Origin of the sequence: Microcoleus sp. AS-A8, assembly GCA_039962225.1 — a bacterium.
In the GTDB taxonomy this organism is placed as follows: Bacteria; Cyanobacteriota; Cyanobacteriia; order Cyanobacteriales; family Coleofasciculaceae; genus Allocoleopsis.
Map to the genome: position 1 here is coordinate 57672 of JAMPKV010000010.1, position 230686 is coordinate 288357.

Consider the following 230686-nt stretch of genomic DNA (forward strand, 5'->3'; position numbering starts at 1 on the left):
GATCGAGCGCTACTCCCACGTTATGCACATTGTCAGCAACGTGGTGGGCGAACTCGATGAGGATAAAACCGCTTGGGATTTGCTCAAAGCCTGTTTCCCGGCAGGGACTGTCAGCGGAGCTCCGAAGATTCGGGCGATGGAAATTATTCACGAACTCGAACCCGAACGGCGTGGCCCTTATTCGGGTGCCTATGGCTATTACGATTTTGAGGGACAACTCAATAGTGCGATCGCAATTCGCACCATGGTAGTTCGCCCTCAAGAGTCGGGTAAGCATATCGTGTCTGTTCAAGCCGGTGCCGGTTTGGTGGCTGACTCCGAGCCAGAGAAGGAATACGAAGAAACCCTCAACAAAGCCAGAGGGCTATTAGAGGCCATTCGTTGTCTGCCAAGGTAAGATATCCAACTTATGGGTTAGGTCATGCGCTAGTTTCCCAAACCCGTCACGTCTTTGATTCCTGACATCCTCATGCTGGCGTACTTAAGGTTTTCTGGTTCTTTCTCTGGGGGCTGAACCTTTCCTTTTCTCAAAGTTAGGGTGCATTAACGAAGTGTAATGCACCCATCAAAAGAAGTAATTGTGCAAATCGCTATCCTATCAGGTCAATTCCTGGTTCTACTCCACCAGAAGCAACTTGCGGTTCTTCCTTAACCCGCCGAATTGGAAGATTAGCAATTAACGCCGTTACCCTTTGATTGCTCTCTAAGGCAATTTCCAATCCCTCGGTTTCAATTTCAACGTAACGAGAGACAACTTCCAAAATTTCATTCCGCATCTTTTCTATCATCTGCGGAGTAAGGTCAGCGCGATCATGGGCAATAACCAGTTGCAGGCGGCGTTTAACTTCCGCCCGACTGTTGCTGGCACTCGTCCAGGGAAAGAGTCGTTCTAGAAGGTCGCTAATCATGGGGCTTGTCGGGGGGGGTGAATCTGCATTATAGAGGTGATAAATAGACGCGGTCACCGATCAGGGGTTGTATATTGAGTTGTTTAAATTTCCGAACTCAGGGCGGGTGATGGTAACGCCGCCCCTACAACGCTCAAGCTCCGCGAAATAAGCGGCGAATCCGGCTGAGCAGATTATCGTGTTCTGCCATCAGGTCAAGGAAGGGAATCTTCTCTCCTTCTAAGCGTCTGGCAATATTATTCATGGCTATTCCAGGCAGGGAAACCTGTTCGGCTAACACTAAGGGTTCACCCCGGTTGCTGGAAATGATCACCCGTTCATCGTCGGGGATGACGCCGATTATGGGGATAGCCAGAATTTCTTGCACATCCTGCACCGACATCATCTGATCGGCTTGCACCATTGTGGGTTTTAGGCGATTGACAATCAGGTGAATTTTCTTAATGCCTTGGGCTTCTAGTAAGCCGACAACGCGGTCAGCATCCCGCACAGCGGCAATTTCTGGTGTTGTGACAATCAAGGCTTCTGAGGCAGCCGCGATCGCATTTTGAAAACCTGATTCAATCCCTGCCGGACAGTCTACCAAAATGTACTCAAACTTCTGGGCTAAAACGCTCAAAAGCTTTTTCATTTGAGCAGGAGTTACGGATTCCTGCATCCGGCTTTGAGCTGCCGGTAGCAGAACCACGCCATCCTGCCGTTTGTCCTTGACCAACGCTTGTTCTAAGCGGCATTGACCGGCTAGAACGTCAATGGCGGTATAAACGACCCGATTTTCCAGCCCTAAGAGCAAATCTAAATTTCGTAGTCCAAAATCCGCATCGACCAAGGCCACTTGACGACCGCAACGTGCGAGCGCCATCCCTAAGTTAGCAGTAACAGTAGTTTTACCCACCCCTCCTTTGCCGGAGGTGATGACAATAATACGACTCATGAATTCAACAACAAGTGGGTCTTAGCAAAATCAGTCGCTCTGGCTATGCGAATTCCTTCTGAGGTCACATAAGCGACTTCCGGATAAAACTGTTCCGGTAGCGTCCCTGGTGCCCTTGCGACAGCATCCGCAATTCGTAGTTGGGTGGGTTCCATCTGGAGTGCCATGATCCGGCACGCTCGATTGCCATTGGCACCAGCATGAGCCACTCCTCGAAGACGCCCCCAAATAAAGATATCTCCTGCTGCAATTACTGCGCCGCCCGGATTGAGGTCTCCTAATATAACAATAGTGCCTGGATGACGAATCTCAACACCCGATCGCACGGTTAGTTGCAAGTATAGGGGTTCTGTAAGGAACTCGGTTGGTTCTGAGGGCTGTGTCTGAAGAGAATAAGTGGGCGGCTGTTGCTCCACTGAGTAACCAGCGGTAGCCGCCGCTACAGCGGTTTGTCGTCGCGTTGTGTATACTCGCTGAAGCTGGAGCTGAATTTCACTCAAGGCATCGGCGATCTCTTGGAGTTTCATGGCATCCAACAACTGGTCTTGAGCCATTAGATGCACTGGAGTATTGGCCTGCCAAAAGCGTTCACCGCCATTCAGACGCTGCTTGAGTTGCTGCCATAACTCAGACCAACCGGCAGAGCTGGGCATGTCTGTTTCCGGGGGCAAGATTAACTGGAGTTGTTCCCCCTCCCGTTTCAATCGGACTTGGGAATCGCAATCCACGACGGGGTTGCTTTCAGAAACTACGGATATCACTGAGTCGCTTTCAGAAACTACGGATATCACGGAATCGCTTTCGGAAACTACGGATATCACGGAATCGCTTTCGGAAACTGTTGATAGAGAGGATTGTTGAGCCGAATCAGAAGTCATGCAACAACAGGGTCTTACGTCGGATGAGTCCGACTAAACTAAACGACATCGTACCTTAAGTGCAGGCTGCGGTCGAGAACCTATTCAGTTTAAGGTGAGCGAGTAGGGAATCGCTTACGATTGTGCCCGTGCGTAGGGAGAAATCACGCGATTGGAAGGTTGACTCGTTAACAAAATCGAACCATCCGGCAAGATTGCCCCACCTAAGTCAGCGCCAGTCAAATCCGCTCCTCTCAAATCTGCCCCACTTAAATCTGCTCCCCGTAGGTTCGCCTCTCGCAGGTTCGCCTTCATTAGGTTAGCCTCAATCAACTCGGCTCCTCGCAAATTGGCTCTGGTTAAGTCGGCTCTCGATAGATTTGTTCGGGTTAGGTTAGCGCCTTCTAACACGGTTTTATGCAGCGTTGCCTCACTCAAGTCGGCTCGGCTTAAGTCTACATCTATCAAGATTTGTTCGCTCAGGATGACACCCCGAAAATCGCGTTCTCCTGCGGCATACTGCTTCAGCAATTCATCGAGAGGGATTTTAATCGACTTGAGTTTCTCTAAAAGTTGCCTCTTAGCATCACAGGTGAGCGTTTGGGGTTTGTAATGAGTAATGCCTTCAGAGAATTTCATATCTTTTACACCCAATAATTTTATAGATTTAATGCTCAGACTTTTCTTTTCATCCTATGTTGAGGGAAATCATCAACAGAGATTGAACTATATCCGCTTAAAACGTGATATAGTATTCAAGAATTTGTGATTGAATTAATTTTTAAAGGTGATGCATATCACAGTTTAGAACTGCTCCCTACAGTCCGCTAACCCAAATCAATTCAAGCGTCCAAATTCACATAAACCCTTCCCGACAGTCTGGATATCGGTAACCGAAGGGGGCTAGGAGGTTGGTGTTGGAGACTGAGAACCAATGTGCAATAGGCAATCTCTGAGTGGAAAAAAGTAAGTATAGCACAATTACTTTTTGGGGCACGATTTGCTCGTGCCCTTACCTTCTAGTATAGATAAATCTCGAATCCTAGAATCTCTGTCTTTTTGCAGGAAACGATTGACGATTGTATACCGTTAGGGTGAATTTGTTTCTACCTGACTCAACCGTTGGTAAGTCGTCGCTAAGGCGTTAGCATCTCCTACATTTCCGGGGAATAGTACCACGGGTAAGTTGGGAAATTGAGGATGGTCAATGGGTGTGCGTACAACTGAACATCCTGGGATAATTTGACCCAATAGTCGTGCTGACCTTAAAGCCAAACCTGTACTCAAGACATCATTGGAGGTAATGCCTCCCTTACTAATTAAAAAGCCAATATCTGTCGGCAATCCACGCACAATATCCATTAATAAGGCTGAAACCGCTACTCCAAACTCTAGCCGGGTTTGCACATCCTTAAAGGTGAGTTCTTGGCGACTGGTGTAAACCACCGGCGTCTTTCCTGCTGAGTGAATCCCTTGAATGCGATCGCCAATTCGTGATAACAGTTCATCCCGTTGCGTTTGGGACTCATCCAATAAATCCGACACATCCACCTCTACACCCACAACTCCCGGCGCTTGCAGGAGTTGCTCTAACTGTTGGGTTGTCTTTTTGACGTGAGAACCCACAATCACAGCACCGGGTTTTCCCTGGCGCACATATTGAGCCATATCAGCTGCGGCGACTGGCTGTGGTTGAAGACTTGCCAGCGAGGTTAAGATGCTGGCAGCACTGCGAAATAGGAAGCGTTTACCCTGTGCAGCAGCGGTTAAAATATCGGCTGCAAACTGGTCCAAATCGGTTTGAGTCTCCCCATCGACAACACAACATTGATTAGAAGTGAGATTCTGGAGGCGCTCTAAGCTCCCCTTGCGGATATCTTCTAGCAAAAATCGCTCAACAGCCACAGCCTTAATAAGACCTTTAGTTTTCTCTTCTACATAATCCGGTAAATAGCTGTGGTGATAGCCAAAAACGGAGTCTTTGGCAAACTCGGTTTCATGCACGGGGGTGGGGACGCCATCAATGATCAGGTAATGGATGCTTTCACGGGTGACTCGCCCTCCTTCAAAGAAGGCAGGGACTAAGAAATGAGCGTCAAACGGCCCGACTTGTTCGGCAATCACATCGGTTTCTACGGGATAATGCCCCCGCAGTGTAGAGTCTGAGCGACTGACAACCAGGAAATCTCCTATTTTTTCCGCATCTAAGGCAATTTTCAGGTTCTGGCAGACTTCTCTCGTCACATCTGCGGCTTGCTCTGGGGTGAGTGCTCTGGTGTTGGTGAGGACAAATAAGATAGGTGAGTCATCCCTAAGTCCCAGTTGTAACGTTTCGACATCCCAGCGCATCAGCAGCAGGCAACTGTGGACGGTTTGGGAACCGGTGGGGTCATCATCCAGAACAATAATTTTAGGGTTTGTGGTCATTTTTTATAGAAGAGTGAGTAAGAATTTCAATCCCTTGACTTGGATTTGGGCGATGTAAGGATACTGTAGGCGAATGGGTAAGGGGTTGACCCCTCCCCCAACCCCTCCCCGCAACGGGGAGGGGAGTTAGATTTATTTCCCCGTTAACGGGGGGTAAAAGATACTGGTGAATTGGGAGGGATTAAGCCCTGATTGATTCCCCTGTCGGTTGACAGTTTATCAGTTCACTGACGCGCTAGGAGAAAATCGAAACAAGTAGTAAAAAATACTTACCTACAATTAATTTATTTAGTAAATGGACTTCTTCCTGGTACAAAACTTCCTGGGCGAGAGTACTGAAGCCGAAGCAGGGTTAATTGACCACATGGGCGACCCCAGATTTCGGGGGGTTTATACTAAATCTGGGTTGGCTATCCCCTTTTTTAAACGAACCACAGAGGCGCAGAGTTCCCAGAGGAGAGAATAAAGAGAGAAATGGGTTATGGATGCGGATTTGGTATTAGTTTTTGTTCGCTATCTTCAGTCGCTCGCAAATTTTCCGGCACGAGTGCGATCGCTCTAAATCATGTATCTTCTTCAGTCAACGTTGCGGGTGGTTTACACCGATGAAGCGAAATTTAATTTGTATGCGGACATATTTTTCCACAGTAAAAAATATTACCAAAAAAAGACGAAAAAGTCAAACGATCGCCCTCTCATGACACAGCGGATTAATGAGAAACAATAAAATAAAAGCTTCAACGTTTATTCTGTAATTTCGCCATCTCTTCTTGAACACCAGTCGCAATCTGCAACGCTTCATTAAGCAGACGCCCATACTCACTGGCTCGGTCATTCACTTGCAGAGTTTGCACCGTTCTTAAATTCGTTGCCAACAGTTCAGGGTTACTAATCAGAAATGTCCGATTTTCTCGCAGAATCTTCTCTGCTCTCAAAGCTGTCACCAAATCTTCTTTCACTAGCGTCAGGGCTTCAATGACTTTGTGGCGTTCACTTAAAATTTTGGTGGTTCCAGCCGCCTCTAACTGATCGTTAATATGTATGGCTTTAATCACAGCATTGTATCGATCTACTTCATCCAACAAGGAGCATAGAGTCATCGGACTGTTGCGTTTTAACCAGAACCACCGCACCGCTACAATCACAATCGGCACAACAATCAAAGTAATCAGGGTGGCAATAAGTGAAGAACCGATGAAAGGCAGAATCACAAACACATGCAGCAAGCCAACGATAATTGGCATCAAAGCGAGACTCAGCAAAACTTCTTGAAATAAGAAATGGAATCGCTCTTTTGAATTGTGGAGGATTGTGGGTCTAAACACCTCCGTTGGGTCAACACCTGTCAGGTGTCTGAGTTCTCCGGGTGAAATTTCCAAGCCCTGCAAATCCGGTTGCACAGAACGCGTTGCTCCTTTTAGAGTCAATCAATACAGTTTTATCCTCTAAAAGTGATGATCTTGTAATTTTCTCACTTCTTGTTGGACATCCACAACAATTTGTAAGGCTTCATTCAAAAAGCGTCCATACTCACCCGCTTGGTCATTCACTTGCAGGGACGTTAATGCCGTTAGATTCGTTTCAAATAGCTCGTAATTCAATTGAATAAATTTTTGGTTTTTCCGGAGAATTCGTTCCGTTTTTAAGGCGCGAATGATATCTTCTCTGGCTAGCCTCAGCGCGTGAATCACTTTCTCTCGGTTTTGCAAGCCCACACCCAGATTGCCAACGGCTTCTATTTGGTCATTGAGGTCAATCGCTTTAATCACAGAATTAAATCGCTTTACATCTTCAAACATCCTGGCAAGATTCCGGTTTCTATAGCTGAAACGAATCTTTCTCAAATCATCTAAGACTAAAACAATAGACGCAATGAGATCAATGACAATAAGTGACACCATCTGAGCCGGAAAAAACACACTGAGAACTAAACCACTCAAACAAATCAAAACAATGACGAGGGAAGTTTTGCCCAGCTCAGAGATAAATTTTCTGAGCGTCGGGGGTCTAAACACAGCATCAATGCTGACACCGCTACAGTGTTTGATCTCTCCCTTGGTAATTTCCAATCCTTGTAAATCAGTTTGCATTGGGGGGCGGTGCGATCGCGACAACTCGGTTGGGAAAACGGGTTCGTGTTCTTTGCAGTAGAATCTCCTGACTGCACAGTCTGCCGCTTGAGCTTATCACTCTAGCTACGTCGTGAGTCTCATGGTTTCCACAAGGTCTAGGAGCGATAGGGGCCATCACTTCTACCCTGTAGGTTACTTGTTCACTCGCTGTTGCTGAACACTGTAGCCTCTTCATTCCCTTAAGCTAAGGTCAGATCCCTTCAGAAATGAACTACCCATCAGCGTAAATGCAATAAACGACTTGTTGTGCATTGTCACCCTTGAGATGGATGTAAACCAGGCAGACTGATCATATCCAGCTTAACTAATCCTTAGCCTAGGTGTTTGACAAAGCCTGTGAGCTGCGATCGCTATTTTTTGTATAATACTAAAAGTCTATCGATAAACCGGAATATTCTAATTTGAAGATTTGCTCGAAGAAGAATCGCAGATGTTAGCGTTGGTATAAGTCTTTTCAGTTGTTGGGATAGTTGGCTGGCGGCGTGCCTTGACAAGAGGCCGCCGCTTTTTTTGTGGGGAAGGGCAAATTTGGCAGTGATGAAACACGATCAAATTTCATAGTGCCAGAACGGCTGCTTTTCTTGGAGAACAATCCGTTTACGAGAGAGGCGCTCAATGATTCCCTGCTTTTCAAAGTCATTGAGGAGCCGTGTCACTGTAACTCTGGTCGTCCCAATGATTTCCGAAATTTCTTGATGAGTTAAGTGCAGATCGATCAGTTGTCCTTGCTCAACTTGTTGACCAAATTTTCTCGCGAGCCAACTTAACAATCGAAGCAGCGAAACGTCAATCGAACGATGATGAAGAATTTCTAAAAACTCGTGATATTGCTGAATATGCTGGATCAGGACTTCATTGACGAGGTACCACTGATCGAGAGGGACGCGAATGACCTCTACAGGCGTGAGACATTCCATTTGAAACGGATCTGCCTTTGATAGCACCCGACCAACCACATCTCCTTTGCCCCATACTCCCAGCGTGACCGACGTTCCGTCTTCCAGCAGGGTCAAGGTGCGAACCGCGCCGGTTTCAATTTGCCACAGAGAATCTCGGCTGGTAGGAAGTACAGAGCGACGTGCAAATTGACTTCGTTTGATGTCAACAGAGTCAGTTGATAACAGCGAAAAAGCAGCCATTTCACTCATCCTCATTGTGAAACATCTTTGACCGCATCTAGTGCCTACGGTTACCAAAGAGGGGGTAAAAGGCATTTTAACAGTAAACCTCTGTATTCCGATAGATAAACTGTAGTTTTTACTTTAACAAAACTAGACCGAGCTGGAGTATTTATCAATGCCTAAGTTTCACAGTTTAGGATGGGAAGGACATGAATCAGCCACTTCCTGATGAGCCAACCCAACCCACTCCGATTAGTCTCTTACCTCGCTCCCAATATGTTTGGGTTTTATGAGGCCGTTGGGGCATCCTTGAGTAAGGTATTAGGGATAGAAACACAAGTGGTGCAGAGTCAGTATGACCCGCTAGAAGACCCGATGATGCTAGAGGATCGGCTGGATATAGCTTTTATCTGTGGCTTGCCCTTCGCACGGCGTCATCGAGTCATTTCCAGTCAACTCCAAGCGTTAGTTGCGCCCGTGATGCAAGCGAGTCGCTATGAAAATCGCCCGATTTACTTCTCTGATATCATTGTTAACGCCCAAAGCCACCTTCAACGTTTTGCTGACTTAGCGGGTAAAACTTGGTGCTACAACGATCCCGGATCGAACAGCGGTTACAACCTGATGCGACAACGGCTGATTCAGGGGGGTTACCCCAGTCGCTTTTTCGGTCAGGTGATGCCATCCGGCTCCCATCAGCGTTCCATCCGATGGGTAGTTGAGGGACAGGCGGATTGTTCGGCGATTGATAGCACGGTGCTAGAGCAAGAATTGCGGGATTTTCCGGAATTTTCGCCGCATTTACGGGTGATTGAGTCGCTCGGCCCCTGCCCGATGCCACCCGTAGTGGCTGCACAACGGCTGGGTACAGATTTGATTAACGCCTTACGTTCGGCGTTGTGTGAACCGGATGCAGAACTGCAAGCGGCAATGAGGCGATCGCACATTCAGCAATACGTTCCTGTGCAGTGTGAAGATTACGAGGAACTGGCAACGATGTACGACGCGGCGGTAGAAGCAGGATTTGAAGCGATCGCTTAATGGATTTAAGCACTGAGATGTCCGACCACCTCAACCAGTTTGGCGTAAGTTTGAGCCAAGGCTGAGCCTTTGGACTGACATAAGTCTTCAATCCATTGCGTGGCTTGATTCGGCTTGATTGTCATTCTCGACTTTGCCGTCAGCTTCCCCGTGGGATATTTGATCAGTCCCTGAGGTTGGGGACTGGATGTTACAGTTGGTTCACTCTGAAGCAAAGGAATGTAACGACGGGAGGCAAAACGCTTTTCTAACAGCTTAATTGCTTCATGGTTTTGATTGGCACGCAACCAAGCATCGAGATAAATTTGTTCAAATAAATCGTGTTGGGCATGACTACCCCCAATAGTGTGTAGGCGACCCAAGATTGGGCCAAGTTCAGCAATGGCTCTTTCCCATTTTCCTTGAGCATGAGCCGCCATTCCTCGTGCGGCGGGTACAGCAACCTCATTCCACGCCCGTTGTACAGAAGAGTCAGCCGTTTTGGCATACGCTTGCATACTCAAAAGCATCTCAGTCACTTGCTGCGCGTGACCGGCTTTAGATAGAGCGTAAATGTAATGCAAATCTTGGAAGGGTAAGGCGTGTTCGTGAATTCGTGCCGTGAGATGAGGGGCAAGTTCCTGCCATCTGTTGCCCACATCAACGCCTCTTAATTCCAAGCGCAACAGCAGGGAAATCGCGCCAATTGGGTCTTTGGATGAATCTTTCCCAGCCCGACCCCAGACGTGAGTGTCATAGAGCGATAGTACTTTCTGAAACTGTTGCTTTTCTAAATAATAGAGAGCGATGTGCCACCAATTATGGGTGTAGAGCATGGAATTGCAGTTTTCCCAGGTATCACAGAGGCTTTCCATCCACACAATGCCTTCTTCCAGTCTCCCCTGCATTTCCAGCACATGGGCAACCGCATGGTGTGCCCAAGGGTCATTCCGGTTCATTTCGGTTGCCAGTTGTCCCATTCCTTCCGCCTCGTCGAAGCGGTGGCACTGTTCTAAACCGAAGGCAATCATGCCGTATAGGTAGTGATTTTCCCGGTTAGCGGGTAAAACTTTTTCGGCAATCGAGAGGAGTGCTTCTGGATTCCCCTGATAGAAGTAGTGGTATTGACCCATTTGCACTGCCACAATATCACGGGGAAACTTTTGGGTGAGGACTTCGAGGTAGGCAATGGATTTATCAATTGCACCGGCTGCCCAAGCTTCCACCGCCGAGATGTAAAGCTGTTCCCGCTCCGTGGCTTTGTTTCTATACTGTTTAGCGGCTTGGAGATAAGGCAAGGCTTGACGACGTGACTCCCCTGTTTCGTGGGAGAGGTACAACGCAGCGGCATGGGCGTTGGCGATCGCACATTCGGGATCGGACTCTATTCCTTTAAAAATAGCCACGGCGTCCTTACCATAGGCCAGTGCCTGGTCAGTATAGCGATTAATAGCCGCAATGGTTTCGGGCGAATCTGTAGTAACGTCTAATCCTTGAGAATCTTGTAACATTCCTGTGTCCCTCAATGGCCTTTTCTATACCCCACCGATTCCACCGAGGTCGCCCCTGTCGCAATCTACGATAAGTCGGTCGGAATACCGTAATTAAGAGAGTATCGCATAGCGATCAGTAGACTGCAAGAGATGGCTATTGGAGAAAAATTCATGTCATAACGAAGGTGGAAGTGGCGACTAAACCTACGTTCGACCATCGTCTCAAATTTTTATAGCCTGACAATATCTGTCTTTTATGCTGACCTAATGAGGAATTGATGTGTTGATTAGTTGGATGACTTTACTAACTCTTATATTCTCTGCATGTATAGTTTGTGAGAGCTTCAACTTGCCAGTTTCCACGGGACAAGGATTTCAGCTTTTTGTTACTCTCTGGTTAAGGGAATTGCTCTCAAGAAATACAGCTACATGTTCGGTAAGGGCGGGTTTTGTATTCAGGTTGTCGTTGTATGCACACAGTTAATTTCTCGCGATCGCCCCTACTTGACCCATGCTCATGGCTGCGTGCAGATCTCATCACACAGATGGCGATCGCTCTGGCTCATGTCGGGGTTGTTTTTCAGGTAATCACTCACCCAACTACCACCGAGTTCCATGAGACTATCTAGATTTAAGAAGATAGCGAAGAGCAGGCAACAACCCAAATTACCTCTCATGGATGATTAAATAACATTAACTTTATGTCGCGATCGCCTAACTATACCGAGCAACCTTGGACAGAAACCTACAGCGAGATTATTGATGTTCGCAGTGAAAGTGAGTTTGCCGAAGATCATATCCCCGGTGCCCTTAACCGACCTGTCCTGAATGATGCTGAACGTGCCAAAGTCGGCACACTCTATAAACAAGTCTGCGCTTTCGAGGCTCGCAAAGTCGGTGCCGCCCTCGTTGCCCAAAATATTGCTCGGCATCTGGAGAGCCATTTTGCTGCCAAAGCCAAAGACTACCATCCCCTCGTTTACTGCTGGCGTGGGGGTCAGCGTTCCAACAGTATGGCACTGGTCTTGAGTCAAATTGGTTGGCCTGTTACAGTCCTTCAAGGAGGATACAAAACTTACCGAACTTATGTGCGCGACCAACTAGAACAGTTACCACAACAATTGACTTACCACGTCTTATGTGGACTGACCGGTAATGGGAAAACCCATATCCTGCACCAGTTAGCCAAACGGGGCGTCCAAGTGCTGGATTTAGAGGATTTAGCCAATCATCGCGGTTCCCTCCTCGGTCAAGAGTGGGAAGGGAAGCTTTCACCTCAACCCTCGCAAAAATCTTTTGAATCGCAGCTAGTTCAAAAATTGCAAAGTTTTGATATGAGTAAACCCGTGTGGGTGGAAGCTGAAAGTAACAAAATTGGACAAGTTTATTTACCCCCATCCCTTTGGCAACACATGAAACAGGCGAACTGTGTTGAAATTCAGTTACCGCAAGCCGCCAGAATCGAATGGCTGTTACAGCAATATCCGCACTTAATCACACATCCCGACCTGCTTAAACAAAAATTAAAGTGGCTAAAATCTCGTTATGGTCGGGACAAAATCAACGAGTGGTATAACCTAATTGATGCGGGGAAGTGGCACACCTTAGTAGACGATTTGCTGACCTTTCATTATGACCCCGCTTACATGCGATCGCTCGGTCAAAGCTATGTCCATATACAATGCCAGTTGCAGATACCTGATTTATCCCAGGCTAGTATTAACCGCTTGCTGGATACTTTGAAGGCGTCAGTCCTAGAATGAACAGGACATAATTAAACTATCTGCAAAAGGCTTATAGCGGTTTGCATTTAGATGAGGTACAAGGCTGACGGTTTTAAGGCAGAGGGCAGAGGGCAGAGGGCAAAGGGCAGAAGTTAGATGTACTCCACCCAATCGAGAACCGCTATAAATTCCACTCTTTAGAGGGATTGACAAAACTAAAAAATATAATTTTAGTAACGTAGATAACACTAAAATTTTAAAAATTATACCGTTTGTATAACACAACTCTATTCATTAAATCGCTTGTGAGAATATAAGGATTAATATTTTTCAGAGTGTTTCTTAACTAATTTATCTGAGTTAGGAGCGCTTACTTAATTAATTTCAAGTTTAAACGAGAAAAAAAATGTTCAGATTTATCTGGAGCGCTTTGACAGCGAGTCCAGTGGTTTTGGGTGCTTCCTTTTTGGTGGCAAATACTACTTTTGCAGCTCAAAATTCCAAATTAGAACCTGTTTTTGTAGGGGTTGAGGAACCCACATTCACAGCTTTAAGCCCTTCAGAGATTAGTCTCGCTCAAGATTTGGCAAACCCGACTCTGGATGAACCACAGCGATCCTCGGAAACGGCAACGGCTGAATCCAGCTCTCAGGATGTAGAACTCGTCAACGACGATAGTGCTGATCCGAGTGCGGATGACTCGATGGGGCAAATCACGAATGTTACCCAACTCAGCGATGTCTCACCCGGAGACTGGGCTTATGAAGCGTTGCGATCGCTAGTCGAACGTTACGGCTGTATTGCAGGATATCCTGACGGCACCTTCCGGGGCAATCGCGCCATGACACGCTATGAATTTGCGGCTGGATTGAATGCTTGTTTGCAACAACTTGAGCGTTTGATGGCTTCTTCCACGAGTGTGTTGGTCAGGCGAGAGGACTTAGAAATTCTGCAACGTATCGTTCAGGAATTTCAAACCGAACTCGCCACCTTGGGTACGCGAGTCGATACCCTAGAAGGCCGTGTTGCCTTTCTGGAAGACCATCAGTTTTCCACCACAACCAAGCTAACAGGGTCGGCAGACATTGGTTTAATTGACGCTTGGGGTGACCGGAAGGCTGTCCCTTCTGGACAAGAACCCACTGAGGACTTAAATGTTAATGCCTTTGCCCCAGGTCGGGTGGGTCTGAATTTTGACAGCAGTTTCACGGGGAAAGACCTATTGCGCGTCAAGTTGGAAGCGGGAAATTTCAGCCCCTTGGACGCCTCGGTCACGGGTACAGACATGACCTTGTATGACTTTGATACCCGTACTGGCCCTACTGGCAACGATATTGTTCTAGGTTCGCTGTCCTACCGTTTCTCCATTGGCGATCGCCTGGAAGTCTTCATTGCATCTCAAGGCTTGGGGTCTTCTGACATTGCTCCTCAATTGAATCCGGCTGGAGGGGGACTTTCCCGGTTTGGGCAACGCAACCCCATTTATCGCCTCAGTGATGGTGCAGGCGTGGCGCTGAATGTTCGATTGAGCGAAGCACTTCTAGCCTCCTTTACTTATTTAGGAAGTCCGGGAAATTTCTCTAGTCCAAGCTTAGAGAGGGGCATCTTCGAGGGTCAATTTGGAGCCTTAGCTCAGCTATCTTTCTCTCCCACCAAGAGTTTTGATATTGCTTTTACCTACGTGCGTTATTACTCACCTCAACCGGGCGAGGGAACGAATATCACCGGGAATACGGGCAGTGCCTTGGCTCAAACACCCTTTGGCGAAGAGATCGCGACTTCAGGCAATGCTTATGGTATCGAAGCCCAATATCGATTTACTTCTCGTTTTGCCATTGGGGGTTGGGTCGGTATGACCACAGCGCAAGCGGAAGCCGACAGTGCCCTAGTGAATGGTGATCTGGTTAACAAAGGAGATCAGGCAGAGATTTGGAACTATGCCATCGCGATGGCGTTTCGAGATTTTGGCAAAGAAGGCAACGCCTTGGGTTTCATTTTTGGAATGCCGCCGAGGGCGCGTGGGAATGATGTGATCAGCCGTAGAGATTTGGATACGTCTTATCGTGTAGAAGGTTTCTTTCGTTACAAGCTGAAAAACAACCTTTTTCTCACTCCCAGTTTCTTTGTCATTTTCAATCCCGAACATAACAATGCCAATGATTCGATTTTTGTGGGAACATTGCTAACTACATTCAGCTTCTAATCCGGCAGGCTGACAGGTGCGGTGGCTGTTCTTACAGGTACAATCAAATTCTGCCCGGTTGGCTGACCCTTCAACAGCCAAATTCATGGCTAAATTTTCCTGGGCTAAGGCATTATTTTTTGGAGGGTGAATAGGAATAGAAATCAAGAACTCGGTGCCCTGGTTCGGTGCAGAAATACACTGCAATTGACCCCCGTGTTTTTCTACAACAATTTGGTAGCTAATAGACATTCCTAAACCTGTACCTGAGCCGATCGGTTTCGTCGTAAAGAACGGATCGAAAATTCTTCGCTGTATCTCTTTCGTCATCCCTAGGCCGTTATCAGCTATGCGAATGACTAACTGATGACTTTCGTTCACTTCGGTACGAATCCAAATCTTGGGGAATTGGGATTGAGGACTTGGTAATTGAAAATAGGAACTCCCTGGCTCAGGCTCCATTGCCCATGACTCATTCCTCATTTCCAGGGCATCAATCGCATTCGTGAGGATATTCATGAACACCTGATTGAGTTGTCCGGCATAACACTTCACTAAGGGCAGGTTGCCGTACTCTTTGATGATTTCGATGCTAGGACGATGTCCTTTATCTTTCAGGCGATGACCAAGAATCAGTAGGGTATTATCAAGACCCTCATGAATGTCAACCCATTTTCTCTCAGTTTGCTCAGCTCTGGAAAAGTTACGTAAAGATAAGACGATTTGGCGAATGCGATCGGTTCCCATGGTCATCGAAGACAGAATTTTAGGTAAGTCTTCCTTGATGAACTCCAAGTCAATAGCCTCCGTCTCAGCTTGGATTTCTAGTGCGGGGCGGGTGTAGTATTCTTGATAAAGTTGAATTAGATTGAGCAAGTCTTTTGCATACTGATTAATATGGCTGAGATTGCCGTGGATGAAGTTGAGTGGGTTGTTGATTTCATGAGCGACACCCGCGACTAACTGCCCTAGAGAGGACATTTTTTCCGACTGAATCAGTTGCGATTGAGTTTGCTGAAGTTCGCGCAGAGCCACTTCAAGCTGAGTTGCTTTGGTTTGAGCCGTCGTCGCGGCAATGCGACTTTGTTCGTAGAGTTGCGCTTGATTTATCCCGATCGCCAGTTGGTTCGCAACCGCTTGTAGTAGTTCCAGTTCTTCGTCCGTCCAAGATTGCCAAGAAACCAAACGCCCACAGGTTAGGGTTCCCAATTGACCCGATTGCGTCTCAATGGGCAGTGATAACAGAGCTGTCGTACCATAAGGGAGTCGCGTCTGCTGCACAGCTTCATGGCTCTGAGTGACCTGATCGACTTGGAAGTCTTCGCGATCAACCAGCTTACAGGTAAACGGACGCCAACTTTCTAAGGGATATAAACCCAAAAAGCTGGGCAAATCGGGATTTTTGGCCTCTTTAACCACATCCCAACCGGAAGAAGTTCCGTCTTTTGTATACCAGGCAAAGACGCAGACATCAATAGCTAATCGGTGGTAGATTTCTTGTACGGCGGTTTCTAAGATAGTCTCCAAAGCCAGGGAGTTGCGAATCTGACTGGCAAGGCGGTTGAGCAGTGTTTCCCGACAGGCTAAGTCCCGAAATCTCGCTTCGCTTCGCTGTAGTTCCGCCGCAGTCCGCTTGCGCTCCTCAATCTCACCTTGCAATTTCCTAATCGCTTGCCTTAATTCGGTGGTACGCTCCTCAACTCGAATTTCTAACTCTTGTTTGGCTGTCCTGAGTGCTTCTTCTGCCTGTTTGCGTTCGGTGATGTCGATCATCACGCCTTCTAAGTAGCCCTCTTTGCCATATAACTTGCCAGAGTAGGACACCCAAAATAGCGAACCGTCTTGTCGGCGAACTTGGGATTCAAAATTTTCGACAAATCCTTGCTCAAGTAGCTGCTGTTTGAGATTCTCTCTATCGGCTGGATTGGCATACAAATCAATAGTTCTTACTCCTTGATAAGAATCGAAGCCAAACATCTTTAATACAGCCTCGTTCGCATCCAGAACCGTACCATCCGCGAGACTATTGCGAAACATGCCGACTAATGAATTGTGGAAGAGGTTTCTGTACTTTTGTTCGCTTTGTTGCAGTTCTAGCTCTGCCTGCCTGCGTTCAGTAATATCTTCGTAAGTGCCAAGGATGCCGACAACATTTCCTTGTGCGTCATGAAGTGGAACCTTGTTCGTGTCCACCCAAGCCTGTTTACCATTCGCTTGGAGTTGGGGTTCAATGATGTGATATTCGGGTGTATCCGTCTCCATCACACGGGCGTCGCACTCCCGGAAAAAGTCTGCTTCCTCCTGCTTCCAAGGCAAATCGTAGTCAGTTTTGCCAACAATCTCCTCTGGAGTAGAACAGCCAGCAGCCAGGGCGAAGTTGCGATTGCAACCAAAGTAGACTGAATTTCTGTCTTTCCAGAAGATAAACTGGGGGATATTCTCCAGAACTAACTCTAGGAACTCTTCTTTTTCTTGAAGGGCTTTTTCGCTTTGCTTGCGATCGCTAATATCAGTGATGAACCCTTCAACGCCAAGTACCTCACCCTTGCTGCCAAATACTCCGCTGCCCTTCTCCCAGACCCATTTCTCTTCACCGGATTGGGTACGAATGCGATACTCAACCACATAAGGTTGCTTGTTGGCAACAGCTTGCTCCAGCGTACTGAGAACTTTTGGTAAGTCTTCGGGATGTGTAATAGAGTTATACGAAACTACTCCACTTTCTAAGAGTTCTTCGCTGGTATAGCCAGTCAAGTTCAGGCAACCTTCGCTGAGGTATCTCATTGACCATTCCGGGTCGTTTGAGCAGGAGAAAGCAATACCGGGAAGTGAATTAATCAGTGAGGCAAGCCTGCGCTGGCTTTCTGCGAGTTCCGCCTCTTTCCGTCTGCGCTCAGTGATATCCCGAAAGCTACAAACTCTGCCAACAATGTTTCCTCCTATCCGCTGGGGCAACGAATAGCGCTCGAAAATTCTCCCATCTTCGAGTTCTACGATACCGTAGCCTTCTGCGTCCACTTGGGACAATAATCCTTGTGTTTGGCTTATAAAGGCTTCGGGTTCTTTTAGCTGCTCTACGAGCAACGGCACGAGTTGCTTGATCTCTTGTGAGGCGATGACCGATTCATGGATACCCCACATCTCGATAAACTTTTGATTAACAGTCGCTATGTGTGTCCCATTTTGGCTGACAATAATGCCATCGGCAGTGGCTTCAAGCGTCCCACGCAGTAGAGAGAGTGAGTGTTCTAATTCCTCCTCCGCTCGTTTACGTTCGCTAATCTCCCTCAACAATTGCTCATTGATCGTCCTTAATTGGGCCGTGCGCTCCTCAACTCGGATTTCCAGCTCTTGTTTAGCTTGTTTTATAGCTTCCTCTGCAATCTTACGCTCAGTAATGTCTTTCGCGAAGCAGTGATGACCGATAAATTGGTGTCGCGAATCATAAGCGGCAACCATCACCACTTGCTTGTAAAAGTTAGAACCATCTTTGCGTACAGCCCTTGCTTCTACTTCCGCCTTACCAGTTTTGAGCATTTGTTGATAGACATCGATCAACTTTGGCACATCGTCAGGATGGACCGTTTGCTGCCATGCCATACCAATCATTTCTTCAGGTTGGTAACCCAGTGTACTGGCATACGCTTTGTTTACAGTGATGTAGCGCCCTTGGGTATCCAGCCGCGAAATCCCCTCCACAGCGTTTTCTAGAGCCGTGTTTAATTGACGCAGTTCTTCCTCTGCCTGCTTGCGAACCGTGATATCCCGCGTGATTGCTAAGTGTATCAGTGTTCCATCTGATTCACTGGGCAGAGGGACAGCATGAGTTTCCATCCAGCGACGGGTACCTTGCAATCCAATAATCTCGAATTCAAGGCTACCCCTGTTGCCCTGGCAAACACTCTCATTGAGAGCAATAAACGCCTCTCTATGCTCTGGCGTAATCAAGGAATAGACTGACTGACCCATCACAGCATCAGCGCTGGGAGCCTCAATCATGGCAAGTCCAGCTGCATTCATATCCAGTAGGGTGCCGTCAGCTGCCACGAGCTTCACGCATTCCGGTTCGGTTTCGATGATGGTTCGCAAGCGATGCTCGCTGTCTTTAAGCCGCTGTGCTGCCTGTTTGCGTTCGGTGATGTCTTCGACTGTGCCAACATGACCAATCAGTTTGCCCTTGTCCGAGAACATAGGCGATGAGCGGATGTGAACCCAGCGAACCGTTCCTTCCTTGGTTTGGAAGCGAAACTCGTCGGAGTATTCGCGACCTTCACGAGTACTCTTTGACCAATCTGCAAATACTCTCTCCCGATCTTCCGGATAAACCGACTGCGACCAACCCACTCCCAAGCTTTCCTCAAGAGTAAAACCACAGATAGCCTGACAGCGTGGATTCGTGTAGGTGCAACGACCCTCGACATCTGTGAGAAAAATGCCGACGGGTGAGCAAGCACTCAAAGACTGAAACCGCTGTTCGTTCTCCCGCAACCTTTGCTCTGCTTGCTGGGCAAGAATGATGTCGCGCACGCAGGGCAGGTTCCCTGATTCTTGTTCTTGGTCAGGGAAGGGTGTGACAAAAAGCTGTGGGTCAAATGGTTCGCCCCTCCAAGGGCAGAGACGAGCGGCCGATAATTCTTCTAAGAAGGCACCTACTTCCTGCAAAACTTCCTCCAGCCAATTTTGTTGTGGCAAAGGCAATTGATTTACATTTTGGTGTAGCGAGAGCCAGTGATTACGCTCGGCGCACTGGCGAAGCCGATCGCGCATGGCTTCTATTTGATCAGCAAATTCTTCCACTTGCAAGGCTGCCTCCTTCTGTATTGCTCTATCTGCCAAAATGTGTCATATCCCTTCAGCTTATTGGTGATCTGACTTGACAAAGCTAGATTTTTTAAATTAAAGATACTTTTGATAATTTCAAAAAATAAAAACTCTTTAATTTTTATTTTTGTTTATTAAGATTTGGCTGCATCTACTACAAGTAGTAATTTTAAGCAAGAGTCACGGCTTTGGATGGTACTCTACAGCGATGTTTCGGGAAAAGAGGTAATCACACTTGTACACCAAAGATTTTTAGGGAAATTAGTCAACTAACTCTCTATCTAAAGAGAGGTTTCACTGGATAAATTAATTTTACTCTCTCAGGATTTATGAAGTAGCCTATTAAAATTTCGGTTTCAGTAACCGTGTAATTTCCCCAAAATCGCGATCGCGCCTTTAAGCCCGATTTCATCACCCAATAAACAGGCGCTTCCTGATGTAGAAGCGCCCAAGACAGTGCCACTCCTATGAGTTCGAGGGTGTGGATAGACTCGAACGCGGGAGTCTTGTGGCAGAACTAGGTGAATTGACGCTGGGATTGAATTGAGCCGTTCTCGACTGAAGGAAGACCGAGAGACTGAGGGGTTTGTTCTGAAGAGTGATTTTGGATGCGATCGCCACTGTGCACATCAAACCAATGAATCGCTTGCGGTGACATGGATAGGCTCACCTCTTCTCCTTCCCACGCCTGATGCGCCGGCAACAAAGCCCGTATCCTCACCTCTGAACCCTTCACCATAACGCTGATTAAATTCTGCATCCCCAAGTTTTCCACCAAGAAAATGCGACCCTGAACCGTCACCCGATCCTCTGGGCTGGCAAGGTGAACATCTTCTGGACGAATGCCCAGAACAACCTGTGAAGGCGGTGTGGGTAAGTTGGGTATCGGAATCCTAAACTCACCTAAGATCGCTTGATTGCCTTGGCAGGAGAGAGTCAATAGGTTCATTTGGGGGCTACCGACAAAACCCGCCACAAATTGGTTAGCCGGTCTGGTGTAGATTTCCTGGGGCGGTGCCAACTGTTGCAAGTTCCCGTCGTAGAGTACAGCCACTTTGCTAGAAAGAGTCATGGCTTCCGTCTGGTCGTGAGTCACATAAACCACAGGTGCCTGCTGCTTCTCGAATAGCTGTTTTAAATCCGCCCGCACTTGCTCCCGCAACAAGGCATCCAGGTTACTCAAAGGTTCATCCAACAAAAAGACATCCGGTTGGCGCACCAGAGCACGAGCGAGAGCAACCCGTTGCCGTTGCCCCCCCGACATCTGACCCGGTTTGCGATCCATTAAGCTTTGTAGCCCCAGCTTCTGGGCTACATCCTCGACGCGCCGCCGGATTTCATCGGAGGGCATTTTGCGTAGCCTTAAACCAGCCGCGATGTTATCCGCAACCGTCATGTGGGGGTAGAGAGCGTAGCTTTGGAATACCATGGCAATGTTGCGCTTGCCAGGGCCAACACGGCTGACATCGCGCCCATTAATCACCACTCTGCCACGGGTCGGTGGCTCCAACCCAGCAATTAAGCGTAGTAGGGTTGATTTACCACATCCCGATGGGCCTAGCAGGGTAAGAAACTCCCCTTCATTAACATCTATACTGATGTCTTTGACAGGAATGACTTTAGGCGTGTACGTTTTGTTGAGATTTATGAGTTCAAGGTTGGCCATAGTTTTTATTACTTATTTCACACAAATTTTTGGGGTAGATTTAAACCTGATTAGACAATTAATTCAGGGTTATTTTCAATAAATTTACCGATTAAGGGCAAGAATTAAAGGTGAATTAATCATGTATTAAAACTCACAATTTATCCTTCCTTGTGTCGGCAGAATCCAGTGAACAGTAGATTGGTAACATGCAATACCATCGGCTTTTCTATGTAAAGTTTGACTACAGATGATTGCGATTTTATTGACATTCGCCTACTTAGGCGAAGCTTGAGAAAAGCCTTGCTCCCAACTATCCTTTGACAGCACCAGCGGTTAAACCCTGGACAATCTTACGCTGGAACAACAGCACCAGTATAACTAAAGGTAAGGTTCCTAATACTGTAGCAGCCGCAATCGGCCCATAGGGAATTTCAAAAGCCGATGCCCCGCTTAACTGAGCTGTGGCAACGGGTATTGTCTTCATCGATTCGCGGGTGATAAACGTTAAGGCAAAAATGAACTCATTCCAGGCAGAGATAAAGGTGAGAATGCCGGTTGTCACCAGTGCAGGCAGCGTCATCGGCAGCACAATCCTAATTAGCATTTCCACCGTATTGTAGCCATCTACTTTGGCAGAATCTTCCAAATCTTTCGGCAGTTGTTGGAAAAAACTCCGCATAACTAAAATCGTTAACGGCAAATTAATCGCGGTGTAAGGAAGAATCAGAGCCAAGTAGTTATTTCCTAAATGGGTCATTCTGACCACTTCTAACAGTCCCAAAAAAAGCAGAACTGCCGGAAATAGCGTAACGATCAAGACAGCTCCAAGGATTATTTTTTCGCCCGATAGTCGCATCCGTGCCAAGGCATAAGCCGCAGGAGTACCTAAGGCTAACGCTAGCAATGTTGAAGTGATGGAAACAAACGCACTATTGATGATGTACAAAGTAAAGGGACGCCGCACGAATAAAGACAGATAGTGTCCGAGGGTGAGCCGCGTGGGAAAGTAAACAGCGGGAATGGCAGAGATATCTGGATTGACTTTGAAGGATGTTAGTACCTGCCAAAGAACTGGCCCCATGAAGAAAATAACGACAAAAAAAACAGAGATGGGCAAAATAATTTTTCGCCAGTTGAAGGTAGAGGTTTTTTGAGCGGGTTGATCGTGTGCGATAGCCATAGGGTTGAAGGTTGAAGGTTTAAGGTTGAAGGTGCAAAAGACAACTTTTAACTATCTCGCTCCTGCGGCATTGGCACGGGTTCTGGACAAGAAATAAGCCGCGATCGCCACAGCGGCAATCAGTAACACAAAAGTCACAACCACGAGTGCCGCTCCATAACCAAAATCCAAGTAACGCATCACGGTACCATAAATATAGAGAGAAACTGTTTCCGTGGCTCCCCCTGGCCCACCCCCAGTCATCACCTGAATTAGGTCAAAAATGCCGAACGCTTGGGCAAATCGGAACAACAACGCAATCACAATTTGGGGCATTAATAGGGGGATGGTGATTTTCCAAAAACTCTGCCAGGGAGTCGCCCCATCAATAGAATGAGCCTCGTAGAGGTCAGTGGAAATGGATTGCAACCCAGCCAACAAAAGGATGGCAATAAACGGTGTTGTTTTCCAAACATCGGCGAGAACCACAGCCACCATAGCTAAAGTGGGATCGCCTAGCCAGGTAATGCCCGTATTAATGATTCCCAAGCGTATGAGGATGTCATTAACAACCCCGAATTGGTCATTAAAAATCCAAGCCCAAGCGAGTCCCATTAAAGCAGTTGGCAACGCCCAAGGAATTAGGGTAATCGTTCGGACAATCCCGCGCCCTTTAAAGGATTGATTGAGTACCAATGCCACACCCATTCCTAATACTAATTCCAGTAAAACGGAGGCGGCGGTAAAGATGCTCGTGTTCCACATACTTCGCCAGAAGCGCCCATCGCCCACCATTCGTCCGTAGTTGTACAAGCCGGAGAATTCTGTTTGTAGTTGGGTGCCCAAATTTTGCGTGAATAGACTTAACCAGAAAGCGCGTCCAATGGGATAAGCAAATACCAGCAACAGTAGGATGATAGCGGGTAAGAGTAGAAACCACCCAGTCCGCTGTTCTTGTTCTCGAATTACGTCTCTTACCTGTGCAGTAGTCATTTGAAATGTGAAGGATGAAGGATGAAGTGCGAATCTTAAGAACGAATCACAAGCATTTGTGCAGGCGCTGAGTCTTGAGAAGTTCGAGCAGGCTGCAAACGGCCTAATAAGTTACGGGTTTCCCCCGCTGCGGCCTGCATCGCTTCTTGTGGACTCATTCCATTCGTAAAAGCCGCGCTGAGATAGCGTTGCAAAATATCCGAAGCTTGGGCATATTGGGCAACAGGAGGCCGTAAAACCGATTGCTGAACGGCTTCTAAAAGTTGCGGAAAGTGGGGGTATTTCGCCATAATTTCCGGCTCTGTAAACAGGGTTTTGTAACTAGAAATCAACCCCGTTTCTAAAACAAATCGGCGCATCGTCTCTTTACTGGTCATGTACTGAATGAGTCGCCATGCTTGATCTGGGTGTTTGGTCGTCGTGGATATTCCTAAACCCCATCCACCTAAGGAAGAACCACCCGCTTGACCCGCGCCCTGAAGCATGGGTTGGATGCCAACCTTACCTCGAATTTTTGAGTCTTCCTGATTTACCAGTTTCCAGACATAGGGCCAGTTGCGTAAGAAAACTGCGCCACCACTTTGAAAGATCTGGCGAGTTTCTTCTTCTCCATAGGTAGTGACGCCACGCGGAGAAATGCCTTGGGTAATGGTGTTGCGTAGAAATTGAACCGCCTCGATGGCCTGCGGCTGGTCAAGACCGACCTCAAGCGTGTCTGGGTTAACCCAGAAGCCACCGAAGCCTTCGAGAACCTCGACAAACATGGCAGAGACACCTTCGTACTGCCTGCCTTGCCAGAGGTAACCCCAATTGGTATCTTTTGCTCCTGACTTCTGCAAGTTCTGAAGAATTCCCAGCATCTCGCTAAAGGTTTCTGGAGGTTTCGCGCCAATTTGCTTTAAGAGATCGGTGCGGTAGTAAAGGACTCCAGCATCGGAGTTTGTCGGCATCCGATAGAGTTTGCCTTGATAGCGCCCACCGTCGATGTTGTTCTCAACCATTTCTGCTAATTGTTCAGCAGGAACTCTGTCGTCCAGAGGTCTTAGCCAGCCTGCGGCGGCAAATTTTGGCACCCAGACAATATCGAGGTTAAGAACATCGTAGGGCGAGTCTCCTAAGAGAAAGGCAGAGGTGAGGAGGTTCTCTTGTAGGTTGGTATCAAATGGCCCTTCTACAACATTGATGCGAATGTCGGGATTTTTCTGTTGAAATTCCTCAAGAAAGGGTGTCCAATTCGCCAAGTCCTGACCTTGCGTCATCATTGTGATGACTACAGGCTGTTGCGTCAGTGCGGGCAGTATCCAAACTTGGAAGATGAGAATCCATGCAAAAAGGATTCCTAAAAGACGAGGAACTCCCAGTTTTTTTATTAGTCTTTGCAGGCGTCTTGATAGGACGCCTCGTGCTTTAATATCTTTCATCTTGAGCAAGGGAGATTTATCGGAAAATCTGCCTGTGGCATATAATTAATACCTAAGGCATACTGATCGCTTTTTAGTGCCGACAGATTATTTAGTCTTATCTTGATTTCCTTACCTGTCGCTCAAGCCACTTATAAAAAGAAAATAAAATCTATCTATCTTCAGATTTTTTAACAATATTTATTGGGAAATAAATATATTTAAGACTGCCGCATCTATCCCAGGATATAAAGATGGATAAAGACTTTGTGTCATGGGGAATAAAAAATCAAGGAAAACCGTTGAACTCGGAGCGAGCGCTTGATTTAATACCTTTCCAGTTCGATCCTTCTATTTTTTAGCAAATCTCTCTAATTTACCTTTACAAAAGCCTCTTTCAGCTTTTGTAAACTTGAAAACTGCCAATATTCAATCAAGTTAGCTTTTTGAGAAAACTATTCTGTCTTTAGGAAGATTTACTCAATCCTCCGTCTCAAGAAGGACGGTTGAGTATGAATACCTTGTTAAATTGCAATTGATGTAATTCAGTGATAAATCTTTATGGCAGACATTGAAGATACAATTCTTAATGCGAAAGATAAGCTTCCGAACGTTACGCCTACTCCGCCAAGCCAGCAAATGCCGCAGTCGAGCGCTCAAGCTCTCAAACAACGTCTCGAATGGGGCGAAGTGGCGTTTACAATTCTAGATGTACGCGATCGCGGAGCTTTCAACGCATCTCGAATCCTGGGCGCTATGGCAATGCCGATGGAAGACTTGCCACAGAGGGCATTAGATAGTCTTGAGCCTCGGCGCGAAATCTATGTTTACGGTGACAGCGACGAACAATCAGCTCAAGCCGCTAACCAACTACGCCAAGCTGGGTTTGAGAGCGTATCAGAGTTAAGAGGCGGACTTGCAGCTTGGAAAGCGATTGGTGGGCCGACCGAAGGCAATGCTGAAACCGGGTATGATAGCAGCAGCGCCGAATACAATGTTAAATCGCGCTTAGATAAGCACGCGCAAGTTACGTCAAAAAACGTATAACGTTTGACGGACAAGTTAAGGAACTATAGTGCCTTAACAGGGTTCACCTCATAAAATACGCAAGATAACAGTAGAAGGGGGCAATCTTTTCAGGTTGCCCCAACTTTTTGGGCGATAGGCTCGCACTACCGGGTGATGCGATCGTGATTTATGCCGATTTAGTGCAACAGGCGAAGTCGCAAAATGAGCTGATGATGGTATTAGGGCATGAGTTGGGTCATTTTGCCCACCGCGACCATTGGCGAGGGTTGGGGGGCGCTTATCTATCGTATAGAGCGCCTTTGCCATCTTATTCAGTGATGCTGGGGCGTTACAGTGAGTAGAGGCTTCCGGGGTTGAGGGCATCTGGCGATCGCATTTTCCCAGTCTTAGGAACGCAAGGCGGATGAGTATGGCTTGACTTTTAGAGTCAGGAGAGTCAGGAGAGTCAGGGCAGTAGGTTGAACTCGTTATGAGCTTAGGGTTTGCCTGCAAACTTTCCGGTTCCACTCCCCCACTCCCAACAGTTACGTTTTTCTCCGGCTACCCTGCACTAGGCGCAGAAAAACTGATTAGCTGGAATGCAACTCGATATTAAAAACAAAGAGTACCCGTGTAATAGAGTCAGGCTTTCATCCACAGATCAGACAATAGTGCAAATTTTTGCTGGGAAAGTTAAAGGCAAATCTTCTCTGTCCCAGGTAAAGTAAAGGGTGACTACCAATTGCGGTGGCACTTTGGGGTGAACAGCCGCACGCGGGTAAGGGTCTTTAGACGAGTGGTACTGAATAACTGAAGTTCGTAGTAGCCGGGAGCGTACTTGCAAGCGCAACAGGCGACTATCAGCCCCGTAGATCAGCACCATTCGGCTTTAAACCGATGTCCGTCACAAGTGCTGCCTATGTCCGCACCTTCTGTGACTGTTTAAATTGGGGAATGAGGTGGTACTGATGGAGCTAGAAGTTGCTCGTGCTCGTTGCAAAGATCGTTTAGTTTGGGCAATAGCCCAGTTAGCGGGAAAAAGTGATCCGGTTCAAATTGAGAAGATCACTGAATTGGTTATTCAAACCATGACTGGCCCTTGGCGCTATTTTCATACCACTGAACACATCTTTGAGGTCGGTGGCTCTGTTGATGCCATTGAAATTTTGGCGGCTTTATTTCATGACATCGTCTATGTGCAAGTCGATCATGGCATGAATCTCAACATCAGTCGTTACTTAGCACCTTTTATCTTGGAAGATCAAGGCAAGCTAGTCATCGAAAAATCTGCCACACTGCCCAATCACTTGATGTTTGAAATTGTCGTGGCAGTATTTGGATTGGTTCCTGGTGAAACTCTTTCTCCCTTTAAAGGGCAAAACGAATTCTTAAGTGCAGTCATTGCTGCCATGGCTTTAGAGCCTGTGTTGTCACCCAGTCTCATTGCTCAGATCGTCGCTTGTATTGAAGCGACCATTCCCTTCCGGGACTTATCTGAATCAGGTTTAACTCCGAGTGAGCGGCTCTACGAGCGTTTGATAGCCGCGAATCATCAGTTTAACTTTGGCTGGGATGAAGAGCAAACCATTGCTGTTGTCAAGCGTTCAGTGCGTTTAGTCAACCGGGATGTGGAGAATTTTGCCTTTCCCAATTCGGCTGATTTCTTGGACAATACCTGGAACCTCATGCCTGAAACGAATCATGAGTTGAGTAATGCTGATTCTTACACCGTGCAGGGATACCGCCGCTCTCTGCACAAGATGGAAGAGTTTATGAACTTCCTCAAGCCCGAAATAGTGTTCCAGCAGTTTATGGAAGAACCGGATGATCCAACCTACCGTATATTGATTTCTCAAACGCAAAAGAACTTAGAAGTCGCCAGACTTTATCTAGCGATCAAGGTGATTACTATCGCTATTTTAGAAGCGATCAGCTATCGCCTAGGACGGAATATTCCCTTGTCCACTCTGATGGGAGAATTACCAAGACCAGGAACCAGTACACCCACCTTAGCTCAGTTTCTCCCCGATCTGCTCATTCCTCTAGAGCCTAAAACCACCTTAGAAGCTGAGGTGTTAGCTCTGTTAATTCAAGGACGAAATCAAGAGTCGGTTTATGATCTAAAAAACTCGCCCGTTGCTACCTATATCATTAGATCCATCGGGTTTGATTCAGTGGGATATTTACTCAAGCAAGCGAAAGCCTTCTTTGCAGGATCGATTTCGGCAACAGACTTTCTTTGCCAACTCAAATCTGAGGTACTCAGCACCATCATCAACGCGGTGGAGCAAGTTTTTGCTAATCGGATTGAAGCTTTGCGTGAATTGAGTCTAGATACTACGTTTAGCCAAACAAAACCTCACTAGGTTGAGCTGTCCAATTTTGAATTCAAGGATTCTATCTGTTTTTAAATGGGCCTCTAGTTTAGGGTTTTGTTGAGTTGGGTGCGATATGAGGTTTTAACGTAGACGCGTAGCGGCTTGCCGCAGGCCACCACAGAGGCAAAGAGACACAGACGGAGACACAGGAGAGATGGGGAGAGTTTTTTACCTGCCTAAAAGTTTGTAGACAAATCTTAGTTCATTACAATATCAAGTTCAGAGACGCCAAATTTTCGAGCTTTGATACAGCGCTCTATATAGAGTCGAGCGGCCTTATCTTGCTCATTTCGTTGCAAAACGTCCTGAAAAACGTCCTGCGCCTCGGCAAAGTTCTTTTCCACATAAAGAGCTACTCCTCGTTCAAACTCAGTGCGGGTTTGTCTCTTTAGATGAATCACAGGTTCAGGGTTGGCGTCATAAACTTCAAAGACATCCACCGGTTGACTCTTCCCCTTCACTCTGACGCGACCGAGAAAGCGATAATGATACTTTTGGGAGTCATCTAAACCATACAGGGTTTTTTCGCTGATTAAAATATCGACGCCATAAAGCTTCGTTAACCCTTCTAAACGAGACGCTAGATTTACAGCATCTGCAATCACGGTACCTTCCATCCGCTCTGGTTCTCCCACTGTACCCAGCATTAAACTGCCTGTATGTAAACCAATTCCGATCGCGATCGGTTCTTCACCCGTCTTTTGTCGATAAATATTATAAAGAGAAACTTGTTTTTGCATCTCTATTGCCGCCAGTACAGCATCATCGGCGGCTTGGGGAAATAGCGCCATCACGGCATCACCGATATATTTATCAATAAAACCGTGATACTTACGAATTACTGGACTCACTCGGCTTAAATAAGCATTGAGAAAGTCAAAATTTTCTTTCGGAGACATCTTCTCCGACAAATTGGTAAAGGAGCGAATATCTGCAAAAAGAACCGTCATTTCTTTCTGCACTTGGTCACCTAATTGAACATCAATAATGCTCTCTCGTTCCAAAAATTGTAAAAACTCATGAGGGACAAAACGCCCGTAAGCGGCATTAATCTTCGCTAAGCGAATATGGGTTTTAATTCGTGCTAAAAGTTCATTTTTTAAGACGGGCTTAGTCAAATAATCATTGGCACCTGCACTAAATCCTTCTACTAAATCAGACACTTGATTTTTAGCCGTTAACAAAACAACAGGCAACTCATTCGCAGGAAACCGTTCACGAATTTTTTGACAAAGTTCATACCCAGTCATTTTGGGCATCATAATATCCAGCAAAATCAAGTCTGGCTTAAGTCCCTGATCAATTAACTCTAATGCCTCCATCCCGTTGGCAGCTTGAGTAATTGCATAATTTTGCAGAGAAAGATGGTTGACGAGAACCTGAAGATTGACGGGTTCATCATCCACAATTAAGATTTGAAACCCTCTCGTTTTGGAGACTAAAATTTCCTGTTCCATTAGAACATTATTAGGAGCCTCTGTCATAACAGAGAACACTTGAACTTTTGATACTTCTGCTTGTCCTTTCCGCTCTACCTTGCCTTGGGATATGGGTAAAGTAAAGGTAAAACGAGAACCTACTCCCACCGTAGACTCTACCCAAATTCTGCCATTGTGCAACTGTACCAACTGTTTGGTAACTGCCAAACCTAAACCTGCTCCCCCGTATTCTCTAGCAATTGAGCCATCCGCTTGTTCAAAGGATTCAAAAACTCGGTCTAACTTATCCGCTGGGATACCAATACCCGTATCCGCAACTGTAATTTCCAGTTCATGATTAACCGCGGTCGCAGAGACTTCAACAGTTCCACTGGGAGTAAACTTAATCGAGTTACCAACTAGGTTGTACAAAATCTGTTGTAATCGGTTTTCATCAGCATCAACTGAGGGAAGTTCTGGATCGATTTTATTAATCAGCCGTAAATCTTTTTTACCAACCAGGGGTTGAGAAAGCATTAATACAACATTGGTAATTTCTCGGATTCCCACAACTTGAATTTTTAGGTCAATATTTTTGTGCTTTAATTGCGAAAAATCTAGTAAGTCGTTAACTAACTGAGATAGACGTTTACCACTAGAGGCAATCAGAGAAAGATTAAATAAAGTTTTTTGAGATAACTGGCCTGTTGCGCCATCCATTAATGACTCAGCAATACCGATAATCCCATTAAGAGGAGTTTTAAGTTCGTGAGAAGTATTGGCTAAAAATTCATCCTTAAGTTGATTCATTTTTTGCAAATCTGCATTTTTTTTCTCTAGTTCTATGGCATAAGCCTGTAATCGTTTCCGCGCTTCACTGAACCGACGCTCTAAAATAAACCCTAAACATAAAATAAAAATTAGAGTTCCCCAAGGATAGAATTTTTGATACCAGTGTACAGGTTCAAAGATATAAATCAAAACATCATGAATGACACATAGGGTAAGCGTGGAAAATCCAGTCGTGAACAACTTAGCGTCCCAGTTGCCTGTGCGAGAGTTCTTAATAGAAATTATCAATAAAATTAGAGAACTTGATAATAATAAAATTTGCGCTGGCAGAACTGTAGAACTCCAAGATACTAATTGAAATACCACTAAAGGTAATGCTATAACAGCGTAAATTAGATGAATCTTCCATAACCCATTAATCAGTTTTTTGTAACGCAAGCCAAACATTTCTTCAAAAAAGAAACAAGCACTAATGGGTATCAGATAAAAAGAGATGTAATGGGTATAATGCAATAAGATATAATTCTTGATAAATAAAGTAATTAAATCAGAACGAGCAATGGTATATAAAGCAATAAGTATGGCTAAAGCGCCAAAAGATAAATAGGATTTTTTCTCTTGTCGATTGGAGGCTAGTAAAATAGAAATTAAACCTAAGAAAGCAAAAAATATCCCTAATATTTCATCTAATTCTTGCTTAATTAATCGTTTTAGTAAGTCTATCTGAGAACCAACGGTAACCCGATCAAACAAGCCAATATAGCGAGAAGAAGAGTTGCCCGCATAAATTTGAAAGCACAGAAATTGATTGGAAAAATTTGAATTAAGAGTAACAATAGGCCATTGATAATTAGTTAATTGAGCTTTACCCGAAGGTGTTAGCGAATATTGGCTATAAATCCGTTGCTTTTGAAAATAAGCTCCTAAAATGTAGGGGACAGAGCGCAAATAAAGGGCTGGAGATTTCCATTGACCTGCTGGCAAGGGTACACGCAACCAAAGAATTTTTGCGTCTGCTGGCTTATCCAGTTTTTTAGGAAACCGAAACGATTGCCAATTAGGACTTGAAATCGCTTCTTGATCGCAAATAGAAATACCCGTTACATCCCCTGGAGACTTGTCCCAGCGATATTGCCATCCTTGCGTGAGTTCTATCGGGGATGTCGCAGCTTGAGCTGGTGCCTGACTAGGCGCTAGCATGAATGGCAGGATACTCAGCAAAACCACCATGAGAGCGCCTATACACCAAGCCATGCGGGTATGAGTCCAACTAACTACAAGCTTCATATTTTGGATTTCCTAGTACACCCAGGCAGAAATAACTGACCAGCAATAATCTCCCCCATCCTCACGCTTAGCTCCGGCCCCCTCCCCTGATTCAGGATGCATATTCGTCGCCATCAGCTTTGTGAATAGTTTTCAGATATTTCGGATGTACGTCCAAACTTTTACCTCCTGTGGTTACGTTTATCTTCCTTGTTACGGAGAGTGAGAGGGTGAGGTGGAGCGCTCTTCGTCAGTCCTGAAACAATCTTACTGGCTAGCTTGGAGAGATGAGGAAAGCCGTAAGCTCAAGGCATGAAATTAGCGCCTATTCAAAAATGGGTCAATAAGTCAAGGTTTTTCCATAAAATTTGAAATTTAGAAATTTTATTGCTACATTGCAGAAGATGCTACCAAATATGGTATGGAGTTATGAGTAACTTTTTTGATATGAATCCTGTATCCCGCCCCCTGCAAGCAAAGTCCCTGGTGTACGATTTGAAGGCGCGGTTGGACTGGGGAGAACCGGCGTTGACAATTATTGATGTGCGCGATCGCACAGAGTTCAACCTCAGCCATATTATGGGAGCTGTGCCTATGCCGCTCAATGAATCCGCAGACCGAGTTTTGAACAAACTGGAACTAGGTCGCGATATTTATGTTTACGGCGAAACTGATGAAGAGACAACCATTGGCGCAACTCGATTACGTGAGGCTGGATATCGCAATGTCTCTGAAATCCGAGGAGGCTTGGCAGCATGGAAAGCCGTTGGCTATCCGGTGGAACCGATGTCAACCATGACCATACTGTGAGTCGGTCAAGCAGAAGGTAAAAGGTAAAATTTATTGCTCTTGAATTACCCATTACCTACCCTCTTAATGTTCAAAGATATCTTTGTATTGCAACAAGTCTAAAGTCACGATCACCGGCAAAGCCTCGAAGCACTGTTGAGCCAGTTCCCAGCGTTCTTCTCGTTGGAGCATGGTAATGAGTTTTTGCTGTGCACTGAGCAGATAACGGACATCATTGGCGGCGTAGCGCAATTGCTCGTCTGAAAGGTTGGCAACATTCCCCCAGTCAGAACTTTGAGACGTTTTATCGAGTTCTACCTGTTCTAATTCCAGGACTAATTCCTTGAGTCCGTGGCGGTTAGTATAAGTGCGGGCTAGCTTGCTGGCAATTTTTGTGCAAAATACCGGCCTGACTTGGATGTCGAGATGTTGCTGTAAGGTCGCTAAATCGAAACGAGCAAAGTGAAAGACTTTTAGGACGTGACGCGCTTCTAGTAATTGTTTTAAGTTAGGGGCGTCGGTTTGTCCTTTGGCAATGCGAATCACCGTGACTCTGCCTTGAGGGTCACACAATTGTACGAGACACAAGCGATCGCGCAGGTAGATTAGCCCCATTGTTTCTGTATCAACGGAGATCGCCTCAGCTTGAAGATACTCTTGATATAAGGCGTCGGGAAGGTCGCGTTCGCAAACTTGAAAATCTTTCAATTCCATACCAAAGTTGAGGTTGAACGTTGAAGGTTGAAGGTTTTAAGGTTGAAGGTTGTATTTCAAAGCAGAACCCGAAGGATAGGATAGCTTAGAACTTTCAACCAGCTAACCAGGTAACCTTCAACCCAATTATCGGCGTTTGATGAAAATTTGCGTTAAGTAATACTCGCCCTTGGCATTTTTGGTAATGCCAACGCCCGTTATGTCAAAATCCCCTTCCATATTTTTACGATGACCAGGGCTTTTGATCCAGCCCTCAACCGCCTGTTCGCCTGGTTTAGAGTAACCCATGTTGTAGGCAAGATTTTCCGCCGCCTTGCGATAGGAAATGGATTTCGCGATCGCTTTTACCCGATCTTCAAATCCGTCATGGCTAAAGGTCGCCTCACCACTCGCCATCGCCTGAGAGTGAATTCTGCACTGTTCGCTAATCCGGGCATCTAATTTTAGCGGTGGCAAGTTCCGGGACTGGCGATATTGATTAACCTGTTGATGAACCGATTCCTCCATTGCTGCGAACTCAGGTGGCTTTGAACTTTGATCTCCGGTTGAGGTTGGTGTACTCTCGGATGGGAGAGATTGACCAATAATGCTAGAGGAATCGCAGCTACTCACTCCAGCCGTCAGCACGAGTAGCCCGAAAATAAACTTTGTTAAACGTTTTTGCATCTTGATCAGTAGATAGGGTCGGTCGTGTCCACACTTGACAATACATAGGTACTACCCACCCTTCTACTCTAACGTTTGCCGTTGTACGGTTTTCTGCTGGTCGTAACCGCTAAGGCGTAAAGCGCTGAAGCGCTTACTACGAAAAGTTACGGCTGCCAACGTCCCCTTCTATTCCCCAGTCTCTAAGTTAATGAACTTAGCCACCGTGTGAACATCCTTATCACCGCGCCCCGAACAGTTAATCACAATACGGGGACTGCCCGTGAGTTGAGGAGACAGAGTTTCCAGATACGCGATCGCATGAGCCGTTTCCAAAGCTGGGATAATTCCTTCTAACTCCGATAACCTGCGAAGTGCGGCGATCGCCTCTTGGTCAGTTACCGCATAATATTCTGCCCGACCACTATCCTTCAAATAACTATGTTCAGGGCCAACACCAGGATAGTCCAGTCCCGCACTAATGGAATGTGCCTCGACCACCTGCCCATCATCATCTTGCAGCAAATAACTCATGGCACCATGCAACACCCCTGGACGCCCACGAGTCAGCGTTGCCGCGTGTTTTTCCGAATCCACACCTTCTCCGGCGGCCTCAACACCAATCAGCCGCACCGTCGATTCGTGAACAAACTCATAAAACAATCCCATCGCATTGGAGCCACCGCCTACACAAGCCAATAGAATATCCGGCAAACCGCTCCACTTTTCCTGACACTGTGCGCGAGTCTCTTGACCAATCACGGCATGGAAATCGCGCACCATCATCGGGTAAGGATGGGGCCCTGCCACTGAACCCAAGATGTAATGGGTGGTTTCCACATTCGTCACCCAGTCTCGAATCGCTTCTGAAGTGGCATCTTTTAGGGTACCTGTACCCGCAGATACAGGTTGCACCCTCGCGCCCATAAGCCGCATCCGAAACACATTCAGCGCCTGCCGTTCCATATCCTGGACGCCCATATAGACAATGCATTCCAGTCCAAAGCGCGCACACACCGTTGCGGTTGCTACGCCATGCTGACCGGCACCCGTCTCCGCAATAATCCGCCGCTTACCCATCCGTTTAGCCAATAACACCTGAGCTAAGGCATTATTGATTTTGTGGGCACCGGTGTGATTTAAGTCTTCCCGTTTTAGATAAATTTGCGGCCCACTGCCATCGGGTCTGGCATAATAGGCACTCAGGCGCTCAGCAAAATAGAGTGGACTGGGGCGTCCAACATAGTCTCGCAGTAACTGTTGCAGTTCCGTCTGAAAATCCGAATCCTTTGAGTATTGCTCAAAAGCTTGTTCTAGCTCAAACAGAGCAGGCATCAGTGTCTCAGGCACATATTTACCGCCAAACTTCCCAAAGCGCCCTAAAGTATCGGGTTGCTGGTTTGCGGTATTAGTATCGGATTGGGAACTATGGGGCACAGGAGTGGTGGTCACAGCGAACAGAAAGCATACAGGACAAAACCCATTATAAATCCCTGCTCTACAGAGAGAGCTGAAAGCTTGATTTAAAAAAGGTTTATTGTTCTTATATTTCTTGTATACCCGCTAATAGAGACAATAATAGTATCAAACTTTGAGTCTTTGGTTTTCAATTAAACAACTATGTCTATTACTGGTGCTTTAACGGATTTTTCTTTACCTGAAATTTTTCAGTTTGTCGAGAAAGGACATAAAACTGGATTGCTGACACTGCGGGCTTTGCCAGAATCGACCACACGAACCTCTGTGCATTATCTCTGGGTGAATCAAGGAAGAATTGTGGCAGCCGCTAATCAATTAAATGAGCAAGGTTTAATTTCGTTGATTAATCAATATCCGTGGGTGAGTCAGCGCGTCGTTACCAAACTATCTCAATTTTGTCCTGCGAATAAACCGCTGGGTTTGTACCTAAGGAGCCAAGGGGCTTTACAGGTTGAACACCTAGAACATCTATTTCAAGTTCAGATAATTCAGCAGCTCTGTGCGGTGTTTCAGCTCAAAGATGCTCATTTTATATTCGACCAAAATGTACCCGCACCCATACGAGAAATGACAGGCTTGAGCATTTCTTCAGCCGTATTAGTAGGCGTTTTGCAAAAATTAGTTATCTTGAAAGAAATTTTTGAATCTAGAAAATTTAATCTGGAAATTAATCAAAGAAATAAAACTTATAAAAATTTCTGCCAACAGCTTGAATTAGTTTTAGATATTGCCTTTTTTCATTCTTTAAATATATCTTTATTTGACCCAGAAAATAGCATGAATAAACTGTACCAAGTTCTTGATTTATCCGAGCGACCCTACGATTTACCGAAATCTAGAAAGCCTCAAACGATGTGTTGTACCAGCCAATAAATTCCAGGACTAATGGGTTATCAACACAAGGAGTTTATTGGCCTAAATTTGTTTGTATTTGGGTTCCTTCGTCGTCCCGGCCTTTCTGGCCACGCCAAATCTTAGATTATAACGTGGGACTCAGTCCGTATTGTGTGGAAGCTCATTTTCCGCCTGATGCCTGCCATTGGTGTAGAGGTGTCGTCTAGGGGTGGTGACAGGCTCCTTGCAGCAGGGGGGAGGATTTTGCCATGGATGGTTAAACACCTTAAATACGCTGATGAGTGCGGTCGTGCCTGCAACCCAATGACCTATCTTGAGCGCGTCAACTCCCTACGTCCGGTTCGCTTTCTAATTGGCGAGTGCGATCCTCTGGTTAATGTTGCGGCGGCAAAAGCCTGCGCTAGCCAATTCCCTTGGTTAATGTTGCGGCGGCAAAAGCCTGCGCTAGCCAATTCCCTTGGTTAATGTTGCGGCGGCAAAAGCCTGCGCTAGCCAATTCCCTGACGGTTCCTGTTACGTTGTTCCTGGTATGGGGCACGGGACAACTCGTTTCGGGCCCTCGTTCTGTGACCATGTTCGCTATTTCCTGGCAACCCAATTGGGCGATTGGCGAGAGTAAATATTAAAAATTTAATTCACCCCTTGACAAAATCTTTTTTTTCCAGTCTTTCATCAATCGTGGTGTTGAGGAACTCGTGATTTACTAGGTCTAAGCTGGATCAATGGACAATAGCTTATCGCATCAATCGCTAAGACACCCTCATGGAAACAACACTGGCGGGTCACTATCAAATCGTCCGACATCTAGGCGCTGGTGGATTTGGTCAGACATTTCTGGCGAAAGACAGCCATTTACCCGGCAAACCCCTATGTGTCGTTAAGCAACTCAAGCCCAAAGCGACGGATAATGCCACCTTAGAAATGGCAAAACGCTTATTTAATCGCGAAGCTCAAACCTTATACCGCTTGGGTGATCATGACCAGCTACCCCGCCTGTTGGCTCACTTTGAACAAGACAATGAGTTTTATTTGGTTCAAGAATATATCGAAGGTCAGCCTTTAAACCAAGAACTTGCTGAGCGCACGCAGTTGAGCGAGGCCTCGGTCATACCCCTTTTGCAGGACATCTTAGAGGTGCTGGTGTTTGTCCATCAGCAAAATGTGATCCACCGCGATATCAAACCCGCCAACTTAATTAGACGTAGCAGAGATGGCAAGATTGTTCTCATCGACTTTGGAGCCGTTAAAGAAGTTAGTGCCCAAGTCAGGAATCCCTCTGGACAAACGAGCTTAACCATTGTCATCGGCTCTCCGGGTTATATGCCCAGCGAACAAGTTGCTGGTAGACCTCACTTTAGTAGCGATATCTTTGCGGTTGGCATGGTTTGTCTGCAAGCCTTGACAGGGATGAATCCTAGAGAATTACCGCACGATTCATTGACAGGGGAGTTCAGTTGTGAATTATTCAAAGACCTAGCTCCCGTCAGCCCCGGTTTTGCGGCAATTTTAGATAAGATGGTGCGCTATGATTATCGGCAGCGCTACCAGAGTGCCATAGAAGCTTTGCAAGCACTGGAGAGACTGCTCCACCAACAGCCTGGGCAGTCAGATTCAACAATCCTTTGGCAGCCTCTGGGACTTCCGACATTGGACGAACCGGAGGGTCAAGTGGGTTTGGAGTCGGCTTTTTATGTGGAGCGTCCGCCAATTGAAGCGGACTGCTACGAAGCCATTATCAAGCCAGGGGCATTAATCCGAGTCAAAGCGCCTCGGCAGATGGGCAAAACGTCTCTCATGAGCCGAATTCTCGATCGCGCCAATGAGCAGGGTTATCATACCGCCTCGTTGAACTTTCAGTCAGCCGATGCCGAGTTTCTCACCAATTTAGACCAATTTTTGCAGTGGTTCTGTGCCAGTATTTCTTGGGAATTGAATCGAGAAGATAAGCTGGATATTTATTGGAAGGGCATTCTTGGCAGTAAGAATAAGTGTACCAATTATTTCCAACGATATTTGTTATCTGAGCTGACCAGTCCTATGGTTTTAGGATTGGATGAAGTTGATCAAATTTTCCAACATCCTGATATTGCGACAGATTTTTTTGGCCTGCTCAGAGCATGGCATGAGCGGGGCAAGAATGAGGCGGTTTGGCAAAAGCTGAGGTTGGTGATTGTGCATTCTAAGGAAGTTTATATTCCCTTAAATATTAATCAATCACCGTTTAATGTGGGATTACCGATTGAGTTGCCAGAGTTGAATCAGGCACAAGTTGAGGATTTAGTCAGGCGGCATGGATTAAGTTTTTCAGCCCACCAATTCGATCGCCTGATGGCAATGGTGGGTGGGCATCCTTATCTAGTACGGGTGGCGCTCTATCAAATTGCACGGGGAAGAATGACGTTAGAACAACTGCTGAAAGTGGCTCCTACGGAAGAAGGGCCATATTATGATCATCTTCGTCGCCATCTGTTGAATTTACATGAAAATACGGAGTTGGTGGCTGCTGTTAAACAAGTGGTGGCAGCAGAAAGTCCAATCGAGATTAGGACGGCAGAGGCGTTTAAATTACGCAGCATGGGGTTAGTTAAGTTTCAGGGGAATACGGTGAGACCGTTGTGTGATTTGTATCGGCTCTATTTTCGCGATCGGCTAGCGTCTCCCTAAGGAGAATCGGCTGATATGAGTTCGGAGTTAACTCCTAGTCTCGATGTCGTATAAATGGCAGAGGCTGCGAAGCTTCTGCTTGAGGCGATCGCGCAAGCTATCGGGCGCTAGAATTACGCAATCTTCCCAGTACCGGGATACTTCTCGAATCAGCCAGAAGGGATTGGCAACTCGCCGCACCACATTTCGCACGTCTCCCATGAGTTCATTTTCTAGATCATCGTCTTTAGGTTCATAGGCTTTTGCCAGCCAGCCCCGAAACTGTAAGTATACTTTGATGTAGTCCAGTTGACCCTGCCAATCCCCACTTATCGGCAAAACTGACCGAATCCGGTCGAAACGCAAGCATCGATTGTGCCAAAGTTCTGACAGTTCAGGGATATCCTCTTCTACGTCTTTTGTTTCTTCACACCAAACTTGCAGGTAAAAGCGTTTTTCATAGAAGGGAATCTCGGCATAACGGACTGTGTACTCTAGTTCCTGATTTTGGGAATTCCGGTAGACCAGATGGAAGGGCTGTTGTTTGTTAATCAAATCCTCAATCAATATCCGCCATCCTTGGGCAGGTTGGCTGACTTGTTGCAGCAGGGATTGACGCAGGGGAGCTTCGAGTTTGCCTTTGTCTAGCAAAAGTGCAAGTACAGTTTGGGCTTCCCCGACCTGACCTGCATCCTTTAAGGCTTTTATCGCTTGCTGCAAGGCTTTGACCTGGCTTGAGTTTAGGGTAAAGGGCTGTCCGACTTCTACAGCTTGTTGTGCGATCGCGACAATTAGCCCTGAAATACTGGGTTCTTTGCCCCAAAGGATGTTCAGGCGACGTGCGATCGCTTCTAGCTGCTCCTTGGTTCCTGGCGGAATTGACAGTGTAATTGTTTCTTTTTTTCTCGGCATTTCCCAAATTATACTTGCACTTTTGGATTAACCGTGCAATACTCTTTTTTGTAATTGTATATTGAGCTAGTGGCATCAAGTGTAGGGACAACCGCGGAGGAGAATGTTCCTTTCACGGGAGTGTACTGGCATCGCCTGATTTGGGAATTTGTCCGAGGAAACACGGAAAAACAGCCAAAGCAGGAATTGATTGAGATTGAAATATCCGTAAAATTCACGATTCCAAGTCTTTGTTTGCTCCCATAGACTCATTTTTGAAACTGGGACGCTCCCACGAAACTCAGCATGATCACTGAAACGGCTCAAAACACCAAAATACTGATTAGTGCCTTAATTGCAGATGTCATATCTGTTCAGAGGTCAGAGTTGATTACGGTGCTAGCAAGCAAGCCAGATTCAGCCGCAATCGCGCACACCTTCGGGCATCCTAAGCTCGTTCGGGAATTAAGGCTGAAACGTAACCCTGAGGCTGACCAGTCACTGAAACTGGACTTCAAAGGCGATCAAGTCATCTATCAAGGTCAGGACATTGGCAGAACTCAGATTTTGTACAAGTCGCCGCTACCTGGAGAATTACAGGCACGGTTAGCTATTGAAAGCGCAATCGATCGCTTCTTGGAATATCTGCAAAAATTGCAGCAGATTGTGGTGTTAAATGAGAGCGATCGCCACCTTCAGGTTTTCCTTCCAAATAAGACGATTCCTAACTTTCCAGCACTCTGGAAAAAGTTTCTAGAAGAGGTTGCTTTCTCGGCTTATGGCAAGAGTGAGTACCAGCTTCCAGGATTGGTGCAGACATTTATTGTAATGCTGAATGCCGTTACCTTGTCTGGGCGGGGATTCAGCACTCTGGATATTCCTGTCCTGACCCGAAATCAGGCAAATGTTCTTGCTGCATGGTACTACCAGGTTATTTACCGTGTTAGGGAACGGCAAAAGGAACGACAAAGTAAAATCAACACTTTGATACGAGAGCTTGAAAACCTTGATTTGAGCGAAAAAGAACGTAAATCTAAGGCTAAAGAGCTGCAAGATAAACAAGCGATGCAGGATAAGGAGGCTCAGAAATATACTGACTATTTTTTGAAGGGTTTCGGCAAATCGTTAGAAGAACAGAGTGCTGCATGGAAAGAACTATCTGTACTTCAAGAGCAACTGTCTCAACCAGGAATTGCTAAGACTGAACAACGAAAGTTGCAGAAGCAACAGGAGAAATTGAGTAGCAAGCTGGTATTCTCACAGGATTCTATTCAAGAAAAACTCGCTCTATTTCAGGAGTCTAAGGGCGATCCATTTGAGTTTGTTCGTCTAGATGCACAGCGAAACCCAGAGAAGTTCAAGACTATTGCAGCGATCGCGAAAAACTTTGAGAGGAGAGCAACCGATCAAATTAACTCTACTCGTGGCAATATTTTTACTCAGTGTGTAACTGAGATGTATCGCCTTTTGGAGTTGCAGCAGTTCGAGCCACGACCAGAACCATTGCTGACTGAACAGCCAACTTTACCAGAGATGCGATCGCCCGGAGATGACAGTAAAGAATTCTGTTATTCCTGCGGAGTTGCGCTTGACCCCAAAACGGCTCGATGGCAGGTTCTGCGATTTATGTTTGAGCGTCCATCTCAGCGTCGGCAATCATCATCCGGTGAAGGTAGACCACATATTTGTGCATCGTGTTCTGCTCTAGCGTTTGCTTCACCCTTAAAGGTCACTGATGAAAGCATTACTCTACGCCTTACCTCTGCCAATGGCAGTGCAGCCTCTGAAGTAAAACTCAAAGACTACCTCAGAATGCTAACGAATAAAGAGATGCATTTGAGTGCTGGTCGTTATGTGATTCTCGCTTCAGACAAGACTAGCAGTGGAGAATTGGCATCTCAAAAACTAGGACAGGTGCAGTATGCCTACGCCAAAGTTGCTTCAATGTTTCCGCTTGAAGTTTTGACAGACTTTCAGTTTTCGCTGGTTTTGCAAGGAAGCCAATCAGTTTCCTTACCCAGTCGTCATCTCCTTCTCATTAAAGGACTAATGACAAGCTATGGGCAATCTGTCATTGCTGCCGGAAAAGAGATCAACATGACGCTAGGGGATGCTGTGCGATGTATAGAGCAAGATTTGCCGTATCTGGCAGATTATAACCTTGCTAAGGCTTCTAGCTTTTCAGACCGATTGAAGCTAGAGCAAATTCGCGAACTGTATTGGGAGGCAATTCAGAAGGATTTGAACTCTAGGAAAGAAAGTATGGATTCAAATAATCAATTACCCAAACGAGCAAGACTATATCAGCATATAGCCGCTCTCACTGGCTTAACCTATGCCTTTGCTCAATCGCTTGAGAGTACTGCAAAAAGCTTAATGAAGCCAGAAGATGCTGAACGGGAAGTGAGCAAACTGATTGAAAAAGTTGATGATGCAGTAGCATTCAACTACTACGCTACATTGGGCGATGCAAAGAAAACCAGTGTGCAGGCAAGGCTATATCGCAACCCTGATTGCGATTTTATCTACAGTCAAGCCAAAGCACTATTGGAAGACTTGGGTATTACTGATCGAGAGCAAAAAGATGACAAGGGCAAGCTGTATTTGCAGCTTTATGCCGATGACTTAACGCGAGTGTACACTCACTTTTCGAGTACAAAGGACTACGCCCAAGAGAAAGACTGGAAAGAACTTACCTACAATCTCAAGCTTTCTCTATACACTCGTTTTCCTGAATTGGTTCGCAAACTGAAATCTACAAATTGAGAAGTAGCTATGGCAACTGGATTACCCAAAACGGACGTTAAAAATCCTCGTTTTCATTTCGACATCTACGCCATCCTTGAAGGTTCGCAAGAGCTTTATCTGGGTCATGAGGTGCAGGTGAATGTCAATCTGGTCGAAATGATCAAGTTGGAAACCAAGAATGGTCAATCGTTGGAAAAATGTTACATCTCACCCACAAAGCGCAGAGGCGTAGAGCGTCGCTGTTTACTTTGGGCACCTGTTAAAAGTGGTGAGTTGTTGGGTGACAAGCTCGAATGCGGTATTCCCAAAACCTGTGCCAAACCAGATTGTCCAATTTGCGCTCCCTACGGCGCACTTGACCCAGGTAAGCGAACCCTCATCGGTCGTGTGACGCATGGCGGAGGTGTTGCGGTTCAAGGACTGTATCCAGTGGAGAAGCAACGAGCAATGCACCCAGGTTTACTCGTCAATCAAAAAGATGAAACTCCTATTCCCTTTAAACGAGAGTACAACCAACCTGGATTGCTCTATCCAGTGTCGAACCATGCGTTGAGCGTTACCGATCAGGAGTTCGCTTCAGTTGCTTATGCTTTCCTAGATGCATTACCTCGTATTGGTTCTGGTAATCCCAAGGGAATTGCGATCGCAGAAGACAGCAATCATATGCCTTTACTCGTAGTCGATCGCTACCTTGTGCCCAGAGGCAAGCGTCCAGTTATTTCGCCGTCAATCACCAATCCAGAAGACGCGATCAAAAACTTTATCAATGATGCCAATGATGTGAATACATCTGATAACGGTGATGATGCTGAATACACGGGGACTCAACCGAATTTCAAGACAAAGTATTTTGCTCGATGGGTTGGTCAAAATGCCCTGCACAAATTACAAGAGTACTCTATCCAGTTTGTTAAAACCGTTTTGCAGGCGTAAATCATGTACTGCGTCAAACTTACCCTTCAACCTACGGCAGCGATGACCTTTCGCATCCTACCGGGGTCAATTCTCAATATTGCTACCTATGCGTTTGTACCACCAACAACATTCTCTGGCTACTTACGTAGGCTAGGCATGATGAGCGCTGGATTAGATATTCCGGAAACACTTATCAACAAAGATAATCCACCAATTTATGCCCTACCTTCCCAGTATTTAGCTTTAGGGGCATATCCAGCTGACTCAGCCTGGAGAGGCGTGCATCGCACCTACCGAAAAGGAATGCGAGAGTTCAATCACGATTCCTTTTCCCGACTCTATCAGGATGAAGACAAAGCCAATTTTCAGCTTCACACTTGGGAATACTTTATTACTGAGGAATTGGTTGGGTATATTGTTGCTGATTCACCACAAGGCTTAGAACATTTTCAAGACCTAGAGGCTTACGGTTGCAAGCTAGGGAAAGAAGGTTTTGCAGTAGTTAGTGATGTTTCAGACATTCTAGAGCTATGCCAGGAAACTATTGCAGCTTACCCATCCACCATCACTCCAATGGAGGCATTTCTCCAAAGCAATCAGTTCGTTGGCGGGTGTGATGTTTACAACCTCTATCGGTACAACTGGACAGCGAAGGCTCAAGCCCAAACCGATAGGGATGGTTTCTTAGACGCTCAACCGAGTGCAGTGGATGGTTTTGTTCCCTTCGTAGCTGCTTACTTCTCCAGAGATATTGGGCAACCTCCCACTCTTAATTACTACACCGATAGAGATAACATCCATATCCCTGTTTCCCTCGTCAATCTGTTGAGAGATAAAATTCATGCCTAAACAGAAACATCAACGCCCATACATTTTTGGCAGAGTTTTCTTTCCCGGTGAAGTCAAACCAGACTTAGACGAAGTGCGTTTACAGCCTCTCGGCGATCATGTTGGGAATGTCAGACGACTTGTAAAGCAATGGAAAGATTTTCCCTGTAATGATTCACGCCCACGAGTTCTGAAGGCGACAGACTTACACGATATGGGTAAGCCTCAACGCTTTGCTATTCAGGTCAACATTAATGCTAAGGGCAAGTTTAATAACTACATCTACTCATTTCGAGGGCATCGCTTTCTGGCTAAGAGTGAAGATACTTGGGCACAAGCACTTGCGAGGGGGCATCATGACTTCTCTGTTGGAGAACTTACCAAAGATGCTTACCAACTTAAGAAGGATTCAGCTTATACATCCGTCTTGAATCAGAATCCGTTGGCATACGCTGAAGAACTCTACATTCTGGAAATGTGTGACCAGATTGAGGCAGAACTAGCTTGTCGCATTCTCGGAGATGAGGAACAGGCAGAGTCTCGCACCTTTATGGATTACACTCTCTCTAAGGCAGATGACCAAACCTATCAACTCGATCCGTGGCCGTTTAAGCAAGAGAAACTTGATTTAACTTTCAGGTATTGGTCTAAGAACCTCTCGAATGAGGAAAAGGCGAAACTAAAGGAGCTGAGCGAGCGCAATTCAGCGTCCAAAGTAGGAGATGAGTTAGATCGAATTGTAAAAACCTGGTGGCATACTCAGGAAAATAATCCCAAGGCTGAAAAGAGGCACATAACTCTGAAGCCTTTGTCACAGAAATATCTTGAGCCACAAGACGGTGACACCTTCTATCAACAGCTTGCTGGATTTTCGCCCAACCCAATGCAGGAAGAAATGTTTAGGGCGATCGCTGCAACAGAACATCCGGCTATTCTGCTAAAAGCTCCTACAGGAACAGGCAAGACCGAATCTATTCTTTTTCCTGCACTAGCCAGAGGATATCGTCTGTTTTTGCCATTACCTGCTCGAAGCCTCTTAGAAGACCAAAAGGAACGAATTGAAAAATATCTAATCAAGTTCTCAGATCCGGATATCTTTCCAGAGAACAAAGATCGCGAAATCTCAATGGTTGTAGATACAGGCTCCCAGATGTATAGGCGGGTCTACAAAAATGGTAAGGATATTACCGCAACCCTCAATATCAATCTTCGTCGCCACCTTTATAAGGGAGACGTTATCTTAACTACGATTGACAAGTTCCTATATCGCTACTTCTCCTTTGGAGATAAGCAAAAGTCTTTCGTTTTTCCACTCCGAATCAATCAACCTAAAACTCTGATTGGCTTTGATGAATCTCATACTTACGATGAAATTTCGTTCACAAATTTCCAGAGCTTAGTCAAGGCACTATATGAGGCTGGGCGATCGCTTGTCCTGATGACGGCAACCATGCCACCAGAACTGGCTAAACGGTTTGATTATTTAGAGACTATCGACTACACAACTAAGTTTTCTCAACAACCTGAGCGATGCTTTGAGTGGAAGGAGCATCTAGTCTGTAATCGAGAAGAACCAGGAGATTTTAGAAATCCTGATAGTTTTCAAAAAAATTTCGCAGATATTATTGTCAATGAGTGGAAGTCTCGAAACCAGCACAGTAGAATCATTGCAGTAGCTGAAAGTGTCAGAGATGCGGCTGCAATCTATCAACAACTCAAAGATACACTTGGATGCGATACCACTTCTGAGAATCGATGGCTATTTCTTTATCACGGTCGCATTGCTGAACAACTAAGACCTAAACTTTATCAAGCTATCAAGCAACGAGATGATGATAAGCAACCTTACATTGTGGTGACAACCAGTGCAATCGAAGTTGGCTGCGATCTCAATGCTGAGGTTTTGGTTTCCCAAATCTGCCCACCTGAAAATTTGATTCAGAGAGCAGGACGCTGTAACCGTAAAGGGAATAGCCCACATGCAAAAGTTATTGTTGTAGGCGATCGCATTCCTGATTTTGCAAATAGTCTGGATGAAGCTGGCTGGCAAAAGTATCAAGAAACACTGCGATCTCTAAAACATTTTGATACTCAGCTTATCTCTCAATATATTTCGCGATCGCAGCAGGTTGAAGACTATCGAGTCGTAGAACTTTTTTCCATGCTGCATGACTATGTTTATAGCGCTGACTTAACGTGTCAACCTCTGCATCAACGGGGATTAATTCCTACTCGAAGTTGGAAACCATCGATTAATTTGGTTCATCTTGGTAAAGGGCATAGTATCTCAGTCCCTATTGATAGGTTGGCTAATGGACAAAAGTATGCTGATATCTATGCTTATGAAAAACGATATGACAAAGAAAAAAGTCAGTGGGATGATGAACATCTTCTCGGATGGGGGTCAGCTTATGGAAAGGAAATTACCGTAAGGATTTCTCCTGATGGTGTTGACGTGAATTTACCACCGTATGACTATGATGAGAAGTTAGGATTTGTGGAAATTCCTAAAATATTCGTCAAAAAATGGACAGATGGTGCTGAAGAAAAGCTTTTGTATATCACAGGTCAGCACAAAGCTGTTATCAGTTATATCAAGTCTCTAGATGAATAGATTCGAGGAGTGAACCATCCAGTAGGAGTCATGATTATGGCAAAGCTACTAAATCCCAATCAATCCTATACGTTCAGCAAAATTTTTGAACTCCAGATTGAGCCTGACGATCTCGCTACTGAGTTTGGCTACACACTTGAACGAACTCGGCTCAACTTACCTCAGTATAATGGAGAATTAGATCGCTTAGAAGAACTGCGATCGCGTATTGAAGAAGTCTTGCCCTATGTAAGCCTTGCCAGTGAAACCTCTCGACGAGAAGTTTTGATTTCGCAAGTTGTTCTGGATCTAGTTCACTATACCAAAGCTCAACTACGAATTGAGTATCCACTAAAAGTTACAGAACAACTGCAAGTTTACTTAGATTATCTGTTGAGAACGCAAGCAGAGGTTTTAGTAATAGAGGCAAAACGAGAAGATTTGACTTATGGTTTTACACAACTTGCAGCCGAAATGATTGCGCTCGATCAGTGGGATAAAACTCCAGCACAATCTACTCTAATTGGTGCTGTCACAACTGGAAAAATATGGCACTTTGGACGACTCAATCGAGCAACAAAACACTTTGAACAAGGCTTAGATAGCTATCGAGTTCCAGATGATTTAGAGCCACTGATGCGAATTCTAGTTCAATCGTTGGTCGCATAGACCATCAATTTTCATTCATTGAATCTAAACTATGCCCCATAGCCTCGTCCTCAACCTCCTCCCCCAATCACCCATCCCCCTCCAATACCTCACCGGAAGGCATTTACACGCCCTCTTCCTCACCCTCGTCAGTTCCGTCGATCGCAAATTGGGTGACTACCTCCATGAATCTAAGGCTGACAAACCCTTTACCCTCAGCCCTTTGCAAGTCGTGCGTAGGGGCACGGTATGCCGTGCCCCTACTCTGCAATGGGAACACACCAAACCCATCTCTGCGGCTACACCTTGCTGGTGGCGCATCTCCCTCCTCGATGACACCCTATTCAGCAAACTAACCCAACTGTGGCTCAACCTTAACCCCAATCACCCTTGGCATCTGGGGCCGGCTGACTTGCATATTACCAGTATCCTAGGCACTCCCCAATCGACTCAACCTTGGGCAAATGCTATCAGTTATGCTCAACTTTATGACCAATCCTCAGATAGTAATCGCCAAATCGAGTTGGCTTTTTGTACACCCACTGCCTTCCGACAAAGCAACTATGACTGTGCTTTACCCACACGAGACTTGGTGTTTAATAGTCTGATTAAGCGCTGGAATCAATACAGCAGCATTGAACTGCCAAAAACCTTAATTGAGTCTATTTTTCCCAGTTTTTTTGATATTCACACTGAAATGGTTACCGACTCTCGTAGCAAGTTTATCGGCTGTGTTGGGGCGATGCATTTTCGGATTTTGGGTGATGTTGAACCTGTTGTGATTCAGCAGATTAACGCCTTAGCCAACTTTGCTCTCTATAGTGGTGTTGGACGCAAAACAACGATGGGTATGGGGATGGTAGGGCGGTTGAGTCATTCCTAAGTGACGGTTTTTTTATTGATGGTTTGTTTCACACAACCGCCAGGGAATTAATTCCTTGGCTCATAGATTAAGTCCTCTTCAGAGGACTAGGAATTAATCAATAATCTTTAGTCCACTAAAGTGGACTTGATGTATTAGCAAGGGAATTAATTCCCTTGCAAGTGAAGGTACCTTACTCGAAATCTATGAACGACACAGATTACATCCCCATCGCATCACTCAACCAATATGCTTACTGCCCTCATCGCTGCTGGCGAATGTTCTGTGCCGGAGAGTTTATCGATAATCAATACACGATTGAAGGCACCAGCTTACACGATCGCGTCCACACCCAAGGCGAAGGACACCGAGAAGAAACCTGGCAGATTCGAGCCATTTGGCTCAAATCAGAACATTACAAACTGATTGGAAAATCGGACTTAATCGAATCAGAATCGGGTCAACTTTATCCCGTTGAGTACAAGCGGGGACGCAAGGGCGAATGGGATAACGATGAGTTGCAAGTTTGTGCTCAAGCGTTGTGCCTTGAGGAGATGACAGGACAAACCATTACTCAAGGCTATATCTACTACGCCCACTCTCACCAGCGCCAACTTGTCGAGATTTCAGATCAATTGCGAGAAGATGCGATCGCAACCCTCCAATCCGTTACAACATTACTGCAAACAGGCATCATGCCCCAACCCGTTTACAGCAAACGCTGTTCTGGATGCAGTCTTTCCGCCCAATGTTTGCCTCAAGCTGCGACTAAAGTGGGTCGCTATCAAGAAGTCAACTAATTATCACAACAGTTAATCTCATGGGAACGGTTTACATTACTCAAGAAGATTCATTTATCGGGAAAACCGACGAACGTCTGATTGTTAAAGCAGACAAGAAAAATATTCTCGATGTACCCTTCATTAAAGTGGAAGGGGTGGTTGTTTTGGGACGGGCTACGGTTTCTCCGGCTGTTGTATCGGAATTGATGGAACGGAAGATTCCGTTGAGTTTCATGATGGGAACGGGTAAATATTTGGGGCGATTGGAACCGGAAATGACAAAGAATATTTTTGTAAGAAAGGCGCAGTGGCAAGCGGCAGGAGAAACCGAACAATCGGTGCATGTGGTGCGGGGATTTGTGCGGGGGAAGTTGAAGAATTATCGTTCAATTCTTAATCGAAATCAGCGCAAATATCCAGAATTAGATTGGTAAGCTGCAATTGATCGGGTGCAAAATGCGATCGCACCCATTGACAAAACAAATTCGATTAATTCTCTGCGAGGTTTGGAAGGGGCAGGAAGTGCGGCGTATTTTGGGGCGTTTAATCAATTAATTCGGGTTGAGGGATTTAGTTTTGCCGCCAGACGCCGTCGCCCACCGACTGATCCAGTGAATGCGTTGTTGAGTTTTGGCTATTCTTTATTGCGTCACGATGTCCAAAGTGCGGTGAATATTGTGGGGTTTGACCCCTATTTAGGGTATCTCCACTTTGAGCATTATGGTCGTCCTGGTTTGGCACTGGATTTGATGGAGGAATTTCGTCCGTTGGTAGTAGATTCGATGGTTTTGAATGCGATTAATCAGCGTATTCTCAAGCCTGCTGATTTTACTAGCGAACCGTTGAGTAATGCGGTGTTGCTGTCGGTGGAGGGACGGCGAGAATTTTTGAGGCAGTATGAAATGAAGAAGCAGTCACAGTTTAAGCATCCGGTGTTGGGACGTAAATGCACGTATCAGGAAGCGTTTGAGATTCAGGCGCGTCTGTTGGCGAAGTATTTGATGGGCGAAATTGAGAAGTATCCACCGCTAGTAGTGTATTAATTATGTATATAGTCGTGTCTTACGATATTCCGGAAGATAAGCGCCGGACTAAAATTCATAGTATTCTCAAGTCCTACGGGCAATGGATGCAGTACAGTGTGTTTGAGTGCAGTTTGACAGATACTCAGTATGCTAAGTTGCGATCGCGTTTGCGTAAGGTGATTAAGCCTGACCAAGATAGTATCCGTTTTTATTTCCTTTGCCAGTGTTGTCAGGGAAAGGTGGAACGGATCGGGGGTGAGCAATTGCGGGATGATACGATTTTCTTTGCCTAAATCCGACAACCTATAGGTGTTGAGATAGGAGGGGGATTTTTTGGGGCTGTATTCCTGACGATACAAGGGTTTGCAGCCTTTTCCCTTTTTAGGAGGTTGTCGGATTTCTTGAAAAGCTTGTTATATAATGGTTTTATCTATTTTTGTTTTGGGGGACTTGTTTCGCCCTAAGACTGAAATGGTATACTCAGGAGACCTTGTCGGATTTGAACCTTGAAAACTAAATACAGTATGGTTCCTGGATGCCTGCGGTTTAAATTCCACTTAATCCCTATCAGGGATTGAAACAGTACATTGATTCGCTTAATGGTATAAGCGTCTGTTTAAATTCCACTTAATCCCTATCAGGGATTGAAACATAAGGCTCGGTTGTTGGGGTGTGGTCAACTTGTTTAAATTCCACTTAATCCCTATCAGGGATTGAAACAAGGCGCTGACGAATGACCCACTCCCAGCGCCACGAGTTTAAATTCCACTTAATCCCTATCAGGGATTGAAACAACGCGATCGCGTTGACGTAACTCGAAACGCAAGAGTTTAAATTCCACTTAATCCCTATCAGGGATTGAAACAACAAGTGGGCCGTTTACCACGTCATCAATCCGTGTTTAAATTCCACTTAATCCCTATCAGGGATTGAAACGCTTTTAGAAGCCCCTCCCAGCAACGATTCTACAAGTTTAAATTCCACTTAATCCCTATCAGGGATTGAAACTTAACTCTGTTAGACTTTAAACGAAACTAATAGGTTTAAATTCCACTTAATCCCTATCAGGGATTGAAACCAGAGAAAGGAGGGCTGTCACGACCGATGATCGATGTTTAAATTCCACTTAATCCCTATCAGGGATTGAAACGAAAATTAGCAGGTAATGTAAAAATAGAGAGGCTTGCAGGTTTAAATTCCACTTAATCCCTATCAGGGATTGAAACTAGTATATATTTCAGACTGGCAGTTACATTATCTGTTTAAATTCCACTTAATCCCTATCAGGGATTGAAACGAGTAATCCTATCAGATCGCTGTCATTGGCTAACCCAGGTTTAAATTCCACTTAATCCCTATCAGGGATTGAAACAGCTCTGAACGATTGGGTTGATTTTGCTTTTGAGCGTTTAAATTCCACTTAATCCCTATCAGGGATTGAAACTAATCAGTTGATTGTGTTGGGGGTATAAAGCCTCAGTTGTTTAAATTCCACTTAATCCCTATCAGGGATTGAAACTTTTGCGTAGCAGCTTAATGCAGCGGTTGGGCGGGGTTTAAATTCCACTTAATCCCTATCAGGGATTGAAACATTGACTTCCCGGCAGGGGATGAACCCCAAACTGTTCTCAGGTTTAAATTCCACTTAATCCCTATCAGGGATTGAAACTTGATCTGACTACCCTGCCTGGGTAGTGAGTTTGTTTAAATTCCACTTAATCCCTATCAGGGATTGAAACCAGACTCGATCGGATTATTTCAATGCTCACGTTAGTTTAAATTCCACTTAATCCCTATCAGGGATTGAAACCAGGACAACAGCCGCGCTAAATTAATAGCAGTTCAGTTTAAATTCCACTTAATCCCTATCAGGGATTGAAACTTCTGGGTTGTCCATGTCGAGCAAGTCGATTGCCTGTGGTTTAAATTCCACTTAATCCCTATCAGGGATTGAAACAAGTGGCAGCACTGGATAGAAAAAACTCTTTGCGCCACAAATTCATGGCTATGGGTAGAAGAAAGACTCTTAGCTACATAGATAGCCTGTAAAAGTCGATAACTCTACACTGACCTATGACAACCCCACAATCCCCCAATACCAGACCCACCGACTTAGAAACACCTGGAGATGTTGATACCCCAGATAAGCAGGTTGCAGCCTCAACCAACGCTGATGTTTTGAGAGAACAGGCGATATCCGATTCCCAAGCCAGAGAAGATTTGCAATCCAAGCAAGATACACAAGCGGATAGGCAAGTTGCGGAAGGCGAAGATACTTCCTCTGATATCAAAGCGGGCGCTGCAATACAGATTCCTGGTGAGCTTTAAGATACCCCAGCTTGGAAGGTTACTTTTTTAGGACTTACGCAAATTTATCTTTGAACCACCATCTGTAGGAAAAATCAAAGCCTCTCTCAGCCAAAAAAAATTATCCGCTTCCCTCTCCTTTAAGGAGAGGGTTAGGGAGAGGTGGAGAGAGGTTTGGAGAGAGGTTTTCCATATCCCATGAAAAGTAAGACCGATTTTTCTGCCTAAAAAAGGCAACATCACCAATAAAAAACCCCAGAACTCGTTAAAGCACTGGGGGAGTCATCAGGGTGTATCTACTTATTTCCTTATCCGTCGTCCTTAGAACCGTTTCCGGATAAATCGAGAAAAGTCGCATCCTAGCTTCAGGTGCATCCCTAGAACTCATTTATCTTTATCTCCAAATGCCGCTACACCTTTAAATAACATAAACAGACCGCCCATTAATATAGCCAGTGCTACCCCACCAGCGACCAAATCCATTAAATGTGTCGTTTCCATCATTATTTCCTAAAACTCCCCTATCCTCAAATTGACAGATGCTCTTTTCCTTCAAAATATCTCTCAACTTGAATCGCTACTTTATACGGATAAGCATCAATTGAGGGCACAAAGCTGTTTTTCGTTACATTAAGCTGATGCGGTTGAGGCAGCCGATTCAGTAACTCCACCCCTTGGGCTTGATAACTATATCCCTCCAACGTAAATAACTTCAACATTTCCCTCACCGGTATCTCATAGAAACCCGCCAACTCTTCAGGCTGAAGTTGAAACGCCTCAATACTTAAATCAGTTTCATATAAAAACACATCAATAAGCTCATTATTTTTAACCCCTTGCTCTCGATAAACCACCAAACGCTTCCCCAGTGGTGTCAAGTCTTCCAATTTAACCGTTAAACCAATCTCTTCTTGGACTTCCCGTACCCCATCAGCCATCTTTTCGCCCGAACGGTAATGACCCCCTACCGGCACATCCAGATATCCTGGAGCCACATCTTTATCTTCCTTGCGACGTTGTAAATACATCATCGGCTCTTGAGTATTATTGACGAGCCAAAGATGAAACGCGCCGTGCCAATCCCCTTCTTGATGAACTAAATATCGAGCTTTTGTCTGCCCTGTGGGATAACCAGTGACTGGGTCTAGGATATCGAAAAGTTCTTCTGCATCTTGTTTAAATTGAAGCATCTTTCCCGAAATCATGGCTACCCCATTATCGATCGCAGTACTCAAAATCATCCGATTCATGCTTTTCCAATCCCTGTGAAGCCAGCTTAGGCCGCCACGGACTGGTTAGAGCCATTCTGAACACTCTCTACTCCATTGTTGCGAACCAGACTCGCCATATCCAACAATTGAGTCCAACGCTTTTGCACTTGTTTCTGTGTAATTTTCAGAGCTTTCATAATCTCAAAATCGCTCTTTTTCGCCCGTTTGAGATCCAACAACTGCTGTTGCATGGGGTCAAGTTGCCCGACAAATACATCCCACTGCGAAGATGAGAGTCCCAGCTTTTGGTCAAGGTCGGCACCTAACCATTGGTGTACCAGTTGCCAGTGAGACGTGTGAGCGAATTTTTCCACATGGTACTTAAAGCGCTGTTGCAGATAGTCCCGTTGGCGTGGTGTTAAACCCATGATGTTGTCAATTTCCGGTGCAGCAAAGTCTTGCAGCTTTAAGATTAAGTAATCTGCACAGTCTTTGTGACCCTGATTTTCTAGGTATTGTACCAGTTCACCCACAACGCGCTCGCGCAGCACTGCATCATGAGGGTCTTTTGTTTCAGCCACCAGACGCTCTCTCACCTGCTGCATCATGGGTGAGCGATTTTGCATCTGTGCTTCTTCACCTTTGGCAAACTCTGTTACCTGTTCAATATCCATGACGGTATCGGTGGGTTGGCGTTTGGCAAAGCTTTTAGCTCTGAGCACCAGTAATTGCACCGCACCATAACCGGTCATCACCCGTCGTTTGGCGTATTGCTCAGTAAACCCCATGTATTCAGCGAGTTCGATTTTGGTACGGGGGGTGTGGTTGTCAGCTAACTGATTTTCCCGCCTAAACGCTTTGAGGGAATCGGCATAAAAGTCTTGCAGGAAGTCTTCAATTAATAGGCGTCTCGCGGCAAAGCTTAACTGCGCTTGAGAGGGTGCAATCTGGCGATATATCATCACGCTCAGGTTGCTGTGCAGTTCCACACGACCTTGCTTGGAACCCAGATTATAGTACTCAACACACTTAGAGAGACGATGACGTGCCAAGGTTAACTGCCAGGAGCGAATGTCACCACCCTTTTGAATGCGGTCACTCTTGCTACAAATCCGTTCCACTTCTGCCACGATGCGCTTGATTACCGTTAGAGCGTTGCTGGGTAAGGAACCCAGTTGATGTGTCAGTTCTTCCTTCAACAGCTCAATCAACGCCATAGTATCTTGGTTGGTGATACTGTCCGGAGCGTTGTCAGTGGTGACGGAAGATTGAGGATATGAGTTGCTGGTGGTGGTGTTCATGGTAAAAGCCCTATTAGAGTTGAGTGACAGTAGCGACGATTAAGAAGATTGGTGTTGGGTTCACCTCTTTTCTTTTCGTCCACAATTCGACTGTAAAGCGCTTCTATTCGGCTTCGTGGTGTGATTGTGCAGGCTCCCCAATATGGTTGTTTAACGGCTAATCGTCTCAAGGGTTGATGTGCCAGGTCGGCTGCTCTCAACTGCTCAGTGTGCCTAGACTTGAGCGATTTTTCGGGGATGATTACCTGATAGCGTGTCTGCTCAGTTTGAGTGGACAATCCGCAAACTGGTTGGATGAATCAGTTCCTTGTCCGAAATGATGAGCCTGCTGCCTGTAGTCTTTCACATCATTGATTTGAGGTTTTCAGGAATGCTTTCGGCAAAAGACGGTTAAGATGTTGTTCGCCCAGTCTAATGAGCAGCTTTGGAATGACAGCCGCCGTCAAAATTCAACCTATTGGCTTCAGCGTTCAGTATCCCAAGACACAGTGGCGTGTCAGCTTTGTGGAAGACGCTTCTGGCAAGTATCGATTCTCACTCTCTGGCAGAGACTTTAAATTTGAACCCCGTGACCGCTATTATTACCCCAGCCACGACGAGGCCAAACGAGCCGCCTATTGTTTTCTGGAACTGATGAAGCGATTGGATCGCTCACGGATGCGCCTCAGCGTCCTGGCTGAAATCGGTCTGCTCAAGTTCCCTGAGGAAGTCTACCGCACTTATGATCTTTGGGTTGTGATTGACCGAACTCGCTACACCTGGGAAGTCAGTACCGCTAATGGCTTCTGTGTTAGGTCGCAACGTTGGTACAAACACCCTGACTCGGCTTTGGCTAAAGCGAAAGCTCACATTGACCGCGAACTGGCTGTTTCTCAAATCAGAGGGGTTGTTGGTTGGGTTTAGCTATCTATAGCAAAAGGCAGACGGCAGAGGGCAGAAGGCTTCTCTCGGTTTCATCAGGGTTTGTTACTCAGCAATAACCGCGTCCACCAGCAAATCCGCTCCAAACCGAACGGCATCGGTGCCGGGTAATCCGGTTTCTTCCTGTACCTGTGCGATCGCGCGTTGGGCGGCTTCAGTATCCAAGTGACCTGTATTCAATGCGATAGCTACGACTCTCACGGGCGCAAATGCCCCCCCTGCCCTAGCTACCGTTTCATACAGCCCAATCACCTCTGGCAAGGGTGGAATCGGCACATGCTGGTGATTGCGGATATGAGTTTGCCCTGCCCGATGCACTAAAACCAATCCCGTGGGCTGAGTTCCGCGCATCAGGGGTAAGGTTGCCGTTGAACCTGGATGTAACAGCGAACCCTGCCCTTCCACAATCAACAAATCGTAATCATCACCAGCGCGCATCACCAACTGCTCCACAGCTCCGGCAGCAAAATCTACCCGTATGGCATCTAAAGGAATCCCCTCCCCGGCAATCATCACACCCGCTTGACCGGTGGCTAAAAACTTGGAGCGTATGCCTTTAAACCGTGCTGCCCGATGCAACTCCAGGCTGGCGGACATCTTGCCTACACTCATATCCGTCCCTACCGTCAACACGCGCTGGCAGGAAAGCGATCGCGCCTTCCCACTCCCCACAGCTAATCCCTCTGGCTCCCGACGAATATCCCAAATCCACTGATTTGGGCGCAGTAACCCGCGTAACTCAGAATCAGAGTCCATGTGGGTATGTAATCCATTCACCACCGACAACCCAGCCGCTACCGCTTGCTTCACCTCCTGCCACCAGGCATCGGGTAACACCCCTCCGGAGGGGGCAATGCCAATCAGCAAAACATCCGGTTGCTCAACTAAAGCGGATGTTACTGAATCCACAATCGACGCATCGCAGGAGATACCCGTGAGTTGAGATAAAGACTCGCCAGCACACTGATAATCAATTACCGCGACAATCGGGGCTTCGCCATAGCGTAAAAACGTCAGTCCTGTTTTCCCATGGGAACCGCGAATTCCTTCATGGAGCAAAATGGCAACACGATGATTAGGGGTTAGACGCACGATATTGCACTCCCAGTCCAGGTAAATCGTTAGGAATCAGATGCCCATCTTGCACGGTTGCCCCTGTGAAGGGGTCATCCACTAAGTTTAGATGACTGTCTAAATCCAAATAATCCGCTAACGGTGCGAGATGAGATGCCGCCGTATTGGCGAGGGTACTGTCGGAATAGCAACCAAACATCACCTGTAACCCACAAGCCCTTGCTGTATGCACCATCCGCATCGCCTCGGTTAAACCTCCCGACTTCATTAATTTGATGTTAATTCCATGCACGCGATCAGCTAACTTCGGGATATCGCGGCTGGTGAAACAACTTTCATCCACAAAAATCGGTAAAGGCGATCGCTCATACAATATCGGCAATTGGTGTTCTTCCCCTGCTGCTAGTGGTTGTTCCACATACTTTACCCCCTGACTAGCCAGCCAGTCGCACATCTGCGTCGCCGCTTCCAGACTCCAACCTCCATTGGCATCCACCAAAAGCTGCGCTTGGGGCGCTTCGTCTCGCACAGCCAACAGCATCTCCCGATCCGCCTCAATTCCCGCCGGGGAACCGAGTTTGATTTTCAACACCCCTCCACCTGTTAATGGCAACCAATCACGCACTCGCTGTCTCGCCCCTTCTGGGGAATTAATCCCAACGGTGACCGAAATTGGCACAATCCGACGGCGATTCAAGCCCCACAGACGCCACAGAGGCACTCCCGTCCACTTCCCCATCCAATCGTGCAAGGCTAAATCAATCGATGCACAAGCGGCTGACGGCACCTCTGCCTCCCTTAACACCCGTTCAATCTTCTGGCGTTCCCACGGGCTAAACGTTTCCAGCGTAGGTGCAACGAGTTGTAAGGCTTCCCAGAGTTCCTCCGCGCTTTGGCGAATGGAAGAGATGCCTGTTTTGTCATCTGCACGGATGGAAAAAGGAGAGGCTTCACCCCAACCTTCGATTCCTTCCTGCTCTACCCGCACCCAAATATTGGTGGTTTGGGAGGTGGTTCCCCGACTGATCGTCAAAGGGAACCGCTTATGTACCGTGAAGGTTTCCAGGGCAAGGCGCATAATTTTTAAGGCTGCGAGTGTTTTATTTACAAAAGTTAATATATTTGTTAAGTTAAGTTACAAGAACAAACACGGATAAATCAGGAGATTGACATGACCCGTAGTGGAGCTATTGTGGACGAGCAAGGCAAATTGAACAACTTTGCCATTGAACCGAAGATGTACGTGGACGAAACTCCTCGCACTGGCTTTACATCCTACGCTGAAGTACTCAATGGCCGTCTGGCAATGCTTGGGTTTATTTCCTTGCTGGCGTTAGAAGCTATCAGTGGGCAAGGTTTGATTGAATTATTGACAACCCTATAAATGCTTTGAAAAAAAAATATAATACCCCCGTCTCAACCCAAATGGGATCAGGCTTTAGACTGGGTGCACAATTGAGTCAGGCGCTTATTTGCCCTGGCTCAATTTTTTTTGTCACAATTTAACTATCCTTGACATGAGTTCTGTACAGCCTTGGAAAATCCTCAACTCACAGCTTGTCTTGGACAACCCATGGTGTAAAGTTAGGCGGGATGAAGTCGAGTTAGCCAGTGGTCAAGTCATCGATGACTTTTTTGTCAATGTTAGACCCGATATCGTTCTCATCCTTGCAGTTACTCAGCAGCGAGAGATTGTGTTTGTGCGTCAATACCGTCATGGTGTCCAGGATATTTTATTAGAACTTCCTGGCGGTGGCTTTCACTCACAACTAGAGACGAGTCTGTCAGCAGCTCATCGAGAACTCGAAGAGGAAACCGGGTATGTGGCTGAACACATGAGGTTTTTGGCAACTTTATATGATAATCCGGTCAAGGATACCAATAAAATTCATTTATTTATGGCAGAAAATGCCCATCCCTCCAGTATTCAACAGCTCGATGTTACCGAAGAAGTTGAAATTGTCTTAGTGCCTATTGAAGAAGTTTTAGCCAAAATCTCAACCGGAGAAATTTGCGTTTGTGGCACGGTTACGGCTTTATTTTTAGGGTTAAGGGTTCTGGCGTCGTCGTCTTTCCCTTCTCACAGTCCCTAACCGGAATTAATTGTCTAATATTTCTTCTTTCGGTTGATAATGACAACACTGTTCACAGGGGCCGGATGGGTTAATCGCACATCGGATGTAAGCTGAACGGGCGTTGAATTGGCAGGTAATATCACCAATTAAATAGCCAACACCGTCAAGGTAATATTGATCTGGAGGCAGATGATTTCTGGGCGGCACCCTCACAAAAGACTGTTGCCTCACGGCTAAAAGCCTTGCTTCCATCCGTTCCTTTGCTCTTCGCATCATCCACAGAGAAAGGATTGGTGGTGTCAAACCCAAGACAAAAACCAAGATGGTATCTAACATCTTCTTCTCCTTTGGGGCAACTTTGCCTATATTGTTGCTCAGTTACTCAGCGATTGCGCTAAATCCTTTGGAGCATCTCCGAAGAAGTAGATCCGCCAAGGTTTTCGCTGTAAATTTTTAGCACGAGTCAAGGAGTCGGGTTTTAATCACGTCAAGGAACCAAAGACTCCCGTACTACTTGTATTTCGGCAAAAATAAGGATACACCCGATTTAACAGACGCGAGTGGGAAATCCCCGAAGTCGTTAGCTACGGGCAATCGTTCATAAATCACAAAGGGCAAGGATAACGACACCTTGCCCTTAATTACTGCTTCATTATTCAGTCACGAAGTCACAGATTACCCAACTGTCTGGTAAGCAAGATCTTCCAATCGCCCATTGCTCTGTGCGGCTGTGTCAAAGCCACGGGGGATTTCTCTCTGCCTGACTTGCTTGGCTTTCAGGGCTGTTTGTAGAAGTTTCATTGCCTCCGCAGGCTTGCCACGACCGCAAAAGAATAAATCCGCTGCAAAATAGCCGTGTTCAGGCCAAGTGTGGATGGCGATATGAGACTCTGCCAGTGTTGCCGTTGCTGTCACTCCGTGGGGACTAAACTGGTGTACACACAAATCGATAAGGGTAGCTTCTCCAGCTTCAATTGCATCCATAATGGCGCGGCGAATTCCCTCAGGGTCATTGAGAAGGTCTTCCGGTGCTCCCCATGCGTCAACGACCAGATGAGTTCCCACTTGTTTCATTCTTATTTTCGTACTCCACCCGATAAGGTCTCAAAGATTTCATTTATAGCACATTCTCTAACCCAGAACAACAAGAGGGAAAGTGCAAAGGTTATTCAAGAACATGACATCAACGGCATGAGGCCGCTGTAACGAAATAATTAGTACTAAGTTTTGCAGCCTGTCAAGAGTCTAAGGAATAATTTCGCTCAAATAGTCCCCAAGAGGGTGTGTTCGATTTGACCCCTGCAATGTCAAAATTGTAGGCATCAGCTCCAGTAGAACATACGCTAGGAAGGTGGCACTTGACAATCAATGGATTATAAAACAGCCCGTAGCTTTCTAATTCATCAGGGAACGCCCTCTGACTCCAATACTGATGCTTTCCTCATGCGTCTAAAGCAGAGAAAGGCACCCATTCCGGGTCAGGTGACTACTATTTTGTTAGCCCTAAAAGTCGTGTTTGAGGGTCTACGAACCGCTTCCGCGCTTGACCGGGAACTTGTTTACTCCCTGTATCTATTATCGTTTGAGGGCCGACAGCATTTTGAGGCTGGGATTCAGGCGGGAATTGACTGGCCACCTCTACTCCAGGAAGATTTGAAGCGAATTTCAAGAGCGGTCAAGAGTATTTTTGCGGGTGTTTGGCATAGTGAGTAAAGCTGGGTCAGCACAATTCACGTTTAGCAAGGGATAACCTTTAACGTGCAAAGTTTTTTCAGACACAAATATTAGCCCGCCTGATTGGGATTCATACAACTGAAAACTACTGTAAGATAGCTTCGCCTCAGGATTTTTTCGCTTAACGAGCGCGCACTTCGGCTTCTATCTTGTTGAGATCTTCTTTGAGAAACACCGTAATTTGACCGTTGAACGCCTTGCCACTCTCGGTATTGGTAATCTCCAGCCAATAAGCGAAACGCTCTCCTAACCGAAGTTCACCCTGCTGTTGCTCCAATAAGGGGCGATTCTGCCGCCGTGCTAAATCTATGGTTTCGGGGACGGGATAATCGTAAATTAGTTGAGCGCGACCGTAATCTTCATAAACGGTCGGGCCATAGATCGCCCGTAACGATTCCCTCAACCGCTCAAGGGTTACGCCGTTAATCATGTCATAGAAAGTCATGCGTTCACTGCGGATGGTACCTTGGTCTTTCGCCAGCGTGAGGCGACCTGGAGGCAGTACTGAGGCTTGGAAGGTAAAGCGCTGGGCGGGGGTGCTGCTTCTGGTCACCCGCAACCCATTTCCAATAGCGGGTCGTAGAGTTGGGTTGGCATTAATCCAGGCGGCAACCGCTTCTGTTCTTTGACCGGGTAGGGCGTTGGCGATTGAAGGAAAAAGCAAAAAGCAAAAAGGGAAAAGGAAAACGGTAAGCGGGAAAAGGAGTTTAGACCTTTGGCCTTGTGGAGGATTGTGCTTTCCCCATCGCAATTCCCAACTGCAAAATCGGTTGACGTTTGACTTTTGAGTGAACATCACGGCCTCCCCGGTTCAATAGCCACCTTAATAGCCTTACGATTTTTCATATCTTCAAGCGCCTGCTCCAAATCTTTAAGCGGTCGATAGTCAGTGATTAGCCGTTCAAAGGGGATGACTCGACTTGCCAACAACTCCAGGGCTTGGCGCACATGGGCGGGTGTATTGTGGAACACTCCTTTGAGAGTCAGGGCGTTGTAATGTAGCTGTTCGGTACTGACGGTAATGGTGGTATCGCGAGGACAGCCGCCAAATAGGTTAATGGTGGCACCCGGACGACCACATGCGATCGCCATTTCCCACACGGCTGGAATACCTGTCGCTTCAATCACTACATCTGCCCCCCATCCTTGGGTTAAGTCTCGCACCTGTGCGGGTACATCCGACAACTGATGATAATTAAACGTCCGAGATGCCCCTAATTGTTCCCCAATTTGCAATCGGCTGTCATTTCCCCCAAACAGAAACACTTGGGCACCACACTGATGCGCGAGTACCGCCACGAACATCAGCCCAATGGCTCCATCTCCAATCACAACAACCCGATCGCCTGCTTGGACATTAGAACAGGATATCCCATGCAGGACACAAGCCAAGGGTTCCGTCATCGCGGCTAGGGCGTTGGGCAAATCGGGAGGGACAGCTAACAGGTTGTGTTGCACGATGGGGGCTGGGATTTTGAGATACTCAGCAAACGTGCCGTTGTTAAATAGCAAATTGGGACACAAAGAATACTCGCGACGGTGGCAAAAAAAGCAGGACATACAGGGGGCGGAGTTGTTCGCCACGACGCGATCGCCTATATTCCATCCTGTAACCCCAACTCCTATCGCTACAATTTCACCCACCACCTCATGACCAAATAAGGTGGGCGGTTTCAACATTCTGGCATGACCCCCACGCCGCCAAACTTTCAAGTCAGTGCCACAGGTTGTTGCGGTGCCTACTTTCATCACAACCTCACCCGCCGCAGGGGTGGGAGTAGCAACCGATTGCAAACGTAAATCTTCCTGACCGTAGAGTAATGCAGCGAGCAATGGAGGTGTGTCTCCTCAGCTTAATTCCACCTGATTTTAGCAGGGTCGCTCCCTGGTGGATGATATTCAATCCGTTTCGATAACCCCCTTATTCCCTAAAGGAGGGGGACCGGAGCTAAGCGTGAGGATGGGGGACTAGGGGAGGGGAAGAGATGATTTAGATCCTTAAGCAAGGCGTCTACAAGTCGGATTTGGGAGTTCAACTCTAGGCGTAGGGGATGTCAGACAGTCTAAGACTGCAATCCTTGTCTGATGCCTGAATCCCACGGATTGAATCCGTGGGAGTGGCTCAAGAGGTGTGTCCGTTCAGACTGTCTTTTGGATTGAAACTGAACAACGAAAAAAGCGACAGGGAAGTCACTTAGCTCTACAAGCCAGGAAGGAACTTTTGCCCTGTCGCTGTTTTTAACTATTGAGTCTCAGTAGTTAGGGATTTTTTCTAGGTGAGGTTGAATCAACCACATTCGCAGACCATTACGAGTGAGTTCATCCTCTCAAAAGAAGCGATGTGTAAGCCATGCAAGCCCTGTCGCCTTTGGCTGAATCAGCACGGTAAAGAAAGATAGCTATGAATTGACCGACTGTAAAGTTTGCGATCGCTTTTTCCTCGGTTCAGAGCTGATAGGTAACTGGCCCATCATCAAAGGAATCATTTCCTCATGGCAGGAGGTGCAATACCAATAGACACCTTTCCGTCGCGCATGGCGCAGTAAAACACTACCACAACAAGGACAAGTGTTGACCCGCATACTTTGTTATCTCCTGATTTTAAAATCCAGTTATTTAAAACGCTGATTTGGGCGCTGAATGACTGCCCGTTTCTCCTAAACTACTTGAAACTAATTTTTGATATCGAATCCCTAAGATTGGATTGATTTTATTTCATTGCTTGCCTTCCCATCGGTTCGGCACATTCCGTAACTTTCTTAACTTAAATCTTTGTTGCTTCCCTCCTCATCTATCTCAAGAAGTAAGTATATCTAAGCGATCCCAACTTTGGCCCGATTTCATCGATCCCTAGCACATCATCGTCTAATTTCACAGGGGAAGCCTACCCCTTTTTACCCCTCCAGCCCCTAATCTTGATAGTTATTTAAGCTGGATAAATTAGCCCGCTACAGTGCAGTAGCTAAGTAGATTGAGCAAGCATTTATTCAAACCTCAAGGCGTTATAAATCTTGAAGAATGGGCAAAAATGTGGCTTTACACTCTATGCCTCATCCCACGTAGATTTGGCAACTTGCCATAATAACTAAAGCTGGCTTTCCTCAGCAATTTTCACGGGGGAACACGGGAAGGGATGAAGTTTTTTAAACTTCTGACCCAAAGTGCAAGAAAGCTTGGGATCACAAAGAAATCACTCAGATTACACGGCAAGAGTATCTCTGCTGGTGTGTGGTTTCTTTTTATCCCTTACATACCTTAGCCTGATCTGTTAAGAACAGGTGGTGAGATAGGATACAAAATTTAGATACATTTTCGATTACGACAGGAAACAACATGGTCTGATCCAGTTAGGCAGGGAAGGAAATATGGAAAATCCAGGTCAGTCGTGGCCAGTCGGGATTGGCACAGAGCGGGATCATCCCTTGGTATGCTGGGTTAATCAGGACGAGGGAAAGGCGCAGCTCGGCTGCCTGTGGTAGCCTTAAAACATCAGGAGTCAGCCAGGATACTGATAAATACCCAGGCTGTAAATGCTAACTCCTAAGACGATCTGTTTGGGTGACCGAGAGCAGCTCCAAAACTATAAAGAAATCGCTCTAAGATTTCTGGCTGATTATCGTCTTGCTGCTCGCCGAGTAACTCTCATGCCGACTGAAACCCTCACGATTTTGCTGGTAGAGGATAACCCCAAAGATGCCTGTCTTGTGCAAGAAATGTTACAGGCAGCTAAGACATTTCCCTTTCAACTGATACAGGTTTCGAGACTGGAAGAAGCTTTAACTTGCCTGAGCCGAAGCTCATCAATTTCGGTAATCTTGTTAGATTGGTCACTGCCAGATGCCCAAGGGGCAGGCATGATCAAGCAGTTGCGCCGGGTGTCGCCGGATATCCCAATTTTGGTGTTCAATGACTGGGATGATGAAGCAATCGCGCTTCAAGCTTTACAAAAAGGTGCCCAGGATTTCCTGGTGAAACATCAAACGGACTCGAACCTACTGGTACGATCCATACGCCATGCGATTGCCAGAGAGAAGGCTAATCTCTCCCAGCGGTGTGTTTCCCAGATCCGTACACGTCAGGAGCAAGCGCTACGAGAGTCGGAAGCTAAGTTTCGCACACTGTATGAATCAACGAGTACGGCGGTCATTTTGCTGGATGAAAATGGAATTTTTGAGGGCAATAGTGCCGCCTTACGTCTATTTGGTTGTACCCATCACGAACAGCTTTGTGGCAAACCCACGGAGAGTGGGAGAGTGGGAGAAAGCAGATACCGGCAGGGACGTGAGGAGGTAGGGGATTCTCCATGCTCTCAGTCACGGTATCACCCTGTCGTTGCGTCCTCTCTCCTCAAGTCCTGTGTTCCCCTGATTGGCTTTTCACCTGCCGTGCAGCCCAACGGTGAAGACTCATACTCCCTGGCAAATGAGTATATAACGAAGGCGAGCTCTCAGGGCACTTGCCGATTTGACTGGATGTACTGCAAACGGAATGGTGAAGAATTTCCAGCCGAGGTAACATTGACCCGAATTGAGCTGGCAAAGCGCAAAATCCTGCAAGCCACAATCTACGATATTAGCGATCGCAAAGCGACGGAAACACAGTTACTCCAAGCCAAAGAGGCCGCAGAAGCCGGAAGTCGCGCCAAAAGTGAGTTTCTGGCCATGATGAGCCACGAACTGCGAACCCCTCTCAATGCCGTGCTAGGACTTTCTCAATTAATGCGCCAAGAAATCTTCGGCACGCTGAATGAAAAGCAAAAAGAGTATGTGAGCTGTATACAGAGTAGTGGGGAACATCTGCTGGCGTTGATTAACGATATTCTCGACCTCTCGAAGGTGGAAGCCGGTAAAGAGCAACTCACTTTTGTGCCATTGGATATCCAGGATTTGTGCGACTACTGCTTAGCTATGGTGCGGGAGCAAGCTCATGAGCAAGGGTTAAAACTAAAGCTGGACATCGATCCGCAAGCCCGAATTCTGATTGCTGATGAGCGACGCTGCAAGCAAATGTTGCTCAATCTCCTATCCAATGCGGTTAAATTTACACTCATCGGTGAAGTTTCGTTAAGGGTGACCAAACGACCCATTAGCAGTAGCGTAAGCGGCATAGCCGAGTCTACGAGTGTCCAGGAGATTTGCTTTACGGTGGAAGATACAGGGATTGGGATTGCCTCCCATCATCTCCCCCTGTTGTTTGAGCCATTTCGCCAATTAGATAGTGGCCTAAATCGGCGGTTTACTGGCACCGGTTTGGGGTTGGCTCTCACCCGCAGTTTGGCACAGTTACATGGGGGAGAGGTTACCGTCCGATCAAACCTGGGCGAGGGGAGTCAATTTACTCTGTGTCTGCCAGATCGGCAGCTAGAAGAATGTATTCTGCCCTCATTACCTCAACAGACAGGAGTCGTTCAGGGACAAAGCTGTCCCCTGTGGGCTAAATCCCGCATTCTTTTGGTGGAAACGGATGAGCGCAGTGCGTTGATATTGAAAGACTATCTTCAGGTAATCGGTCACAAAGTTGAGCATTTAATCGATGGTCAAGACTTTTTGCACAAGGTGCGGCAGTTCAAGCCCAGCTTAATTTTGATGGATGTGCAGCTTAGGGGGGATTATACCGGATTTGATTTATTAGCTGCACTTCGCCGAGAACCCGACACAAAGAACCTGAAAGTGGTCATGGTGACAGCCCTGGCTATGGCCGGCGATCGCGAACGTTGTTTAGAGGCCGGTGCGAATGAATACCTCAGTAAGCCCATTGGCATTGCACAATTAGAGGCGATTTTGATGCGCTTCCTTTAATTCTAGAACGGATAAGTTTTGAGAATTTTGAGTAGCCTTAACAAAGTTTTGTCAAAATCAAACATCAGGAGTTAGCGTATGGCGATAGAAGCCCTTGCAGAACACAATGCAATTGAAGCCAATCTCAGGCAATTCCTGCTCGTGCTTTCCGTGTCCCTCAGCGTTGCCACGCTACCTCAAGTGATTAGCTGGTTTCGTCACATCCCCTACACCTTGCTATTGGTGATTGTTGGTTTGGGTTTGGCCTTAGTCGATGTGCGGCTGGTGAACCTCTCCCCTGAACTCATTTTGTCAATTTTCTTACCCCCTCTATTATTTGAAGCCGCATGGAACTTGAAATGGTCGGGTTTAAAGGAAAATTTAGTCCCCATTAGTCTATTTGCCATTTTTGGCGTGATGATTTCCGTGGTGGGTGTAGCGTTTGGCATCAATCAATTGGTTGGCGTATCACTCCCAACGGCGTTGTTAGTCGGTGCAACACTCTCAGCAACCGACCCCGTTTCTGTCATTGCCTTGTTCCGAGAACTCGGTGCACCCAAACGTCTCACGACTTTAATGGAAGGTGAGAGTCTGTTCAATGATGGTGTAGCAGTTGTTGCCTTTAGCTTGTTGGTAGGGATTCCTTTGGGAATCGAACAATTCGATCTTCAAGTCAGCATTGTTCGGTTTTTTGTCTTTGTTGGCATTGGTTTGGGAGTCGGTGGGTTAATTGGTTTTGGCATCTCCTATCTCACCCAGCGCTTTGACTTGCCGTTAGTCGAACAGTCGTTAACTCTCGTTTCTGCCTATGGTGCCTATATTGTTACAGAGGAATTCGGCGGGTCAGGGGTCATTGGTGTCGTGACTTGCGGCTTAATATTAGGTAACTTTGGCTCTCGGATTGGCATGAACCCGCGAACACGGGTGATTGTCACGGAGTTTTGGGAATTCCTAGCTTTTTTTGTGAATTCAATTGTCTTTTTATTGATTGGCGATCAGATTCGCTTTGCCAGTTTGGCAGAGAATTTGGATTCTATTGCTGTAACGATCGCAGCCGTCATTGTCACCAGAGCGATCGCGATTTATAGCTTAGGCAGCTTGAGTAACTGGCTAGTCAAATCTGAAATTGATTGGCGAGAACAAACCGTCCTGTGGTGGGGTGGCTTAAGGGGTTCAGTGTCCATCGCCCTCGCGTTGAGTCTACCCACCGCGTTAAAGGGACGAGAAGAGATTATTGCCACGGTGTTTGGTGTGGTGCTGTTTACCTTGCTCGTACAGGGTTTAACCACTAAGACGTTGCTCGAACGATTGAATCTTTTAGGGAATGAACCCCTACGCCAAAAGTATACCGAAGCGATCGCACGTCGAGCAGCTCTGTTGCGCGTCCTTGATCGTCTCAAGCAGGTAGACAAACGCCCAGAAATTGAGCCAGAGTTTTATCGCTATCAAACGGCTTTAGTGAAAGGGCAACTGGATAGCTTGCAAGCAGAAATTAACCAGTTAAAGCGAGAATATCCTCAAATGCAGGAGTATGCCATTGAACAGTTACGAGACGAACTGCTCGCGATTGAAGCGGATACCTACGCCGAATTTGTTCGAGCCGGTCAATTAAACAACGAACTCTCACCCTTTTTGCAGAAAGTTCTCCAATCTGAGGAGTAGTCTATTCTGGCAGAAGTGGAGGATTGGGGAAGTGGGGGAGTGGGGGAGTGGGGGAGGGAGAGACTACTATGCTCGGTGCCCGTTTTCAATGGCGATCAACTCAGCGACTCAGACAGTGCTTCCTGTTATGCTTGGCATAGTAACGTTGATCTAGCAACCTCTCATTCCTAGTAATCGGCCACCCATTTAAATCCTGATGAATACCAACACCTGGTAAGAATAGAGGCAAATTTTGGCAGCATTCAGGGTGACGAACGATTTCAGGTTTTAATTCAGGGTGAGAATGATTAACCAAAGAGTTGTGCCGTATTTCTCGTAGAGGTGGCACAATAATAGTTTCTAGATCTTCCAAACCCTCACGCTTAGAGTGCGTTTGCTGTTGGGAGGAACTGACCGACAGGCCAGTTCCTAGTCTCAAGCCTTGTCAGGGTGAGCACACTCCCTGCTGGATGAAGCATTGGCAGTAGAGCCGTCTTTAAAGGTCAAGCGCAGCTTGTTGGCGCTTTGTGCTTGCAATGCTGCAAACCTCTCCAGTGTGGGATGATTTGACATTTCGGTCGTCAGGTGTACATTGACCTAATCTGCGAAGCAACGCATCAACTAAGAAAACGATTAATTCAGCATCAACCCCCAACTATGCAGACTATCGAAAAGACTGAACCGAAACTCTTAGAACTTAAAACGCGCCTCGCTGAAATCCATGATATCGAAGCCGCGGCTTCCCTCCTTTACTGGGATCAGGCGACCTATATGCCTCCTGGAGGTGCCGCAGCTCGTGGACGCCAGCTAGCCACCCTGCAACAAATCTCTCACAGTAAATTTACCGAGTCGGCGGTGGGCGAACTGCTGGAAGATTTGCGCCCCTACGAAGAAAGTTTACCCTACGATTCCGATGAAGCTAGCCTGATCCGCGTTACTCGACGCAATTACGAAATAGCGGTGCGGGTGCCAGCGAAATTTATGGCACAACTCTCGATGCATCGGACACAAACTTACGAAGCCTGGGTGGTAGCGCGACCGACCAACAGCTTTGCAACGGTAGAGCCTTACCTGGAAAAAACCCTGGACTTGAGCCGCGAATTGGCAAATTTTTTCCCGGGTTACGAACATATCGCCGATCCCCTGATTGACTTTGCTGACTACGGCATGAAGGCATCGTTTTTGCGCTCGCTATTTGCCGATTTGCGAAACGAACTCGTACCCATTGTGGAAGCGATTACGTCCCAACCCCCTATCAATGATAGCGGTTTACATCAGTTATACCCGGAAGCTCAGCAGTTAGATTTCACCCTCAAGATACTTGAACAGCTAGGTTATGACTTTCACCGGGGGCGTCAAGACAAAACGCACCATCCGTTTATGACCAATTTCTCCATCGGCGACGTGCGAATTACCACCCGCGTCTATGAGAACGACCTAGGCCAAGCTCTGTTTAGTACAATCCACGAGATGGGACACGCTCTGTACGAGCAAGGCATCAATTTGGAGTATGAAGGCACACCCCTGGCGGCGGGGACATCCTCCGGCGTCCACGAGAGCCAATCTCGACTCTGGGAAAATCTGGTGGGACGGAGTCTAGGCTTCTGGAAATATTATTATCCCCAGTTACAGGCTTTCTTTCCTGCTCAGTTGGGAGAGATTTCTCTGGACACATTTTACCGGGCGATTAATAAAGTGGGGCGATCACTGATTCGGACGGATGCCGATGAAGTCACGTACAATCTGCACGTCATGATTCGCTTCGACTTAGAACTACAAATGCTCGAAGGTAGTCTGGAAGTGAAAGACCTCCCCGAAGCTTGGAACGAACGTTATCGCTCCGATTTGGGCATTATCCCAGAAACGGATACCGACGGTGTATTACAGGATGTTCATTGGTACACCGGTCAAATTGGCGGGATGTTCCAAGGTTACGCTTTGGGCAATTTACTGAGCGCTCAATTTTTTGAGGCCGCCATCCTTGACCATCCAGAAATCTTAACAGACATAGAGCAAGGACAGTGTATTACACTCCATAATTGGTTGAAAAATAAAATCTACCAACACGGTTGCAAATACACAGCAACGGAACTGATCAGGAGTGTGACCGGTGCATCTTTACGCATCGAGCCATTTATTCGTTATATCCGGCGAAAGTATGGGCAACTTTACACTCTCTGACCGTTGCCCTCTTGAATATGTGTTGATCTATCTCAGGGAATACGCTTTCTGGACAGCAATTTGTAAATTGTTGTTATCACTGTTCTATTTTGCGCTTTGGGAGTTGCAATGATCAATCTGATCCAGGACGTTCTTGAAAGTGACGAGAGAAGCGATCTCCGGCAGTTCGCTAGCCAGTTACGTACCTCCGATAAAAAGTATTTACTGCGAAACGATATTCTTGCTGCTTTTAGTGAATACTGCGCCAGCCACAAAAAACCGGAAAATTTTTTTCAATCTTCCCACCTGGGGCAACTGGTGTATTATACCCAGGAAATCATTCTGGATAATGAGAGCCTCTACCTGATCATCCGACCCAAGATTGCCTCTCAAGATGTCTACCGGGTTTTAGAAGACTTGACCGTTGAGTCGATCACGGTGCAAGAACTGCTGGATCTGCGCGATCGCTTCGTCAATCACTTCCATCCCACAGAAGGGGACGTTCTGGAACTCGACTTCCAGTCTTTCTATGACTACAGTCCGACAATTCGTGACCCCAAAAACATCGGCAAGGGCGTTCGCTTCCTCAACCGTTACCTGTCTAGTAAGCTGTTTCAAGACCCCCGGCAGTGGTTGGAGTCGTTGTATACCTTCCTGAGATTGCATCAGTTCCAGGGGACGCAACTACTGATTAACGGGCGAATTACAAACCAACAGCAACTCTCGGATCAGGTGAAGCGGGCGCTACAATTTGTGAGCGATCGCCCCGATGATGAGTCCTTTCAAGAATTTCGCTTTAAACTCCAAGAAATGGGCTTTGAAGCGGGATGGGGCAATACGGCCTCTCGTGTGCGGGAGACGCTAGAGATTCTCGATGAACTGCTGGACTCTCCCAATGATGAGGGACTCGAAAAGTTCATCTCCCGTATTCCGATGATCTTTCGCATCGTCCTTGTCTCTATCCACGGTTGGTTTGGGCAAGAAGGGGTTTTGGGGCGTCCTGATACCGGGGGTCAGGTGGTCTACGTCCTCGACCAAGCCAGGAGTTTAGAAAAGCAGTTACAAGAAGATATTAAACTCGCGGGATTAGAGGGATTGGGCGTTCAGCCCAAAGTCATCATCCTCAGCCGCCTAATTCAGAATAGTGATGGTACGCGGTGTAACGAACGCCTAGAAAAAGTCCACGGCACGGATAATGCTTGGATTTTACGGGTGCCGTTCCGGGAATTCAATCCCAAGGTGACCCAGAACTGGATTTCGCGGTTTGAAATTTGGCCTTATCTAGAAACTTATGCGATTGATGCAGAAAAAGAACTCCTGGCAGAGTTCCAAGGTCGTCCAGACCTGATTGTTGGTAACTATACCGATGGAAACTTGGTGGCGTTCCTGCTGGCCCGAAAGCTACAAGTAACTCAGTGCATCGTTGCCCACGCCCTGGAAAAATCCAAATACTTGTTTAGCAACCTCTACTGGCAAGCGTTGGAGGAGAAGTATCACTTTTCATTGCAATTCACGGCTGACTTAATTGCCATGAATGCCACCAATTTTGTCATTAGTAGTACTTACCAGGAGATTGTAGGGACACCGGATAGCATCGGTCAGTATGAATCCTATAAGTGCTTCACGATGCCCGATTTGTATCATGTTGTGAATGGGATTGAGCTATTTTCGCCTAAGTTCAACGTTGTGCCACCAGGGGTGAATGAGAATGTCTACTTCCCCTATACGCGCACAGAAGAGCGAGTTCCTAGTGCGATCGAACGGCTGGAAGAATTGCTGTTTACCCAAGAAGACCCCGCCCATATTTTTGGCAAACTGGATGACCCAACGAAGCGCCCCTTATTCTCGATGGCGCGCCTTGACCGGATTAAGAACATGACCGGTTTAGCGGAAATCTTTGGTAAGAACAAAGAGTTGCAAGAGCGGTGTAACCTAATTTTGGTTGCCGGTAAGTTGCGCGTGGAGGAATCTGACGACAACGAAGAAAAAGATGAAATCGTCAAGCTCTACCGGACTATCGACGAGTACAATTTACACGGTAAAATCCGCTGGCTAGGCGTGCGCCTGCCCAAGGGGGATTCGGGTGAGATTTATCGGGTAATTGCTGACCACCGAGGCGTTTTTGTGCAACCCGCCTTGTTTGAAGCCTTCGGTTTGACGATTTTGGAATCGATGATTACGGGCTTACCCACCTTTGCGACTCAGTTCGGTGGGCCTTTGGAGATTATCCAAAATAAGGTTAATGGGTTTTTGATTAACCCCACTGACCATGAAGGAACGGCTCAAAAACTTCTCGATTTTGTCTCGAAGTGTGACCAAAATCCCAACTATTGGGAGGAAATTTCCAATAAGGGCATGGAGCGAGTCTTTACCACTTATACCTGGAAAATCCATACCACACGACTGCTCTCATTGGCGCGGATTTATGGTTTCTGGAACTATACTTCTAAGGAAAATCGGGAGGATATGTTGCGTTACCTTGAGACGTTGTTTTATCTCATCTATAAGCCACGGGCGAAGCAGATTTTAGAGGAACATATGAGTCGTTAAGCGGTGATTAGGTTAGGGGTTCTAGGAGTTGAGAAGGCGATCGCACCCGTTTTGTTGGTTGAGAGGCGATCGCTCTTTTTCTCGTTCCTGGTTGGGCGGAAATTTAACATAGTCCTATTCTCGTTGCTCTAAAGCGATGGGCGCTTCTGGCTGAACAACGGTTGCTTTCTCTGGCGCTCTATCGGCTCTCGGACTAAAAACGACAGCTCCTGTGGCGAAAACGGCTCCAGCAATAACCCAAAATACTAGATTTAAAAAGCTATCTGATTTCTTCATCTTTTTTCACCTATTTTTATATAACGAAACTAAATTGGAATGAGCTACGGCTCTATCCACTCTTGTGCGATTTTTTTCTCTTATTCTCTTTGCAACGTCGCTAAATTTGGATTAGGCGCGGCTCCATACAACTGACGAGCAAAGTATCCGACAGGTAATCCTACTGCTAAACCGAAAAATAAAGCCCCCATCAAAATAGAGGTAACATGCACTCTCGCCTTATCTTTGCTATTCGACATGAAAAGCGTCCTCTTCAACTGTTCGTCCTATCTTTAATCAAACCAAAAAAGAAAAATAATTACGTCCCCCTACCTACTTATGTCATTGGTGACATTTTCCGAGAAAATAGACAAATTGAGCTGTCTCTTTTGAGGTAGTCATAGGTAAAAATACGAGGGGTTAATAGTTAATGAGTAATAGGTAGTCAGGAATAGATATTGAGTAGGAAGGTATACTCAGTCCTCAGTTTCCAGTTCTCATCTTCTCAGTGAATCCCCACAATATCCTTATGAAAATTCTCTGGAACACCTTGCTCATTGCCATCGGTCTGTTATTACCAAATTCGACCGTCGTTGTTTTAGCAGAATCTCTGAACAAGACGATTGAGAAACAAGTGGCTCCATCATTCACAGATACCGTTGTAGCCGAACAGGTGCCGCCCACCGTTGTGGTTCCTGTGGGGGAAACCACACCGACAACTCGCCCCGCAGGAACAACAGGGGAGACTTCGGGCGAGAGTACAGAAACCATCGTTATTCCCAACACGGCTCCTAACTCAACACCCTCCGCACCAACTGCCGAGGAAACGCCAGCCTCTACCCAAACAGAGAGTTCCGAAGACAAAACCAGTACTGAAGAATCTGCCGATGCCCAAGCACCAGAACTCAGTCCGGAAGAACTCGCACGCCAAGAAAAGCTAATCCAAGCGGATCAACTGTTTATGAGTGGGCAGTTGGCTGCCGCCCAGAAATTGTATCGCGCCGCGAAAGAACCTTTTCCCACAGGCGAACCCGCCGAGGAAACAACGCAATCCGAGCCAATTTACGACGCCGCCCAGTTGCCAGCCGCCGGTGCGGTGTACTGGCGCATGTCTGGAGAGGGGTTAGAACAAAAGCTGAAAACCAAGATTTTTGTGCCGCTGGAGTCTTTAGTTGAGCGGTTTCCGCAATTTATTCCTGGCCATTTGCGCTACGCTCAAGCACTCAAAGAGTATGAGCAGTCCGAAAAAGCGTTACAAGTCTTAGAGCGAGCCAGTTCTCTGTATCCCAAGGAACCGGAGTTACTCAAAGCGACAATTACCGCCATGGGTGAACAGAAAAAGTGGCTGGAGGCATCCCTTAGTGCCAGACAATTTGCCTTACTCTATCCAGAGCATCCCCAAAGTAGCGAGTTTTCTCAGTTGGCGGATGAAAATCTAGAGCGCTATCGCAATTATATGCGTCGGGAATTACGCGGAAATGCGATCGCTAATGCAATCACGGGTGCCCTTGGCCTTGTGTTCACGGGTAATTTGTTTGGCCCCATTTCCGCGATTGACTCGACGGTAATGTTGCTGCGTGGAGAATCAGCGGTGGGAGAATCGGTTGCCAACCAAGCTAAACGGCAACTGCCGCTGATGGAAGACGAAGAAGTTCTCAACTACGTGCGTGAGGTAGGGAATAAACTCGCCCTGGTAGCAGGACGCAAGGATTTTGAATACGAGTTTTATGTGGTGATGGATGATCGGCTCAATGCTTTTGCTTTGCCGGGAGGTAAGGTATTTGTTAACGCGGGTACTATTTTGAAAACCCGCTCTGAGGCGGAATTAGCGGGATTACTGGCTCACGAATTAGCTCATGCCGTGTTGTCTCATGGGTTTCAGTTGGTGACTCAAGGAAACCTGATTGCCAATATTACGCAATATATCCCTTTAGGCGGCACGGCGGCGAATCTCATCGTCCTCGACTATAGCCGGGATATGGAACGTCAGGCGGATGCTCTCGGCACAAGGATTCTGGCGGCGAGTGGGTATGCTGCCGATGGATTGCACAACCTGATGGTAACGCTGGAGAAAGAGGAACGCGATCGCCCGTTGTTTGCATGGCTTTCCACTCACCCCGATACGGGGGAGAGAACTCGCAATATCGAAACGTTAATTCAGCGCAATGGCTATAACCGATATACCTACGAGGGAGTATCACGACACGTCGAAATTCAAAAACGAATCGCACAACTTCTTAAAGAGTACAAAGAGCGTGAGAAGAAGGATTGACCTTTGATGCTATTTCAGGCTCTCATTGTCCCACAATGGCTTGTAGCGTAGAGTTGACTTCATTGATTGTGGGCAGTTCCAATCTAAGCTTCCACAGGAAGGGACAAATTCTCTGTTCTGTTACAGTCGCCTCTTCCCAAACGATGAGTTCCCATCCTTGGGCGGTACGAGTCACGGTGTAATCGATGCCGATGATTGTGTCGAAAGTAGGTGCATTGGCTATCATTTTTGTTGGCTCCGGATTGGTATCAATTGAGTAGGATTGCGCTGCTCGCACGGGTTCGCAAGCTAGTAGACGTACCTGATGTAGACGAGTGTTTCCATACACACCCATGGAAAATTTTCCCCTATCTATTTAGAGATCTATATCTCTATCCCCATCACCCCTTATGCAATCAGCACGAAAGAATAAGTCATACCGAATCCGGGTTAACCATCCGCTTTTTAAGAAAGCAGGGAGAGCAGGGAAAGCAAGGGAAGCAGGGGGCTTATAAAAGCGGATTTGCTATCAACTAAGGTATTAAGTATTAAGTACGAAACCCTGTAATATTGGCAACTGAAAACCCCTTTAATTTCCCAACCATCGCGGCTCTACTCACCTGAAAATTTGTCCCGGTAACTTCGGTAGAATATAAATATCCATATCCCCTAGGGGGGTATCTATGCCTCAAACTCAAACTCAGGATCTCCTCAGTCGTCTTGCCAAAATTGAGGGGCACATTCGAGCTATCCGTCAGATGGTTGAAACAAATCGGTCTTGCCCGGAAGTCCTATTGCAGATTGCTGCCGTTCGCTGTGCACTCAACAAAGTAGCCAAGATTCTGCTGAAGGAATACGCTCAACAAAATCTGGTCGATGCTGCTCAGGGGGGTAATTTAGAGAAAGAAATCGCTCATTTGCGATCGGCTCTGGATTCTTTAATCTGAACAGGGGTAAAAACCCTATGGTATCTAACTAAAGATCATGGTTGGCAATTGGAGGAGATGAGTAATGGAGCGAGTTACTGAACCGGAAGTCATGGATAGCCCACAAGAGGCGATCGAGTATGATGCGATGGACTTTTTGGAAGTTAATACGGCCTTTGCCGAACGAGCGATTGAACTTGGGCCACGAGAGGGGCTAATTCTCGATGCCGGTACTGGCCCTGCCCGAATTCCAATTCTCATGAGCAAACAGTGTCCCCAGTGGCAAATTATTGGTATTGACCTGGCGCAATCCATGCTGGATGTGGGGCAAAAGAATGTTGAGCAATCCGGTTTGCAACAACAAATTCAACTGGAATGGGTGGATGCGAAGGAGCTACCTTATGCCAATGAACACTTTGATATGGTCGTCTCCAATAGCCTCATCCACCATCTGCCAAACCCATTACCTTTTTTGTTGGAACTCAAGCGAGTTCTCAAGCCGAATGGTGCGATTCTTCTGCGGGATTTACTTCGACCGGATTCTCAGGAAAATCTAGATGCGATCGTTAATCGGGTTGCGGCTGATTGCAATACTCATCAAACGCAGTTATTTCGTGATTCTCTTTATGCGGCGTTCACTCTAGATGAAGTCAATCAAATGATGCAACAAGTGGGTCTGGAAGGCGTTAAAGTTTATCAATCTTCTGATCGCCATTGGACTGTAGAGAAAACAATGGGATTTTAGATTTTAGAGGGGCGATTGACATTGACACGGAAAATCTTAGCCGATCGAATCGTGCTGGGAAAGCGAGTTGCTACACATTATCTCAAAAGACAGGTTCCCCATATCACCACGTCAATTGATGTGAGCGTGAAACAACAAATCACCCGTAGATGTTAAGCCGATGGGTGCTTCTATATACCAATACCAAGTTTACTCGTTGCCCCTCAAGATTTTCTCCTCAATTAGTAATGGAGCTAGTCCTGTCTAAGGATAGAACATCGAGGAAAAACTAAACATTAGGATTGTGGAATAACATATTGCGAGAAAATGTAAATTATGACAGCTCATACTCCTCCAGACAATCGACAAGATGACGCTAAATATGCTCCTGAAGATAACCCTGGAACCGAAACCACTATACCAACCACAGAAGACGGCAACACTCCGCTTGATGAGAGATATCGCATGACCGGTCAAGAAGCCGGTACTGATGTCCAGCCAGGTGCCGAACCGGAAGCACCTGGAGGTGAAGTCAAGGTGATTGGTGCTCCCAATCAAGGAACTGATTCTCGTTAAAGAGATTCATGAACCAAGAAAGGTAGACCGGAGCTTCAGTGAGGACAGAATGCTCCTACGGCAAAGAGGGTAGTTAACCCGGATTGGGTATTACGACAATTTGCAACTTGAGGAAACATAAAGAAAGGGCGAACCGTTGTTCGCCCTGACAATTATTTATTCTCACTTGACAAATCCCTTTACCTTTAATCCACTCCTTCAATGGGCGCAAAGCCTTGACGCTGAATGTTCTCCGTAATGGTGCGCGGTTCTATGAATTGCAACAAATAGTCAGGCCCGCCCGCTTTGGAACCGACGCCAGACATCTTAAAGCCGCCGAAGGGTTGTCGCGACACAATCGCACCTGTAATAGTACGGTTGATGTAAAGGTTGCCCACTTCAAAATCCACTGAGGCTTGCTCAATATGGGACGGCGTGCGAGAGTACAATCCCCCCGTCAGCGCATAGTTGGTGCCATTGGCAATATCCAAGGCTTCTTGAAAATTCTTCGCCCGCATCACAGCCACAACGGGGCCAAAAATTTCTTCTTGGGCAATCTTGGCATTGGGTGAAACATCCTTAAAAATCACCGGGCCAATGAAGTAACCTGTATCGGGTGCAGACATTTCCAGAGCCACTTTGGCCTCTTGACGCCCCGTTTCAATATACTCTCGGATACGGTCGCGTGCCGTGGCATCAATCACTGGGCCGACTTGAGTACTGGGGGCTTCTGCGGGGCCAATATTGAGCGATCGCGTCGCTTCCACGAACCGTTCCACAAAAGCATCATACACCGGTTCCAATACCACGACCCGCGAACAGGCAGAACACTTCTGACCGCTATAGCCAAACGCCGACTGCACAGCACCCGCCACGGCTTGGTCAAGGTCTGCACTTTCATCGACAATCATGGCATTCTTGCCGCCCATCTCTGCAATGACACGCTTCAGGTGCTTTTGCCCAGGTTGTACGGTAGCGGCATCGGAGAAGATGCGGCATCCCACTTCCTGGGAACCGGTAAAGGCAATCAGATCCACATCCGGATGATTCACCATGTAAGCACCCACCTTGGAACCCTTGCCGGGAACGTATTGAAAAACGCCCTTCGGTATGCCTGCGTCAACCAAAATCTCTGCCAATTTGGCAGCAATCACCGTAGAGACTTCAGCTGGTTTGAGTAAGGTGCAATTCCCCGCCACGAGTGCGGCAACCGTCATCCCCGTGGCAATGGCAAACGGGAAGTTCCACGGAGAAATCACTACGGCAATGCCTCTGGGTTGGTAAACATAGCGATTATTCTCTCCCGGAATGTCGTAGTTATGCCCTTGATCCAGACGTTCTACCTCGTCGGCATAGTAGCGGCAAAAATCAATGGCTTCCGAAACTTCCGCATCCGCTTCCCGCAGGGGTTTGCCAACTTCCAACACCACCCACGCACAGAGTTCGTCCCGGCGCTGTTCCATCAAGTCCGCCGCTTTCCGCAACACCCCAGCCCGTTGTCTAACGGGGGTTTTCCGCCAACCTGGGAATGCTGCTTTCGCCGCTTGCAGGGCTTGTTCTGCTTGTTCTACACTAATGAGTCCAATTTTCCCAATGACTTCACTGGGGTTGGAGGGATTGACAGAATCAACGATATCTGATGTAGTTTGATACTCCCCATTAATCAGAGGTAAGTACGTCTTACCCAGTCGTTGACGAACGCTCTTCAAAGCGGCTTGCGCCTTCTTGCGGGCATCTTCCTCGGCATAGTCGGTATCGGCTACATTGGGAAACCCCTTTCTCAGTTCAGGCGAGAGTTGGGGCGATTCCACCACAGGTGCTGCCAACAGTTCCTCAATCGGACGTTCTTCCAAGTTTTGCCGCAAGAAGGAACTATTAGCGGTATTTTCCAACAATCGCCGGATTAGGTAAGCCATCCCTGGCAGCAAGTCGCCATAAGGGGCATACACCCGCACCCGATGCCCCCGCTTGGCTAACGCTTTTGCCAGTTGATCCCCCATGCCGTAGAGCACTTGCATCTCGAAGCGGCGGCGGGGGATGTTGAGGGTTTCGGCTATGGCGATTGCTCGTGCTTGCGATCGCACGTTATGGCTACCAATGGCAGAATAAACATACTCGTGATTTTCCAACAGAAGTTGGGTAATCGTCTCATAATTGGCATCGGTTTCGGCTTTATCGTTATATACCGGCTGAGGCCAATCTTTTTGGGCGGCTTTAATCGTCTCCTGATCCCAATACGCGCCTTTAACTAAGCGCACGGTGATGGGATATCCCCGCTGTTTAGCCCAATTAATCAAAGCTTTGGCATCGTTCTCGCTATCCCGTAGATAAGCTTGCACCGTCATGCCGATATCGGTGCGAGTCCGGAATTCTTCTTCCATCAACAAGTCTTTGAGGATGGCAAAGGTCATGTCTTTGTAGACATACTGTTCCATATCAAAGTGAACCGCCGCACCGAGTTCCTGGGCACGACGCAGCAGGGTGCGGATGCGATCGCACACTCGTTCTCGGCTACCCTGAGGATCGAGAGGGTCAAACTGGGAGTAAAATGCCGTTAACTTAACGGACACTTGAACTCGTGGTAGAGGTTCTCCATCCGCAAAATCAATCTCTTGCACCGGTGACCACTTTTGCGCTTCCTGCGTGAGTTGCTCCATCAAATCGAGATAGCTTTGCAGGTAAGATTGCGCCTCGGCTTCTGTAATTACCGCCTCTCCCAATAGGTCGAGGGTAAACCCCATCTTATCCTTGCGTAAGCGCTCAATTGTCTTGAGGGTTTGCTTGATATTTTCCCCAGCAATATATTTATGCGCTAATGTTTCAACGGCAGTTGCCACGGTTGTTGCCGCCACTTGCCCCGGCAGTGAATCCGCTTGGGCAAAGTTGAGCATTCCTTTGAGGGCGGATGGCAGTTCAACGGATTCATCGCCTAGATATTCCTGCAAATGACGGGCAATTTCTGGTTTGCTCCGCAATGCGGGTAAAGTGTCAATGAAGCGAAATAGCTGCACCCGCAAACCAGGGTTACTCATCGCCCAATCGAGCAACTTATCATCCCAGCGGATTTGGTCGCGCACCTGGGCAAAAAAGGAGCGTTTTTCCCGTGTGGCTACCAAAAGTTGTTTAGCGATTTCTTGGGTTTTGGCTTCGTAGAGGCGCTCGGATACTTCTAAGACCACAGCTAATATGACTCCCTGGATAAAACTGATGTGAAAGTTGGGGTTTCTCGTTGGTCTGTAGCACTGACGCCAACAACGGAATACCCCATTTTTTGGTGAATTAACCCAAACCTCCATTATACTTTTCCAGGAAGTTATAGGGTTTCTATATTCATGAACTATTAATGAAGTATTAATACTCTCTCTTATGCCTGATACCTTTTGCATCCAAGGATTTTGAATGCGCTGCGGTTAGGGAGTTTCAGTACTTTAAACATAGCTTGTTTTAACCCAAATTGTATCAATCAAGATACAGACCTTCGCTGCCCTTAGGAGCATCTCAAAGGGGAAAAATTAAAGAAGGGTGAGGAGATCTCATCTCTAAATTTTCGTGTGTTCCCCTGCCCATCCCTAGTGAGATCGTTAATCTGGAAAAATTCCGTCAGGTTCAGGATGAAAAATATACTCGTAATCAAATCCTAAAAAGTTTGGGTCACGAATAATTGCAAATCCCAAATCTATGACTATATCTGTTGTAAAAGTTGCCATAACTAACTGAATTAATTTTTTAGGGCTGAGCATGGGCTTTTTGACAAAATAATCTCGTTTAGAAAAGAATTCTTTTCGGTGTTCTGGTATAATTATTCCGTTAATTTGATGAGCCAATTGAATCGGTTTAATATAAAGCTTAATAAAATCTTCTTGATTTCTCTGAAGTTGATATAACCTCTCGTGCTGCAACCAACTCATTTGGAACATCAGCTTGAGGAGTTCAAAACCCAAAATATAATTCAAAATATTGTTTTGCTCCTCGGTACTAATCACCAAACGAAAGACGATTTTAAAATAAAATTCAGGTTGGTTACGTAGATCTTGAGCCGAATGAACATAAAATTGTTTAATATAACTCCGGAGTACCAATTCATTGAGTTCGGTTTCAACCTCAAATTTATCTAAATATTTTTTGACTGTATATTGAGTGTCTCTATCCTGAAGTTTTCTGGAAACCAACCCATCCGCCGTATAATTATCTAAGAACTCAGCTTGTATCTCTGGAGAGGATACACAGATGAGATGACACAATAACAAAAGATGACGGCGTTGCTCCCAAGGCAAACTTTCAGCCCATTGTTTCGTGTCTGAAGGAAGTTCTTCAAAAAGAATTTCTGAGCTAGTTTGTTCAAAGATCGACCCTCCTCTATATTTTTCTTCACTCATAACTTGAAGGAGCGGTAAGAAGGCCAACAAAAATAAGCCGAAGATAGCTTCAAATAACTTACCACCTGTGAGGCTCGTCTAGGACTAAATATTGTAGTCGGTTTTGAGCGACCTTCTTCTCTGCCTTACGGATAAGTCTGGGAATCTTGACGACTCGTACTTGATTGTCAATTGAGACCTCTCAAACTTAGGCTCAAACAAGAGATTTTTCGGTTTTGTCTACCTGTGTTTTTTCGCTAGTGCACCCAGGCAGAAATCACTAACTCGCAAAAATCTGTGCCATCCTGAGCCTTACTAAAGCTCCGGTTCCCCTGTGTTCAAAGGTAGTCACGAAATGGGCTTAGGCAGAAGGATAGGGCACTCGGATTAGCTGATTCGCCTTCGGTGAGGAGATTTTGGCAGTTGTTCCATCCGGCCAACGCACTTCAACTTGTTTAATAACCGGATGCTCAGCCAAACCGAAATGCGCGATCGGTTCCATTTGGCACAGATAACCACTGCCCGCATCAATGACTCGGCGTTGGGTTTGTTTTTCCCCAATTAAGGTAACAATCGCTCCTCGTGCAGGTGCTCCTCGCTCTGTTAAGGGAAGTACCCTAAGCCATGCATGACCATTGTCTGGTGGGGAATATAAGGTGATCGGTTGGACAGTGGTTTCTCCATGAGCGATGAAAAGTGTAAGTTGACCATCCTCATCTAAATCACCCACCGCCGCACCCGTACCGGCTCCGTCTGGTTCCCAAGCCTCCCCTGTATCGATGGCTTTCCAAGCCCCTGTCCGATAAGCAAACAGGCGATTGGGTTCACCTATATTGTTGAAAAACAACTCCTCATACCCATCATTATCGAAATCGGCGCTAATCACCGTGCGGATCGGAGAGGGAATTGCCATTTCGGGAGGGGCAACATCTTTAAAGTGCCCCGGTACTCCTTGTAAATACATCCGGTGGGGTCCTAGCCAGTTGCCGTAAACCAGATCGAATCGACCATCTCCATCAGCATCCAACGCCACTAAACCACGACCATTTTGATCCGGGTCATCAATACCTGCCATTTGGGCCATCTCTTTAAACGTGCCATCGCCTTGGTTGCAAAACAAAAAGTTTCGTCCATGTTCATTGACGGCGAAAATATCCATGTGATCGGAAACCAAGGGTAGGGAAATAACAGAACGCCCACCGGTGGTTAAGTCCAGCCCCACTTCTGGTGCAACATCAACCAAGTGACCCTTTTCATTAAGTTCATATAACCGCATTGGGACGCCGTAATTGGCAACAAAGAAGCCATATTGTCCAGTTCCCTTACGGTCTACACAAACTACGGAACGACCGGCAGTGAGATTGAGCAGGTTTTGATTTTCGGGTAAGGAAAATAGATCCACCCACTTGCCATCTCGGTAGTCAAATAAGCGATCGCCCCAAGGGGCACCGCCCACTCCTTTTCCCCCAGCAAACGTATCTATATTGAGGACATAGATTTCTTCCCGTCCATCCCCATCAATGTCACCCGCCGCAACACCAATGGCTTGGCGTCCAGCATCGGCTAGGATTTCATCTGCAATGTTGACCAATCCCTGCCCATTGTATTTCAGCACTAGATTCGGGCCATTAAACCCCGCCACAAATAACTCGAAGGAGCCATCCCCATCGACATCCGTTATGGCAAGGCCGTAATTCATCTGAGTAGGGTTATCCCACAGGAATTTGCTCTTGTTAGTAAACATCTTGATGGCTGATTTGGGTTATTACTCCGATCTTGCACCATTCTCACTAGGCAAAAAAACTGGCCTGGAGTTAAAACTTCGAGTTCATAGATCGAGTAAGGAGTAGATTTCACAGGAAAAGGGCAAAATACGCTTGGTTCCTGACAGGATAAAATCCACTGATCTCATTGGATTAGGGATGGGAATTTTTGTAGCGTCAGCATGGATTCCGATATGATTAAACTTTCACGATTAGGCCGGGGCGGGACAAGAATTCTCATACGGGTAATTCAATTGTTACCCAATTTCAGTTATTACTAATACCTAAATTTAAGATTAATTCTATTTCTTGAGTCTTGACTCATTCACTATTGCCAATTTTCCTTTCAGTCCGGGGGCGAGTACCTGTAGTGATTCAAAATAGAAAAGGTAGTGTCAAAAGAAACTTTTCAAATTTGCTTCGCTGCACCTTGCATACTTGAAAATAAACTTTTTCCAAAATCTATATTATGAATTCTCAAGTATCAGCAGTGGTCAACAAGCTCTAGGTTGGCATATCTCTGGGTTCAAAAGTTTCTGTCCTCAGAAAGATTTTCCATTTGGCAAACCTCTCCTAAACTATTGCTCATTGTGAGGGTGAGGGTTACTTTTGATGCAAGATGTAAAACCCTCGTTTTTTGTTCCCAGCCCAACCGAAACACATCGGTGACCTTAAAAAAATTTCACAAACTATTACCGATTAAAATAACGGGTACCCAACTTTCAAAATTGATTGAGACTCACTAAATCTTGAGAAAAAGCAAGTAGGGTGAGCAATGCCCACCCTAGGAAGTTCTCATCCAATGACCCTAACCCTTGTGTCGTTTTTTTTTCGTTCGACGCCGCAATGTTTGTGCTAGTAATTCAGCTTCCCGTTCCGCTTGGAATAAATCCACCCTTTGTGAGGTCATCACAAATGAACCAGAGGATTTTTGTTGAACGCGTGGGACATGCACAGCCTGGTACTTACAAATATCCGCTATCGCACTCCTCGGTTCCTGCATGGCTTGAACGGCTTTCCAGTCTTGGTTCACTTCAGATGCGATCGCTTTAAACTCAAATACCGCCGCTTCTAACTCCGCTGAAAGCTGATTGAGCCGTTCTGCCTGATTCTTCAGGCGTCTCAACCCCTGAGTTGTTCGCTGCCGTATCCCTGCTGGAGGCGTCACCGGGAAAGACAAAAGCGATTTTTGGTAAACCTTAGCCTTTTGTGGCAACGATTCCACTGCTACGGGCGGCAATGCCTTCTTTTTAAACACAGGATATCGATTCAGTTGAATGCACTTACTCCGAACGAGTTGAATTCCGGCTTGTAGTTCTTTCATCGTGAGAAAGCGGGTACGTGGCTAATGCTTGATAGTGCATTTGTACTATCAAGTACCCGAAATAGCAAAGGAGTTCTCAATTCCTCATCTCTCCCCCACTCCCCTCCTCTTAACAGTGGTCAAAAACTTCTGCCAAGGTGGCCTAGTGTAGTGCGTCGGCCTCGACGCGATGGAAGCCTATGCTCCTCAAACGCTGCAAGGTGGTTCATTCACATCTGTGTTACAATCCCGACAGAACATTAAATTCGGCTGCGTAGTTTGCACTTGAGTACAGACAAGCCACTCTCCGAATCTAGTTCTCTACACCACTGATTCTGGAGAACCTCCATGTCAATTTATGTCGGCAATTTATCGTATGAGGTTACAGCAGAAGACCTCGGCGAAATCTTTAAAGAATATGGAACGGTCAGTAGAGTTCAATTGCCTACCGACCGAGAAACCGGGAGACCCAGAGGGTTTGCTTTTGTAGAAATGGGAACAGAGGCAGAAGAAACTGCTGCGATTGAGGCTCTTGATGGTGCGGAGTGGATGGGCCGTGACCTGAAAGTGAATAAGGCTAAGCCTCGCGAAGACAGAAGATCCTCTGGTGGGGGGGGGAACTGGGGGAATTCAGGCAGATCTTCAAGACGCAACTACAATTAAGCTTCAAGATTCAAAATTTAACTCTGAGGTCTTAAGGGTAGACAAAGAATCTACCCTTTTTTAAACTCAGGCTTACTGGATGGTTTATAGCAGGTGTTTCAGGAGCGCGAACTCTTCTCCAGTGAGAAAAAGAGTCGATTTCTTGCCATCTTCCTACCCTAAGTGTTCAGTGAAACGGATTTTGGATGGATCACACCTTTGGAGTGGCTCAGTTTTCGCTCAAAACTTTAGTATGACCCTAAGGCTCCGCTAGCTTCAAAGGTCTGAATGGACGTTATACTTAGCACGCCCCATGACGCGATCGCTGGCTAGACCAAAGGGTGACTCCCTCGCCGCGTTATCCAACGTAGCTCCGCTAATGCTATGAGTAAAGCCTCCGGGGGGTTAGGCTTAAAAATTTTAGATTGTCAATGACACAAGGAGAGAAGATGACCCAAGTCATTCTTGGCGAAAACGAAGGGATTGAATCAGCCCTCCGTCGATTTAAGCGACAAGTTTCCAAAGCCGGAATATTCCCAGATATGAGGAAGAATCGTCACTTTGAAACACCTCTTCAAAAGCGTAAGCGTAAAGAAATTGCCAGACATAAGCAGAGTAAGAGACAGTATCGATTCAAATGAAATCCGTCTTCAATAAAACTAGGTGAATGAATCTGTTTTTTAGAAACTCAAAACAGAGCGATTGAGGCGATATTTCTCAAAGGTTTAACTATGACTCCAGAAGCAATACGTGTGATTTCTCAGCTTAGACGGGAGTTCTACTCTGGCTTCGCCGCAGCGATGAATATGTCCGTGAGTATTACAACTAGTCATCCATCTACGGGTAATCCCCCCATCGCATTTTGGATAGATGACCGACAACGGTTCAATTATTTACGTGTTTTTGCTTATAAAGCCCCAGATGAATTACTCCCTGAACGCCCATTTATTCTGCGGGTGTCTGTGAACAAGGGAGGCGGTATAGCAACAGCCGCCAAGTGGAGAAGAGGTTGTCGAGGAATGAATCAGGGTTGGGACTTCGAGTTAACTCTACTACCCGAAGAAATTTTGGACTTTTTACCTTGGTTAGTTAGCTTGGTGAAGTCCCAGGAAAATGGTTCTGCTTCCTATTCCTCTGAGCCACCCCATCCGTTTTATTTCAAACCGTCCAATGTTTCTTCCAACAAGGAAATTTGGACTCAGAAAGCTTGGCAAGAGAGCAAACCTTCTCCTATTCCCGTCGGTGTAGGGCTATAGAATCTGCTGCCGAGTGCCAAGTCTTTCTAGTCAAGTTTTCCTGAGATTCGTGCAAGCCGCTTTAACCCAGTCTAAAGGGCTTGGGCTCTGAGCCATGCAACAGGCAAGGTCAGCAGCTTCTGGGGTTTGGGAACGTAAGCTCTTGTACTAAAGACATCGTATTGGTTGTGTTCAATCACATCGAGAATGCCTTGATAGAGCATCAATGCCGCCCAAACAGGCCAACGGGAGTCAGGAGTGAGTGATCGGATGCCTTTTTCTGACTCGTTGAAGAACTTACGTGCCCGTTGAATTTGGAAGCGCATGAGTTCGCGCCAACGGTCATCAACAACACCATTAAGTAAGTCTTCTTCGGTGTAGTCAAACAGCGCCAGTTCTTCCAAAGGAAGATAAATCCGACCCCGCTGAGCATCTTCTCCCACATCCCGCAGAATGTTAGTGAGCTGATTGGCAATGCCTAAGGCGATCGCTTCTTCTGCTGGATTATAATCGGCTTGCTGCCAATCCCAGGGCGCTCTGCCAACTGAGCTGTCCACACCCAACACAGGGCTGGTCATTAAACCCACTGTTCCTGCTACGCGGTAACAGTAGAGCTTGAGTTCCTCAAACGTCTCATAGCGACTGCGGTACAGATCCATCCGCTGACCCGCAATCATATCCCGAAACGGCTGAATATCCAGTGGGAAGCGTTGCAATGTATCGACCAAAGCCACATCGGGGTCGTCTATTGCCTGTCCCGCGAAAACGGATTCTAGCTGTTGTTCCCAGCGATCAAGTGTCTCAGGTGTCGTTAAGCCAGCTTGGGGACCATCCACCAGTTCGTCAGTCCGACGACACCAGACGTATATCGCCCAAATCGCGCGACGTTTTTCCTCTGGCATCAGCAGCGTGCCCAGGTAAAACGTCTTGGAGTATTTTGCCGTAATTTGGCGGCAATATTCGTAAGCTTCCGACTGGGAGGCCAGCGTTCTCATGCGTGGAGAGTAAGACAGTTGGAGCATTCGTAGCAGACGGCGAGCTAAGGGCTAAGGTTGAGGGACTAGGGTGTAGGAGCGAGTTGAACTTCTGACTCCTGACGACTGACGCCTTTCTCCTGACTTCTGGCAATAGCCTGCGCTGTCAGCTTACCAGAAAGTACGGCACCCTCCATACTCGCTAGGTAACGTTGCATGGTGTAATCGCCAGTTAAGTAAAAATTGGCAATTGGCGTCACTTGCGAGGGTCGGTACTGTTGGCGTCCTGGTGTTGCCTTGTAGACCGATCGCGGTGTTTTGATGACGTGATATTTTAGCAGTTTAGCGGAGTCTTCGCTGCCAAAGTGCTGGGGAAAGAGTTTTTCCAACTCAGCCATTGTGGCATCTACAATTTCGTCATCAGATTTGTTAATCCAATCTTTGGCTGGTGCTAGTACCAGTTCCAACATGGATCGGTTGGGATTGGCATATTCCTTGCAGGTGTTGCTCATGTCGGCATAGACACTCAGTAGCGGCGATCGCGAAAATAGCAGATGGTCGATATCCGTCAGCTTGCGGTCAAACCACAAATGCAAGTTGATTACAGGGACGCCCTCTAACCCATCGAGCTGCTTGAAGAAATCCATCCCACGCCAAGGCTCAGGGAGCATTACCTTCAAGGGGTCTACCGGCATTGCCGACACATAGGTATCAGCGGTTAGAACTTCATCCTTTGCCCCATTCAAGCCGCGAATCAAGAACCCCCGCACCGTACCATCAGCATGGAGCAAAAATTCTTTAATCGGCGCATTCAATCGCACTTCCCCACCCCGTTCGGTGATGTAATCGACCAACGGTTGGCAAAGTCGCTCCGTCGGAGAACCATCCAAAAACGCCATCTTAGAACCGTTCTTTTCTTGAAGGAAGCGATTCAGGGCGGTGAGAATGACGGTTGAGGAAATCTCGTCTGGGTTGATGAAATTCAGCGCCTTGGACATGGCGATGAAGACTTCCTTCTCCACCCGTGGCGGCACGTTTTGTTTTTTGAGCCACTCGGAGAAAGAGTACTGATCCATCTCCTCCACGTACTTCTGCCCGTTGATGATGGCTGGAATCAGACCCAAACCGAAACGAATTTTTTCCGGCCAAGTCAGCATGTCGTTGTTGCGAAGAATCGCCACAATGCCATTGATCGGTGCAGGTAAATCCGGAAAGTCGAATCGGGAGTAAGTACCGGGTGTTTCCGGTTGGTTGAAGATCATCGTGTGTTCTTTCCACTGCAATCGATCTTCAATATCCAGCTCCTTGAACAGTTGCAGCATATTGGGATAAGCACCGAAGAAAATGTGTAAACCGGTTTCGTACCAGTCTCCGTCTTCGTCTTTCCAGGCTGCAACTTTTCCGCCCAGAACGTCTCGGCGTTCTAGAACAATTGGGGTGTGACCCGCATCGGTAAGGTATTTGGCGCAGGCAAGTCCTGCTAGACCTGCTCCAGCGATCGCAACTCGCATGTGATGGTAATACTCTTAGTTAGGTGCTGATAAGTGTTCTCTGGGTCTCATTATAGTTTGCATTCTGTTACATTTCGCCAACTTGAGCCAAGGATTCTTCCGAATTCCACATTCTTATCTTTTCTATGATCGGCTTGGAGGATTTAGCACCCCGCCCAACTGGTAAGAAAAGTCATGAGTCAAGACAACCTCGATCAACCGTCTCCGCTTTCACCAGAAGATTTGGCTCTAGCCAGAGAGCTAACAGCTGTCAGAGAGCAGCGACAAGACCTCTATGAAAAGCTAGACAGTTCTCTCAAAGCCCTATTTAGCCATTGTGAATGGAGAATCACCAGCCACAACAACGGCTTAACCGAACTGGTAGTAATTTGCCCCAACCTAGCAATATACAAGCGACTGTATAAACGATCCGAAACAATTCACAATCGGTTTCAAGAGGGTGTGGAGGCCAAACACACCCGATTTCAACTTTCCTGCCCCAAATCCTTCAAAGCCTTTTACGAGCATGAAATTCAGTGGGGGGATTGAAACCGAATAGAAAAAGGGCGCTACCGCTCTTTCTAACGTTAACGCCTCTACAAAATCTGGGTTTTGGGAATATTCTCTAGCAAGAGCGATGAAGTCGGTTAGTCAAACCGAGTCTGCTAGTTATCCGGATACGGTCTTCAACAAGAAAGGAGCAATTTTGTCAATAGTCATCACCTGCTGCACAGCATTTAAGCTCATCGCCTCTTTAACCATGCCAAACGATCCACCGGCTTTCTCGTCTTGGGCGACTGTGATGCCACCTGCTTGAGCAATGGCCTGCAAGCCTTCTGCACCGTCACGACCCAGCCCGGTTAATAACACCGCCGCAGTTGCCTTGCCATAGACCCTGGCGATGGATTTGAACGTGGCTGTGATCGAGGGACAATGCTTGTTTGTTTCTGGACAGTCTGTATAAATGAACTTGCCCCAAGCGTCTAATTCTAGATCGTTTTTCTCTGGCGCAAAATAAACGGTTCCTGGTGCGGGAGTCTCGCCGACTTCAGCAATTTTCACCTTCAACGGACATTCACTCGACAGCCAATTGACCAATCCTGACAAAACACCTGTACTGACGTGTACCGTACAAATGATCGGCAATGGGAAGTTTGCTGGCAGTTGGCAAACAATTTTCTGGATGGCGGGCAGAGCGCCTGTGGAAGCACCGATCGCAATCGCCTTGACACGAGAGCTGACATTCGTCATCAGCGGTTGATTTCCAGAGTATCCCCCGGATGTCATCGGCTTGGCGCTCATTGACTGTCCTGGTCGTTTAGCGGTCACTTTCATACTAGAAAGGACTTTGATCTTGGTAACCAGAGCGCTTTTGAGTTGCTCGTAATCGGTAGGCGAATCGGTGGAAGGTTTGGGGAAAACATCAGCCGCCCCAGCTTGCAGCAGGCGAAAGACATTATCAACATCTTTCTTTTGCACAAAATTGCTGATGACCAAAATGGGTCGGGGGTCTTCAGCCATGACGCGCTGGGTCAATTCCAGACCGTCCATGTTTTCCATGAGAAAGTCTGTACAAATCACATCCGGCTGTGTCCTGTTAATGACCTCTAAGCCCTCAATACCATCGCGTGCTGTACCGACCACATCAACATCGGGTGAAGAATTGAGTAATCGTTGCAGAATTTCCAAAGCAACGGGAGAATCTTCAACCAGAACTACTTTTTTGGATGTTGTCATTTAAATCAATGTCCTCAATGTATCTAACAAAACACCTTGATCAAAATCACCTTTAGTGATATAAGCATTTGCCCCTGCTTGTTGCCCCTGGCGTTTATCCTCAGAGGAGGCAAGAGTTGTCACCAGAATTACAGGCAAATCTTTGTACTCCTGGAATTGGCGAATCTTCGCGGTGAGTTCCAGCCCATCCAGGTTCGGCATTTGCACATCCGAGACAACCGCATGAAAGCTACCGACTCTCAGCTTGTTGAAGCCATCTTCACCGTCTACCGCGGCTGTGACGGCGTAACCAGCACCTTCCAAAATCCGCTTCATCTGAGTCCGAATGGGAATGGAGTCTTCCACCAGGAGAATCTTGGGTTTGACCTGGGCTTGTTCCGTTAACTCCTTAACCGTGACGGAGGCGATCGCCTTTCTCGCCGACTTGAACAAGTCTGGCGGATTGATCACCATGCAAACTTCTCCAGTCCCCAGGATGGTGGCACCGGAAATATTGCGAATCCGTTTGAGCAACTGACTGTGCGGCTTCAAAACAATGTTTTGTTGCTCCAAAATTACATCGACCAGCAGTGCCAACCGTTCCGAACCAATCCGTAAAATAATGCAGGGGATGGTTTTTGAGGCCGCGCGTAGTGCTTTGGTTGATGTAGGCGTTTTTACGGGTAAGCCTAATAAATCCGCTAGCCAAGTAACCGTGACGGACTCTCCTTGGAACGGGAGCGTCTGACTGCCTTCCCTGGCAAAGACTTCCTGAGGAGACACCAGCTGCATCGCTTCCACAAATCCCACAGGGATGGCATAGGGATGTTCGCTGACTCGCACGATCAACGCATCTGTGGTGGAAAGACTGCTATTCATCGTGATGCGGAACAAACATCCCTTGTTGGGCGTGAATTCCACCTGGATGTTTCCCTTGAGCCGATCAACATTGGCACGCACGACATCTAAACCCACTCCCCGACCGGAAATCTCCGTGACAGCCGTGCGGGTAGAAAATCCGGGGGCAAAGATTAATGCCTGAATTTCAGCCGTAGACATTTGGGCCAGTTCTTGGCGCGATCGCACATTACGACTGATCGCCGCCCGTTTAATGGCTTCGACATCCAAACCGCGCCCATCGTCAATAACTTCAATGCTAACGGTGCTGCCAACCTGATAACCCCGCAGACGAATCGTGGCTGTGGTCGGTTTGCCCAAACTCTGACGTTCTTGGGGCGTTTCGATGCCATGATCGATCGCATTGCGTAGCAGATGCAACAGCGGGTCTTTCATTTCTTCGAGAATCCGCTTGTCTACGCTGTTGTCTCCCCCTTCCAGCACCAGATTGACTTCTTTGCCTTGCTGCTTGGCTAAATCCCGCACGGTACGGGGAAACAAATTAAAAATCGTAGAAAATGGCAGTAGTCTCAGGGCGTGAATGCCCGACTCTAGTTCATTGGCTACGGTTTCCAGTTTGGCGTTGTCTTCATACGTTGTCGATCGCAGCCGATTGAGTACAACTCCTAACTGCTCCAAACGGCTTTCAACCAGATTGTAGAAATTTTGCAGGGGTTGCAGTTCGCTCGTCTGCAAGCGCCTCTCCAACTCGTCAAAGGTCAGACGGCTGACAAAGGCTTCCCGGTTCCACTCTGCCCACTGGGCTAGGATTTGGTCAATTTCAGCCAGTCGGTCTCCCATCTGACCTTTAGTCACCACCAGTTCGCTGGCTTGAGTCAATAACTTATCCAGCTTTTGGGATTCAACGCGGATGGTGTCAATCTGGTAATTGCTGACCTGTGCCAGACCCTCTGCGGTGGGTTCCACGGGTTCCTTGGTCTGGACTGCATCCTGGAACGTCAAGGGTGGCTCGCCCATAGACTGGGCAGAGGCCGCACCATTCGATTCGGCAACGGTTTCCTGAGTTTCGGGCAATTCATCACTGGAGTCAGCCCCCATCAGTTGAGCTAAGACATGGAAGACACTGATTCCTGCCGATTGTCCGGTGATGGCTTCGTGGGCAATTTTACGAATAGCATCCAGCCCCAAATAGAGGCACTCAAATGTTTGGGGCGTGAACACTCGCTCACTCCGCTTAACCGCTCCTAGAATGTCTTCTAGTTGGTGGGTCAGGGTTTCCACATCTTTGACCCCCAACATCCGGGAATCGCCTTTGAGGGAGTGAGTTTCTCGGAGTAATAGCTCCAGTTTGGCTTGGTCTAGAGGATTTTTTTCGAGATGGAGCAGTCCGGCTTCAATTTTCTGGATATGGTCAGCACTGGCTTCTTTATAAAGAGTGCGTAGTTCTTCGTCTTCTATCATCATGACTGTGTTGGAATTCAAAATTATCAATTCAAAATTCAAAACGCTTGAATTGATAATTCTGAATTTTGAATGGGAGCATTAGTGCAGTGGACGCAGGGAAGCGAGTAAGCAATATTCTGCTGGTTTAAACCACAGCCTCCAGGTTCTGGGCCGCTTTGTTCAGGTCTTTGGTCGCGTCTTTGACTTGGACAATGCCCGTGGCTGTTTCTTTGGCTCCTAAGTTGATGACGTTCATGGCAGCTACGACCTGCTGCACGGTAACAGCCTGGTGTTTAGCACTCTGGGCAATCTGTTGGGTGTTGACGAACACCTGGTTAATGGAATCGGCAATACCTGCAAACACTTCGCCTGTTTCTTCAGCCAGTTCGATACCTGCGGTTGCTTTCTTAGTACCTTCATCAGTCACCATAACGGTGGAGTTAATCGCCGCTTGCACTTCGTGAACCAGCGAGTTAATGCGGTCGGCTGACTTCTTACTTTGGTCTGCCAGTTTGCGAATTTCACCCGCAACTACCGCAAAACCTTTACCATGTTCGCCTGCACGGGCTGCTTCTACCCCAGCGTTGAGCGCTAGCATGTTGGTTTGGTTCGCCAAATCTGCCACCAGGTCGGACACTGAAGAAATTTGACCCGTTTGTTCACTTAAGCGGATAATTTGGTTGGCGATCGCAGTTACCTGGTCTCTCAAACCTGTAATACCTTCGATCGTTCGACCTACGGTTTGAGTTCCTCCCTCCGCCAGTAATAAGGCTTGCTGGGCACCACCTGCCGCACCGTCTGCTTGTCCGGCAGATTGCAGCGCGTACCCTCCCAGTTCCTCGATGATGGTCGTGGTTTCATGCACCGAGTGCGTCTGATCCAAGACGCTGCGTTCCTGCTTGTCTACGGTGTCAGCAATACCTGCTGAAGACGAGGCTACCGCCTTGGCGGCGTCAGTAATCGGTCCAATAATCAGACGGGTGATGTAATTCGCCACATAATAGGAGACGAAAAGACCCGCTCCTATACCAACAATCAATCCACCCCAAGCAATCATGGATGACACTTGCTGAACTTGTTCGGATGCTTTTTGTCTTTGTTCTACAATCTTGTCCTGTTCCTGAGACATTTCCGCAAGCTTGGCTCTGATGTCATCCATAATCTGCTTACCCTTGTTGGACAGCACCAGGGTAACGGCTTCTTTATCTTTGCCAGCTTTTTTCAGAGTAATCGTTTCTTGCAACTCAGCCAATTTCTGTTGAACCAATGGTTCTATTTTGTCAGCCCTCTGGCGCTGGTTTGGGTCAACGATTGTCTTTTTCAAGGTCGTAATATGCTCTTGTGATGATTTTCGCCCACTATCATAGGGTTCCAGATAGTTACTCACACCCGTGACAAGATATCCACGTTGTCCCGTCTCTGCATCGACTAGATCCTTTTCCACCAGTCTCAGCAGTTCCTTTACTTTAAAACCTTGTTCTACCGTTGCCTGAGTTTCTTTCAAGTTAGCCTTAGAAATTTCGGTAATCGTTGTACTAATACCTACGATTGCCAGCAGCGCACCAAAGCCAATGGGTACGATTTGAGCCACTGTCATGCGGCGTTGCTTTTTCTCTTTCTCTGGCATCACTTGCTGTTGCACGAATGGCATTACTTGCGTCATTTTTGGGTTCTCCAAAGTTACTCAAACTTACGATTTACGAGAGTCCATCTTGGTACGCGAGTACCCCCAGATGGCATAGACGCCGCCCTTTTACATTGCTATCTAGCAAAGGATGAAGTGTGAAACAGAACCTGTGAAGTGTACAGTTGTATCCTTCATCCTTTATCCTTGATACTTTCTGGGGTTAAGCTTCTTCATTCACTACTAAGCCCCCCTGTGTAAAAATTTTGGGTAAGTCTAAAACTTTCAGCTTTTTTTCTTGAAAGAAAGCACTTCCCCGCATGTACTGCTCAGCCAAATCGGGCAGGATTCCGGATAAGGGTGTTATGTCAGCCGAGTTTAGATAGGCCATTTCTAACACTTGATCGACGGGCAATCCGGCAACAATATCGTTAACCTCAACCACCACTGTTGGAGAACCAACGCGAACTGGGGCGGTGGGGAGATTCAAAACATTCCGAATATCGACTAATGTGATAATTTCTCCTCGCAAATTCATGTTGCCGATGATGTGGTTTGGGCAGCAGGGAATGGGTGTCAAGTTACCAATATCAGTGAATTCCCGTATCAGTTCTAAGTCCAATCCAAAGTATTCATCACCCAAATTAATCACCGCTAGGGTTGTCAGCTCGTTGGTAAGGGTTGAACTTTCAATTTGCGGCTTCAGATTCTCAGCCCTAGCCCGAAAAGTTTCCCTTTCTTGGGGCGTAGCCCTAGGGCAGTACAAATCGTAGAAGCTCAGGTAATTCTTAGGAGTTAGGAATTCTTCAGCCTGCTGTGCACCGTCTGGTTCTAGCTGCTTTTCGACATCACTCGTTAGAGATTCTGTCATTAAATCCAACTGACTTTGTGCATCCCAAATTAAGGGGAGGATAGTATCCGGCTGGGGCATTAAGGTCTTAGGTTCGAGCAGTAAAATCTGCTCTTCATTCACTGTAGCAAATCCTGCGATACCTGGAGCATTTATATTGTTAAGTATTCCCTCCGGGGGTTGTTTTTGGATCAGTTCAGCATCTATCTCTAGCAGCTCATGGGTTTGGTGAGCCACCAGGCCAAATTGCAACTCCTCCCACTGCCCCATGATGAGATAATCGCTAATTTTACATTCTTTAAGCGAAGGCTCTTGGAGTAAATCTAGATGCATAATTGGCACAATTTGCCCCCGTAAATTCAGCATCCCGATAATATTGTTGGAAGCTTCAGTTAGGGGTATAAGTTCTGGAAGCGATAAAATTTCATGAACCAATTCTGCCTCAATTCCATACTGCACATCATGCAGGCGAAATATTAAGTATTGCTTAGTTTCCATAGTGGTGTTTGAGGAGTTCAGGAGTTGAGGCGTGTTGAAGGAAAAGTTGGGAATTGCATAGACCCTCTAATAACTAGGTTACTGAATTTTTCAACTTTAAACATCAAGAAATCCGTCGAAAGGATGAAGACATCCTGAAGATATTTTTTATTCAAGCAAAAGAAATAATATTACTGGGATTAACACATCTGTCTACAATTTCAAGTAATTGAGTGGGGGAATTTTCAATTGTATCTATATAAATAGAGCCACTGGTACCCTCAGTTTGTAAATCCAGAAGCAAAGTACTGAAATACCCAGCTTGATACAGTAATCTTTCTAGCATTCTTAGAACTCTCTATATAACATTTTGCGAATGCTTCTGCTGAGGATACTAATGTTAGCTAGTGCCGCTTCGCAGAAATAACTCATCAGTTGACAGTAAGGAAACTCTCGGAGCGCACTTCTACTGCAATTCTGAGAACTGATGGGAAACTTTCGCCGCTCTGCACTCTCTGAAAAAGGGCGTATATAAGTAGCAGTATCACTAGCGATTAAGGGTTGGAAAGCCTTTGGTTTTATTACAGCTTTTGTTGATGACTACGACTGTAATCTCGCCTCTATTCAATCTATTTGAATTAACTAGAATCGGCAATCAATTTAATATAGCTTAATCATTGTGTTAGGATTCAGCCATAGAAAAATAGCCAACTTGATAGAAATTCCACACGGACTGATGCTCTCGATACGGAGTTAATTTTTCAGGGGTATAGGTTTTCCAATTCCCCCTTTCCTAGAGATTTTTTTTATTGTTACTGTTGATACAAATTCCGGCAAATATGCAAGCGGAGAGTGAGATTGAGCTGGAGGAAGCCTCACCTGGAAAGGGCGGGTTCTAATGTCGTCTTTTCAACACATCCGTTCACAATTTGGAGTAACTGACTGGGTTCAACGGGCTTGGTTAAATAATGAGTGGCACCCGCAAATTGACCTCGGAGTTTATCAGAGAATTTATCTCTGGCTGTCAGCATAATAATGGGCAAATTTTTAAATTTGCTAATGCTGCGTACTGTGCGGCAAAATTCTAAGCCATCAATATCTGGCATTGTCACATCTAGCAACAGCAGCGCAATCGGATTGGTATTGATTACCTTGAGGGCATCTACGGCATTACTTGCCAACAACACTTGATAGCGATCGCTCAAAGCTCGCTTAATTGTGGTTTGCACAATCAGAGAGTCATCAACACTCAGAACAATTGGACGTGTTTTTTGGCTGGCAGCAACTTCTTGGGTTGCAGGTGCATCTCCGTTGAAGCTAATCCACCCTGATACTGCCCATGCCATATAAGACCGCCCTAACTCCAGAGGGTCTTCGCCTAATGGGTCGGCAATATCAATGAGCGATCGCACCCCATCCACCCACTCCTCTAGATGCTGCTGTGCCTTACGGTCTGTAACGGCTGGCAAACCGCTGGGTGAAAGCTGGGGAACAGCATCCATTGAGGGGACAACAGGAGCAAGTGCAGCCCATTCCTGTTGGCGCATTGTGACATCTTGCATGAGCTTAGACCAGTCTAGACCGTGACCATCTTCGCCATGACTCAGGTCAAACTCTACGGTGGAATCTAACTCTAATTGTCCGGAATGAGGCAATATTTGTTCTAGAACTTGAACAACTTGAGCATGGACAATGTTTTCTATCTCCTCCCATTTGAACACTCGTATCCGGACGATTTGTTCAAAAAATTCTCGAAAGGATGATGAATTGTTTAATTTCTGCGTTGCATATTTGATCGCAGGGTCTGCCATTTTATAATTGCACTTCTTGCCAATCGCCCTGGCCAATTCTTGCTTGTTATCTGGAACGGTTACGCCAGCGTAAGTAATCTGCCCGTTTTTGAAAATTAGAACACGAGACCTTGGCTTTTGCTCGGAATTTACAATTGTTTTGATATAAACAGCGCTACTGACACGCTCACGGTGTAAATCCCAAAGCAAATCCTGTAATTGCCCAGCTTGATACTGTGATACTTTTGACATGCTTATAACTTTCTAGGTGATTTTTGCAAATGCTTCTGCTCAGGAGACTGCTAGTCCCTAGATTAAAAATCGCTCTTTTTCAGCAGCATGATTTAGTGCAGCCGCTAGGAAGCTTGTGAGTATTGGGTTTTCCCATTGTGAATGCGTGAATTTTGCATGGCTTAATCGGTCGAATTCAGCCTCGAAAAGTCCGCTTATCAAAGCCCTACGCTAGATTTCCTATCTTTATTTAGGAGGGCTTATAGAAGAGGTAAGCGGAGTTGACAACTGATGAGATGAGCTTGGTAGTGAAAAATAGATAGTCCTGCTATACCTGCTATATCTGACCCTGAGTATTCTTACTTAAGATGAATGGGTCACCCTATCCCTGATTTCATCCCTCAGAACTTTACACTTCGCAGTACTATTACATGAAATTAATGCACTTATTTGATGTTATTTCAGTTGTTTAAAACCGACAATAAACTAAAGCAAATTAAATTAATTCTTTATAGTCCCTACAAAGAAAAATAGCACTTTACAAAGGATTATTTACTAAAGGTTAAAGGATATAAAATGATGTTTTACGTAATACTAAACTTCATATTTGTCATACATGTAATACGATAAAGAACTCCTAAAAATAGGGCTTTTTATAGCAGTTATCAGTAGCGTGAAGTACATCAGGAGAATCAAAAGACATCTTGCAAAAATACGAAGAACCCCTCCCCAATCCTCTCCGTTTCGGGGAGGGAGTAAGATTTCCTCCCCCCGAAACGGGGGAATGAGCCGGAGCTCATACGAGGAGGTCAATTCGACTTTGGCAAGAGGTCTAAAGGCTCACTCAGAGAGTAGGAGGAGGTTTGGAGAGAGGGCAGAGTGTACCGCATCGAATTGAGCAGGACTATCAGTCATTCTTGACCAGAGGCGATAAAGGAAAAGGGTAAAGATGAGTTTTAAGTCACCTTTACCCTTTTCCCCTACGATTGCTCTCCTTAACAGGAGATTTCAACATCCACCGACTGAACTCTCACCAACCTTGAGTGGGAGCATCTCTCTCAAACTAAAGTGTTAATCCGGCAAAGCAGGCGCGACAGTGGGTAGCCTTGTTGTAAGCTAGCGAAGCTACCCGAAGGGAACGTTAATACGCTTCATACCTTGAGGTCAGCGATCGCAAATTTCTTTCTGGACAAATTTACACGATGTGGAAGATAAACGGATAGCGGTAAGCCTGATTGGGATTGTTCAGAGCTTGGATGATGGCAAAAATGGGGGGTACCCAATGGAACAGAAAGAATATCGGTCCCAGGATTAATCCCAGCAATCCCAAAGTCAGAAATATTAATGCCCCAATAATCGCTCCATAAACCCACACATTCAGGTGGAAATTAATGGCTTCTTTGGCGTTATCCTTAACAACTGGATCTTCGGATACAAACAAGATTGCAATTGGAACCGCCACTGACACAACCACCGAACTAAAAAAGATGGAGCCATGACAGAGTGCTGATAAAAGCTTGCGTTTGTCCGGGTCAAATTCCATAAAACCGATTCCCTAATTCCATCAAAGCTGGCTGACTTCTAACCACGACTTTATCACGCACCTTTATACAAAGAGGTGGTAAATCCCGTCCTGCCTGGGGGAGGGAATCCTCCGGGAGTTTTAAGGACTGGCTTGGCGACGGACTTCTATAATATGTGTTGGTAGTTCCTTCATTGTGCTTTTCGGATGTCCACTGAAATTCAGGCTGAACTGCAAGCTGCTGTTGAACGTCGGCGCAACTTTGCAATTATTTCCCACCCGGACGCGGGTAAAACAACGCTGACCGAAAAACTGTTGCTCTACGGAGGTGCAATTCACGAAGCGGGTGCAGTGAAGGCACGTCGATCACAGCGTAAGGCAACTTCTGACTGGATGGAAATGGAGCAACAACGGGGAATTTCCATTACCTCGACAGTGTTGCAGTTCGAGTATCAGAATTGCCAGATTAATTTACTCGATACGCCCGGTCACCAAGATTTTAGTGAAGATACCTATCGCACGCTAGCGGCAGCCGATAATGCGGTGATGCTGATTGACGCGGCTAAAGGTTTGGAACCCCAAACCCGGAAGCTGTTTGAAGTCTGCCGGATGCGGAAACTGCCCATCTTCACCTTTGTCAACAAACTCGACCGTCCAGGGCGTGAACCGTTGGAACTGCTGGACGAAATTGAGCAGGAACTGGGATTGCAGACTTACGCAGTCAACTGGCCGATTGGCATGGGCGATCGCTTCAAGGGTGTCTTTGACCGCTGCCATCAGCAAATTCACCTGTTTGAACGCAGTGCTCACGGGGCGCGGGAAGCGAAAGATACCGTCGTCAATTTAGGTGACCCCCGGATCGAAGCGCTGCTGGAGCAAGACCTATATTACCAACTCAAAGAAGAATTAGAACTGATTGAAGGCATTGGCCCAGAACTGGATTTAGAGCAAGTTCATCAAGGTCAGATGACGCCGGTGTTCTTTGGCAGTGCGATGACCAACTTTGGCGTCCAACTGTTTTTGGATTCCTTTTTGGATTATGCTCTGAAACCCTATGCCCGCAACTCCTCAGAAGGCACAATTCCCCTAGAATACCCAGAGTTTACCGGTTTTGTGTTCAAATTACAAGCGAACATGGACTCGAAGCACCGAGATAGAGTGGCGTTTGTGCGCGTTTGCACGGGGAAGTTTGAAAAAGACATGACCGTGAATCATGCCCGGACGGGTAAGATTGTGCGCTTATCCAGACCGCAAAAACTGTTTGCCCAAGACCGAGAATCCATTGATGTGGCTTATCCGGGAGATGTGATTGGTCTGAATAATCCGGGCGTTTTTGCGATCGGCGATACCATCTACAACGGCAAGAAATTAGAGTACGAAGGAATTCCCTGCTTTTCCCCAGAACTGTTTGCCTATCTGAGAAATCCCAACCCGTCTAAGTTCAAGCAATTCCACAAAGGGGTTACGGAGTTGCGGGAAGAAGGGGCAGTGCAAATTATGTACTCCGTGGATGAAGCCAAGCGTGACCCGATTTTGGCTGCCGTGGGACAACTGCAATTTGAAGTGGTGCAGTTCCGGATGCAGAATGAGTATGGCGTCGAGACTCGCTTAGAGGCATTACCTTACAGTGTCGCCCGTTGGGTCACTGGGGGCTGGGATGCCTTGGATAAAGTGGGGCGTTTGTTCAATACCGTGATTGTCAAAGACAACTGGGGACGGCCGGTGCTGTTATTTAAGAATGAATGGAATTTGAACCAAGTGATGGAAGACCATCCAGAGTTAAAGCTGAGTGCGATCGCACCCGTGGCTTCCGGTCACGAACCTGTGGCGTTGTAATCTCTCTAAGCACAACCTGTGAGTAGGGTGGGTTACGCATTCGCTAACCCACCTGATATCAGTTAGACCAAATTCTTAAAATAGCGTTACTGACATCTTGCATCATTCTCAAGAACCCCACGTAGGGTGTGTTAGCGTCAGCCGCAGAGCACCGTTAAGCTTGGAGAAAGGTGGGTTACGAGTAGAGCTAACCCACCCTACAAATTGCTATTTTCAAGTCAGCGTCAGAAACTCCCACAAAAGCGATCGCCAATCGCAGTTGTTACTCTATCCAGGTAAACTCATTACCAGTAAAACCACAGCCACTAGAATCGCCGCCCCCCCAAAGATGAACGACCAGAGACGGTGGAAACTATTGACAATTGTCCCACTTTCTGTAGTAAACTGAGTCAAATCGACCCAAGGGCCAACACCGCGCCGAAACCAACCCGTGACGCCAACTTGCGCCCCTAATAGATTTTTCACGCGCTTCATGCCAAACCAGAAATTCCCCAGAGGGCCAAATCGAGAGGCATAATGCAGAAAAATCATACCCGTGCGGTCTTGGAGTTTCAAGTCAGACCCAAACTGATACCCGGCATCGCCACGCCCCATCAACTCACCTTGCAGCTTGACCGGCTTACCCCGCAACGGACTCGCATAAGGGTCAGACATTAACTTCAGCACATCCGATTCCGGTGCCGCCTTGAAGTTGGGGAACATCACAAATGTTCGGATTAAGGTTCCTAATCCCAATCCCATGATGGGGAAAGCCACCAGCGCCATAGGCATCGTTCCCGCTACCGCAATCCCCAGCGCGAAACCCACAAACAACCCAATCGGCATCGCTGAGAAGATCAGCAAATCGAGGACAAAGCTACCATAGAGCTTTTTCTTACTCAGGCTTTTCCCCTCTCCCACAACGCGCCCCATGTCAAACTCGGTGGGTAAACCCAACTGTTCTGCATAGGTACTCAACGCACGTACCCGCTTGCCCGTTAAGGGGTGAGTCGAATTCAACTCCATCCACCAAGCCCAAGGGTTAAACAAATCCCACAAAAAGACTCGACCCAGTTGGTAGGGTTTGGCGGCAACGCGATAAGCGGTACCCGTGCTAGCGGCGGCTTTGTGGTCATAAATTCCTAAAGCGCGAGTGCCTTCAATCAGACGGCTGGGTTCTGAGGAGTGTTTGCTTTCTTCTAAAATCCCGTAAGCAATCTTCACCAAGGCACGGGAAAGGGCGTTAGGATTACCCGTGGTTTCTGCTGCAAAGTGGTCGGCAAAGTACTCTCGTGTCCGGGACAGGTAGAGAACTAAGTAAGTCCCAATGATATAAAACAGATAGGCAACCAAGGCAGCCGTCCCCGCCGCATCTTTCAGCTTATCGTTGCCGCCGCGACCGAAGCGTCTCGCAAAGTTGTAAATCAGGTAGGTGATTTGCACCAATGTAGAGGCTAACGTCATCACCGCAAAGTCCCAGTGGACGATGTGTCCTAGTTCGTGGGCGTAGACGGTGGCAATTTCATCATCATCCAGGTACGTAAATAATCCCTGACTGACGACTAAACGAGCGCTGTTGGGCAATGCGCCATAGGTAAAGGCTGTAGGGTTCTGGTCGTCGATGATTCCCAGTCGGGGGGTTTTGAGTTTTTTCTGTTGACAAACCCGCCCAATGACTCGCGCCGCTTCCGGACTTTGACGCGCCACCTCGTCTATGGAAACCCAACGGGTGTTGTAAAGCCATCTCTGGGTTAAGTCCATGAGGAAGGGAGAGAGGAAAAAACCCGCAATGTTAAAGATGACGGTAATAGCTAAGGCGATCGCTAATCCTGTGGTGGGGTTGTGACTATCCAGGATAAACACAAGCGCTAACGATAACACCAACACCATGCCGACTAGCAAGGAAATGGTCACGCCAGAAGCCAAGGCGAGATTCCCTGCTACACTCGCCATTGTTAGCTTCACACCCACTTGAGCGGCGCGGCTTGCTGTTTGGATGGGATTGGACGGTTTCGGCATTGGGGCGGGAGCCGATTTGGGTGTTTGAGTCCCACTGAGGGAATTGAGAGCATTAATCGCCCAACTACTGACTTGGGGGTTGTCATTTGTACTCAAATCTTTGGCGAGGGCGATCGCTTGTTCGGTATCGCCCAGGCGGTGATAGGCTTTCACCAGCCCTACCTGAGCTTGGATATACCCTTTAGAGCCTCGTTGGCTGTAATACTGACAGAAATCTTTCAGCATTTGAACGGCATCTCGATAACGTCCTTCATTCAAGGCATTTAATCCAGCTTGGAGTGACATAGACATCTCCGTTCAAAAAAGAATGGGTATTGAATCAATCAATACTTAGTAATACAAGCATCGTCACGGAGAATTCGCAAAAGTTAAAAAATATGTTGAGGCTCCAGCGGCTTAATTTTTAGATGAATGGCTTTTGTTCCGGATTATTGAGTTTTTAACCGCAAGAAATTACCAAGAGTCTGCAAAAAAACTTAAGCAAAATTACTTATTTATTGACCTGATTTTAGGCCAATTCCTTATCAGAATTCTGAGTGGATTTCGGGCAAATATTTCAAATTTTTCCTAAAAATTAAAAGGAACAGGCTAAAAAAGCATTTCAGTGAAAATCGTTACAATTATCCTTAATCAAGAAAGGGTCAACATAGTGCTAAAATTGTGGGTTACACATCGGTATCTGCTCCAAAGCCATGACCGCTTCCCCTGTTGCTTCTCTTCCCCTAACTGCGATCGCTAAAGCTACCCGTCAAGCTGCACGGCAGTTGGCGGTACTCCCTACCGAGGCGAGGAATCAAGCTGTGGAAGCGATCGCGCAAGCCTTAGAAGCCGCGACTCCGGAAATTTTGGCGGCAAACGCGGCTGATTGCCAAGCCGCTGAGGCGGAGGGAATTGCTAAGCCTCTGTATAATCGGCTGAAGCTGGATGAGACGAAGCTGAAAGCGGCGATTGACGGTGTGCGCGATGTGGGGAAGTTGGCTGATCCCGTTGGTACGGTGCAAATGCAGCGGGAACTGGATGAAGGATTAATCCTGAAGCGGATTACCTGTCCCGTGGGGGTTCTGGGCATTATCTTTGAAGCACGTCCGGATGCTTTGATTCAAATTACTTCCCTCGCGATTAAATCGGGGAATGGGGTGATTCTCAAAGGGGGCAAAGAAGCGATTCGTTCTTGTGAAACCCTGGTTAAAGCGATTCATCTAGGATTATCGACAACGGCGGTAGACGCGGCGGCGGTTCAATTGCTGACAACGAGAGAAGAAATCCGCGCTTTGTTGCAATTGGATGAGTATGTGGATTTAATTATTCCCAGAGGGTCTAATGAATTTGTCAGGTATGTGCAGGAAAATACGCGCATTCCGGTTTTAGGTCATGCGGATGGAATTTGTCATTTATATATAGATAGGGCGGCGGAACTTCAGAAGGCCGTCGAGATTACGGTGGATGCGAAAACACAATATCCTGCGGTTTGTAATGCGATTGAAACGCTGCTGGTGCATTCTGCGATCGCGCCAACTTTCCTACCGTTAGCTGCGGCGGCTTTACAAAAACGTCATGTGGAATTGCGAGGGGATGAGGCAACTTGCAAAATTCTGGAGATTGCCGCCGCAACAGAAGAAGATTGGTCTACGGAGTACAACGATTTAATTTTGTCGATTAAGGTTGTAGACTCTCTGGATGAGGCGATCGCGCATATCAATACTTACGGTTCTCGGCATACGGATGCGATTGTCACCGAAGATTCAAATATTGCGGATACCTTCTTGGATCAAGTAGATTCGGCGAATGTGTTTCACAACTGTTCCACCCGTTTTGCCGATGGTTTCCGCTATGGCTTTGGTGCAGAAGTGGGAATTAGTACCCAAAAGATGCCGCCGCGTGGGCCGGTGGGGTTAGAAGGGTTGATTACTTATAAGTATAAGGTGACAGGGAATGGTCATATTGTCGCACCTTACGCGGGTAAGGATGCTAAGCCGTTCACTCATCGGGATTTTTAGGTTTTTGGGTGGGGTGGAGGCTGTTTTGGTGACAACCAGTAGGTGTTTTTTTGAGGGAGTCAAAAATTGGGGCTGTATCCCTTATCCCACGGGGGTTTTAAGCTTTTTTCTGAAAAATGGGGTTGTCGGAAGTCTTGAAAGCTTTACGGAAATTGAGTTTTAGGCGTTTTTCTGTTAGCGGTTATTTTTTTATCGATGGCTGTAATGGTATATTGAGGTCAGGTTGTCAGAATCTGCACCTTGAAAACTAAATACAGTATGGGGTCTAGGCACCAGCGGTTGAAATCGACTTAAATCCCTATCAGGGATTGAAACCTGTGTTTGCTGGTCCGGGAACCACAACCCTTGTGTTGAAATCGACTTAAATCCCTATCAGGGATTGAAACCTACATCGAGGTTAGTGAAGCCCAGGTGAGGGAAGTTGAAATCGACTTAAATCCCTATCAGGGATTGAAACAATAGCGAAAAGCTCTCTAGCGAGGTCGTCAGGTTGAAATCGACTTAAATCCCTATCAGGGATTGAAACACGCCCACGGCGACCAAGGTCAGCCCGAACAATTGTTGAAATCGACTTAAATCCCTATCAGGGATTGAAACTCAGTGGGGCGTTCCCGTTTGAGCGTCTCAGCAATGCGTTGAAATCGACTTAAATCCCTATCAGGGATTGAAACATACTGCCAGCGGCGACTAAGTCGGCGTAACGCTTAGGTTGAAATCGACTTAAATCCCTATCAGGGATTGAAACAAAATCATTGAATCCCAACAAACCCACAAAGTCATTTGGGTTGAGTTGAAATCGACTTAAATCCCTATCAGGGATTGAAACAGGGGCTGGGGAGCCGTCCCAATTCCGTGCATCGTTGAAATCGACTTAAATCCCTATCAGGGATTGAAACTTGGCGTCTGAAACCAAAATGCAGTTAGCCTTGTAGTTGAAATCGACTTAAATCCCTATCAGGGATTGAAACAGATCCGTACCCTTCCATACTTAGAAAATTCAGCCGCGTTGAAATCGACTTAAATCCCTATCAGGGATTGAAACCCCGGACAAGTAAACGTCAGTACTTCATCCAGTGGGGTTGAAATCGACTTAAATCCCTATCAGGGATTGAAACCTCACATTTCCTCGTGGGCTGACAAATTCTGTAGGCACGTTGAAATCGACTTAAATCCCTATCAGGGATTGAAACCCGTTGACGGAGACACTGCCCACTCTCAAGGCAGCGTTGAAATCGACTTAAATCCCTATCAGGGATTGAAACCAGGAATGCTGTCCACCTGTTCCTTAGTAATCTGTTGAAATCGACTTAAATCCCTATCAGGGATTGAAACCCTCAATCCGGATTAATTCGGATTGGCAGAAAACGGGCAAGGTTGAAATCGACTTAAATCCCTATCAGGGATTGAAACCCGTGGTGTACCGACACAAGCTAAAAATCAATTTGTTGAAATCGACTTAAATCCCTATCAGGGATTGAAACATATCGAATATCGGCCCATCCCTGATATTAGCCGGTTGAAATCGACTTAAATCCCTATCAGGGATTGAAACCGGTTGGAACAATGATTCTCTGACCAGCCCCACGTTTAGGTTGAAATCGACTTAAATCCCTATCAGGGATTGAAACGAACACATAAGCCGCAGCGCCGCAGTGTACCAGTTGAAATCGACTTAAATCCCTATCAGGGATTGAAACCCATATAAAACGAACGAGCTAATATCATCATCAAGTTGAAATCGACTTAAATCCCTATCAGGGATTGAAACAAAGACCAAGCTAGTATTTCCGGAATTATTGTTAGTTGAAATCGACTTAAATCCCTATCAGGGATTGAAACATCGGATCGCCCCTCGCTAAAAGCGGCTACAACCCGCTCTAGGTTGAAATCGACTTAAATCCCTATCAGGGATTGAAATTCCAACTCGTGTTGTCGCCCATACTTTGGCAAAAGAAAGTTTAAATTCCACTTAATTCCTATCAGGGATTGAAACATTTTAAACTGACAAGATTTTGCATTAATTGTAACAACCGCCAGTGGTTAAAACCACTGTCTCATAGCTAAAGTCGTCTAAAGACGACTGGATGAGCATTTTAGTCCACTTAAGTGGACTTGAGCTATGAGCCGTGAACTTAAGTTCACGGCGGACTGTCGGGTTTAGAGAGAAGAGAATGAAGCAAGATCGTAACTTACTCATTTAGCAAAAAATATCAGCCCTAAATTATCTCAGGCCCAGAAGATTGGCGTTCATGTTGTAGAAACGTTTGAAAAATGATAAGCTATGTTAGCTTAATTAGCTGTAAGTTGTCGTTTAATGGACTGTATTCAATTAACTGGAATTCGTTGCTACGGGTACACCGGCTACTTAGCAGAGGAGCAAGTACTCGGACAATGGTTTGAGCTTGACCTAACCTTGTGGATAGATTTAGCACCCGCTGGAGAGAGTGACGACATTACCGAGACGCTGGACTATCGCCATGCGATCGAGAAAGTCAAGCAGCTAGTGAAAACCTCAAAGTTTGCCTTGGTGGAAAAATTGGCAAGCGTGATCGCCACTACCCTATTAGAATTACAGCCAGTGCAGCAAGTTCGAGTGCAGTTAACCAAACCGGCTGCCCCTATCCCCGACTTTGGCGGTAAAATTACGATTGACATCACCCGAACACGTTAGCGGTGCGTTAGCTTAGACAACTCAAGATAGAGATTTCTTGCATAAGGGGCAGAGTTCTGAGAGATAAAGATTAGTGCAGCGTGGGGGAGGTTTCTCAGCCATTGCTGCTCAGGACTGTCGTCGCCCAAATTAACTTTTGCCGGAGCTCCAATGATTAATAAGCGATTTTTTTCGGGAATCTTATTAACAAGCTATATCTTGGGAGTAGGCAGTGTCTCCCCATTACTGTTATCCGCTCCTAGCTCAGCCCAAACCCAAGCCTCGGATGAGCTATATTACACCTTTTTTGAGCAAAAAATTCCTCTAACTCTGCGCTCAGATGCGATCGCCGTCGCCTTCAAACCGGTCGGTAGGACGCGAGGCACCCGAAGTAATAAACCCCTACATTTACAATTACAGCAAGACTTACAAAAAGGTGCCGGAACTCGTGGAAGCACCCGTGCAGGAACACTCAAAGTAGAAGTGAGTCCCCTGGGAGAGAACTATGCGCTAGTCAATTTGCCCTCCGGAACTCGCAGTTCCCCAACCGCCGTTCAACAGCAAATTCAGCAGCAACCCTATGTAGAAACAACGCTCCCCGTTCTCAGTCGCACCGCTGCTCATTCCCCGTCACAGCACAAACGCCCTCAACTGATTGTCCTGCCGAATGAAATTCTGCTCAACTTTAAGCCCGGAGTTTCTGAAAGCGAGAAACAATCCATCCTTGCGGCGAACAATCTAGAGATGATTCGACCCCTACGATTTAGTGAAAATCGCTACTTAGTTCGCTCAAAAACGCTTACCGGAACCGCTGTTCTCGGAGTCGCGAATCGGCTCAATAGCCAAGCTAAAGTGCAATCCGCCACACCTAATTTTATTCAATCTCTCACCAATCAAAGTCATTCATCCCTTTCAATCCCAGCGGCTACTTTAAAACCCCCCAAGGCCACTTGGAAATTAAAAAATCCCCTGGTGAGTTTTTTTAAAGCCGATAACCCGCCCATCAAAACGGCTCTACTTCCGGTGCAATGGCATCTCAATAGCACCCCTTTAGCAACGTGCTTAAATCAGCGTCGCGAGGACAAGAAGGGCTTGATGGAATATTTGACAACGTGCTTTAGTAATCGCACACTTCAAGCCGCGAAAACCTCCTTACCCCGCACTGATATGCGCGTTATAGATGCCTGGAAAAATAGTAATCAAGGGAATGGGGTGGTTGTCGCTGTACTCGACACTTTAATTCAGTGGAACCATCCTGACTTAGCCGAAAATCTCTACAACGTTGGTGATATTCCTGATCGATTACCGGGTGAAGTCAGCGGCTGGGATTTTGTCGAAAATGACCCCGACACTCGCATGAGCCAAAATGAGCTAACGAGCCTCAAAGGCAAATTTCGAGATGCATTTCTAGCCACCGCTGATGAGTTACGGCAAAAGTATCCCGATACCTTCCAAGAGGTGGAACAGGAAAATCCGGAAGAGTCGGTGGAAGAGATCGCCAACATTGTCCGTTACATCCTGTTGAATAGTGAAGTCGCCGGTGAGTTTCACGGCACTATGGTGGCTGGAGTTGTCACCGCACGTCCCCAGGACGAGTCAGGCGTGGTTGGTGTGGCACCCAAAGCCAAGCTTTTGCCGGTGCGGGTGTTGGGTTTAAATGGTAGTTTTTCGGTCACCGCCTACTTAGAAGGGATTGGCTACGCCGCTTCTAGGGGTGCGGATGTGATCAATCTTAGTTTGGGTGGGCGTCTCCCAACCCAAGGTGAAGCTGAACTGATTTCTGAAGTTCTGCAAGCCAATCCTAAGTTAGTCATGGTGGCTTCAGCAGGCAATCAAAATTTGGATGAAATTGGCTTTCCTGCTGCCTTGCCGGGTGTCGTTGCCGTTGGCGCAACCAACCTTGCCGGTAATCGTGCTCCTTATAGCAACTATGGAGCCACACATCCTTTGGGGCAAGGAGTGACCCTAGTAGCTCCCGGAGGAGATATGTCCTCGCCTGGGTTGATTGGCGGCATTCTGACAACCGGAGGGACTTGGTTAGATGAGTTCTGGCAAGATCTGCCTACGCCTGGTAATTGGGGGCCAAACCAGGACACGAAAGGGAAATATCGCTGGACACAAGGAACTTCGTTTTCATCGCCTGCGGTAGCGGGAGCGATCGCTTTAATGAAAGGAGAAGACTCAACTCGTCGCCTGACTCGCGAACAACTGGTTAGTATCTTGAAGCAAACGGCTAGTTATGATGGACTTGCTGTGAATGAGGACGATGGTAAGGTATATCGTTCGCAACTTGCAGAAAAAGCGCTTCCTCGCTCCATTTCTCAACAGCAATATTTCTTTGGCAGTGGATTGGTGAATGCGGATGCGGCGGTAAAGGTTGTGAAGCAAAAATTGCGATAGGGTAATGGGTAATGGGTATTTTTTTACCCATGCCATTTCTCAATTCCCCATCCTATCGGACTATATATAGTCTAAAAATCCCTCAGGGACGATACGCACATTACCGGATTTGCATTTTGGAATATCCAGCCAAAAGGCTGTGTGTTTACCCTCTGCTTCCGTAAATTCAAGTTGGTCGCATTGATAAAATTTGGGGTCAGCAAAATCACACTGATACAATTGGATAATTTCGTGACCGGGTTGACCATTGAAGGTAAACAAATTTTCGATACAGCCCAAATACTTGATATTAATTAATTCAGCCTGGAGTTCTTCGTAGAACTCTCGTTTCAAGGCATCGTAACTGGTTTCACCAAACTCAACGCTACCCCCCAACGCCCGATAAAACGTTTGTTGCTTGACCGGGTCGTAACCTTGTGCAAGCAAAGTACGAACGGGACGGCTTTGCTCACTAGCCTTATCATCATCCCGAATTAAACCCAATACCTTGAGGCGAATTTTATTAGGGTGCATTTTGGGGAAAAATGTTGATCTACCTGTGATTGCCATGAATTAACTGTAGGGTGCATCGCGACGCACCCTACGATTGTGAATAAACTTTAGTTTTGATGAGCCTCATAGAACATGGAGCGACTGTCCCGGCCTACTGACCAATCTTTATTTTCACCACCAATAATTAATTGTTCAATCGCCACATATTCCTTAGCTAGTTGCCTCAATGCATTAATCAACACATCGATCGCGAGCGCATCACTCGTCCCCAAATCAAACCAGCAACGTCCCCAAGTCCCTTGATATTCAAACTCACTCTTATTATGCATGAGTGCCATCATGCTGTTGTCTGCTATCTGCTCGTCATAGTCCATATAGCTGATATCCAGACCAACATCCTGAACTTGAAGATTTTCCGCATCAAATCCTCCCAATTTACCTAATAAAAACCAGGAATTGAAAACCTCTTCTACATATTCTTTTTCCATTTGGGAGGGAACGGTGCTGAACTTCAGCCAAATCCACAAATCGAAGGGGTTAAACTCGCGAAACTGTACCTGCATGACCTTCACGCTTTACTTAATTGCGACCTGCTGTAAGCAGCAGCGCTTCGCTATCATTGTAACGAAAAGCTCTCCAGAGCCTCTTCAGTCTTAATCAAAAATACGCCCTTTCGGTTGAGGTAAGTCGAATTTCTCATGTCGCTAACGCTAACATTTAGCCGCGAAATTTCGGAAAAATCCTCCGCCAGAGGTAACTTTACAGGAAGATAAGCCTATGTCTGCAATCTCCTCAGGAGAATCTGTTATGTTATGTTATGCCAGTGAAAGCGAAAATACTACAACAGGCATTCGCGAAGTGGTGACAGCGGCGTTCGGTCAAACTAGCGAAGCCAATCTCATAGACACTATTCGCCACTCTCCGAATTTTATCCCCGAACTCTCAATCGTGGCCGTAGAGGCAGGGGGAGTGCTAGGCCACATTCTGTTTAGCCCCATCGTTATTGAAACACAACAACACAGTGTTCCTGCCCTAGCACTGGCACCGTTAGCCGTGACTCCTGCGCGTCAGCGTGAAGGAATTGGGCGTCAATTGGTACAGGTTGGTTTATCCAAGTGCCGCGAGTTAGGGCATCAGATCGTCGTGGTTCTGGGTCACTCGGACTATTATCCGAGCTTTGGGTTCCAAAAAGCGAGTCAATTTGGCGTGCAGGCACCCTTTTCAGTTCCCGATGAGGCGTTTATGGTACTAGAACTCCAACCCGGTGCGCTAATGGGTGTGAGTGGTATTGTGCGGTATCCCGCCTATTTTGACGAAGTTTGAGATGTTGAGTTAATTTCAGGACACGATTTAGCACCTCTTTCAGATGGAATGTATCCAGCATTTCGGGAAATAGTACAACCCGTAAATGAGCAATTAAAAACTAAATTGAGCGCGTAAATTACCTACGTAAATGGTCGGATTGCTGTCGAAGTTGTTCGCGTTCCCAATTAGATAAAACGCTGGAACGAGGGCAATATTATTGGTTATGGGGTAGTGGTAAGTAAGCTCAAACTCGTATTGAGTACCACCATCCCCACCACCAGCGACCAAGAACCTACGACCACTTAAAACATCAAAGGGCACTAAAAATGATAGAGTTGCCAGTGCCCCCTGCTTACCTAAATCAGGGAAGCCTAACCCAAATTGGATCGATTGAGAATTAATGTTACCTCCCGATCGCCCAGGTGTGGATGGAGCGATCTCTGTGCTGGCATAGGAATAACGCCCGAAGATACCAAATTTGGAAGTAATTAGCCAGTCAAAGTTGAGTCCAAAAGCATTCACCGTGGCTGGTTTAATTCGACCCCCTTGACCATCATCCGCCACCCCATATATGGGTTCTGCGCTCACCACACCTCCATTGTTATCGAGGGTGTTATGAGAATAGATCAGTCTGATATTCGCTGTTGAACTCGGTTTGTAAGTTAACTCAGCCGTGATAGTGTTGGTACCACTAAACAAACCCTTGCTTGGATTAGATGAAGTGTTAAATCCAAAAGCAGCCGGTAAAAATTCATTATTCTCACCCAGATAGCCTACGTGCAAATCGAACTGCTTGCTGAGATTAATTAGGGCAACCACTCCAGAACCACGATCGATCGGGTCATGAACAGTAGTGCCATTAGAGTTGAAAGTGCTACCCCCTGTGAGGAAGAAGGTAAAGGCATTGTTATCAAAAAAACGATGCCAGTTCACGCGGGGGCCAACAACCAACTGCACCTTATTACTAATAGGAAACTGGTAGAACAAGTCATGGATAACCACCTCAGCAAACCCGTTATTGGGTCCAGCCGTCTGATCGAGAAACGGAGTACCAAAGGTATTGAAAAGCCCTGCCGAAGCGAACTGGTTAGCGGGAGATAGGCCATTACCCGCCGCCAACTGAGTTACCAAGAGATCTTTGCCCGTAAAGGAAGTGTTGAAGGTCAACCAGGCTAGACCACTCATGGTAATGTTTGGGTTCTCCACCTCCTGAACCAAGGGTCTACCATCTGCTCCTCGTCCAGCGAATCTAACATCAGGAGAGGCTGCATTGATTGCCTCCACTTTGACATTACGACCAGCAGTGGCTCCAGTCATGTCAAACCACGCTAGACCACTCAGCTTAGTCGTCGCAGAAAACTGATGGTCTTCTAAAAAGGCCACACGACCGTCTAACTTATCAACCCGTGTCCCCAAGCTAGCCAGTTCAGTTTTAAAATCCTCTGTCAGTCGTTGCAAGGTTTCTAAATCCTGGCGAGTCACGAACCCGTCTCCACCAGTTGTAATGATGCGCTCAATTTGTTGAAGACAGGCGTTTAAACCTGCTGCAAATTCATAACGGCTGCTTGAACGATTACCCCGGAAGGTGCCGTCTGGGTAGCCAGCAATACAACCATAGCGTTCAACCAGCGATCGCAACGCCTCAAATGCCCAGTCTCCGGGAGAAACATCCCTTAGTTGCGTCACGTTGGTGACTTGTGACATAGGAGCGTTCGGATCGCCGTCTCCCTCCCCTGAAGAGATCTCAGCTACAGACGGAACCTCTAACGTCGGTATATCAGCTAATGATTCGACAGGATTTGCCGGAGATATGGTCGGAGGAGGTGTTGAGACTGTGCCTTGAACTGGATTGGGATTAATTTCTATTTTGTCCGATGTCAACTCAGCTATCGAGGTGACTTGAGCAACAGGTACATTGAACGCATGAGGGAGAGACTGTAACTCTTGAGACAAGGGAGCGAGGTGATTTCCTCTTTGGTCGATGACGTTGAGCCCAGAGTCCTCCTTGTCTCCCTTTTCCTCCAACTGTTGGATACGCCCTTGGCTAACTGTAGACACTTCCACTGGAGTCTCGACCGAAGCTGGTGACGGGGGTATTTTTGCGATCGCTTCCTTGCCGGGAACCTCATCAGCCCTCGCCTGCAAGGCTAAACTGTGAACCATCACACTCGAAACTAACAAAGACATCCAGAACGTTGCTGAAGCAGAAAGCCAAGCTTTCTGGGTATTTGCATCCTTAATCATTATTCCTCACACCTATTTTTTGAAAACAAAGACAGGATGCTAACAAACCTGCCTTAAGGTAGATGTAATGTTAGCAACACTCTTCATTCGCACCCCTCTGTTTGTCATCATTGAATGACAGGCTCTAAGAGCAAACGTTTGGGATAAAGCCTAAGACTTCCACTTTTCCAGCGCTTGGAGAACGTTTGCCGTTGATGCCGTCCAACCCACAATGCCGGCTTGAGCAACAATCATGTCTAGCGTGGATTGTTTAAATTCTGGAAAGTAACTTTCGGTGGCATCTTCAACTAATAGACATTCAAATCCTCGGTCGTTTGCCTCTCGCATAGTGGTTTGAACGCAAACTTCAGTCGTTACCCCCGTAACCAGCAGGTGAGTAATTCCCTGTTCGTGCAGAAGAGACTCCAGGTTGGTGTTGTAGAATGCACCCTTTCCGGGTTTGGTAATCACTGTCTCACTAGGGAGGGGTTGCAGTTCAGGAATAATCGCATTTCCCGATTCACCGAGGACTAAAATCCGTCCCATCGGGCCAACATCACCAATTTTTAACTCACCCCGTCCCCGATGCCGCTTCGATGGCGGACAATCGGATAAGTCCGGTTGATGTCCTTCAATGGTGTGAAAAATTGGAAGTTTATCAGCTCGAAAGGCTTCCAACAACTGCTTGAGAGTCGGGACAATCGCTCTAAGTCGCGTCACATCATTACCCAAAGCATCACCAAAGCCCCCTGCTTCTAAAAAGTCTCGCTGCATATCGATAATCAGCAGCGCTAACCCTCCATTAGCAGGAAGTTCGTAATCGTAAGGTTGAGCAGAGATTAAAACCATTGGAGAAAATAGGTAGGAGTCAGGAGTAGGGGCGGTGCCCCTGTGCCCGCCCAGAATTCAGTTGTAGGTTGGGTTGGAGTTATCCCAATTTCCTTTTCAGACGCTACACTTCGACCTCCTCACCCCCCTAATTCCCCTTACTCAGGGGGGACGTTAGAAACGCGGGGGGAGCAAGAAAAGTATCTGTAGTCAGCATTGAGGAAATTGGTATTACTGAACCCAACATTGATTGATCGATATCAACTCTTGTTCCGAAGCAAGACAGGTTTTTCCCAAATGGCAAGAACGATACAGCCTGCTTGACTAATCACGTTATGGTGAGTGTTCGGTGGGTTAATCACCAGAGTTCCAGCTTGGTGTTCGCCATTTTCATCGGTTTGTGAACCCGACAGGACAAAGATGTGTTCAAAACCCGTATGAACGTGCATCGGAACACTTGCCCCTGGCTTGTAGCGAAGTAGCGCGGCTGCCCCTCCCTCGCCATCTTTATAAAGTCGGTAGATATCGACTCCAGGATGAAACGGTTCCCAAGACAGCTCATCCTGTCGTGTAGCGATGTCGAGTAAGTCTTTGAGGATTAAAACTCGTTGCATTAGTGTCCTGCCATGCGTTGACCAATCGTGGCAAAGTCAGCATCTGCGATCGCACTTTCGTAAACAAAGCGCCCTTCACTCATCACCAAAATCCGGTCAGCCAGTTTTAAGAGTTCATCCAAGTCTTCACTCACCAGCAGTACCGCTACGCCTCGGTTGCGTGACTCAACGATAGACCCATGAATATACTCCACAGCCGCAAAATCCAAACCAAAGCAGGGATTCGCCGCAATCAGGAGATTAATGCGATCGCCCGATAATTCCCGCGCCAACACCGCACGTTGCACATTTCCCCCAGAAAGATTGCCGATGGGTGTGTCGGGTGAGGGCGTTTTAATCTTGAACGTGTTAATCAAACCTTGAGCCATCTGTCGCATCGCCTTGAAGACGAGTAACACGCCCCCTTTCGCTTGGGGAGGACGGTCAAACGTCCGCAAGGCAAGGTTTTCTGCCACACTCATGTGAGGTACGCAGGCATTGCGGAGGGGTTCTTCCGGTAGCGAGAAAACTTGATGCCGATACATCTCGGCTCGTGTTGCGGTATAAACTTCTCCATTAACCCACACTTGCCCAGACGTAGCAGGACGCTGTCCGGCTAAGACTTCCACCAGTTCCCGCTGTCCATTGCCGGAAATCCCAGCAATTCCAACAATTTCGCCACTGTTTACCGTCAAATTTATATCCTTAATCGCTTCAACGCCATTCTCTTTGTCAGCATGGAGGTTCTGCACCTGAAGCACCGGTTTGGGGTTGAGATGTGGTGTTTTTTCCACCTGTTGCGGTTCCCGCCTCTCACCCATCATCATCTCAGACATGTCTGAGACAGTGAGATTTTTTACCAATCCGTGACCTGCAAACTTGCCCTTACGCAATACAGTAATTTCATCGCAAAATGCCATCACTTCGCGGAATTTGTGGCTAATGATTAATACACTTAACTTTCCCGCCGTAACTTCCTCACGCAGTAATCCTAAGACTTCATCCGCTTCTTGAGGAGTTAGCACAGATGTAGGTTCATCTAATATTAAGATACGAACCTTGAGGTAGATCTGCTTGAGAATTTCCAGCTTCTGCTTCTGTCCAGCCGCTAATTGAGAAATAGGGATATCTAAGGGAACTTGGAAAGGCGCAGTTTGCATGAAGGCTCGTAAACGAACGTACTCCTCTTTCCAGTTAATTAAATTAGGACTGTCAAACTGTGACAGAACAAGGTTTTCAGCAACAGTCATGGCAGGCACAGACGTAAAGTGCTGATAAACCATACCAATCCCGTACTTGTGAGCATCACGAGGGCTCTCAATACTACGGCTTTGCTTATCAATCAACACTTCGCCAGAGGTAGGAGTGTGAAACCCCATAATGCACTTAACCAGAGTACTTTTACCCGCCCCATTTTCACCCAATAAAGCATGAAACGTTCCCGGTTTCAGATGCAGTGAAACATTATCCAGAGCCGTAAAAGTACCAAATTGCTTAGTCATCTTCACCACCTCAAGCTCTGGTGGCTTCGTTAGCTCGACAGTTGTTCTTGCTGTTGCAGTACTCATAAACTAAGACCTACTAATCAATAGTCAACTCAAAAACTTTGCGTTCCTCTGCGTAAACCTCAGCGTTCCTTGCGTTAAAAAAACTTGCATTTTCTGTAAAATTGTGCAGCCTACCAAAATCAGTTACTTTGCACAACAGAATACTCTGATATTTGAAGGTCGGCGGCTGCATTTTCCCCTTGAATCGCTTCAATAAACGCTGCTGAATCAGCAACAGCGCCAAAAACGCCCCCTTGCATTTTGATCATCTTCAGTGCCGCCAAATAATTGCCATAATCCGTTGCCGCCGTGCAATCAGATAGCATCAAACACTCATACCCTCGGTCATTCGCATCCCGCATGGTCGTATGAACGCAGACATCCGTAGTCACCCCAGTCAGGATGATGTTCTGAATACCCTTGCGTTTGAGCAACAAATCGAGGTCTGTAGCATAAAATGACCCTTTTCCGGGCTTATCGATAATGGCTTCTCCAGGTAGGGGAGCGAGTTCCGGGATAATTTCCCACCCTGGCTCACCTCGTACCAAAATCTTGCCACAAGGGCCGGGGTCGCCAATCCCTGCTCCAAGCTGACGCGATCGCCACTGCTTATTTTCTGGTAAATCAGATAGATCGGGGCGATGTCCTTCACGGGTATGTATCACATGGAATCCCTTCTCCCGTGCTGCTGCCAGGACTTTGCGAATGGGTTCAATCGGAGCACGAGTTAAAGATAAGTCATATCCCATCTTGTCCACATAGCCACCAATACCACAGAAATCGGTTTGCATATCGATAATCAGCAGCACCGTATTTTCTGGACGCAAATCCCCGTTATAAGGATAAGGATAGGGGTCAGCATCAACAAAACGTCCCATGTTTAACCTCCCTAAGTACTGGATACGCGGTTGCTCAGCGCTTCCATGTAGGCACGCCAACCGCCCCATTGAGTAATTTCGGACTTGTTTTCGCAGCAAATTGGTTCGCCTAAAACTCCCAGAACGACTTCACCATCACTAAGACGGACTTTACCGATGCACAATCCGGCTGGTTCTTGTAGCAAAATTGTGCCAAGACTCGCGGTAGGGACTGCCCAAACTTCAACGGCGATCGCAACTCCCCCTTCTCGAACTCGCAACATGGCTGGATAGCGGTCATTAATCGACCACAAGCGATAGACGGGTTCTGTCGTCGCTTCTCGTACAAATGTTGCTCCAACTGTTAAGAGATTGCCGTTTAGTTCCAAGCCTCGCATCAACGTCCCATTCACTGCAATATTTAAAGTTTCTGGCATCGAAATTGTTAATTTTTAGTAGTACACCACTGTGAATTCAAAAGCCAAAATTCAAAATTCAAACAAAATTTTGAATTTAATTACTAGCCCCCAAAGCCCCTGGTGCGCCGCTTACAGTGCGTTTAGGAGAGCAGGTAATAATCATGATTAACAGTGTTAAAACATAGGGCGCAGCATTAAATAGGTAATAACCCTGAGTGATACCCACAGATTGCAACGCGGGGCCAAGTGATTGTGCTCCACCAAATAGTAAGGACGCATACAGACACTGTATCGGTTGCCAGTGGGCGAAAATCACGAGTGCAACAGCCATAAGTCCTTGACCACTGGAGATACGTTCGCTCCAGATACCGGGATAGTAGAGAGATAGGGAAGCACCGCCAATTCCAGCTAAAAAGCTCCCGCCAACAATGCACAACATCCGCACTTTTTTGATAGAAACTCCCATTGCTCTAGCCGCATCGGGACTATCACCAACCGCACGGATAAATAAACCCCAGCGAGTTGATTTGAAAAACCACATCATGAGAGGTGCAAGTGCAACACCGAGTAGGAACAGTGGACTAATTTTCAACGCCGATTGCAGTGCTGGCATACTGCTCCAATTTCCCAAATCCAATGTCGGTAGTTGTGGGGCTTTAGGTTGAATAAAAGGCTTCCCTAAGAAGAAAGCCAAACCACTCCCAAAGATAATCATGGCAATACCAACAGCAACATCGTTAACTCTAGGTTGCTGAGTGAGCCAAGCATGAATGAAACCCAAAATCATCCCAGATAACCCAGCCGCGATAACTCCCAACCAAGGCGAACCCGTCAGGTAAGAAACCCCATAGGCCGTCATGGCTCCCATGAGTAATGTGCCTTCCAATCCCAGATTGATTTTGCCGCTTTTTTCCGTCAGGCATTCTCCCAAGCTGACAAACAGAAACGGCGTACCCCCTCGCATAGTTCCTGCGGCGATCGCTAAAGGAACTCCCAACCAGCCCAATGCTTCTGTGGCCATTAATTTCCTCCTTTTTGTCTGTGAATATAGTTGCAGGTTTGCAGGTTGAAGGTTAGCAAGCTATACCAATTGGCTTTTCCAATGTCACATTTGGAACCCCCCCAGCCCCCCGATGTTTTGGGGGGAGCAATTAGAAAATAAGTATCGAACTCAAACCCAATTGGTATTACTAGTTAGAACTTTTCAACGTTCAACATTCCAACTTTCAACCCATTTAGACGGTTGCTGTTGCTGGAGAGCCAATAACTTCTGACCGCTCTTTGAAGATTGGCAGCCGTCCGTAGAGCGATTCACTGTACATAACCACTAAGAAAACCAACCCTTGAAATACGAGAACAGTGGCATCCGGTAAATTATGCACCCGCTGCAAGATACCACCACTCGCAAGGATACCGCCGACTAAAACCGCAACTAGGGTGGCAGCAAGCGGGTTATGTCGGGCAATAAACGCGACTAAAATACCGCTGTAGCCATAGTTAGCATTGAGAGATTCATTGGCTCGACCCTGCACGGCGGCAACTTCCACCATGCCTGCTAATCCCGCACAAGAGCCAGCCAGGAAACAAATTGCCATGGTTAGCTTACCGACTGGGAGTCCAGCAATTCGAGCGGCTCGAATATTGCCCCCGGCGGTACGTGCGGCGAAGCCAAAGGTTGTGCGCTGGATCAGGAAATAGGCAATAACACAGGCAATCAACCCATAAATCAAACCGTAGTGAACGCGGGTACCGGGAATTTTGCCCAGCATATCGGCATCGGGAATGGGGTAGGTGGAGGGCTTATTGAGAGAAGTGGGGTCTTTCATTGGCCCACTCACCAGATGGTTCAGCAGTGCGATCGCAATATAATTCAACAACAAACTACTAATGGTTTCATTCACGCCCCGGTAGTGACGTAACGCTCCTACTGAGCCAATCCACAAACCCCCGCAGATGAGTCCTGCCAGTGCCATCCCGATTTGCACGAGGGTGGGGGGTGCACCTTGCAGTGCTAATCCTGCCGCTACAGCCCCGATTCCACCCATCACCAATGCGCCCTCATTACCAATGATGATCAAACCCAAGCGGGCAGGGAGTGCTGTACATAAAGCCGTTAACATCAAGGGAGCTGCCCGAATCAGCGTGTTCTGAAACGATCGCCAATTCCCAAATGCGGCCTTATAAATCGAAGCATAAACCGCAAAGGGATTTGCCCCCGCCAAAGCACAGAAAATTCCAAAGAGTACCAAGGAAAAAAGGAGAGCGGCGATCGGGATGCAAATCGCTTCTAGTGTTGTACGCCACCGAGAATGATTGAGCATGATTAACGGTTGATTTGATTATTGCTCCCCGGAGGGATTGTTTTTGTGGGTATTACTAGGATGTGTTTTTTTAACGCAGAGGATGTCGCTGAGGGTCGCAGAGGAGTTAGAGGAGTTGATTCTTGCGTTTTTATGGAGGTTTGCCGATAGGCTTTAGTCATTGGTAATGAGTAATTAAGGAGTAAATGAATAGGGATTAACTGCCGACTTTGCCAACGACGCCTGCAACCAGCCAATTCATCTTTTCTAGTTCGCCGTCTTGCTGTTTTAAATCCTTACCCGCTGGAATGACGATTTTGCCTGTGTTATCTTGCAGTCCGCCTTTGTAAACCACCATGCTGCCGTCTATAAACTTGGCTTTAGCGGCATCAGCATCTTTTTTGGCATCAGCGCTGACAGCAGAACCGTAGGCCGATAGCTTTAAAAATCCTTCCTTAAAACCCCCACGAACTAAGTGTGGAATGCCTCCATTCATCAAGGTTTTGCCAGCGCGAATCATTTCCGCATATTTGGAATAAACATTTGTCCAATCCCACTCTGCACCCGTGAGATATCCTTTAGGTGCTAGCACAGCTTGATTGGCGTGGTAGCCAGTCGTGAAAATGCCGCGTTTTTCAGCGGTTTCTACAATCACTTTGGGACTGTCTACATGGCAGGTGATTACATCAACCCCTTGGTCAGCCATACTGTTAGCCGCTTCTGCTTCTTTAACAGGTAACGACCAATCTCCTGTGAAGATGACCTGAGTAGAAACTTTTGGGTTAACGCTACGTGCGCCCAAGGTAAAGCTGTTGATATTCCGCAGTACTTGGGGAATTGGTTTAGCCGCAATGAACCCTAATTTGCCAGTCTTGGAAGCTTTGGCGGCAACAATGCCTGCTAGATACTCAGCCTCATCAATGAAACCAAAGTAACTACCAACATTTTTCGGGTGTTTCCCTTCTTGATACAGTCCGCCACAGTGTAAAAATTGAACCTCTGGGTACTCTTGGGCAAGTTTTAGGACATGGGGGTCAAAGTAACCGAAAGAGGTGGGAAATATAACCGTAGCTCCATCTTGTTCGATCATGTTCCGCATCGCTTCCTGGACATCGGTAGTTTCCGGAACATTAGCTTGCTCTACGCTTTTGACCCAGGTTAATTTGGAAACCCCAGCTTTCCCCTCGGCGTGGGCTTGGTTATAGCCATAATCATCTTTGGGTCCCACGTAAATGAATCCCATTGTTATGGGCTTACTTGCGCCACCCGAACTGGATTGACTTCCGGTTGATGAACTGCAACCCGTCCCAAATTTCGAGGTCACCCCAAAGGCTGTGGTCGCTAAAAGTCCACGAACAACTTGACGACGGGATAAGTGAAAAGACCTACTAATACTCACTCGTTATGACTCCCCTTGCGAAAGGATGTAGAGGTGTAGCGGCATCGCCGTTTTTGCCCTCCTCGCTAACGCTTGACTGTGGTTTGTGTCAGCTCTTGCGTTAAGCAGAGATTAACAGGATGAATGCAGTTCTAGGGTTCTAAAAGGTGCGAAAAAGGTGCGAGGAAAGTTCGCAGAATGTCACTAAATTGACAGTGGACAAATTTAGAAAACTGTAGTATCCAATTCTACCCATTACAGAAACCCTTCCAGCATAGGGTTTTGGCTTGTGTTTGTTGGTGTTGGGGAGTGAGTGAATCGGAATCGTGATGTGTGTATCTGCTGCCAGATCGTTTAACTGGGCTTTTTTGAGCCATGAATCCTGAAGAAGCACTGACAATTGTTGAGCAAGCTTTAAGTGAAGACCGTTTAAGTAAGCTGCAAGTAACGGTATTTCGTCATGCTTGGGAAGAGCAGTCGTATCAAGCGATCGCAAAAACTTCCGGTTATGAGCTGGGTTATGTCAAGCAGACGGGTTCCCAGCTATGGCAGTTACTCTCCAAAGCCTTTGGAGAAAAGGTTACTAAAAGTAACGTTCAATTGGTATTGAAGCGAAAAGCGCGGGAAAAAAGTCAGGAGTTAGGAGTCGTAGGGGCGAGTCATGACTCGCCCTTACAGGAGTCAGGAATAACCAAAAACCAGCAACACCTAATCCAAAATCCAAAACCCGCCCGCAGGACGCAGTCCGATAGCGAAGCGGGCGAGCGTACCCGCTCGACGGACGGCAAAATCCAAAATCGCAGGGATTGGGGAGATGCTCCAGATGCATCCGTGTTTTACGGACGGAATGAAGAACTGGTAACTTTGGAACAGTGGATTGTTCAGGATGGTTGCCGACTGATTGGTTTGTTTGGTATGGGTGGCATCGGCAAAACCTCTTTATCCGTGAAGTTAGCCAAACAAATTCAGGATGAGTTTGAGTGTGTCATTTGGCGCAGTCTTCGCAATGCGCCACCCCTTCAGGAACTCCTAGCAGATTTAATTCAATCCTTAGCCATTCAACAGAATGCGACACTGCCCGATACTCTCAATGGTCGTATTTTGTATCTGTTGGACTGCTTACGTCAACATCGTTGTTTGATTGTCTTTGATAATGTCGAGACTATCATGCAACCTGGCGATCGCAGTGGAAGTTATCTAGCTGGGTATGAAGGCTATGGTCAGTTATTGAAATGTTTGGGGGAAACTGACCATCAAAGTACTCTGATGCTGACCAGTCGAGAAAAACCCAAAGAAATTGCTGCGATCGAAGGGAATTATTTACCCATTCGCTCCATGCGATTAACTGGATTGTGCAAGAGTGCCGTACAGAATATTTTCAGCGTTAAGGGCGATTTTGCAGGTTCATCTGAAGAATGGAGGGTATTAGTTGAACATTATGCAGGTAACCCTCTGGCTTTAAAAATGGTCGCTTGTGCGATCAAGGATTTCTTTGAGGGTAGTATCGCCAATTTCCTCGAATGCTTACAACAGGGTGCTTTAGTTTTTGGAGATGTTCGAGATTTATTAGCCCACCAAATTGAGCGCTTGTCGAATTTAGAGCAACAGGTGATGTATTGGTTGGCAATTAACCGAGAACCTGTAACGCTGTCAGAATTACGATCAGATTTTGTCCCTCAAGTATCCCTCGCCGATTTACTCGAAGCGTTATCGTCTTTAGAAAGGCGATGTTTGCTCGATAAGGCTACACCGACCCTAATTGAACAGAACCGAAATTTTTTCACTCTACAACCTGTCGTCATGGAATACATGACTGACCGATTGATTGAACGGGTTTGTATAGAACTTATGAGATTCGTAGGGGCGACGCCTGGGTTGTCCCTACAGGGGTTGGGGCTTTGCCTGTTCAAGACTCATGCTCTGATAAAAGCTTCAGCTAAAGACTATATTCGAGAAACCCAAATTCGCCTCATCCTCAAACCCGTTGCAGACAAGTTACTCCATGCTAGTAGTAAGGAACAACTGGAACACCAATTCAGGCAAATTCTATCAGAACTGCGGGGCAAATCGTCCCAAGAAACAGGCTATATTGGCGGGAATGTTTTGAACCTTCTTTACCAACTTTCCTCCGATCTAAGCGGTTGGGATTTTTCCCATCTTACGGTTTGGCAAGCTTACCTGGAACGGGTCAATCTTCATGAGGTTAATTTTGCTCACACGAATCTAGCGAAGTCAGTATTTACAGATACGTTCAGTCAAATCTTATCGGTTGCCTTCAGTCCCGATGGTCAGCTATTGGCGACTGGGGATGTGAATCATGAAATTCATGTGTGGCAAGTTGAGACGGGCAAACAACTGTTAAATTGCAAAGTAGATGAAGGCTGGGTTTGGTGTGTTGCGTTTAGTCCTGATGGTCGTTTTCTGGCTAGCAGTGCTAACCGAACAGTTAACCTTTGGGATGTGCAAACTGGGAAATGCATTAAGCAGTTTCAAGGATATAGCGATCGCGTATTTTCCCTAGCCTTTAGTCCCGATGGTCGTCTCCTCGCTACTGGTAGCGAAGACCGTTGGGTAAGGATTTGGGATGTTAGAACAGGCCAACTTTTAAAGATTTTATCAGGACACACTGACGAAGTTCGCTCTGTTACCTTTGCTCCACAATATTCTGGAAGAAGAACACAGAACACTTCAAGGCACAGGGAGAACCCATTACCCATTACCCATTACCCATTACCCATTAACTCTACCCCCCTAACCTCGGAATATCTCCTTGCCAGTGGTAGTTACGACGGTACGGTGCGATTGTGGGATATTAATCAGGGTGAATGTTTAAGAATTCTAGAGGAACACAGCGACCGAGTTTGGTCAGTCGCCTTCAGTCCGGATGGGAAAACCCTCGCCAGTAGCAGCAGCGATCGTACCGTAAAATTGTGGGAGGCTAGCAGTGGGAAATGCCTCAAATCTTTACGCGGACACTCCCAGCAAATCCGAACCGTTGCCTTTAGTCCGGATGGAAAAACCCTCGCCAGTGGTAGTGATGACCATTCTATCCGTCTCTGGCATCAGCATACGGGTGAATGCCTGAGAGTGCTTCAAGGGCACACGAGTTGGGTTTCGTCTGTCGCCTTTAGTCCTGTGAGCAAAGCGGTAGCGACTTTAGGCGCGTCTGATTGTTTATTAGCCAGTGGCAGTGAAGACCAATCTGTGCGGTTATGGGAGACGCGCACCAACCTCTGTCTAAAAACCATACAAGGACATAGTAATGGAGTGTGGTCGGTCGCGTTCAGTCCTCAAGGGACTACTCTCGCGAGTGGGAGTCAAGATGGTGTAATTAGGTTTTGGAATAGCAATACAGGGAAATGTATTAGAGAATTCTCAGCACACAGCAGTTGGATTTGGTCTGTAACATTTAGTCCCAATAGTCAAATTCTTGCCAGTGGCAGTGAAGACCGAACGATTCAATTATGGGATATCCTCAGCGGGCAACGTCTGAAAACGCTGACAGGACATAAGGACGCGGTTTTTTCCGTCCTCTTTAGTCCTGATGGGCAAACCCTTTTGAGTGGGAGTCTCGACGGCACGATCAAAGTTTGGGATATTCGTACAGGTGAATGCCGCAAAACTTTGCAAGGACATCGGGGTGGCATCTGGTCGATAAGCTTGAGTTCGGATGGGAAACTCCTCGCCAGTGGTAGCCAAGACCAAACGCTCAAGCTATGGGATGTGGACACAGGTTACTGTATCAACACCTTGCAGGGGCATAGGAGTTGGATACGCGCTTGTGCCATTAGTCCCGATCGACAAATTCTGGTCAGTGGTAGTGCAGATGGCACGATTAAGCTTTGGCAGGCCAACACCGGAGAATGTTACCAAACATTACAGGCACACACAGGGCCAGTGTTGTCAGTTGCTTTCGACCCAGATGAGCAAACCTTTGCCAGTAGCGGTGTGGATGGGTTAGTAAAACTCTGGAATATCTCGTCTTTGCCAAGCTGCCAAATTTTGCAAGGGCATGATAAATGGGTGCGGTTCCTCGCTTACAGTCCTGATGCCCAAATTCTGGCAAGCTGTAGTCAAGATGAAACGATTAAGCTATGGAAGGTCAAGCCGGACTCTTCTGGGATATCCTTGTCTCACTCCTCGACCTTGGTTACACCTAGGGAGTACAACACCACTTGGATGAGTACGTCTATCTCTTCGGCAAAGGTAACCCTTGCACTTCCTCTGGGGATGACGCCCATAGAGGGTGAGTATCAGCTTGGGTTGACACCGCGCAAAGGGACGATTAACACAAGACAAACTCAAAATTCTCAAGACAGTTTCAGTGCGCGTATCAAAACGCTCCGAATTCCTAGACCCTATGAGGGAATGAATATCACGGATATTACGGGTTTGACAGCCGCTCAGAAATCCACACTGAAAATGCTAGGGGCTGTTGATGACAGGGATTGAGATCAAATCCTAGATAAGGGCAAATTTTGGGGTAAGACGAGTGGGCTATCCGACAACGCCGAGATAAAATTTTCGCTCCTTGTACACCGGATTAAAGCCTAAAATCTTTGAACCGTCTCATGCTCAACAGAAGCATCTGTTCTTGTCAGCGACCATCGAGACGGTTGTAGCTTGTTCACGTACTCCATATACTGAACCAATGGCGTATCAATGCCCAAGAGAACTTTTGGATTAAATCGAATATTGTCATAAATCTCGCCGTCTTCATCTCTGAGCATGTAGTAAGCCAACCGGGTACACAACAGCAAGAATTGACTGAGCAGCCATCCCACGATTCCTCTGCGCTTTTCGGTCACATAAATCGGTTGAATTTGCGTTCTTCCAGGTGCGATCGGGGTGTAGGCAAAAATCATGTGCAGCGAGGGAAAAAGCCGTACATTTTTCATCATCGTTAACAAGCCAATGCAGCCATGTGCATACCGCATTGAATATTCATAGGTAGAACCTAGAAATCGCTGCCCTAATCGTTCGCGAAAGGTTGTTTGGGGAAACTGTCCCCGCATAGTGAAATCGAGCTGTGTCCCTGATTCATCTCGATCCAGCGACAGTTCCATTTTGATGTCAAGATGATGAATCGTCTTCAAATGTTGAGCATCAATCCCATTCATCATGCAGATGTGGTGATGGCAACTCCGCTCAAAAGCTCGGTCGTATTGAATCGCGATCGCTTTGCCCTTCAGTTCATCAAAATTAGCAACTCTCTCTGGCGCTGATGCGTCAGGATAAATCCAAATAAACCCATACTTTTCCTCTGTTGCGTAAGCTTGTAATTTGGCTGTGGCAGGAATTTCTGGCTGACAGGGAATGTTCTGGCAACGCCCTGTTTCATCAAATGCCCAATGATGAAACGCACAGCGAATCCAATTGCCATCAACCTGTCCAATTCCTAAATCTGTCCCAAGATGAGGGCAGTAAGCATCCATTGCCCGTACTTGCCCATCTTCACCCCGAAATATCACAATTCTTTGTCCGCAAACCTCTACAGACTTCGCTTTTTCCTTCGGTAATTCATGACTGGGACAGGCAATATACCAACCCTTAGCAACGACATTCCAGTTGTTGAAGATTTGCATGGTTGAAAACCTAGTATTTTTTCTCTCTCTGATTTGCCTTATTAAGGATATCGTTCAGCAGTTGGTAGAATCTCCTTTTAACTGATACTGCTGTAACACCTCTTGCCGTTGGCAGATATCCTCTCCATATTTGCCTAACATAATCCTTAATAGCATTCGACCTAAACAGAAAGAAGCTCGCCAAGAAAACACAGCATCCTGTCGATCAATATGACTGTGTTCAAACAGAAAATGTCCGGTCAATCCTATTAACTGAGTTAGCGGTAAGCCCAACAGTAACCAGAAGTTTTGCAACTTCCAAGTCAAAAAGAGCAAGCCGTAAAAAAAGAGGATTCCCACAACATGGAGAGCGACATTAATTGGGTGCTGGTGTTTGAGGACAAAAATATCCCAGTAGTCTGTAAACGGATGATCCAAAATTTGGTCGTTAATCCGATTTCTCAATTTCTGCTGGAGAGTAGGATTGAGGTTACTCATAGGGTATCTTCAGTTAAAGTATGGGAGACAAAACGGTTCCCAGTTGTTCGCGCCCCAGTCGTTCACTGACTTGACCCCGATGAACAACCTGAATCCCATTAATATAAACAGTTTGCACGATATCATCTGACCCACGCTTGACCCTACGAGGTTCCCCATCCAAGACTGGATCTGATATTTCCACTTGTGGGCTGATTGGCTGGTTCAAGGCTTGCGGATTGAGTAAAACCAAATCGGCTTTAGCCCCAATTTTGAGGACTCCGGTATCGAGACGAAACCAGTTAGCAGGTTCTCCGGTGACGCGGTAGATAGCCGTTTCAGGGGGCAGGAAATGAGTAGTAACAGCTTGTTTGAGCAAAGATAAGGCTCCATCATAGTAGCCGAGGTTACGGACATGGGCACCCGCATCCGTAAAACCGGGCAAGATATAGGGGTGCTGCATCAGAGCTAGACGGGGTTCTAAGCGATCGTTGGCTCCCGTAGCAACCCAGCCGATATCCGTGTCGTAGTGATGCAACGCCTGGATGAAGAAATCCACCGGATCTTGTTGCTTTTGGCGGGCAACTTCGGCAAAGCTCAACCCCTGCCAGTGGGTTTCAGGACAGCGGACAATTTCCATCAATTCCAACTGACGATGGAATGACTTACGCCACGGATTGCTCCATTCCTGTCGAAACTGGCGACGGAAACGTTTAGATTGCCACAGTTGTTGCCGTTCTTGTCGAGATTCACAGCTATTGAGTTGTGCGCCGGTGGAAAATTCTTCAAATAATGGCGTGACTGGGCCATCGGAGTAAATCGTGAAGGGTTCGGTGAGCGTTTGAAAGCGCACATTGCCCCTGAGAATCCGGTTCCAGATGAACAGGAGAGGGGAAAATATTCGCCATAGTTTGCGATCGTGTACGGCATCTAAAGCTGAGAGGACAGTTAGGCGCAGGGGTCGTTGCCCAATGCCTGAACCCATGCGGATAATATCAAAAAAGGAAGCCAGTCGCTGTAAATTAGGGGTGACTTGAAAAACTAAATCCCGTTGCCGACAAAGATTGGCTAGCATGGCGTATTCACCTAGTTTGGCGTGTTGCGAGGGAATGGTGCAGCCCCGCCATTCTCCGCTCATCCGATGCCAAGGAAACATATCAATTGAAATGCCAACAAATCCCGCATCTAAAGCATCTGCGGCTATTTGTTGCATGATTTTTCGTTCAGTTCTTGAGGGCTGAACCGTCAGACTGCGTTCTAATCCCATGACATGGGCGCGTAAGGCACTATGCCCAAACAAAGGGGCAACATTGGGGCCAAGTGGCAAGTGTTGCAAATGGTTCAAATATTCGGCTGGTGTATGCCAAGAAAGCGACTGTTTCAGCCATTTCTCAATCAGCCGATGGGAAAGCGTCTCCACCCTCTGAAAAATATCTGCCAGCATTTGGGGTTTCCCAACGGCAACAGACAAGCTACAGTTGCCAATGACAACGCTGGTAACGCCATGACGAACGGATTCACTCAGCCCCGGTGCAATCTCTAACTCTAGATCGTAGTGGGTGTGGATATCGATAAATCCTGGCGTTACCCACAGTCCGGAAGCATCTACTACTTCACGGGCATTGTTAGGTAATGAGGGGGCGAGCGCAACAATTCGACCATTTTGAATGCCAATATCCCCACGAACAGGCGCAGAGCCTAAACCATCGAAAATTAACCCGTTTTGAATCAGCAAATCCAGCATGATTCTTTATTTCCCTCACACAGTTCGACCGCGATGCTCAGTCTTAATCCAATTCAATTTCTGTGGTTTTATACACAGGCTTAAAGCTGTCACAATCATCACTGGAATCCAATGCACCATGTAGAGAGAACCCTGGATAGTTGCCCACAGCAAAGACCATCCCCGTAATTTTTGATGTTGGTAAAGTCCGGCAATAAAACCAACCGTTACAATGAGGCTGAGTAGTGTCTGAAGTGGAAATAAAAGCGGATGATGGTTGTAAAAGATTGTCCAAAGCAAGTCAGGAATGAGGGCGAGAGGTAGCAGGAATTGCAATAGAAAAAACAACATTAGATCGAGTTCTTTCGTCAAACCTAATGCAAGAATTTGGGGGAAATAATCCAGGTGACGCTGATAGCCACCTTCCGCCCAACGACAGTGTTGATGCCAAAGCGCTCTCCAGGTTGTTACCCCTTCTTCCTGAATGGCTGGAACTGTGACAAACTCAATTTCAGTACCTACTAAATAAAGTTTGAAGCACAAATCTAAATCATCAATTGTGTCTTCGCTCCAACCCTTACACTTTTCTAGCATTTCCCGACGCACTAACATACCATTGCCCCGAAGCTCAGACATTCCTCCGACAGCAATTCGATGGGTTTGCAGATAAGCATCACAACTCATTTCCATCTGCTGGCAACGAGTTAAGAAATTGGTATCTGCATTCGAGATCGCTTTTCGCGCCTGCACCGCACCAATTGCCCTCTTCTGAAACAGAGGTACGGTTTGCCGCAGAAAATTGGCAGAAAGTTGAGCATCGGCATCGCAAATAAGCACAATCTCGCCCTGCGTGAAGGGAAAAACTGCATTGAGTGCCCCGGATTTACCTCCTTTTGATTCCCGTCGATGAACCTGTAACCCCGAAAATTGAGTTTGTAATTTCCTCAAAATTTGGGGGGTTTCATCAGTACTGCCGTCATCCACAATCCAGATATCCAGATGAGTGCTGGGATAGTTCAGGCAAAATAGGCTATGAACCACATCGGGCAAGACGGCGCTTTCATTTTTAGCGGGAACCAGAATCGAGACTTTGGGCAAATCGGCATCACCCTCTACCCTGGGAGCGATCGCTTTTGCCATGAGCATCCGTAGCGTTTGAATCGTCAGGACTGCCGTTAATCCCACAATGAGCCACTGCGTTTGGGGTTGCCAGTGGAGCAAACTGACGAAACCCCAGACAAGTAGAACCACGAGGGTGGCTTTGAGGCGGCGATCGCGATGAACACTGACATTGTTACTTAGCGAATAGGGAGTTCTTCTCACTAGATTTGCTCTACTTTCTCCATTTCTGGCTGAGCCTTGCGACGCCACAACAGCATCGTGACTGCCCCTAGCAGGATACCGCCCACTCCTGCCGCAACCGCCCAAAGACGACCGGCTTGCTGGGCACCCATTAACACGGGATTATCCAGCAGGTTGGAAGAAAAATGCAGTGATTGAATAGTCCAATTCCCCTGAAACTTTTGCAGCACGGCTGTCCATCGCATCGCCATCGTGGGTTTATTGCCATCTTTAAAATAAAATGTTGCGTTCGCATCTCCGTAGGAAATGGCGGTTTCCGGGGAGAGAAACGTTCTGGGAGTATCCACCTTCGCCTCCATTTTGATGTCTTTAATCGAACTGGAGAACTGTTGATTCCAATACTTCTCAAACTCAGGCACTTTATGAAAAACTCGGTTATCAACCGTGGTAATCGTGAAGCTTGGATGCAAGTAAGGTTCAATTTTGGAAAAATCGCGAGTGTTAAGCGCTTGCAGAGCCATTTCCCGCGTGCGGATAATTGCATTAACCTCCTGTTGGTTAACATCAGCCCAAGCACATAGGGGTACATTCCAAATTGCCAGCAGGAGTAAAGCGACCCCAAGTATTTGACTGCATCGGTATCTGATTGACCGTTTGTGTTTTGTCATTTATTCCTTGCCTTGCTGCCGATAATCAGGAATTAAATAACTTCCAATTATACCAATGAGTTTAATATTTGCTATATACAAATATAGTATTTCCATTTGAGATGTAAACAATAACGAACAACAGAGGCTCAGAGAACACAGAGGAGAGAGAATAGAGAATTTCACATCTCAAATACAAACGCTATATTTCCAAGAAATTCTCAAAGCAGATACGATCAAGATAAGCCAACTCCAAGAAAAAATGTTTTCCTAAGGACAGCCTATAAAGCTGCACATGATTTGACGGCTGATGGTCTAGCGAAATCTAGATTTGAACAATACTATGGACAAAGCAGACATCAATGCCTATGCAGGCGCGACTGGTTGAAGTTCAACAATTGCTTGGGAGCGATCGCAACGCCATGTACTCCCTTCTCAATACCCATTTTGATGGAGTCAATCCAGAACTATTTGAAACTGACCTAGAGCAGAAAAACTGGGTTATTCTCTTAGAAGATAAGGAAACAAAAACGCTCAAAGGCTTTTCCACCTTATTGGTTTACGAAACCCAGTTTGAGGGAGAAGTCCTGAGTGTCGTCTATTCTGGAGATACCATTGTAGACCCCAGTGCTTGGTCGAGTTCGCTCTTGCCTCGTGCCTGGATTGCCTCAATTCATTTTTTACGGGACAAGTATGCCAACGGCAAACTCTACTGGCTGCTCATTTCTTCCGGTTATCGTACCTACCGCTTTTTACCCATTTTTTGGAAAGAGTTTTATCCTTGCTATGATACCCCCACGCCTCCCCGCATCCAGGCACTCATGCAATTCCTAGCTCACACCCATTTCGGCAATTGCTATGACGAAAGCGCTGGAGTGGTTCGCTTTCCCCATCCCCAGGTTCTTCGAGAGAACTTGTGTGGCATACCTCAAGAACGGCTGAAAGATTCCCATATCCGTTTCTTTCAAACTAAAAATCCCGGCTATGAACAGGGAGATGAATTAGTCTGTTTGACAGAGATTAAGGAAGAAAATCTGACTAAAGCAGGTCGGCGCATGTGGTTTGCAGAAGCTTCCTTAGGAGTTGCGTCATGAGAATGAATGGGCATTCACAGGCGGTTCGTTCAACTCATAAAACCCAGATTTTTAACCAGGAAGACCGCTTTATTGAAGGGTGGTATTGGGCAATTCCCTCTAGTAAACTCAAGATTGGTCAGGTTAAACCCGTAACCTTGCTAGGACGAGAATTAGCGATTTACCGGGGAACGGATAGGAAGGTAGTGGCGCTAGATGCTTACTGTCCGCACATGGGCGCGCATCTGGCAGAAGGAAAGGTTGAGGGGTGCCGTATCCGCTGTTTTTTTCACAATTGGCAGTTTGACGAGCAAGGAAAGTGCGTCGATACGCCATCTGTGGGTAAACCCGTCCCAGTTACCGTGCAAACTTGGCCCACGGCGGAACAGTACGGTATGGTTTGGGTATGGACGGGGGAAACGCCACAACAACCCGTACCTTATGTACCAGAACTCCAAGATGAAGAGTGCGATAAAGCTTTTGGTTCTCGCTTTGTGAAGAACTGTCATCCTAATGTGTTGCTGATTAATGCAATTGATGCTCATCACTTCAATACTGTTCATAACCTGCCTCTACAAATTGTGTTTGAGAAGCGGGAATTAAATCAGAACGCAATTACTTTTAGCAATAAAACTAGGGGTGGGGAAGAGTCATTTCTAATCAAACTCCTTCGCCCGTTATACAAAAATGAAGTCACTTACAGTATGTGCTATTGGTACGGCAGCACAGGTACCGTCACCTTAGGGCCAGACTTCTTGCACTTTCATATTATGTTTGCACTGCGGCTGATTGAGGGAGGAAAGACTGAAGGCAAAACTATTATGATTACGCGCAAGCGTCCTGGCTTGGGCGGGTGGATTTTTAACCGAATTGTACTCTGGCTAACTCAGCAGGTAGGGAATTACTTTGCTAAGGGTGATACTCAAGTTTTTCAGACAATTAAGTTTGATTTGAAGACTCCTACTCAAGCAGATCGGTCGATTTTGCAGTTCCTTGAACACGTAGAGGGGCAAAAACCCTTGCTATGGGGTACGTGGGAGAGTGCTAAGGAGAAAGCATGAACACTGAGAACTACAAAGTACAGTCAAAACCAATCGATCAGACAGTAGGGGAAAATGTAGATTTAAACACCTTCTTGCAACCCTTAGCATTTGGGACGGCAGGGTTCGATTTACCGCACGTCGGAGAAGCGAATAAGTTGGGATGTGTGCTATCTGCGGCACTGGGGCAACGGTTAGGCAATGCCTCATCTTCAGAACGTAGCAACACTCTCTATTGGAATGCGGACTACTTCGGATTGCACAAGGTGAAGGTCTTTCAGGACTCAAGCTTAGAGGAACAGGCCGCAATTTTGCAAATTGCTAATCGAGGATTACTGGAAGAGGCATATTTTGTCGAAAAAGCTGGCATGGGCTATATGGCAAAAATGGTGTTGCTGGCAGAAACGACAGAGGAACGGATGCTTTATAGTTTGTTTGCTGCGAATGAAGCAACCCATCTGAGTCAGATTAGTGCTTTCCTGCCCGATCGCCCTGTTGGTACGAACGATACATTTTTGCGCTTCCTAGCAGATTTAGTCGAGAGTCAGGATAAAACGGTGCTGCTGTTTACGATCCAGCTAGTACTGGAGGGGTGGGGGTTGAGTCATTATCGGAGTCTAGCTAAAGGTTGTTGCGATCGCACCCTCAGCCGACTCCTCACCGGGTTCCTGCAAGACGAAGCACGGCATCACGGGACTGGACTAATTCTATTTGAGCAAACATCGGTTTCCTCGCAAAGTCGAGCCGTCATTGTCGAGACACTCTTGTGCTTTTTGCAGATGATTCGCGTAGGCCCTCAGCGAGTGGTGGAAGCAATTGCTCAAGTCAAAGGGGATTTGGCGCGATCGCAAAAAATCCGCATCTTGGAAGAACTCGGCACCGAAATCCACAGTGGCACTCGACTGCATCTTCTGCGTTCTTTGATGCGAGGTGAAGCTGCTGAAGCGATCGTGCAAGCACTAGAAGCAAGAGGAGCTTTTGAACCTCTTCCGGCAAGTCAGTGTGTATAGCTAAGGCTAGGAATAAACAACAAAAATTAGCTTGGATTTGCCAATCCCCATAAAGACGGGAAAGGTATTAATTAACTCATAAAACTTAAATCAAATGCTTAAGAATACTATATTAGAAAATCAGAAGATTTATAAAAAAATCCACCTCAACTATACGCGCAATAAGCAGCAAGATCATACGACTTTAATGGATGAAGCCTCCCAAGCTTTTTGTTATGAAGATTGCAAAGACGAATATTGGAATCCAGAAGAATTTTCCCTGCTTTACGGAACTCCTGTTTGGGAACAGGCAAGTCCCAGTCAGAGAATCATTTTAAATCAACTCTATTGGGTAGCTTACTATTCCCAAATCGTTTCTGCTGAAATTGCTACTATCTTTTTTAACCAAACCAGTGCCGCCGGACTCTACGCGCAGGAAGATTTTCGCTTAGTTTGCGACATGCTGGATTTAGAATCCATACAAGAACGCGCTCACATTCACGCCTTTAGAACAATTTCTAACCAAGTCGAAACAGCTTTATTTGGGCGGCACATTTTTACTTATGCCATGCGTGGCCCTTTTACCGAAACGATGATTTATGCGGATACCAATGCTCTGAAAACTGGGTGGAAAAAACTTCAACTCCATTGCTTCGGACTCTTATCTTCAGATAATGCATTTCTCGCCTGCCAATACTTTACCGTGCGGGGCATACGAACGCTAAATGGCAAGTTAGTTCAGCATAAGCTGAGTAATTATTATCAAAAACATCCCAACCCAGAAGATGCTCCCATTCCCGCCAAAATTTCCTATTACCACTTTATGGATGAGAGCTTTCATTTCAATAGTTCTACAATTCTTTCCCATGAAGTTGTAAAATGCCTCAAGCCTCCTACAGCCTTTGAACAATTCGTGGCTAATTTGGGACTGCGGGGTTGTCAGAGAGATCATTACCATTTTTCAGCAGCAATTAATGGTATTTTTTGGTACGATCCTGCACTTTACTCAGCGATTTATCAAGTACTGCGATCGCCCATCTTTAATATGGACGATCGCGAAGCCAAAGAAATGATGCAATTGTGCTTCACACAAGAGTCGGAAGGGTTACAGCGAAGTTGCCAAACCCATCAAGAAGCGATCGCATCCTACAAGGTTTATCTAGAAAAAGTAGATTACGCCTGGAAGAGTAATCGAGAAATGTCCTTAATGAACTCCAACTCAATACCCCAATATCTCGCCACTCAAAAGAAAGCATTGACGATGTTTGAGAGAGGCAAAACGTATGAGTGAGCAACGATGCATTGTCTCTTTTCCAGCCACTAGCTATTCACCCATTACCCTAAAAGCGCATCAAAAATTGTCAGAACATCTTACAGTCCAAAATTCTCCAGTACTGTTTGGTTGTCGCACTGGCATTTGCGGAACTTGCCTCGTTTTAGTGAACGGCGAAACCTCACCACCAAGTGCAGAGGAACGAGAAGTACTAGAAGTGCTAGCACCAGAACATACTAATGCCAGACTTGCCTGCCAGCTAGAACTTACAAGCAATTTAGAAATTACACACTTAAAAGAATGAACAAACCAGTATAAACCCCAAAATATTATTGCCATTTCCATCTATAAATCCCCTCAAAAACTCTGCGCTATTCTGCGCTTTACTCCGCGCTCCTCTGCCTTAAAAAAATACATTATCCCCATACAAACCAATTCGATATAACCCATCCAAAATGAAATTCGAGGATTTCTGGTACATCGTGGCACTCAGCGAAAAACTCCGATCAAATAAAGTTTTACAACGCACAGTATTAGGGGAATGGTTAGCAGTATTTCGAGGCGAAGATGGAAAAGTGGTGGCATTGCGCGATCGCTGTATGCATCGTAACAGTCGCCTCTCTTGTGGTACAGTCCGCCAAGGGAAAATTCAGTGTCCCTATCATGGATGGGTATACGACCATACTGGAAAAGTTTTGGCAGTTCCTTCAGAAGGAAAAGATTTCAAGCCTCTCTCTACTCGTCGAGCCAAATGTTACCCGACTAGGGAACAAGACGGATATATTTACGTACAACTCAGCGATAACAAGAGCGAAGAATTTGAACCCTTTGCCATGCCGCACTATCAGGAACCTGGATGGGAAACGGTGCGAGTAATTAACCGCTTTCGCAACAATGTAACGAACTGTGCCGAGAATTTCATCGACATTCCGCACACCGCTTTTGTCCATCCCGGTGTATTTCGTACTTCCCGTCAGCAACCGATCAAAATGAGCGTAGAACGTCGTAATGGTTCGACGTTTGTGGAGTATCACAACGAAACAACTAATTTGGGATGGTACTCTCGCTTTCTGAATGGGAAAGGATATGAAATTCGGCATACAGATAGTTTTCACATGCCAAATATTACCAGTGTGGAGTACGATATGGGATTGCATCGACGACTTTTCATCACCAGTCAATCCATTCCTGAAACGGAGAACTCGACGCTGGTTTATACAGATGTGACCTATAACTATGGCATCTGGAATAAAATTGCTCGTCCCTTTGTGCGCTGGACGGCACAGCATATTATTCGTCAGGATGTCAAAATTTTAGATGTTCAAGGGGAAGCGATCGCAAAATATGGTTCCCACTTTACCAACACTCCCGCCGATACCATCCACGTTTTTGTTGAGTCGATTCGTAACAAAATCGCCGCAGGAGAAGACCCTAGAAAACTTCCCGAACAATCGGTTGAAATCACATTTTGGGTATAAAAAAAGTGGAAAATATATTAATTTTTGCGGCCTTTACAGTATTAATAGGACTCACCATTGCTCATAAACCCAGTTGGGCAAAGTTACGCACAAAAAGCCGTGAAGACTGGATTTTAGATGGGTTGGGTTTGCTGGTTCAAGGATTGCTCATTCCGATTCTTCAGATTGCGGTGGTTTATCAGCTATATCGGTACTTCCTACCCTTGCCGCAGGGATGCTTACATTTGCCTCAGGTTGCAACTTTCCTACTCAGTTTCATCTTGGTAGATTACCTCTACTACTGGAACCATCGCTGTTTACATAGTCGCTGGTTCTGGCATTTGCATCAGGTTCATCATACTGTCACGGATATGGATGTCCTGGGAACTTCCCGCAATTCCCTGTGGACAAGTTTTCTGATTATCTACCTATGGATACATGCGCTGTTTCTCTACCTGTTGCATGACTCCACTGGATATCTTATAGGAGTTAGTATCACCGCAGCGTTAGATCTATGGCGGCACAGTCAATTAGCGATCGCACCTCAAAGTGGGCTTTTTCGCTTACTATCACCCTGGCTGATTTTGCCCCAAGATCATGCTTGGCATCATGCCAGCGATTCGGGTTGCAGGAATTACGGGGCAAATTTGAAAATCTGGGACAAATTACATGGAACTTACTATAACTGTGATGCCCCCCCTGCTTCTCTGGGTATTCAGACTACATTGACCCTGACTCAAAAGCTACTCTATCCCCTAACATGACGCTCCTGAGTAAAATCCTTGCCTACTTTTCTACCCTAATCATCCTGCTAACCATAGCCTCTTTCCTCTATCTGTGCGCTCATCCAGGGTTGGTCGGCGTGGGACTATTGCTGTTTTTCTTATACGGGTTTCCTGTGCTGATTTATCGCCTCCATCAGCGCTTCTATCCCGTCGAGGAAGGCATTAGCTATCTGTGCGGTAACGAGTATAGCCCTTGGTGGGGTAGCCATCAAATTCAGGTAATTTATATCGCCGTTCCGGCATTGGAAGCCGTGCTACGACTCATTCCCGGTGCTTTTTCCTTGTGGTTGCGCCTCTGGGGGGCAAAAGTGGGTCAAAACGTATACTGGACACCTGGACTGGAAATTGCGGATCGGGGATTGTTGGAAATTGGCGATCGCGCTGTCTTTGGTCATCACATTGGCATCTACCCCCACATCATCAAACCCCGCAAACAAGACTTAATGTTGTACGTCAAAAAAGTCAAGATTGGCAGTGATGTTTTCCTGGGGGCAGGTTCTCATTTTGGCCCCGGCGTTGTCGTCCCAGATGGCACTTATCTACCTGTCGCCACTAACCTTTATCCTAATCAAGAAGCGAAATCATGCGCTGGTTCATCAAACTCTTTGAGCAACTTCTCGCCCCAAGCGCTGAACGCTTCCGAGACGCTTTAAAACATCCCGAAAAGGCTCAAAAACGAGTGCAGCAGGAAATTTGCGATCGCCTTATCAAGAGCGAGTACGGCAAGTACCTGGGCATTCGCTCTCTCCAAGCTTGGCAACAAGTTCCGATTGTTGACTACGACGACCTCAAACCCTGGATTGATGGAGTAGGGGGACACAGCAGCAGGGGGACAGAGGGTAAATCAATCACTCATCCATTACAGGCGCAACTCACTAGCGAACCCATCCTTTTTTACGAAAAAACCTCTGGAAGTCGCAGTGCCGCCAAATTGATACCCTACACCAAATCCCTGCGGCGTTCCTTTAATCACATGTTTTGTGTTTGGGCGCATGACCTAATCCGCAATGGCCCTGCTTTTTCAACAGGTAAAATTTACTTCTGCATTTCTCCCCAGTTCCAATACTGTTCGGATAAGACTGACCTAACCCCCCTAGCCCTCCTCACTAAAGCTCCGGTTCCCTACGAGGGAAGGGGGGAGTTAGACGCCCCTCTCCTACAAGGAGAGGGGTTGGGGGAGAGGTTAACCGAGAATGCCCCTAATCTCGATCATTCATCCTTACAAGATGACTCCGAATACCTCGATCGCTGGTTGAGGTGGCTGCTTCATCCCTTTCTAATTTCTCCTGGCTTAGTGCATCAGTTGAGAACGGCAGAGGAGTTTAAGCGGCAGTTATGTCTTGCCTTACTGCAAGCAGAAAAGCTAGAAACCATTTCAATTTGGAGTCCTACTTTTCTCAAGATTCATCTCAATTACATCCAAACGCACCGCACAGAGTTGCGGCAGTCGTTGAAAATATCCGCAGAACGCGATCGCCTACTGTGCGAACCGGAAATTCCTTGGACGAAACTGTGGCCTGAGTTGAAGCTAATTTCCTGCTGGGATAGCGCCTGCGCCGCCGATCCAGCTCAAGTTCTACATGATCTATTTCCGGGTGTCATGGTGCAGGGTAAAGGACTTTTAGCCACAGAAGCGCCGATGACGATTCCCCTAATTGCCGCACAAGGATGCGTTCCCGTACTGGATGAAGTGTTCTTTGAGTTTGAGGATGAATCGGGGGAAATTTATCTGCTGCAAGACCTGCAAATTGGACAGGAATACACCATCATTCTTTCGCAAAAGGGAGGGCTTTACCGCTATCGAATTGGCGATCGCGTGCGTGTTACCCATTACTACCTCAATACCCCATGCCTGGAATTTTTAGGGCGCGATTCCTCCATCAGTGATTTAGTAGGTGAAAAGCTACACGAAGAATTTGTCAGCGAGGCACTCAAAGAATTAGCGTTAGAAGGCACATCGTTTCAGTGCTTAGTGCCTACGATAATTCCGGAAGCGCATTATATTCTCTTACTGGATAAGGTGAATACACCTACTAATGCGATTGCTGAGCAATTAGAACAATTCCTACATCAGTCTCCCCACTATCGCCATGCCCGACTGCTCGGTCAACTCTCTTCAGTTCAGGTTTTAGTCTCTCAGCAAATACCTGAAATATTGACCAGCCAACGAATAGCGTCTGGGAAAAAGTGGGGAGATATTAAACACTCGCTTTTGTGCGAGCGACCGATTGAAGAAGACTTACTGGTCAGGTTGAAGCAAGCCGATTCTTTGCAACAATCTTAACTTAAGTGATTTAACGACACTTCACTCCTTTATACCAAATGGACAGTGATTATTTGACTAATTAATGTTGATTACCTGAACTCAAGTAACATTTTTTTGAAAAAGACTTCTCTCCCCTGGCGACATGCTTCTTCGGCAGTTTTCATAAAGCAATGAAAAGGCAATGAAAAATAATCAAAAATGTCGCGAGAAGGTGGAGTATCCACCCCATTAGGTTAAGTTATTATACTGTTTCCCAAAAACAGCCAAATCAACCAAACGATGTAGTGAATCATGACAATCGCCCAAAATTTAGCCTGATACGACCTCTTACTACTTTTGTGTCGAAGTCTTCGTTGGGCTACAAATCCACCCAACCATCCACCTGCAAATTCACACAGATGCAGTGTGTTCTCTGATGTTCTCCAGCCCCCTCGTTTGGCACGAGACTTGTCATCAGCGTACAGGACAAAGGTCAGTAGACTCATTGCAGGGTAACAAAATCTGCAATGGAACTTTGCAACGCTTGCCGAAGTACTTCATCCGTTACGCTGGCAACTTGAATACGCTGTAGTAACCTCGATAGCAGTTCCCGTGCTGCTTCACTACCATTTGACGGCGTAAGATGTAGAAAATATTGGTGACTGCATGACCTGAAACATACCCCTGTACTTGTTCCTGCGTCACTGTATTTAATGCTTGTGCAGAAGCAATCACAAACGGTTGGCGTTGCGATAAAACATCCAGCAATACATCGCTATCAAACAGCACCCGCTTCAACTATATTTCTCCTCTAGATAATCTACATAGGATTCTGTGGAATAGTCTGTATGTAGCTGAATCGAACCGATTAGGCTTTGAGTCCAAGGATCAAGATTAGTCAAAGGCTGTGTCGTTGCACTAGGTGAAATAGATGACAACGTTTCTTGTTGGAGCGATGCCAACACGGATTGAACTAAACGCCAGCGATCGCTAATTGGTAATTGCAACGCCTGCTTTTGCAATTCCTGCAATGTCATTAGCATTCTCTCCCTTTAAGCTCTCTCTACTAATTGTAATGATGACAGTGACTTTAAGATGTCAATGAGCTTTTGACTGTGCCTCTAGCGATCGCGCTCTTGTTACTCCGATAGCTGCTCCACAAATACGGTATGTTCTGCTGCTGCCAACCCTTCTTGCAACACAGCTAGCACTCGCCCCATATTCCCAGCCAATAGGTCATTCGTTGCCAACCACAAACCTGGAAACACTTGACTCCGAATCACCCCATTTTCATCGATTGGCAGTAAAACATACTCTCCCTCTTGTAAATAAAACCAATCCAGTCTCTGCTCAAACACTTGCCAAACGATATATTCTCTAATCCCATTGCGACGATAGGCACGTTTTTTATCACCCAAATCGATCGCTGCACTACTCGCTGCAATCTCTGCCACCAACTCCGGTGCCCCCTCTATATAATCATCGTCACTCAGCCGCGCTTGACCTCCAGCTTGTTCTTCAATCAGCAACACTGCATCGGGTTGGGGTTCATTGTCTAAATCTAAACGAACGGTGGGTTCAATCCCCAACTCAATACCCGGTGTTGCAACCTTGTAAGTCCACAACCAACCCGTCAAATCTCCGTGAGGTTGACCATGACTTCTAAAACGCAATGCAGCAGGCACGTAGACAACTCCTTCAATTAGTTCAGCCTTCCTGAGATGGGGCATGGCATTGTAGCGCCGCTCATATTCATAGCGATTTAAGCGATCGCCACTTTCGAGTGGTGGAATGGGCAAGGGTTGTTGTTGAGGAGGTGTTTTGACCATTGCTTGTGTGTGGAGTCGGGTTTCTTGCCGGGTCATCCTCCGATCATATCGGCTATCGCATTGGAGATATGACCCTTGTGAGATGCCAGTAATTCAGATACGCGACTTCTTGGAGAAGTCGGGTTGAAGGAACAGTTGCGGGGAGGGGTTTCAAGTATTTATGTAAGAGGTCTAATGTGGAATAGCTGATAACGCAACAGAAAACCCCAGCACATCACAACTGGGGTGTTTATATGAAATATCTCGTTCTTGTCTAGTCAAAACTTAACGGGTGGATGGCTTGGCTCAACTCACCGCAAATGTCGTCCAAATCAATAAACTTACGAATACAACCGCTATGGCTCCTTGCAGGGCATATCTTTGCTGTTCCCACACGGCTGGATATTCGGCGCAATACACCTTGGTTTCAGGAGCGTAGTTGTTCAGGATGCCTCGTTCGTTAACGGTGGTGTACATATCACTTTCCTTGCTAAATATTTCTTTATGTAAATTAATGTAACAGAAAATTTACATAAATGCAAGGGGTAGGCTATCTGTCCTTTGACACAAAAAATCAGCTCGGTAAGGCACCGCCTTGAGTAGCTGCGTTACACTTCGTTAACGCATCCTACAGATTGAAGATTTACTGGATAAATCAGCTCTTAATGGACATTCTCCAAATTCTCAAAGAGGACTATCAACGCTTCCCAGTTGACCAAACCTACAGCATCTATGCGCCCGATGTCTTCTTTAAAGACCCCATGAACCAGTTCCAGGGCATAGAACGTTACAAGCAAATGATTGGTTTTATCAACACCTGGTTTGGCGCTCCCAAACTGGATCTGTTGGAGATTCATCGGTTAGGAGACACGATTAAGACGCGCTGGACACTGAGCTGGACAACCCCTCTACCTTGGCGTCCGCGAATTTCCATCCCCGGCTGGAGTGAACTAAAGCTTAATGCCGATGAACTGATTATTTCCCATATTGACTACTGGGACTGCTCTCGTTTGGATGTGCTAAAACAGCACCTGCCGTTCCCAGAAAAAAATTAAAGAGATAATAAATAATGTAAATACTTATGAGGCAGACGCAAACCCTTGTGTCGCAAGATCATCCATGCGTGTAATTCTTATGACTGGCAAAGGCGGAGTCGGCAAGACTTCTGTTGCCGCTGCTACGGGACTCCGTTGTGCTGAACTGGGTTATCGAACACTCGTTCTCAGTACCGACCCCGCTCACTCTCTGGCAGATAGCTTTGATCTCGAACTGAGCCATGAACCTCAATTAGTTCGTCCAAACCTGTGGGGAGCCGAACTCGATGCTCTAATGGAATTGGAAGGGAACTGGGGTGCTGTTAAGCGATATATTACCCAGGTTCTGCAAGCACGGGGATTAGATGGCGTTCAGGCAGAAGAATTAGCCATTCTTCCCGGCATGGATGAGATTTTCGGACTCGTGCGGATGAAACGTCATTATGACGAAAATGAGTACGACGTTTTGATTATTGACTCTGCTCCTACGGGTACAGCTTTGCGATTACTCAGCTTACCGGAAGTTAGTGGTTGGTATATGCGCCGCTTTTACAAGCCGCTACAAAGTATATCGGTGGCACTGAGGCCATTGGTTGAACCCTTTTGGAAACCGATTGCGGGTTTTTCCTTACCTGATAAAGAGGTGATGAATGCTCCATATGAGTTCTACGAGCAAATTGAAGCACTAGAGAAGATACTCACGGACAACACCCAAACGTCGGTGCGTTTAGTCACTAATCCCGAAAAAATGGTGATTAAAGAATCGTTACGCGCTCATGCCTATTTGAGCTTGTACAACGTCGCCACCGATTTAGTCATCGCCAATCGGATTATTCCCGACCAAGTGACTGACCCCTTCTTTCAGCGCTGGAAGGAAAATCAACAGCAGCACCGCCAGGAAATTCATGAAAACTTCCATCCACTACCGGTGAAAGAAGTTCCCCTCTATTCCGAAGAGATGTGTGGTCTAGAGGCTTTGGAGCGGCTGAAGGAAACACTCTATGCTTCAGAAGACCCTACTCAGGTCTATTACAAGGAAAATACAATTAGGGTGGTACAAAACGACAATCAATACAGTCTGGAACTCTACCTACCCGGTATCCCAAAAGACCAAATCCAGCTAACCAAAACGGGCGATGAACTCAACGTGCGAATTGGCAATCATCGACGTAACTTAGTGCTCCCTCAAGCCTTAGCCGCCTTGCAACCTTCTGGAGCCAAGATGGAGGAAGATTATCTCAAAATTAAGTTTGCTGCTAGTGTCTAAGGGGTAGTTTGGCAAAGCTAAGCGATCGCATCAAGCGGGATTCAGCAGCCTTCAGTGAACCTCTGGGGAAATGTTGTTGTAGGGGTACGATATCATCGTGCCCTTATTCTATAAGTTTTTATTATCTCACACTCACGGCAAAATGTAGAACTCTGGGTAGAACTTCCCTGATTCAACAAGACTCTTGTTAGCATTGGTATAGCTTAGCGTGAATTTATGGTTACAAAAATCCCATTTAATTTGTATTAATGTATACTTATATTTAATAAAAACAAAAAAATGAAATAATTCTCTAAATTGAGAGGCAAATAACAGGCGTGAGTCAGCTAAACCAAGTTTTTCCTGCTCAGGGGTTGAGGGAACCACTCAGACGCTACGACGCAAAAACGATCAGACGATATTACCGCTCCCGACCTTGGGCAGGCATTGGTCGTGCCCTCACCATCATCTGGTCTTTTGCCACATTCATTTTCAGTCTCAAATGGGATGACTGGCGTAATCAAACAGAGCGTAACAAGTTTAAACGAGCCGCTCAGCTCCGGCAAATCCTCACTCGCCTAGGGCCAACCTTTATTAAAGTGGGGCAAGCTCTCTCCACACGCCCTGACTTAGTGCGGAAAGACTTTTTAGACGAACTAATTAAGTTACAAGACCAACTACCGCCCTTTGATAATGCTCTCGCCTTCTCAATCATTGAAGCCGAGTTGGGACAACCTGTAACAGAATTATTTAGCGAAATTTCCTCCAACCCGGTTGCCGCCGCCAGTCTCGGACAAGTGTATCGAGCTTTTCTGCACACTGGCGAAGAAGTGGCAGTTAAGGTGCAGCGCCCGAATTTGCTCCCGACTCTAACCTTAGACCTTTATTTGATGCGCTGGGCAGCGGGTTGGCTTTCTCCCTGGCTACCCCTGAATTTAGGGCATGACCTGACGTTAATTGTTGATGAATTCGGCATCAAATTATTTGAAGAAATCGATTACATTAACGAAGGACGCAACGCGGAAAAATTTGCCCACAACTTCCGCGATGATTCAACGGTCAAAGTCCCCCTGATTTACTGGCGCTACAGTACTGTGCGAGTCCTCACTTTAGAGTGGATTCATGGCTTTAAGTTAACGGATACCGCTAGTATTCGCGCCGCTGGACTGGATCGCGACCAAATCATTCAAGTCGGTGTGATTTCGGGTCTGCGTCAACTATTGGAACATGGCTTTTTCCATGCCGATCCGCATCCTGGCAACCTGTTTGCCCTACCGGATGGGCGCATGGCGTATATTGACTTTGGCATGATGGATCAGCTAGAGCAATATACAAAAGAAACGATCGCCGCATCCATCGTTCATCTGATTAATAAAGACTACACTGAATTAGCGAAGAACTTTGTCAAACTCGGCTTTTTAACCCCAGATACAGATATTACGCCCATTATTCCAGCCTTAGAAGTGGTGCTGGGAGAAGCGATGGGTGAAAGTGTGCGGAACTTCAACTTCAAAACCATTACCGATCAATTCTCGGAGTTGATGTACGACTATCCGTTCCGTGTACCCGCGAAGTTTGCTTTAATTATCCGTTCGTTGGTGACTCAAGAAGGCTTAGCGCTAACGTTGAATCCTAATTTCAAAATCGTTGAGGTATCTTACCCCTATGTGGCGCGGCGTCTGCTTACGGGTGAATCCCCAGAAATGCGGCGGCATCTGATTGAAGTATTGTTCAAAGATGAGAAATTCCAATGGGAGCGGTTGGAGAATATGATTGCGATCGCTCGTTCTGACAACAACTTCGATTTACTACCCACGGCTCAATTAGGGTTGCAGTTTCTTCTCTCCGAAGAAGGTCAGTTTTTGCGGCGTCAACTTCTTCTCGCGTTAACTGAAGATGACCGACTCCACACACAAGAAGTTCAACGTCTTTGGAATTTGGTTAAAGATGACTTGAAACCAGGGCGTTTGTTCAATGTAGCTTTGAATTCTCTGACTGAACTTTCCATCGAAGGCGTAGCCTCAATTTTACCGCTGGCTACTATCCTGAAAAGTGAATAGTTGTTATTTTCGACAGCAAAGAAGCAAGGGGTGTTAACAGCCTCTGTTTCTTCATCTATGCATCCTCTTTTTATTAACAATCAAATCGGGCTACGAGAGACATTCATTAACATAACTCCGCCTCTCCCCTGCCCCCAATCTCTCCCTCCTCCAATCCCTCACTCATGTTTTTTAAGAGGAGATTTCGGATAGGCTATTAGTAGCTGATCAAGGCTGAGTCATCGTACCCTTTGTGTTTTAAAATCTGTCCGTATCTTCCTGAATACTAATAGGAGTGCTTCGTGTATAGCTTTCCAGAACCGCCATATTTTTTGTTGATTTTCGGTTTGTTTGCTGGCCTGACCTCTGGTGCCGCGTTTGAAGCTACGCTTAAACAAAAAGTCCGAGAATGGTCGAAAAACCGTTCCACGCGTACCCTAGCTCAAATGAAAGGCGTCCAGTTACAAATGCCGTTTCTGGGAATTGGAGCTGGAATTTGTGTCTTTCTCGCGGCTGGATTAGAGATATTTGGCTTTCCCTGGTGGTTGTCGTATTCTATCTCGCTACCTCTCACGCTATTTATTAGCCTCCTCGTTTGGTCGCAATTGGGTAAACTTTTGAATCAATTAGAGCAAGGTGGCTCAAAAGCCTTAGATTTAGATTCAATCACTTAATCAATAGCCGATTACAGCTCACCTTCTGCACCCTCAACCAACAGTTACTCTGGAAACATAGCAGTTCTCAGTTGTATGGAGTACATCAGAATAACCTAACCCCCTACCTCGTCATCCTCACATAAGAGTTCCGGTCGCTCCGGTTCCTACCTCTCCCGACGCCTCTCCTACAAGGAGAGGGAAAAGGAATAATGTTTTTAACTGGAAGGGGAGTAAGAATCAAAGCCTCTCTCCTTTTAGGAGAGAGGTTTTCCAGAGAGGTCACAAGAGTGTACATAATGCCATCGAGAAGGGCTATAGTAACCTGTTAGGGTGTGGAATGTGGGTTGCTTCTCTCACTAGTGTTGGCAGAACGAAACGCCTCAATTTGATCAATTTTTGCCATTAGCGCGATGTAGGAGGGGGCGCTATAGCAGCAATTCGTCATCGGATCGAATGCTTGCCAATTTTGTGCTTGGCAAATAAACCAATCTCGATATTTTCCGTTGCCATCAAAGTCGCCTTCCAGCATCATCCAGTCGCCCCCCAATGCAAAACCCGCATTGAGTTTTTCCAGTTCAGGATAGAGCCATTCTTTTAACTGCTGTAAATCCCAAAAGACGCCCGGATGCCAGTAATCGCTCAGGCAGCTAGAAACTTCGACTCGATAACCCTGCTCAACTCGATAAATCCGGGCTTCAATGTCATCTAGAGGAATAACCTGAACAACTCTTGTATTCACTTGTGCAACATCCACTCGTTTCTCTAGGATAGAGCTTTCAAGTTTCCTCGCCACTCGTTTTGAGTTGTAGATAAACCAGCACCAGTGTAAAGCTGAGCAACACTGTAGCCGCAGCAGCAGCGTAGCCAAAATCAAACAGAGCAAAGGCTTGTTCGTAAATGTAGTAAACCAGTACATTGGTGGAGTTAAGAGGCCCACCGCCCGTGATGATATAAACCTGCTCGAAACTCCGTAACGTAAAAATTGCTGTAGTAATGGTGGCAAAAATTAAGGTAGGCCGCAATCCTGGAAGGGTAATGTACCAGAATTTTTGCCAAGAATTCGCACCATCTAATTCAGCCGCTTCATAGCGACTCGGAGGAATGGCTTGGAGTCCTGCTAGGAATACCACCATGTTAAAACCGAGCTGTTTCCAACTGCTTAATAAAATCAGGATTGGCATAGCCCAAGTGGTACTGCCTAGCCAGGGAATCGATGCAAAACCCAGAGAATTTAGCAATGCATTCATGGGGCCTTCGGTTTGAAAGAGCCAGCGAAACCCTAGTCCAACGGCGACTAGAGAGGTAATGGACGGAATGAAATAAGCGGTTCGCAGCAGTCCCCGCAGAGCCAACGACTGATTTAGTAACACGGCTAATCCCAAGGGGATAATCAGACTGGGAAGGACGGTGGCAAGGGTGAAATAAAGGGTATTGCCGAGAACTTGCCAAAAATCGGGGTCGAGTACTAGGCGGAGATAGTTTCTCAAACCGACCCCATGGATACCTGTTGAGGTGAAACTTCCGGTAGTAAAGCTGAGGTAAACCAGATAAGCAATGGGCCACAGCAGGAATAATCCGAGGAGAAGCAGGGCGGGGGCTAAGAAAATCCAGGCGGCGATAGCATCATTATCTAGCCACTGATGCTGAGGGGAAGGCTTAGTATTATTCGTCATGGAATTAGTTATTTATTATCTGTTGAAGGAATAACAAGTGGCCAATGGATTAGCCGATGAGTAACTTTCGTTTAATTAATCTGAAGTTTTTTAATATAAACTTCCTGTAAGTCTTGATATTTTAGAAATAATTGCTATTTTTACCTATATAATCCCTGTCCATCTACACGAGTGCTTCAAAAAGCTTAAAGGGTTATTTATCCGTATTTGAAACGCTTTTAACATTCCGTAAAACCTGAACGTTTCTCCACATTTTCCCCAATAGCTGATTAAAGAAATTTTATTAGACATTTATTGTCGATTTAGCCCCCATAGCGGTATTTATGACTCGATTACTTGAAAAACGCCATGTTGAAACAAACTTCTCTCAACACAATCTTCCAACTTGACGGCGGTTCTGAACCCGTTTCACTCGAATTTACCCTCAGCGATTCCGAAGCAGATTTTGTCAATGAAGTCGGTGTTTTTGCAGTCGATGATGACTTAGGCACTATCGATGGTATAGCCCCCGGCACTCCAGAATACCTCGCTGCTGCCCTCGGTCGGAGAAACCTCATTTTCTCCGCCCTTGCCAACTCAACCTTTCCCAAATCAGTCTCCAAACGTCAACTTAGCTTTGAGAGCAACACGAGGCTAGGATTTTACCTGGTGTCGAACAGTACCACAGATAACGTCTTGGCTGATTTGGCAGCCGGACTTACCCCAGCGAATGTCTTTTTTGCCCATGCTAATGCCAATGCCAATGGGTTCAACTATTCGCAAGTATTAGAATTTAACAGCAGCACCCTTACCCTAGCGTGGGAAGACCAGTTCGGAGGCGGTGACTTCGACCTCAACGACTTAGTGCTGAGAGTACAAGTAACGAATACCCCACCGACGCCAGAAACAGCGTTGCAAGGAGAGCGAGAACTTATTGATTTAGGCAGCAAGTCGGGTTTAATTCCTGTCAATATTGAGGTGAATCGAGACGCTGCCTTTAACAACAGCTTTGGATTTTATGCGATTGATGACTCCACAGGACGCATTGGCAATCTGAATCCAGGGGATGGTGGGTATGCCGAAGCCGCGATTAGAAATCGAGTGGACTACAGCCAAGGAATACTAGGGGAAGCACTGCTGGCACCTTTTTTCATTGCTAATAACACTCCAGAAAACTTCCTTGCTCAAAACCCCTCCAATCAGCCGGAGCAGGAGTCATTGGCTTACTTTTCTTTTCTCAACGCCAACCCCGACGGCATTGACCACATCCGCCTGCTAGGGGACAACACCTTTGCCTTTGAAGATTTATACGGTGGAGGGGATTTTGACTATAACGATTTAGTCATTCAGCTCAGTTTTACCAACCCCAACAACCCAACAACGCCAACACCAACACCAACACCAACGCCAACACCAACGCCAACGCCAACGCCAACGCCAACGCCAACGCCAACGCCAACGCCAACTCCTGGTGAAATTCGAGGTACGGTGTGGAATGATATCAACGGGAATGGTTTACGCAACACGGGCGAACTGGGACTGACCGGCTGGACGGTCTTTCTAGACCAAAACCAGAATGGTCTGCTTGATGTGGGTGAACTATCCACCACGACAGACGCTAATGGGAATTATGCCTTCACGACCCTAATTCCAGGAACCTATACGGTTGCTCAAGTGTTGCAAACGGGATGGCAGTCAACGTTTCCTGTTCCCAATCTTCAGACCGTTAACCTCAATGATGGTCAGAGTGTTACGGATGTTAACGTTGGGAATCGTTCTATCTTAGAGCAACTCCAACTGACACTGACACCTCTAGTGACGGGGCTGACCAATCCACTCGATATTACTCATGCAGGTGATGGTAGCGATCGCATGTTTGTTGTAGAACAAGGAGGTCGCATCCGGATTATCCAAAATGGCAATTTGTCGGCGACGCCGTTCCTCGATATCTCCAATCGCATCAGTGCTGGAGGTGAACGTGGTTTACTGGGCTTGGCTTTCCCCCCTAACTACGCGAGTAAAGGTTACTTCTACGTCAACTACACCAATACAGTTGGCGATACCGTGATAGCTCGCTATCGCCTCACCAACAATCCCAACGTCGCCGACCCCAATTCGGAAGAGATTATCTTAACGGTTCCACAGCCCTTCGCTAACCACAATGGTGGACAACTAGCGTTTGGCCCGGATGGTTACCTCTACATTGCTCTAGGTGATGGAGGGGGTGCTGGAGACCCTCAAAACAATGCCCAGAACCCCCAATCCTTGTTGGGTAAGATGCTACGCATTGATGTGGAATCGGGAGGAGTACCCTATGCTATCCCTGCCACTAATCCCTTTGTCGCGACCACCGACCCCAATAACCTGTATCGTGATGAAATTTGGGCGCTGGGTTTGCGTAACCCTTGGCGTTTCTCCTTTGATCGCATAACGGGTGACCTTTTCATTGGCGATGTGGGACAGAATGCGATCGAAGAGATTGACTTTCAATCGGCGACTAGTCAGGGTGGCGAAAACTATGGCTGGAACATCATGGAAGGGTCTACTCGTTACAACAATAACCCTGGTGACATAACAGGCTTTGTAATCCCTGTAGCAGAGTACGACCATTCACTGGGAGAGTCTGTTACTGGTGGAATGGTGTACCGAGGTCTGAGTGAGCCGAGTCTGCAAGGCGTATATTTATACGGGGATTTCATTAGTGGACGCATCTGGGGGTTAAGGCCAAATAGTGCTGGATGGGAAAACGCGGTTCTTCTCGATACCCCTTACTTCATTTCTACCTTTGGCGAAGACCAAGCGGGTAACTTGTACCTGGCCGACTACACAAATGGCGGTATTTATAGCATTTCTGTTTAGCGGTAACCCAGTATCCTGTTTGAAAAGGGTACATTACACCGCATTAACGCACCCTATAAATTAGGGTATTCGCTCTATTAAGATTCATGGCACTGACTTAAGAATTTCTTAGCTCACCAAGGAACCCTTGTGCACCGGAGCTTTAGTGAGGAGGTCTGGGGGAGGCACGTGCGCTAACGCGCCCCGCTTCGCTATCGTCCCCCACCGGAGCTTTAGTGAGGAGGGGGTTTGGGGGGAAACCCCCCAATCTGGGTTTTTCCAACAAACGATCACTTGTTCCTTAAGTCAGTGACATTCCTACCTAAGATAGTGCGATCGCATCATCCAGCAATAGCTTGTGAGAAAAACCTCGCCTTGTTCAGGAGCCGGTTTAATCGGGAATCGGCGATACTGGAGCAACCGATAATATCCAGCTAATTCCGGAGAATGACTGCCATGAGGAATCCTGTATTCAACCCTCCCAAGCTGCTGGCGAAATTCTCCGCCCTAAGCCAATGGATGGCATACAGCCTATTCTTAGGGCTACTCACGTCCACGAGCAACAGTGCGATCGCCCTACCCGCCAAGTTACCGTTAGTCGCTCAATCTCAACGCACTCCTACAACCAACACGGTACAAACCCAATTACAGGGACGATGGCAAGCTAAAGACCCAGTTTCAGGTCAGAAGCTGACACTGATTTTCACAGCAGACAACAAACTCTTTATTCTGTTGCCATTCGGCTCTGGTGCTCCTGTGGCGATGCCTTTCGGATACCGCATCAATTCCACCCCTAAACCCATGCATCTGGATGTGATAATAGCAGAGTCTAATCAAACTGTATTGACAATTTTTGAGTTAAATGATAAAAGTCAACTCCGCCTGCAATTAGCTGATACAAACCCCGGACAACCTAGACCAACCGCTTTTACAGCAAATGCAGACTTATTACAGAAGATTTCTGAGGAGGCAACATTGCCCCCAGATGTTATAACGGCTGCCGACATGGAGACGCAAAGCGAACAAATTATCGCTGACTTTAAGAGACAAACCCAGGAAGCGCGAGAATCTGAAGGTAAAGCCAATATCGATGCAATGAGCCGCGCCCAACAGGCTTTTAAACTCGAATATGATAAATTTGCGACCAAAATTGAGAATTTAGGTGTTGGGATTCCACCAGAAACAGACAATTATAGCTACCGGATTGTACCGCAAGGCAACCAAACCCAAAGTGTGATGATCACAGCTCGCTCCAAGCGCCCTGAACTGAGAAGCTACACCAGTGCTGTGTTTGTCGTCAAAAGTGCGACGAATGAGGTACTGATCATTACAGGGATGTGTGAAACAGATAAACCCTCATCCATACCACCAGCGATGCCAGCGACTCCTAGACAGAGTACGGATGAAATTAAATGCCCTGTTGGTTCCCGCAACGTGGGGCCAAAAAGATGATCATTTTTGAATTCAAAGCTTAAGTTCATCGGCTATTTCTTCTGCTTAGAGCAATCCCACTCCACTTCTAGTTGATAATTAACCAAGTAGCGCCCTAGATTTAGCGATCGCTCTTTGGTTCATGACTTCTCATCTCGCATCTGCTAACTCCATACCTAGCTTGGTTTCCCCTGCCATTCCTCTCGACTCAATGGCGGATTCTTCATCTGCTGGCTCCCCCATGAAACTGGGAATCATGGCATCTGGAAGTGGCAGTAATTTTGAGGCCATTGCTCAAGCCATCAAAGACGGGCAACTCAATGCCCAAATTCAAGTCTTAATTTACAATAATCCCGGTATCAAGGCCGTAGAAAGAGCTGAACGTTGGGGTGTTCCTTCGGTACTGCTCAATCATCGAGACTACAAACGCCGAGAAGAGTTAGACACGGCTATTGTCGAAGTGTTGCAGCACTACCAAGTAGATTGGGTGGTGATGGCAGGCTGGATGCGAATTGTCACACCTGTGTTAATTAACGCCTTCCCTGACAAAATCATCAATATCCATCCCAGTTTATTACCCAGTTTTAAGGGCGCTCACGCGATAGAAAAAGCCCTAGAGGCGGGTGTGAAAATTACCGGCTGTACAGTACATTTGGTGTGCCCGGAAGTGGATAGTGGCCCAATTTTGGTACAAGCCGCCGTCCCGGTGTTGCCAGAGGATACACCAGAAACTCTTCATGCTCGCATTCAAGTTCAAGAACATCGAATCTTACCCCAAGCGATCAGCTTGCTGGTGCCTTAGGAAATCGCGCAGCTTGCCGTAAGTAACACCCTGGTAGCACGTTAGCCAAATAGCGATTGATATTGAACAGCGGTTAGCTTAGTACTCCACTAAACTTTCGCTTATGTAAGACAAGAAGCCTCTGAACACAGCTAGGCTTCAGCTTGTTTGTGATCAAGTTTCCACAGATAACTTGAAAGCAAATTGGTAACAATATGAGCCACAATCGGCACGAGTAAATTCCCCGTTGCCAGGGCGCTAAATCCCAACAGTAGCCCTACAGCGGTTGCCCAAACGACATAAGGCCATTGTTGTGGCCCACTCAAATGTAAAATACCAAATAGCAGGCTGGAAGCAACAACCCCAGTTGTATTCAACCCAACAGCAGGCAGCATCACGCCCCGAAACAATAACTCTTCACTCATCCCAGGTAGCAACCCCAGCCAAATTAAGTCGGGTAAGACTAATGGCTTCAGCACCATTTGCAGGTAGTAATCCGCACTGTGGCGATAAGCAGGCCACAGACGATAGACTAAACTACTTAACACCGTAATACCCAGCGCTAAACCCAGCCCTAGGAGTAACGCTTCAGCCGTGCCATGTAGGGGCAAAAGTGTAACGGAACCCAAGTGCAGCCAAAGCTTGGCAACGAATAATAAGACAAGAGCTGTTACCCCCATAGCGATTAACACTTGGGTGCGGGTTAGGGGTTCCAATTCAGGTTCATCTGGAAGCTGGTTTGCCACGAACAGATAAGCAATGCAAAGAGGATAGGGATGGGCTGAGAGCCTCAGCACTGATACCGGCACGATGAGCGACTAAAACGCCCAGTGCCTCTAAATATGAGTTTACTCTGATTGCTTGAATACCCAAATCTTCTGGGGAGACTTGCATGGAGGTTTGGTTTCCCTCAACCGCAATAATCTGAGTTCGTGACTGGCGGCTTAAACTGAGTAAAGCACTGCCACCACAGGCGCTTGCCGGGACAACAACCGCATCTACGTCCGACGCCCAAATATCTCCGGGTCGAGAGGTAAAGTTTTGTGTCGGGATTGAAAATTGGGAATTGGGGTTTTGACGTTCCACGAACTGAGGGGCACGACTCAATCCCACCAGAACACAAGGTAAGAAGGTATAGCCCAATTCTTCGGCTGCGGAGCGAGGGGATAAGTCGGGGTCGAGGGGTAGGGGCATCAGTGCCGGAGCATGGGCACAAGGTACTTGAAAGGTGCGAACAATCAGGTGACTGATCACCGCTTCAGCACCGGCAAGGGGGTCTACTCCCTGTCCATGACGATACGCTTGCAATGCCTCACTACCTAGGTCATCCGGGAAACGGGCAACCACGGCTATCGCATCTGCTTTGGCTTGCTCAATCAGTACTTCAGCCGATCGCAACAAACTATCAGGATTGCCAATTGTACCCCAACTTGCCCCGGATGCAGCGGTTCGCAGCTCCACGTTTAAGGGGGCATCTGTTATTACATAATCTGTTAGGCTCAACCCCAGTGTGGCTCTGGCGGCATCTGCTACTTGGAGGTGTCGCAGGCGCAATTCCGGTTCAATTCCTTGGTCGAGAATTAACCCCACGCGATTCTGATGTATCGGTTGCAATCCGATGCACCCAGAAGCGAATTTGTCAAGAGCGTACCCTTCCACATAGAGGGCGTTGGGTAAGTTCCAGTAGAGTTGGGCACCATTGAGGACATTGGGGTGGGTGATCAGGCGATCGCAGATTGCCGAGATGGCTCTAGCTACGGGTAGGGCATCCCCCGCATAGCCGCCAATCGCCGCCCCAACGCCTGTAGGAACAATTAAGACAACGGTGTAAGGACGTTGAATCACAAGGCAGCAGTGGTATCAGATTCAACGGTGACAATCGCCTCTACTTGGGCAATTTGGCGATCGCTATCCACGCGAGTCACCGCCCAACGTAGCGGTTCCCCTCGTTTTTGCAATTCTGCCTCAATTTCTTGCTGTAGCTGTACAGGTGTCTCTTGGAGGTTAATTTCTGCGGTAATGAAGTGAGTTGTCATAGGTGCTGGTTCAAAGACTATGACTCATATTACCGTTCGAGTGCTAAGCTGTGCTCTCAAAAAAACATCGCCTAGCCCCTGGGGGTTATCAACTGGGAACCCCCTTAGCGGACAATTTTGGCAACAACTTCTGCATAAGTTCCATCAAACTAGGAGATATATCTTAACTAAGCAAGCAATCCTCTACCTTGCCCTTTGAGGATTTTACCCATGCAACCCGGAAAAATCAGCATCAGTGTTCTCATCGCTCTACTCGCTGCTACCACCACCGCATTCGCTCCTAATTTTCCACGGTCTTTGGCAGCACCACCTGCACTGGCTCAAGCCTCAGCAGGTCGGAAAGCGGAAGCAGATCGACTGCGAGAACAAGGCAAACAGGAGTATAGAACCAGTCAATTTCCAGCGGCTTTACAGTCTTATCAACAGGCATTGACTATCTACAAGAAGATAGGCGATCTCACTGGAGAAAGCAGAACTCTGTTAAGTTTAGGCAATACTTACTGGTATTTAGGACAATACCAGCAAGCCATTGAATCTTATCAGCAAGCACGGGCGATGGCACGAGACATCCGTGATCGCCATGGGGAAATCTTAACCCTGTCAGGTCTGGGTTATGCTTATTTTGCCCTAGACCAATACCAACAAGCGATTGACTATTATCAGCAAGCACGGGTGATTGCGCTAGACATCGGTGATCGCTATGGGGAAGCTGAGTCTGTTAGAGGTCTAGGTCAGACTTACGAATCTTTAGGACAATACCAGCAGGCCATCAAATACTATGGGCAGTCGGTAGCCATTGCCAGGGACATCGGTGAGCGCAGTGAGGAAGTTTTTTCCCTCATCAATTTAGGTAATGCTCACTGGTATCTGAGACAAGACCAGAAAGCGCTTGAGTATTATCAGCAGGCACGGGTGATTGCACGAGACATCGGCGATCGCAATGGGGAAGCCATGTCTTTGGGAGGTTTGGGCAACACGTACAGTAGCCTAGGGCAATACCAGCGAGCGATCAAGTACCAGCAGCAGTGGCTGGACATTGCACGGGAAATCGGTCAACGCTCTGAAGAATCTAGGGCTTTGGTTAATCTAGGTATTGCTTACGATAAGCTTGGACAATACCAGTCAGCGCTTAATTCTTATCAGCAGGCATTGAAAATTCAACGAGAAATTGGTGATCGTGACTCTGAAAGCCTAACTCTCAGTAATCTCGGTGAACTACTAGCCAAACAAAACCAACTAGAACAAGCCATTACCTTCTACAAACAATCTGTCGATGTCAGAGAAGAGATTCGGCGAAATATCCGAGCGCTATCCAAAAAACAGCAAGACTCTTATACCGACACCATTGCGGGTACCTATCGCGCTTTAGCAGACTTACTCTTCAAACAAGGCCGAATTTCGGAAGCGCAAGAAGTCCTTGATTTACTCAAAGTCCAGTAACTCGAAGGCTATTTAAACAACATCCGAGGCAGTCACACTGCTCATCTAAGAGCCAGTTGCATTCAAACGTATCACTTTCGGTTTCTCTTACCTCAGAGTCCTGGAGTGAGTTGTCATTTTGGCGGTGTAAAGGCTATGCATGAGGTTGGTCTTTAATATTATCAACCAAGACGGACGGAGTACCTGTCGTATGCGAAAAACTGGGTTAAAAAACACACTACTTGCCGCTCTAGGGTTAGGATTAGCGCTGGGAGCAAACGTGGCACAAGCGGTGATTTTTGACCGAAATGGCAATAAGTTACCCGATAGCGAGGTTAACTCTTCAAAGGTCAATTGGGAACTTTTATCCGTTGAAAAAGGCAAACAATATAGCGGTATTGGTTTGCTTGAGCAAAGCTCCTTTGGAATTTGTACGGCATTTTTCTTAGATACTCAAGGGGCCAATCAATCACCCGCTTATGCCGTAACCAATGGTCATTGCTATGATGGTTCTAGCTTTCCCAAACCGCAAGAAGTCCTTATTAATCAGCCTTCTAATTTAGTTTTTAAGTTGAATTATTTTAAAGATGGACTCAATCGGGTTCGTTCAGTTCGGGTAAGGCGGGTTGTTTATGCAACGATGAAAGGAACTGACATAACAGTTTTGGAACTGGATACGTCTTTTAAACAATTGGTGAAAGAGGGATTTATTCCTTTGAAAATTGAGCCAGTTCCTGCTCCTGTAGGAGAGCCTGTCGAGATTGTTGGGATTCCGCTCAATGGTGTGGAACCTTCTCGGAGTTTTCTTCACCGAGCGGTTTGCGAAATTGGACAGTCGGCTAATGTACGAGAAGATGTTTATCAGTGGGAGAAATCGATTCGCAATCGTTGTAGCTTGGTAGGGGGAATGTCAGGCTCTCCTGTTGTCTCTCTCCAAAGTAATGGCGTGGTTGCGATCGCTAATACGGGTGTCGATGATAACGCTCTATCGCAACCTGAGTGCAGTCTCAATCGTCCCTGCGAGATAACCAGGGAGGGCAAGATTACTACCTTGGCTAAAGAAAATTACGCCCAAAGAGTGAATGATATCCCTTCATGTTTTGATCGGAGGGGAATTTTTAATTTGGATCTTTCCTCTTGTCGGTTAGAAAAGCCATAAACTAAGGTTATTCGCGTAGCGTTCCCCGTACTTTGAAGCCGAACTCAACGGGTAGAGGTAGGTTGAAGGTGAAGGCGCATCAACCTACCAACGTTCAACCTATCAATTTGCCAATTTGTCAACGGTTCCCCTATTGAGGCTGACCAAACTGGCGATCGTACACTTCATCTTCTTTCTCTGTCTCAATCTTCAGATTAGAGCGGGGATACGCCACACACAACAGTGCGTAACCTTCAGCTTGGAGTTCTGGACTCAAACCCATACCCTCGCTCTGCTCTACCGTTCCTTCCAGAAGTTGAGCGGCACAAGTGGTACATACTCCCGCATTGCAGGAACTGGGTAAGTCGATTCCAGCAGTGGAGGCAGCACGAAGGATTTGTTTATCCTCTGGAATCTCTATGGTGTGAGTCGTGCCTTGGTGGTGAATTTCAACCGTGTAAGTCTTGGGCATTGCGTAAGTTCTGGGCTTGACACTTTTAATCCCCAGGTTGGGGAACTGGACTTGAACCTGCTTATTTTACCGCCGTCTGGCATCTCTAGACTCCAAGGCTTGGGCGGGTTCCCCTGCACAAATTCATGAAGATCAACAATAGGAGCCAAGATTGAGAGTTTATCGAATTGCGACGGAATTTCTCATTCTCTGTCATTTAGGAAATTTTAAGTATTGTTACCGGTACGTGATATGATTACCTACTGTGAAGCTCGTTTGCTAAGAGCTCCATTTCTGGACTGGCTGTTGCTGCGACCCGTGAACTTGTCAGACGACTCCCCTCAACCAACCCCGGTAATGGAAGAACTGCCTCAAGGGAGTTCTCCATCCCCCGAAAATAATTCCTCAATGCAAGAGTACTACCAACTCAAACAAACATTGGTGTTGGTCACGCTTAGCATAACTGGGATTGTTTTTATCTGTGTCTGGTTTTTTTACTCACTTGACATTGCTCTGAATTATTTGATCGGGGCGTGCACAGGTATGGTTTACTTGAGAATGTTGGCTAAAGACGTTGAGCGGCTAGGCCAACAAAAAAGCCGTCCGAGTCCTGCCCGGTTCGCGCTTTTTATTGGGCTATTTATCGTGGCTACTCGGTGGCAACGATTGCAGATTTTGCCCATATTTTTAGGTTTTCTGACTTACAAAGCCGCACTCATCGTCTATGTGCTGCAAAGCACCTTATTTCCTACGTCTAAGTAGGTTAAGTAGTCAGTCAGTTGAACTTTTCGCCCTCTCTAGATGTATGGGGAAATCTCCGGAATGGAAATGTTAGATGGTTTGAGCGTTCTGAATTCTTTCCCCCTTGCTGAATTAGAAGTTGGCAAGCATTTATACTGGCACATTGGCAACCTAAAAGTACATGGGCAGGTTTTCATTACTTCTTGGGTTGTAATTGCTATTCTCATCACGGCTTCAATTGCAGCATCTCGCAATATCCAACGAATTCCAAGCGGAATCCAGAATTTTATGGAGTATGCCTTGGAATTCTTGCGGGATTTGGCAAAAAATCAGATAGGGGAAAAAGAATATCGTCCTTGGGTTCCTTTCGTAGGCACTCTATTTCTGTTCATTTTTGTGGCAAATTGGTCTGGGGCGCTTGTGCCTTGGAAGGTGATTCATCTCCCAGAAGGTGAGTTAGCCTCTCCCACCAGCGACATCAATACAACCGTTGCCTTTGCACTTCTGACATCTTTGGCGTACTTCTACGCCGGGATTAGCAAGAAGGGTGTCGTGAAGTACTTTGCAGGTTATGCCCAACCTACGCCAATTCTTCTGCCTTTCCGGGTTTTAGAAGATTTCACGAAGCCCCTCTCGCTCAGCTTCCGTCTGTTCGGAAATATTCTAGCGGATGAACTGGTGGTCGGAGTGCTGGTGCTGTTGGTTCCCCTCTTTGTCCCTCTCCCTGTAATGGCACTAGGCTTATTTACGAGTGCTATTCAAGCGTTAATTTTTGCAACTCTAGCTGCCGCCTACATCGGAGAGGCACTTGAGGAGCATCACTAGTGAAGTTGAAGGCTTCATCAGTGCAAGTTCATTTAACGACTACCACAAGTCTGCTCTGATGAGCGGATTTTTCCGGGTAGGAGTCTCTGTCCTAGCGTTTACTTGAGTTTAAGGAAAAATACCATGGATCCATTAATTGCTGCTGCTTCCGTTATTGCTGCTGCTCTCGCTGTTGGTCTTGCTGCAATTGGCCCTGGCATTGGTCAAGGAAATGCTGCGGGTCAGGCAGTAGAAGGGATTGCTCGTCAGCCAGAAGCTGAAGGCAAAATTCGCGGTACGCTGCTGCTCTCCTTGGCGTTCATGGAAGCGCTAACCATTTACGGTCTGGTGGTTGCTCTCGTTCTTCTGTTTGCCAACCCCTTCGCGTAAAACTTTATCCCAGCACTTAGGCTTTCGCAATAACCTGCCTAAGCTGAGTGCTGGGAAAATTTTCGACAACCCGTACTAAAGGTATCCCCATCCCAACTGAGTAGCTGACCTTTTTTAAGCTGTGGGATCTGAAAATCATGATGACACATTGGACAATTCTACTGGCTGTCGAAGCCGCTGAAGCCACTGCCAAAGAAGGGGGGTTGTTTGATTTTGACGCCACCCTGCCCTTAATGGCGTTGCAATTTATACTCTTGGTGGTGGTGTTGAATGCGGTATTCTACAAACCGTTGAGCAAGGCCATTGACGATCGCGATGATTATCTCCGTAAAAACTTGCTTGAAGCACGCGAACGTCTAACCAAAGCGGAAAAACTGGCTCAGCAGTATGAGCAGGAGCTAGCAGAAACTCGCCGCAAGTCTCAAGCCACAATTGCCGCTGCACAAGCAGATGCTCAAAAAATTGCGGCTGAAAAAATGGCTCAAGCTCAAGGGGAAGCTCAAGTTCAACGAGAGCAGGCCGCCCAGGAAATCGAACAGCAAAAAGCAGAGGCACTCTCCTCGCTTGAACAACAAGTGGATGCTCTAAGCCGACAAATTATAGAGAAGCTTTTGGGACCCGAACTGGTCAATCGATAAGCATCGCCTTGGCTGAGGTTAAGCGTAGAACTCCGCTTTTGAGTGATTGGGTGTTGTGGATATGGCGGTGTGAGAGTGGCAATTTTTAGGTATATAGAAGCTTGACGCAAGCAAGGGCAAGCAACTTCTTAATCTTAGTCTTCGGCAACAGCTTTTCCATCGATCCACAAAGCCAACGCTCTGGCGGGAACCCCCTAAGTTCAAGTTCGCGATTGCTTTACGAATGAGTCCTGTCGAAAAATTCGCTCCCGCTGCGAGTCTTAACTTCCAGTGGGTTTAGAGAATCAGGCTCTCTCAAGCCTCAAAATAATGAATCCCAAGGTTTTTGGCAGCGTCCTAGCTGTTGGCTGGAAACACCAGTCGCAGTATTAGCAATACTCAGTCTTCGCAGTTGTATATGGCTATTATGAGTACTTTCTCATTCCTGGCTACCGCAGCGGCAGAACTCGCAGCGGAAGGTGGTTCAGAAGGTGGTTTTGGTTTAAACACAAACATTTTAGAAACCAACCTGATTAACCTCGTGATTATCATAGGGGTGCTATTTTTCTTTGGGCGTAAATTTTTAGGCAAGACCCTCTCTGAGAGACGCTCAAAAATTGAAGAAGCGATTCAAGAGGCTCAGAAACGACAGAAAGATGCAGCCGCATCCTTAGCCGATGCTCAACAAAAATTGGCACAAGCTCAGGCAGAAGCAGAACGAATTCGAGCGGCAGCCGAAGAAAATGCCCAGGCTGCAAAAGCCGCCATTTTAGAAGCGTCGCGTCAAGATGTCGAACGCCTGAGAGAATCAGCCGTTCAGGATTTGAACACCGAAAGAGAAAAAGCGATCGCGGAGCTTCGGGTACGAGTTGCTGCCATGGCAATGCAGCGCGTCGAAGTACAGCTTAAAGAGCGCTTAGATGACCACGCTCAACAAACGTTAATTGACCGCAGCATCGCTACAATTGGGAGGTAGATCGTGAAAGGTGGCTCATTAAGTGCGGAGGTATATCAGCCTTACGCCGAAGCATTGATGTCTATCGCTCAGGCTAATAACCTCACAGAGCGAATCGGGGAAGACATTGCTGGCTTACTCAATCTCTTGAAAGAATCTCAAGAGTTACAGCAGTTTTTAGGCAATCCGATTGTGAAAGCCGAAGACAAAAAAGCTGTACTCAGACAGATTGGTGGTGAGCAATTTCATCAGTACACGAATAATTTTTTGAATTTCTTGGTTGATCGGCGGCGCGTCCTGTTTTTGGAAGGAATTTGCCAGCAGTACCAAGCGCTCCTGCGGAAGTTGAATCAAACCGTTCTCGCTGAAGTCACTTCAGCCGTAGAACTGACGGAAGAACAACAGCAGGCCGTTCGTGAAAAAGTCAGGTCGATGACAAGTGCCCATCAAGTGGAACTGGATACAAAAATTGACCCCGATTTAATTGGTGGTGTGATTATTAAAGTCGGTTCTCAGTTAATCGATGCCAGTCTCCGAGGGCAAATTCGCCGCATTGGTCTGCGCTTGAGTAGCTAAGGGTTGTCGGTAAATCGGTTAGTCAGTCAACCGGTTGAACTTCAACCTTCAACCTAACCCTTTGGGGAACGCTACGCGAACAACCTTCAACTTTCAACCTCTAAACCTTCAACGTTTTCAATAAAAACAACTAATCATGGTTAGCATTAGACCCGACGAAATTAGCAGCATTATTCGGCAGCAAATAGAACAATACGACCAAGATGTCAAGGTTTCCAACGTTGGCACCGTTTTGCAAGTCGGTGATGGCATTGCCCGGATCTATGGCTTGGAAAAGTGCATGGCTGGGGAACTGGTCGAGTTTGAAGATGGCGAGGTTGGCATTGCCCTGAACTTAGAAGCGGACAATGTCGGTGCCGTATTGATGGGCGATGGTCGTGGCATCCAGGAAGGTAGCTCCGTTACCGCGACGGGCAAAATTGCTCAGGTGCCCGTGGGAGAGGCGATGATTGGTCGCGTCGTGGACGCCCTGGCACGCCCGATTGATGGCAAGGGAGACATCCACACTACCGAATCCCGTCTGATTGAATCCCCTGCCCCCGGCATTATTGCACGGCGTTCGGTTTATGAACCGATGCAAACCGGTATCACCGCTATTGACGCCATGATTCCCGTGGGACGGGGTCAGCGGGAATTAATTATTGGTGACCGCCAAACCGGAAAAACCTCGATCGCCGTTGACACCATCATCAACCAAAAGGGACAAGACGTAATCTGTGTTTACGTCGCCATTGGTCAAAAGGCGTCTACCGTAGCCCAAGTGGTCGGTGTGCTTCAGGAAAAAGGAGCATTAGACTACACGATTGTGGTGGCGGCGAATGCAAACGACCCAGCAACCCTTCAGTACCTCGCTCCCTACACCGGTGCAACCCTGGCTGAGTACTTCATGTACAAGGGCAAAGCCACGCTGGTGATTTACGATGACCTCTCCAAGCAAGCCCAAGCGTATCGCCAGATGTCCCTACTGCTGCGTCGTCCACCCGGACGGGAAGCGTATCCAGGAGATGTGTTTTACATCCACTCCCGCTTGTTGGAACGGGCAGCGAAGCTGAGTAATGAACTGGGTGAAGGCAGTATGACAGCGCTGCCGATTATCGAAACCCAGGCAGGTGACGTATCTGCCTACATCCCGACCAACGTGATTTCGATTACGGATGGTCAAATCTTCTTGACATCCGACCTATTTAATGCTGGCTTGCGTCCCGCTATTAACCCAGGTATCTCGGTGTCCCGTGTGGGTTCGGCTGCACAAACCAAGGCGATGAAGAAGGTTGCCGGTAAGTTAAAGCTGGAACTGGCTCAGTTTGATGACCTGCAAGCTTTTGCTCAGTTTGCCTCAGATTTGGACAAAGCCACCCAAGACCAATTGGCACGGGGTCAACGGTTACGGGAAATTTTGAAGCAGCCTCAGTATTCACCCTTAGCCGTTTATGAGCAGGTGGCGCTGGTTTACGCCGGTTTGAATGGCTATCTGGATGACATCGCGGTTGAGAAAGTCAGCACGTTTACCACGGGATTGCGGGAGTACTTGAAGACTAGCAAGCAGCAGTATGGTGAGATTGTGCAAAAAGAGAAGGCACTCACTGATGAAGCGGAGAAGCTGCTGAAAGAAGCGATCGCAGAATACAAGCAGACTTTCCTCGTATCCGTGTAATCGCTTGAAGGTTGAACGCTAGCCGATTGAAGGTGACAAAACAAGGTTGAAGGTTGAAGGTGACAAAACAAGGTTGAAAGTTAGAACCTTCAGCTTTCGACTTTCAATCGGCAAATCAACCTTCAACTCCAACTTTCAACCTTCAACTCAACTTTCAACCTTCAATCTGTTCACCTCAACCCCGATATGGCCAATCTAAAATTTATTCGCGATCGCATTCTGTCGGTCAAAAATACGAAAAAAATTACTGAGGCGATGCGCCTCGTTGCCGCGGCCAAAGTCCGTCGCGCCCAACAACAGGTGACCGCCACCCGCCCCTTTGCCGACCGCTTGGCACAAGTTCTCTACGGCTTACAGAACCGTCTGCGGTTTGAAGACGTTGACTTACCCCTGCTCAAACAACGGGAAGTCAAGACTGTCGGATTGTTGGTGATCTCAGGAGATCGCGGTCTTTGTGGCGCTTACAACAGCAACGTCATCCGTCGTGCTGAAAACCGCGCGAAGGAATTACAGCAGGAAAATCTGGATTACAAATACGTCCTCGTGGGACGCAAAGCCTCTCAGTACTTACAGCGCCGCGACCAGCCCATTAGTGCTAAATACACTGGCTTGGAGCAGATTCCTACCGCCGCTGAAGCCTCAATGATTGCTGATGAACTGCTCTCTCTGTTCCTCTCACAATCCGTAGACCGGGTTGAACTGGTTTACACCAAGTTTGTCTCCTTGATTAGTTCTCGTCCAGTGGTTCAAACCCTGCTGCCCTTGACGGCACAAGGACTAGAAGCACAAGATGATGAAATCTTCAGGCTGACAAGTCGTGGAGGCAACTTTGAGGTCACACGGGAGAAAGTCGCACCTCAAGTCACTCCCTTCCCCCGTGACATGATCTTTGAACAAGACCCAGTGCAAATTCTGGATGCCTTGTTGCCTCTCTATTTGAACAACCAGTTACTGCGGGCGCTGCAAGAGTCAGCCGCTAGTGAATTGGCGGCCCGGATGACGGCGATGAACAACGCCAGTGATAACGCCAGCGATCTGATTAGCAGCTTAACCCTGTCTTACAACAAGGCACGGCAGGCGTCGATCACGCAGGAAATTCTGGAAGTTGTGGGTGGTGCCGAAGCACTGAGTGGCTAAATTCAGGTTTCACATTCTTTAAATGTCAAACATGGCAAGCGTCTGGCTAGGTTCAGACGCTTTTTTATATGTCTTTATCAAGGTTTTAGATATTACTCTAACCGCAATTCGGTGGACTAATTCCGATTGGAATAGTTGTACAACTTCTCAGTCTCTTACTGATAAAGCAAAAGGCTATTTTTTATACATTAAGCGACTACTGTATAATGACGGAGATTTCTGGCAAAGGCGCTGAGGAATATAACCGATGAACACTAAATTTTTATTACTGTCAGCTTTATCGAGTCTGCTGCTTGGTGGATATCCAGTCATTCAATCCGTTCGAGCCGAACAGCTATTTCTAGTTCAACAGCAACAATGGGAACAAATCTCTTCGTCTGAAGGAGGGTTTACGGTTTTAATGCCTGTGGCACCCACTCAGAACCGACAAACGACTGATGGAAATAAGGTATCGCTTGATGCAAATTTGTTCACGGCTTCGTTAGAAGAAGGCAAGATAAAATATAGTGTTTCTTATACAAATTTCCCGGAGGATATCGCTCAGCTTCCTCCTGAGTTTATTTTGGATAGCTTATCTTCTCGTTTTACAAGTGATCGCAAACTCAAACTCATTCATCAGCAAGATATCCGTTTAGAACAATACTCTGGTAAAGAGTTTAAGTTTGAAGCTCCTGGCGGCAAGATAGTTAACTATCGAACTTATTTAGTCAAACAACGCTTATACCAATTAACTACAGAAATTCCCAAAGATAGAGAAAGTTCGTTGTCTGCTGATGTTGAAAAATTTATGACTTCATTTCAGTTAGTGAAATAAAAAGTCACATGAGTGGTATGGGTATTCTGTCTGCCCTGCCCCTCTAACTGTTCGTGTTATCTACTCTACAAGAAGTTGTACTTCCTAATTTAGATACGTCTTGAATTGCGATTCTATTTAACATTTACTCGGCTTCTCCAATTAGGGTAAAGGCTGCCCAATTTCTAGGATTAGGATGTTGCTTCATAGTGGTCAGCATTGCCTGTCGTAAGGCTTGTGCTTTATCGAGTTTGCGCTGTTGAATATTCGTATAAAATTCAGTCATCAAGGATGCCGTAGGTGCATCGGGTACAGCCCACAAAGAGACAATTACACTAGAAACTCCGGCAGAAATTAAAGAGCGAGAAAGTCCAACTACGCCATCACCTGTAATGCGTCCTCGTCCAGTATCGCAGGCACTCAAAACGACTAATTCAGCATTTAATTTAAGGTCGAGGATTTCTTCAGCTGTGAGTAAACCGTTACCCCCCTCCTGTCCCCCCTTGCCAAGGGAGGATGATAAGGAATCGGGAGTAAGAGCAATTGCACTGCCAATTCCTCGAATATCATCGAGTAAGCCGTGAGTGGCTAAATGAATGATTCGCGCTTTGGGCAGAAGTTGCTTAACGGCTGATTCTGTAGCTTGGTTGCCGATGAGAGGTTGGGTGTTGAGGAGGGGGGCAATGGCTTTTGCTTCTGCTTCTGCACCGGGAAGCGGGGCTAGCGGTTGCGGTTTTTCCCCAGGATACGGCGGTACGCTGGGCATGGTAGGATTTCCGACAACGAGAGCATCATTTGCTGGTAAGGGCGTTAGCGAAGCCATGCCCAAGGCTATAGGGGCGTTCACTCCTACCCGTTGGCGTTGTTTGCGGGTTAGCTCTAGGACTTGAATGGAGGGAGCGGTTAGGATAGTGTGTTTCTCAATCAGGTATTTGCCTTGCTCATCTTTGAGTGCTGGGAACGGAACCAGAAACAACGAGCTTTGCGGCATAAAGATGACACGGGCTTCTGGATTAGTAGGGAGCAAATCTGCGATCGGTTCGATCAGGATTTGATGGAGTTGCTGTAATCGATTTGTTTGAGTGGCTTCATCCACTTTGGAAACTGCGACTAAACCCCCAGCCCTGACACCAATAGATTCGCGGCTAGTGGTGACTAGTTCTGCTAGAGAAGTATTTTCTTTCTGCCACAGGGGTTTGAGGTCGCTACGATGAAACGTGATTTCACCTGTAGGCTTGATTACCCAAATATAGAGTTCTGTTTCTTTTTATCCTTCTTTACCCTTAATCTTGAAGTCATCATAAATAATTGAATATTCAACGAGAGTGGCATTTTGCTGTTTGGCGATTTGTTGCAGCAACTCGATAGTGGGTGGAGTGATGGCGGACTTGTCTGAGTTAGATTTTGTAGCGTTACGCAAGGCTATTAGCTCTACAAACGCCCTGGTACGTCCCCGTTCAGCAATTTCTAGAGCAGCATTAGGGTTATTCTGGGCGATGAGGACTTGTTGTAAAACGCGGTAGGTGCGAGCTTGCTGTTCAAAAATTGAGACTTTGTAAGCATCATTGTCACCCAATCGTTCCCTTAGAGATTCCCTAGTCTCAATTCCAGCGCGGAGGGTTCTTTCTGCCTCCGACAGATTGCCTTCTTTGAAGAGAGCAAGTCCTAGATTGTTAAGAGCTATCCCTTCCCCGTCCTTATCGTCAATTTTCTGTGCGATCGCTAAATTCTGCTGGTGGTACTCAATCGCTTTAGGGAAATTTCCCAGCCCACGGTAAGCATTTCCCAGATTTCCCAGAACAGTCCCCTCACCCCAAGGATCTTTGATTTCGCGTGCGATCGCTAAACTCTGCTGGTGGTAGTCAATCGCTCTAGGGTAATCTCCTAGAGCCTGGTAAGCATTGCCCAAATTCGAGAGAGCATTCCTCTCCCCCAGACGGTCTTTAATTTCTTGTGCAATGACTAAATGCTGCTGGTGGTACTCAATCGCTTTAGGATAATCTCCCAAGGAACGGTAAGCATTTCCCAGATTTCCTAGAGATGCTCCCTCACCCCCAGGGTCATTGATTTCGCGTGCGATCGCTAAACGCTGCTGATGGTATTCAATCGCTTTAGGGTAATCTCCCAGAGCCTGGTAAGCAATTCCCAGATTCGAGAGAGAACGGCTCTCACCTAGACGGTCTTCGATTTGTCGTTTGATGGCTAAACTCTGCTGCTGGTACTCAATCGCTTTGGCGTAATCTCCCAGGGATTCGTAAGCAAGTCCCAGGCTGCCTAGAGATGCTCCCTTACCCCCAGGGTCATTGATTTCGCGTGCGATCGCTAAACTCTGCTGCTGGTACTCAATCGCTTTGGTGTAATCGCCCAAGGATTCGTAAGCACTTCCCAGATTTCCCAGAGCATTCCCCTCAACTAAGCGGTCTTTAATTTCTCTGCCGATGGCTAAACTCTGCTTGTAGTAGTCAATCGCTTTGGTGTAATTTCCTAGGTTATAGTAAGCAACTCCCAGATTGCCCAGAGTCTTCCCCTCACCTACACGGTCTTTGATTTCCTGGTAGATTGTCAATGCCTGTTCCCAAGACTTTACTGCTGCCTCAACTTGACCCGTCTGAGCCTGCTCAATACCTTGCTTTCGCAGTCGGCCTGCTTCTGCTTTCCGTGCATCTGGAGTTTGAGCCAAAACCTGGGAATTGTGACTTTTAGACTTTGGATTTTGGATTAATTGCCCTAAAACTGGAAATCCAAAATCGACATTCACAAGAGTTGCCAGGGCGGTAATGACACCAGTAAGTCCAATTCTATAGAGACGCATCATTAATTGGAGGATAGGGATTGCAGCAAGTCATTCATTGGTAATATACCTCTCACCCGCTTCCAGTTATGCAGTCAACCTGAATTCAACCCTAGAATAAAAGCGTGATGCCGACTTTGTGTTACCATGACAGCCACTTCTCCCACAGCCCAAACTACCCCAATCATTTACCCTAGTGCCGATGGTGAACCTGTGGCAGAAACCTACGATCATCTTTATGCCATTCTGACCACTCTAGAAGTTCTCAAACAATACTTAGCAGGTCGTCAAGCAACTGTTCTAGCCAACCAATTCCTTTATTATGCTCAGGGATTTCCAAAAGTACGAACTGCCCCTGATGTCATGGTGATTTTCGATGTTGCTCCAGGTGGCAGGGACAACTACAAAACCTGGGAAGAAGGACAAGTGCCAGTGGTAATTTTTGAAATGACTTCTCCAGGCACAAAAGACCAAGATAAGACATTTAAAAAAACCTTGTACGAGCAGCTAGGTGTTCAAGAATATTGGCTATTTGACCCTAAAGGAGAATGGATACCCGAAAAATTGCAAGGATATCGCCTGCGGGGAGATACCTACACACCTATAACAGATAGTCGCAGCGAACCCTTACAACTTCGGTTAGCCGTTGAAGAAAAAGTGATTGGCTTTTACCGAGAGGATACTGGAGAAAAATTACTAATTCCTGATGAACTAGTGGCAACACTCAAGCAGGAAACCCAAGCACGATTGTTAGCAGAGTCACAAGCTGAACAAGAACGTCAACGAGCCGAACAAGAACGTCAACGAGCTGAACAAGAACGTCAACAACGGGAATTAGCTCAACAACAGCTTGCTGAAATGGAAGCAATCCTCGATCGCTACCGAGAACGTTTTGGAGAATTACCTGAGTAAGGTCTAATTTGGAAATACAGATTTTAGATAGGGGTGTAGGGGCGGTTTTAGTAGTTTAATGTTGATTCTATCAATAACTTTTTGACAAATCCCGCCCCTACAAAAAATAATGTAAATTATTCAACCGTCATGGGGTGTCAACATAATTAACTGTTGATTAAGGAGCGATCGCACTCCTTCCAACCCTAAATTTACCTCTGGTAAAATTTGTCTCACGCTTCGAGATTCAACAGTATTCGCATCACAAGCTTGCAGAAATTGAAATTCATTTTCTGATAAATTAATAATCTGATAATCGTAATTAAAAACACACTGACTCGGCCATCCGTCCATGCAAGAATTTCGCTCAGGGATTGCCGCTAAAAGAGCCTCATCTGATGACCAATCGCTCTTAACTAAGGGAGAGCGTCCCAGGAAAAATTCGTAATGGCTGATGTCTGGATCTAACAGTTCAATGAAGCGATAACGTTCACGAGTCCCTAACCCTTTCGCCCGTTCCATTAATTCCGGGTTCTTGCCGACGAGCCGCTCCAACTGCCAGTATTGGGGATTAGAAAAGCCGATAAACTCTAAACCAGAAGCATCAATTAATTCAAACAGTGTTTCAATGTTGTAGTCAATCTCTTGGGGATGAACGTACATATCCGCAAAGTTGGCATCCCGCTGATTTTCCAACGACCAACGTTCTTTTTCTCGTTTGACTAAACGATTATTTTCCGGTAAAGATTCAAACAATTGACGACCAACCTTCACACCGTCTTGGTAGTCGCCTCGCTGGTTACCCTGAACAAGTGCGATCGCTTTTTGCATCAGTTGGATTTCCCACCGTCCCAACTCCGCATAGACAAAAATATGCATCAAGCCGCCGGGAGCTAGCTTTGCCGCCAAAGACTGAATCCCTCGAATCGGGTCAGGCAAATGATGCAAGACTCCAACGCAGTTAATCAGATCGAACTCGCCTTCGAGCTTGTCGGCGTCATATAAACTCAAGTGATGAAATTCAACGCGATCAGCACCTGAGCGACGGCAGCGTTCCCGTGCGACCTCCAAAGCCCCTCCACTCAAATCAATTCCCACCACAGACGCCTGAGGATTGAGGTGAACCAAATACTCTGTCCCGACACCCGTACCACACCCGGCATCGAGAATCCGCACGTCCTGCCTTGGCGGTTTTTGACCTGTGCAAAAGCTGTAAGCCGCTAACCAATTCCAGCGCCAGTTGTACCCAGGAGGTGGTTCATCGAGTAAAGGTTCTGGTGGAAAAGGGTAAGTATCGTAAAGCCGCTGAACGGCAGTGCTAGTGTCTTGCTCGGTATGCATAACTCAAAATCTCATTCGGTATTAGGGATTGACCCACTCCCCAGACCTCGAAAATTGTAACAAAACTTATGGGGACTCTCAGCGATTGACGCTTATCAACTATGATGACTCTGTGAAACACTGGAACGTGTTATTTACACTTCTTAACAAATAAGTTCACAACAACAGAAACGTTTTAATCTAAAGACTGATCTGGTAAAGCCCAGGAAGAGAGTTTATTGAAGGCTTCACGGGAACATCCTGTCTCCCCTGGGGATGGGAGTCAATACCGATGTACAAAAGCCTAAGGTAAGCGAAAATGACCTGCATTGGCACCCTGGTCAGACTTAACACATTAGCAATTGTCGATGGGAGCTTTTGAGAACCAATGAGTGTTAAGGCAAGTGGTGGAAGCTCAGTTGCGCGCCCGCAACTATATCAAACAGTACCGGTTTCAACAATTATTCAAGCCGAACAGCAAGACCGGTTCTTAGGCGCTGGTGAGCTAGGTGAGCTTGCCAGTTACTTCCGCTCTGGGATACAGCGTTTAGAAATTTCAGATATTCTGAGCAAAAACGCAGACCTAATTGTTTCCCGCGCTGCTAACCGAATTTTCGTCGGGGGTTCCCCGATGGCATTCCTGGAAAAACCCAGGGAAGAAGTCGGTCAGGAGCTAGTCCTGGCGGGTGGCAACATGGATGTCAGAGATTCCATGAAATTAGGGACTGCCACCTATGTGGAAAGCAGTGGTGGCTTCTTCGAGGGTCTGCGAGGACTCTTCAGTGCCTCGACTGGAGGACCGACGCCGGCGGGTTTCCGACCCATTAACGTCGCCCGTTATGGCCCGAAAAACATGCAGAAATCTCTGCGTGACTTGTCGTGGATGTTGCGCTATGTAACCTACGCGATCGTGGCTGGCGACCCTAACATTATCGTCGTCAACGTCCGGGGTCTGCGGGAAATCATCGAAAATGCCTGCTCTGGAGAGGCCACAATCGTGGCACTACAGGAAATGCGTGCTGCCTCGCTAGGGTACTTCAAGCGTGATGCCCAAGCCAGGGATATCGTGAATCAGTACTTTGAGATTTTGATTGGCGAATTTAAAGCCGCTAATCCATCCGATAAAGTGCGGCAGCGTCCTAAGAGTGACCAACAAGGCTTGCAACTGCCCCAAAGTTACTTTAATGCAGCAGAACGGCGTCCTAAGTTCGTGATGAAGCCGGGACTATCAGCCTCAGAAAAGATAGAGGTTGTGAAAGCCGCCTATCGGCAGGTTTTCGAGCGTGATATTACCCGCGCTTACAGCCAGTCCATCTCTAACCTGGAATCTCAGGTTAGGAACGGCGACATCTCGATGAAAGAGTTTATTCGTCGCCTGGGTAAATCTCCTCTATATCAAAAACAGTTTTACCAACCCTTCATCAACAGTCGTGCCCTAGAACTGGCTTTCCGCCATTTCCTGGGTCGTGGTCCGAGTTCGCGTGAAGAAGTCCAACAGTACTTTGCCATTGTCTCCAACGGCGGTCTAGCCGCTCTCGTGGATGCTTTGATCAATTCCCAAGAATACTCCGACTACTTTGGCGAAGAAACCGTGCCCTACCTGCGGGGATTGGGTCAAGAAGCCCAGGAATGCCGCAACTGGGGAATGCAGCAAGATTTACTGAAGTACAGTGCGCCATTCCGCAAAGTCCCTCAGTTCATCACAACCTTTGCCCAATATGATCGCCCACTGCCTGACCAACATCCCTATGGTTCTGGCAACGACCCCTTGGAAATTCAGTTTGGAGCTATCTTCCCCAAAGAAACCCGGAATCCCAATACTCGACCGGCTCCCTTTGGCAAAGATACGAAGCGCCTGCTGATTCACCAAGGCCCTGGCATCAATAACCAAAACAGCAATCCCAAGGCACGAGGCGAGTTTCCCGGTTCTTTGGGACCCAAGGTGTTCCGATTGGATCAACTCCCCGCCTCTGGCATGAGTCGCCAGAAGAGCAGCGCTGCCAGTGTCAAATTCTCGGAAAGCTCTACCCAAGCCGTGATTCGGGCTTGCTACTTGCAAGTGTTTGGGCGTGATGTCTACGACGGTCAGCGCCAGAAGGTGGGGGAAATTAAGCTGGAAAACGGCGAAATCTCCGTGCGGGAGTTCGTGCGAACCCTGGCTAAGTCGGAGATATTCCGCAATCTTTACTGGACATCCCTGTATGTTTGTAAAGCCGTTGAGTATATCCACCGCCGTCTGTTGGGTCGTCCGACTTATGGGCGTCAAGAAATCAACAAGTACTTCGATATTTGCGCCAAGTCAGGCTTCTATGCCCTAGTTGACGCCCTTATCGACAGCCCAGAGTACTCTGAGGCATTTGGGGAAGATACAGTTCCCTACGAGCGCTATGTGACTCCCGGTGGTTTGGCATTGCGACGCTTGAGAGGCGGCACGATGGCGGAAGGAGTAAGCGGTACGTCAGTGACCAGAGCTGAAACCCCACGCTTCGTGCAACTGGGTCAAGTCACTGAGTCGCGGACTCAACCCGATGTTCAATTCCGGATTAATCAGGGCGTGAGTGCTCAGCGCGAGCAAACCAAGGTCTTCAAACTGACCAATAACGTTGATAAGCCAGCGGTTAAAACTCTGATTCGAGCCGCTTATCGGCAAGTCTTTGAGCGCGATATCGAGCCGTATATCCTGAAGAATGAATTCTCGGCTCTGGAAAGCAAGCTGAGTAACAACGAAATTAATGTTAAAGAGTTCATTGAAGGTCTAGGTACCTCAAGCCTCTACATTAAAGAGTTCTATACTCCCTTCCCCAACACCAAGGTGATTGAGCTGGGCACGAAGCACTTCCTCGGTCGTGCGCCAGAAAACCAGAAGGAAATCCAAAAGTACAACCGGATTCTCGCTGCTGAGGGTATTCGTGGCTTTATCGGCGCGATGGTGAACAGCATGGAGTATGTCCAGGTATTTGGTGAAGATACAGTGCCTTATCGCCGCTTCCCCACCTTACCCGCCGCCAACTTCCCCAACACCCAAAGGCTGTATAACCAGCTCACGAAGCAGAATAAGGACTTGGTAGTCCCTAGCTTCGAGCCGGTGTCGTCCCGCATGGATGTAGCCCAGATGCCCCTGACGGGTAATGCTATAGCGGATATGAAGCGTCAAGAGTGGCAGCAGGAAACGAGCAAGCCGCAGTTTGTCGAACTCGGTCGTTCTTTCCAAACGAGTGAGGGTCAAGCGGTTGAGGTGAGTGCTAGCTCAACGCGCCGTAAGCCTGCACGGATTTTCCGCATGACTCCTGGAGCCAATCAGACTGAAACCGCTCAGGTGATTCAGGCTATTTACTCTCAGGTGATGGATGTCTTCAACTCTCAGGTGCCTGGGGAGTTCCGTCGCCCTGAATTGGAAAGCAAGCTCAGCAATGGTGAAATTTCCGTGCGTGAGTTTGTCAAGGTCTTGGCGAGTTCTGATATCTACCAGCGTCGCTTCTACACACCTTATCCGAATACCAAGGTGATCGAGTTCCTGTTCCGCCATCTGTTGGGACGGACTCCAGCCACCCAAGCAGAAATTCAGCAGTATAACCAACTCTTGACCGAGCAAGGTCTGAGTGCGGCTGTTGAATCGCTGGTTGATGGCGAAGAATATGTTCGCTTCTTCGGTGAGGATGTCGTGCCTTACAATCGCTGCCCAACGCTACCGGCTGGCAACTACCTCGGTAGTGTGAAAGCTGTCTCGGATTGGGTGAAGTAGCCTCGCTCTAAAGTCTCGCCTTCCTACGTGAGCCAAACCTAATGGGTTCAGCGCTCCGTTTGCATGAATCCGCTGACTATCTTCTCCTCTGAAGCGGTGTAAAGCCGTTCAGAGGAGCTTTTCTCAGGGCAAAGGACACGAGACCAGCAAGGAAGAAGGCAGGAGGATAGGGAGCCAGGGAAGGGCAGACAAGGGAATTGCTCAGCTCAGCTTTCCACGTCTGTTCTCCCTAACAATCCCGCTCTGTATGTCTCCAAGTCAGAGGAATCGTTACCGTTCCTCCCCATCTTGGTGTCTGTCGGACTTCCCGAAATCTGAGGAAGAATATTACAAAATATTAAGATACCGAGAAGAATGTGAACAATCTGTCGCAGAATATTTGCGGTAGGTCGCTGTATCACTGACTAATGTATCGCTGATAGCTTCAACGAAGCGTAAGAATACTTAAGAAATTTTAGGAGTTGTGGTTTAAGCCACCCTGAAAACGGATTAAGTGCAGCACATTCGCTCAAGTGAACTAGCGATCGAGAAGGCGAATGCCAGTTTAAACACACCTGGTTAAATTTTTCTGGAGGAATCCTATCGATGAGTATCGTCACGAAATCTATCGTGAATGCAGACGCTGAGGCACGTTATCTGAGCCCTGGCGAACTAGAGCGGATCAAAGCGTTTGTTACCTCTGGTGAGCGTCGCCTCCGCATCGCTCAAGCTCTGACTGACTCTCGCGAACGCCTTGTTAAGCAAGCGGGTGACGCGCTGTTCCAGAAGCGTCCTGATATTGTTTCCCCGGGTGGCAACGCCTACGGTGAGGAAATGACCGCTACTTGCTTACGTGATATGGACTACTACCTACGCCTAGTCACCTACGGAATCGTCTCTGGTGATGTCACCCCCATTGAAGAAATTGGTTTGGTTGGCGTCCGTGAAATGTACAAGTCTTTGGGTACCCCCATCGATGCAGTTGCAGAAGGCGTTCGGGCGATGAAGAATGCCGCTACTTCCATGATGTCTGGTGACGATGCCTCCGAAGCTGGCTCTTACTTCGACTATGTGATTGGAGGCTTGCAGTAGGGTAAGATCCCTACTGTTCCAGACGCGAAACCGCGCATCTGTGCAAAGGATTCAAGAGACTAGGTGAAATAGGAAATCGGATAATGCAAGACGCAATTACCTCTGTTATTAACTCTTCTGACGTTCAAGGTAAATACTTGGATAGTTCCGCCCTGGATAAGCTTAAGGGCTATTTCAGCACAGGCGAACTGCGGGTTCGTGCGGCTACCACCATCAGCGCTAACGCTTCCACGATTGTTAAGGAAGCCGTTGCCAAGTCCTTGCTGTACTCGGATATCACCCGTCCAGGCGGCAACATGTACACCACCCGCCGCTATGCCGCTTGTATCCGTGACTTGGACTACTATCTGCGTTACGCTACCTATGCGATGTTGGCCGGTGACCCCTCCATCCTCGATGAGCGCGTACTCAACGGTTTGAAGGAAACCTACAACTCTTTGGGCGTTCCTGTTGGCGCAACCGTTCAAGCTATCCAAGCTATGAAAGAAGTCACCGCCAGCTTGGTTGGTGCTGATGCTGGTAAGGAAATGGGCGTCTATTTTGATTACATCAGCTCTGGTTTAAGCTAAGTATTCTCTTAGTTAATTTCTGAGCTTGTAATTGGTTGTCTACTTAAGGTTTGGGAAGTCACTTGTGAGTGCTAGCTTGTTAGAGGCGAGTCTTGCTGAGATCTTTGTAAAGCAGATGAGTTTTGACGGTCTAGTATTGACGATTGACTCCCAACCTTTGTTGTGTTAAAGAATAACGGCTTCAAGTTTCACCGTTGTGGTGCAGCCTAATGTGATGTAGCCAAAGCTTGAGGAAAGCGTTTCAAGTGGCGTGCAAGATGACTAACGCTGAGGCTGAGTTTTCATCACCACGAACCCAAGAATTTTGCAAATTGCAATAGCGAACGCCTTAGGCGGTGTGCTACGCGCAATCGCTTCAAAAACTGAATTGAAATTTAAAATTTCTTAACCCATCCACAGGAGAAACAAACCCATGCGAATGTTTAAAGTGACGGCGTGCGTTCCTAGCCAAACCCGAATCAGAACGCAGCGGGAATTACAAAATACCTATTTCACGAAACTGGTTCCCTACGATAGCTGGTTTCGTGAGCAGCAACGGATTATGAAAATGGGCGGCAAAATCGTTAAGGTGGAACTCGCCACAGGTAAACCCGGTACCAATACGGGTCTGCTCTAATTCGGGAAAAACGGATTTCGCTCAGGGAAGAGTAGGGGGTTGCCAAGCCCCCCTTTTTTATTAAAATGCCGGATCAAAGCCAAGGATAGGCGAATCTTTTGAGCAGGAATTAGCTATTCTTGATTCAGTGACGTTAGTGTTGTTTACAGTCAAACCGCTGTTCAAAAGCTCTGCGTTGTTGTTAGGGATTAAATATTCGTGACTCTACGCGATCTGATTTTCTTTGTTAATCCCTCCGCACAAGAATGGGCGCTGAATGCCCGGTTGTTGAAGTGGCTAACGTTTGTGTGGATGTTTATCGGCTTAGCCGTGCTGTTTTCGGCGTCTTTTCCGAGTGCAGATGCTGAGTTTGGCGATGGGCTGTATTACTTCAAGCGGCAGCTAATTTGGGTGGCGTTAGGATTGATCGGGTTTAACTTGGTGGTGCGATCGCCCCTGCGTTATACCCTGAACATAGCTCACTGGTTTGTGATCACGCTGTTGGTGTTTCTGTTCATCACCCTGCTTCCGGGTGTCGGCACTACCGTTAATGGTGCAACTCGATGGATAGCCATTGGCCCTGTGCCCCTACAACCTTCAGAGTTAATTAAACCCTTTTTGGTACTACAGAGTGCCCGAATTTTTGGGCAGTGGAAGCGAATTCACGGTCGAGTACGCTTGTTCTGGCTGGGAATTTTTGTTCTCGTGCTTCTGGGAATTCTGCTACAGCCGAATCTCAGTACTACAGCCTTGTGCGGTATGACATTGTGGCTCATCGCCTTGGCGGCAGGATTGCCTTATTCCTATCTGGGAGGAACAGCATTAGGCGGTTTAATGCTCGGTTTTATCAGTCTTAGCCTCAAAGAATACCAACGGCGTCGGGTGATGTCGTTCCTCAATCCTTGGTCTGACCCGATGAACGATGGCTACCAACTGGTTCAAAGCCTGCTGGCGGTTGGTTCGGGTGGCACTTGGGGTTCTGGGTTTGGGCTATCGCAACAAAAGCTGTTTTATTTACCGATTCAGTACACCGATTTTATCTTTGCCGTATTTGCTGAAGAATTTGGCTTCGCGGGTAGTGTGTTGATGCTGGGGCTGATCATGACTTACGCGACGGTGGCGGTTAGGGTGGCGTTAAAGGCGCGAAATACGGTTCATCAGCTCATTGCGATCGGAGCCATGATTTTGATTGTGGGGCAGTCGTTGTTAAATATTGGTGTCGCTACTGGCGTTCTACCAACAACGGGTTTACCGTTTCCCTTCTTTAGTTATGGCGGCAATTCCATGATTGCCAGTTTGGTGGCAGCAGGACTGCTGATTCGGGTGGCACGAGAAAGTAGTGAGGCGGAGGTTGTGCCTATACAACCGAATCCCCCGTCGGCAGCAGAACGGCGACGGCAAAGGCGGCAGAAACCACAGGTACAACGGTAACTAACTGCAAATAGGCTAGAGACGCTAGACCAGCGAGCGATCGTTACTGATGATAGGAATGATGGGCGATCGCGTACCCTGCGCTCTCTTATCGAGCAATATGGGTGAAGCAAAGGAAATGCGATCGCATCCATACAAATCCACCGTTACTCTACAAGCGCCAAACTTTCTTGAGGATACCAATCAGCTCTTTCTGTCGCCGCTCGATTACTTCTGGATTCCATTCCTGTTCATTCAGAACTTGGGTTGTTAGCGCAAAGGGTGAAATGCCTGTTTTAGTGGTGAAATACTTCTGCTTTTTGATCTCAAAGTCATAGTTTTGTGCCTGAGTGTTTTTCCAACAGGAGAGCAAAACTAAATTTCCTAGACGGTGTACATATCTTTCCCGTTCTTCCAGGCTGGGGAAGCATTTCACCCACACACTGTCAGGAGCTGGATTTTTCGGTAACACATGCTCGACAGTAATGTTAGAGAAGTTATACGCAGCTTCACCTTCTGAAAGAGCCGCGTCTAAACGCAGCAAGACATAGAGACGAATCTTTTTCATCAGGTATAGGTCACCATCCAACATATTGAGAAGAGTATTCTTTTCTTCAGACATAATCTGAAGAGGAGAATCAGGCGTGTACAAATCTGCCCCACTCTCGATGACATTTAGCAAGCGACCATAACGTTCAATGCGTTCATTAATATTTGCCCGTCGAATCATTAAACCAGCAGCAAGGCGTTCTAAATCGGTAAAAAATTGCACCAGTTGGTCGGGGTGATTTTGATTACGGGATAGGAATAGAATGGCTGGCGGTATCCAGTCAGAATTATCGATCTGGTTTAACTGTTTAAACAGTTTATTGACTTCTTCGGCACGTTGTTCACTTTGATAGCTTGCATTTTTGATATCGTAAAAAGCATCAGCCAAAGGACGCAAAACTTTATCAATGAAATGCTGAGGATTATCAGAGGGTTTAACATGTTCGCGGATTCCATTGATTACGCTGCCACTAAGTTTTGCCTTACGGTAAATCATGCGGATGTGAGTAAAGAGGTCTTTGAACACTTCGCGACCCAACTCTTCCTGAATATCTTCCCACTTAGACGTGAAGGCTTTCCTTTGTTCTTGAGGAATTTTTCCAATAATCTCAGCCTTTAAGATGTCCGTAAGTGAAAGATCTAAGCCCCGTTCATTCATTACAGAAAATATCCGATATGCCGAGTCCAAGTCTGGCGTTGAGACTATAACCAAGAAACATCGGTTAATGATGAACTGCCCCAGACGAACTCGCTGAGAATCGGAAAATTCTTGTAATCGATTAATGAACAATAGGGCGTTATCTTTAATATTTTTCTGGCTATCCGAAAGTGCAGCCGAGTTTAAATTTTTGAGGTTAGCGATACCACCTTCATCCTGAATGTATTCCTTGAAAAAGGCTGCATCTCGCTCCGCTAAAGTCAAACGGTAACGGTTAGGAATGTCAAGGAACGGGTCACTTTCTTCGTAGAGCAACTTAGTTATAGCATTGGCAAATTTAGTTAATACCAACGTCCGCAGAGCTGAAAGCAGTATTGTGAGAGTGGACAAACGTTGCTGACCATCCACAACTTCCGCATCTGGTTTATCTCCCTTTATTAATACAATGCTTCCCAGAAAGTAGGGGTTTACCTGATCAATCGGTTCTTTACCATCTCCCAATGCTGTGAGCAAGTCTTCAATCAGTTCTCCAGCTTGCTCGGTAGTCCATGCATAGGGACGCTGATATAGGGGGATGGTGAAGACAAAGTCATTGCTAAATACTTTATGGATGGGATACTCAGTAGCCTGAATTTTGACGAGACTCATGCACAACTCCTTTTGTGGGCTTAGATGGCAACAGTTTCTCTAACTTTAGTCTTCCTTGTTCTAGCAAAAGTTGCTCTGTCCGTCTTGCTTTGAGTCATTCAGTCCAAGCGATCGCACTCAAAACATCTACTAGTTTCTGCAAGTGCTCGAGTTCGTGAGTTGCCATCACCGAGAGGCGAATTCGACTGGTGGGAACCGTAGGAGGACGGATAGCTGGGGCAAAAATTCCAGCATCTTTCAGCTTGTTTCCAACCTTAAGAGCATCGGTTGCACTTGCCAATTGAATGCAAAGGATGGGCGACTCGGAGGGTAACAGTTTGAGATGAGGTAGTTTCTGAGTGATTAACTGCTTGAGGGTTTCCACATTGTGATGGAGTTGGGTACGGCGTTCCGCTTCTTGTTGGACAATCTGAATGGCGGCTAAGGCGGCAGCCGTGTCAGCCGGGGATAAAGCCGTGGTGTAAATCCAACTGGGGGCGCGATTTCGCAGGAAGTCAATGAGAGTCGCTGAACCCGCCACATATCCCCCTAAACTGCCTAAGGCTTTACTTAAGGTGCCCACTTGAATCAGGGGTTTTCCGGTACAGCCGAAGTGTTCCACACATCCAGCACCCGTGCCTCCCAATACTCCCGTCGCATGAGCCTCATCTACGAGCACCATACAACTAAATTTTTCAGCGAGTTCCAAGATCTCTGGCAATGGACAAACGTCACCATCCATGCTGAAAACGCTGTCGGTGGTAATTAGGCAACGGCGGTAGTGTTGTCGGTATTGAGTTAGCTGGCTGTTTAAATCTTCAATATCCGCGTGAGCATAGTCCACAACAACTGCACCGCTCAAAATTGCCCCATTTTTCAGGCTGGAGTGATTGTACTGATCGGCTAAAATTAAATCCCGCTTCCCCATTAAAGCGGCGATGGTGCCTAAGTTCGCCAGATACCCGGAACTGAATACGAGAGCATCTTCGGTTTGTTTGAGGGATGCGATCGCATTTTCCAATTCTCGATGCAGTTTCCGATGTCCGCTCAGCAATCGAGAGCCTGTGCTACCTGTACCATATTCTTGAGTCGCTGCGATCGCCGCTTGAATCAGACGCTCATCCCCCGCCAACCCTAGATAGTCGTTACTGGCAAAATTAATCACTTCGCGTCCTTCCAGTTGCACAATGGCACCGGAGCGACTTTGGATGGTTTGCACCGAGCGATACCAATCAGCTTTGTGGATGGTTATGAGAGATTGTTCTATCCAGTGGTATGAATCGGTTAGCATCAGCGTCAGTCAGCATTGAGCATAATCAGGATTCTGGTTCTGGGGAAGTCTCTGTTTCTGGGGGAATCTCGGTATATTCAATTTCAGCACTGTTACCTTTAACTGGCGGTAATCGTTCCACTAAGCCCATTTCAAAGGCAACATCTGGCAATTCACCCACGATATATTTTCCGGGCTGAAACAATCCCCCAGGGGTAAAACACATCTGTCGGAGTTGAACAACTTCACCAGGGGCAAACATTCCCCTGAACATTTTGCGCTCAAGTCCCATAATTCCCTCTCGTGCCTCAATCTCGATACTCTTTAATTCTAAATATTCAACAACATTAATTCAAGGTTCCCATCCGTCTTGAGGAGCAATCCGGGTTATTTAATATTCATGATTATTAGCATAAATGCCAAGGAGAATTTTGGATTGCTTTAGATAATTATCAAGGGGTTAACACCATTGAACTGTTAGACATGGGTTATCATCAAGCCGCGCCTCATAAATTCTTTATACGTAAAGATTATAGACGAAAAAATATTGGAGTTGGTCAGCGACTTGTCGATAGCCTTTTAAATTGGGCTAAAGCTCAATCCATTCAGATCATTTATCCAGGAACAACAGAAGCCTATAAAAACGCTCAGCAATTTTAGGAAAAAATCCTTTTATCGAAGTGACACAGCCAATTTTACCCAATAGTTTGTCTTTGGTAAAATTAGATACAAAATTCATAAAGATGAGCTGTGTAGGCGTGGCTTTCAAGAGGGCGATAGCTCCCCTTCGATTAGCTTTTATACAAGCCTAGCTACCAATTAAGAAATTTAGGATTGCCAAAAATTTATTCTCTAATTGTGGTAATTATAAGAGAGCCTTGGGATGCCTTAGCCAAGTCATAACGAAGCGGTAGCGACCTGAGAATAATTAGTACTAGCACTTGTCGATAGCTGCCGTTTATAATATTAGTAACTAATGTCAGACACTCCTCAATATTTTCTCTCTTCAGATAAACCCGTAGTCGAGAAAAAAGGAATCATGAAGACCCTCAAAGAAATCCAAGAAATTGCGTTGGACATGTCACTGAGATTTGAAGATCCGCAATCGGTAAAGCTTCAAATCAAGCGGATTACATTCGCTCAAAAGCAACTTCGATCTATCAAGAAAGAACTCAATGCAACGCTACGCGATATTAACCAGCAAACCTCTCAGTCTAAGGCTGATAGTATTTTCTCTGGTGGCTTAGATATTTTCGGAGAGCGTAAGTGGGCGGGAAAAGTGAGGATAGCGACTCGACGCGCCATTGCCCGAAAAAAGCAAGCCGCACAACAGCCTTATCTTGAGCTAAAAGAAGCGATTGATGATTTTATCTTGGAAGGCGATAGATTAAAGCTAATGGCAGAAGAATATCTCCTTAGCCATCAGCGGTAGGAAAGGAGTCACAGGATTTTTCTCACAAGTAAACTTGAGGGAAATGAAGATTAATGTGTAGTGCTTGGTTTTAATTAATTTTAATCTGTTACCAGGGAATTAATTCCTTGGCGAGTGTTACTGATTAAGCTGAGCCACATCTAGGCAAGCACTATCATTAGTGTTCAAACTTTTCTAGGATGGGCATCCTGCCCGTCCTGCTCATGCTAGTTAAATATAAAATAGCTGATTAACAATTGGTAAAACAATAGGGGCGATCGCTTTCTGTAATCGCCCCTATTTAATCCGTATCGCTTTTATACAGAATACCAAGTTGCATTCATCCGTAGCACATTCATTTTTGCCGCGTCTTGGCGTCTGCTTGAATTATTAAGTTTGAACGCAACTGCGTCTAACTACGGCTGAAGCTTTTTAATTGTCTCTACTATTTCCTGAGAAGATTTAACATCCCCTTGCTCCTGGAAAAGTTTCGCGGCGGCTTGTAAATCCTCGATCGCTTTTTGCTTGTCCCCAAAACGGCTGTAAGCGAAACCTCGACAGGTAAGCGTCGTGGCATCATTCCCATTCATTTGCAAGACGTGATTAAAATCTGCAATGGCTCCCGGAAAGTCTCCTATCTGAAGCTTTTCTACCCCTTGATGATAGTAATCTTTCGGCGTTTGTCCAACTGTAACCGCTGGTGTTGATTGTAAAGATGACTGGTTATTCAAAGAGAGATTTTTAGCCGTTTCTAAATCCTCTAATGCACCTTCGTAGTCTCTCAGAGCAGAACGAACAGTACTGCGTCGGTTGTAGGCTTCAAGATGATTGGGGTCGAGATTTAATACTTGATTAAACGCATTGAGTGCTGCGTGATAATCCCCGGATTCATATCTCAGATTACCCTGGAGCATCAAACCTTGGATCAGTTGCTGATTTTCATCCTCTACAGCACCCAATTCCTGGCTAAAAGCCGGAGCCATTTGACTAAAAAATGCCTTCGCCGAAACGGAATCGAGATGCAGCGCTTGGTCAAAATCTTCCAGACTTCCCCAATTATCACCCACTTGCAAACGGGTATAACCCCGGTTGAGGTAAGCTTGTGTATAGTTAGGATTCAGTTTTAGGGCTTCGTTAAAATCTGCGATCGCCTCTTGATATTCTCCCAACCCGATGCGATTTAACCCTCGGTTAAAGTAACCTTCGGCAAGATTGGGATTAATGTTTAAAGCTTGGTTATAATCTTCCATGGCTTTTGGATAATCTTCTAATTCAAAATGAGCCATACCTCGGTATAGGTAGGCTTTAGGTAAATTGGGATTAATATTCAGAGCTGCATTGCAATCTGCGATCGCTTCCTGATAATCCGCTAATTCCACACGCAGTGGAATTCGATTCAAATAAGTTTTGATATGCTTAGCATCAATCTGCAACGCTTGGTTATAATCCTGCATGGCTCCCCAGCGATCGCCTAAAACAGCACGGACAAAACCTCGCTCATTGTAAGCCTCTGCATTGTGAGGATTAACCCGCAACACTTGGCTATAATCATTGATTGCTCCGAGATAATCGCCCTTCTTATAGCGACTCATCCCTCGATAATAGTAAACCTCGGCAAAATCAGCATTGAACCGCAAAGCTTGGTTAAAGTCTTGAATAGCACCGCGATAATCCCCGCGATGAAATTTATTGAGTCCTTGCTTAAAAGATTCCGAGGCTTCTAGAGTTACCACTCCTGTAATCGCCGGCTTCATTGGCAGCGCTAGAGGCTCTAAAGAGTTGCCTGCAACCGCTTGCTGTTGACTCGCTAAATCCAATTCTTCCGTCAGGCTAGAAAAATTCCTGGACACTCTCCCCTTCCCTGATAAAACCATGATGTCGTTTTGTCGCTCATTGTCGCTGCTCATATCCGCAAGCCCAACTTTTCCTCTCCTCTAGCTGTAAGTTTCATCGGAACCATCGGTTTATCCGGTAGAAACGCCATTTCCCCTAGACAGTTTTGTCCAGTCTCCCGTACAGTCATCACTGTAGTTGTTAGCGAAAAAACTCAACTGAAGGTTGTAGGATGAAGTCTGAAATTACCCCATCTCTCATCCAATCTTCATCGTTTTGGGACAGCTCGCGAAAGATTCGCTAAATACCGTGAATGTCAACAGCTCCAAAGAGTTCCCATTACCCATTACCCGTCTTGAAGATATGCAAGTTCCAGGCAAGACAGCTTATCTTATCTCCCCTTTTGTTCGGTGATACAAGATGCCTGTAGAACCACTAAATCCGGGTTCTGAAAAACGGCACAGCGCTGTGCAACCCTGGGTAAAGCGGGGATAATCCCTTGCTCCCACTTGCTGCGAGCCTCGGCTGTAGCCGGAAATTGTTTCAGCCACCGACTATTGAGTTCAGGAGGTGGTTGCTTTTGGCTGGAATTAGGGTTGAGATAGGCGGCAAGGTACGATCGCTCTACAATCCAAAAATCAACACCATACTTCTGAATCAAGCCCTGCAATTGGTTGACATCGGGACTATATTGTGCAGCAAGCAAATCCGTCACGCGCTGACGAATCTGAGTGTAGTAACCCTGATGGTAAGGCAGAGCAGACTCCTGGGATACTAAAACTGAGCGATTGGTAAAGGTGGGTAAGTCATCGGTTACGGGTGCCAAAGATGCGATTAGGGTATCCTTCGGTTGCTGCGAGAAGAACTTATACAGTTCTGGCATCTTCCCCTCCCGATAACCCGAAATACTGGGTAAGGGAACGCCCTTCAAATTCAACAAATTTAAGACAACGGGATAGGAAACCAGTGCAATACCTAAGAGTGCAGTTAAAGCCAGTGCCCTAAACTGTCGCCTTAAACGTTGGGTAGGAGTGCCGTCTTGTGCCCACCGGAAAAGAGCATCCAACAGGATAATGAGTGCGATCGCACCCGCTAGAGCCGTTAAGAGGCGGAAACTATACTGCGTGTACCGACTGGGCAAATAAAGTTTAAACAGTAGGGCATGGGCGGCAAGAAACAAACCCAAAGAAACTACGCCAATTTCTGATAAAATCTGAATATTCTGGGTTACCCCTTTGACTAAAGGGAAACGAGACGGATGGCGTAGCTCGTAAAGCAACAACAGCGTCAAGCCCAAGAATAAGAGTGGTAAATAAAAGTAAGGCAAACGCGCCCACTCATAAGGAAATAAACCACTGCGATCGGCATAAAGCCAAAACTCGAAGGGACTATGGAGGAAAAAGCGCGATCGCCCTTCATCCGCAAACTCTGGCATCGTTCTCGCTTGGGCAACTGTGGTAGCAGGGCCAAAGGGAGAGGACTCCAAAGCTAGAGGTAATAAGACAAACAGTGTCACGCCTAAGCCCGTCGCACAGAAAAGATAATCCTGGCGATCCCTAGAAAGTCGCAGTTTTCCCTGTTCCCAGCGCCATAATCGTACAAACAGAACGCCAGCACTAATCAGCATCACCGAGGGATAAAATAAGCCTTGCAATGCCAGCGCCACTAAACAAGGCAACAGGGAACGCCGCAGTAAATAGTAGACAAAAGCCAGAAATAGCGGATACAAAAACGCTCTAGCCGTACCCGAAACCAAGTCATCTTTCAGCCAAAGACTGTGGTTCAGCAATAACGTCGAAACAAATCCTGCCGCCGGGATAGGAAACAACTGTAGGCATATCCCAAAACAGTAGGCTGTGGCAATTAATCCCAGAACAATGGGCAACAATTTACTGAAGATAATCGGGTCAATTCCAATTGCAGCCGCTAGCTGATATATTGCCTTATAGCCCGGTTGTGCCACCGATTGAAAATAATCGGCAATTAAATCCTGGGGAAACAACTCTGAGTCTAAAAACCGCCGCATCCAAAACACATGCTGCCTCGCATCATCTTGCACCACATAAGGGCTACTGAAGGCTTTTCGCAGTGCCATCAAGCCGAACATGGCAGCACAAGACAGACTTAAACTGAACCCAAAAATTACCTGAGGGCTGGACGTTTTATCTGTCGGAGTCGTTAGCCATTGACGCAGGCGCGTTACCCAGTCTGAATCAGCAGATGGAATCATGGGAGTCATAACATCAGTTGTACTTTGAGCAATACAATGCAACTCATGTCCTGATGCTTGGAAAACAGCACATCATGCAGAAAAGCACACGGTTGGGTGAGGCATTTTCCCCCAAACGAGAACTGATAGAGGCGACTTGTCCGGCTTTTTCGCTGGTACTCCCGGTGTATAACGAAGAGGAAGCGATCGCCTCAACCCTCGATGAACTTCAAACAATTCTACGCTCTACGGGTTGCGAATACGAGATTATAACCGTTAACGATGGTTCCACCGATCGCACTGGGGAGATTTTGTGCGATCGTCAAGATATTCGGCTAATTGAGCATCGTCGCAATCGAGGATATGGTGCTGCACTCAAGACGGGAATTCGACATGCGAAGTATCCTTTAATCGTGATTACCGACGCCGATGGTACCTATCCGAATGAGCGAATTCCTCAATTAGTGAGTTTGACAACCCAAGCAGACATGGTTGTCGGTGCCAGAATTGGCGCGAATGTTCAATATCCAACCATCCGCAAAATCCCCAAATGGTTTCTCGTGAGATTTGCGGAATGGGTATCCCTCTCTTCCATCCCTGATTTGAATAGCGGAATGCGCGTATTTCGCAAAAGTGTGGTGGAAACCTTCCTCAAAATTCTGCCCGATACTTTCAGTTTTACCACCACCATCACGATTGCCATGCTGACGAACAATTATATTGTTCATTACGAGCCGATTGATTATCGATATCGAATTGGTAAAAGTAAGATTAAGCCTATTCGAGACACCTTGCGTTTTGTGCAATTAATTTTACGGACTGGCGTATACTTTGCTCCGTTGAGAGTGTTTTTACCTTGGGCAACTGTGTTTTTCTGCGGTTGCATGTTTACCCTGATTCAGGATATTTTCGTGCGCGAAGATTTAACAGAAAGAACACTTATTCTGTTTATCGCTGCCACTCAAACCGCCATGTTTGCCTTGTTAGCGGACATGATTGACAAACGAACTTGATTAAATAAGAATGAAGTGTAAAAACTGTTAACGTAAGGACACAGAGTACCGTATTGAAAATCCATAATTCATACTTAGATTGACCTTGCAATTGCCAACAAAGATTTGTATAAATTCAGCATTACAACAACTGACTTTCAATGCCGGATTGATACTGAAGCTAGTAGCACTGAGCCTAACAGGATTCGCGATTGATACTACTTTATTGACCAGCAAATCGGCTCATGCCTTAGCTTCCCAATCTCCAAATCTGCCTGTTGCCCAGAAAAACTCAACGACTGAATCAATCTGTCCTGCCCAATTAGGAACAGCGATTGAGGCAGTTATGAATCGTCCCCAATTCCGCCGTGCGCGTTGGGGTATTTTAGTGGAACCATTATCACCAGAAATCAGTGATCGCGCCCTTTATAATCTCAATGGCGATCGCTATTTTATCCCCGCTTCCAACACCAAGTTACTAACCACTGCTGCTGCTTTACTGGCACTAGGTTCAGACTATCGAATTCGTACCTCTGTTTATGAAGCCGATGAGGGTGTATTGCGAGTAATAGGACGCGGTGACCCCAGTATTACGAATGCTCAACTGAAAGACTTGGCACAACAGCTAAGGAGTCAGGAAATTCGTAACATTAAAAAACTCATTTTAGAGGATAGCTACCTGCAAGGGGATGTAGTCAATCCGACCTGGGAATGGGAAGATATCCAGTTCGATTACGGGACACCCGTGAATAGCTTAATATTGAATCAAAATGCGGTAGAACTAACTTTATCACCCCAGCAACTCGGTCAACCGTTGCGCGTGAGTTGGTCTGATGCGATTGCATCGAGGCAGCGGAAAATTGCAAATCAATCTATGACGGCTGAAGTCGGAACGCCCAATTCTGTAACCATTACGGCTGTTTTAGGTCAATCCGTATTGTGGGTAAAAGGACAACTCCCTATTGATGCGAATCCCGAAACATTTGGCATGGCAATTCTTGACCCAGCCAATAATTTCTTACAGCACTTCCGGAATGCACTGGCATTAGAAGGAATTACCGTTCAGCAGGCATCTGTAATTTCTAAAATTAGCACAAATCAGAAACAAGAATTAGCCGCCATTGAATCTCCCCCCTTATCCCTTTTGGTATTCGAGACGAATCAGGAAAGTAATAATCTTTATGCTGAGGTGCTGTTGCGAACCTTACAAGTATCGGCTCAGCAATTGCCAGATACCAGTCCTAACCGCAACTCAGCGGATATAGGACTCCAACAACTGAAAGCCACTTTAACCGCGTTAGGAGTTGACCCGGAAAGCTATATTATCGTGGATGGTTCAGGACTATCTCGTCACAATTTAGTCAGCCCAAAAGCGATCGCACAAACCCTCCAGCTTATGGCAAAAACCCCGCAAGCTAGAGTTTACCAAGATTCCTTACCTGTTGCTGGCGTCAGTGGTACCCTGAAGAATCGTTTTCGCAATACAATGGCTCAAGGCAATATCCAAGCTAAAACCGGCAGTATGACCGGTGTTTCTGCATTATCCGGTTATCTGAATGTCCCTGGCTATCAACCCTTAGTTTTCAGTATCATGGTTAATCAATCGGAGCAATCTTTGACAACATTACGCCAAGGGATTGATGAAATTGTTTTGTTGCTAACTCGCCTACGTTCTTGTTAGGAATTGTCAGGTGCCTCGCGACGCACCCTACTACTTTTAATCCATTGGGTCGCAGCGGATTTCAATCATAAAGCCATCCGGGTCATAGAAATAAATTCCTCGTCCTGTAGGGCGCGAAAGGGGGCCATGGTCGATCAGAATTTGATTTTCTCGTAGCACTTCAACCGCTTGGTCAAATAACTCTGGCGCGATATCAAATGCTAAGTGATTGGCACGAGTAAAACCCCGTTTGGGGTCAGGGTCGGGTGGTACAAGTTCCGGTTCCCAAAACAAATCAATTACTGTGCCATCGGGAGTGACAAAGTTAGCCACTTTCCCCGCCGCGACTAACTCAACAAGGGTTTTTGGAACCTCCTCACCCTGTAGTTCGTGCAGACCAAGAATAGTACCATAGAAGTGACGAGAAGCCTGCATATCATGTACATTCAAGGCAATGTGATGTACTCGACGTAAAGTTCCTAGGGCAAGGCGAGTTTTGAGACAATCAGAGGTAGATACCATAACAAGAATTACTCAGTGGATAACTGTTAATACGGTCAAATATATTATTGATTATTGCTTCATCTGAAGATGGAACATACTCAACAGCAAATTGATATTTCCAAAAATCTTGCTTGACTTTTATATCCAAATATTTGAAGTATTTACCTCTAAGTCTTGTAATAGTTGCAGTTTCACTTACAGGAAATTTATTTTCAACAAATTCAAACAGAGTATATAACCTTTGTTTGCCATCAACAATACTAAATTTAGAGATGCCATCAGGAGTAATTTCTTGATACAAAAAAAATGCAGGTGCTGGATAACTATTAAGTACAGTATCAATAAAAAAATCTTTGTAATCTTGATTCCAAACGCTGCGTCTTTGATAGGCTGGATCGAGATCGAGGAGATGTCTGGTGTAAATATCCCAAAACCAAGATACCGTTTGAAAATTGATTAGTCTACTCATCTAACTTTATCCATAATAGGGTTAGCTGTAATCAATCCATACTTTGCATGATTTGGGTTTGATTGGTTCATGACTCATGTAGGATTATTCTAGCGATACCAATAAAGACAAGCTACTCAAGACGATCACCGATTTGGTTTTACTGTCGGGTAGCCCAACATTTGGAAGTAGAGTCCCTGTCGGGCAAGGAGTTCGGCATGGGTGCCATCCTCAACAATCTCGCCCTCCTGCATCACAAAAATCCGATCGCAGTCTACGGCAGTTTCCAGCCGATGCGTGACTAAAATGATGGTTCGAGAACGGCGTAGACGCTGGAGCGTCTCTATCACCCACTGCTCGTGCTTCAAGTCCAGCGCGTTCGTGGGTTCGTCGAGGATGAGGATAGGAGCCTTAGTGACGAGCGCCCGTGCGATCGCTAGGCGCTGCCTCTGTCCGCCCGAAAGGTTCTGACCGCCCTCAGCAATCAAGGTATCATACTGCTCCGGCAAGGTTTCGATGAACTCAGCCGCCCCAGATTCGACTGCCGCCTCCCGAATCTCGTGGAACAAAGCGTCCGGGCGACCATAGGCGATATTCTCTGCGATCGTTCCGGGGAAGAGTGGGCTGCCTTGCGTGACCAGCGCCATGTGTTTGCGGACATCGGCAACCTTAAGGGTGCGGAGGTCAACGCCGTCGAGGAGGACGCTCCCCTCTGTCGGGTCGTAGAAGCGCGGCAAAAGATTGAGCAGGGTACTCTTTCCCGTCCCGCTAGGACCCAAAAACGCCACCATCTGACCCGGCTCGATACTCGCATTGATGTTGCGTAAGACGGGTTGCCCAGAATTGTACTCGAAGCTCACATCGGCAAGGGTTAGGGTGCGGGGATGAACGGGAAGCGATCGCGCGTCAGGCTCGTCTGCGATCGCAGGCGGCTCGTCCATGACCGTAAAGACGCGATCGCATGAGGCTACGAACGTCTGGATTTTGGTAGTGAACCCCAACACCCAACCGATCGGGTCCCAGAACTGATTGAGGTACGCTAGGAATACGATCAGATCGCCGAGGGTCAGTCCGTTCGGCACCGGACGCAAGAACTGGTCGCGATAGACCAGGTAGCCGCCGTAGCCAAAGATTACCCCGCTGCCCAAGGCGAAGACTACCTGAACCGCGAGCGGATAGAGGTTTTCTTTCCAATGGAGCCGCATGGCGGCACTAACGCTGCGATCGACCGCCCGTGCGAAGCGCCGCGATTCCGTCGCTTCTCGACCGAAAGACTGGATCAGTCCGATCAACTCTATCGCTTGCTGCATGGTCGAGGTCATGACCGCATCAGTCTGCTTCGACTCAAACGCTCGACGCCTAATCCTTCCCTCGAAGTACCAATTCGCGAGTAACAGAAGCGGCGTGAACGAAAGTGCGAACACGGTGAGAAGGACATGGCGCGACAGCATGATCCAGATCATCGCCGTAAGGGTAACGGATGCGGCAGTGGAGCCGATCAGCGTATCGATCACCCCCCAAGGGCCGAGGCTGTCGTAGCTCAATCGGTAGATGGCGTCGCCCTGCGATCGGGAACCGTGCCAGCCGAGACTAAGCGCCTGCATTTTGTCGTAGAGTTCGGTGCGAACCCGCAAGGTTCCGTTGTACTGGATGCGGTAGTTCAACATCTTACGGAGCATGATCACGGTATCGCTCAAGATTCTGAGCATCATCGCGACGAGCGCCATTCCGAAAATTTGGTTCAGCTTGCCTTCACCGAACGGGGCAAGAAACAGCCTATGCATCCAGTTGGGTTTCGGGGTTGGTGAGAGAACCGTATCGACTAGAATTGCCATCGGCCAGGCGTTGAGAAGGTTTAGAGCCACCGATGCCCCGATCAGAACCAAGAGCGTGACGATCAGCCATAAGTCCCTGCGGAAGTAGGAAATAGACCGGAGGACGATCCGCACCAACCAATGTTGGTTTATTGACGGCATCACCATTTTTGGTGAATTTCCCTGGCTCTTCAAACGTGCTTTGAGTGGAAAAGTCATGGATGTGCTCGGTGACTCTAAGCAGGACAATGCACCAATTGGGCAATTTCACCAGGGTCGGAGAGGTCAAAAATCAACTTTGGGTTTTAACGCCTGTCTAAATCTCAAGCAGGGCAGATGAAATGTAGACTATTCGACTGGTGCAAGCTTTAAGTATACTTTCGTTGTTCTCGACAGCTAAAAAATCGAGTAGAGCTTAATACACATAATATTGATTCTGTCAATACCTAAGTCCTAAGTGGGTTAATGAAGTTAGCCGTTTTAGCCGTTGGGAGGTTCACCCATGCAAACCTTCAATCTTCTTCAAACCTTTAACCTTCTGTAACCTCTAACACTATCGTTGCGGCGGGAAGAACAGAACCGGATGCCAACTGCGGCGCATCAACTCACCCGCAAAGCTACGGACAGGCCACTCAATCAGCTTTCCTAAATTATCCGAGGAAATGGCGATCGCACTGATATCAAACTCTAATGCCGCATCCAAAATCTCTTCATAGGCATTTCCTCGTCGCACCTGTGCATGAACTTGTAAACCTAACTGTTCCAACTCCGCTTTAACCGATTCCAACTGTTCCTGTGCTTCTCGTACATGATAATCCTTCGGTACTTCTCGACGCCCTCCTTCGCTAACAACCCATAGGAGCATACACTGTTCTAATGAGCGATCGGGTCGGTTCTGGGCATACTCCTTCACCCTTTGCACTATATATTTCGCGGCGTTACTCCCATCGTAGGGAAGCAGCAAATAGCGGAATAGATGCTGGCAGCGCAGCTCAAGTTCTTCGCAAGTATAGGTAGAAATGAGTTGCGGTCGTAGGCTCAGCACTGGAGTCGAACACGTTCTTACCAAACCTGCTGAGGTACTGCCAAACAGCTTTTCTTGCAACAAGCTACGCATTGGCATACCGATAAAAATGACATCCGCCTGATAAGTCTTTGCCACCTTGGGGATTGTATCGAACGGACGCCCTGAAATAACCTCAATTTTGACTTCCACGCCTTCTGGAACGTTCTTCAGGCGTTCTTGGAAGCGATCGCGAGCTTTATCTATCGCTTCTTGGTCTATCCGAGGGATTTCTCCCTCGTCCCATAAAGGAACACTATGCAAAAAAATGATCTGCTTGATGCCGCTAGCTGCCAAACTTGGCACAAACTCTACAAGCCGATATAAACCGTCCGAAAAATCGGTGCAGATTAAGCAACGCTGAAACATATGCAGAGCAGTTGGCTTTTTCCTAACACTACCACCAACGGCTCCCCTTGCTACTGCCTCAAAAGAATGAGTGATGAATTCAGATAAAACTTATAGCTGATGAATGGATGGGTCTTGGATTCTCGATGATTGAAAGGAGCAAGCGAATCCAGGCATGAGAGCATCACGATTCATTCACAACTTTAGACGATCTGATGGGAAATCTTTTTGCTTTGGTTCAAGCTTTTACACTAGCCAACGACGCTCTGTGTCAAAGATTTCTGAAGATGTAGAAACTTACCTTAATCTACTCGTTTAGTCTATTTTCGCCTTGGTACTTGAGTTGACGCCCCAGCACCCCCAGCTCCTTTCCGAGCGCGGAACCGAGCAAGAGACGGAGGTCGCCCACTACAGACAGGGCTACTACGACTCAAACTGAGGATTTGGCGCGAGTCCCCATTCTTGCTTCAGAAACTCTTTATACATATTTTCACGCACCATCATTTGCTCATAGAGCTTGACCAAGAAATCTTGGGCTTGCTCACGGCTCATTTGGTCAACCTGAGATTGGAAAGACCGGATGCTGAATTGTTGTTCCAAAGAAAGTTTGGTAGGTCCAGACATAGTTAACTCCTTGCTAACTAGATTAACGAGAAGGAACGTTTTGGTTACAGAAGCTCTGAGTAGAAGAGGTGTCAGTATCGGTGAGCTAACTCAGCTTTTACTCCTGTTATTACAAAGCGTAACAAGTGTTTGACAAAATGACCATCCTCCGATTTAGGTACTTCTGTTAAACCAAAAGAAGGAAAAGCTTCGGTGAAAGTTTCCGACTTAAGGTTTAGGCTGTTTTATCAACATTGTCACGGAGCAAACTGCTCACTGTGAACACTTAATAAGTACTTGTACTTACCGTTGCCAGCCCAAGTAGAGGGAGAAAAGCTTGTCGGATTAAGGATCTGTTGACTTTTTTCCCAGCTAATGCTGACAAGAGTTTCCATCAAAACTTTATATAAATCGGGAAATAAATAAAGCTTTCAACAAGAGACGTCAAACTTCTAGACACAGAGTTGTTAAATCAGATACAAATAGAAGTCTTGAAATACAAGGTTTACTCAGTGACTTTTAAAGCAGTTGGCGGGGAGATCCAACTGCTTTTTTCTATCTAACCCCAGAAGCGCTGGATCTCATACGAGGATGAGGATGGGGGAGTGAGAGAGGAAGTCGCTAAAATGGGGCTATGTCTCAATCCACTCCTGCCTCCAACCCTGAAGCCACTACCGACGCCTCATCGGTAGAGTTACCGTTATTCATCCTGGTTGACGGTCATTCTTTAGCCTTTCGCTCGTACTATGCCCTTGCCAAGAGCCGAACAGGGGGAATGCGAACCAAGCAGACGGATATTCCCACGAGTGTCTGTTTTGGATTTCTCCAGTCGCTTTTGGAAGTCATGGGTTCAGAGCAACCCCAGTCAATGGCTGTTGCCTTTGATACGAAAGAGCCAACCTTTCGCCACAAAGCGGATGATACCTACAAAGCCGACCGACCCGATACCCCACAAGACTTCATCCAAGATTTAGAAAATCTCAAGGAGTTGCTTGCGGCGTTAAAAGTGCCGGTGGTGACTTCTCCGGGTTATGAAGCCGATGATATTTTGGCAACGTTAGCCAAACAAGCCAGTGAAACAGGTTATCGGGTCAAAATTTTAACCGGCGATCGCGATTTATATCAGCTAATCGATCCCGACCAAAGTATCAGTATTTTGTATCTGAGCAGCGAGTTTTTGAGACAGGGACGTTCTAGTGGCCCAACGGAATTTGGTCCAGAACAGGTTAAGCAGAAACTGGGCATTTTTCCCAATCAGGTTGTAGATTACAAAGCCCTTTGTGGTGATAAATCCGATAATATTCCTGGAGTCAAGGGAATTGGGGAAAAAACAGCCGTTCAGTTGCTAGAGCGTTATGGATCTCTGGAGGGAATATATGCTGCCCTTGACGAGATTAAAGGCGCTACCAAGATAAAACTAGAAGTTGGCAAACAAGAGGCAGAGCATTCTCGCTATCTTGCCCAACTATCATTTAATGCCCCAGTCAACATCACTCTAGCCGATGGCAAACTAGAGGGATTTGATACCGCTATTTTGAAACCCCTGTTAGAAAAGTTGGAGTTTCAGAAATTTTTAGGAAAAATTGACCAGCTTCAGCAGATTTTTGGCGGTCGAGCGGCGGCAGAAACCAAAACTCCGGTAGAGGAAAAGCCTGCCTTGCCGCTACACGAGGAATCGAGAAAAGCTGAATCTAATGTACTCGCAACCCCACAACCCGAAGATGGGGATTTGTGGTTTTTCAGTGCGGCTGATACCGAAGAATACCAGAAACAAACCTCTTCTAATCAGTCTGGAATTCAACCCACCATCATCAATACACCCGAAAAACTTGACGAGTTAGTTAAGCAGCTACAAAACTGCACTGACTCAGCAATCCCTGTTGCCTGGGACACAGAAACCAGCGATTTAGAGCCACGAGACGCCCAGTTAGTCGGCATTGGTTGTTGCTTTGCACCTACCCCCCCTAGTCCTCCCTTATCAACAGGGGGAACGGAGGAGGGAGGACTAGGTGAAATTCCGCCTTTAGATGTGGAAATTGCCTATATTCCCATCGGTCATAAAGAGGGTAACAATTTAGATAAAAATACAGTTCTAGAAGCGTTGCGCCCAATTCTAGAAAATGCTAATTATCCCAAAGCATTGCAGAATGCCAAATTTGACCGCTTAGTGCTACGTTGCCAGGGTATCGAGTTAGCTGGGGTTGTCTTTGATACGATGCTGGCGAGTTACATTCTCAATCCAGATACGACACATAACCTCACCGAGCTATCACAGAAATATTTAGGGATAAAGCCTAAAAGTTACTCAGAACTAGTTCCGAAAGGTAAGACAATTGCTGATGTGAGTATCCAAGCCGTTGCCGATTACTGCGGCATGGATGCCTACACCACATTTAGCCTGGTTCCCAAGTTACGAACAGAACTGGAACCCGTTGCAAAATTGCATGAGTTGTTGCTAAATGTTGAACAGCCTTTGGAACCCGTCTTAGCTGAGATGGAATATCAGGGTATTCGCATTGATACCGCCTATCTACAAGAGCTCTCGCAACAGCTAGAACAAGATTTAGCAGCCATTGAGCAGAAAGCTTATCAGGCAGCAGGAGGACAATTTAATTTAGGCTCTCCTAAACAGTTAAGTGAATTGCTGTTTGAAACATTAGGATTAGACCGTAAAAAATCCCGAAAAATTAAGACAGGCTACTCTACGGATGCGGCAACTTTAGAAAAACTTTCTGGCGATCATCCGGTTGTTGATGCAATTTTAGAACACCGCACTCTATCTAAGTTGAAATCAACCTATGTGGATGCACTACCCGCACTGGTGCGTCCAGATACGCAGCGAGTGCATACCGATTATAATCAGACGGCAACCAGCACAGGGCGTTTGTCATCTTCTAATCCTAATTTACAAAATATTCCCATCCGTACCGCCTTTAGTCGGAAGATTCGTCAGGCATTTATTCCAGAACCGGGTTGGTTGTTGGCAGCGGCAGACTATTCCCAAATTGAGTTACGCATCTTGGCGCATTTTAGTCAAGAGCCCGTACTTGTTGAAACGTATCAAAACAAAGAAGATGTTCACACCGTAACGGCACGATTGCTGTTTGAAAAAGAAACGGTGACACCCGATGAACGTCGTTTGGGTAAGACGATTAATTTTGGCGTAATTTATGGAATGGGGGCGCAACGCTTTGCGCGAGAAGCTGGGGTTAGTGCGACAGAAGGGAAGAAGTTTATTGAGCTGTTTAACCAACGCTATCCTAAGGTTTTTGCGTATTTGCAGAAGTTACAACGAGAAGCGATCGCACAAGGTTATGTTGAAACTATTCTAGGACGCCGCCGTTATTTCGAGTTCAACAGTGGTACCCTTCGCAGCTATAAAGGCAAAAACCCCCAGGAGATTGAACTCAATAAAATTGGAGTGCGCGATCAATATGATGCCGGTTTGCTACGTGCGGCGGCGAATGCTCCCATTCAAGGCTCAAGTGCGGACATCATCAAAATTGCGATGGTGAATGTCCATAACCTGTTGCAGGACTATCAGGAAAAAGCACGTTTATTATTGCAAGTCCATGATGAATTAGTCTTTGAAGTTCGACCCGATGTTTGGGAAGAATTGCAGCCTAAAATTCGGGAAACAATGGAATCAGCCGTTGAGTTGAGTGTTCCCTTGATGGTTGATATCCATGCGGGTCAAAACTGGATGGAGACGAAGTAATATAGCAATCCTCAATGGTTTGGAAACGCCAAAATACGCGACTGCTTGAATAAGTCGGGGAGCTGAACAGCTCAAAATAACCAGTTTTCAATCCATCGCTTGCGGGGGGAGGAGTACGAGAAAGTCCCCAAAAGTGAGTTGCTGCCCGGTCTCGATTTCGCAGTGTAGCAGAGTAGGTGATGCAACCTGACCCCTGAGAGGCCGTTCTGGATTTTCGCGAGAAGGTACGTGAAAGGTTGAAATGAAGCGATATCAGATAGGCCAATACTGCTCAGAGCAGACAGCTTCCCCGTGGCTACTAACTCTGGACTCTTATTGTTCAATTCAAAATCAGCGCATGATCGGACTGCCGTGATGATGAACCAAATACCATGAAGATGCCATGCGTTCAAAAACATTTGTTGCAATAGACTCGGCTTTGATGCGTCTCCCCCCGATAACTTGAAGGACTTTCTCGATTAGAATGACGTAGGCAATAGTGTCGCGAAGCTCTATCGAAATAATTTCAGTATCTATCTCTAGGTAGTTGGTATTTTTAAATATTTGTTCCCAGGAGTAGCGAATATCCTTCCATCCGCGTATTACATCACGTCCGGGGTGAATGCAACGACTCCCTGTTCCCTGAGACCAAACAGCATTCATTGATTCGATGTCTTTTTTCTCGAATGCACGATAAAACGTTTCGTTTGCCACTAAGACCTGAGCACACTCATCAGACATAATAGATACACCGTAATACGGAAATGGGGAAGGGTGAACGGATTACCTCTTGACCAATGAACCATGATCAATTATTAGGAAACCATCTGTAGCAAATAAAAATAATAACTCCATTACTGCTTTACTCAAGCGAAGTCACCTTGACCCGTATGATAAGGAAGGGATCAGATAATGATTTTTTGGCATGAGTATCGTTTGGGAATTAGATTTTTACTCGCGACCGATTTTAGACGAAAATCAGAAAAAGATTTGGGAAATCTTAGTGTGCGAGAGTCCTTTGGATACGCGCCAGTCCCCTGATGAGCTGTTTCAATATGCTCAGTTTTGTCCCAGTCAAGAGGTTAATTCTATTTGGTTGCGGGAGGCGTTAGCAGAGGCGATCGCCCAAAGCAAACAAGCGCCCCAGAAAATTCGCTTTTTTCGGCGTCAGATGAGCAATATGATTACCAAAGCCTGCGAAGAGCTTGGTATCCGCGTTATCCCTAGTCGCCGCACTTACACCCTAGAGCGGTGGTTAGATCAACGAATACTAGGATTTTATCCCAAGCAGCCTGGATATAAACCAACAGCCGCCGCTTCGTCGTTTGTTCAATATCAACCCCCAATTCCTCAACCTTTACCAGACGTTTTGCAATATGACAAGTGGGCGTTTGTGACGTTAGAAGTAGGGGCGTTTGAGGAAATGAATGAGTGGGACATCGGCTTTAGTGAAGCCTTTCCTCTGTCCATGATGGGGCTTGCCCCCGATACTCAAATCCCCGGAATTATTATATTCTCTTCTAGAGCAACGCCCCTGGCAGGATGGATGTCGGGCTTAGAGCTGGCGTTCGTGAGATTTGAAAGTGCAGAAACAGCAAGATTGTTACTGGAAACTGGTGCCAGTGATAGCTGGATTCTGGCTACACTCAGAGACTCGCAAACCCTAGCAGACGCTAAAGGGTTCGAGTTAGCCAAACAAAAGGCGGATGGGGTGCATTTTTTGGCGATTCAGTCAACACCAACCTCAGAATCCTTTGCCGGATTTTGGCTGTTGCAAGAGTTGAAGTAGTGCTGGGTGTGTCATTGGTCATCTGAAGGATGAAATGTGAAGTATGAAGTGTGAAGTATGAAGGATGAAGTACGGAACACTCCTTGGATTAGAGATTCCATCAAAGGGAAAGATGCTTTTTTGAGGTTGGTGGGTGTCAAAAACTTCTGCCCATTAGGGAGGGAGGAAAAGACGTTGAACCTTCAGCCTACTGTTCGGGTTCTGCTTTGCACTAAAGCCTTCAGCCTTTATAGGTCATTGGTCATTGACAGACAGGACGCCTGTCCTACCAACCGCCAACTGATAGACAGGCGTCCTGCCTGTCCTGCCAACTGACAACTGACAAACAGCTTTTAGATATGGCTCATCACGATTTGCCTTCGTCGCTGCATACTGAGCAGCTGATAGATTTAGCCCTGCGCTCAGGGGCGCAACATGCAGAAGTCTATCAGTCGCGATCGCTGGCTCGACCCGTCTTTTTTGAAGCCAATCGGCTCAAGCAGCTAGAAAGCAGCCAAGCCGAAGGGGTAGCGCTACGGCTGTGGCGAGACGGGCGTCCAGGACTGACGGTTGCCTATGGCCCGGTTGAACCTCAAGCTTTAGTGGATCGGGCGATCGCCATGACGCAGCTCAATGAACCGGAACCCGTAGAACTGGCGGATGCCCGAACCGAACACTATCCTGACTTGGGAGAGGCGGTACCCGTAGAAGAATTGGTGGAAATGGGGAAAGGCGCGATCGCTCAGATTCGCGATGCCTACCCGGAAGTCCTCTGTACCGCTGAGTGGGAATGTGAGGAAGAAACCACGCGCTTGCTGAACTCTAACGGGTTAGATTGTTATTACACCGACACCACCCTGAGCTGTTTCCTCGCCGCCGAATGGGTACGAGGCGAAGACTTTCTCAATGTTGCCGATGGTCAGACGGAGCGGGGAAAGCTTGACCCAGACAAAGTGGTTCAAAGTATTTTACAACGCTTGAACTGGGCTAAAGAAAACGTCTCCCCTCCGCGTCGTCGTGTGCCGATTTTGTTGACGGCGAAAGCCGCCGATTTGCTCTGGGACACGGTTCAGGCCGCGTTGAATGGCAGACAGGTGCTGGAGGGAGCCTCTCCATGGAGCGATCGCTTGGGTGAAGTGGTGATGGCAGACCCCCTGACTCTTTCTCAGCAACCCGATACCGGCCCTTATAGCTGCCCCTTTGATGATGAAGGTAGCCCAACCCAACCTCTTTTATTAATTAGAGAAGGGCGATTGCAACAATTTTATGGCGATCGCACGACGGGGAGATTACTCGGTACTGGCACGACCGGCAACGGATTTCGCCCTGGCATGGGTAGTTATCCAACGCCAGGTTTAGTCAACTTGCTGATTCAACCTGGAAAAGGGTCACTGTGTGACTTAATCGCACAACTCGATGAGGGATTAGTCGTCGATCAATTACTGGGAGGAGGTGCCGGCATCAGTGGGGAGTTTTCTGTCAACGTTGAATTAGGCTATCGAGTCCACAAGGGAGAGATTACAGGCCGTGTCAAAGACACCATGATTGCTGGTAATGTTTACACCGTGCTGAAGCAACTCGTGGCATTAGGTGATGATGCCGACTGGAATGGCCCGTGTTACACCCCATCTCTCATCGTTGAGGGAATCTCAACTACAGGGAGAAATTAGTTATGTTGTAAGTAAATGGGTAATGGGTAATGGGTTGAAATTTCTAATTTATCTAGCCAATAGCGGCTGAAACGACAAAATTTTATTCACCCTGGAAACTATCTTTTGTCGTGAACAATCGCCTGTGGGGTTTTCCTAAAAAATGATGGGGTGACCCAACTTGGGTGATGATATCCTGCACCAACGCTGAATCACCCTCTAAGCAATCAGTGATGAACCCTCTACCAAGTTGAGTTAATAACGAAAAACAAGCAAATGAGCAATTTTCAGCAATTTGAAGTCTTAAGTTTTGATTGCTATGGAACTTTAATTAATTGGGAAAGTGGGATTTTATTGGCGTTCCAAACCATTCTCTCTAACCACAATATTCATGTGAGTGATAGAGAAATTCTTGAGTTATTCGCTCAACAAGAATCGATGCAAGAGTCAGGCGATTACTTGAAATATAGAGATGTTCTTAAAAATGTTGTTCATGACTTCGGTAAAACGTTCAACTTTACACCCACAGACTCTGAAGCCAATGCTTTGGCTGAATCCATTCAACACTGGGAACCTTTTCCGGATACAGTTGAGGCTCTAAAAGCACTCAAAAAAAGATATAAACTGGCTATTATTTCCAATATTGATGATGAATTATTTGCCCATACAGCCCAAAAGCTAGAAGTGGAATTTGATTGGCTCATCACAGCGGAGCAAGTCAAATCCTATAAACCTTCGGTGCAAAATTTTGAAATGGCAATTCAGCGAATGGGCATCACCCCTGAAAAACTTTTACATGTTGCCCAAAGTATTTATCACGATATAATTCCCGCTAAGACGCTGGGTATTACTGCCGTATGGGTTAACCGCAGAAAAGGTCAAGAAGGTTTTGGTGCAACAGCTCCAGCAAGCAGTAATCCAGATTTAGAGGTCTCCGATTTAAACTCATTGGTGTCTCTCATGGGTCTAGATTAATTAGACGTTTAATCGTCCTAAATCTGGTACTGGGCTGACTCTGGGAGAATCAACAAATAAGCATAGACTTACTTTGATTAATTCTCCCAAAATCTAGGGATTGAAGAGATTTAACCTAATTTTGGTAAATTTACAGAGTTTAGGTAAAAGCCTTAATGTGCTGATCAACGGCACTAGTAAACTTTTCATAAGGGGCAACACCCACCAGATTTTCTACAATTTCACCCCCCTTAAACATGAGGACGGCTGGAATACTTTTTATCCCAAATTTCTTGGCATTAATTTTATTTTGGTCGATGTCTAACTTGGCAACCTTGACATGGCCCTCGTAGTCCTCAGCCAGTTGTTCCATCAACGGTGCAATTTTGCGACACGGGCCACACCAGGGAGCCGTAAAATCAATGATAACTAGCCCTTCATAGGTTAAAAGTTCATCAAATTCACTATCTTGGATCTGGGCTACTTTACTCATGGATATTCCTCAATGTTTGAGATTATCAAAAAACAACTATAAGTTAAATGATTTTTCATGTAACATCCGTCTATTATAGACCTGGATAGGCTTAATTTTCGACTGCAATTAATTATTAATTTAGACAGGTTTTGTGAAAGCTGACCTGCTTTGTTTCCTAGCCTTACCCTAAGGGTAAGGCTGATCACTGATTTTCCTTGTTCAGTATCTGTTGTCCGTTGCTACTGACAAATGACAACATCACCTGTATCTCTTCCCACCCGCTTGCGCCAGTGGCTATTGCCCAGACGACGACTGGCGATCGCAGAAGCCTGTCTGATTGGTATCGTATCTGGACTTTCAGGTGTCTTACTCAAGCAAGGTGCTGGCTGGCTTGGAACCTGGCGCGTTCATGCGTCTAACCAATTACCCGCTAGTTTAGTCTTACCTGCGATCGGACTCTCCTTAGGACTCCTTTGCGGTTTTATCATCGAGCGCTTAGAACCCGAGGCAACGGGGAGTGGTGTTCCGCAAATTAAGGGGGCACTTGCCCTATTTCCCATTGCCCTCAATTTACGGGTAGCTTTCGTCAAGTTGGTAACCAGCATTCTCGCTATGTCTGCTGGATTGACATTAGGGCGACAAGGGCCAACCGTACATATCGGTGCAGCTTTAGCCGCTCAATTGAGCCATTGGGTGCCTACCTCTCCCGATCACCGACGCCAGATGATTGCCGCCGGTGCCGGTGCTGGGTTAGCGGCGGGTTTTAATGCCCCCCTGGCCGGTATTCTGTTTGTGATCGAAGAACTCCTGCGCGATCTCTCTAACTTGACGCTGGGGACGGCAATTCTTGCCTCCTTCATTGGTGCTGTGATCTCGCGCTTATTGGGTGGGCGTACCTTAGATCTGAATTTACAACTGAGCAGTCACTCTAGCAGTTTCAGCGCACCCGAAATTCCCTTTTATCTGTTATTGGGTGTTTTGGCTGGGTTGCTCGGTGCTTTATTTAATCAAGGAATTCTAGCCAGTCTGACTCTCTACAATCGCCTCAACCTGAATTTGCCGATGAAAATCGGTTTGGCGGGGATGATTTGTGGCTGCGTCGTTGCCCTATTGCCTCCTGCTTTTCGGGACAACAATGGGTTACGGGAGTTACTGCTGACCGGTACAGCCAGTTGGCAATTCACCAGCTTTGCCTTTGTCGCCTACTTCTTTCTCACCTTAGTCTGCTATGGCTCTGGGGCACCTGGGGGATTGTTTCATCCCTCCCTGGTGTTGGGTGCTGCCTTGGGTTACTTGGTGGGGATGGCTGAGGTTTATTTGCTGGGATTTGGTTCGCCGACGAGTTACGCCTTAGCAGGGATGGGTGCCTTTTTTAGCGCTGTCTCCAAGGTACCCATTACGGCAATTGTCATCGTGTTTGAGATGACAGCGAACTTCAATCTTGTGTTGCCTTTGATGATCACCTCCGGAGTGTCTTACCTGATTGCCGATAAGCTCTCCAAAGGGTCACTTTATCAGCGCCTGTTGGAGAAGAGAGGTTACACCTTACCCACACAAGGAGTTGAACAGGGTTCATTAGCTGGGTTGACGGCAGCGGATTTGATGCAGCGTCGGGTTGAAACCCTAGCCAGTCAGATGACATTGGATGAGGCGGTTCAAGCCTTCTCCCGTTCCCATCATCGCGGATTTCCGGTGGTCGATCAGGGTGAGTTGGTGGGTATCATCACTCAGACAGACATTGCCAATGCCACCCAAAATCAACTGCCAGGAGAGACTCCTCTTGCTAAAATCATGACGCCCCAACCGATCAGCGTTAAGCCGATCTACACGTTGAGCGAAGTTCTGTTTCTACTAAACCGTTATCAACTCAGTCGGTTGCCGGTTACGGAAGATCGCAAGTTGGTGGGAATTATCACGCGTGCGGATATCATTCGTGCCGAAGCCGATAAGCTCAGTGGTGATACCAAGCAAGTAGGGCCACGCCCTGAGCCGTCCTATGTGGTGTATCAAACTCGCGCCCCAGCGGTAGGAAAAGGGCGTCTTTTGGTTACCCTGGCGAATCCCCAAACGGCACCCGTGCTGTTGCAATTAGCGGCAGCGATCGCCCGTGATCGCAACTATGAGATCGAATGTCTCCAGGTTATCTCCATCCCGCGCCATCACGACCCCGCTCAAACGGCGGTAAGCACCACGAAAAGCCGCCGCTTGCTCCGGATGGCGGAAAAGATGGGGCGAGATTGGGAAATTCCGGTTCATACTCAAATCCGGGTATCCCACGATACGGCTCAAGCCATTCTAGAGACGATTAAGGAGCGACATATTAGTCTCATCCTCATGGGTTGGAAAGCTGAGCTACCCACCACCCCGAATCGCATCTTTGGCAGTATTGTTGATACCCTGATTCGACAAGCTCCCTGCGAGCTGGTATTGGTGAAATTGGGGCACAGGGAAGAGCTACAAAAGGATGGGACTGCTGTTGCCTCTTGTCCTTTGCCGATCGCCTGGACTCGTTGGCTAGTCCCGATCGCGGGAGGGCCTAATGCCAGTTGTGCGCTTCAACTCTTACCTGCGCTCACCTCTCATAATTCAGCGTTGATGATTGGGGTGACTCAAGTTTTTGTCCCTTCGATACTTCTACCAGACACCACTGGCTTAGAAAAGGCCGCATTTCTCCTGAGCCATCATCTTTCGTGCCAGACAGTAATGACAATACCCGTCCGTTCCTATTCTGTCTCTGATGCCGTCATTCGCTTGGCTCATACACAGCATTACGATGTTGTTGTTTTGGGAGCCAGTCGTGAAGGGTTGTTGCAGCAGGTTGTTCATGGCAATATTCCCGAAGCGATCGCACGAGGTGTCAACAGCACCGTCATTCTGGTACGTGGTGCTCTCTCGCCATCAGGGTGATCTGTTTCGTCGCTACGCGCTTAAGGCAAAGGCGATCGCCTGTTCCCCCTTTTTTAACCGCAGCTTTAGTCCAAAGGTTGGGGGGAGCCAGGTGTAACCTCTTGATCGTCAACGGGTATTCCCTAAGCATGTATACTCACTAACGTTAAATAACTTCATCAAATTTCCTCATAATGGGTGTTTTTTCGGCAGAGTCCCTTTACAAAACTTTAAGTAACTTTATATGATTAATGGTGCAGTGAGTTTTCGTTAACTTTCTCTAAGAGGTATGTCAACATTTTACGGATGTAGGTGTCGAGAGCAGGCGATCAGCCAGGATTTAGTTGATTAACCCGCTCAGACTGAAACCACTGCTTCGTTGATTGAGGTCAAAGGCTCAACCGCCATCAGCCACCTAAAAGGCAAGGGTTATGAAAAAGCAGTGGAAAAACAGATGGGTAAAAGTTACGATTTGGCTAGCGATCGAAATCATCTTGAACCTAGTGGGACTCGATAACCTTGCCGACTACAGCGAATTCATCTTTGAGCAAGAAATGGCGATCACAACAAACCAAGCTCAAATGATCGCTCTAGTTCCGCCTCACTATCCAGTAGAGCGCCATATCACGAGCCTATTCGCTTATACCAAGCCGCATTCAAACGTATAAGTCTGTGTTTCTCTTACCTCAGCGTCCTCGTATCATAGAAAAAGCGATCGCCTCCTTTGAAGCGATCGCTTAAATTTCAACAGCAATAGAGGTTAATCCAGCGACTTGAGGACTCCCAAAACGGGCGCTACTTCAACCTCTGCAATTCTAGGGTTCGAGAATGCCTTGGCATAAATCTGGGGATTAGCTTGGGCGAATTGGGTATACGATTCGCGGATTTGAGCGTTCACCGCCACCATCTTCACGTCATACATCTGGGTAGCCACCTTAGGGTAGAACCCGATACCGGCAATCAGCACCAGAAAACAGAGGGCAATAAACACTTCACGCGGACTCGCATCTTTATAGAGAGCATCGCCCGGTAAAACACAGTTTGTCCCAAAGCACATTGCCTCCTGACTGCCGTGATTTTCTGAGCCTGTATTGGTTACATTGCATGTCGGTGCTGCACCAGAGTTGTAAAACACTTGTCGCAGCATGGACAGCAGATAGATCGGCGTTAGGATCACGCCTACGGCGGCTAAGAACACCGTCAGCGTGCGGAAGGGCGAACTGTAGATATCGCTAGTTGTCACACCCACAAAGACTGAGAGTTCGCTGATAAAGCCGCTCATTCCAGGAAGTGCCAGTGATGCCATGGCAGCAGCTGTAAACAAAGCAAACACTTTCGGCATCACTTGACCAATACCGCCCATCTCGTCCATCATCAGCGTGTGGGTGCGATCGTAGGTTACGCCGGCTAGGAAGAACAGCACCGAGGCAATTAAACCATGGGAGATCATTTGCAACAGTGCGCCACTGATACCCACGTCGGTGAAAGATGCAATCCCCAACAAGACAAAGCCCATGTGGGAAACTGACGAATAGGCGAGGCGGCGCTTCATATTGGTCTGACCAAAGGAGGCAAAAGCGCCGTAGATAATGTTAACAATACCTAGAATGGCTAGAATCGGTGCAAAGTAAACGTGGGCATCGGGGAGAAGCTCTAGATTCAGGCGAATCAATCCATATCCGCCCATCTTCAGCAGCACACCCGCTAGAATCATCGATACAGGAGCAGACGCTTCGCCGTGGGCGTCAGGTAACCAGGTGTGCAGAGGGAAAACCGCCAGCTTCACACCAAAGGCAATCAGTAATCCTGCATACAGGGGTAATTCTAGAGCCAATGGATAATCTTTCATGGCGAGTTCGACCATATCGAAGGTGATATTGTCGCCGTAGAACGCCATGCCCAGCGCCGCCACCAGAATAAATATAGAAGCGGCTGCGGTATAGAGTAAGAATTTTGTAGCGGCGTAGCGACGCTTTTTGCCGCCCCAAATGGAGACGAGGAGGTAGACAGGAACCAGCTCCAGTTCCCACATAATGAATAGAAGTAGCACGTCTTGTGCGACAAACACCCCTATCTGGGCGGAATACAGCACCAGCATTAGGAAGTAGAACAGGCGAGGCTTATAATCGACTTGCCACGCCGCAAAAATTGCCAGTGTCGTCACCAATCCGGCTAGAAGCACGAGTGGGACAGACAAACCATCAACCGAGATTGCCCAGTTTAGACCTAACTGAGGCACCCAAGCATACTTCTCCGCGAGTTGAAAAGTAGCACTGCTCGCATCGTAATGCTTCCAAAAGACGTAGCACATCAAGACAAAGTCTGCGATACCTACACCCAGGGCATACCATCGCACGCGCTTGCCCTCTTTATCAGGCAGCACAGGGATGGCTAGGGAAGCAACGAGTGGGAGCAGGATAATCGCGGTCAGCCAGGGGAATTGATCCGGCATCATGGCAGTAAGCAAAAATACTTAAGCTGTGGATGATGCTATTCTACTAAGCTTTGTAACGCTTTATTGATAAGTCTTTAACCTAGATAAATATAGATAAATTCACGAGTTTAAGCTGATTGCCAAAATTTCCTTAATATGGTAATTGAGCCAGATGTTCGCTATTCACTCTCTGCTCAGCCTCTCAATACCTTGCCGATAATGATTCTGGAACGGGTGGAATCTTGCCTGTAGTCTTTACCCGCTCTTACCCAGGCACTCAAGGATGAGAACGTCGATGTTCGCACCACGGCTACTAGTGCTTTAGGGCGCATTTGATCGCATTAGTCTCCCTGTCCATCAGATGCAGGAATTGGTTAGGTGCGAAACTGCCCTGTCCCTATGCAAGAATCGCCCTGTTTCAGTGGGCGATCGTGCCACAGCCTAGCACTTGTCACATCACAGATATTGCAAAATGCGGCTAGTGGACTCATAGCCCTTTCACGATTACTGTAATGATGCAGTTCGCCCTCAGCAAAGAATATTGCACGCTCTATATATGTGGGCAGTTGGAGTCCGTACTCTCCAAGCTTCTTTAGCCGAAAAGCATGAGTGTCCTCTTTTGAGCGAAACTCATCGTTTCTGCGCCAAGTTCCCTCGACTTGCGTATACGCCCACGGCTTTTCCAAATCATGTACAAAGAGTACAACCAGAGCATCTGATAGGGGAAACGGTAGAGGGCGCAGCTTGTTCAAAGTGTTGTAAAAGACAACCGCAATGTTCATCACTTCATGCAGATGATCGATGTATCCGCCAGTCCAAGCCTGATGGTTGTTGGATGAGCTTCTCGCTGTCTGAAACAAGTTGCGATGTTCGGCAAAGAGATTTTGACAGCCGGATTTGTACGGCTCATCCATCCTCTGAAGAAGTTCATCGATTGTCAGATAGCGTGCAGACATAGCGTAGTTGTCTAGTGTTTAACTATTAATTCAACCTACTCTACAGCTTCCTTTAAAACGTTCCAAGTAGAGATAGCACTTTTTTCTTGAGTAATTCCATCAAAGCTGGCTTCATGTACTCATATTCATCAGGGAGATCTAGGCAAATGACTCGCTTGTCTTTGATCTACGGCTGAAACATTCGAATTCATGTTTGACCTACCTCTCTAGCGCCTAGATAAGCAAGGGTCTACTAAACCAGTGCGACAAACAATATTCACCAAATAACAGATGGACGAAAAACAATTCCACGCTAATCTGTCTAAATAAACCCTAAGCAGGTATAGGGCAATGGTGCGATTAAAACCGTGGCAGTGGGTCGTATTAGCAACCCCGATCGCAATTATCATCACCTTCCTACTAATCTCCGCAGGAAGGCAGATTCACGAATGGGGCATTAATTGGATTTGGGCTGTATTCACCCTCTTATTAGTCGGTTGGCGTTGGCTGCTGGTGAAATGGACTCGAACTGAGGTAAACCAGCTAGAAGCCGCCTTAGCAGAAGTCAATCAAGAACTGGAATCTGCTGCCGACGCCACAACGGTACAGCCAACGGGAACCGACGCCACCAGTAAAGCCGAAATTGCCATCCAAGACATCCTAAAAGAGGCACAAAACGATCCACCGATTTGGGAAGACTGGTCAGTTTTTTGGAAGCGATGCCAAGAAATTGTGGTTGCGATCGCCCACATCTACCATCCGGAAGTAAAGTATCCCCTGCTTTCCATCTACGTTCCCCAGGCTTACGGATTAATTCGGGGAACAATGGATGACATGGATCGGTGGATGCAAAAGTTATCCCCTGCCCTCAATCAGGTTACAGTTGGGCAAGCCTACCAAGCCTACGAAGTCTACCGTAAGCTAGAGCCAACCGCCCGTAAATTCAGGCAAGTTTGGAACTGGGCGCAGTGGGTATTAAATCCGGCGGCAGCAGTCGCAAGAGTTGCCAGTCAAGGTTCCAGTAACCAAGCCACTCAGCAACTTTTGGTAAATTTAGGTCAGTCGTTACGGGCAGCGGCACTGCGAAACTTATGTCGGCAAGCGATCGCACTTTACGGCGGCACTACCCAGTTACCCTCAGATTTTGCTGCGACTACAACTACACCCACGCTACCCAAAGCGAAAACCCAAACCCTCCGAGAAATTCTCACTCAAGCCGAATCTACTGAAGCGGTTGAGCAAAAACCCGTCAATATTTTACTCGTGGGGCGAACGGGTTCTGGAAAAAGTAGCCTGATTAACACGTTGTTTCAAGCCGATCTCGCTGAAGTTGACGTATTGCCCAGTACCGATCGCATTCAAAATTACCACTGGCAGTCCCAATCTGGAGAAACCCTGACGCTTTGGGATACTCCCGGGTACGAACAAGTCAACCGTGCCGATTTGCGGGAACTCGTACTCGACTATGCCAACAATGCCGATTTGCTGCTCCTCGTTACGCCTGCCCTCGATCCAGCTTTGCAAATGGATGTGGATTTTCTCAAAGACATGAAGGCGGATATTGCAGACTTACCTGCGATCGCCATTGTCACTCAAGTGGATCGTCTGCGTCCTATTCGCGAGTGGGAACCCCCTTATGATTGGGAATGGGGCGATCGTCCCAAGGAAAAAGCGATTCGAGAAGCTACCGAGTATCGTGCCCAGTTGCTTGACAACTTCTGTGATTTTGTTCTACCTGTTGTAACGACTGATAGTAAAACAGGTCGAACGGCTTGGGGGGTGGACGCGCTATCGTTAGCATTGGTGGATGCGATCGACCCTGTTAAGCAACTGCGTCTTGCCCGCTTTTTGCGGAATTTGGAAGCGCGTACCGTGGCTGCGGCAAAAATTATCGATCACTACACTTTCCAGATGGCGACTACACAGGGACTCACGACGCTGCTGAAAAGTCCCGTCCTCCAGTTTCTGAGCACGCTGACAACCGGGCAGCCAACCCTGGCGTATCTGCTAGCCGAAAGAATTCCTGTGGAAGAGTTGCCGGTGGTTATTGGTAAACTCCAGATGGCCTATGACCTATTCTCGCTCTTGAGTTCGGGTGAGACTAACATTCGCAATTTTGACTTGCTATCTCTTTGGCCTTTACTGTTGGAAAACCCTGCTACATCCGATCGCAACGCTTGGGCATTTGGTCACGCATTGGTGGAATATTGGACTCAAAATCTGACAGTGGAACAACTGCGGGAACGGTTTGAGTATTACCTAAACACAACAGTGACTAGTTAAGTGTGATCACTCCAATCTCACGCTTCAAGTGGTGTTTCTTGAGGAGCAAACACAACTTGTCTGCCATCGTTACTGCTTCAAGAATTCCAGAGGAATATATTGAAGCACTTGAGCTGTATTGCAAGACAACAGGGGCAACCAAGACAGGAACAGTTAGGATTCTGTTGCAAATCCTTAAAGATGAGCATTTATTAGCAATTGTGCGGATGTTGTCAATTTAGAACTGGGTTTTTGCCTCTTTAACATAGTCACAGAAAGCGGCGGAAAGGCCATTTCCTTGGCTGCCGGATCTCATAGGAGGATGGGATGAGCATTCCGTCTGCCGCTTGGTTCATAGTTCATAGTTCATAGAGCACAGAACCATGCACCATGAACGTGTTAGCGTAGCGGGACTTGCGTCTAATCCCACGTATAAGAAAGCGTGGGAAGAGCTTAACGTATACTTGTTGTCAATTAACTAATATACGCAAAAGCCATACCTCAGAGATTAGCTATGTACATATTGATTGGTGGAGCAGGGTTAGTGGGGCTGAACTTAGCCCAAGAGTTAGTGGCATTGGGGCATACAATTGCAGTCATTGATATTGACCCCGCAGCCTGCCGATATGCACGGGAGCAGGTGGGGGTGATGGCGTTTGAAGGTAGTGCCGTGAATACCCAATTGCTGCTAGAAGCGGGAATTCGCAAGGCCGATGCACTTGTTGCTGCCCTCCGGGATGATCCACTAAATCTGGCACTGATTACCCTTGCCAAACACTATGGCGTGCCTCATATTGTGACGCGGATGCGAAACCGGGATTTTGCCGAACCTTATCGTCTTGCAGGAGCTCATCACGTCATCGGCACGATTGACTTAGCCGTGAATACAATGGTGACCGTCCTTGAATATCCTCAAGTGGAATCAATGATGCATTACGAGCAGGGACAGGTCGAAGTTTTCAAGCTGGCCATTCCACCAGATTCCCATGTTGCGGGTCGTAGCGTTGCCCTAGTCGCTAAGGATGCCCGTTTTCCCGAAGGTTCTTTGATTATTGGCTATCAATCCCATCCTCATGCCGATCTAGTCATTCCTAATGGCAATACTATGCTAGAGACAGGGTCAACCGTTCTAGTGGTGACTAAATCTGAACAGTTGCATCAGGTGGTTGATTATTTGGGTCTGCGTTCTAGTCATCCTCCAGCTTCAGAAGTTGTTCATTGAGGGTTTTGATGCGCTCTTCAACCACTTCTTCGGAGAGAATCCGTCGGCGCAGAGCATCCGTGAGTGCCCCCTTTTCTGCGAGGAGCAATTGCCGACGAATCGCGTCTATCTTGGTGCGATCGCCAAGCGCGTCCGAAAGACTTTCGCTCTTACTGTCGTGCGATCGCCCTGGACGCTGGTTGTAGATATCCCGCAACGTTCTCTCAGACGCTGCCACCCGCACCTGATAAGCGGCTCGCATCTCTTCGTAGACGGCTTTGGGCAAAACTCCCGATTTGAACAAATTATCTAATTCATCCTGAGCGGCCTTAGCTGTCATGAGCTGGGCTTGCAATTCCTCAATCTGGTGGTACGATTCCGAGCGGTGAGCTACCTTTAAACGTCGCACAACCCAAGGCAGACTCAGCCCCTGTCCCACCAAAGACACCAAGACAATGCCCAAGACGATCGCAATCAGTTTCTCTCGTCCTGGCAACCCAAGCGGTAAGCTCAAAGCCAAGGCCGTTGAGAGCGAGCCTTTAATATTGCCCACAAACAGAACATGCCGCCAGCGCATTGGAATGGGTCGGTCAAAAAAACGAACCAACGCTAAAAGCGGATATACAGTGATTGCCCTCCCGACTTGATAGGCAATAAAGGCTAAGAAAACGGCTGGCAACGTCTGCCAGAGGGTAGTGAGATTAATCTCTAGACCAATGAGTAAAAAAATAAAGGTATTGACCCCAAAGCCAGCGTATTCCCAGAAGCTAAACAACGTTACTTGAGTCGAGGCTGAGGTTACTTGAGAATGCTCGAAGTTGCCAACAATCAATCCCGCTACAACAACAGCAACTACGCCGGATACGTGGAGAAACTGACCCGCTTGGAAGGCTCCCAAGGCAATGGCAACGGTGAGGAGAATGCTACTCAATGGGTCATCGGATTGGCTCAATAAACCAATACTGAGGTAGCCCAAGGCGGCACCGACTAAGGCACCGCCGATGATGACGAACAAAAATTCCTGGACTACATATAAAGGGGATAATGAACCCGTCTTGTAAACCGTCAAAATCAGGCTAAATAAAACTAGAGCCACATCATCGTTAACCAGACTTTCACCCTCAACTAGGGTGACCAAGCGGTGAGGCGCGGACACCTCCTTAAACACCGCAATCACTAGGGCTGTATCTGTAATGGACAAAATCACACCGACCAATGAGGCGGGTATCCAATCTAAACCGAGTTCTAGTCTCAGTAAAACGGAGGTGATGCCAGCGCAGAGCAGAATCCCCGGCCCCGCAAGCAGGGCGATGGGTTTAATCGTACTCCGCAGGCGACTGATATCTGTATTCAGTGCGGCTTCAAACAGCAGAATGGGCAAGAATAAATTGAAAATTAGGGAAGAGTCCAGGCGAATGCGATTGGTCTCAGGCAAAAGCTCAGTAATGGCTAGCCCTGCCAACACCAAACCCGCAATGTAAGGAATACGAAGTCGTCGCGATACTAGGGCAACCCCTGTGGCGACCAACAACAGGACGATCAAAACAGTTAATACTTCCGCCAGATTGCCCTCGTCGCCTGAGACGGGGACTGCCAAGAGGATGCGATCGCCAAGCATCCCGATAGGGTTATCGCGATAGCGAAGCGGTAGCGAGTTTACCAGCGTCAGCATCCCGATAGGGTTATCGCCGAACCATTGCATAGTGCCTACTCATTTAGATAAAGGACAGACCTAGGGTCAGGTTCTACAAAACTGCCCCTTGTATCTTAAGGGATGCACTCAAACTCAACCTAAAGGGTTTTTTTATAGCAACCCTCAGATTTACGGCATTGCACCCACAGCCAATTTTTGCTCAAGCGGTAAACGTTTATTGGGTTACACCCGCATCTTTCATATAACTCAACAACCAATTGGCGGCTGTAGCCCGACGAGTCTGCCGGGGGCCAAATTCCCCGATTTTGTAACCTTTAAAACCCAACTGATCTTTTAACAGTTGTTTATTGGCTGGCGGAATCGAGCGAGTCAATTTCACCGTTGCAGGACGGCTATCAATAAAGTTCGGTGGCTCTGGATATTCCTGTTGCCATTCAGGAGCAACATGGCTAATATCCCATTGATTCCCGGTTGAATCATAGCGATATCCTAGATAGTGCCAAACCAGTTTGTTGACGGTATCATCTGCAATTTCTTCATTCAATATTGCCCAGATGGTATCGGTAGTGAGTGAGGGTAGTTCAGACATCAGTCGGTATTATTTGTCAATAGCGATTTTTACGGGAGTGCAACACAGTTGTTGTAGGGGCACGATAATATCGTGCCCCTACTTTGTCTTCTATGCAACTAAAAAGTTTGCTCAAGTAGAGCGAAAAGTTGATGACTCTCACCAAAAGGGACATCAGTCGTATTCTCAGGCAATTAATGAGCGGCTTTCGCTCTTACCCGAATCTCCACGATAAACTCTGTCCCTTGCCCTAGGGTAGAAATACAACTGATATGACCCTGGTGTTTTTCGACGACAATCTGGTAACTAATGGCTAATCCTAAGCCTGTCCCACTGCCTACAGGCTTGGTGGTAAAAAATGGGTCAAATATCTGATGCTGCACTTCCTGATTCATGCCAGCACCATTGTCAACAATCCGAATGATCACCGATTGGCTATTGGACATCGGAAATTGGACTTGGGGAGACGGGGTACACGCTGTCTGAGTTTCCTTATCCCTTGGTCTTTTTGTCTCCTCGTAGGCACCCTTCCGTGTATCCATCCAAATTAGATGAGGCTGCCAACTCTCCCATAAGGCTAATCCTTCGGCACCATTTTCAGCTTCTTGTACCTCAAAGCCAATCGGTTCGAGCAATTTAACGAGGAGTAAACGGTTTTCTTTGGTATCATCAACCACGAGCAGGCGATACACCTCTTGATTTGGCTCTAAACCGATGACTCGCCGGAGGGGTTTGGCTATGAGTTCAATCGAATCTGGTTCATCAATTTTAATATCAAATTTAAAAATCGCCCCCTCACCTAAAACACTGCTAATCTGAATTTCTCCTCCCATCAGTTGCACAAACTTTCGCGTTATTGCTAAACCCAATCCCGTTCCTTCGGCAAATTTTTGACCCGTTTCCGTTTGCACGAAGGCATCAAATAAACCTGCCATTTCCGCTGGTGCAATTCCCGGCCCCGTATCTTCTACTTCAAAATGCAGGGTATTAGGAAATAAAAATTGGGAGGAAGACGATGTGCAGACATGGCATCTAGTCTTACCCGTGTATCTCTCTGCGGTGGCTATTCCTGCATTCACACGCAAATTTACAGTCCCATTTTCCGTAAATTTAATGGCATTAGCCAAGAGATTTATTAAACAAATTCGCAATTTTTTGGGGTCAGTTTTTATATAGTGAGGAACATTTGATGGAACCTTAAAGATTAGTTGTATTTTTTTTGCTCGGCTTTGATTTGTAGCATTTCCTCCAAAGAATCAAGGAGACGATACAAGTCAAAGCTACTTTCATAAAGTGTACTTAGACCCGCCTCGATTTTGGATAAATCCAAAACATCATTGATTAAATCCAGTAAATGCTCCCCACTGCGATTGATGATTCTCAAATATTCTCGCTGCTCAGTACTCAATTGCAGATCGCGGCTCATCACTTGAGTAAAACAGAGAATTGCATTGAGAGGAGTGCGGAGTTCATGACTCATATTTGCCAGAAAGTCACTTTTTGCTTTAGAGGCTGCTTCAGCCGCTTTTTCGGCTTTCAATCGCTCTTGAATTTCCTGTTGTAATTGTTGATTTTGCTCTCGGAGTTGATGGGAGAGCCTCTGAATCGTCAGTTGATGCTCAACCCGTGCCAAAACTTCTGCGACTTGAAACGGCTTGGTAATATAGTCCACTCCACCAACTGCAAAGGCTTTAATCTTGTCCAATACTTCATCCAGGGCACTAATAAAAATGACTGGAATTTCGCAGGTTTTTGGATCAGCTTTGAGTTTAGAGCAGACCTCATAGCCATCCATTTCTGGCATTCTAATGTCCAGTAAAATCAGATCGGGTGGAGCCGATCTGGCGGCTCTTAACGCCATTTGTCCCTTGACGACGCCCCGGACTTTATATCCCCTCTCTGAGAGTGTGGCAGATAAAATTTGCAGATTTTCGGGTGTATCATCAACGATTAAAATGTTTCCTGAATCTACTTCAATTTGATTACTATTCATGAATTAAAATGTCAATTAAAATAATACGTTATCTTAGGAAAAAAGGGAGAACATAAATGGAGATGATAGGCTTTAATTGTTCATCAGTTATCCTTTATGAGTTCCTAGTCCAAAATTTTAGCTTCTTCAATTAAATCCAAAATTTGATCGCAACGGAAATTATTGACTAAATCAGCTATAGCTTTGGCTAGTGGGTTATAGACAGCAGGGATTTGCTCGATCAGCTGAAATATTCGCTCATTATCAATGGTGACAGCCGCCTGGTATAGCTCATGAACCCACTCAGTTGGCATTACGTAGAACGATGAAGGCTCAAGGATGTACGGCACAGCCAAACCTTCAATGTTAGATGAATCCCCTGGTTCGACTTCGATCTGTTGCCTTCCACCTGCTGACGTGGATGAGGCGGATTCTGCATAAATGTAACGCACCCCTAAGTGTTGAGCCATCTTTTCAAAGATAACCGACTCTCGAAAGGGCTTACGCACAAAGTCGTCACAGCCTGCTGACAAAACAACGGAACGTTCTTCCTCAAAAGCACTGGCGGTTAAGGCAACAATTGCCGTGGCTTGACCTTTTAAGTCGGCTTTGATACGTTTAGTGGCTTCATACCCATCCATGACAGGCATCCGCATATCCATCCAGATCAGGTGAGGTTCCCAGCTTGACCACAATTCAATGGCTTCTTGCCCATTCACCGCTTCTTGCCCCTCAAAACCGACAGATGCCAGAAGTTTAACTAACAGCACACGACTTTCCAGGCGATCGTCAACAACAAGGATGCGATATTGCGGTTGTCCAGATTCTAAACCAATCACCCTAGGACTGGCTTGGGGCGTTACAATTTTAGGCTCTTGGGCTAAATCCACCTCGATCTCAAATTGAAAAATACTTCCCTTACCTAAGCGACTGCTAACCTTAATATCTCCCCCCATCAGTTACACAAATTGTCGCGATATGGGTAAACCTAAACCCGTTCCTTCTAAGGCTTGCCGACCCGTTTGTGTTTGCACAAAAGGTTCAAATAAGGAGTCCATCTCTTCGGGGGCAATACCGAATCCCGTGTCTTCCACCTCAAAATAAAGGATTACGGGTTGATGGCTTGAATGTTGTCGGTTTGAAGACTGTTGAGAACCTCCAACATTCAACCTTTTAACTGGCGATTCATTAGAAGATTCAACCTGCAACTTACTGCCTACTCGCAAGGTAACCCCCCCCTCTGAGGTGAATTTAATGGCGTTTCCCAGGAGGTTAATTAAGACTTGACGCAACTTACTTTCGTCAGTTTGCACGTATTGGGGAAGGGTGGGAGTGCGGTCAAACACTAACTGCAAATTCTTATTTTGGACGGGCAACTTGAACATGGCTTCAAGAGTGTCCAGCAGATGGTACAGATCAAAACTATTCTTATTCAGCGTGACCCGACCCACCTCGATTTTGGACATTTGCAGAACATTATTAATCAGTTCGAGTAAATGTTCACCGGAGTGCTGAATAATTCCTAGGTACTCCTGTTGTTGTGGATGGGGGGATGAGTCACGAGTGAGTAATTGGGTAAAGCCGATGATGGCATTGAGGGGAGTCCGAAGTTCGTGGCTCATATTGGCGAGGAATCTGCTTTTGGCACGATTTGCCGTTTCGGCTACATCTTTCGCCTGTTGCAATGCCGCTTGTGCCTGCTTGCGATCGCTGATATCTTGACTGACAGAAATAACATGAATTTGTCCATCCAAGTCAATCCTTTCTGCGGATAACAATGCTGTCCTTACTTCACCAGACTTGGTTCTGAATTTGAATTCATAGTTACGAATGACGCCCTCCTCTTGCAGGAGATGGAACAGTTGGGCACGGTCTTCCCAATTCACCCAAAGATTCAGATCGACCGCAGTACGACCCAGGACTTCTTCACGGGTATAACCTATAAATTTGCAGAAACTATCGTTAATTTCGATATGACAGCCATCACTTTGGCGAGTGATTGTGAAGGCACTCGGACAGGAACGAAACGCTTTGGCAAACTTTTCTTCTGATTGACGCAGTGCTATCTCTGCACGCTTACGAGCCTTGGCGGCTATTTCGCTAGCCCGAATTTCTTGTTGGAGTTGTCGATTTTTTTCTTCTAATTCCTGAGTGCGATCGGAAACTTTTTGTTCCAAATTTCGGTTATAATCAGCTAAGACTTTCTCCGTTCGTTTGCGTTCCGTGATATCTTGCAAAGCGTTAATACTATAAGCAATGTTTCCATCAGCATCATAGATAGGCGTTGACCAAACTTCGATAGGAATTCTTTGATTACCTTGGTGGACTTCCAAATCGTCAGCAGTTACATTTTCTCCCTTCAGCGATCGCACAATGGGCAACTTTTCGGAGGGATATAACTGATTCGTACCTGCGATATAGACTTGATAAGCTTCTGAAAGCCTTTCCGATGGTGTGTTTGGATCGACTCCTTTGCCAAAAATTTCCTTGCCTCTTTGATTCAAAAAGTAAAGTTTGCCGTTAGCATCAAGTACTCCCACCCCAACAGGTACAGCTTCTAAAAATTGAGCCAACTTACGTTCGCTTTCCCGTACAGCTTCATCGGCTTGGTCTTTCAATTGATTGACGACTGTATCACCATGTTCAGTCGAAGTTTCTAGCAAAATTTTTAGGTCAAATTTTTCCTGTATTAAGGCTTCCCGTTCTCGGAAAAAACGTTTATTTTCAGCGTTGAGTCGGCAAAGCTCTATCTGAGTATTGATACGGAAAATCAGTTCCTCTTTGGAGATGGGTTGAGTTAGATAATCATTTATCCCAATTTCTAAGCGAGTTGCCCAATTAGGGACTTGGTTTTTATCACTTAACTCTAAAATCGGAATTTGATCAGCCTGCAAAATTTTACGGAGTTTTTGAGTCAATTTATAGGCAGACATATGGGGCATATCCAACAAGATCAGGTCGGGTTTTAGACCTTTTTCTATAATTTCTAATACTTCCTCTCCATTGCTGGCTTGAGTAAGGTCATAATTTGATTGGGATAAATATTGGACAAGTACCTGACGATTCTCTATCCGATCGCCCACTATCAAGATTTGGTTATTCTTGCATTGCATATTCAATATAGGTGCAAGTTATTCCGTTTCCGGTAAAAAATTACAAAGAAAGGCACCGGAGCGCTCGGAGCCGAAGGTGAGGATGAGGAGGCAGGAGACAGATGGCAGAAGGGAAGAAGGGAAAAACAACTCTATTGAGTGCGTGTTATTGCCAACGCCTGAAAGAAAAAAGTTTGATTCAAGAGACGACTATCGTCTCTTGAATCAAAACATCCTTTTTCAATCCAACTTCAGAAGGCAGAAGATGGAAGGCATGAGGCTTTTATGTTCCCACGTTTAAAAAGCGTGGGATTGAATCTTTGATGTTTGATTCAAGAGGTAATAATTGCCTATGCACACAAACTTTTTTCTTTTTCGCGTGGGCAATAACACCCACGACTAAAGTTCTTTTTACCTTTCTTCCCTTTTGCCTTTTGCCCTCTGCCCTCTGCCTTTTTTGTAAAAAAAACGTGGGAGCATAATAGCCCTCCGCCTTCTATCTTCTGCTTCTGAATGTAGGGGCACGACATCTCGTACCCCCATTCGATCACACCTAAAGCACAAGAAGTCTCCTCATCTACCTAATGCGGATTGTCAGGAAAATCAAAATCAAGAATTGGCCCTTTGGGAACGAGACCCTGAGGGTTTACATTTCCTCAGAAAGAGTTTGATTACCAAAAGCTTACCTCTGGAGCTTTTGTAAGGTGAGATCTAACCCAAACAGTACTTCATCCTTCATACTTGAAAATTATTCTTCCGCTTGTAGAATTTGGGGCACTTTAAAGAAGTCGCCATCCTGTTCAGGAGCCTCCCCAAGCAGCGCATCTCTGTCAGAGTAAGGCCGCAACTCATCCGGTCGGGTGACATTACTCACATCAATCGCCCTGGTTGTCGGCGCTATATCCGATGTGTTTAATTCGCTCAATTGCTCAAAGTATTCCAAAATGCTACTCAGTTGAGCCGTCATTTGCTCCTCTTCCTCCACTGCCATCTCCAAGCGGGCAAGATTAGCAACTTTCCGAACTTGTTCTCGGTCAATAATGGACATGGTTAGTAATTATAGGGTTGAAGGTTGGAGGTTGAAGGTTGAAGGTTGAAGGTTGGAGGTTGGAGGTTGAAGGTTGAAGGTTGAATGTTGGAGGTTGGAGGTTCCACTTGCCAACTTGTCAACTTTCAACCTGTTAACTTCTAAAAGTACACATCCAGCTCCGAGCGACCTGTGGTTTTCAGCCAGTTTTGTGCCTCAATATAGTTATTGGGGGCAAGGCGAATCGCACGTTTCCAGTATTCAGCCGCTTCGTTAAACAAAGCATTAGCCGTATCCGAGTTTCCAGCTTCCTTCGCCTGTTCCCCCTGGTAGTGGTAGATTACGGCAATATTGTTAAGCGCTTGAGGCAGACGCGGATTGAGTTCGATCGCGTCATGATAGAGTTCCAACGCTTGCTGATGATCACCGTTGCTGGCATGAATCAGCCCCATGTTGTAAAGGATATAGCTCTTGTCGTAGGAGTCTTCCTCTAGCGTCAAAGCTTCTTTATAGTTTTCCAAGGCTTCGGCATATTCACCATCCGCTTGAGCTGACATCCCGTCACGGTAGTAGGCAAACGCTTCTTTGGCTTGCTTGTTGGCTGGCATCAGCTTCAGGATTAGATCTGCCATCACCGTAAAGCTTTTGTCGATGAAGTTATCGTTACGTTGACTTCTGGGCATAGATACCTGTATGTTATTGCGCTCAGTTGACTAGAGTAGCGTGGCTACTTGGAGTTTTCGGATACTACATGTAAATTTAACGTCGATTGGTCACGCCTGAGAGGGTTACCCAGTGCCGGGAGAACGGCTAGTCCGCTTTGGAATATGGTGTGGGTATCCGACCGACAATGGCTTTTCAGCCTTTACGAGGTCTGATTTTGAGGATGACTTAGAATTAATTGGGTTAGATGGTATGTGCCATTGTTTGACGCTACACAAGGTAACCACAAAACCATTTTTGCTTTTTTTACGATGAATGAGTAGCTGATTATCCGAAACTTGAGATGAAACGTTTTCAAAAATTATCTCTGCTGGGAGCCATTGTAGCCCTAAGTACAATAACTGCCTGTGCATCAGGTTCAAATAATACCGTTGATTCAGGCGTTGGCAGCGATCGCGCTACCATCCCCGCTCCAAGCGAACAATCCACCGCACCATCACCTGCGGCAACGCCGAATAATCAGCCCGAAGAAACCCCTGACACAACCCAGGCATCAACAAGACCTAGCACGAAAACTGACACGATTAACATTGAAGGGGAAGAGAGTGAGGTGACGCTGAAGCTTTACGATGAGCTCAGTCAGGTTTTTACCACCTATTTTCCCAAAGATGATTTTGTTGCCGAATCTGCTAGTTCTGGAGCAGATACAGGAAGCATATTTTATTACAACGTAGATGGAAATAAAAACAAAGATGTTTACGTCTCCATATCCTTTCCTACCGGGGCAAACAACGCAGAACAGCTGGAAAGATTACTAACGGCAAAGGGTGGATTGGTTCAAAGAAATCAGTGGCAAATGGAGGAGCGGACGAAAGATGTCCCGTATTCTTGGGCCAAGGAAAAAATCCTTTACAAACAACCTGGAAGTGAGGAAAACCTACTCGTTCAACTGTACATTGGCGAAGCAAATGGGAAAGTTTTCTATGTTATTACCCATTATCCAGCGGAATATGGAGATGGGTTTGCACCACGAGCTAACTTCATTCTGGACAATTTGGAAGTTAAAGGTTAACGGTTTCTTATTCTTGATACTCGGTTATAGGCTTGCTCCGATTCAGCCACTTGCTCAAGAATTTCCAGTGACGGAAGGGGTAAACTAATTGAGCCATAAAGTTTTCCGTGATTGTCTCGCCATAGAGTCCAAAATTCTTGGGTTGGCGACCACCAGGCATGTAAAACGTGCCAAAGATCACATCATAAATGGGGAAAAGTCCTGCAAAGTTCTTGCCCCATCCTTCTTCATCCATTGTATGGTGCCAACGGTGAAAGGCAGGACTCGCTAGGACATAGCGAAAAGGCCCATAAGTCCAGCAAATATTGGCATGGATCAGAGCCACGTAGCTGGATAAGAACGGGACATAAAATTCAACCGCGATCGGAGAGATGCCCAGAATCAGCAAGGGAGAGGCTTGCATCACTCGCGAGATGATGTCATTGACCGGATGCAGACGAACCGCCGTCAGCCAGTCCACTATCTCTGCACTATGGTGGACAGCGTGATAATCCCAGAGTTGGCGGGTATGGTGCCAGCGATGAGTCCAGTAGCCAATGAAATCGCCCATTACAATCGCGATCGCACCTTGTACCCAAAGGGGTAACTGTGAGATTGGGCCGTACCCTGCCAGAACGCTGTCCCATTGTAGCGATCGCCCCAGCAGCAGGTAAAGCGGCAGAACGACTAACGCGATGGAGATCATGCTCAGGATCTGAATCACCATGGGGGTGAAAAACCAATAGAACGAGTCTAACCACACACCCCGCCGCCATTTGGGTTGATTGGGAATGCTCGGATAGAAGCGTTCGAGGATACCAAACAGAACTGTGAGCAGAATATATAAAACTAGCGCCCTAACTAACCGTCCTTTCATGAATTAAATGTTTGATCGAAGTTTTCTTATAACTTTTACCCTGATAACCTTTAAAAGACAACTGCGCCATAAAACTAATCTATTGAATAGCGACAGAGCAATCGCCGGGATACGGCTCACAAGGCATGACCAACATATCCTCTATTGAATCTGTTGGCATTAAAATACTAGATTTTTTTAACGCAGACGACGCAAAGGGTGACCCACAGGGGCGCAGAGTTTTTGTACCCCAATTTCAGTTAATGCCGGTGCCTTACGAGGAGCTGGATGAGGTTTTGATTCCCTTAAACCGTTCTTGGGCTACTTTAAACGCATCTTGCATCACCAACTGAATTTTCTTGGGATCGGGTTTCTTACCCCCCATTAAATCCCCGAAGTAAACGCAGGCTCCTTCCCCCAGTGCCCAGGTGTAGGCCGCAGCCCAAGAGGCGGCAATCACACTGCCAAAACCAGGGATAAATTTGACTAATTCTCGTCCCACTGCCCTGGCGAGGAAGCCACTGGCGATCGCACTCACCACTCCTCCGGCCTGTGATGGGGTGAGTGTCTGCCCATACAATCGCCCCAACAGACCCACCATTGAGACTTGTAATGCTGTCAGCACGGGCATACTGGCAAAGGGGACGGGTACAGCCTCCAGGGCGGCTGCCATGATGGCAAAGGCCAACATGTAACGCCGTCCCACATCTCGGTAGAGGTTGCCCAGTTGTTTGCCAACTTCGTCCCGCTCCAATAACTGATAAATCGCACGGGCTTCCGCTTCTGGGAGAAGGTCGGCGAGGGAAGTCGAGAGTGCTTCTAAGCCATAAAATACAGGATGGTAGCCGTCTTCTTCTAAGGTGAAGTCAATTAAGACGGCGCGATCGCAAATTCCGGTAAAGGCGTCCTGAATAGCGGTGAAGGCTCGGTTAACCTCCTCATAATCGGGCGGATAGACCGGATGATCAGCAGTACCGGGCGGATAAACCTCATGCAAGCACGTCACCACGAGTAGACAGGGAATATCTGGATACTGCTGACGCAGTTGAGCCGCAATGTGTCGCAGTGTATCGGTGGCAAAATCATTGATTTTAACGGTTAGAATCAGGACTCTGGCGCGGCGTGTTTCCTGTTGCAGATCGCCCACCAATTCCTGAATAATGACCTGAGTCTCTTGGTTCACATCTCCCAGTCCCACCGTATCGGTAAAAATCAGCAACGGCAGGTCATTGGAGGGATAGGCATAACGTTCGGTGTGTTGCGTATGGGGACGATATCCCTGACCCACAATCTCCGCAGAAACCCCCGTCAGCCCCCGCACAATCGAGCTTTTTCCAGCTTGGGGCTTCCCAATCAGCAGGGCTTCTGTGGTGGGCAGTTCGGCGCGAACCGTCTCCAAAATCTCTGCAACCTGTTCTTCGCTGACGCTAAACCACTGACTCACGGTTTGAGCGAGTTGGTCTACGGGTAAGAGTTGCACCAAACGTGTTGTTGTGTTGTTCCAGATACCCGAAATGCGGTTTTTCCAGGAATCGTCAACCGACTCAGTCGTCATACCCTCAGTTGGTTCACTCAACGGCTGAGAATTATCTGACGGCGAGTCAGTTTCATGTGGCTCAGTCATTGGCATAATAACGGTTCATAGATTTCAGTCAGATCTTATCTATCTAACATGAGTGCGGGATAAGGAGGGGTGGGGCAGATAAAGTTGAAAGTGCCGAATTTTCGACTTACCTGACCCCCCATGCCTAAATATTACCTTCAACTTTGCTTGCGATCGCTTTTACCCAACAACAGACTTTACCACTACTAAAATACGACCTTCTGTATATTGACTTATCCAGTGTTTTATGTAACTAAGGTAGTTAATGTACGAACTTCCCTATATTGACTTATCAAATATTTTGTGTGTTTTTAGCAATATCTACAAAAACAAAGAATTGTCAATCCACCTATTTAAAGAGTATAAGAAGTCACCGCTGATTCTTTTAAAGATTCATAAAGATAGGCTTGTGAGCAAATTGACAAATGTACGAACTTTTATATATCGACATTGTCGATTTGATTGAACATACTGAGAAGACGAAATAACGTTCAAGGTTGTTTCAGCCAATCACTCTAAGGGAATTCACTGTTGAAAATACTCTGTTGTTTCAAAGGCATAGCTTCACTCCCTGAGACGATAAGGGTTTGTCGGTAATTATTTGGGGATTGGGCAGGGTTGCCCTTACACAAACTAAGAATTTTGCACCCATTAGGTTGGTGTAAATCTACGTCATCTCAATTATCCGAGATTTTATCTCTTGGCGTTGGCATGAGGCTAAGTGTTCATTGCGTTCTCCTCGAAGTGAGGTTGGCGTTCATTTCTGCTGTTTTTTTTGCCTGTACTAACTAACCAAACTCAACATATTCGGGAATTTTTATGGCAACTTTTAAATGGATCGGTAGCGGCGCAACTAATAACTGGACTGAGGCAGCGAATTGGAGCCTTGTTAGTGGCACAGGATCAGATCCAGACGGTATTCCTGATGCAGATGATGTGGCGCTTTTTGATGGGACATCGACCAAAAATGCCACTATTAATACCAACTTCAGCATCCAAAACCTTCAGGTGGCTGCTGCTTATACAGGAAGCATTAGCCTGGGTTCAAATACACTGGCGGTTGCAGGGGGATTTGCGATCGCAAATGCCAGCAGTTTTGACTCAGGGACAGGGACAGTACGCTTTACTGGAAATCAGACTGTAGATACTACAGCAGCACTGTACAACCTGGAAGTTGCGATCGCTAGCGGTAATCTAACTCTAGTGAAAGATTTGGTGGTCAGCAACGACCTTACCATCACCGATGTCAATCAAATTTTCGGCAGTGGTGGCTCATTCAATATCAAGGTCAGTGGGGATGTCATCACCAACGATGCCAACTTTAACAACAGCAACTCTGCCATTCAACTGGTAGGCAGCACCGACCAAAGTATCAGTGGCACTGGGGTACTGTGGAATCTCGATGTTGCCAAAACGGGGGGCGATGTCCTGCTCACCGATGACCTGCGATTACGTGGTGGCACTCTGTCTGGTTCAGGTCTGCTCAAAAATGCTGGCGGTAAGGTGGTCTTTGGAGAGCCGAGTATCTTTAACGAAGGCTATGTCAGTAACTTCAGTGGTTCTATTGATGATGTTGAGCTGAAGTTTCAGTCTCAGTCCAACTTTTTGCTCAGTAAAGACTTGGTTGTTAACAATGACCTAATCATCACTGAGGTGCAGACGATTGCAGGCAATGGTGGCTCATTCAATATCAAGGTCAGTGGGGATGTCATCACCAACGATGCCAACTTTCGCAACAGCAACTCTGCCATTCAACTGGTAGGCAGCACCGACCAAAGTATCAGTGGCACTGGGGTACTGTGGAATCTCGATGTTGCCAAAACGGGGGGTAATGTCTTGCTCACCGATGACCTGCGATTGCGCGGCGGCACTCTGTCTGGTTCAGGTCTGCTCAAAAATGCTGGCGGTAAGGTGGTCTTTGGAGAGCCGAGTATCTTTAACGAAGGCTATGCCAGTAACTTCAGTGGTTCTATTGATGATGTTGAGCTGAAGTTCGGTTTTGCAGGCAACTTGACGCTCAACAAGGATTTAATCGTTAACAATGACCTGATTATTACCGATGTCAATCAAATTGCAAGCAGTGGCTTCAGTATTAAAGTTGCTGGAGATGTGATTTCTAGTGATACCAACGGGATCTCTGGAACGGGTGCCATTACTTTAGTAGGCAGTGCGACAAACACTTACACAGGCTTGGGCAGTGGAACACAGGGGAACCTGGTAATCGATAAAGTGACCTCAACAGACAAAGCATTGTTAGGTTCCAGCGAGACTTTCTCGTCGATTGTTGTTAATGAAGGTATTTTCGATGTCAATGGTAAAACTGCGACTGCTGGCACGACCATCAACAACGGTGGAACCCTCGGCGGATCGGGCAAAGTAATTGGCAATGTCACAGTTAACAGTGGTGGTGTGCTAGCTCCTGGTAGTGGCATTGGTATTCTCAACACAGGTTCTGTTAACTTTACCAACGGCTCACTGTTCAACGTAGAGTTAGGCGGTACATCGGCAGGCAATGGGGTTGGATTCTACGATCAGCTAAATGTAACGGGTACAGTGACGATTGGCACCAGCGCTGTACTGAATACATCACTGTTTGGCGGATTTACGCCAGGTGGTGGTAACACATTTATCATTGTCAACAATGATGGTGTTGATGCTATCACTGGAAGATTTAATGGCTTAGCTCAAGGAGCGACAGTCAATCTGGGTTCTGGAATAAATGCCACTATCTCGTATACGGCAGGGGATGGTAATGATATTGGACTATCGCTCCTCAACCAGGCACCTAATCTTACAGGCAATGCAACATTAGCTGCTGTTGCGGAAGATACCACCAACCCTAACGGTCAAACAATTTCCACCGTCTTCAATGGACTGTTTAGCGACCCGGATGCAGGCGCAAGTCTTGGCGGTGTTGCAGTCGTTGGGAATACTTCAAATGCAACTACACAAGGGACGTGGCAATACTCTACAGATGGTACAAACTGGTTTGCTGTAGGCACGGTTGCGGATGGTGCAACAGCTCTGGCACTCTCTGCCAGCACGGTAGTCCGGTTTGTTCCCGTTGCCAATTACAACGGTGCTCCCCCGGATTTAACTGTTCGGGCGATCGATAACACCTACAGTAGTGGATTTACCAGTGGGGGTACTCGTATCAATGTGAACACTGGTACGAATGGGGGAACGACCGCAATTTCTGGTACCACCAACACCATTAACACCAGCATCACGGCGGTTAACGATGCACCAATAGGCTCACCGATCGCAACTCTAGCAACTGGAACCGAAGACATCCCCTACACCATCAGCAAAGCCGACTTGCTAGCAGGCTTTAGTGATGTTGATGGCGATTCCTTGTCACTCAGCAATGTCACAGTCAATGGCACGGTTCTGACGGCGGATAGCAGTGGGAACTACATCTTCACACCTGCTGCCAACTTCAAAGGCACTGTCAACGTTTCTTACAACGTAGTGGATGGTAAGGGTGGCTCACTAGCAGCAACTCAGTCCTTTGCGATCGCTCCTGTTAACGATGCACCTGTACTAGCAACCAATACCCTAAGCATTACTGAAGGTGGCACAGTTACCCTAAGCAGCAGCAACCTCAACACCAGTGACTCGGATAATACTCCAGCTCAACTGCTCTACACCATTAGCAACATCAGCGGTGGCAGCTTCGGTGGTACAGGCGTCACCACTAATGGCAACGGTACTGTCAGCTTTACCCAAGAGGCGATTAACAACGGAGTAGTACAGTTCACCCACGATGGAGGTGAAAACCCACCTAGCTATGCCGTTAGCGTCAGCGATGGTGCGTTGAATACAAACCCAGCAACTGTGACTATCCCATCGGGCGGCTTCACTCCCGTCAACGATGCACCTACGGGCACACCGACAGCAACATTAGCAGCGGGAACTGAAGACACGGTTTATACAATCAGCCAAACCGCTCTGTTACAAGGTTTCACCGATGTAGAGGGCAATACTCTCTCTGTTGCTGACCTAACTGCCAGCAACGGCACCTTGGTCAACAACAACAACGGCACCTACACCTTCACACCTGCTGCCAACTTCAACGGCACCGTCAACCTTTCCTATAACGTGGTGGATGGCAATGGCGGTTCAGTGGTAGCC

The 230686-nt window shown here is 46.8% G+C and carries 189 protein-coding genes, 3 pseudogenes and 2 CRISPR repeat arrays (2 of these 194 only partly in view); of the genes and pseudogenes, 93 read left to right on the forward strand and 99 right to left on the reverse strand.

Translation table 11 applies throughout. The annotated features are described in order from the left end of the window. Window positions 1-397: the end of an anthranilate synthase component I gene (trpE, locus tag NDI48_17235; protein ID MEP0832917.1), read on the forward strand. The gene continues 1160 nt to the left of window position 1, outside the view; only the last 397 of its 1557 coding nucleotides appear in the window; the start codon falls outside the window, past its left edge; it ends in the stop codon at window positions 395-397. Window positions 398-590: 193 nt separating this feature from the next. Here trpE and minE read toward each other — a convergent pair whose 3' ends face one another. From minE to NDI48_17275, 8 genes are all read right to left on the reverse strand, one after another. Beyond that, window positions 591-908, reverse strand: coding sequence for a cell division topological specificity factor MinE (gene minE / locus NDI48_17240; GenBank protein ID MEP0832918.1), 318 nt, complete (start codon window positions 906-908; stop codon window positions 591-593). A 133-nt stretch (window positions 909-1041) separates the two neighbouring features. Further along, complete coding sequence (gene minD / locus NDI48_17245; GenBank protein MEP0832919.1) at window positions 1042-1842, reverse strand: septum site-determining protein MinD; 801 nt, start codon at window positions 1840-1842, stop codon at window positions 1042-1044. Beyond that, a complete protein-coding gene (minC, locus tag NDI48_17250; protein ID MEP0832920.1) occupies window positions 1839-2720 on the reverse strand; it encodes a septum site-determining protein MinC in 882 nt (293 codons plus the stop codon). The genes minD and minC overlap by 4 nt, the downstream gene beginning before the upstream one ends. Window positions 2721-2834: 114 nt before the next feature. Continuing rightward, window positions 2835-3338, reverse strand: a complete 504-nt coding sequence (locus NDI48_17255) for a pentapeptide repeat-containing protein (protein ID MEP0832921.1) — start codon at window positions 3336-3338, stop codon at window positions 2835-2837. A gap of 450 nt (window positions 3339-3788) precedes the next feature. Then, on the reverse strand, window positions 3789-5126 hold the full coding sequence (locus NDI48_17260; GenBank protein ID MEP0832922.1) for a four-carbon acid sugar kinase family protein: 1338 nt from the start codon (window positions 5124-5126) through the stop codon (window positions 3789-3791). A gap of 737 nt (window positions 5127-5863) precedes the next feature. Beyond that, complete coding sequence (locus NDI48_17265; protein MEP0832923.1) at window positions 5864-6553, reverse strand: hypothetical protein; 690 nt, start codon at window positions 6551-6553, stop codon at window positions 5864-5866. Window positions 6554-6571: 18 nt separating this feature from the next. Then, window positions 6572-7216 (reverse strand): hypothetical protein, encoded by a 645-nt coding sequence (locus NDI48_17270; GenBank protein MEP0832924.1) that lies wholly within the window; start codon window positions 7214-7216, stop codon window positions 6572-6574. 590 nt (window positions 7217-7806) lie between these two features. Further along, window positions 7807-8397: a Crp/Fnr family transcriptional regulator gene (locus NDI48_17275; protein ID MEP0832925.1), complete on the reverse strand. Its 591-nt coding sequence runs from the start codon at window positions 8395-8397 to the stop codon at window positions 7807-7809. 210 nt (window positions 8398-8607) lie between these two features. Between NDI48_17275 and NDI48_17280 the strand changes: the two genes are divergently transcribed. After that, a complete protein-coding gene (locus NDI48_17280) occupies window positions 8608-9420 on the forward strand; it encodes a PhnD/SsuA/transferrin family substrate-binding protein (GenBank protein MEP0832926.1) in 813 nt (270 codons plus the stop codon). A gap of 5 nt (window positions 9421-9425) precedes the next feature. Here NDI48_17280 and NDI48_17285 read toward each other — a convergent pair whose 3' ends face one another. After that, window positions 9426-10910 carry a tetratricopeptide repeat protein gene (locus NDI48_17285; protein MEP0832927.1) on the reverse strand — a complete coding sequence of 495 codons (1485 nt, stop codon included), beginning with the start codon at window positions 10908-10910 and terminating at the stop codon, window positions 9426-9428. Window positions 10911-11362: 452 nt separating this feature from the next. Between NDI48_17285 and NDI48_17290 the strand changes: the two genes are divergently transcribed. From NDI48_17290 to NDI48_17300, 3 genes are all read left to right on the forward strand, one after another. Then, the gene (locus NDI48_17290) at window positions 11363-11521 is read left to right on the forward strand and encodes a hypothetical protein (GenBank protein ID MEP0832928.1); all 159 of its coding nucleotides are present in this window, start codon (window positions 11363-11365) and stop codon (window positions 11519-11521) included. 72 nt (window positions 11522-11593) lie between these two features. Continuing rightward, entirely contained in the window at window positions 11594-12655 is a 1062-nt protein-coding gene (gene mnmH / locus NDI48_17295) for a tRNA 2-selenouridine(34) synthase MnmH (GenBank protein MEP0832929.1), read from the forward strand. A gap of 367 nt (window positions 12656-13022) precedes the next feature. After that, window positions 13023-14819: an iron uptake porin gene (locus NDI48_17300; GenBank protein ID MEP0832930.1), complete on the forward strand. Its 1797-nt coding sequence runs from the start codon at window positions 13023-13025 to the stop codon at window positions 14817-14819. Here NDI48_17300 and NDI48_17305 read toward each other — a convergent pair. The 5 genes from NDI48_17305 to NDI48_17325 all read right to left on the reverse strand — a co-directional run bounded on the left by NDI48_17305 (window position 14799) and on the right by NDI48_17325 (window position 24840). After that, window positions 14799-19634 carry a PAS domain S-box protein gene (locus NDI48_17305; protein ID MEP0832931.1) on the reverse strand — a complete coding sequence of 1612 codons (4836 nt, stop codon included), beginning with the start codon at window positions 19632-19634 and terminating at the stop codon, window positions 14799-14801. The two genes, NDI48_17300 and NDI48_17305, sit on opposite strands and share 21 nt — an antisense overlap. A gap of 502 nt (window positions 19635-20136) precedes the next feature. Then, window positions 20137-21285 carry an ABC transporter ATP-binding protein gene (locus NDI48_17310; protein MEP0832932.1) on the reverse strand — a complete coding sequence of 383 codons (1149 nt, stop codon included), beginning with the start codon at window positions 21283-21285 and terminating at the stop codon, window positions 20137-20139. 292 nt (window positions 21286-21577) lie between these two features. After that, window positions 21578-22447: a carbohydrate ABC transporter permease gene (locus tag NDI48_17315; GenBank protein MEP0832933.1), complete on the reverse strand. Its 870-nt coding sequence runs from the start codon at window positions 22445-22447 to the stop codon at window positions 21578-21580. 51 nt (window positions 22448-22498) lie between these two features. Beyond that, window positions 22499-23419 carry a sugar ABC transporter permease gene (locus NDI48_17320; GenBank protein ID MEP0832934.1) on the reverse strand — a complete coding sequence of 307 codons (921 nt, stop codon included), beginning with the start codon at window positions 23417-23419 and terminating at the stop codon, window positions 22499-22501. A gap of 35 nt (window positions 23420-23454) precedes the next feature. Next, window positions 23455-24840: an ABC transporter substrate-binding protein gene (locus tag NDI48_17325; protein MEP0832935.1), complete on the reverse strand. Its 1386-nt coding sequence runs from the start codon at window positions 24838-24840 to the stop codon at window positions 23455-23457. Window positions 24841-25380: 540 nt separating this feature from the next. Here NDI48_17325 and NDI48_17330 point away from each other — a divergent pair. After that, window positions 25381-25866, forward strand: coding sequence for a rhodanese-like domain-containing protein (locus NDI48_17330; protein MEP0832936.1), 486 nt, complete (start codon window positions 25381-25383; stop codon window positions 25864-25866). A gap of 107 nt (window positions 25867-25973) precedes the next feature. After that, window positions 25974-26189 (forward strand): M48 family metalloprotease, encoded by a 216-nt coding sequence (locus NDI48_17335; protein ID MEP0832937.1) that lies wholly within the window; start codon window positions 25974-25976, stop codon window positions 26187-26189. A 299-nt stretch (window positions 26190-26488) separates the two neighbouring features. On the opposite strand, the gene NDI48_17340 is transcribed toward NDI48_17335, so the two are convergent. Beyond that, window positions 26489-26710: a hypothetical protein gene (locus tag NDI48_17340; GenBank protein MEP0832938.1), complete on the reverse strand. Its 222-nt coding sequence runs from the start codon at window positions 26708-26710 to the stop codon at window positions 26489-26491. An 85-nt stretch (window positions 26711-26795) separates the two neighbouring features. On the opposite strand from NDI48_17340, the gene NDI48_17345 reads away from it, so the two are divergent. Next, the gene (locus tag NDI48_17345; GenBank protein ID MEP0832939.1) at window positions 26796-28193 is read left to right on the forward strand and encodes a hypothetical protein; all 1398 of its coding nucleotides are present in this window, start codon (window positions 26796-26798) and stop codon (window positions 28191-28193) included. A gap of 209 nt (window positions 28194-28402) precedes the next feature. On the opposite strand, the gene NDI48_17350 is transcribed toward NDI48_17345, so the two are convergent. Then, a complete protein-coding gene (locus NDI48_17350) occupies window positions 28403-31702 on the reverse strand; it encodes an ATP-binding protein (protein MEP0832940.1) in 3300 nt (1099 codons plus the stop codon). Window positions 31703-32110: 408 nt separating this feature from the next. On the opposite strand from NDI48_17350, the gene NDI48_17355 reads away from it, so the two are divergent. Next, the gene (locus NDI48_17355) at window positions 32111-32491 is read left to right on the forward strand and encodes a rhodanese-like domain-containing protein (protein MEP0832941.1); all 381 of its coding nucleotides are present in this window, start codon (window positions 32111-32113) and stop codon (window positions 32489-32491) included. A gap of 63 nt (window positions 32492-32554) precedes the next feature. Here the strand turns inward: NDI48_17355 and NDI48_17360 are convergent, their stop codons facing one another. The 3 genes from NDI48_17360 to trpB all read right to left on the reverse strand — a co-directional run bounded on the left by NDI48_17360 (window position 32555) and on the right by trpB (window position 35281). Next, complete coding sequence (locus tag NDI48_17360; GenBank protein MEP0832942.1) at window positions 32555-33184, reverse strand: ribonuclease D; 630 nt, start codon at window positions 33182-33184, stop codon at window positions 32555-32557. A gap of 126 nt (window positions 33185-33310) precedes the next feature. Then, the gene (locus NDI48_17365) at window positions 33311-33850 is read right to left on the reverse strand and encodes a CAP domain-containing protein (protein ID MEP0832943.1); all 540 of its coding nucleotides are present in this window, start codon (window positions 33848-33850) and stop codon (window positions 33311-33313) included. 168 nt (window positions 33851-34018) lie between these two features. Further along, complete coding sequence (trpB, locus tag NDI48_17370; protein MEP0832944.1) at window positions 34019-35281, reverse strand: tryptophan synthase subunit beta; 1263 nt, start codon at window positions 35279-35281, stop codon at window positions 34019-34021. Window positions 35282-35449: 168 nt separating this feature from the next. Between trpB and NDI48_17375 the strand changes: the two genes are divergently transcribed. From NDI48_17375 to NDI48_17385, 3 genes are all read left to right on the forward strand, one after another. Further along, window positions 35450-36181 (forward strand): DUF4388 domain-containing protein, encoded by a 732-nt coding sequence (locus tag NDI48_17375; protein MEP0832945.1) that lies wholly within the window; start codon window positions 35450-35452, stop codon window positions 36179-36181. 234 nt (window positions 36182-36415) lie between these two features. Continuing rightward, window positions 36416-36628, forward strand: coding sequence for a hypothetical protein (locus NDI48_17380; protein ID MEP0832946.1), 213 nt, complete (start codon window positions 36416-36418; stop codon window positions 36626-36628). 297 nt (window positions 36629-36925) lie between these two features. Then, window positions 36926-38827: an AAA-like domain-containing protein gene (locus NDI48_17385; protein ID MEP0832947.1), complete on the forward strand. Its 1902-nt coding sequence runs from the start codon at window positions 36926-36928 to the stop codon at window positions 38825-38827. A gap of 27 nt (window positions 38828-38854) precedes the next feature. Here NDI48_17385 and NDI48_17390 read toward each other — a convergent pair whose 3' ends face one another. Then, window positions 38855-39718, reverse strand: coding sequence for a WYL domain-containing protein (locus NDI48_17390; protein ID MEP0832948.1), 864 nt, complete (start codon window positions 39716-39718; stop codon window positions 38855-38857). 285 nt (window positions 39719-40003) lie between these two features. Between NDI48_17390 and NDI48_17395 the strand changes: the two genes are divergently transcribed. The 10 genes and pseudogenes from NDI48_17395 (at window position 40004) to NDI48_17440 (ending at window position 52426) form a co-directional block, all read left to right on the forward strand. Beyond that, complete coding sequence (locus tag NDI48_17395) at window positions 40004-42463, forward strand: hypothetical protein (GenBank protein MEP0832949.1); 2460 nt, start codon at window positions 40004-40006, stop codon at window positions 42461-42463. A gap of 9 nt (window positions 42464-42472) precedes the next feature. After that, complete coding sequence (locus NDI48_17400) at window positions 42473-43378, forward strand: hypothetical protein (GenBank protein ID MEP0832950.1); 906 nt, start codon at window positions 42473-42475, stop codon at window positions 43376-43378. Between the two features lie 3 nt (window positions 43379-43381). Beyond that, window positions 43382-44209 (forward strand): hypothetical protein, encoded by an 828-nt coding sequence (locus NDI48_17405; GenBank protein ID MEP0832951.1) that lies wholly within the window; start codon window positions 43382-43384, stop codon window positions 44207-44209. Beyond that, the gene (gene cas3 / locus NDI48_17410; protein ID MEP0832952.1) at window positions 44202-46802 is read left to right on the forward strand and encodes a CRISPR-associated helicase Cas3'; all 2601 of its coding nucleotides are present in this window, start codon (window positions 44202-44204) and stop codon (window positions 46800-46802) included. Before NDI48_17405 ends, cas3 begins: the two co-directional genes overlap by 8 nt. Before the next feature lie 36 nt (window positions 46803-46838). Continuing rightward, window positions 46839-47450 (forward strand): hypothetical protein, encoded by a 612-nt coding sequence (locus tag NDI48_17415; protein ID MEP0832953.1) that lies wholly within the window; start codon window positions 46839-46841, stop codon window positions 47448-47450. Window positions 47451-47481: 31 nt separating this feature from the next. After that, entirely contained in the window at window positions 47482-48312 is an 831-nt protein-coding gene (cas6, locus tag NDI48_17420) for a CRISPR-associated endoribonuclease Cas6 (GenBank protein MEP0832954.1), read from the forward strand. Window positions 48313-48497: 185 nt separating this feature from the next. Further along, window positions 48498-49091 carry a CRISPR-associated protein Cas4 gene (gene cas4, locus NDI48_17425; GenBank protein MEP0832955.1) on the forward strand — a complete coding sequence of 198 codons (594 nt, stop codon included), beginning with the start codon at window positions 48498-48500 and terminating at the stop codon, window positions 49089-49091. Between the two features lie 20 nt (window positions 49092-49111). Further along, window positions 49112-50116, forward strand: a pseudogene (gene cas1d / locus NDI48_17430) (type I-D CRISPR-associated endonuclease Cas1d). 2 nt (window positions 50117-50118) lie between these two features. Further along, window positions 50119-50391 carry a CRISPR-associated endonuclease Cas2 gene (cas2, locus tag NDI48_17435; GenBank protein ID MEP0832956.1) on the forward strand — a complete coding sequence of 91 codons (273 nt, stop codon included), beginning with the start codon at window positions 50119-50121 and terminating at the stop codon, window positions 50389-50391. Window positions 50392-50642: 251 nt separating this feature from the next. Continuing rightward, a CRISPR array of direct repeats spans window positions 50643-52055; the repeat unit is 37 nt; unit sequence GTTTAAATTCCACTTAATCCCTATCAGGGATTGAAAC. Between the two features lie 116 nt (window positions 52056-52171). Then, complete coding sequence (locus tag NDI48_17440) at window positions 52172-52426, forward strand: hypothetical protein (GenBank protein MEP0832957.1); 255 nt, start codon at window positions 52172-52174, stop codon at window positions 52424-52426. Between the two features lie 506 nt (window positions 52427-52932). On the opposite strand, the gene NDI48_17445 is transcribed toward NDI48_17440, so the two are convergent. Next, the gene (locus NDI48_17445; GenBank protein MEP0832958.1) at window positions 52933-53655 is read right to left on the reverse strand and encodes an NUDIX domain-containing protein; all 723 of its coding nucleotides are present in this window, start codon (window positions 53653-53655) and stop codon (window positions 52933-52935) included. Window positions 53656-53681: 26 nt separating this feature from the next. After that, window positions 53682-54917: a hypothetical protein gene (locus NDI48_17450; GenBank protein ID MEP0832959.1), complete on the reverse strand. Its 1236-nt coding sequence runs from the start codon at window positions 54915-54917 to the stop codon at window positions 53682-53684. Window positions 54918-55346: 429 nt separating this feature from the next. On the opposite strand from NDI48_17450, the gene NDI48_17455 reads away from it, so the two are divergent. Further along, window positions 55347-55820, forward strand: a complete 474-nt coding sequence (locus tag NDI48_17455) for a hypothetical protein (GenBank protein MEP0832960.1) — start codon at window positions 55347-55349, stop codon at window positions 55818-55820. 63 nt (window positions 55821-55883) lie between these two features. Here the strand turns inward: NDI48_17455 and NDI48_17460 are convergent, their stop codons facing one another. Continuing rightward, window positions 55884-56930 (reverse strand): DUF1611 domain-containing protein, encoded by a 1047-nt coding sequence (locus NDI48_17460; GenBank protein ID MEP0832961.1) that lies wholly within the window; start codon window positions 56928-56930, stop codon window positions 55884-55886. Beyond that, window positions 56914-57990 (reverse strand): dipeptide epimerase, encoded by a 1077-nt coding sequence (locus NDI48_17465; protein ID MEP0832962.1) that lies wholly within the window; start codon window positions 57988-57990, stop codon window positions 56914-56916. Before NDI48_17465 ends, NDI48_17460 begins: the two co-directional genes overlap by 17 nt. A 93-nt stretch (window positions 57991-58083) precedes the next feature. Here NDI48_17465 and NDI48_17470 point away from each other — a divergent pair, with 93 nt between their 5' ends. Both NDI48_17470 and NDI48_17475 read left to right on the forward strand, forming a co-directional pair. Next, a complete protein-coding gene (locus NDI48_17470) occupies window positions 58084-58296 on the forward strand; it encodes a chlorophyll a/b-binding protein (protein MEP0832963.1) in 213 nt (70 codons plus the stop codon). A gap of 133 nt (window positions 58297-58429) precedes the next feature. Beyond that, window positions 58430-59005: an NUDIX hydrolase gene (locus tag NDI48_17475; protein ID MEP0832964.1), complete on the forward strand. Its 576-nt coding sequence runs from the start codon at window positions 58430-58432 to the stop codon at window positions 59003-59005. 6 nt (window positions 59006-59011) lie between these two features. Here NDI48_17475 and NDI48_17480 read toward each other — a convergent pair whose 3' ends face one another. Together NDI48_17480 and speD are read right to left on the reverse strand one after the other, a co-directional pair. Further along, the gene (locus tag NDI48_17480) at window positions 59012-59323 is read right to left on the reverse strand and encodes a DUF6464 family protein (GenBank protein ID MEP0832965.1); all 312 of its coding nucleotides are present in this window, start codon (window positions 59321-59323) and stop codon (window positions 59012-59014) included. A 339-nt stretch (window positions 59324-59662) separates the two neighbouring features. Then, the gene (speD, locus tag NDI48_17485; protein ID MEP0832966.1) at window positions 59663-60061 is read right to left on the reverse strand and encodes an adenosylmethionine decarboxylase; all 399 of its coding nucleotides are present in this window, start codon (window positions 60059-60061) and stop codon (window positions 59663-59665) included. 294 nt (window positions 60062-60355) lie between these two features. On the opposite strand from speD, the gene NDI48_17490 reads away from it, so the two are divergent. Next, window positions 60356-60700, forward strand: coding sequence for a Dethiobiotin synthetase (locus NDI48_17490; GenBank protein ID MEP0832967.1), 345 nt, complete (start codon window positions 60356-60358; stop codon window positions 60698-60700). A gap of 142 nt (window positions 60701-60842) precedes the next feature. On the opposite strand, the gene NDI48_17495 is transcribed toward NDI48_17490, so the two are convergent. From NDI48_17495 to NDI48_17505, 3 genes are all read right to left on the reverse strand, one after another. Beyond that, window positions 60843-61385, reverse strand: a complete 543-nt coding sequence (locus NDI48_17495; GenBank protein ID MEP0832968.1) for a hypothetical protein — start codon at window positions 61383-61385, stop codon at window positions 60843-60845. 131 nt (window positions 61386-61516) lie between these two features. Beyond that, a complete protein-coding gene (locus NDI48_17500) occupies window positions 61517-62554 on the reverse strand; it encodes an alcohol dehydrogenase catalytic domain-containing protein (GenBank protein ID MEP0832969.1) in 1038 nt (345 codons plus the stop codon). A gap of 566 nt (window positions 62555-63120) precedes the next feature. Further along, complete coding sequence (locus tag NDI48_17505; protein ID MEP0832970.1) at window positions 63121-63303, reverse strand: DpnI domain-containing protein; 183 nt, start codon at window positions 63301-63303, stop codon at window positions 63121-63123. Between the two features lie 1062 nt (window positions 63304-64365). On the opposite strand from NDI48_17505, the gene NDI48_17510 reads away from it, so the two are divergent. The 4 genes from NDI48_17510 (at window position 64366) to NDI48_17525 (ending at window position 72849) form a co-directional block, all read left to right on the forward strand. After that, entirely contained in the window at window positions 64366-66519 is a 2154-nt protein-coding gene (locus tag NDI48_17510; protein ID MEP0832971.1) for a response regulator, read from the forward strand. A 78-nt stretch (window positions 66520-66597) separates the two neighbouring features. After that, window positions 66598-68160 carry a Na+/H+ antiporter gene (locus NDI48_17515; protein MEP0832972.1) on the forward strand — a complete coding sequence of 521 codons (1563 nt, stop codon included), beginning with the start codon at window positions 66598-66600 and terminating at the stop codon, window positions 68158-68160. Window positions 68161-68796: 636 nt separating this feature from the next. Next, entirely contained in the window at window positions 68797-70320 is a 1524-nt protein-coding gene (locus tag NDI48_17520) for a carboxypeptidase M32 (GenBank protein ID MEP0832973.1), read from the forward strand. A 108-nt stretch (window positions 70321-70428) separates the two neighbouring features. Then, window positions 70429-72849, forward strand: coding sequence for a sucrose synthase (locus tag NDI48_17525; protein MEP0832974.1), 2421 nt, complete (start codon window positions 70429-70431; stop codon window positions 72847-72849). A 114-nt stretch (window positions 72850-72963) separates the two neighbouring features. Here the strand turns inward: NDI48_17525 and NDI48_17530 are convergent, their stop codons facing one another. Together NDI48_17530 and NDI48_17535 are read right to left on the reverse strand one after the other, a co-directional pair. Further along, a complete protein-coding gene (locus tag NDI48_17530; protein ID MEP0832975.1) occupies window positions 72964-73125 on the reverse strand; it encodes a hypothetical protein in 162 nt (53 codons plus the stop codon). Between the two features lie 80 nt (window positions 73126-73205). Beyond that, complete coding sequence (locus NDI48_17535) at window positions 73206-73364, reverse strand: hypothetical protein (protein MEP0832976.1); 159 nt, start codon at window positions 73362-73364, stop codon at window positions 73206-73208. Between the two features lie 269 nt (window positions 73365-73633). Between NDI48_17535 and NDI48_17540 the strand changes: the two genes are divergently transcribed. Beyond that, a complete protein-coding gene (locus tag NDI48_17540; protein MEP0832977.1) occupies window positions 73634-75376 on the forward strand; it encodes a M48 family metalloprotease in 1743 nt (580 codons plus the stop codon). Window positions 75377-75398: 22 nt separating this feature from the next. Here NDI48_17540 and NDI48_17545 read toward each other — a convergent pair whose 3' ends face one another. After that, window positions 75399-75710, reverse strand: a complete 312-nt coding sequence (locus NDI48_17545; GenBank protein MEP0832978.1) for a hypothetical protein — start codon at window positions 75708-75710, stop codon at window positions 75399-75401. A gap of 328 nt (window positions 75711-76038) precedes the next feature. Here NDI48_17545 and NDI48_17550 point away from each other — a divergent pair, with 328 nt between their 5' ends. From NDI48_17550 to NDI48_17560, 3 genes are all read left to right on the forward strand, one after another. Further along, window positions 76039-76302, forward strand: coding sequence for a metal-sensitive transcriptional regulator (locus tag NDI48_17550; GenBank protein ID MEP0832979.1), 264 nt, complete (start codon window positions 76039-76041; stop codon window positions 76300-76302). Window positions 76303-76366: 64 nt separating this feature from the next. Then, complete coding sequence (locus NDI48_17555; GenBank protein ID MEP0832980.1) at window positions 76367-77026, forward strand: class I SAM-dependent methyltransferase; 660 nt, start codon at window positions 76367-76369, stop codon at window positions 77024-77026. A 315-nt stretch (window positions 77027-77341) separates the two neighbouring features. After that, window positions 77342-77581: a hypothetical protein gene (locus NDI48_17560; GenBank protein ID MEP0832981.1), complete on the forward strand. Its 240-nt coding sequence runs from the start codon at window positions 77342-77344 to the stop codon at window positions 77579-77581. A 185-nt stretch (window positions 77582-77766) separates the two neighbouring features. On the opposite strand, the gene pruA is transcribed toward NDI48_17560, so the two are convergent. The 4 genes from pruA to NDI48_17580 form a co-directional block, all read right to left on the reverse strand. Continuing rightward, window positions 77767-80739 carry an L-glutamate gamma-semialdehyde dehydrogenase gene (pruA, locus tag NDI48_17565; GenBank protein MEP0832982.1) on the reverse strand — a complete coding sequence of 991 codons (2973 nt, stop codon included), beginning with the start codon at window positions 80737-80739 and terminating at the stop codon, window positions 77767-77769. A 402-nt stretch (window positions 80740-81141) separates the two neighbouring features. Next, on the reverse strand, window positions 81142-81936 hold the full coding sequence (locus tag NDI48_17570; protein MEP0832983.1) for a cobyrinic acid a,c-diamide synthase: 795 nt from the start codon (window positions 81934-81936) through the stop codon (window positions 81142-81144). Between the two features lie 340 nt (window positions 81937-82276). Continuing rightward, window positions 82277-83659, reverse strand: coding sequence for a CRTAC1 family protein (locus tag NDI48_17575; GenBank protein ID MEP0832984.1), 1383 nt, complete (start codon window positions 83657-83659; stop codon window positions 82277-82279). Between the two features lie 827 nt (window positions 83660-84486). Further along, window positions 84487-85002 carry a hypothetical protein gene (locus tag NDI48_17580; protein ID MEP0832985.1) on the reverse strand — a complete coding sequence of 172 codons (516 nt, stop codon included), beginning with the start codon at window positions 85000-85002 and terminating at the stop codon, window positions 84487-84489. 327 nt (window positions 85003-85329) lie between these two features. Here NDI48_17580 and NDI48_17585 point away from each other — a divergent pair, with 327 nt between their 5' ends. The 3 genes from NDI48_17585 (at window position 85330) to NDI48_17595 (ending at window position 86879) form a co-directional block, all read left to right on the forward strand. Next, window positions 85330-85644 carry an RNA-binding protein gene (locus tag NDI48_17585; protein MEP0832986.1) on the forward strand — a complete coding sequence of 105 codons (315 nt, stop codon included), beginning with the start codon at window positions 85330-85332 and terminating at the stop codon, window positions 85642-85644. A 428-nt stretch (window positions 85645-86072) separates the two neighbouring features. Then, the gene (gene rpsU / locus NDI48_17590; GenBank protein MEP0832987.1) at window positions 86073-86264 is read left to right on the forward strand and encodes a 30S ribosomal protein S21; all 192 of its coding nucleotides are present in this window, start codon (window positions 86073-86075) and stop codon (window positions 86262-86264) included. 90 nt (window positions 86265-86354) lie between these two features. Next, window positions 86355-86879: a hypothetical protein gene (locus tag NDI48_17595; GenBank protein ID MEP0832988.1), complete on the forward strand. Its 525-nt coding sequence runs from the start codon at window positions 86355-86357 to the stop codon at window positions 86877-86879. Between the two features lie 71 nt (window positions 86880-86950). On the opposite strand, the gene NDI48_17600 is transcribed toward NDI48_17595, so the two are convergent. Together NDI48_17600 and pds are read right to left on the reverse strand one after the other, a co-directional pair. Then, window positions 86951-87880 carry a phytoene synthase gene (locus tag NDI48_17600; GenBank protein MEP0832989.1) on the reverse strand — a complete coding sequence of 310 codons (930 nt, stop codon included), beginning with the start codon at window positions 87878-87880 and terminating at the stop codon, window positions 86951-86953. Window positions 87881-87918: 38 nt separating this feature from the next. Beyond that, window positions 87919-89343 (reverse strand): 15-cis-phytoene desaturase, encoded by a 1425-nt coding sequence (gene pds, locus NDI48_17605; GenBank protein MEP0832990.1) that lies wholly within the window; start codon window positions 89341-89343, stop codon window positions 87919-87921. Between the two features lie 174 nt (window positions 89344-89517). Between pds and NDI48_17610 the strand changes: the two genes are divergently transcribed. Then, complete coding sequence (locus NDI48_17610) at window positions 89518-89871, forward strand: hypothetical protein (protein ID MEP0832991.1); 354 nt, start codon at window positions 89518-89520, stop codon at window positions 89869-89871. Window positions 89872-89991: 120 nt separating this feature from the next. Here the strand turns inward: NDI48_17610 and NDI48_17615 are convergent, their stop codons facing one another. The 6 genes from NDI48_17615 to NDI48_17640 all read right to left on the reverse strand — a co-directional run bounded on the left by NDI48_17615 (window position 89992) and on the right by NDI48_17640 (window position 99854). Continuing rightward, a complete protein-coding gene (locus tag NDI48_17615; protein MEP0832992.1) occupies window positions 89992-91059 on the reverse strand; it encodes a response regulator in 1068 nt (355 codons plus the stop codon). Beyond that, window positions 91060-93360 (reverse strand): hybrid sensor histidine kinase/response regulator, encoded by a 2301-nt coding sequence (locus NDI48_17620; GenBank protein ID MEP0832993.1) that lies wholly within the window; start codon window positions 93358-93360, stop codon window positions 91060-91062. Window positions 93361-93484: 124 nt separating this feature from the next. Further along, window positions 93485-95002, reverse strand: coding sequence for a methyl-accepting chemotaxis protein (locus NDI48_17625; protein MEP0832994.1), 1518 nt, complete (start codon window positions 95000-95002; stop codon window positions 93485-93487). A gap of 184 nt (window positions 95003-95186) precedes the next feature. Then, window positions 95187-96311 (reverse strand): chemotaxis protein CheW, encoded by a 1125-nt coding sequence (locus tag NDI48_17630; GenBank protein ID MEP0832995.1) that lies wholly within the window; start codon window positions 96309-96311, stop codon window positions 95187-95189. A gap of 854 nt (window positions 96312-97165) precedes the next feature. Then, window positions 97166-97636, reverse strand: a complete 471-nt coding sequence (locus tag NDI48_17635) for a response regulator (protein MEP0832996.1) — start codon at window positions 97634-97636, stop codon at window positions 97166-97168. Between the two features lie 1870 nt (window positions 97637-99506). Further along, window positions 99507-99854, reverse strand: coding sequence for a DUF4870 domain-containing protein (locus NDI48_17640; GenBank protein ID MEP0832997.1), 348 nt, complete (start codon window positions 99852-99854; stop codon window positions 99507-99509). 186 nt (window positions 99855-100040) lie between these two features. Between NDI48_17640 and prfC the strand changes: the two genes are divergently transcribed. Then, the gene (gene prfC, locus NDI48_17645; GenBank protein ID MEP0832998.1) at window positions 100041-101669 is read left to right on the forward strand and encodes a peptide chain release factor 3; all 1629 of its coding nucleotides are present in this window, start codon (window positions 100041-100043) and stop codon (window positions 101667-101669) included. Window positions 101670-101936: 267 nt separating this feature from the next. On the opposite strand, the gene NDI48_17650 is transcribed toward prfC, so the two are convergent. Next, entirely contained in the window at window positions 101937-103952 is a 2016-nt protein-coding gene (locus NDI48_17650) for a M48 family metalloprotease (GenBank protein MEP0832999.1), read from the reverse strand. Window positions 103953-104359: 407 nt separating this feature from the next. Between NDI48_17650 and NDI48_17655 the strand changes: the two genes are divergently transcribed. From NDI48_17655 to NDI48_17665, 3 genes are all read left to right on the forward strand, one after another. Next, the gene (locus NDI48_17655; protein MEP0833000.1) at window positions 104360-105664 is read left to right on the forward strand and encodes a glutamate-5-semialdehyde dehydrogenase; all 1305 of its coding nucleotides are present in this window, start codon (window positions 104360-104362) and stop codon (window positions 105662-105664) included. 278 nt (window positions 105665-105942) lie between these two features. Further along, a CRISPR array of direct repeats spans window positions 105943-107657; the repeat unit is 37 nt; unit sequence GTTGAAATCGACTTAAATCCCTATCAGGGATTGAAAC. 321 nt (window positions 107658-107978) lie between these two features. Beyond that, window positions 107979-108335, forward strand: coding sequence for a dihydroneopterin aldolase (gene folB / locus NDI48_17660; GenBank protein MEP0833001.1), 357 nt, complete (start codon window positions 107979-107981; stop codon window positions 108333-108335). Between the two features lie 150 nt (window positions 108336-108485). Beyond that, complete coding sequence (locus tag NDI48_17665; protein ID MEP0833002.1) at window positions 108486-110714, forward strand: S8 family serine peptidase; 2229 nt, start codon at window positions 108486-108488, stop codon at window positions 110712-110714. A 60-nt stretch (window positions 110715-110774) separates the two neighbouring features. On the opposite strand, the gene NDI48_17670 is transcribed toward NDI48_17665, so the two are convergent. Both NDI48_17670 and NDI48_17675 read right to left on the reverse strand, forming a co-directional pair. After that, complete coding sequence (locus NDI48_17670; GenBank protein ID MEP0833003.1) at window positions 110775-111227, reverse strand: NUDIX domain-containing protein; 453 nt, start codon at window positions 111225-111227, stop codon at window positions 110775-110777. A gap of 86 nt (window positions 111228-111313) precedes the next feature. After that, the gene (locus NDI48_17675) at window positions 111314-111769 is read right to left on the reverse strand and encodes a DUF3531 family protein (GenBank protein ID MEP0833004.1); all 456 of its coding nucleotides are present in this window, start codon (window positions 111767-111769) and stop codon (window positions 111314-111316) included. A gap of 214 nt (window positions 111770-111983) precedes the next feature. On the opposite strand from NDI48_17675, the gene NDI48_17680 reads away from it, so the two are divergent. Continuing rightward, complete coding sequence (locus tag NDI48_17680) at window positions 111984-112529, forward strand: N-acetyltransferase (protein MEP0833005.1); 546 nt, start codon at window positions 111984-111986, stop codon at window positions 112527-112529. 93 nt (window positions 112530-112622) lie between these two features. Here NDI48_17680 and NDI48_17685 read toward each other — a convergent pair whose 3' ends face one another. The 9 genes from NDI48_17685 to NDI48_17725 all read right to left on the reverse strand — a co-directional run bounded on the left by NDI48_17685 (window position 112623) and on the right by NDI48_17725 (window position 122677). Beyond that, on the reverse strand, window positions 112623-114755 hold the full coding sequence (locus tag NDI48_17685) for an iron uptake porin (GenBank protein MEP0833006.1): 2133 nt from the start codon (window positions 114753-114755) through the stop codon (window positions 112623-112625). 150 nt (window positions 114756-114905) lie between these two features. Continuing rightward, complete coding sequence (locus tag NDI48_17690; GenBank protein ID MEP0833007.1) at window positions 114906-115583, reverse strand: cysteine hydrolase; 678 nt, start codon at window positions 115581-115583, stop codon at window positions 114906-114908. Window positions 115584-115822: 239 nt separating this feature from the next. Next, on the reverse strand, window positions 115823-116176 hold the full coding sequence (locus tag NDI48_17695) for a cupin domain-containing protein (GenBank protein MEP0833008.1): 354 nt from the start codon (window positions 116174-116176) through the stop codon (window positions 115823-115825). Further along, window positions 116176-117723 (reverse strand): ABC transporter ATP-binding protein, encoded by a 1548-nt coding sequence (locus NDI48_17700; protein ID MEP0833009.1) that lies wholly within the window; start codon window positions 117721-117723, stop codon window positions 116176-116178. Before NDI48_17700 ends, NDI48_17695 begins: the two co-directional genes overlap by 1 nt. Window positions 117724-117842: 119 nt before the next feature. Continuing rightward, window positions 117843-118580 carry a cysteine hydrolase gene (locus tag NDI48_17705; protein MEP0833010.1) on the reverse strand — a complete coding sequence of 246 codons (738 nt, stop codon included), beginning with the start codon at window positions 118578-118580 and terminating at the stop codon, window positions 117843-117845. 11 nt (window positions 118581-118591) lie between these two features. Further along, the gene (locus NDI48_17710; protein ID MEP0833011.1) at window positions 118592-118996 is read right to left on the reverse strand and encodes a glutamyl-tRNA amidotransferase; all 405 of its coding nucleotides are present in this window, start codon (window positions 118994-118996) and stop codon (window positions 118592-118594) included. Between the two features lie 76 nt (window positions 118997-119072). Then, a complete protein-coding gene (locus NDI48_17715) occupies window positions 119073-119999 on the reverse strand; it encodes an ABC transporter permease (protein ID MEP0833012.1) in 927 nt (308 codons plus the stop codon). Window positions 120000-120213: 214 nt separating this feature from the next. Next, window positions 120214-121299: an ABC transporter permease gene (locus NDI48_17720; protein ID MEP0833013.1), complete on the reverse strand. Its 1086-nt coding sequence runs from the start codon at window positions 121297-121299 to the stop codon at window positions 120214-120216. Between the two features lie 196 nt (window positions 121300-121495). Further along, window positions 121496-122677 (reverse strand): BMP family ABC transporter substrate-binding protein, encoded by a 1182-nt coding sequence (locus NDI48_17725; GenBank protein ID MEP0833014.1) that lies wholly within the window; start codon window positions 122675-122677, stop codon window positions 121496-121498. 354 nt (window positions 122678-123031) lie between these two features. Here NDI48_17725 and NDI48_17730 point away from each other — a divergent pair, with 354 nt between their 5' ends. Next, window positions 123032-127108, forward strand: coding sequence for an NB-ARC domain-containing protein (locus NDI48_17730; protein ID MEP0833015.1), 4077 nt, complete (start codon window positions 123032-123034; stop codon window positions 127106-127108). 98 nt (window positions 127109-127206) lie between these two features. On the opposite strand, the gene NDI48_17735 is transcribed toward NDI48_17730, so the two are convergent. The 5 genes from NDI48_17735 to NDI48_17755 are packed head-to-tail and all read right to left on the reverse strand — an operon-like array spanning window position 127207 to window position 132390. Next, window positions 127207-128241, reverse strand: coding sequence for an aromatic ring-hydroxylating dioxygenase subunit alpha (locus NDI48_17735; GenBank protein ID MEP0833016.1), 1035 nt, complete (start codon window positions 128239-128241; stop codon window positions 127207-127209). A 54-nt stretch (window positions 128242-128295) separates the two neighbouring features. Continuing rightward, window positions 128296-128718 (reverse strand): DUF962 domain-containing protein, encoded by a 423-nt coding sequence (locus tag NDI48_17740; GenBank protein MEP0833017.1) that lies wholly within the window; start codon window positions 128716-128718, stop codon window positions 128296-128298. Between the two features lie 13 nt (window positions 128719-128731). After that, window positions 128732-130441: an amidohydrolase family protein gene (locus tag NDI48_17745; GenBank protein ID MEP0833018.1), complete on the reverse strand. Its 1710-nt coding sequence runs from the start codon at window positions 130439-130441 to the stop codon at window positions 128732-128734. Window positions 130442-130456: 15 nt separating this feature from the next. Next, window positions 130457-131743 (reverse strand): glycosyltransferase family 2 protein, encoded by a 1287-nt coding sequence (locus tag NDI48_17750; GenBank protein MEP0833019.1) that lies wholly within the window; start codon window positions 131741-131743, stop codon window positions 130457-130459. After that, entirely contained in the window at window positions 131743-132390 is a 648-nt protein-coding gene (locus NDI48_17755) for a nuclear transport factor 2 family protein (protein ID MEP0833020.1), read from the reverse strand. Before NDI48_17755 ends, NDI48_17750 begins: the two co-directional genes overlap by 1 nt. 341 nt (window positions 132391-132731) lie before the next feature. Between NDI48_17755 and NDI48_17760 the strand changes: the two genes are divergently transcribed. The 9 genes from NDI48_17760 to NDI48_17800 all read left to right on the forward strand — a co-directional run bounded on the left by NDI48_17760 (window position 132732) and on the right by NDI48_17800 (window position 141270). Continuing rightward, complete coding sequence (locus tag NDI48_17760; GenBank protein MEP0833021.1) at window positions 132732-133463, forward strand: hypothetical protein; 732 nt, start codon at window positions 132732-132734, stop codon at window positions 133461-133463. Then, a complete protein-coding gene (locus tag NDI48_17765; protein MEP0833022.1) occupies window positions 133460-134503 on the forward strand; it encodes an aromatic ring-hydroxylating dioxygenase subunit alpha in 1044 nt (347 codons plus the stop codon). Before NDI48_17760 ends, NDI48_17765 begins: the two co-directional genes overlap by 4 nt. Continuing rightward, window positions 134500-135492: a ferritin-like domain-containing protein gene (locus NDI48_17770; protein MEP0833023.1), complete on the forward strand. Its 993-nt coding sequence runs from the start codon at window positions 134500-134502 to the stop codon at window positions 135490-135492. The genes NDI48_17765 and NDI48_17770 overlap by 4 nt, the downstream gene beginning before the upstream one ends. A 94-nt stretch (window positions 135493-135586) precedes the next feature. Further along, window positions 135587-136762 (forward strand): P-aminobenzoate N-oxygenase AurF, encoded by a 1176-nt coding sequence (locus NDI48_17775; protein MEP0833024.1) that lies wholly within the window; start codon window positions 135587-135589, stop codon window positions 136760-136762. After that, a complete protein-coding gene (locus NDI48_17780; GenBank protein MEP0833025.1) occupies window positions 136755-137048 on the forward strand; it encodes a (2Fe-2S)-binding protein in 294 nt (97 codons plus the stop codon). Before NDI48_17775 ends, NDI48_17780 begins: the two co-directional genes overlap by 8 nt. 151 nt (window positions 137049-137199) lie before the next feature. After that, on the forward strand, window positions 137200-138222 hold the full coding sequence (locus NDI48_17785) for an aromatic ring-hydroxylating dioxygenase subunit alpha (GenBank protein ID MEP0833026.1): 1023 nt from the start codon (window positions 137200-137202) through the stop codon (window positions 138220-138222). 5 nt (window positions 138223-138227) lie between these two features. Beyond that, window positions 138228-138965 carry a sterol desaturase family protein gene (locus NDI48_17790; protein ID MEP0833027.1) on the forward strand — a complete coding sequence of 246 codons (738 nt, stop codon included), beginning with the start codon at window positions 138228-138230 and terminating at the stop codon, window positions 138963-138965. Beyond that, a complete protein-coding gene (locus NDI48_17795) occupies window positions 138962-139639 on the forward strand; it encodes an acyl transferase (protein MEP0833028.1) in 678 nt (225 codons plus the stop codon). Before NDI48_17790 ends, NDI48_17795 begins: the two co-directional genes overlap by 4 nt. Further along, entirely contained in the window at window positions 139570-141270 is a 1701-nt protein-coding gene (locus NDI48_17800; GenBank protein ID MEP0833029.1) for a GH3 auxin-responsive promoter family protein, read from the forward strand. Before NDI48_17795 ends, NDI48_17800 begins: the two co-directional genes overlap by 70 nt. Before the next feature lie 215 nt (window positions 141271-141485). On the opposite strand, the gene NDI48_17805 is transcribed toward NDI48_17800, so the two are convergent. From NDI48_17805 to NDI48_17825, 5 genes are all read right to left on the reverse strand, one after another. After that, a complete protein-coding gene (locus NDI48_17805) occupies window positions 141486-141737 on the reverse strand; it encodes a DUF1294 domain-containing protein (protein MEP0833030.1) in 252 nt (83 codons plus the stop codon). A gap of 58 nt (window positions 141738-141795) precedes the next feature. Then, window positions 141796-142020: a PIN domain-containing protein gene (locus NDI48_17810; protein ID MEP0833031.1), complete on the reverse strand. Its 225-nt coding sequence runs from the start codon at window positions 142018-142020 to the stop codon at window positions 141796-141798. A 5-nt stretch (window positions 142021-142025) separates the two neighbouring features. Further along, window positions 142026-142268: a hypothetical protein gene (locus NDI48_17815; GenBank protein ID MEP0833032.1), complete on the reverse strand. Its 243-nt coding sequence runs from the start codon at window positions 142266-142268 to the stop codon at window positions 142026-142028. A gap of 102 nt (window positions 142269-142370) precedes the next feature. Continuing rightward, window positions 142371-143060: a Uma2 family endonuclease gene (locus NDI48_17820; protein ID MEP0833033.1), complete on the reverse strand. Its 690-nt coding sequence runs from the start codon at window positions 143058-143060 to the stop codon at window positions 142371-142373. A gap of 285 nt (window positions 143061-143345) precedes the next feature. Beyond that, the gene (locus NDI48_17825; GenBank protein ID MEP0833034.1) at window positions 143346-143516 is read right to left on the reverse strand and encodes a ssl1498 family light-harvesting-like protein; all 171 of its coding nucleotides are present in this window, start codon (window positions 143514-143516) and stop codon (window positions 143346-143348) included. A gap of 188 nt (window positions 143517-143704) precedes the next feature. On the opposite strand from NDI48_17825, the gene NDI48_17830 reads away from it, so the two are divergent. From NDI48_17830 to NDI48_17845, 4 genes are all read left to right on the forward strand, one after another. Beyond that, complete coding sequence (locus NDI48_17830; protein ID MEP0833035.1) at window positions 143705-144094, forward strand: DUF2358 domain-containing protein; 390 nt, start codon at window positions 143705-143707, stop codon at window positions 144092-144094. Window positions 144095-144158: 64 nt separating this feature from the next. Next, window positions 144159-145340: a TRC40/GET3/ArsA family transport-energizing ATPase gene (locus tag NDI48_17835; GenBank protein MEP0833036.1), complete on the forward strand. Its 1182-nt coding sequence runs from the start codon at window positions 144159-144161 to the stop codon at window positions 145338-145340. A gap of 317 nt (window positions 145341-145657) precedes the next feature. After that, window positions 145658-147379 carry an AarF/ABC1/UbiB kinase family protein gene (locus tag NDI48_17840; GenBank protein MEP0833037.1) on the forward strand — a complete coding sequence of 574 codons (1722 nt, stop codon included), beginning with the start codon at window positions 145658-145660 and terminating at the stop codon, window positions 147377-147379. A 281-nt stretch (window positions 147380-147660) separates the two neighbouring features. Next, window positions 147661-148032, forward strand: coding sequence for a hypothetical protein (locus NDI48_17845; protein MEP0833038.1), 372 nt, complete (start codon window positions 147661-147663; stop codon window positions 148030-148032). Window positions 148033-148339: 307 nt separating this feature from the next. On the opposite strand, the gene NDI48_17850 is transcribed toward NDI48_17845, so the two are convergent. Beyond that, window positions 148340-148807, reverse strand: a complete 468-nt coding sequence (locus NDI48_17850; protein ID MEP0833039.1) for a hypothetical protein — start codon at window positions 148805-148807, stop codon at window positions 148340-148342. Continuing rightward, a complete protein-coding gene (locus NDI48_17855; GenBank protein ID MEP0833040.1) occupies window positions 148791-149687 on the reverse strand; it encodes a sugar ABC transporter permease in 897 nt (298 codons plus the stop codon). Before NDI48_17855 ends, NDI48_17850 begins: the two co-directional genes overlap by 17 nt. A gap of 348 nt (window positions 149688-150035) precedes the next feature. Here NDI48_17855 and NDI48_17860 point away from each other — a divergent pair, with 348 nt between their 5' ends. The 3 genes from NDI48_17860 to purN all read left to right on the forward strand — a co-directional run bounded on the left by NDI48_17860 (window position 150036) and on the right by purN (window position 154737). After that, the gene (locus NDI48_17860; GenBank protein ID MEP0833041.1) at window positions 150036-152525 is read left to right on the forward strand and encodes a PQQ-dependent sugar dehydrogenase; all 2490 of its coding nucleotides are present in this window, start codon (window positions 150036-150038) and stop codon (window positions 152523-152525) included. A gap of 435 nt (window positions 152526-152960) precedes the next feature. After that, entirely contained in the window at window positions 152961-153956 is a 996-nt protein-coding gene (locus tag NDI48_17865; GenBank protein ID MEP0833042.1) for a type IV pilin-like G/H family protein, read from the forward strand. A gap of 121 nt (window positions 153957-154077) precedes the next feature. Continuing rightward, on the forward strand, window positions 154078-154737 hold the full coding sequence (purN, locus tag NDI48_17870) for a phosphoribosylglycinamide formyltransferase (GenBank protein ID MEP0833043.1): 660 nt from the start codon (window positions 154078-154080) through the stop codon (window positions 154735-154737). A gap of 131 nt (window positions 154738-154868) precedes the next feature. Here purN and NDI48_17875 read toward each other — a convergent pair whose 3' ends face one another. From NDI48_17875 to NDI48_17885, 3 genes are read right to left on the reverse strand one after another with little or no spacing between them, the layout of a single operon-like run. Continuing rightward, window positions 154869-155462: a CPBP family intramembrane metalloprotease gene (locus NDI48_17875; protein ID MEP0833044.1), complete on the reverse strand. Its 594-nt coding sequence runs from the start codon at window positions 155460-155462 to the stop codon at window positions 154869-154871. Next, a complete protein-coding gene (locus NDI48_17880; GenBank protein MEP0833045.1) occupies window positions 155440-156561 on the reverse strand; it encodes a DUF3326 domain-containing protein in 1122 nt (373 codons plus the stop codon). Before NDI48_17880 ends, NDI48_17875 begins: the two co-directional genes overlap by 23 nt. Beyond that, window positions 156558-156752, reverse strand: a complete 195-nt coding sequence (locus NDI48_17885) for a hypothetical protein (protein ID MEP0833046.1) — start codon at window positions 156750-156752, stop codon at window positions 156558-156560. Before NDI48_17885 ends, NDI48_17880 begins: the two co-directional genes overlap by 4 nt. A gap of 210 nt (window positions 156753-156962) precedes the next feature. Between NDI48_17885 and NDI48_17890 the strand changes: the two genes are divergently transcribed. Together NDI48_17890 and NDI48_17895 are read left to right on the forward strand one after the other, a co-directional pair. Then, the gene (locus tag NDI48_17890) at window positions 156963-158192 is read left to right on the forward strand and encodes a tetratricopeptide repeat protein (GenBank protein ID MEP0833047.1); all 1230 of its coding nucleotides are present in this window, start codon (window positions 156963-156965) and stop codon (window positions 158190-158192) included. A 190-nt stretch (window positions 158193-158382) separates the two neighbouring features. After that, the gene (locus tag NDI48_17895) at window positions 158383-159330 is read left to right on the forward strand and encodes a serine protease (protein MEP0833048.1); all 948 of its coding nucleotides are present in this window, start codon (window positions 158383-158385) and stop codon (window positions 159328-159330) included. A 130-nt stretch (window positions 159331-159460) separates the two neighbouring features. Here the strand turns inward: NDI48_17895 and NDI48_17900 are convergent, their stop codons facing one another. After that, a complete protein-coding gene (locus NDI48_17900) occupies window positions 159461-159781 on the reverse strand; it encodes a 2Fe-2S iron-sulfur cluster-binding protein (GenBank protein MEP0833049.1) in 321 nt (106 codons plus the stop codon). A 231-nt stretch (window positions 159782-160012) separates the two neighbouring features. Between NDI48_17900 and NDI48_17905 the strand changes: the two genes are divergently transcribed. The 9 genes from NDI48_17905 (at window position 160013) to NDI48_17945 (ending at window position 167448) form a co-directional block, all read left to right on the forward strand. After that, on the forward strand, window positions 160013-160522 hold the full coding sequence (locus NDI48_17905; protein ID MEP0833050.1) for an ATP synthase subunit I: 510 nt from the start codon (window positions 160013-160015) through the stop codon (window positions 160520-160522). Between the two features lie 60 nt (window positions 160523-160582). Then, the gene (gene atpB / locus NDI48_17910) at window positions 160583-161326 is read left to right on the forward strand and encodes a F0F1 ATP synthase subunit A (protein MEP0833051.1); all 744 of its coding nucleotides are present in this window, start codon (window positions 160583-160585) and stop codon (window positions 161324-161326) included. 123 nt (window positions 161327-161449) lie between these two features. Further along, on the forward strand, window positions 161450-161695 hold the full coding sequence (gene atpE, locus NDI48_17915; protein ID MEP0833052.1) for an ATP synthase F0 subunit C: 246 nt from the start codon (window positions 161450-161452) through the stop codon (window positions 161693-161695). Window positions 161696-161835: 140 nt separating this feature from the next. Continuing rightward, complete coding sequence (locus NDI48_17920) at window positions 161836-162333, forward strand: F0F1 ATP synthase subunit B' (protein ID MEP0833053.1); 498 nt, start codon at window positions 161836-161838, stop codon at window positions 162331-162333. Between the two features lie 406 nt (window positions 162334-162739). Beyond that, window positions 162740-163288, forward strand: coding sequence for a F0F1 ATP synthase subunit B (locus tag NDI48_17925; protein ID MEP0833054.1), 549 nt, complete (start codon window positions 162740-162742; stop codon window positions 163286-163288). 3 nt (window positions 163289-163291) lie between these two features. Next, the gene (gene atpH, locus NDI48_17930) at window positions 163292-163843 is read left to right on the forward strand and encodes an ATP synthase F1 subunit delta (protein MEP0833055.1); all 552 of its coding nucleotides are present in this window, start codon (window positions 163292-163294) and stop codon (window positions 163841-163843) included. Between the two features lie 136 nt (window positions 163844-163979). Further along, complete coding sequence (atpA, locus tag NDI48_17935; GenBank protein MEP0833056.1) at window positions 163980-165497, forward strand: F0F1 ATP synthase subunit alpha; 1518 nt, start codon at window positions 163980-163982, stop codon at window positions 165495-165497. Window positions 165498-165683: 186 nt separating this feature from the next. Continuing rightward, window positions 165684-166634 carry a F0F1 ATP synthase subunit gamma gene (locus NDI48_17940; protein ID MEP0833057.1) on the forward strand — a complete coding sequence of 317 codons (951 nt, stop codon included), beginning with the start codon at window positions 165684-165686 and terminating at the stop codon, window positions 166632-166634. Window positions 166635-166881: 247 nt separating this feature from the next. Next, window positions 166882-167448, forward strand: a complete 567-nt coding sequence (locus tag NDI48_17945; GenBank protein ID MEP0833058.1) for a hypothetical protein — start codon at window positions 166882-166884, stop codon at window positions 167446-167448. A 124-nt stretch (window positions 167449-167572) separates the two neighbouring features. On the opposite strand, the pseudogene NDI48_17950 reads toward NDI48_17945, so the two are convergent. Beyond that, window positions 167573-170239, reverse strand: a pseudogene (locus NDI48_17950) (tetratricopeptide repeat protein). A gap of 126 nt (window positions 170240-170365) precedes the next feature. Here NDI48_17950 and NDI48_17955 point away from each other — a divergent pair. Beyond that, window positions 170366-171130 carry a Uma2 family endonuclease gene (locus NDI48_17955; protein MEP0833059.1) on the forward strand — a complete coding sequence of 255 codons (765 nt, stop codon included), beginning with the start codon at window positions 170366-170368 and terminating at the stop codon, window positions 171128-171130. A gap of 120 nt (window positions 171131-171250) precedes the next feature. Here NDI48_17955 and NDI48_17960 read toward each other — a convergent pair whose 3' ends face one another. Further along, window positions 171251-172450 carry a class I SAM-dependent methyltransferase gene (locus tag NDI48_17960; GenBank protein MEP0833060.1) on the reverse strand — a complete coding sequence of 400 codons (1200 nt, stop codon included), beginning with the start codon at window positions 172448-172450 and terminating at the stop codon, window positions 171251-171253. 367 nt (window positions 172451-172817) lie between these two features. On the opposite strand from NDI48_17960, the gene NDI48_17965 reads away from it, so the two are divergent. The 5 genes from NDI48_17965 (at window position 172818) to NDI48_17985 (ending at window position 179837) form a co-directional block, all read left to right on the forward strand. Further along, window positions 172818-176171, forward strand: coding sequence for a phycobilisome rod-core linker polypeptide (locus NDI48_17965; GenBank protein ID MEP0833061.1), 3354 nt, complete (start codon window positions 172818-172820; stop codon window positions 176169-176171). 585 nt (window positions 176172-176756) lie between these two features. Further along, entirely contained in the window at window positions 176757-177242 is a 486-nt protein-coding gene (gene apcA, locus NDI48_17970; GenBank protein ID MEP0833062.1) for an allophycocyanin subunit alpha, read from the forward strand. Between the two features lie 83 nt (window positions 177243-177325). Next, window positions 177326-177811: an allophycocyanin subunit beta gene (apcB, locus tag NDI48_17975; protein MEP0833063.1), complete on the forward strand. Its 486-nt coding sequence runs from the start codon at window positions 177326-177328 to the stop codon at window positions 177809-177811. A 412-nt stretch (window positions 177812-178223) separates the two neighbouring features. Next, window positions 178224-178427 carry a phycobilisome linker polypeptide gene (locus NDI48_17980; GenBank protein ID MEP0833064.1) on the forward strand — a complete coding sequence of 68 codons (204 nt, stop codon included), beginning with the start codon at window positions 178224-178226 and terminating at the stop codon, window positions 178425-178427. A gap of 198 nt (window positions 178428-178625) precedes the next feature. Further along, on the forward strand, window positions 178626-179837 hold the full coding sequence (locus NDI48_17985; protein MEP0833065.1) for an FtsW/RodA/SpoVE family cell cycle protein: 1212 nt from the start codon (window positions 178626-178628) through the stop codon (window positions 179835-179837). A 151-nt stretch (window positions 179838-179988) separates the two neighbouring features. Here the strand turns inward: NDI48_17985 and NDI48_17990 are convergent, their stop codons facing one another. From NDI48_17990 to NDI48_18000, 3 genes are all read right to left on the reverse strand, one after another. Continuing rightward, the gene (locus NDI48_17990) at window positions 179989-181671 is read right to left on the reverse strand and encodes a DUF262 domain-containing HNH endonuclease family protein (GenBank protein MEP0833066.1); all 1683 of its coding nucleotides are present in this window, start codon (window positions 181669-181671) and stop codon (window positions 179989-179991) included. 94 nt (window positions 181672-181765) lie between these two features. Further along, a complete protein-coding gene (gene bioF / locus NDI48_17995; protein MEP0833067.1) occupies window positions 181766-182941 on the reverse strand; it encodes an 8-amino-7-oxononanoate synthase in 1176 nt (391 codons plus the stop codon). 25 nt (window positions 182942-182966) lie between these two features. Beyond that, window positions 182967-183212, reverse strand: coding sequence for a hypothetical protein (locus tag NDI48_18000; GenBank protein MEP0833068.1), 246 nt, complete (start codon window positions 183210-183212; stop codon window positions 182967-182969). A 191-nt stretch (window positions 183213-183403) separates the two neighbouring features. Between NDI48_18000 and NDI48_18005 the strand changes: the two genes are divergently transcribed. After that, window positions 183404-183580, forward strand: a complete 177-nt coding sequence (locus NDI48_18005) for a GNAT family N-acetyltransferase (GenBank protein MEP0833069.1) — start codon at window positions 183404-183406, stop codon at window positions 183578-183580. A 316-nt stretch (window positions 183581-183896) separates the two neighbouring features. Then, window positions 183897-184352, forward strand: a complete 456-nt coding sequence (locus NDI48_18010; protein MEP0833070.1) for a hypothetical protein — start codon at window positions 183897-183899, stop codon at window positions 184350-184352. A gap of 395 nt (window positions 184353-184747) precedes the next feature. Here NDI48_18010 and NDI48_18015 read toward each other — a convergent pair whose 3' ends face one another. Then, window positions 184748-186238 (reverse strand): tetratricopeptide repeat protein, encoded by a 1491-nt coding sequence (locus NDI48_18015; protein MEP0833071.1) that lies wholly within the window; start codon window positions 186236-186238, stop codon window positions 184748-184750. A gap of 317 nt (window positions 186239-186555) precedes the next feature. Next, complete coding sequence (locus NDI48_18020) at window positions 186556-188403, reverse strand: hypothetical protein (GenBank protein MEP0833072.1); 1848 nt, start codon at window positions 188401-188403, stop codon at window positions 186556-186558. 65 nt (window positions 188404-188468) lie between these two features. Between NDI48_18020 and NDI48_18025 the strand changes: the two genes are divergently transcribed. Continuing rightward, a complete protein-coding gene (locus NDI48_18025) occupies window positions 188469-189386 on the forward strand; it encodes a glycosyltransferase family 2 protein (protein MEP0833073.1) in 918 nt (305 codons plus the stop codon). A 205-nt stretch (window positions 189387-189591) separates the two neighbouring features. Continuing rightward, window positions 189592-191046 carry a D-alanyl-D-alanine carboxypeptidase/D-alanyl-D-alanine-endopeptidase gene (gene dacB / locus NDI48_18030; GenBank protein MEP0833074.1) on the forward strand — a complete coding sequence of 485 codons (1455 nt, stop codon included), beginning with the start codon at window positions 189592-189594 and terminating at the stop codon, window positions 191044-191046. Window positions 191047-191082: 36 nt separating this feature from the next. On the opposite strand, the gene NDI48_18035 is transcribed toward dacB, so the two are convergent. From NDI48_18035 to NDI48_18060, 6 genes are all read right to left on the reverse strand, one after another. Then, the gene (locus NDI48_18035) at window positions 191083-191547 is read right to left on the reverse strand and encodes a VOC family protein (protein MEP0833075.1); all 465 of its coding nucleotides are present in this window, start codon (window positions 191545-191547) and stop codon (window positions 191083-191085) included. Beyond that, window positions 191531-191998, reverse strand: coding sequence for a DUF262 domain-containing protein (locus tag NDI48_18040; protein MEP0833076.1), 468 nt, complete (start codon window positions 191996-191998; stop codon window positions 191531-191533). Before NDI48_18040 ends, NDI48_18035 begins: the two co-directional genes overlap by 17 nt. A gap of 125 nt (window positions 191999-192123) precedes the next feature. After that, window positions 192124-193812 (reverse strand): ABC transporter ATP-binding protein/permease, encoded by a 1689-nt coding sequence (locus NDI48_18045; GenBank protein ID MEP0833077.1) that lies wholly within the window; start codon window positions 193810-193812, stop codon window positions 192124-192126. Beyond that, window positions 193754-194080 (reverse strand): hypothetical protein, encoded by a 327-nt coding sequence (locus NDI48_18050; protein ID MEP0833078.1) that lies wholly within the window; start codon window positions 194078-194080, stop codon window positions 193754-193756. The genes NDI48_18045 and NDI48_18050 overlap by 59 nt, the downstream gene beginning before the upstream one ends. A gap of 264 nt (window positions 194081-194344) precedes the next feature. Beyond that, the gene (locus NDI48_18055; GenBank protein MEP0833079.1) at window positions 194345-195223 is read right to left on the reverse strand and encodes a universal stress protein; all 879 of its coding nucleotides are present in this window, start codon (window positions 195221-195223) and stop codon (window positions 194345-194347) included. 402 nt (window positions 195224-195625) lie between these two features. Next, window positions 195626-195826, reverse strand: a complete 201-nt coding sequence (locus NDI48_18060; protein ID MEP0833080.1) for an NblA/ycf18 family protein — start codon at window positions 195824-195826, stop codon at window positions 195626-195628. Window positions 195827-196439: 613 nt separating this feature from the next. On the opposite strand from NDI48_18060, the gene polA reads away from it, so the two are divergent. Then, window positions 196440-199523 carry a DNA polymerase I gene (gene polA / locus NDI48_18065; protein ID MEP0833081.1) on the forward strand — a complete coding sequence of 1028 codons (3084 nt, stop codon included), beginning with the start codon at window positions 196440-196442 and terminating at the stop codon, window positions 199521-199523. Window positions 199524-199853: 330 nt separating this feature from the next. On the opposite strand, the gene NDI48_18070 is transcribed toward polA, so the two are convergent. Beyond that, window positions 199854-200243: a nuclear transport factor 2 family protein gene (locus tag NDI48_18070; GenBank protein ID MEP0833082.1), complete on the reverse strand. Its 390-nt coding sequence runs from the start codon at window positions 200241-200243 to the stop codon at window positions 199854-199856. A gap of 184 nt (window positions 200244-200427) precedes the next feature. On the opposite strand from NDI48_18070, the gene NDI48_18075 reads away from it, so the two are divergent. From NDI48_18075 to NDI48_18090, 4 genes are all read left to right on the forward strand, one after another. Next, entirely contained in the window at window positions 200428-201291 is an 864-nt protein-coding gene (locus tag NDI48_18075) for a Tab2/Atab2 family RNA-binding protein (GenBank protein ID MEP0833083.1), read from the forward strand. Window positions 201292-201348: 57 nt separating this feature from the next. Continuing rightward, window positions 201349-201606, forward strand: a complete 258-nt coding sequence (locus tag NDI48_18080; protein ID MEP0833084.1) for a hypothetical protein — start codon at window positions 201349-201351, stop codon at window positions 201604-201606. A 23-nt stretch (window positions 201607-201629) separates the two neighbouring features. After that, window positions 201630-202940 carry a TldD/PmbA family protein gene (locus tag NDI48_18085; protein MEP0833085.1) on the forward strand — a complete coding sequence of 437 codons (1311 nt, stop codon included), beginning with the start codon at window positions 201630-201632 and terminating at the stop codon, window positions 202938-202940. Window positions 202941-203195: 255 nt separating this feature from the next. After that, the gene (locus tag NDI48_18090; GenBank protein MEP0833086.1) at window positions 203196-203894 is read left to right on the forward strand and encodes a haloacid dehalogenase type II; all 699 of its coding nucleotides are present in this window, start codon (window positions 203196-203198) and stop codon (window positions 203892-203894) included. Window positions 203895-204033: 139 nt separating this feature from the next. Here NDI48_18090 and trxA read toward each other — a convergent pair whose 3' ends face one another. Next, window positions 204034-204366 carry a thioredoxin gene (trxA, locus tag NDI48_18095; GenBank protein MEP0833087.1) on the reverse strand — a complete coding sequence of 111 codons (333 nt, stop codon included), beginning with the start codon at window positions 204364-204366 and terminating at the stop codon, window positions 204034-204036. A 231-nt stretch (window positions 204367-204597) separates the two neighbouring features. Here trxA and NDI48_18100 point away from each other — a divergent pair, with 231 nt between their 5' ends. Both NDI48_18100 and NDI48_18105 read left to right on the forward strand, forming a co-directional pair. After that, window positions 204598-207255, forward strand: a complete 2658-nt coding sequence (locus tag NDI48_18100) for a chloride channel protein (protein ID MEP0833088.1) — start codon at window positions 204598-204600, stop codon at window positions 207253-207255. Window positions 207256-207665: 410 nt separating this feature from the next. After that, window positions 207666-207902, forward strand: coding sequence for a hypothetical protein (locus tag NDI48_18105; GenBank protein ID MEP0833089.1), 237 nt, complete (start codon window positions 207666-207668; stop codon window positions 207900-207902). Between the two features lie 92 nt (window positions 207903-207994). Here the strand turns inward: NDI48_18105 and NDI48_18110 are convergent, their stop codons facing one another. Continuing rightward, window positions 207995-209689 (reverse strand): NAD(P)H-quinone oxidoreductase subunit 4, encoded by a 1695-nt coding sequence (locus tag NDI48_18110; protein ID MEP0833090.1) that lies wholly within the window; start codon window positions 209687-209689, stop codon window positions 207995-207997. 353 nt (window positions 209690-210042) lie between these two features. Continuing rightward, the gene (locus tag NDI48_18115; protein ID MEP0833091.1) at window positions 210043-210624 is read right to left on the reverse strand and encodes a hypothetical protein; all 582 of its coding nucleotides are present in this window, start codon (window positions 210622-210624) and stop codon (window positions 210043-210045) included. A 330-nt stretch (window positions 210625-210954) separates the two neighbouring features. On the opposite strand from NDI48_18115, the gene NDI48_18120 reads away from it, so the two are divergent. From NDI48_18120 to NDI48_18130, 3 genes are all read left to right on the forward strand, one after another. Then, window positions 210955-212886, forward strand: coding sequence for a GTPase family protein (locus NDI48_18120; protein ID MEP0833092.1), 1932 nt, complete (start codon window positions 210955-210957; stop codon window positions 212884-212886). A gap of 56 nt (window positions 212887-212942) precedes the next feature. Beyond that, window positions 212943-213107, forward strand: a complete 165-nt coding sequence (locus tag NDI48_18125) for a hypothetical protein (GenBank protein MEP0833093.1) — start codon at window positions 212943-212945, stop codon at window positions 213105-213107. Window positions 213108-213379: 272 nt separating this feature from the next. After that, window positions 213380-214087 (forward strand): TrkA family potassium uptake protein, encoded by a 708-nt coding sequence (locus tag NDI48_18130; GenBank protein ID MEP0833094.1) that lies wholly within the window; start codon window positions 213380-213382, stop codon window positions 214085-214087. On the opposite strand, the gene NDI48_18135 is transcribed toward NDI48_18130, so the two are convergent. The 8 genes from NDI48_18135 to NDI48_18170 form a co-directional block, all read right to left on the reverse strand. Beyond that, on the reverse strand, window positions 214053-215768 hold the full coding sequence (locus tag NDI48_18135) for a sodium:proton antiporter (protein ID MEP0833095.1): 1716 nt from the start codon (window positions 215766-215768) through the stop codon (window positions 214053-214055). The two genes, NDI48_18130 and NDI48_18135, sit on opposite strands and share 35 nt — an antisense overlap. A gap of 166 nt (window positions 215769-215934) precedes the next feature. Continuing rightward, window positions 215935-216309: a DUF1823 family protein gene (locus tag NDI48_18140; GenBank protein MEP0833096.1), complete on the reverse strand. Its 375-nt coding sequence runs from the start codon at window positions 216307-216309 to the stop codon at window positions 215935-215937. A gap of 173 nt (window positions 216310-216482) precedes the next feature. Beyond that, window positions 216483-217415, reverse strand: a complete 933-nt coding sequence (locus NDI48_18145; protein ID MEP0833097.1) for an ATP-binding protein — start codon at window positions 217413-217415, stop codon at window positions 216483-216485. 77 nt (window positions 217416-217492) lie between these two features. Further along, window positions 217493-218281 carry a response regulator gene (locus NDI48_18150; protein ID MEP0833098.1) on the reverse strand — a complete coding sequence of 263 codons (789 nt, stop codon included), beginning with the start codon at window positions 218279-218281 and terminating at the stop codon, window positions 217493-217495. Between the two features lie 104 nt (window positions 218282-218385). Beyond that, the gene (locus NDI48_18155) at window positions 218386-219216 is read right to left on the reverse strand and encodes a response regulator (protein ID MEP0833099.1); all 831 of its coding nucleotides are present in this window, start codon (window positions 219214-219216) and stop codon (window positions 218386-218388) included. Between the two features lie 3 nt (window positions 219217-219219). Then, window positions 219220-221373, reverse strand: coding sequence for a PAS domain S-box protein (locus NDI48_18160; GenBank protein MEP0833100.1), 2154 nt, complete (start codon window positions 221371-221373; stop codon window positions 219220-219222). A gap of 727 nt (window positions 221374-222100) precedes the next feature. Beyond that, entirely contained in the window at window positions 222101-222394 is a 294-nt protein-coding gene (gene gatC / locus NDI48_18165) for an Asp-tRNA(Asn)/Glu-tRNA(Gln) amidotransferase subunit GatC (protein MEP0833101.1), read from the reverse strand. A 146-nt stretch (window positions 222395-222540) separates the two neighbouring features. Further along, window positions 222541-223062 (reverse strand): photosystem I assembly protein Ycf3, encoded by a 522-nt coding sequence (locus NDI48_18170; protein MEP0833102.1) that lies wholly within the window; start codon window positions 223060-223062, stop codon window positions 222541-222543. Between the two features lie 323 nt (window positions 223063-223385). On the opposite strand from NDI48_18170, the gene NDI48_18175 reads away from it, so the two are divergent. After that, window positions 223386-224114 carry a hypothetical protein gene (locus NDI48_18175; protein MEP0833103.1) on the forward strand — a complete coding sequence of 243 codons (729 nt, stop codon included), beginning with the start codon at window positions 223386-223388 and terminating at the stop codon, window positions 224112-224114. A 7-nt stretch (window positions 224115-224121) separates the two neighbouring features. Here NDI48_18175 and NDI48_18180 read toward each other — a convergent pair whose 3' ends face one another. Then, a complete protein-coding gene (locus NDI48_18180) occupies window positions 224122-224970 on the reverse strand; it encodes a sterol desaturase family protein (GenBank protein ID MEP0833104.1) in 849 nt (282 codons plus the stop codon). A gap of 253 nt (window positions 224971-225223) precedes the next feature. Further along, window positions 225224-226573 carry a 50S ribosome-binding GTPase gene (locus tag NDI48_18185; GenBank protein ID MEP0833105.1) on the reverse strand — a complete coding sequence of 450 codons (1350 nt, stop codon included), beginning with the start codon at window positions 226571-226573 and terminating at the stop codon, window positions 225224-225226. A gap of 798 nt (window positions 226574-227371) precedes the next feature. On the opposite strand from NDI48_18185, the pseudogene NDI48_18190 reads away from it, so the two are divergent. Further along, window positions 227372-230686: pseudogene (locus tag NDI48_18190) on the forward strand (cadherin-like domain-containing protein) (it continues 1230 nt past the right edge of the window).

Bases quoted from the DNA above. Each gene is read 5' to 3' on its own strand.
- minE (MEP0832918.1), bottom strand. From the start codon at position 908: ATGATTAGCGACCTTCTAGAACGACTCTTTCCCTGGACGAGTGCCAGC.
- minD (MEP0832919.1), bottom strand. From the start codon at position 1,842: ATGAGTCGTATTATTGTCATCACCTCCGGCAAAGGAGGGGTGGGTAAA.
- minC (MEP0832920.1), bottom strand. From the start codon at position 2,720: ATGACTTCTGATTCGGCTCAACAATCCTCTCTATCAACAGTTTCCGAA.
- NDI48_17255 (MEP0832921.1), bottom strand. From the start codon at position 3,338: ATGAAATTCTCTGAAGGCATTACTCATTACAAACCCCAAACGCTCACC.
- NDI48_17260 (MEP0832922.1), bottom strand. From the start codon at position 5,126: ATGACCACAAACCCTAAAATTATTGTTCTGGATGATGACCCCACCGGT.
- NDI48_17270 (MEP0832924.1), bottom strand. From the start codon at position 7,216: ATGCAAACTGATTTACAAGGATTGGAAATTACCAAGGGAGAGATCAAA.
- NDI48_17275 (MEP0832925.1), bottom strand. From the start codon at position 8,397: ATGGCTGCTTTTTCGCTGTTATCAACTGACTCTGTTGACATCAAACGA.
- NDI48_17280 (MEP0832926.1), top strand. From the start codon at position 8,608: ATGAGCCAACCCAACCCACTCCGATTAGTCTCTTACCTCGCTCCCAAT.
- NDI48_17285 (MEP0832927.1), bottom strand. From the start codon at position 10,910: ATGTTACAAGATTCTCAAGGATTAGACGTTACTACAGATTCGCCCGAA.
- NDI48_17290 (MEP0832928.1), top strand. From the start codon at position 11,363: ATGCACACAGTTAATTTCTCGCGATCGCCCCTACTTGACCCATGCTCA.
- mnmH (MEP0832929.1), top strand. From the start codon at position 11,594: ATGTCGCGATCGCCTAACTATACCGAGCAACCTTGGACAGAAACCTAC.
- NDI48_17300 (MEP0832930.1), top strand. From the start codon at position 13,023: ATGTTCAGATTTATCTGGAGCGCTTTGACAGCGAGTCCAGTGGTTTTG.
- NDI48_17310 (MEP0832932.1), bottom strand. From the start codon at position 21,285: ATGGCCAACCTTGAACTCATAAATCTCAACAAAACGTACACGCCTAAA.
- NDI48_17315 (MEP0832933.1), bottom strand. From the start codon at position 22,447: ATGGCTATCGCACACGATCAACCCGCTCAAAAAACCTCTACCTTCAAC.
- NDI48_17320 (MEP0832934.1), bottom strand. From the start codon at position 23,419: ATGACTACTGCACAGGTAAGAGACGTAATTCGAGAACAAGAACAGCGG.
- NDI48_17325 (MEP0832935.1), bottom strand. From the start codon at position 24,840: ATGAAAGATATTAAAGCACGAGGCGTCCTATCAAGACGCCTGCAAAGA.
- NDI48_17330 (MEP0832936.1), top strand. From the start codon at position 25,381: ATGGCAGACATTGAAGATACAATTCTTAATGCGAAAGATAAGCTTCCG.
- NDI48_17340 (MEP0832938.1), bottom strand. From the start codon at position 26,710: ATGGTGCTGATCTACGGGGCTGATAGTCGCCTGTTGCGCTTGCAAGTA.
- NDI48_17345 (MEP0832939.1), top strand. From the start codon at position 26,796: ATGGAGCTAGAAGTTGCTCGTGCTCGTTGCAAAGATCGTTTAGTTTGG.
- NDI48_17350 (MEP0832940.1), bottom strand. From the start codon at position 31,702: ATGAAGCTTGTAGTTAGTTGGACTCATACCCGCATGGCTTGGTGTATA.
- NDI48_17355 (MEP0832941.1), top strand. From the start codon at position 32,111: ATGAGTAACTTTTTTGATATGAATCCTGTATCCCGCCCCCTGCAAGCA.
- NDI48_17360 (MEP0832942.1), bottom strand. From the start codon at position 33,184: ATGGAATTGAAAGATTTTCAAGTTTGCGAACGCGACCTTCCCGACGCC.
- NDI48_17365 (MEP0832943.1), bottom strand. From the start codon at position 33,850: ATGCAAAAACGTTTAACAAAGTTTATTTTCGGGCTACTCGTGCTGACG.
- NDI48_17375 (MEP0832945.1), top strand. From the start codon at position 35,450: ATGTCTATTACTGGTGCTTTAACGGATTTTTCTTTACCTGAAATTTTT.
- NDI48_17380 (MEP0832946.1), top strand. From the start codon at position 36,416: ATGGTTAAACACCTTAAATACGCTGATGAGTGCGGTCGTGCCTGCAAC.
- NDI48_17385 (MEP0832947.1), top strand. From the start codon at position 36,926: ATGGAAACAACACTGGCGGGTCACTATCAAATCGTCCGACATCTAGGC.
- NDI48_17390 (MEP0832948.1), bottom strand. From the start codon at position 39,718: ATGCCGAGAAAAAAAGAAACAATTACACTGTCAATTCCGCCAGGAACC.
- NDI48_17395 (MEP0832949.1), top strand. From the start codon at position 40,004: ATGATCACTGAAACGGCTCAAAACACCAAAATACTGATTAGTGCCTTA.
- NDI48_17400 (MEP0832950.1), top strand. From the start codon at position 42,473: ATGGCAACTGGATTACCCAAAACGGACGTTAAAAATCCTCGTTTTCAT.
- NDI48_17405 (MEP0832951.1), top strand. From the start codon at position 43,382: ATGTACTGCGTCAAACTTACCCTTCAACCTACGGCAGCGATGACCTTT.
- cas3 (MEP0832952.1), top strand. From the start codon at position 44,202: ATGCCTAAACAGAAACATCAACGCCCATACATTTTTGGCAGAGTTTTC.
- NDI48_17415 (MEP0832953.1), top strand. From the start codon at position 46,839: ATGGCAAAGCTACTAAATCCCAATCAATCCTATACGTTCAGCAAAATT.
- cas6 (MEP0832954.1), top strand. From the start codon at position 47,482: ATGCCCCATAGCCTCGTCCTCAACCTCCTCCCCCAATCACCCATCCCC.
- cas4 (MEP0832955.1), top strand. From the start codon at position 48,498: ATGAACGACACAGATTACATCCCCATCGCATCACTCAACCAATATGCT.
- cas2 (MEP0832956.1), top strand. From the start codon at position 50,119: ATGTATATAGTCGTGTCTTACGATATTCCGGAAGATAAGCGCCGGACT.
- NDI48_17440 (MEP0832957.1), top strand. From the start codon at position 52,172: ATGACAACCCCACAATCCCCCAATACCAGACCCACCGACTTAGAAACA.
- NDI48_17445 (MEP0832958.1), bottom strand. From the start codon at position 53,655: ATGAATCGGATGATTTTGAGTACTGCGATCGATAATGGGGTAGCCATG.
- NDI48_17450 (MEP0832959.1), bottom strand. From the start codon at position 54,917: ATGAACACCACCACCAGCAACTCATATCCTCAATCTTCCGTCACCACT.
- NDI48_17455 (MEP0832960.1), top strand. From the start codon at position 55,347: ATGACAGCCGCCGTCAAAATTCAACCTATTGGCTTCAGCGTTCAGTAT.
- NDI48_17465 (MEP0832962.1), bottom strand. From the start codon at position 57,990: ATGCGCCTTGCCCTGGAAACCTTCACGGTACATAAGCGGTTCCCTTTG.
- NDI48_17470 (MEP0832963.1), top strand. From the start codon at position 58,084: ATGACCCGTAGTGGAGCTATTGTGGACGAGCAAGGCAAATTGAACAAC.
- NDI48_17475 (MEP0832964.1), top strand. From the start codon at position 58,430: ATGAGTTCTGTACAGCCTTGGAAAATCCTCAACTCACAGCTTGTCTTG.
- NDI48_17480 (MEP0832965.1), bottom strand. From the start codon at position 59,323: ATGTTAGATACCATCTTGGTTTTTGTCTTGGGTTTGACACCACCAATC.
- speD (MEP0832966.1), bottom strand. From the start codon at position 60,061: ATGAAACAAGTGGGAACTCATCTGGTCGTTGACGCATGGGGAGCACCG.
- NDI48_17490 (MEP0832967.1), top strand. From the start codon at position 60,356: ATGGATTATAAAACAGCCCGTAGCTTTCTAATTCATCAGGGAACGCCC.
- NDI48_17505 (MEP0832970.1), bottom strand. From the start codon at position 63,303: ATGCGGGTCAACACTTGTCCTTGTTGTGGTAGTGTTTTACTGCGCCAT.
- NDI48_17510 (MEP0832971.1), top strand. From the start codon at position 64,366: ATGCCGACTGAAACCCTCACGATTTTGCTGGTAGAGGATAACCCCAAA.
- NDI48_17515 (MEP0832972.1), top strand. From the start codon at position 66,598: ATGGCGATAGAAGCCCTTGCAGAACACAATGCAATTGAAGCCAATCTC.
- NDI48_17520 (MEP0832973.1), top strand. From the start codon at position 68,797: ATGCAGACTATCGAAAAGACTGAACCGAAACTCTTAGAACTTAAAACG.
- NDI48_17525 (MEP0832974.1), top strand. From the start codon at position 70,429: ATGATCAATCTGATCCAGGACGTTCTTGAAAGTGACGAGAGAAGCGAT.
- NDI48_17530 (MEP0832975.1), bottom strand. From the start codon at position 73,125: ATGAAGAAATCAGATAGCTTTTTAAATCTAGTATTTTGGGTTATTGCT.
- NDI48_17535 (MEP0832976.1), bottom strand. From the start codon at position 73,364: ATGTCGAATAGCAAAGATAAGGCGAGAGTGCATGTTACCTCTATTTTG.
- NDI48_17540 (MEP0832977.1), top strand. From the start codon at position 73,634: ATGAAAATTCTCTGGAACACCTTGCTCATTGCCATCGGTCTGTTATTA.
- NDI48_17545 (MEP0832978.1), bottom strand. From the start codon at position 75,710: ATGGGTGTGTATGGAAACACTCGTCTACATCAGGTACGTCTACTAGCT.
- NDI48_17550 (MEP0832979.1), top strand. From the start codon at position 76,039: ATGCCTCAAACTCAAACTCAGGATCTCCTCAGTCGTCTTGCCAAAATT.
- NDI48_17555 (MEP0832980.1), top strand. From the start codon at position 76,367: ATGGAGCGAGTTACTGAACCGGAAGTCATGGATAGCCCACAAGAGGCG.
- NDI48_17560 (MEP0832981.1), top strand. From the start codon at position 77,342: ATGACAGCTCATACTCCTCCAGACAATCGACAAGATGACGCTAAATAT.
- NDI48_17570 (MEP0832983.1), bottom strand. From the start codon at position 81,936: ATGAGTGAAGAAAAATATAGAGGAGGGTCGATCTTTGAACAAACTAGC.
- NDI48_17575 (MEP0832984.1), bottom strand. From the start codon at position 83,659: ATGTTTACTAACAAGAGCAAATTCCTGTGGGATAACCCTACTCAGATG.
- NDI48_17580 (MEP0832985.1), bottom strand. From the start codon at position 85,002: ATGAAAGAACTACAAGCCGGAATTCAACTCGTTCGGAGTAAGTGCATT.
- NDI48_17585 (MEP0832986.1), top strand. From the start codon at position 85,330: ATGTCAATTTATGTCGGCAATTTATCGTATGAGGTTACAGCAGAAGAC.
- rpsU (MEP0832987.1), top strand. From the start codon at position 86,073: ATGACCCAAGTCATTCTTGGCGAAAACGAAGGGATTGAATCAGCCCTC.
- NDI48_17595 (MEP0832988.1), top strand. From the start codon at position 86,355: ATGACTCCAGAAGCAATACGTGTGATTTCTCAGCTTAGACGGGAGTTC.
- NDI48_17600 (MEP0832989.1), bottom strand. From the start codon at position 87,880: ATGCTCCAACTGTCTTACTCTCCACGCATGAGAACGCTGGCCTCCCAG.
- pds (MEP0832990.1), bottom strand. From the start codon at position 89,343: ATGCGAGTTGCGATCGCTGGAGCAGGTCTAGCAGGACTTGCCTGCGCC.
- NDI48_17610 (MEP0832991.1), top strand. From the start codon at position 89,518: ATGAGTCAAGACAACCTCGATCAACCGTCTCCGCTTTCACCAGAAGAT.
- NDI48_17615 (MEP0832992.1), bottom strand. From the start codon at position 91,059: ATGACAACATCCAAAAAAGTAGTTCTGGTTGAAGATTCTCCCGTTGCT.
- NDI48_17620 (MEP0832993.1), bottom strand. From the start codon at position 93,360: ATGATGATAGAAGACGAAGAACTACGCACTCTTTATAAAGAAGCCAGT.
- NDI48_17625 (MEP0832994.1), bottom strand. From the start codon at position 95,002: ATGACGCAAGTAATGCCATTCGTGCAACAGCAAGTGATGCCAGAGAAA.
- NDI48_17630 (MEP0832995.1), bottom strand. From the start codon at position 96,311: ATGGAAACTAAGCAATACTTAATATTTCGCCTGCATGATGTGCAGTAT.
- NDI48_17635 (MEP0832996.1), bottom strand. From the start codon at position 97,636: ATGGCATGGGCAGTATCAGGGTGGATTAGCTTCAACGGAGATGCACCT.
- NDI48_17640 (MEP0832997.1), bottom strand. From the start codon at position 99,854: ATGGAATTTGACCCGGACAAACGCAAGCTTTTATCAGCACTCTGTCAT.
- prfC (MEP0832998.1), top strand. From the start codon at position 100,041: ATGTCCACTGAAATTCAGGCTGAACTGCAAGCTGCTGTTGAACGTCGG.
- NDI48_17650 (MEP0832999.1), bottom strand. From the start codon at position 103,952: ATGTCACTCCAAGCTGGATTAAATGCCTTGAATGAAGGACGTTATCGA.
- NDI48_17655 (MEP0833000.1), top strand. From the start codon at position 104,360: ATGACCGCTTCCCCTGTTGCTTCTCTTCCCCTAACTGCGATCGCTAAA.
- folB (MEP0833001.1), top strand. From the start codon at position 107,979: ATGGACTGTATTCAATTAACTGGAATTCGTTGCTACGGGTACACCGGC.
- NDI48_17665 (MEP0833002.1), top strand. From the start codon at position 108,486: ATGATTAATAAGCGATTTTTTTCGGGAATCTTATTAACAAGCTATATC.
- NDI48_17670 (MEP0833003.1), bottom strand. From the start codon at position 111,227: ATGCACCCTAATAAAATTCGCCTCAAGGTATTGGGTTTAATTCGGGAT.
- NDI48_17675 (MEP0833004.1), bottom strand. From the start codon at position 111,769: ATGCAGGTACAGTTTCGCGAGTTTAACCCCTTCGATTTGTGGATTTGG.
- NDI48_17680 (MEP0833005.1), top strand. From the start codon at position 111,984: ATGTCTGCAATCTCCTCAGGAGAATCTGTTATGTTATGTTATGCCAGT.
- NDI48_17685 (MEP0833006.1), bottom strand. From the start codon at position 114,755: ATGATTAAGGATGCAAATACCCAGAAAGCTTGGCTTTCTGCTTCAGCA.
- NDI48_17690 (MEP0833007.1), bottom strand. From the start codon at position 115,583: ATGGTTTTAATCTCTGCTCAACCTTACGATTACGAACTTCCTGCTAAT.
- NDI48_17695 (MEP0833008.1), bottom strand. From the start codon at position 116,176: ATGCAACGAGTTTTAATCCTCAAAGACTTACTCGACATCGCTACACGA.
- NDI48_17700 (MEP0833009.1), bottom strand. From the start codon at position 117,723: ATGAGTACTGCAACAGCAAGAACAACTGTCGAGCTAACGAAGCCACCA.
- NDI48_17705 (MEP0833010.1), bottom strand. From the start codon at position 118,580: ATGGGACGTTTTGTTGATGCTGACCCCTATCCTTATCCTTATAACGGG.
- NDI48_17710 (MEP0833011.1), bottom strand. From the start codon at position 118,996: ATGCCAGAAACTTTAAATATTGCAGTGAATGGGACGTTGATGCGAGGC.
- NDI48_17715 (MEP0833012.1), bottom strand. From the start codon at position 119,999: ATGGCCACAGAAGCATTGGGCTGGTTGGGAGTTCCTTTAGCGATCGCC.
- NDI48_17720 (MEP0833013.1), bottom strand. From the start codon at position 121,299: ATGCTCAATCATTCTCGGTGGCGTACAACACTAGAAGCGATTTGCATC.
- NDI48_17730 (MEP0833015.1), top strand. From the start codon at position 123,032: ATGAATCCTGAAGAAGCACTGACAATTGTTGAGCAAGCTTTAAGTGAA.
- NDI48_17735 (MEP0833016.1), bottom strand. From the start codon at position 128,241: ATGCAAATCTTCAACAACTGGAATGTCGTTGCTAAGGGTTGGTATATT.
- NDI48_17740 (MEP0833017.1), bottom strand. From the start codon at position 128,718: ATGAGTAACCTCAATCCTACTCTCCAGCAGAAATTGAGAAATCGGATT.
- NDI48_17745 (MEP0833018.1), bottom strand. From the start codon at position 130,441: ATGCTGGATTTGCTGATTCAAAACGGGTTAATTTTCGATGGTTTAGGC.
- NDI48_17755 (MEP0833020.1), bottom strand. From the start codon at position 132,390: ATGACAAAACACAAACGGTCAATCAGATACCGATGCAGTCAAATACTT.
- NDI48_17760 (MEP0833021.1), top strand. From the start codon at position 132,732: ATGCCTATGCAGGCGCGACTGGTTGAAGTTCAACAATTGCTTGGGAGC.
- NDI48_17765 (MEP0833022.1), top strand. From the start codon at position 133,460: ATGAGAATGAATGGGCATTCACAGGCGGTTCGTTCAACTCATAAAACC.
- NDI48_17770 (MEP0833023.1), top strand. From the start codon at position 134,500: ATGAACACTGAGAACTACAAAGTACAGTCAAAACCAATCGATCAGACA.
- NDI48_17775 (MEP0833024.1), top strand. From the start codon at position 135,587: ATGCTTAAGAATACTATATTAGAAAATCAGAAGATTTATAAAAAAATC.
- NDI48_17780 (MEP0833025.1), top strand. From the start codon at position 136,755: ATGAGTGAGCAACGATGCATTGTCTCTTTTCCAGCCACTAGCTATTCA.
- NDI48_17785 (MEP0833026.1), top strand. From the start codon at position 137,200: ATGAAATTCGAGGATTTCTGGTACATCGTGGCACTCAGCGAAAAACTC.
- NDI48_17795 (MEP0833028.1), top strand. From the start codon at position 138,962: ATGACGCTCCTGAGTAAAATCCTTGCCTACTTTTCTACCCTAATCATC.
- NDI48_17800 (MEP0833029.1), top strand. From the start codon at position 139,570: ATGCGCTGGTTCATCAAACTCTTTGAGCAACTTCTCGCCCCAAGCGCT.
- NDI48_17805 (MEP0833030.1), bottom strand. From the start codon at position 141,737: ATGAGTCTACTGACCTTTGTCCTGTACGCTGATGACAAGTCTCGTGCC.
- NDI48_17815 (MEP0833032.1), bottom strand. From the start codon at position 142,268: ATGACATTGCAGGAATTGCAAAAGCAGGCGTTGCAATTACCAATTAGC.
- NDI48_17820 (MEP0833033.1), bottom strand. From the start codon at position 143,060: ATGGTCAAAACACCTCCTCAACAACAACCCTTGCCCATTCCACCACTC.
- NDI48_17825 (MEP0833034.1), bottom strand. From the start codon at position 143,516: ATGTACACCACCGTTAACGAACGAGGCATCCTGAACAACTACGCTCCT.
- NDI48_17830 (MEP0833035.1), top strand. From the start codon at position 143,705: ATGGACATTCTCCAAATTCTCAAAGAGGACTATCAACGCTTCCCAGTT.
- NDI48_17835 (MEP0833036.1), top strand. From the start codon at position 144,159: ATGCGTGTAATTCTTATGACTGGCAAAGGCGGAGTCGGCAAGACTTCT.
- NDI48_17855 (MEP0833040.1), bottom strand. From the start codon at position 149,687: ATGACGAATAATACTAAGCCTTCCCCTCAGCATCAGTGGCTAGATAAT.
- NDI48_17860 (MEP0833041.1), top strand. From the start codon at position 150,036: ATGTTGAAACAAACTTCTCTCAACACAATCTTCCAACTTGACGGCGGT.
- NDI48_17865 (MEP0833042.1), top strand. From the start codon at position 152,961: ATGAGGAATCCTGTATTCAACCCTCCCAAGCTGCTGGCGAAATTCTCC.
- purN (MEP0833043.1), top strand. From the start codon at position 154,078: ATGACTTCTCATCTCGCATCTGCTAACTCCATACCTAGCTTGGTTTCC.
- NDI48_17885 (MEP0833046.1), bottom strand. From the start codon at position 156,752: ATGACAACTCACTTCATTACCGCAGAAATTAACCTCCAAGAGACACCT.
- NDI48_17890 (MEP0833047.1), top strand. From the start codon at position 156,963: ATGCAACCCGGAAAAATCAGCATCAGTGTTCTCATCGCTCTACTCGCT.
- NDI48_17895 (MEP0833048.1), top strand. From the start codon at position 158,383: ATGCGAAAAACTGGGTTAAAAAACACACTACTTGCCGCTCTAGGGTTA.
- NDI48_17900 (MEP0833049.1), bottom strand. From the start codon at position 159,781: ATGCCCAAGACTTACACGGTTGAAATTCACCACCAAGGCACGACTCAC.
- NDI48_17905 (MEP0833050.1), top strand. From the start codon at position 160,013: ATGATTACCTACTGTGAAGCTCGTTTGCTAAGAGCTCCATTTCTGGAC.
- atpB (MEP0833051.1), top strand. From the start codon at position 160,583: ATGGAAATGTTAGATGGTTTGAGCGTTCTGAATTCTTTCCCCCTTGCT.
- atpE (MEP0833052.1), top strand. From the start codon at position 161,450: ATGGATCCATTAATTGCTGCTGCTTCCGTTATTGCTGCTGCTCTCGCT.
- NDI48_17920 (MEP0833053.1), top strand. From the start codon at position 161,836: ATGACACATTGGACAATTCTACTGGCTGTCGAAGCCGCTGAAGCCACT.
- NDI48_17925 (MEP0833054.1), top strand. From the start codon at position 162,740: ATGAGTACTTTCTCATTCCTGGCTACCGCAGCGGCAGAACTCGCAGCG.
- atpA (MEP0833056.1), top strand. From the start codon at position 163,980: ATGGTTAGCATTAGACCCGACGAAATTAGCAGCATTATTCGGCAGCAA.
- NDI48_17940 (MEP0833057.1), top strand. From the start codon at position 165,684: ATGGCCAATCTAAAATTTATTCGCGATCGCATTCTGTCGGTCAAAAAT.
- NDI48_17945 (MEP0833058.1), top strand. From the start codon at position 166,882: ATGAACACTAAATTTTTATTACTGTCAGCTTTATCGAGTCTGCTGCTT.
- NDI48_17955 (MEP0833059.1), top strand. From the start codon at position 170,366: ATGACAGCCACTTCTCCCACAGCCCAAACTACCCCAATCATTTACCCT.
- NDI48_17960 (MEP0833060.1), bottom strand. From the start codon at position 172,450: ATGCATACCGAGCAAGACACTAGCACTGCCGTTCAGCGGCTTTACGAT.
- NDI48_17965 (MEP0833061.1), top strand. From the start codon at position 172,818: ATGAGTGTTAAGGCAAGTGGTGGAAGCTCAGTTGCGCGCCCGCAACTA.
- apcA (MEP0833062.1), top strand. From the start codon at position 176,757: ATGAGTATCGTCACGAAATCTATCGTGAATGCAGACGCTGAGGCACGT.
- apcB (MEP0833063.1), top strand. From the start codon at position 177,326: ATGCAAGACGCAATTACCTCTGTTATTAACTCTTCTGACGTTCAAGGT.
- NDI48_17980 (MEP0833064.1), top strand. From the start codon at position 178,224: ATGCGAATGTTTAAAGTGACGGCGTGCGTTCCTAGCCAAACCCGAATC.
- NDI48_17990 (MEP0833066.1), bottom strand. From the start codon at position 181,671: ATGAGTCTCGTCAAAATTCAGGCTACTGAGTATCCCATCCATAAAGTA.
- bioF (MEP0833067.1), bottom strand. From the start codon at position 182,941: ATGCTAACCGATTCATACCACTGGATAGAACAATCTCTCATAACCATC.
- NDI48_18000 (MEP0833068.1), bottom strand. From the start codon at position 183,212: ATGGGACTTGAGCGCAAAATGTTCAGGGGAATGTTTGCCCCTGGTGAA.
- NDI48_18005 (MEP0833069.1), top strand. From the start codon at position 183,404: ATGGGTTATCATCAAGCCGCGCCTCATAAATTCTTTATACGTAAAGAT.
- NDI48_18010 (MEP0833070.1), top strand. From the start codon at position 183,897: ATGTCAGACACTCCTCAATATTTTCTCTCTTCAGATAAACCCGTAGTC.
- NDI48_18015 (MEP0833071.1), bottom strand. From the start codon at position 186,238: ATGAGCAGCGACAATGAGCGACAAAACGACATCATGGTTTTATCAGGG.
- NDI48_18020 (MEP0833072.1), bottom strand. From the start codon at position 188,403: ATGACTCCCATGATTCCATCTGCTGATTCAGACTGGGTAACGCGCCTG.
- NDI48_18025 (MEP0833073.1), top strand. From the start codon at position 188,469: ATGCAGAAAAGCACACGGTTGGGTGAGGCATTTTCCCCCAAACGAGAA.
- NDI48_18035 (MEP0833075.1), bottom strand. From the start codon at position 191,547: ATGGTATCTACCTCTGATTGTCTCAAAACTCGCCTTGCCCTAGGAACT.
- NDI48_18040 (MEP0833076.1), bottom strand. From the start codon at position 191,998: ATGAGTAGACTAATCAATTTTCAAACGGTATCTTGGTTTTGGGATATT.
- NDI48_18045 (MEP0833077.1), bottom strand. From the start codon at position 193,812: ATGGCAATTCTAGTCGATACGGTTCTCTCACCAACCCCGAAACCCAAC.
- NDI48_18055 (MEP0833079.1), bottom strand. From the start codon at position 195,223: ATGTTTCAGCGTTGCTTAATCTGCACCGATTTTTCGGACGGTTTATAT.
- NDI48_18060 (MEP0833080.1), bottom strand. From the start codon at position 195,826: ATGTCTGGACCTACCAAACTTTCTTTGGAACAACAATTCAGCATCCGG.
- polA (MEP0833081.1), top strand. From the start codon at position 196,440: ATGTCTCAATCCACTCCTGCCTCCAACCCTGAAGCCACTACCGACGCC.
- NDI48_18070 (MEP0833082.1), bottom strand. From the start codon at position 200,243: ATGTCTGATGAGTGTGCTCAGGTCTTAGTGGCAAACGAAACGTTTTAT.
- NDI48_18075 (MEP0833083.1), top strand. From the start codon at position 200,428: ATGAGTATCGTTTGGGAATTAGATTTTTACTCGCGACCGATTTTAGAC.
- NDI48_18080 (MEP0833084.1), top strand. From the start codon at position 201,349: ATGAAGGATGAAGTACGGAACACTCCTTGGATTAGAGATTCCATCAAA.
- NDI48_18085 (MEP0833085.1), top strand. From the start codon at position 201,630: ATGGCTCATCACGATTTGCCTTCGTCGCTGCATACTGAGCAGCTGATA.
- NDI48_18090 (MEP0833086.1), top strand. From the start codon at position 203,196: ATGAGCAATTTTCAGCAATTTGAAGTCTTAAGTTTTGATTGCTATGGA.
- trxA (MEP0833087.1), bottom strand. From the start codon at position 204,366: ATGAGTAAAGTAGCCCAGATCCAAGATAGTGAATTTGATGAACTTTTA.
- NDI48_18100 (MEP0833088.1), top strand. From the start codon at position 204,598: ATGACAACATCACCTGTATCTCTTCCCACCCGCTTGCGCCAGTGGCTA.
- NDI48_18105 (MEP0833089.1), top strand. From the start codon at position 207,666: ATGAAAAAGCAGTGGAAAAACAGATGGGTAAAAGTTACGATTTGGCTA.
- NDI48_18110 (MEP0833090.1), bottom strand. From the start codon at position 209,689: ATGATGCCGGATCAATTCCCCTGGCTGACCGCGATTATCCTGCTCCCA.
- NDI48_18115 (MEP0833091.1), bottom strand. From the start codon at position 210,624: ATGTCTGCACGCTATCTGACAATCGATGAACTTCTTCAGAGGATGGAT.
- NDI48_18120 (MEP0833092.1), top strand. From the start codon at position 210,955: ATGGTGCGATTAAAACCGTGGCAGTGGGTCGTATTAGCAACCCCGATC.
- NDI48_18130 (MEP0833094.1), top strand. From the start codon at position 213,380: ATGTACATATTGATTGGTGGAGCAGGGTTAGTGGGGCTGAACTTAGCC.
- NDI48_18135 (MEP0833095.1), bottom strand. From the start codon at position 215,768: ATGCAATGGTTCGGCGATAACCCTATCGGGATGCTGACGCTGGTAAAC.
- NDI48_18140 (MEP0833096.1), bottom strand. From the start codon at position 216,309: ATGTCTGAACTACCCTCACTCACTACCGATACCATCTGGGCAATATTG.
- NDI48_18150 (MEP0833098.1), bottom strand. From the start codon at position 218,281: ATGAATAGTAATCAAATTGAAGTAGATTCAGGAAACATTTTAATCGTT.
- NDI48_18155 (MEP0833099.1), bottom strand. From the start codon at position 219,216: ATGGGGGGAGATATTAAGGTTAGCAGTCGCTTAGGTAAGGGAAGTATT.
- NDI48_18160 (MEP0833100.1), bottom strand. From the start codon at position 221,373: ATGCAATGCAAGAATAACCAAATCTTGATAGTGGGCGATCGGATAGAG.
- NDI48_18170 (MEP0833102.1), bottom strand. From the start codon at position 223,062: ATGCCCAGAAGTCAACGTAACGATAACTTCATCGACAAAAGCTTTACG.
- NDI48_18175 (MEP0833103.1), top strand. From the start codon at position 223,386: ATGAAACGTTTTCAAAAATTATCTCTGCTGGGAGCCATTGTAGCCCTA.
- NDI48_18180 (MEP0833104.1), bottom strand. From the start codon at position 224,970: ATGAAAGGACGGTTAGTTAGGGCGCTAGTTTTATATATTCTGCTCACA.
- NDI48_18185 (MEP0833105.1), bottom strand. From the start codon at position 226,573: ATGACTGAGCCACATGAAACTGACTCGCCGTCAGATAATTCTCAGCCG.